The 177,709-nt window shown below is 49.2% G+C and carries 159 protein-coding genes, 5 tRNA genes, 2 rRNA genes and 1 pseudogene (1 of these 167 cut by a window edge); 48 read left to right on the top strand and 119 right to left on the bottom strand.

The genetic code is table 11. The features are described from left to right. Positions 1-936 carry the 3' portion of an AbgT family transporter gene (locus ACN0S4_RS06280; RefSeq protein WP_417656856.1) on the top strand. 609 nt of this gene lie to the left of the window's left edge, so only the last 936 of its 1,545 coding nucleotides appear in the window; the start codon falls outside the window, past its left edge; the stop codon is at positions 934-936. Positions 937-941: 5 nt separating this feature from the next. Then, positions 942-1,727 carry an SDR family oxidoreductase gene (locus tag ACN0S4_RS06285; protein WP_417656857.1) on the top strand — a complete coding sequence of 262 codons (786 nt, stop codon included), beginning with the start codon at positions 942-944 and terminating at the stop codon, positions 1,725-1,727. 56 nt (positions 1,728-1,783) lie between these two features. On the opposite strand, the gene ACN0S4_RS06290 is transcribed toward ACN0S4_RS06285, so the two are convergent. The 16 genes from ACN0S4_RS06290 to ACN0S4_RS06365 form a co-directional block, all read right to left on the bottom strand. After that, positions 1,784-3,343: a dihydrolipoyllysine-residue acetyltransferase gene (locus ACN0S4_RS06290; protein WP_417656858.1), complete on the bottom strand. Its 1,560-nt coding sequence runs from the start codon at positions 3,341-3,343 to the stop codon at positions 1,784-1,786. 13 nt (positions 3,344-3,356) lie between these two features. Beyond that, positions 3,357-4,334: an alpha-ketoacid dehydrogenase subunit beta gene (locus ACN0S4_RS06295; RefSeq protein WP_417656859.1), complete on the bottom strand. Its 978-nt coding sequence runs from the start codon at positions 4,332-4,334 to the stop codon at positions 3,357-3,359. Then, positions 4,334-5,533 (bottom strand): thiamine pyrophosphate-dependent dehydrogenase E1 component subunit alpha, encoded by a 1,200-nt coding sequence (locus tag ACN0S4_RS06300; protein ID WP_417656860.1) that lies wholly within the window; start codon positions 5,531-5,533, stop codon positions 4,334-4,336. The genes ACN0S4_RS06295 and ACN0S4_RS06300 overlap by 1 nt, the downstream gene beginning before the upstream one ends. Before the next feature lie 116 nt (positions 5,534-5,649). After that, the gene (gene astE / locus ACN0S4_RS06305) at positions 5,650-6,663 is read right to left on the bottom strand and encodes a succinylglutamate desuccinylase (RefSeq protein ID WP_417656861.1); all 1,014 of its coding nucleotides are present in this window, start codon (positions 6,661-6,663) and stop codon (positions 5,650-5,652) included. Then, positions 6,660-7,403, bottom strand: a complete 744-nt coding sequence (locus ACN0S4_RS06310; RefSeq protein WP_417656862.1) for a DUF599 domain-containing protein — start codon at positions 7,401-7,403, stop codon at positions 6,660-6,662. The genes astE and ACN0S4_RS06310 overlap by 4 nt, the downstream gene beginning before the upstream one ends. 119 nt (positions 7,404-7,522) lie before the next feature. Next, positions 7,523-10,684, bottom strand: coding sequence for an efflux RND transporter permease subunit (locus ACN0S4_RS06315; RefSeq protein ID WP_417656863.1), 3,162 nt, complete (start codon positions 10,682-10,684; stop codon positions 7,523-7,525). After that, positions 10,674-11,918 carry an efflux RND transporter periplasmic adaptor subunit gene (locus tag ACN0S4_RS06320; RefSeq protein WP_417656864.1) on the bottom strand — a complete coding sequence of 415 codons (1,245 nt, stop codon included), beginning with the start codon at positions 11,916-11,918 and terminating at the stop codon, positions 10,674-10,676. Before ACN0S4_RS06320 ends, ACN0S4_RS06315 begins: the two co-directional genes overlap by 11 nt. A gap of 123 nt (positions 11,919-12,041) precedes the next feature. Next, on the bottom strand, positions 12,042-14,018 hold the full coding sequence (locus tag ACN0S4_RS06325) for a monovalent cation:proton antiporter-2 (CPA2) family protein (protein WP_417656865.1): 1,977 nt from the start codon (positions 14,016-14,018) through the stop codon (positions 12,042-12,044). Continuing rightward, a complete protein-coding gene (locus tag ACN0S4_RS06330; protein ID WP_417656866.1) occupies positions 14,015-14,980 on the bottom strand; it encodes a DMT family transporter in 966 nt (321 codons plus the stop codon). Before ACN0S4_RS06330 ends, ACN0S4_RS06325 begins: the two co-directional genes overlap by 4 nt. Further along, positions 14,977-16,029, bottom strand: a complete 1,053-nt coding sequence (gene tilS, locus ACN0S4_RS06335; protein ID WP_417656867.1) for a tRNA lysidine(34) synthetase TilS — start codon at positions 16,027-16,029, stop codon at positions 14,977-14,979. Before tilS ends, ACN0S4_RS06330 begins: the two co-directional genes overlap by 4 nt. A gap of 20 nt (positions 16,030-16,049) precedes the next feature. Beyond that, a complete protein-coding gene (gene accA, locus ACN0S4_RS06340; protein ID WP_417656868.1) occupies positions 16,050-17,006 on the bottom strand; it encodes an acetyl-CoA carboxylase carboxyl transferase subunit alpha in 957 nt (318 codons plus the stop codon). Then, on the bottom strand, positions 17,007-20,522 hold the full coding sequence (dnaE, locus tag ACN0S4_RS06345) for a DNA polymerase III subunit alpha (protein WP_417656869.1): 3,516 nt from the start codon (positions 20,520-20,522) through the stop codon (positions 17,007-17,009). It abuts the gene before it with no gap. Positions 20,523-20,606: 84 nt separating this feature from the next. Continuing rightward, the gene (locus ACN0S4_RS06350; RefSeq protein ID WP_417656870.1) at positions 20,607-20,858 is read right to left on the bottom strand and encodes a hypothetical protein; all 252 of its coding nucleotides are present in this window, start codon (positions 20,856-20,858) and stop codon (positions 20,607-20,609) included. A gap of 56 nt (positions 20,859-20,914) precedes the next feature. Further along, positions 20,915-21,187 carry a hypothetical protein gene (locus ACN0S4_RS06355; protein WP_417656871.1) on the bottom strand — a complete coding sequence of 91 codons (273 nt, stop codon included), beginning with the start codon at positions 21,185-21,187 and terminating at the stop codon, positions 20,915-20,917. 24 nt (positions 21,188-21,211) lie between these two features. Next, positions 21,212-21,451, bottom strand: a complete 240-nt coding sequence (locus ACN0S4_RS06360; protein ID WP_417656872.1) for a DUF6868 family protein — start codon at positions 21,449-21,451, stop codon at positions 21,212-21,214. Positions 21,452-21,621: 170 nt separating this feature from the next. Then, positions 21,622-23,853, bottom strand: coding sequence for an NADP-dependent isocitrate dehydrogenase (locus ACN0S4_RS06365; RefSeq protein WP_417656873.1), 2,232 nt, complete (start codon positions 23,851-23,853; stop codon positions 21,622-21,624). A 140-nt stretch (positions 23,854-23,993) separates the two neighbouring features. Between ACN0S4_RS06365 and ACN0S4_RS06370 the strand changes: the two genes are divergently transcribed. Then, positions 23,994-24,236: a hypothetical protein gene (locus ACN0S4_RS06370; protein WP_417656874.1), complete on the top strand. Its 243-nt coding sequence runs from the start codon at positions 23,994-23,996 to the stop codon at positions 24,234-24,236. A gap of 20 nt (positions 24,237-24,256) precedes the next feature. Here ACN0S4_RS06370 and ACN0S4_RS06375 read toward each other — a convergent pair whose 3' ends face one another. The 4 genes from ACN0S4_RS06375 to ACN0S4_RS06390 form a co-directional block, all read right to left on the bottom strand. After that, positions 24,257-25,459 (bottom strand): EAL and HDOD domain-containing protein, encoded by a 1,203-nt coding sequence (locus ACN0S4_RS06375; RefSeq protein WP_417656875.1) that lies wholly within the window; start codon positions 25,457-25,459, stop codon positions 24,257-24,259. Positions 25,460-25,560: 101 nt separating this feature from the next. Continuing rightward, positions 25,561-27,744, bottom strand: a complete 2,184-nt coding sequence (locus ACN0S4_RS06380) for a M3 family metallopeptidase (RefSeq protein ID WP_417657001.1) — start codon at positions 27,742-27,744, stop codon at positions 25,561-25,563. A 166-nt stretch (positions 27,745-27,910) separates the two neighbouring features. Then, complete coding sequence (locus ACN0S4_RS06385; RefSeq protein ID WP_417656876.1) at positions 27,911-28,258, bottom strand: YkgJ family cysteine cluster protein; 348 nt, start codon at positions 28,256-28,258, stop codon at positions 27,911-27,913. 38 nt (positions 28,259-28,296) lie between these two features. Continuing rightward, positions 28,297-28,373, bottom strand: a tRNA-Asp gene (locus tag ACN0S4_RS06390). Between the two features lie 312 nt (positions 28,374-28,685). Between ACN0S4_RS06390 and dnaQ the strand changes: the two genes are divergently transcribed. Then, a complete protein-coding gene (dnaQ, locus tag ACN0S4_RS06395; protein ID WP_417656877.1) occupies positions 28,686-29,375 on the top strand; it encodes a DNA polymerase III subunit epsilon in 690 nt (229 codons plus the stop codon). 12 nt (positions 29,376-29,387) lie between these two features. Beyond that, positions 29,388-29,861: a ribonuclease HI gene (rnhA, locus tag ACN0S4_RS06400; protein WP_417656878.1), complete on the top strand. Its 474-nt coding sequence runs from the start codon at positions 29,388-29,390 to the stop codon at positions 29,859-29,861. Positions 29,862-29,866: 5 nt separating this feature from the next. Here rnhA and ACN0S4_RS06405 read toward each other — a convergent pair whose 3' ends face one another. Both ACN0S4_RS06405 and ACN0S4_RS06410 read right to left on the bottom strand, forming a co-directional pair. Next, positions 29,867-30,256: a rhodanese-like domain-containing protein gene (locus ACN0S4_RS06405; protein ID WP_417656879.1), complete on the bottom strand. Its 390-nt coding sequence runs from the start codon at positions 30,254-30,256 to the stop codon at positions 29,867-29,869. Then, positions 30,250-30,984, bottom strand: a complete 735-nt coding sequence (locus ACN0S4_RS06410; protein ID WP_417656880.1) for a methyltransferase domain-containing protein — start codon at positions 30,982-30,984, stop codon at positions 30,250-30,252. The genes ACN0S4_RS06405 and ACN0S4_RS06410 overlap by 7 nt, the downstream gene beginning before the upstream one ends. Before the next feature lie 58 nt (positions 30,985-31,042). Between ACN0S4_RS06410 and gloB the strand changes: the two genes are divergently transcribed. Both gloB and ACN0S4_RS06420 read left to right on the top strand, forming a co-directional pair. Beyond that, positions 31,043-31,756: a hydroxyacylglutathione hydrolase gene (gene gloB / locus ACN0S4_RS06415; RefSeq protein ID WP_417656881.1), complete on the top strand. Its 714-nt coding sequence runs from the start codon at positions 31,043-31,045 to the stop codon at positions 31,754-31,756. Continuing rightward, positions 31,756-33,381: a LysM peptidoglycan-binding domain-containing protein gene (locus tag ACN0S4_RS06420; protein WP_417656882.1), complete on the top strand. Its 1,626-nt coding sequence runs from the start codon at positions 31,756-31,758 to the stop codon at positions 33,379-33,381. Before gloB ends, ACN0S4_RS06420 begins: the two co-directional genes overlap by 1 nt. Positions 33,382-33,396: 15 nt before the next feature. Here the strand turns inward: ACN0S4_RS06420 and ligA are convergent, their stop codons facing one another. From ligA to smc, 3 genes are read right to left on the bottom strand one after another with little or no spacing between them, the layout of a single operon-like run. Beyond that, positions 33,397-35,412 (bottom strand): NAD-dependent DNA ligase LigA, encoded by a 2,016-nt coding sequence (gene ligA, locus ACN0S4_RS06425; RefSeq protein ID WP_417656883.1) that lies wholly within the window; start codon positions 35,410-35,412, stop codon positions 33,397-33,399. A 9-nt stretch (positions 35,413-35,421) separates the two neighbouring features. After that, on the bottom strand, positions 35,422-36,333 hold the full coding sequence (zipA, locus tag ACN0S4_RS06430) for a cell division protein ZipA (protein ID WP_417656884.1): 912 nt from the start codon (positions 36,331-36,333) through the stop codon (positions 35,422-35,424). A gap of 51 nt (positions 36,334-36,384) precedes the next feature. Further along, positions 36,385-39,858 (bottom strand): chromosome segregation protein SMC, encoded by a 3,474-nt coding sequence (smc, locus tag ACN0S4_RS06435; RefSeq protein WP_417656885.1) that lies wholly within the window; start codon positions 39,856-39,858, stop codon positions 36,385-36,387. Positions 39,859-40,048: 190 nt separating this feature from the next. Between smc and cysZ the strand changes: the two genes are divergently transcribed. The 3 genes from cysZ (at position 40,049) to rimO (ending at position 43,076) form a co-directional block, all read left to right on the top strand. Then, positions 40,049-40,804 (top strand): sulfate transporter CysZ, encoded by a 756-nt coding sequence (gene cysZ / locus ACN0S4_RS06440; RefSeq protein ID WP_417656886.1) that lies wholly within the window; start codon positions 40,049-40,051, stop codon positions 40,802-40,804. Positions 40,805-40,837: 33 nt separating this feature from the next. Continuing rightward, complete coding sequence (locus ACN0S4_RS06445) at positions 40,838-41,647, top strand: hypothetical protein (protein WP_417656887.1); 810 nt, start codon at positions 40,838-40,840, stop codon at positions 41,645-41,647. Positions 41,648-41,717: 70 nt separating this feature from the next. Then, positions 41,718-43,076, top strand: coding sequence for a 30S ribosomal protein S12 methylthiotransferase RimO (rimO, locus tag ACN0S4_RS06450; RefSeq protein ID WP_417656888.1), 1,359 nt, complete (start codon positions 41,718-41,720; stop codon positions 43,074-43,076). A gap of 38 nt (positions 43,077-43,114) precedes the next feature. On the opposite strand, the gene rmuC is transcribed toward rimO, so the two are convergent. After that, positions 43,115-44,533 carry a DNA recombination protein RmuC gene (gene rmuC, locus ACN0S4_RS06455; RefSeq protein WP_417656889.1) on the bottom strand — a complete coding sequence of 473 codons (1,419 nt, stop codon included), beginning with the start codon at positions 44,531-44,533 and terminating at the stop codon, positions 43,115-43,117. Then, the gene (locus tag ACN0S4_RS06460; protein ID WP_417656890.1) at positions 44,475-45,986 is read right to left on the bottom strand and encodes a fumarate hydratase; all 1,512 of its coding nucleotides are present in this window, start codon (positions 45,984-45,986) and stop codon (positions 44,475-44,477) included. The genes rmuC and ACN0S4_RS06460 overlap by 59 nt, the downstream gene beginning before the upstream one ends. Before the next feature lie 155 nt (positions 45,987-46,141). Between ACN0S4_RS06460 and pabB the strand changes: the two genes are divergently transcribed. Genes pabB through ACN0S4_RS06475 form a run of 3 tightly spaced genes read left to right on the top strand, consistent with a single transcriptional unit; the run spans position 46,142 to position 49,463 of the window. Next, positions 46,142-47,482, top strand: coding sequence for an aminodeoxychorismate synthase component I (pabB, locus tag ACN0S4_RS06465; RefSeq protein WP_417656891.1), 1,341 nt, complete (start codon positions 46,142-46,144; stop codon positions 47,480-47,482). Continuing rightward, complete coding sequence (locus tag ACN0S4_RS06470) at positions 47,469-48,062, top strand: CoA pyrophosphatase (protein WP_417656892.1); 594 nt, start codon at positions 47,469-47,471, stop codon at positions 48,060-48,062. Before pabB ends, ACN0S4_RS06470 begins: the two co-directional genes overlap by 14 nt. Before the next feature lie 27 nt (positions 48,063-48,089). Beyond that, positions 48,090-49,463, top strand: coding sequence for an L-serine ammonia-lyase (locus ACN0S4_RS06475; RefSeq protein WP_417656893.1), 1,374 nt, complete (start codon positions 48,090-48,092; stop codon positions 49,461-49,463). Positions 49,464-49,580: 117 nt separating this feature from the next. Here the strand turns inward: ACN0S4_RS06475 and cysB are convergent, their stop codons facing one another. Beyond that, positions 49,581-50,555 carry an HTH-type transcriptional regulator CysB gene (cysB, locus tag ACN0S4_RS06480; RefSeq protein ID WP_417656894.1) on the bottom strand — a complete coding sequence of 325 codons (975 nt, stop codon included), beginning with the start codon at positions 50,553-50,555 and terminating at the stop codon, positions 49,581-49,583. A gap of 80 nt (positions 50,556-50,635) precedes the next feature. Here cysB and ACN0S4_RS06485 point away from each other — a divergent pair, with 80 nt between their 5' ends. Next, entirely contained in the window at positions 50,636-50,977 is a 342-nt protein-coding gene (locus tag ACN0S4_RS06485; RefSeq protein WP_417656895.1) for a translation initiation factor, read from the top strand. An 8-nt stretch (positions 50,978-50,985) separates the two neighbouring features. On the opposite strand, the gene ACN0S4_RS06490 is transcribed toward ACN0S4_RS06485, so the two are convergent. The 4 genes from ACN0S4_RS06490 to ACN0S4_RS06505 form a co-directional block, all read right to left on the bottom strand. Then, a complete protein-coding gene (locus ACN0S4_RS06490) occupies positions 50,986-52,638 on the bottom strand; it encodes an ATP-binding SpoIIE family protein phosphatase (RefSeq protein ID WP_417656896.1) in 1,653 nt (550 codons plus the stop codon). Between the two features lie 20 nt (positions 52,639-52,658). Continuing rightward, positions 52,659-52,964, bottom strand: coding sequence for an STAS domain-containing protein (locus ACN0S4_RS06495; protein WP_169929479.1), 306 nt, complete (start codon positions 52,962-52,964; stop codon positions 52,659-52,661). Positions 52,965-53,118: 154 nt separating this feature from the next. Further along, a complete protein-coding gene (locus ACN0S4_RS06500; RefSeq protein WP_417656897.1) occupies positions 53,119-54,411 on the bottom strand; it encodes an amidohydrolase family protein in 1,293 nt (430 codons plus the stop codon). Then, positions 54,411-57,503 carry an amidohydrolase family protein gene (locus ACN0S4_RS06505; RefSeq protein ID WP_417656898.1) on the bottom strand — a complete coding sequence of 1,031 codons (3,093 nt, stop codon included), beginning with the start codon at positions 57,501-57,503 and terminating at the stop codon, positions 54,411-54,413. The genes ACN0S4_RS06500 and ACN0S4_RS06505 overlap by 1 nt, the downstream gene beginning before the upstream one ends. Positions 57,504-57,626: 123 nt before the next feature. Between ACN0S4_RS06505 and ACN0S4_RS06510 the strand changes: the two genes are divergently transcribed. After that, positions 57,627-58,091 carry a c-type cytochrome gene (locus ACN0S4_RS06510; protein WP_417656899.1) on the top strand — a complete coding sequence of 155 codons (465 nt, stop codon included), beginning with the start codon at positions 57,627-57,629 and terminating at the stop codon, positions 58,089-58,091. Here the strand turns inward: ACN0S4_RS06510 and ACN0S4_RS06515 are convergent. Then, complete coding sequence (locus ACN0S4_RS06515) at positions 58,088-58,720, bottom strand: cytochrome b/b6 domain-containing protein (protein ID WP_417656900.1); 633 nt, start codon at positions 58,718-58,720, stop codon at positions 58,088-58,090. The genes ACN0S4_RS06510 and ACN0S4_RS06515 overlap by 4 nt on opposite strands. 109 nt (positions 58,721-58,829) lie before the next feature. Here ACN0S4_RS06515 and ACN0S4_RS06520 point away from each other — a divergent pair, with 109 nt between their 5' ends. Further along, positions 58,830-59,195: a response regulator gene (locus tag ACN0S4_RS06520; protein ID WP_417656901.1), complete on the top strand. Its 366-nt coding sequence runs from the start codon at positions 58,830-58,832 to the stop codon at positions 59,193-59,195. Here the strand turns inward: ACN0S4_RS06520 and tyrA are convergent. From tyrA to ffh, 6 genes are all read right to left on the bottom strand, one after another. Continuing rightward, a complete protein-coding gene (gene tyrA, locus ACN0S4_RS06525; protein ID WP_417656902.1) occupies positions 59,157-60,284 on the bottom strand; it encodes a bifunctional chorismate mutase/prephenate dehydrogenase in 1,128 nt (375 codons plus the stop codon). The two genes, ACN0S4_RS06520 and tyrA, sit on opposite strands and share 39 nt — an antisense overlap. Positions 60,285-60,394: 110 nt before the next feature. Next, a complete protein-coding gene (gene rplS / locus ACN0S4_RS06530; protein WP_169929472.1) occupies positions 60,395-60,754 on the bottom strand; it encodes a 50S ribosomal protein L19 in 360 nt (119 codons plus the stop codon). 20 nt (positions 60,755-60,774) lie between these two features. Further along, positions 60,775-61,548 carry a tRNA (guanosine(37)-N1)-methyltransferase TrmD gene (trmD, locus tag ACN0S4_RS06535; protein ID WP_417656903.1) on the bottom strand — a complete coding sequence of 258 codons (774 nt, stop codon included), beginning with the start codon at positions 61,546-61,548 and terminating at the stop codon, positions 60,775-60,777. Continuing rightward, positions 61,548-62,078: a ribosome maturation factor RimM gene (rimM, locus tag ACN0S4_RS06540; RefSeq protein WP_169929471.1), complete on the bottom strand. Its 531-nt coding sequence runs from the start codon at positions 62,076-62,078 to the stop codon at positions 61,548-61,550. The genes trmD and rimM overlap by 1 nt, the downstream gene beginning before the upstream one ends. Positions 62,079-62,101: 23 nt before the next feature. Then, a complete protein-coding gene (gene rpsP / locus ACN0S4_RS06545; RefSeq protein WP_169929470.1) occupies positions 62,102-62,350 on the bottom strand; it encodes a 30S ribosomal protein S16 in 249 nt (82 codons plus the stop codon). Between the two features lie 106 nt (positions 62,351-62,456). Beyond that, complete coding sequence (gene ffh, locus ACN0S4_RS06550) at positions 62,457-63,830, bottom strand: signal recognition particle protein (RefSeq protein ID WP_417656904.1); 1,374 nt, start codon at positions 63,828-63,830, stop codon at positions 62,457-62,459. Positions 63,831-64,006: 176 nt separating this feature from the next. Here ffh and ACN0S4_RS06555 point away from each other — a divergent pair, with 176 nt between their 5' ends. Both ACN0S4_RS06555 and ACN0S4_RS06560 read left to right on the top strand, forming a co-directional pair. Continuing rightward, positions 64,007-64,798 carry a cytochrome C assembly family protein gene (locus ACN0S4_RS06555; protein WP_417656905.1) on the top strand — a complete coding sequence of 264 codons (792 nt, stop codon included), beginning with the start codon at positions 64,007-64,009 and terminating at the stop codon, positions 64,796-64,798. 56 nt (positions 64,799-64,854) lie between these two features. Then, entirely contained in the window at positions 64,855-66,120 is a 1,266-nt protein-coding gene (locus tag ACN0S4_RS06560) for an HlyC/CorC family transporter (protein ID WP_169929467.1), read from the top strand. An 11-nt stretch (positions 66,121-66,131) separates the two neighbouring features. On the opposite strand, the gene ACN0S4_RS06565 is transcribed toward ACN0S4_RS06560, so the two are convergent. After that, positions 66,132-66,755 carry a hypothetical protein gene (locus ACN0S4_RS06565; RefSeq protein WP_417656906.1) on the bottom strand — a complete coding sequence of 208 codons (624 nt, stop codon included), beginning with the start codon at positions 66,753-66,755 and terminating at the stop codon, positions 66,132-66,134. A 12-nt stretch (positions 66,756-66,767) separates the two neighbouring features. Further along, entirely contained in the window at positions 66,768-68,384 is a 1,617-nt protein-coding gene (gshA, locus tag ACN0S4_RS06570) for a glutamate--cysteine ligase (protein WP_417656907.1), read from the bottom strand. Positions 68,385-68,549: 165 nt separating this feature from the next. Between gshA and ACN0S4_RS06575 the strand changes: the two genes are divergently transcribed. Then, positions 68,550-70,580: a response regulator gene (locus ACN0S4_RS06575; protein WP_417656908.1), complete on the top strand. Its 2,031-nt coding sequence runs from the start codon at positions 68,550-68,552 to the stop codon at positions 70,578-70,580. Positions 70,581-70,589: 9 nt separating this feature from the next. Further along, positions 70,590-70,763 (top strand): hypothetical protein, encoded by a 174-nt coding sequence (locus ACN0S4_RS06580; protein WP_417656909.1) that lies wholly within the window; start codon positions 70,590-70,592, stop codon positions 70,761-70,763. A gap of 18 nt (positions 70,764-70,781) precedes the next feature. On the opposite strand, the gene ACN0S4_RS06585 is transcribed toward ACN0S4_RS06580, so the two are convergent. The 9 genes from ACN0S4_RS06585 to ACN0S4_RS06625 all read right to left on the bottom strand — a co-directional run bounded on the left by ACN0S4_RS06585 (position 70,782) and on the right by ACN0S4_RS06625 (position 78,124). Beyond that, the gene (locus tag ACN0S4_RS06585; RefSeq protein WP_417656910.1) at positions 70,782-71,912 is read right to left on the bottom strand and encodes a sodium ion-translocating decarboxylase subunit beta; all 1,131 of its coding nucleotides are present in this window, start codon (positions 71,910-71,912) and stop codon (positions 70,782-70,784) included. 3 nt (positions 71,913-71,915) lie between these two features. Beyond that, positions 71,916-73,706: a sodium-extruding oxaloacetate decarboxylase subunit alpha gene (gene oadA / locus ACN0S4_RS06590; protein ID WP_417656911.1), complete on the bottom strand. Its 1,791-nt coding sequence runs from the start codon at positions 73,704-73,706 to the stop codon at positions 71,916-71,918. A 46-nt stretch (positions 73,707-73,752) separates the two neighbouring features. Next, positions 73,753-73,986, bottom strand: a complete 234-nt coding sequence (locus tag ACN0S4_RS06595; protein WP_417656912.1) for an OadG family protein — start codon at positions 73,984-73,986, stop codon at positions 73,753-73,755. 174 nt (positions 73,987-74,160) lie between these two features. Continuing rightward, positions 74,161-74,237: transfer RNA gene (locus ACN0S4_RS06600), tRNA-Arg, on the bottom strand. A gap of 25 nt (positions 74,238-74,262) precedes the next feature. After that, positions 74,263-74,339, bottom strand: a tRNA-Arg gene (locus tag ACN0S4_RS06605). 19 nt (positions 74,340-74,358) lie between these two features. Then, positions 74,359-74,451: transfer RNA gene (locus ACN0S4_RS06610), tRNA-Ser, on the bottom strand. A gap of 182 nt (positions 74,452-74,633) precedes the next feature. Beyond that, the gene (csrA, locus tag ACN0S4_RS06615; RefSeq protein WP_169929459.1) at positions 74,634-74,825 is read right to left on the bottom strand and encodes a carbon storage regulator CsrA; all 192 of its coding nucleotides are present in this window, start codon (positions 74,823-74,825) and stop codon (positions 74,634-74,636) included. Between the two features lie 161 nt (positions 74,826-74,986). Then, positions 74,987-77,584 (bottom strand): alanine--tRNA ligase, encoded by a 2,598-nt coding sequence (gene alaS, locus ACN0S4_RS06620; protein ID WP_417656913.1) that lies wholly within the window; start codon positions 77,582-77,584, stop codon positions 74,987-74,989. Positions 77,585-77,659: 75 nt separating this feature from the next. After that, entirely contained in the window at positions 77,660-78,124 is a 465-nt protein-coding gene (locus ACN0S4_RS06625) for a regulatory protein RecX (RefSeq protein ID WP_417656914.1), read from the bottom strand. A 91-nt stretch (positions 78,125-78,215) separates the two neighbouring features. On the opposite strand from ACN0S4_RS06625, the gene ACN0S4_RS06630 reads away from it, so the two are divergent. Next, the gene (locus ACN0S4_RS06630; protein WP_417656915.1) at positions 78,216-78,944 is read left to right on the top strand and encodes an SIMPL domain-containing protein; all 729 of its coding nucleotides are present in this window, start codon (positions 78,216-78,218) and stop codon (positions 78,942-78,944) included. Here ACN0S4_RS06630 and ACN0S4_RS06635 read toward each other — a convergent pair. The 24 genes from ACN0S4_RS06635 to ACN0S4_RS06750 all read right to left on the bottom strand — a co-directional run bounded on the left by ACN0S4_RS06635 (position 78,941) and on the right by ACN0S4_RS06750 (position 99,188). Next, a complete protein-coding gene (locus ACN0S4_RS06635; RefSeq protein WP_417656916.1) occupies positions 78,941-79,957 on the bottom strand; it encodes an agmatine deiminase family protein in 1,017 nt (338 codons plus the stop codon). The genes ACN0S4_RS06630 and ACN0S4_RS06635 overlap by 4 nt on opposite strands. Beyond that, on the bottom strand, positions 79,958-80,836 hold the full coding sequence (gene rluB / locus ACN0S4_RS06640) for a 23S rRNA pseudouridine(2605) synthase RluB (protein WP_169929454.1): 879 nt from the start codon (positions 80,834-80,836) through the stop codon (positions 79,958-79,960). It abuts the gene before it with no gap. 8 nt (positions 80,837-80,844) lie between these two features. Then, positions 80,845-81,426, bottom strand: a complete 582-nt coding sequence (gene scpB / locus ACN0S4_RS06645) for an SMC-Scp complex subunit ScpB (RefSeq protein ID WP_417656917.1) — start codon at positions 81,424-81,426, stop codon at positions 80,845-80,847. Continuing rightward, on the bottom strand, positions 81,407-82,246 hold the full coding sequence (locus ACN0S4_RS06650; protein ID WP_417656918.1) for a segregation and condensation protein A: 840 nt from the start codon (positions 82,244-82,246) through the stop codon (positions 81,407-81,409). The genes scpB and ACN0S4_RS06650 overlap by 20 nt, the downstream gene beginning before the upstream one ends. Further along, positions 82,227-82,847 carry an L-threonylcarbamoyladenylate synthase gene (locus tag ACN0S4_RS06655; RefSeq protein ID WP_417656919.1) on the bottom strand — a complete coding sequence of 207 codons (621 nt, stop codon included), beginning with the start codon at positions 82,845-82,847 and terminating at the stop codon, positions 82,227-82,229. The genes ACN0S4_RS06650 and ACN0S4_RS06655 overlap by 20 nt, the downstream gene beginning before the upstream one ends. Positions 82,848-82,874: 27 nt before the next feature. Continuing rightward, the gene (locus ACN0S4_RS06660) at positions 82,875-83,699 is read right to left on the bottom strand and encodes a PHP domain-containing protein (RefSeq protein WP_417656920.1); all 825 of its coding nucleotides are present in this window, start codon (positions 83,697-83,699) and stop codon (positions 82,875-82,877) included. A gap of 3 nt (positions 83,700-83,702) precedes the next feature. After that, on the bottom strand, positions 83,703-85,724 hold the full coding sequence (locus ACN0S4_RS06665) for an FAD-dependent oxidoreductase (RefSeq protein WP_417656921.1): 2,022 nt from the start codon (positions 85,722-85,724) through the stop codon (positions 83,703-83,705). A gap of 76 nt (positions 85,725-85,800) precedes the next feature. Further along, entirely contained in the window at positions 85,801-87,189 is a 1,389-nt protein-coding gene (locus ACN0S4_RS06670) for a carbohydrate porin (RefSeq protein WP_417656922.1), read from the bottom strand. A 12-nt stretch (positions 87,190-87,201) separates the two neighbouring features. Next, entirely contained in the window at positions 87,202-89,169 is a 1,968-nt protein-coding gene (locus tag ACN0S4_RS06675; protein ID WP_417656923.1) for a BCCT family transporter, read from the bottom strand. 127 nt (positions 89,170-89,296) lie between these two features. Beyond that, positions 89,297-89,560: a 30S ribosomal protein S17 gene (gene rpsQ / locus ACN0S4_RS06680; protein ID WP_169929446.1), complete on the bottom strand. Its 264-nt coding sequence runs from the start codon at positions 89,558-89,560 to the stop codon at positions 89,297-89,299. Further along, positions 89,560-89,751, bottom strand: a complete 192-nt coding sequence (gene rpmC, locus ACN0S4_RS06685; protein WP_169929445.1) for a 50S ribosomal protein L29 — start codon at positions 89,749-89,751, stop codon at positions 89,560-89,562. The genes rpsQ and rpmC overlap by 1 nt, the downstream gene beginning before the upstream one ends. Beyond that, on the bottom strand, positions 89,751-90,164 hold the full coding sequence (gene rplP, locus ACN0S4_RS06690) for a 50S ribosomal protein L16 (RefSeq protein ID WP_169929444.1): 414 nt from the start codon (positions 90,162-90,164) through the stop codon (positions 89,751-89,753). Before rplP ends, rpmC begins: the two co-directional genes overlap by 1 nt. Before the next feature lie 11 nt (positions 90,165-90,175). Then, positions 90,176-90,865, bottom strand: a complete 690-nt coding sequence (gene rpsC / locus ACN0S4_RS06695) for a 30S ribosomal protein S3 (protein ID WP_169929443.1) — start codon at positions 90,863-90,865, stop codon at positions 90,176-90,178. Between the two features lie 10 nt (positions 90,866-90,875). Continuing rightward, complete coding sequence (gene rplV / locus ACN0S4_RS06700) at positions 90,876-91,208, bottom strand: 50S ribosomal protein L22 (RefSeq protein ID WP_417656924.1); 333 nt, start codon at positions 91,206-91,208, stop codon at positions 90,876-90,878. Between the two features lie 12 nt (positions 91,209-91,220). Next, the gene (gene rpsS / locus ACN0S4_RS06705) at positions 91,221-91,499 is read right to left on the bottom strand and encodes a 30S ribosomal protein S19 (RefSeq protein WP_026860408.1); all 279 of its coding nucleotides are present in this window, start codon (positions 91,497-91,499) and stop codon (positions 91,221-91,223) included. Between the two features lie 16 nt (positions 91,500-91,515). Continuing rightward, a complete protein-coding gene (gene rplB / locus ACN0S4_RS06710; protein ID WP_169929441.1) occupies positions 91,516-92,340 on the bottom strand; it encodes a 50S ribosomal protein L2 in 825 nt (274 codons plus the stop codon). Between the two features lie 14 nt (positions 92,341-92,354). Further along, positions 92,355-92,657 (bottom strand): 50S ribosomal protein L23, encoded by a 303-nt coding sequence (gene rplW / locus ACN0S4_RS06715; RefSeq protein ID WP_169929440.1) that lies wholly within the window; start codon positions 92,655-92,657, stop codon positions 92,355-92,357. Next, the gene (rplD, locus tag ACN0S4_RS06720; protein ID WP_169929439.1) at positions 92,654-93,259 is read right to left on the bottom strand and encodes a 50S ribosomal protein L4; all 606 of its coding nucleotides are present in this window, start codon (positions 93,257-93,259) and stop codon (positions 92,654-92,656) included. Before rplD ends, rplW begins: the two co-directional genes overlap by 4 nt. A gap of 18 nt (positions 93,260-93,277) precedes the next feature. After that, entirely contained in the window at positions 93,278-93,922 is a 645-nt protein-coding gene (gene rplC / locus ACN0S4_RS06725) for a 50S ribosomal protein L3 (RefSeq protein ID WP_417656925.1), read from the bottom strand. A 38-nt stretch (positions 93,923-93,960) separates the two neighbouring features. Beyond that, positions 93,961-94,272 carry a 30S ribosomal protein S10 gene (rpsJ, locus tag ACN0S4_RS06730; protein WP_008488677.1) on the bottom strand — a complete coding sequence of 104 codons (312 nt, stop codon included), beginning with the start codon at positions 94,270-94,272 and terminating at the stop codon, positions 93,961-93,963. Positions 94,273-94,618: 346 nt separating this feature from the next. After that, positions 94,619-95,818: a dipeptidase gene (locus tag ACN0S4_RS06735; protein WP_417656926.1), complete on the bottom strand. Its 1,200-nt coding sequence runs from the start codon at positions 95,816-95,818 to the stop codon at positions 94,619-94,621. Between the two features lie 210 nt (positions 95,819-96,028). Continuing rightward, positions 96,029-96,307, bottom strand: a complete 279-nt coding sequence (locus ACN0S4_RS06740; RefSeq protein WP_417656927.1) for a hypothetical protein — start codon at positions 96,305-96,307, stop codon at positions 96,029-96,031. 204 nt (positions 96,308-96,511) lie between these two features. Then, on the bottom strand, positions 96,512-97,513 hold the full coding sequence (dusA, locus tag ACN0S4_RS06745) for a tRNA dihydrouridine(20/20a) synthase DusA (RefSeq protein ID WP_417656928.1): 1,002 nt from the start codon (positions 97,511-97,513) through the stop codon (positions 96,512-96,514). Between the two features lie 109 nt (positions 97,514-97,622). Further along, positions 97,623-99,188 carry an amidase gene (locus ACN0S4_RS06750; protein ID WP_417656929.1) on the bottom strand — a complete coding sequence of 522 codons (1,566 nt, stop codon included), beginning with the start codon at positions 99,186-99,188 and terminating at the stop codon, positions 97,623-97,625. An 85-nt stretch (positions 99,189-99,273) separates the two neighbouring features. Here ACN0S4_RS06750 and zur point away from each other — a divergent pair, with 85 nt between their 5' ends. After that, positions 99,274-99,720: a zinc uptake transcriptional repressor Zur gene (gene zur / locus ACN0S4_RS06755; protein ID WP_417656930.1), complete on the top strand. Its 447-nt coding sequence runs from the start codon at positions 99,274-99,276 to the stop codon at positions 99,718-99,720. Between the two features lie 10 nt (positions 99,721-99,730). Here zur and dnaB read toward each other — a convergent pair whose 3' ends face one another. The 13 genes from dnaB to ACN0S4_RS06820 all read right to left on the bottom strand — a co-directional run bounded on the left by dnaB (position 99,731) and on the right by ACN0S4_RS06820 (position 109,859). Beyond that, complete coding sequence (gene dnaB / locus ACN0S4_RS06760; protein WP_417656931.1) at positions 99,731-101,143, bottom strand: replicative DNA helicase; 1,413 nt, start codon at positions 101,141-101,143, stop codon at positions 99,731-99,733. Between the two features lie 105 nt (positions 101,144-101,248). Continuing rightward, positions 101,249-102,202, bottom strand: a complete 954-nt coding sequence (locus ACN0S4_RS06765) for a DUF4097 family beta strand repeat-containing protein (RefSeq protein WP_417656932.1) — start codon at positions 102,200-102,202, stop codon at positions 101,249-101,251. Positions 102,203-102,211: 9 nt separating this feature from the next. After that, on the bottom strand, positions 102,212-102,736 hold the full coding sequence (locus ACN0S4_RS06770; RefSeq protein ID WP_417656933.1) for a hypothetical protein: 525 nt from the start codon (positions 102,734-102,736) through the stop codon (positions 102,212-102,214). Continuing rightward, entirely contained in the window at positions 102,729-103,286 is a 558-nt protein-coding gene (locus ACN0S4_RS06775) for an RNA polymerase sigma factor (RefSeq protein WP_417656934.1), read from the bottom strand. Before ACN0S4_RS06775 ends, ACN0S4_RS06770 begins: the two co-directional genes overlap by 8 nt. Before the next feature lie 143 nt (positions 103,287-103,429). Continuing rightward, positions 103,430-103,882: a 50S ribosomal protein L9 gene (gene rplI / locus ACN0S4_RS06780; RefSeq protein WP_417656935.1), complete on the bottom strand. Its 453-nt coding sequence runs from the start codon at positions 103,880-103,882 to the stop codon at positions 103,430-103,432. 42 nt (positions 103,883-103,924) lie between these two features. Then, positions 103,925-104,152, bottom strand: a complete 228-nt coding sequence (rpsR, locus tag ACN0S4_RS06785) for a 30S ribosomal protein S18 (protein ID WP_169929428.1) — start codon at positions 104,150-104,152, stop codon at positions 103,925-103,927. Positions 104,153-104,162: 10 nt separating this feature from the next. Beyond that, complete coding sequence (gene priB, locus ACN0S4_RS06790) at positions 104,163-104,477, bottom strand: primosomal replication protein N (RefSeq protein WP_417657002.1); 315 nt, start codon at positions 104,475-104,477, stop codon at positions 104,163-104,165. 21 nt (positions 104,478-104,498) lie between these two features. Continuing rightward, positions 104,499-104,870 (bottom strand): 30S ribosomal protein S6, encoded by a 372-nt coding sequence (gene rpsF, locus ACN0S4_RS06795; RefSeq protein WP_417656936.1) that lies wholly within the window; start codon positions 104,868-104,870, stop codon positions 104,499-104,501. A gap of 129 nt (positions 104,871-104,999) precedes the next feature. Then, positions 105,000-105,491, bottom strand: a complete 492-nt coding sequence (locus tag ACN0S4_RS06800; protein ID WP_417656937.1) for a hypothetical protein — start codon at positions 105,489-105,491, stop codon at positions 105,000-105,002. Between the two features lie 3 nt (positions 105,492-105,494). Then, positions 105,495-106,250, bottom strand: coding sequence for a 23S rRNA (guanosine(2251)-2'-O)-methyltransferase RlmB (rlmB, locus tag ACN0S4_RS06805; RefSeq protein ID WP_417656938.1), 756 nt, complete (start codon positions 106,248-106,250; stop codon positions 105,495-105,497). Beyond that, on the bottom strand, positions 106,247-108,643 hold the full coding sequence (gene rnr / locus ACN0S4_RS06810; RefSeq protein ID WP_417656939.1) for a ribonuclease R: 2,397 nt from the start codon (positions 108,641-108,643) through the stop codon (positions 106,247-106,249). The genes rlmB and rnr overlap by 4 nt, the downstream gene beginning before the upstream one ends. Positions 108,644-108,748: 105 nt before the next feature. Then, positions 108,749-109,252, bottom strand: a complete 504-nt coding sequence (locus ACN0S4_RS06815; protein ID WP_417656940.1) for a hypothetical protein — start codon at positions 109,250-109,252, stop codon at positions 108,749-108,751. A gap of 91 nt (positions 109,253-109,343) precedes the next feature. Beyond that, on the bottom strand, positions 109,344-109,859 hold the full coding sequence (locus ACN0S4_RS06820; protein ID WP_417656941.1) for an RDD family protein: 516 nt from the start codon (positions 109,857-109,859) through the stop codon (positions 109,344-109,346). A gap of 197 nt (positions 109,860-110,056) precedes the next feature. Here ACN0S4_RS06820 and ACN0S4_RS06825 point away from each other — a divergent pair. Then, positions 110,057-110,143: transfer RNA gene (locus tag ACN0S4_RS06825), tRNA-Leu, on the top strand. 25 nt (positions 110,144-110,168) lie between these two features. On the opposite strand, the gene lptG is transcribed toward ACN0S4_RS06825, so the two are convergent. Then, positions 110,169-111,236 carry an LPS export ABC transporter permease LptG gene (gene lptG / locus ACN0S4_RS06830; RefSeq protein WP_417656942.1) on the bottom strand — a complete coding sequence of 356 codons (1,068 nt, stop codon included), beginning with the start codon at positions 111,234-111,236 and terminating at the stop codon, positions 110,169-110,171. Next, entirely contained in the window at positions 111,236-112,342 is a 1,107-nt protein-coding gene (lptF, locus tag ACN0S4_RS06835) for an LPS export ABC transporter permease LptF (RefSeq protein ID WP_417656943.1), read from the bottom strand. The genes lptG and lptF overlap by 1 nt, the downstream gene beginning before the upstream one ends. A 121-nt stretch (positions 112,343-112,463) precedes the next feature. Here lptF and pepA point away from each other — a divergent pair, with 121 nt between their 5' ends. The 3 genes from pepA to ACN0S4_RS06850 are packed head-to-tail and all read left to right on the top strand — an operon-like array spanning position 112,464 to position 117,299. Beyond that, a complete protein-coding gene (gene pepA / locus ACN0S4_RS06840) occupies positions 112,464-113,969 on the top strand; it encodes a leucyl aminopeptidase (RefSeq protein WP_417656944.1) in 1,506 nt (501 codons plus the stop codon). Beyond that, positions 113,969-114,412 carry a DNA polymerase III subunit chi gene (locus ACN0S4_RS06845; RefSeq protein WP_417656945.1) on the top strand — a complete coding sequence of 148 codons (444 nt, stop codon included), beginning with the start codon at positions 113,969-113,971 and terminating at the stop codon, positions 114,410-114,412. Before pepA ends, ACN0S4_RS06845 begins: the two co-directional genes overlap by 1 nt. Before the next feature lie 34 nt (positions 114,413-114,446). Further along, positions 114,447-117,299 (top strand): valine--tRNA ligase, encoded by a 2,853-nt coding sequence (locus tag ACN0S4_RS06850; protein ID WP_417656946.1) that lies wholly within the window; start codon positions 114,447-114,449, stop codon positions 117,297-117,299. Between the two features lie 34 nt (positions 117,300-117,333). Here the strand turns inward: ACN0S4_RS06850 and ACN0S4_RS06855 are convergent, their stop codons facing one another. The 8 genes from ACN0S4_RS06855 to ACN0S4_RS06890 all read right to left on the bottom strand — a co-directional run bounded on the left by ACN0S4_RS06855 (position 117,334) and on the right by ACN0S4_RS06890 (position 125,776). Continuing rightward, on the bottom strand, positions 117,334-118,695 hold the full coding sequence (locus tag ACN0S4_RS06855) for a GntP family permease (protein ID WP_417656947.1): 1,362 nt from the start codon (positions 118,693-118,695) through the stop codon (positions 117,334-117,336). A 21-nt stretch (positions 118,696-118,716) separates the two neighbouring features. After that, positions 118,717-119,082: a ribonuclease E inhibitor RraB gene (rraB, locus tag ACN0S4_RS06860; RefSeq protein ID WP_417656948.1), complete on the bottom strand. Its 366-nt coding sequence runs from the start codon at positions 119,080-119,082 to the stop codon at positions 118,717-118,719. Positions 119,083-119,091: 9 nt separating this feature from the next. Then, on the bottom strand, positions 119,092-119,829 hold the full coding sequence (locus tag ACN0S4_RS06865) for a 1-acylglycerol-3-phosphate O-acyltransferase (RefSeq protein WP_417656949.1): 738 nt from the start codon (positions 119,827-119,829) through the stop codon (positions 119,092-119,094). A gap of 66 nt (positions 119,830-119,895) precedes the next feature. Continuing rightward, positions 119,896-122,139, bottom strand: coding sequence for a DNA topoisomerase IV subunit A (gene parC / locus ACN0S4_RS06870; RefSeq protein WP_417656950.1), 2,244 nt, complete (start codon positions 122,137-122,139; stop codon positions 119,896-119,898). 10 nt (positions 122,140-122,149) lie between these two features. After that, on the bottom strand, positions 122,150-124,042 hold the full coding sequence (gene parE, locus ACN0S4_RS06875; protein ID WP_417656951.1) for a DNA topoisomerase IV subunit B: 1,893 nt from the start codon (positions 124,040-124,042) through the stop codon (positions 122,150-122,152). Positions 124,043-124,110: 68 nt separating this feature from the next. Beyond that, positions 124,111-124,689 carry a YqiA/YcfP family alpha/beta fold hydrolase gene (locus ACN0S4_RS06880; RefSeq protein ID WP_417656952.1) on the bottom strand — a complete coding sequence of 193 codons (579 nt, stop codon included), beginning with the start codon at positions 124,687-124,689 and terminating at the stop codon, positions 124,111-124,113. A gap of 3 nt (positions 124,690-124,692) precedes the next feature. Then, a complete protein-coding gene (locus ACN0S4_RS06885) occupies positions 124,693-125,133 on the bottom strand; it encodes a DUF1249 domain-containing protein (RefSeq protein ID WP_417656953.1) in 441 nt (146 codons plus the stop codon). Between the two features lie 25 nt (positions 125,134-125,158). Further along, a complete protein-coding gene (locus ACN0S4_RS06890; protein WP_417656954.1) occupies positions 125,159-125,776 on the bottom strand; it encodes an NUDIX domain-containing protein in 618 nt (205 codons plus the stop codon). A gap of 258 nt (positions 125,777-126,034) precedes the next feature. On the opposite strand from ACN0S4_RS06890, the gene tolC reads away from it, so the two are divergent. After that, positions 126,035-127,396 carry an outer membrane channel protein TolC gene (gene tolC, locus ACN0S4_RS06895; RefSeq protein ID WP_417656955.1) on the top strand — a complete coding sequence of 454 codons (1,362 nt, stop codon included), beginning with the start codon at positions 126,035-126,037 and terminating at the stop codon, positions 127,394-127,396. Next, entirely contained in the window at positions 127,389-128,318 is a 930-nt protein-coding gene (gene lpxL, locus ACN0S4_RS06900; protein WP_417657003.1) for an LpxL/LpxP family Kdo(2)-lipid IV(A) lauroyl/palmitoleoyl acyltransferase, read from the top strand. The genes tolC and lpxL overlap by 8 nt, the downstream gene beginning before the upstream one ends. 2 nt (positions 128,319-128,320) lie before the next feature. Here lpxL and glnE read toward each other — a convergent pair. Next, positions 128,321-131,053: pseudogene (gene glnE, locus ACN0S4_RS06905) on the bottom strand (bifunctional [glutamate--ammonia ligase]-adenylyl-L-tyrosine phosphorylase/[glutamate--ammonia-ligase] adenylyltransferase); the annotation flags it as partial. Positions 131,054-131,102: 49 nt separating this feature from the next. Continuing rightward, entirely contained in the window at positions 131,103-132,593 is a 1,491-nt protein-coding gene (locus tag ACN0S4_RS06910; RefSeq protein WP_417656956.1) for an inorganic triphosphatase, read from the bottom strand. A 218-nt stretch (positions 132,594-132,811) separates the two neighbouring features. On the opposite strand from ACN0S4_RS06910, the gene putA reads away from it, so the two are divergent. Continuing rightward, entirely contained in the window at positions 132,812-135,979 is a 3,168-nt protein-coding gene (putA, locus tag ACN0S4_RS06915) for a bifunctional proline dehydrogenase/L-glutamate gamma-semialdehyde dehydrogenase PutA (RefSeq protein ID WP_417656957.1), read from the top strand. A 36-nt stretch (positions 135,980-136,015) separates the two neighbouring features. Here the strand turns inward: putA and ACN0S4_RS06920 are convergent, their stop codons facing one another. The 3 genes from ACN0S4_RS06920 to ACN0S4_RS06930 form a co-directional block, all read right to left on the bottom strand. Continuing rightward, the gene (locus ACN0S4_RS06920) at positions 136,016-137,794 is read right to left on the bottom strand and encodes an acyl-CoA dehydrogenase C-terminal domain-containing protein (RefSeq protein ID WP_417656958.1); all 1,779 of its coding nucleotides are present in this window, start codon (positions 137,792-137,794) and stop codon (positions 136,016-136,018) included. A 64-nt stretch (positions 137,795-137,858) separates the two neighbouring features. Beyond that, a complete protein-coding gene (locus ACN0S4_RS06925; RefSeq protein ID WP_417656959.1) occupies positions 137,859-138,548 on the bottom strand; it encodes a general secretion pathway protein GspB in 690 nt (229 codons plus the stop codon). 3 nt (positions 138,549-138,551) lie between these two features. After that, positions 138,552-139,985: an ExeA family protein gene (locus ACN0S4_RS06930; protein ID WP_417657004.1), complete on the bottom strand. Its 1,434-nt coding sequence runs from the start codon at positions 139,983-139,985 to the stop codon at positions 138,552-138,554. 106 nt (positions 139,986-140,091) lie between these two features. On the opposite strand from ACN0S4_RS06930, the gene ACN0S4_RS06935 reads away from it, so the two are divergent. Continuing rightward, a complete protein-coding gene (locus tag ACN0S4_RS06935; protein WP_417656960.1) occupies positions 140,092-141,186 on the top strand; it encodes a CCA tRNA nucleotidyltransferase in 1,095 nt (364 codons plus the stop codon). On the opposite strand, the gene ACN0S4_RS06940 is transcribed toward ACN0S4_RS06935, so the two are convergent. Genes ACN0S4_RS06940 through folB form a run of 3 tightly spaced genes read right to left on the bottom strand, consistent with a single transcriptional unit; the run spans position 141,183 to position 142,869 of the window. After that, positions 141,183-141,980 carry an undecaprenyl-diphosphate phosphatase gene (locus ACN0S4_RS06940; protein ID WP_417656961.1) on the bottom strand — a complete coding sequence of 266 codons (798 nt, stop codon included), beginning with the start codon at positions 141,978-141,980 and terminating at the stop codon, positions 141,183-141,185. The two genes, ACN0S4_RS06935 and ACN0S4_RS06940, sit on opposite strands and share 4 nt — an antisense overlap. Further along, positions 141,977-142,507 carry a 2-amino-4-hydroxy-6-hydroxymethyldihydropteridine diphosphokinase gene (folK, locus tag ACN0S4_RS06945; protein ID WP_417656962.1) on the bottom strand — a complete coding sequence of 177 codons (531 nt, stop codon included), beginning with the start codon at positions 142,505-142,507 and terminating at the stop codon, positions 141,977-141,979. Before folK ends, ACN0S4_RS06940 begins: the two co-directional genes overlap by 4 nt. A gap of 2 nt (positions 142,508-142,509) precedes the next feature. Then, entirely contained in the window at positions 142,510-142,869 is a 360-nt protein-coding gene (folB, locus tag ACN0S4_RS06950; RefSeq protein WP_417656963.1) for a dihydroneopterin aldolase, read from the bottom strand. Positions 142,870-142,966: 97 nt separating this feature from the next. On the opposite strand from folB, the gene plsY reads away from it, so the two are divergent. Continuing rightward, the gene (gene plsY, locus ACN0S4_RS06955) at positions 142,967-143,569 is read left to right on the top strand and encodes a glycerol-3-phosphate 1-O-acyltransferase PlsY (protein WP_417656964.1); all 603 of its coding nucleotides are present in this window, start codon (positions 142,967-142,969) and stop codon (positions 143,567-143,569) included. On the opposite strand, the gene tsaD is transcribed toward plsY, so the two are convergent. The 3 genes from tsaD to ACN0S4_RS06970 all read right to left on the bottom strand — a co-directional run bounded on the left by tsaD (position 143,550) and on the right by ACN0S4_RS06970 (position 146,799). Next, on the bottom strand, positions 143,550-144,569 hold the full coding sequence (tsaD, locus tag ACN0S4_RS06960) for a tRNA (adenosine(37)-N6)-threonylcarbamoyltransferase complex transferase subunit TsaD (protein ID WP_417656965.1): 1,020 nt from the start codon (positions 144,567-144,569) through the stop codon (positions 143,550-143,552). The two genes, plsY and tsaD, sit on opposite strands and share 20 nt — an antisense overlap. A gap of 65 nt (positions 144,570-144,634) precedes the next feature. Then, positions 144,635-145,747, bottom strand: a complete 1,113-nt coding sequence (locus ACN0S4_RS06965) for a PilT/PilU family type 4a pilus ATPase (RefSeq protein ID WP_417656966.1) — start codon at positions 145,745-145,747, stop codon at positions 144,635-144,637. Positions 145,748-145,761: 14 nt separating this feature from the next. Then, entirely contained in the window at positions 145,762-146,799 is a 1,038-nt protein-coding gene (locus ACN0S4_RS06970) for a type IV pilus twitching motility protein PilT (protein WP_417656967.1), read from the bottom strand. A gap of 45 nt (positions 146,800-146,844) precedes the next feature. Between ACN0S4_RS06970 and ACN0S4_RS06975 the strand changes: the two genes are divergently transcribed. The 4 genes from ACN0S4_RS06975 to ACN0S4_RS06990 are packed head-to-tail and all read left to right on the top strand — an operon-like array spanning position 146,845 to position 149,389. Beyond that, a complete protein-coding gene (locus ACN0S4_RS06975) occupies positions 146,845-147,534 on the top strand; it encodes a YggS family pyridoxal phosphate-dependent enzyme (protein ID WP_417656968.1) in 690 nt (229 codons plus the stop codon). A 31-nt stretch (positions 147,535-147,565) separates the two neighbouring features. After that, a complete protein-coding gene (proC, locus tag ACN0S4_RS06980; protein WP_417656969.1) occupies positions 147,566-148,396 on the top strand; it encodes a pyrroline-5-carboxylate reductase in 831 nt (276 codons plus the stop codon). Positions 148,397-148,423: 27 nt separating this feature from the next. After that, positions 148,424-148,948: a YggT family protein gene (locus ACN0S4_RS06985; protein WP_417656970.1), complete on the top strand. Its 525-nt coding sequence runs from the start codon at positions 148,424-148,426 to the stop codon at positions 148,946-148,948. A 3-nt stretch (positions 148,949-148,951) separates the two neighbouring features. Continuing rightward, a complete protein-coding gene (locus ACN0S4_RS06990) occupies positions 148,952-149,389 on the top strand; it encodes a DUF4426 domain-containing protein (protein ID WP_417656971.1) in 438 nt (145 codons plus the stop codon). A 7-nt stretch (positions 149,390-149,396) separates the two neighbouring features. On the opposite strand, the gene ACN0S4_RS06995 is transcribed toward ACN0S4_RS06990, so the two are convergent. Further along, positions 149,397-151,127: a potassium/proton antiporter gene (locus ACN0S4_RS06995; RefSeq protein WP_417656972.1), complete on the bottom strand. Its 1,731-nt coding sequence runs from the start codon at positions 151,125-151,127 to the stop codon at positions 149,397-149,399. 89 nt (positions 151,128-151,216) lie between these two features. Here ACN0S4_RS06995 and rdgB point away from each other — a divergent pair, with 89 nt between their 5' ends. Further along, a complete protein-coding gene (rdgB, locus tag ACN0S4_RS07000; protein WP_417656973.1) occupies positions 151,217-151,813 on the top strand; it encodes an RdgB/HAM1 family non-canonical purine NTP pyrophosphatase in 597 nt (198 codons plus the stop codon). Beyond that, positions 151,810-152,946, top strand: a complete 1,137-nt coding sequence (gene hemW / locus ACN0S4_RS07005; RefSeq protein WP_417656974.1) for a radical SAM family heme chaperone HemW — start codon at positions 151,810-151,812, stop codon at positions 152,944-152,946. Before rdgB ends, hemW begins: the two co-directional genes overlap by 4 nt. A 2-nt stretch (positions 152,947-152,948) precedes the next feature. On the opposite strand, the gene trmB is transcribed toward hemW, so the two are convergent. Together trmB and ACN0S4_RS07015 are read right to left on the bottom strand one after the other, a co-directional pair. Continuing rightward, complete coding sequence (gene trmB, locus ACN0S4_RS07010) at positions 152,949-153,671, bottom strand: tRNA (guanosine(46)-N7)-methyltransferase TrmB (RefSeq protein ID WP_417656975.1); 723 nt, start codon at positions 153,669-153,671, stop codon at positions 152,949-152,951. Positions 153,672-153,803: 132 nt separating this feature from the next. Continuing rightward, positions 153,804-154,874: an OmpA family protein gene (locus ACN0S4_RS07015; protein WP_417656976.1), complete on the bottom strand. Its 1,071-nt coding sequence runs from the start codon at positions 154,872-154,874 to the stop codon at positions 153,804-153,806. Positions 154,875-155,037: 163 nt separating this feature from the next. On the opposite strand from ACN0S4_RS07015, the gene mutY reads away from it, so the two are divergent. From mutY to ACN0S4_RS07035, 4 genes are all read left to right on the top strand, one after another. Then, positions 155,038-156,054, top strand: a complete 1,017-nt coding sequence (gene mutY, locus ACN0S4_RS07020) for an A/G-specific adenine glycosylase (RefSeq protein WP_417656977.1) — start codon at positions 155,038-155,040, stop codon at positions 156,052-156,054. 72 nt (positions 156,055-156,126) lie between these two features. Continuing rightward, complete coding sequence (locus tag ACN0S4_RS07025; protein WP_169929386.1) at positions 156,127-156,399, top strand: oxidative damage protection protein; 273 nt, start codon at positions 156,127-156,129, stop codon at positions 156,397-156,399. Positions 156,400-156,586: 187 nt separating this feature from the next. Beyond that, positions 156,587-157,699, top strand: coding sequence for a glutamate 5-kinase (proB, locus tag ACN0S4_RS07030; RefSeq protein WP_417656978.1), 1,113 nt, complete (start codon positions 156,587-156,589; stop codon positions 157,697-157,699). After that, the gene (locus ACN0S4_RS07035; RefSeq protein ID WP_417656979.1) at positions 157,696-158,949 is read left to right on the top strand and encodes a glutamate-5-semialdehyde dehydrogenase; all 1,254 of its coding nucleotides are present in this window, start codon (positions 157,696-157,698) and stop codon (positions 158,947-158,949) included. The genes proB and ACN0S4_RS07035 overlap by 4 nt, the downstream gene beginning before the upstream one ends. On the opposite strand, the gene waaA is transcribed toward ACN0S4_RS07035, so the two are convergent. Both waaA and ACN0S4_RS07045 read right to left on the bottom strand, forming a co-directional pair. Then, positions 158,946-160,961 (bottom strand): lipid IV(A) 3-deoxy-D-manno-octulosonic acid transferase, encoded by a 2,016-nt coding sequence (gene waaA, locus ACN0S4_RS07040; protein ID WP_417656980.1) that lies wholly within the window; start codon positions 160,959-160,961, stop codon positions 158,946-158,948. The two genes, ACN0S4_RS07035 and waaA, sit on opposite strands and share 4 nt — an antisense overlap. Before the next feature lie 9 nt (positions 160,962-160,970). Continuing rightward, entirely contained in the window at positions 160,971-161,711 is a 741-nt protein-coding gene (locus tag ACN0S4_RS07045) for a glycosyltransferase (RefSeq protein WP_417656981.1), read from the bottom strand. A gap of 155 nt (positions 161,712-161,866) precedes the next feature. On the opposite strand from ACN0S4_RS07045, the gene ACN0S4_RS07050 reads away from it, so the two are divergent. Then, the gene (locus ACN0S4_RS07050) at positions 161,867-163,459 is read left to right on the top strand and encodes a cryptochrome/photolyase family protein (RefSeq protein WP_417656982.1); all 1,593 of its coding nucleotides are present in this window, start codon (positions 161,867-161,869) and stop codon (positions 163,457-163,459) included. Positions 163,460-163,505: 46 nt separating this feature from the next. On the opposite strand, the gene ACN0S4_RS07055 is transcribed toward ACN0S4_RS07050, so the two are convergent. Beyond that, positions 163,506-165,341, bottom strand: coding sequence for a DEAD/DEAH box helicase (locus tag ACN0S4_RS07055; protein ID WP_417656983.1), 1,836 nt, complete (start codon positions 165,339-165,341; stop codon positions 163,506-163,508). Between the two features lie 365 nt (positions 165,342-165,706). Here ACN0S4_RS07055 and ACN0S4_RS07060 point away from each other — a divergent pair, with 365 nt between their 5' ends. From ACN0S4_RS07060 to nspC, 6 genes are all read left to right on the top strand, one after another. Beyond that, positions 165,707-167,161: an NAD-dependent succinate-semialdehyde dehydrogenase gene (locus ACN0S4_RS07060; RefSeq protein WP_417656984.1), complete on the top strand. Its 1,455-nt coding sequence runs from the start codon at positions 165,707-165,709 to the stop codon at positions 167,159-167,161. Further along, positions 167,158-168,510 carry an aldehyde dehydrogenase family protein gene (locus tag ACN0S4_RS07065; protein ID WP_417656985.1) on the top strand — a complete coding sequence of 451 codons (1,353 nt, stop codon included), beginning with the start codon at positions 167,158-167,160 and terminating at the stop codon, positions 168,508-168,510. Before ACN0S4_RS07060 ends, ACN0S4_RS07065 begins: the two co-directional genes overlap by 4 nt. Positions 168,511-168,541: 31 nt before the next feature. Continuing rightward, positions 168,542-169,399, top strand: a complete 858-nt coding sequence (locus ACN0S4_RS07070) for a tetratricopeptide repeat protein (protein ID WP_417656986.1) — start codon at positions 168,542-168,544, stop codon at positions 169,397-169,399. A gap of 83 nt (positions 169,400-169,482) precedes the next feature. After that, a complete protein-coding gene (locus ACN0S4_RS07075; RefSeq protein ID WP_417656987.1) occupies positions 169,483-171,381 on the top strand; it encodes a GNAT family N-acetyltransferase in 1,899 nt (632 codons plus the stop codon). Between the two features lie 102 nt (positions 171,382-171,483). After that, complete coding sequence (locus tag ACN0S4_RS07080; RefSeq protein ID WP_417656988.1) at positions 171,484-172,683, top strand: saccharopine dehydrogenase family protein; 1,200 nt, start codon at positions 171,484-171,486, stop codon at positions 172,681-172,683. Between the two features lie 4 nt (positions 172,684-172,687). Beyond that, the gene (gene nspC / locus ACN0S4_RS07085; protein WP_417656989.1) at positions 172,688-173,824 is read left to right on the top strand and encodes a carboxynorspermidine decarboxylase; all 1,137 of its coding nucleotides are present in this window, start codon (positions 172,688-172,690) and stop codon (positions 173,822-173,824) included. 33 nt (positions 173,825-173,857) lie between these two features. Here nspC and ACN0S4_RS07090 read toward each other — a convergent pair whose 3' ends face one another. From ACN0S4_RS07090 to ACN0S4_RS07110, 5 genes are all read right to left on the bottom strand, one after another. After that, positions 173,858-174,595, bottom strand: coding sequence for a type III pantothenate kinase (locus tag ACN0S4_RS07090; RefSeq protein ID WP_417656990.1), 738 nt, complete (start codon positions 174,593-174,595; stop codon positions 173,858-173,860). Beyond that, positions 174,573-175,571 (bottom strand): bifunctional biotin--[acetyl-CoA-carboxylase] ligase/biotin operon repressor BirA, encoded by a 999-nt coding sequence (birA, locus tag ACN0S4_RS07095; RefSeq protein ID WP_417656991.1) that lies wholly within the window; start codon positions 175,569-175,571, stop codon positions 174,573-174,575. The genes ACN0S4_RS07090 and birA overlap by 23 nt, the downstream gene beginning before the upstream one ends. Positions 175,572-175,574: 3 nt before the next feature. Next, the gene (gene murB, locus ACN0S4_RS07100) at positions 175,575-176,582 is read right to left on the bottom strand and encodes a UDP-N-acetylmuramate dehydrogenase (protein WP_417656992.1); all 1,008 of its coding nucleotides are present in this window, start codon (positions 176,580-176,582) and stop codon (positions 175,575-175,577) included. A 361-nt stretch (positions 176,583-176,943) separates the two neighbouring features. Next, positions 176,944-177,059: ribosomal RNA gene (gene rrf, locus ACN0S4_RS07105) — 5S ribosomal RNA — on the bottom strand. Positions 177,060-177,205: 146 nt separating this feature from the next. Beyond that, a 23S ribosomal RNA gene (locus ACN0S4_RS07110) occupies positions 177,206-177,709 on the bottom strand; the annotation flags it as partial.

Genomic DNA, 177,709 nt, shown 5'->3' on the forward strand with positions numbered 1-177,709 from the left:
GTTCAATTGAATCCGCTGAATAACTATTTCTTTACTGCGGCCTCGTCACTGATTGTCATGTTTGTTGGCTGGTACCTCACCGACAAAATTATTGAGCCACGCTTAAATAAAAACGCGAAGATTGACGGTGACAAAGATGAAATGCCGAAGTTGGAAGAAGTTTCTCCACGTGACCGCAAAGCGTTTTACGCCGGTGTGCTGACCATGGTTGTTGGTTTGGTCGCGCTGTACTTTGCTGCGTCTGCGGAAAATACTCCATTAGCTGATGCCAGTGGTGAACTCGCTTCATTCACCGCGCCGCTCATGCAAATGATTGTGCCGCTGATTTTCTTACTGTTCATCATTCCGGGTATCGTGCACGGTTACCTCGCGGGTACCTTTACGAACTCACAAGACGTCGTCGGTGCTATGACGAAGTCGATGGAAGGCATGGCTTACTATATGGTCATGGCGTTCTTTTGTGCGCTCTTTATTAAGGCGTTCGGTGACTCTGGCTTAGGCACCCTGCTCTCGATTAAAGGCGCTCAGTTCTTGAGTTCACTGGCCTTATCAGGCGGTGTCACTATGGTGGGTATCATCGTTTTGGTGGCCTTCATTAACCTATTTATCGGCTCGGCGTCAGCGAAATGGGCACTCATTTCTCCTATCTTCGTGCCGATGCTGATGCAACTCGGTTATTCACCAGACCTCACCCAAGCGGCCTACCGCGTCGGTGACTCCATCAGTAACATCATCACCCCATTGCTGCCTTACTTCCCACTAGTGGTGCTGTATTGTCAGCGTTATGTGAAAGGCACAGGTATTGGTTCTCTAGTAGCCATGATGTTGCCGTTCACGGTATCACTGATGGTCATCTGGTCTGCATTCTTGATCATCTACTGGAGCCTAGGTATTCCGCTCGGTATTCAGTCTAGCTATGGCTATCCAGCAGGCTAATGCCCATGACCTACTACCAGGGTAAAACCGTTTGGTTGACCGGTGCCTCTTCAGGCATCGGTCTCGCCATGGCCAAGCAACTTGCCGATGCCGGTGCGCATCTGATTCTGACGTCACGTCGTGCGGATGCCCTCGAAGCCGTTCGCCAAGACTTAGCGCACCCCGAACGACATCGCGTATTAGCATTAGACTTGAGCCAACCTGAGCAGGCAGCAACAACTGCTGCCGCTGAATTAGGTGACCAAGTGATCGATATCCTTATCAACAATGCAGGTGTTTCGCAACGCTCGTTGATTTTGGATACCGATATGAAGGTGTATCGGCAACTGATGGAAATTGACTACTTCGGGGTCATTGCATTGACCAAGCTGGTGTTACCGCGGATGTTAGAGCGCCAGAGCGGTCATATCGTCACGGTCTCATCGGTGGCAGGTAAAGTCGGTACGAAACTGCGTAGCGGCTATAACGGTGCGAAATTCGGTGTGATTGGCTTTATGGACTCACTGCGTGCTGAGACTTATGGTAAAGGCGTGACCGTTACGTCCATTTTGCCCGGTTTTATCAACACCCAAGTTGCTCATAACTCCCTAACGGGCGACGGCTCGGCATTAGGTCACGAAGACCCTGACAATGCCGGTGGCATTTCCGCTGAAAGCTGTGCCGCTCAATCGCTGCAAGCCATTGCTAAAGGCAAAGCTGAAGTAGTCATCGGCTCAGGCTTGTCCAAGCTAGCGCCGTTCTTGCAGCGCTTCTTCCCCGGCCTAGTCCGCAACCTAGTAGCCAAACGCTAAAAAAAAGGGCCTTCCGGCCCTTTTTTCTCTGTTCACTATTCCCTGTTCACCATTCACTAGATCATATGTACTAGCATCGAAGTCGGATCCTCGAGGAATTCCTGCCAACGCTTATTGAAGCGAGCAATAGTGCCACCATCAATAATGCGATGATCACCCGACCAACTCGCGGTCATCATTTGCCGTGCAACTACGTTGCCGTTAGCATCGAAGCGCGGTAATGCCTGCACTTTGCCTAAGGCCACAATAGCTGCTTCAGGTTTATTGATGATCGGAGTCGCAACCGTGCCACCAATAACGCCAATATTCGAGATGGTAATAGTGCCACCTTTCATATCGTCTTGCGCCACGCGACCTTCACGTGCTGCTTGCGTTAAGCGAGTCACCTCATTGGCGACATCAATAATGCTCTTGTTCTGCACTTGTTTGATGTTCGGAACCAGCAGACCAATTTTCGTATCGACCGCCATACCAATGTTGTGATCATCAAAATAGGTGATCTCGGTGCAATCGTCGTTCACTTGCGCATTCATTAATGGGAATTCTTTCAGCGCCAATGACAATGCTTTGATAAAGAAAGGCATCATGGTGATACGAATGCCCTGATCGGCATAACGCTCTTTCAATTGCTTCTGCAATGCTAATACAGCGGTGAGGTCAAATTCATCGGCATACGTAAAGTGCGGAATGGTGCTGACCGAGTTCATCATCGCTTTCGCCATGGCTGCTTTCACGCCACGAATCGCTTCGGTACGTTTGCCACCCGCCGCTGGTGCAGTAGTGGTTGAAGAAGCAGCCTGCGGAGCTGGTGCTGGCGCTGCGCCACCATCAGCATAGGCCTCCACATCTTCTTTCATGACGCGGCCTTTCGCGCCCGAACCTTTGACTTTGCTGAGGTCAACTTCCAACTCACGGGCACGACGACGCACTGCAGGGCTAGCAATCGCCTTGCCACTACTGACGCTAGGTCCCGGTTGTTCTGCGCGTTCAGCAGCTGGTTCAGAAGCCTTCGCTTGTGGTTGAGATGAAGGTTGAGTTGTAGGCTGCGAAGCCGCTTGTGACGAGTCGCCAGAAGTACTCTCTGAGCGGACCGCAAACAAGGGTTCATGTACCTTCGCGATATCACCTTTTTGGTAATACAGCTTCTCGACCACACCTGCCGCTTTCGCTGGAATTTGGACCAGTGCTTTGTCCGTCATGACATCTACAACCGGCTGGTCTTCCTCAATAGTGTCGCCTTCCTGAACTTGCCATTCGACAATTTCACACTCGACAATACCTTCACCGATATCCGGTAGAATAAAGTCTTCAACGGCACTGGATGAAGCTGGAGCAGGCGCCGGAGCTGGAGCCGGGGCGCTTGCTGCTGGTGCGCTGTCTGCACCAGTGATAGCAAACAATGGCTCATGCACCTTCGCAATATCGCCTTTTTCGTAATAGAGCTTTGCCACCACACCATCTTCTTTGGCGGGAATTTGCACGAGCGCTTTGTCGGTCATTACGTCAACAACCGGCTGATCTTCTTTAATGGTGTCGCCTTCTGCGACCAGCCATTCCACAATTTCGCACTCGACGATACCTTCGCCAATGTCCGGTAAGATAAAATCTTTACTCATGATCAACGGCCTCTTAGTAATTCATCGACGCGTGTACCGCTTCGTACACTTTCAAGTGGTCAACAAAGTATTCTTTTTCGTGACACAGCGGATACGGCGTATCGAGACCGCACACACGCATAATGGGCGACTCTAAGTACAAGAAGCATTCTTGCTGGATGGTCGCAGCCACTTCACTCGCAAAGCCGTTAGTTAATGGCGCTTCTTGCGTCACTACTAAACGACCTGTTTTAAAGACTGACTTAGCAACCGTTTCGACGTCCCATGGCAAAATGCTGACGAGGTCGATGACTTCACATGAAATACCGGCCTCTGCTGCTTTATCGGCAGCCTTTTCAGCCATTTCAACCTGCGCACCCCAAGCCACGATAGTGACGTCAGAGCCTTCACGAACCACATCGGCTTTGCCGAGTTCAAGCGTGTACTCTTCTTCGGGTACTTCACCCACAGATGCACGATATAGGCGCTTCGGCTCCATAAAGAGCACTGGGTTCGGATCGAAAATCGAGCTCAACAACAAGCCTTTCGCCATGTACGGGTTACGTGGCATGACAATCTTTAAGCCTGGCGTATGCGCGAAGTAAGCTTCTGGTGATTGTGAGTGGTAATGACCACCAGCAATACCGCCGCCGTATGGCGTCCGGATGGTTAATCCACCGACATCAAATTCGTTGCCTGAACGGTAGCGGAACTTGGCTGACTCATTCACGATTTGGTCAAACGCTGGGAAAATGTAGTCACCGAACTGAATTTCAGCTACTGCATAACTGCCCTGCGACGCCAAGCCGTTCGCGAAACCAAGAATACCCTGCTCAACCAGCGGGGTATTGAAGTTGCGATGCTTACCAAACTTCTCAGTCAGACCAGAAGTAGCACGGAACACGCCACCAAATGAGCCGGTGTCTTCGCCAAAGCTGTACACCTTGTCGCTTTTCGTCATCGCGATTTCAAGGGCGTTATTGATGGCCTGGAGTAAATTCATCTTCGCCATTATTCGTCACCTCCATTCACACGCGACGCTGTTTTCGGATACGCATCCGGATACTTACGAATATGCGCTTTCAGCTCTTCGAGTTGTTGTTTGAGGTGCTTCGGAGGCGTGTCATACACGTCTTCAATCAATTCATCGATATGCGGTGCTGGAACCTTCTCAGCTTCTTTCAACGCCGCCAATACTGCAGCTTTTTTCTCATCGTAATTGGCTTGCGCATCATCTTCACTGATCCAACCTTTCGCCAGCAACCATTTCTGGAAGCGTGCGACCGGATCTTTCGCGCGCCATGAGTCTTCCTCCTCACGCGTACGATAGCCCGTTGGGTCATCGGATGTAGAGTGGCCGGCCATACGATACGACATGCCTTCAATCAACACAGGCTCATTCTCTTCAACGGCCAACTTACGTGCCAATTGTGTTGCGTGATATACCGCGAAAATATCGTTCCCATCTACGCGGATCGTTTTCATGCCGTACGCTACACCACGAGGTGCAATACCGTCACCAGCATACTGCTCGCCTTGTGACGGCGTAGAAATGGCATAACCGTTGTTACGGCAGAAGAAAATAACTGGAACTTTGTACACCGCAGCCATGTTCAGAGCCGCGTGGAAATCGCCCTCTGATGCTGCGCCTTCGCCGAAGTAGCAAATCGTACAAGTACCCGACTTATCCATTTTTTGACCGTAGGCGTAACCTGTGGCCTGCGGGATCTGCGTTGCCAGTGGCGAGGCAATAGTCATAAAGTTGAGGTCTTTGCAGCCATAATGCACTGGCATTTGACGACCTTTACCCAAGTCGCGCTCATTGGAGAACAACTGGTCCATGAACTGTTCAACGGTAAATCCGCGAAACGCCAAAGCACCCTGCTCACGGTATTGGCCCATGATCATGTCATCGGCTTGCAGTGCTGCAGCAGAACCGATGCTTGCCGCCTCTTCACCTAACGATGACAGATAGAAACTGATGCGGCCTTGACGCTGGGCAGCAATCATCCGCTCATCAAGAATGCGAATAAACTGCATGGTATCGAAAACCTTCAAAGCTAGGTCTTTGTCCATGTCGGGTGCTTTCACACCTTTGTGCAAGGTGCCGTCCTCTTTGAGGATTTGCAGCATCGGAATTTTCAGTGCCGAGGCATCTAAAAACGCCGGCTTGGTCACTATTTCCAACTGGTGCTTAGTATCTTTCGCCATAACTTTCTCGTTGTAACAAAAATTGCGCTCACTTTACCTTTACGTCAACTGACATGCAAACGGCGCAATCGCGAATTTCACGTGGCTGGTCGTAAAATCTACGCAACAGCCACAGCTCAGACCAGATCAAGCTCAGCGACCGGTAATTCGGTCACAGTTAACAATGCTCTCTGGCCAATTGCCACATTGGCATTGGGGAAAATAATACGTTCTTGTGCTTGCTCGACGTGGTACTCCGTGGTGCCGTCAACAGCAAGTAGCTCGCCTTGCGAAAACGGAGTGAAGTTCGCGACGTCATCAGGGAAGTTCAAACGGAATTCGGTCTGTGTACGATCAATCGTGCGGCACACATCAAAAATATGATGTCGACTCACGTCAAATTCGGGTAATTCAAGTGTCTCGGTGCTAATGAGCTGGCGGAACATGTGATCCGCGGCGGCAAATCGACTCATATCATTCTGGCCAAATGGACGCACTTTGCCGAGCTCAACGGTAAACGCATCCGCACCAAACTGATGGCTACTGAAGTAGCTAAACGTTGTGGTTGGCGCTTGATTCAATAGAATCGTGGAGACCCCACATTCAGCCAGAAATGTGAGCTGCTCGCGTTTGTAAGGTTGACCATGACGAAACGGATACACCGCAAATTTCTCATAGGCAGAATCACGAATAGCCGTATGCAAGTCATAATGATAGCGCTGCCGTTGCCCGGCCGGAGCACTCGTGTAAAAGCGCTCAACATAACGCTCTAACTTGGCTGCATGTTGGTGTTCCAGCGTGTCACCGGTTGCATGCGCGCCGCTAAACAGACGATTCATGTTCACTTCGACAAACCGCTTGCCAGCTACAATGGACCACGGGTTAGCGATCATAAACAGCACGCGCTGGCGAATCTCCAAAGTGCCATCGAGAACGGCATGAATCATATCGCGCACCAACTCAATCGGCGCCGTCTCATCACCGTGCACGGCGCACGATAAAATCACATCTTTCGAACTGCCCTGCTCAGGTTCAATGGCAATCACACCCGTGTCATACACGGTGATTTGCGGGTGCTCAGGGAAGTCGGGGTAGCTGTCACCGCGGGCAGCGGCAATAGTCCATTCTAAAACATCGAAAGTACGACTCACTGCGAATCTCCAGTTTCGGTTTTTTGATTGGTTATCGGGCCAGGTTGCAGGCCTTTCGTCGCCAACAACGCCCGTAGAATGGTGGAACGATATTCACGACGATACAGCACAATTACGACTACTGCGGTCGCCGCGAGAAATAAATAGGGATGCAAAAACCAAGTCAGCAACGCCAACGCAAAGTAATACGCGCGTAGCCCGTTATTGTATTCATGGCCCGCTTGATCGAGAACCTTGGCTGCTTGCCGAGCGAATTGATCGCGGTCCTCGTCGGTGAATTCGGTCGAGCGATACTGAGGTGCTGCGCCCATCAATACCGATACGAAGCCAAATTGACGTATAGCCCAAGTAAACTTGAAGAACGCGAACACAAAAATGAGCGCCAATACCGCTAGCTTTAATTGCACTTTTTCGGGTGACGATGGCGCCGTAAAGGGAATGGACGCCAGTACTTCAACCACTTTGTCGGCAGAGGCCAATAACGTCAGTACACCGGCTAACACCAGTATGGTCGATGAGGCGAAGAAAGTGACGGTCCGTTCAACGTTGCCGAGCAAAGCAGCATCCGCAATTTGATGATCTTTACGCGTTAACGTAGTCATCCAATCGACCCGTAACTGACGCAAAATATTTGATAACGAATGGGTGGTGCGAGCACGGTAGCGAGCGAACTGCGTGTAGCTGTACCAAAGCACAACAAAGATGCTTAAAGCAATAATATCCAAAGGCGCCAAGTTCATAGTGCTGTCTTCCTATGCAATAGCTTGCTCGGCAAAGAAAAAGGGCTGAGACGAATCGCCTAAGCCCTTTTCGCTGACCGATTCATTGTACGGTCAATAGTTTAACAAATTGTGACAGCTTATGATTCAGTTTTTGGTGCTGGTGGCTTCGCTAAACCATACCAAGACAACATCGTCCGTAACCCACGTTTGGTGTCATCCAAAATCAGATATAAGCACGGTATCAGCAATAACGTAATGACTGTTGCAAATAAGATACCGAATGCTAACGAAATCGCCATTGGAATCACAATTTTAGCTTGTAACGACGTTTCCATCACAATTGGAACTAAGCCAAAGAATGTGGTTAGTGACGTCAACAAAATGGCACGAAAACGCACTGCACCAGCTTCGGCGACTGCCTTACGAAGAGGAGTACCTTCAGCACGTGCTTTGTTGACGTAATCGACCATAACCAGAGAATCGTTAACTACTACACCCGCAAGAGCGATAATACCAAAGAGCGATAAAATCGAAATTGGCATGCCAAGAATCCAGTGACCAATCACCGCACCGATCATGCCGAATGGAATCACGGACATGATGATAAAAGGCTGGCTGTAAGATTTTAAAGGCACCGCCATTAACGCATAGATCGCAAAGCACGCCAGTAAGAATCCAATCGCCAATGAGCTGGTTGCTTCGGCTTCATCCTGCGAGGCACCCTCAAGCTTAAAGCCTACAGTCGGATACTTATCGATGATCTGTTGAATCACATTGGCTCGAACCTGCCGCACAATTTCAAAGGGTTCAACAGTATCCTTATCCACCCGTGCTCGTACGGTGACAGATCGCTCACGATTGATCCGGTTGATAGTGGCATAACCTTCAGCAAATCGGATGGTCGCTAACTCTGTAAATGGAATTAAAGAACCGTCACTACCGCGCACCTTCATGCTTTCTAAGTTGCCAATAGACTGACGCTCTAATTCGGGATAGCGTACCATCACGCGAACTTCTTCATCATTCCGCTGAATTCGTTGTGCCTCAGCACCGTAGAATGCATAGCGTACCTGTGTTGCCAACTCCGATAGAGTGATGCCCATTGCTGTAGCCAGCGGCTTCAGCTCGAGAATAATTTCATCATTCCCTTCGCCAAAGGTATCTTCAATATCAAAGACGCCTGCGTACTCAGCCATTCGTTCTTTCAATTCTTTGGCAGCACCTGATAATTCATTCAGGTCATCACCGGTCAACTGAAACTCGACGTCAAAGCCGCCACCACCGCCGATACTGCCCTCAAAGTTCAGGTTCTTCACACCCGCAATTTCAGGCGTTTCCATGCGCCATTCATTGACGATTGCGAAGCCGTCGATTTCACGATCTTCACCTTTCTTCAATTCAACCAACAGCTGACCGCCGCTGGTTCCATTGAGGAACATGGTCGCGTGACTGACCACACCTTCGCCTTCTTCTTCACGAATCTCGTCATTCACACGATACAGTGCATTTTCCAATTCCTGCAGCGCTCGAATCGTAGCTTCTTCCGAAGAGCCTGGCTGCATTTCCAAATTAGAACGCACGAAGTCACTCGGAATATTTGGGAAGAATACCCAGCGCACGACACCACCGCTGATAAGGCCAATGGTCAATATGAATAACGCTAAGAAAGTAGCGAGTGTGGTATAGCGGTAGTGTAAACACTTCTTCAAAAATGGTGAGTAGTACTTCACTACAAATACTTTCAAGCTGTCGGAAATCTTATTGCGACCTCGCTGAAAAGCATTCAGTTTCTCGCCACCGCCTTTCGAATATTTCATTGCAGCAATGTGCGCGGGCAAAATTAGCTTTGATTCGACCAGAGAAAACGCTAATGCAATAATGACAACCCAGGCTATCGACTCCCAAATGCCACCCATACCGCCTTCAACCATCAGCATAGGTACAAATGCAACCATGGTAGTCAAAACCCCAAAGGTTGCTGGAATAGCTACGCGTTTCGCTCCGCGAACTACATTGTCTGTGGTCTGCCCATGCTTTTCGATCTCGGTATAAGCAGACTCCCCTATCACAATGGCATCGTCGACCACTATCCCTAATACCAAAATGAATCCAAATAGGGATATCATGTTGATCGAGATATCGACCATCGGCAACGGCATCATGGCGATAGTTCCGAGGAAACAGATTGGAATACCAATCATGACCCAGAAGGCAAGCCGTAGTTGCAAGAACAAGGACAGCATAATAAACACTAGAATGCCGCCAAAAATGAGGTTATCAATCATCAAATCGAGGCGACCTTGGAGGTAGTAAGAACTATCGCCCCAATGCGCTAACTTAATTTCAGGCGGTAACTCCTTTTGCTTGCGTTCTACATAACTTTTGACCGCAGCAGCTGTCGCTAGATCATTTTGATCACCGACCGAGTCGACCCGAACAAAGGTTGCATTATCACCATCAAACTTAGTGAAACGACGGTTTTCCACAAACCCATCTTTAACGGTAGCAATATCTGCAAGTGTCAGGCGTGTTCCATCAGGATTGTTGATTAAAACAATTTTCTCGAACTCACCACCCACATAAGCTTGGTTGTTCGCTCGCAACAAAATATCGCCATTTGGCGTTCGAATGGAGCCACCCGCAACATCAATAGACGTTCCACGCACAGCCTGAACGATCTGGCCAAACGTCAAACCATAACGCTGAAGGTCTGCCTCAGCAATCTCAATAGAAATCTCATAGTTGCGGGCTCCAACGACCTCAACTTTGGTGATGCCACCTATCTGCTTCAAATCATCGCGAATCGACTTCGCTAGCTCTTTCTGCATAAATTCATCGGCAGCGCCATAAACAGATAACCAAATAACCTGTCGTTGTGGCCGGATCCGATAAATATTCGGCGATTCAATTTGTTCCGGTAACGCAGGAATTCCATCGATGAGCATCTTCACCTCATCCATGACCACTTGCACGTCATAGCTGGGTTCAACCTCAATGGTGAGAGTTCCCAGCCCTTCACGCGCAGTCGAACTCAGTCTTTCGATACCATCGACATCCTCAATCGCATCTTCCATTCGGACAATAACACCCTGCTCAACTTCTTGCGGCGCAGCTCCGGGGAATGGCACTTGGACACTGATAATGTTGAGTTCAATTTCCGGGAACATTTGCTTGCGGACTTGGCCGATGGCCAAAATACCCGAGACAATAATAATTGCCATGAGTAGATTGGCGGCAACACGGTTGTTCGCCCACCAAGCAATAAACCCAGTTTCTTGGGGTTGCTGATTATTCACCATTGTCCGCGTCCTTCTCGTCTTCAGCAGCTATTTCAGTAGCTGCATTCGGATTGGTCGGTTGTTCGAGTTGTTTAGGTACGGGATCTCCCGGCAAACGGACTTTCATACTCGGCAATGCGTTCGCTAGTTGAGTTAATACAATTTTGTCACCACGATTCAATCCACCATTGATATAGAGCATGTTGTCATCGGCGCGCAAAATATTCACGTCACGACTCTGTAAACGGCGTTCTTCATCAACAATCCATAACTTGCCCGTCGTGGTCAACGCGTATCGCGGTACCTCGAATACACCATTGGCTTCCGAGCCTTCAATACTCAGTTGCGCAAAGCGGCCAAAGCGCAGCGGCGTTGGGTGAGTCTGACCATTCTGGTTGTAAGGGTCGTCAATTTCGACCACGCCATAAATAACACGGCTGCTGCTATCGAGAATACCTTCGCTGCGGACCATGCGGCCCAACCAACGCTGTCTCTCGCCAGCAATCGATGAATGCACTTCAACCAGCGGGTATTCGCTCGCTGGCGTGTTGCCGTCAGGCAAATTAAGGTAAGCCAAGTCACGGTCGCTTAACGGAACTCGAATTTCTGCGACCTCAGTACCCATTAACGTACCGACTTGCGAATTCATAGATACGTACTGACCCAGGTCGACGCTTTTATCTTGCAGTAAGCCATCAAAAGGCGCTTTGATTTCAGTGCGCTCCAAGTCCCGTTGAGCACGTGAGACACCGGCTTCAGCAGATTGGACGTTGGCCACAGCAGCAGCCACTTGCGGTTCCCGAATACCTAAGGCCGGAATTTCGCCCATTTGCAGCGATTCCCACTCTTCGCGGGCCACTTGTGCTCGAGCGCTTTCTTCAGCTAAGGAAGCTTTGGCTTGTGCGAGTTGTGCTTGGGCACTTTGCAATGCGACTTGATAGTCGGCTGGGTCAATTTTCAGCAACACTTCACCACGCTCAAAAAAGCCGCCATTGACGAACTTATCTGACAGTTCAACCACACGACCGCTCACTTGTGCTACGAGGTTAGTGGTTCGTTTTGGCATCACGTTCCCTTGCCCGTCAACGGTAAAGTTCACATCCGTTGGGGTCGCATCCAGCACTTCGACCAGAACAGCAGGCCGTTCCATCGAGCGCATCGGCGGTTGCGGTCGCATCATCGAGAGACCGACAACGACAACAATTGCAAAGGCAATAATGAGAGGAGGTAAAAAGACACGTTTTCTTAGAGCCATCGGGTGAATCATCCACTGTCGAGATTTATTAGCACTATTATGCGGGTTAAACCCATAGAAAGTTAGCGGGAATATGTTGCAGACTGTTAGTTTGGATCAGTCAGTTGTAACGAAGCATTACAATCAACCGTTTAAAAGGTAGCTTTCCGCTGCTTCTATCGCCCTCGGACCACCCGATAACAGCAGTACATCGTCCTTTTCCAGCGTGAAGTCACCATCAACCTCTTTGATGTCGTGTTCCCCACGTCGTACCGACCGAATCATACAATTAATGTCTTGTAGTCCGAGGTCACGCAACGAGCGACCCGCCGCATAAGCATTTTCTGGAATCTGCACCGCGTGCAAAAACTGCAGCTTATCAATCCGCTCCGGATCCATATTAGTGCTCTCGCCCGGATAAAACCCATGTAGCTCGCCATAATGCGAGCGACGCGCGTGGTCCAACCGCGACAGAATTCGACGAATCGGCACTCCGGTCCGACTCAGAATTTGTGATACCAGCATTAAACTGGCTTCGAGGGTGTCCGGCACCACTTGGGTTGCGCCTGCTTCCATCATTGCTTTGAGCTTGGAGTCATCACGGCTACGCACAATTACTTCAGCATGGTCATTTAAGCTGCGAATGGCTCGAAGCGCGTCCAGCGCGCGTTCGTCTTCCGCGAAGCTGATAATAATGAGCTCAACTTCTTCCGCATGCACAGCCTTTAGAATGTCTCGGCGGCCGGCGTCGCCAAAAAATACCTTGGCACCGCCCGCAAGAGCCTCTTGCACACGCCGAGTATCGTGATCTATCGCCAAATGCTCAATACCCTCTTGCTCAAGAAAACGGCTCACCGTCTGACCAACACGACCAAACCCTAGAATAAGGACTTTTGTGTGTTCATCCTTCGGTGCTAACAAGTCTTGGTCGTTCGCATTCGAACTTGCGGCGCCCACGAGTTTGAGAACCGTCTTCACAATAGGGCTACAACGCTGAATCACCAGCGGTGTTAATGCCATACCGAGCACCCCGATACCGACCAAGATACTGGCAATAGCATTTGGTAGTAATGCATAAGTGAGCGCCAACGTGACGAGGACAAACCCGAACTCTCCCATTTGGAAGAGCATCAATCCTGCGCCCCAGGAATCTTCTGAGCGCTCACCCATGCGCACAGCAAGCCAACGGACCACGAGTGCTTTTATAGTGCCTACAACCAGCACGCCAAGCACAATCCAATGCAGGTTTTCGATAAATACCGTCAAATCGAGCTGCATCCCGACGGTAATGAAGAATAAGCCCATTAAAATATCGCGAAACGGTCGAATATCGGCTTCCAACTGATGTTTGTACTTACTTTCGCCCAACATCATACCCGCTAAGAATGCACCCAACGCCATCGATAATCCGAATAAATGAGTCAGGCCACCAGCTACCAGCGCCACCAATAACGTCGCCAAGACGAACAATTCATCGGTCCTGAGACGCGCAATTTCTTTGAAAATATGCGGCAGAACCCACTTACCGATGGCCATCAACACCACCACGACACCGGCACCTTTACCCATAGCAATGGCTAAATTGAGCCAAATGGATGACTCACCCGCCGTGGCTGCAAGCAGTGGAATCACGATCAGAAATGGAACTACGGCGATGTCTTGAAACAGCAATGTCGCTACGGTAATTTGCCCGCGCTTGGAAGTGAGTTGAGCCGATTCGCCAAGCTGCTTGATCACCACCGCTGTGGATGACAGCGCCAAGACACCACCAATCACAAAAGCTGCGGCCCAATCATTGGTGAACAAAAATGCGAGACCAGCAAACAATACGGTACAAATGACCACCTGCCCTAATCCCAAGCCGAATACCAATCGGCGCATCGCGATCATTTTTGGCAATGAGAACTCGAGCCCTAGTGAGAACAGTAGCAACACCACGCCCAGTTCAGCAACGAAGTGATATTCATCAGGATCTTGAATCCACCCAGTCACATCCGGTCCGGCGATGATACCAGCAGTTAAATACGCCAATATCGCCGGCAACTTTACGCGGCGAAATCCCCATACCAAGACTACTGCTATGGCAAGTAAGAGCAGGACATCCGTAAAACCACTGTTCATGTTCGCTCTCCCTGTAAACTCAAGCCGATAATAATCAAGAGTAGTCCAATCACTGTGGTGTAGTGAATGGTTTCGCCCAAAATAAAGTAAATCAAAGCCAAACTGATGAACGGGCTAAGAAAAACTAGTGAACTAATTCGCCCTGCATTCTCTGCGCTTCGCATCGCAGTCAGCCACACCAGAAAGGTGATACCCATTTCAAAGAGACCCACATAGACGCCTCCGAGCCAGCCTTCTAGCGGCAAATCAAGATAGCCCTGCCAGGGATCATTAACCCACATCCATTGCGTAATGAGTAACCAACCCGAACCGAATGCAAAACACCAAAACAATGCGGGTATTGGCTTATCCTGATTGTGTATATTACTCAGCCAGTAGCCGGCCCAGAGCAACGTGCTTCCCAACGCGAGGCCAATACCCACCCAATTGGTTTGTTGAAAGTCCCAGCGGCCGCCAGTGGCAATAAAGATAACGCCGACATAGGCAATGAGCATCGCCAACAGCGCCCGGCGCGATAGCTTTTGCTTCAGTATAGGAACCGCCAGTAACGCCATGGTAATGGCCCAACTGTAGTTGATAGCTTGTGCTTGCTGCGCCGGTAAAGCGTTGTAGGCCGAGAAAAGCACTAAATAGTAGGCGAAAGGGTTAATAAAACCCTGAAAAATGTAGAATCGATAGCGTTTTCCACCAATCTGGAGTGCCTCCTGCCACCGTCCCTGCCAGCTAATAATGACCGCGAAAGTCGCGACGCTAACGAGTGCGGCAATGGTCAATAACTGAATCGGCGTTAAATAGTCCAGTGCCAACTTGAAGGCTGTAGCGACAGTTGACCACAGTAATACCGCGCTTAACGCATACTTCACCGCACGAGCTTGATTCGGCGCGACTTTAGTAACTTGGTCGGTCGGTGGTATTGCTGCGGTAGCGACCGCTAAATCGACGTCGTTATTCGGTTCCGTCATGATGGTTCATGCTGCAATTGTAAGAGTCGATTCTTGCGCGGCTGATTGTGCCGCGAAATAGTATAGCGATCCCAACGAACCAGCGGTTGCCGATCGTTTTCACTGTGCAACATCTGTTCACGAATTTGTTCCAATACCGCATAGGACGGCGGCGTTGCATTCGACCGCTCAATCCACATACGTAAGAGTGCGCGCTGCAATGCTGGTTGCTGTTGCTCTAGCCAACCACACTGCAAGCGTCCAGATTCATCAAGTACAGCCTCCAGTTGGTCGGTTAGCAGGTTCTCCAACAAGGCCTGTTGCTCCGCACAGAGTGCCGCGCTGCGCAGCACTGCGTCGCCAAAGCCAGGCCAACGCGCTTCGAGATGCGGAACAATGTCATGCCGCAAGAAATTCCGATCAATCTGCGTATCGTAATTGGTGTTGTCTTCCACCCAATGCAACTGGTGATGCACCGCATACGCGTAGATTTCAGCTTTCGAGACCGTCAGCAGTGGGCGCAGCCACCAGCAACCAGCATGTTCACTACTAAGCGCCATCGCTGCTAGTCCTTTCGGGCCTGAGCCGCGCTTTAACTGCAATAGAAAGGTTTCAATTTGATCATTCCGATGCTGACCCAACAACATCACAATTTGCCGACCGTCAGCTTGCTCGTGTGCGAGTTCAACTAAACGCTGATACCGAGCGTCGCGTCCTGCCGCTTCTTTACTCACGCGGCTGCCTTGCGCAACGGCTAAGACTTCACTATGAAATGGGAAGTGACGACGCTGACAATCTGCCTTTAAACTGGCTGCCCAAGCGCCAGAATCTGGATGGAATTCGTGGTCTAAATGAATGGCTAAAAATTGCTGGGAAGGATGCTCTGCACGATAACGATCGAGCAAATCTAGCAACGTTTGTGAGTCGGCACCGCCGCCCAAGCAGGCAATGAATAAACGCGATGACGCGGGTGGTAGCTCAGCAAGGACTTGGCAAAAATTCGGATAAAGGTCACGAAAAGGGGGCAAACTCGCTGTTGCCCCCTGTTTCAATTCATCTTGCTGACGCATCGCTGTTTAGCCGCTCAACATTAGCAGTAGCCGAATGACATCAATTTCTGATAGCGCTGCTCAAGTAACGCCGCGCGATCCAATTTGCCTAGTTCTGCTAAATCGGTTAACAAACGTGCTTTCAAACGCTGCGCAATTTCTTCGTGATCACGATGTGCGCCGCCGAGTGGCTCCTCAACAATCTTGTCGATTAAGCCAAGCTCCAGTGAGCGTTGCGCTGTAACACCCATCGCCTCTGCGGCAAGTGGTGCTTTTTCAGCACTCTTCCACAAAATAGATGCACAGCCTTCCGGTGAAATCACCGAGTACGTTGAATACTGCAGCATATTCACTCGGTTGCCGACACCAATCGCCAGCGCGCCACCTGAACCACCTTCACCAATAACGGTACAGATAACCGGCACTTGCAGGCGTGACATCACCTTGAGGTTGCGAGCAATGGCTTCCGATTGTCCGCGCTCCTCAGCACCGATACCTGGGTAAGCACCTGGGGTGTCAATGAAAGTGATGATGGGCAGTTGAAACCGCTCCGCCATTTCCATTAAACGCAAAGCTTTGCGATAGCCCTCAGGCTTCGGCATCCCAAAGTTCCGCAAAAGTTTTTCTTTGGTTTCGCGGCCCTTTTGGTGTCCGATAATCATGACGGGTTGGCCGTCAATGCGAGCGGTACCACCGACAATGGCCCGATCATCCGCGAACGCGCGGTCACCGGCAAACTCATCAAAATCAGTGAAGATATGCTTGATGTAGTCCAAGGTATATGGACGCATTGGATGCCGCGCTAATTGCGCGACCTGCCATGCTCCAAGGTCACCGAAAATTTTCTCAATGAGCTGCTCACGCTTGCCTTGCAGCTTGCCGATCTCTTCTTCCAAGGAGATATCGAAATCACCTTTCGCGCCGACGGCTTTGAGTTCTTCAATTTGCGCCTGCAACTCTGCGATGGGTTGTTCAAAATCTAAAAATTTGAGACTCATTTAAAATTCCAAAGCTACATGATTCTTGCCAAGTTGGACTTCCAACTCGTGGATTAATTCATCAGTCGGCGTGACATACCAATCGGTACCCGCCGCAAAATTTGCTTCTAGATCATCACGAACATAGCATAAATGCAGGGGTGTTGTCCCTTGCTTGTATGGTTCGATGAGCTCTGCTAACCGTTTGAGCCCATGCCCTTCTAGCTGATCGGTGCGAACTTTTAAGCGCAATCCGCGCGCATAAAATTCCCGCGCCGCGATCACCGTCATGACCTCTCGAGCTGACATTGTATTGCCACCTGAGTAATCATCAAAGCTGACCTCTCCTTTTACCCACAAAATTTGGTCTTTTTCGAGCAAATGTTGGTAGTTTTCGTAAGTTTGCGCGAAGAAGCGCACATCGAGACGCCCCGTTTTATCGTCAAGCGTGACAATGGCCCAGCGTTGCCCCTTTTTATTTACTAGGGTGCGCACATCAATCACTAAGCCAGCAACCGTAGTCATTTGATCGCGACCAGTAGGCTGCACGTCACAGAGATCGCCCGCCACATAATGGCGCAGTTCTTGCCGATAGCGATTCACCGGGTGACCGGTGAGATACAAGCCCAATGTTTCCCGCTCGCCTTCTAACCAATGCGCTTCCGGCCATCGCGGGACTTGAACAAATTCTTGCTCGGGAGTTGCGGTATCAGTTGGCGTCAGAATACCGAACATATCACTCTGCCCAATTTCTTCTGCGCGTGCCTGTTGTTCAGCTTGCTTCATCGCTTTTTCAAGCGTTGCGATGAGCGCTGCGCGATGCGGACCTAATGAATCCATCGCACCGGCACGCACCAGCTTTTCCACCACACGTCGATTTAATCGCTTCAAATCAACACGATTGCAGAAGTCGAACAAATCTTTGAACGGACCGCCGTCTTGACGCGCTGCCAAAATAGCTTCAATGGGTCCTTCGCCCACCCCTTTGATGGCACCAATGCCATAAACCACATGGCCTTCGCTATCCACTGTGAACTTATAAGCTCCTACGTTCACGTCCGGCGGGAGCAGTTTCAAGCCCATTTGCTCGCATTCATCCACCAAGGTTACGATTTTGTCGGTGTTGTCCATATCTGCACTCATGACCGCAGCCATAAATTCCGCTGGATAATGCGTTTTCATCCAGAGCGTTTGATAGGACACTAAGGCATAAGCTGCCGAGTGCGATTTGTTGAAGCCATAACCCGCAAACTTCTCCACCAAATCGAAGATTTTGATAGCGAGATCAGGGTCGATACCGTTGTCTTTAGCGCCTTCCTCAAATACCGCGCGCTGCTTCGCCATTTCTTCTGGCTTCTTCTTACCCATAGCACGACGTAACAAATCGGCGCCACCGAGCGAATAACCCGCGAGTACCTGAGCAATTTGCATGACCTGCTCTTGGTACAAAATAACGCCGTACGTAGGCTCAAGAATCGGCTTCAGTGAGTCGTGTTGATAATCTTTGTCTGGGTAACTAATGAGCTCTCGGCCATGCTTCCGGTCGATAAAGTTATCGACCATGCCGGACTGTAACGGGCCCGGACGGAACAATGCAACCAAAGCAATGATGTCCTCAAATGAGTCGGGCAGCATTTTCTTAATCAGTTCTTTCATACCGCGTGATTCCAACTGGAACACGGCAGTAGTTTGCCCTTTCTTCAAGAGCTTGAAGCAAGCTGGATCATCCAGTGGAATCTTGTCGATCAAAATCGGCGCTTGTTGACTGCGCTCACGCTTCGCATTCACCATCTCCAGCGCCCACTGAATAATGGTCAGCGTACGTAAACCCAAAAAGTCGAACTTAACGAGTCCTGCTGCTTCCACATCATTTTTGTCAAATTGCGTGACCGGCTGTTTGCCTTCTTCATCACAATACAACGGCGAGAAATCCGTGATCTTAGTCGGAGCTATAACAACGCCACCAGCGTGTTTACCCGCGTTACGCGTGACCCCTTCCAGAATCCGCGCCATATCGATCAGGTCACGAACATCTTCGTCTTGCTCATACATTTCGACCAAACGTGATTCTTGTTCGAATGCTTTTTCGAGAGTCATTCCCGGATCGTTCGGCACTAGTTTCGTTATTTTGTCGACAAAACCGTAAGGATGCCCCAGCACTCGACCAACATCTCGAATGGCAGCCTTCGCCGCCATAGTACCGAATGTGATGATTTGACTGACGGCTTCACGCCCGTACAAGTCAGCCACGTGGTCAATGACCTCATCACGACGATCCATACAGAAGTCGATATCGAAATCGGGCATGGATACCCGTTCAGGATTCAAGAATCGCTCAAAGAGTAAATCCAGCTCCAGCGGATCCAGATCGGTGATTTTGAGTGCATAAGCAACGAGGGAACCGGCGCCCGACCCTCGTCCTGGTCCAACCGGAATACCATGGTCCTTCGACCACTGAATAAACTCCATTACAATTAGGAAGTAACCCGGAAAACCCATGTCGTTGATAACTTTCAACTCGATGTCGAGACGCTCGTCATAAGCGCCGCGTTCAGTTTGGCGAACGGCCTCGTCAGGGAACAATTGCAGCAGTCTCGATTCCAGTCCCTCTTTCGACTTTTTGATCAAAAAGTCACCTGGCGTCATACCGCCAGTCGGGAACTCCGGTAACACATATTCATCCAGCCGAACGGTCACGTTGCAGCGCTTTGCTATCTCAATGGTGTTAGCGAGGGCTTCAGGAATATCAGCAAAAAGCTCAGCCATCTCTTCTGGGGATTTTAAATACTGTTGGTCGCTGTATTTTTTCGGACGGCGTTTATCGTCAAGGGTGTAACCATCTGCTACCGCAACTCGAATTTCATGCGCATAGAAATTATCCGGGCTAAGAAAAACAACCTCATTGGTTGCTACCACCGGCGTATCGGTCTCTGCAGCAAGGGCAACGGCAGCATGCAAGTAGTCGTCTTCTTGCGGCCGACCCGTGCGCACTAACTCGAGATAGAAGCGATCGGCAAAATGTTGCTGATAAAACTCGAGGGCAGCGCGTGCTTCTGGAGTTCTTTGTTGCAGAAGTTTGCGACCAATTTCGCCCTCACGCCCACCACTTAACAAAATGATGCCGTGATTGTGTTCGGCCAACCATTGTTTATCGATACAGGGCTTACCTTGGCGATGGCCTGCCAGATAACCTCGACTAATCAATTGCGTGAGCTGCTGATAGCCTTCGTTGTTCATAGCGAGTGCGGTCAGACGCGTTGCGGGTTCATCCAAATCATCTGCATCAACGACCCATAAGTCGCAGCCCACAATCGGCTTCAACCCCAACTTGTGGGTCATCCGGTAGAAACGGACCAGCCCGCACATGTTCATTTGGTCGGTTAATGCGATGGCAGGCATGCCTTTCGCCGCGACTGCTTCACACAGTGGCCCGACTTTGGGCAGACCATCGATCATGGAAAAGTCACTGTGCGCGCGCAAGTGAATAAACTGAGGTGAAGTAGGCATGGATTCAGCTGGTGCTGGTGCGTCAGTCATGTGGCTCAATGCAAGGCTAAACGTAAATGTATTCTTGTATTGTGCCGCATGCCTGCGCTTGTGTCATCCGTAGAATGCGTTCTCTTAGAATGAACCGATAAAGGCTTCAATACCCTCTTCATTCAATGCGTCGAGAGCTTCTTGCAGAGCCGCTTGATCGGACTCAAAGTGGTCTTCCCACAGGGTTGAATTGTTGTCTTGATCGACTATTTCTAAAATCCAACCGTGCTCATCCGATTTATAGATATCAATTTGGACGGTTTGATCATTTTGAGTGTAGGTTTGCGTGAGTGGACTTTGTTCAAAGTCGCTGTCAGCAGGGTTTGCGGTGGTCATAGTGGGCTCCAATCATTAAGAATGACCGCTATGATAGTGCTGTGTCGCCCAATTACCTAATTCTTCGTACTGTTTTGAAACTTCTTCATCCAGCCATGTACTACTTCGGGGTCAACTAGTCGCCCTTCTTTGATGCCTTCGGCAGCGATCTCGGTATCTGCGCATGCACGTTCTTGATCACTTAAAAACCGCGATTGATAGGCATCAATCGCGGCTAATAATTGATTAAATTCAGCTTGCTGGGCAGCTACTGTCGGCGATAACTCACCGAGCCGTTGCATGGCAACAGCGAGCTCGTGATCTGTTTCGATCCTGAAACCTGACAACATACTTCTCCAATAGACAGCAGCGAATTAGCGAATAACAAACTCCATGACGATCCACGGAACGAGAAAGAATACGATGACGAGCACTTTATAGATCGCCATACTCATATAATGCATTTGGTCAAACGATTCACGCGAGAGTGGAAACCACTTCCCGTGCAGGTTGTAGAGCCGTTCCCGAAATGCGGTTAAGACGACAAACCACAGCGCTAATACCCCGTAATTAACAACCCAACACCACAACAACACTTCCTTCCATTCACCCACAGTACTCTCCTTTTTTTGCTGACAGCGTTTGTATCGAATGGAGTATAGTTTGCAGTTTTATGAATTGCTGAAGTAAAGCTGGCATACAAGCTTTCGCGGATTTCAGACAAAAAAAAGCCGCCTGTCGAAACAAGCGGCTGTTTTGCTAGTTGAGTAATCTCAGTTGTCGATTACAACGATCCAAGCGCCTCATTCAACAATGCTGATGGACGCATAGCCTTGGCTACTAAATCTGCGTTCGGCTGGAAGTAACCGCCAATTTCCACAGGTGAACCGTGCACACCATTCAACTGTTCCATAATGGCTTGTTCGTTCTCGGTGAGGAAGTTGGCTAACTTGCCGAAACGAACAGCCAAGTCTTTGTCTTCCGATTGCGCAGCAAGAGCTTCTGCCCAGTACATTCCCAAGTAGAAATGGCTACCACGGTTATCGATTTCACCCAGCTTACGCGCTGGCGACTTGTTGTTCTCAAGGAACTTCGCAGTAGCTAAATCGAGTGCATCGGCAAGCATTTGCGCGCGCTTGTTGTCAGTGCGCTGAGCCAAATGCTCCAACGACGCAGCTAAGGCTAAGAACTCACCTAATGAGTCCCAACGCAAATAGTTTTCTTCAACAAACTGCTGGACGTGCTTCGGCGCAGAGCCACCAGCACCCGTCTCGAACAAACCACCACCATTCATCAATGGCACAATAGACAGCATCTTCGCCGAGGTACCGAGTTCCAAAATTGGGAACAAATCAGTCAGGTAGTCACGCAATACGTTACCGGTAACTGAAATGGTATCTTGACCCGCTTTCATGCGCTGCAATGAGTGCAGAGTCGCTTCCACAGGTGCCATGATTTGCAGATCTAAACCTGCCGTATCGTGGTCTTGTAGGTATTGGTTCACTTTCTTGATCAGCTCAGCGTCATGGGCGCGCTGTGAATCAAGCCAGAATATCGCTGGCATACCGCTTAAGCGTGAACGATTCACAGCCAATTTGACCCAATCACGAATCGGCGCGTCTTTCACCTGGCACATGCGCCAGATATCGCCTTTCTCAACATCGTGTGAGAACACGACTTCGCCAGCACTGTTCAACACTTGAACTGTGCCCGCTGCAGTAATTTCAAAGGTCTTATCGTGCGAACCGTATTCTTCTGCTTTCTGCGCCATTAAACCAACGTTTGGAATAGTACCCATAGTCGCTGGATCGAAGGCGCCGTGTTCACGACAGAAGTCGATGGTCGCTTGATAAACGCCGGCATAGCAACGATCTGGAATCATTGCTTTAGTGTCTTGCTGGCCACCTTGGCGATCCCACATTTTACCTGAATCGCGAATCATTGCCGGCATAGAGGCATCGATGATGATGTCACTAGGTACATGCAAGTTGGTGATGCCTTTGTCTGAGTTAACCATCGCTAATTCAGCTTGTTGGTCATACACCGACTGAATATCTTGTTCAATTTCAGCGCGCTCAGAAGCCGGCAGCTCAGCAATTTTCGCCAACACGTCACCGAAACCATTGGTCGCATCAACGCCCAATGTTTTAAAGGTTTCGGCATGCTTATCGAACACCGATTTGAAGTAAATTTTCACCGCATGGCCGAACATGATTGGGTCAGACACTTTCATCATGGTCGCTTTCAAATGCAATGACAGCAGCACGCCTTCTTCTTTAGCTTTTTGCGTTTCCCGAGCAAAGAACTCTTGCAGCTTGGCAGCACTCATGCGCGCCGCATCAACCACTTCGCCAGCTAATACTTTGATACCGTCTTTCAATACGGTTTGGCCCGCTGGGGTATTCAGAACTACTTTTAACGAATCCGCATTAGCAAACGTAGTGGACTGTTCACTGCCATAAAAATCGCCGTCTTGCATATGCGCAACGTGAGTTTTTGAATCACTAGACCATTTACCCATACGGTGCGGATGCTTCTTCGCGTAGTTTTTTACCGAGGCTGGTGCGCGACGATCTGAGTTACCTTCGCGTAGCACTGGGTTCACCGCACTACCTTTAATTTTGTCGTAACGCGAACGCACTTCGCGCTCTTCGTCCGTTTGCGGATCAAACGGATAATCAGGGAGCTTATAGCCCTGCTTTTGTAATTCTTTGATACAAGCGGTCAACTGCGGAATGGAAGCACTGATGTTCGGAAGCTTGATGATATTCGCTTCAGGTGTTTTGGCCATTTCACCCAGTTCAGCCAAAGCATCACCAATACGTTGGTCTTCGGTTAAATACTCTGGGAAATTAGCAATCACACGGCCAGCCAAAGAAATGTCGCGTGTTTCAATAGAAACGCCAGCAGCCTTGGTAAATGCCTGAATAATCGGCAGCAAAGAATAGGTCGCTAAACGAGGCGCCTCATCGGTTTCGGTATAAATAATTTTTGAACTATCAGTCGAAGTAGTCATTGCTTGCTTAGATCCTAATATCAAAAAAAGTGGGCGGGATTATAGCAAATTAGCTGCGTTCACTCTAGTCGATTAATCTTCTCCTCGACTCTGAAGAAATGCTAAACTCGACGGCAACACAACGGAATGAAGAGATAATCATGGATATCAAAAAATTGGTTTTTGCAGGTAGTGCTTTTGTCTTACTGTCATCTTGTTCACTGCTAACCACCAAACTTGATGGTTCACCGCGCTTTTGGCAATGCTCAGCCGAATCATCATTTGGTCAACGCACGCTCATTACCGACTCCTCAAAATATCAAGCTACAAAACGTGCGCTCGATGAGTGTAATCGGAGTTATGGGCAGTGCAGTACGACAGGCTGTGACCCATTAGAACTATAAATTGAAGAGGAATGCCGCTGTTAAGCGGCTTCCATCGCTTGGAATAGCTCGTCGACCAAAAAGTGGGATTGCTTGTAGACTTGGAAGAGCTCAGGGTCGGCTAAATCGATGCGCTTCATGGCCACCGAATATTCAAAATCCTCGACCGAGCGTAATTGTTCACCTAACTCACCGAAATAGCTCAAAACCGCATCGCGCACTGAACTTGAAATGTTCAATTCATTCACGAATTCATTCTTGTTCACATCAAGTAAGATGTCACAGCCTGACAACAGCCCCACTAAAAACGCAACATCAGCAGCGCGTGAGCCGTGAGCAGATTGACGCATCAATTCGGCGCACATATACGCGCGAGTCAGCACCAATTTGGCGGCTCCCGGTGTGCTGTTGCGCAACGACAGAATGAGCAGCACCCATTTTCGCAATGGCTCCAAGCCAAGCAGCATGACGACTTCACGAACCGATTCAATTTTGCGGGCGACGCCGTAATAAGGACTATTCGCTATCCGCAAGAGATTCACAACTAACACAGGGTCTGTAGAAATAGCAGCGACCAGATCGTAGAGATCCGGCTCTTCACTAAAGAGCTGCTGAATAATCATAGCCTGCTCACCAGCCGCCGATGGAACTTTACGACCTTCAATCACTTTGGGCTTGGCTAAATAAAAGCCTTGAAACAAATCAAAACCTAAATCTTTGTACTTTTCGTAAGTCGCTTCTTCTTCGATTTTTTCAGCGAGCCACAGCACCGGATAATCCCGAAGTGCGTGATAATGTTCGGAGGCTTCTTCGAAAGATGTTTTGGTAATGTCGACCTTAATAATGGTCGCCATTTTTAAAATAGGATCCCATGCCGGATGAAATTCAAAATCATCTAGCGCAAAACGAAAACCTTCGTCCACCCAAGCTCGGATAGCTGCGATGATTTCAGGTGTTGGTTCAATGCGTTCGATGAGTTCGACAATGACATCTTTGGGATTCAACGGCAGAAAAATGCCGGACAATAGAAAATCGGCGGATACATTGATGCAAACCGGCATTTTATAATGCTCAACGTGCTCAATCACACCGGTGCAGAGGTTAAAAAGTAATTCACTAGTGGCACGTTCATCACCAACATCGAGTGCGGATACACCGCTGTCGTGTCGATAGAGTAGCTCATGGGAATAGATATGCCCACGGCGATCATAGATGGGTTGTGCTGCAAAAAGTATCTCGGCCATTTATTGTAATTATTTTACGTCTAGATATGTCATCTTATATAACAAATAAGCGGAAGAAAAAAGGGGTAGATTTGAATCTACCCCTTTTTCTTGCGTCTCGTTTAGTCGACTTTTGGTGTCGTTAAACCACGGCGCTCAAGTAGCGCGTCGACCGTTGGCTCTTGACCACGGAAGTCGATGTACTGTTGCATCGGGTCTTTACTATTTCCTTTAGACAAAATGGTGTCTCGGAACTTCTGACCGTTTTCCAACGTCAGTCCACCCTGCTCTTGCATGTACGCAAACGCGTCAGCGGCAAGAACTTCAGACCACATGTAAGCATAATAGCCAGCTGAGTAGCCACCTGCGAATACGTGTGCGAAAAAGGTTGAGCGATAACGTGGTGGCACGGCTTCTACATCAACACCATTGCGCGCCAGCGCCGCTTCTTCAAAGGCTTGGATATTATCGATAGCTGGAGCATCAGCTGGCAGCGTGTGATATTCCAAATCTAATAAGGCTGCTGCGATGTATTCCAACGTATCAAAGCCCATGTTGAAGTTTTTCGCTGCCATGACTTTCTCAAGTAGCTCAGCAGGAATTTGTTCGTCAGTTTCATGATGACGAGCAAAGTTCGCGAGTACTTTCGGATTCAATGTCCAGTCTTCTTGGAACGTTGATGGAAACTCAACATAGTCACGTGATACCGAGGTACCCGCTAAAGAAGGATACATCACGTCAGAGAACATACCGTGCAACGCATGTCCCATTTCGTGGAACATGGTGCTAACTTCATCAAAGCTCAATAAAGTTGGCTCGCCATCGGGAGCTTTCTGGATGTTCATGTTGTTCAGAATAACTGGTTTGGTGTCTAGTAAGCCTGACTGACCAACAAATGAACTCATCCAAGCGCCACCACGTTTGCCGTCTCGGGTAAACCAGTCACCGTAGAACAAGCCCAAGGTTTCGCCATCCACATCTTTCACTTCATAAACCAAGATGTCATCTGCATAAGTCGGAATATCGTCACGCTTATGGAATGTGATCCCGAATAATTCAGTCATCGCGAAGAATACACCGTCTTCAACGACTCGGTTGAATTCGAAGTACTGCTTCACTTGGTCGCCATCTAACGCGTATTTTTCCGCGCGAACTTTCTCAGCATAGAACGCCCAATCCCAAGGTTTCACCTCGAAATCACCGCCTTCTGCTTCAATCATTTCTTGAATGGCAAGTTGCTCAGCGCGAACGTTAGAAACGACTGCTGGAACTAGGTCACGCAACATATCTTGCGCCGCAGCAGGTTCTTTCGCCATACTGGTTTCGAGCACGTACTGGCCCCAGTTGTCATAGCCCAATAACGCAGCTTTATCAGCGCGCAATTCAGCTAAACGAGCTGCTAGTGGACGGTTGTCCGTTGCAGTGTTACCGGTACCACGATTGGCAGAGGCTTCCCAAATACGTTGACGCAATTCACGATTCTGAAGTGACTTCAGAATTGGCTGACGAGTAGTATTGGTAATTTTGAATGCATATTTGCCATCATGGCCTGCAGAGGCAGCGGTATCAGCCATCTGCTTGATTTGTGATGCGCTCAAACCTGCCAACTCGTCAGCAGAATCAACCACGATCAAGTTTTCATCAGCAAGCTTCATCAGGTTTTGTTGGAATTGGGTGGTCAGCTCAGAGAGTTCTGAGTTGATTGCGCGAATCTGTTCTTTCTCTTGCTCATTAAGCTGTGCACCGGCACGTACGAAACCTTTATAGGTATCTTCAACCAAACGCAGTTCTTCACCTTCGAGCGTGTCACGAGCATCATAAACGGCTTTCACACGAGCGAATAACTCAGGGTTCAAACTGATGTTGTCGCCGTGCTGTGCCATTAACGGTGCCATTTTGGACTGTAAGGTACGCGTGTCCGTGTTACCTGCAGCACCCGCAACGTTATAAAACACAGAAGCGACGCGGCTTAGTAACCGACCTGAGCGCTCCATAGCAACAATGGTATTCTCAAACGTTGGCGCTGCTGGATCATTAACAATGGCTTCAATTTCAGCCATATGCTGTTCCATACCGGCCATTAATGCTGGCTCATAGTCTGCGAAATCAATGTTAGAAAAGTCAGGAGCTTGATATGGCAAGGTGCTGGCTGTGTAAAACGGGTTACTCGCGTTAAATTCACTGCCGCTGGTTTGCATTTGCTCTTGTTGAGCGGTTTCTGACGTTTGTTGTGCTGCTTCTTTGTCTGAACAAGCGGCTACGGTTAGCGCTGCTCCGATAGCAACAGCAATAAGGCTTTTGCGCATCATAATAGGTTCTCCCTGGTGGACTGAATCCAAAGACTGTAACAGACCTTGGCTTCATTGTTATGTGTAATCACGTGCTCTAATGTAACTTTGTGTGACTACGGGCTCAAGAGCTATTCATAGCGTAAATGGTGTGTTTTGACGGATTTCGCAGTAAATAAGTGCTTTAAGCAACAATTTTGATGGGTATTAAAGGTGGTAAGCCGTGCTGAGCGCGAGCTTTATCGCAGAATGGATTTTCGCCTTCGTCGCCGGCTATAAATTCACGGCAAGGCGATGGGCGATTCGCGTAAATGGTGCAACCCACTTGCACGCCAATTTCGCCCTCAAGAGCAACGCAGCGGGGTTGTTTCTGGTTGGTACCTTGCATGCACAGTAGGTGCGGATGAAAAGCTTCGGTGAGTTCTGATGGCACATAGCCGGTCGGAGCGCCAGTAGCTTCGCCCCAATAGAAAGACACACGATATGACGCGCAACAAGCACCACACGTCAAGCAGGCTGAAGCCGAACTCATCGCGCAACACTCCCAACAGGTAAGAAAACTTGTTGAAATGGCGGAGCGGACGGGACTCGAACCCGCGACCCCCGGCGTGACAGGCCGGTATTCTAACCAACTGAACTACCGCTCCAGCTTCCTGATTCGGGACTGACTGGTTAGTCACCCCCTGAATGCGGAGCGAATATTACGAGTGCGCCCTGTCGTCGTCAACCTTTTTTTTGTGCTTTTGTACCGTTTGCCTGAAAAACACACAAAAGAGCCGTTTTTCGTTGCTCGTCCGTTCGCTTCGCTCACTTTTCGAACGTGCTTCGCACTATTCGTAACTGCATTTCGAATAGCGCAGCGGACGAAAAACGAACAACGAATAGCGCTTTTCTTGTTCTAGTAGACGCGGTGCAGTGGACTGGTTACCATAAACTATTCCTCAGTAACCGAGATAACTATGCGGCAAATCGTCCTCGACACCGAAACGACGGGCCTTGATCCAGCGCAAGGTCATCGCATCATCGAAATTGGCGCGGTCGAACTCATCGGCCGGAAGTTAACCGGACAAACCTTCCATTGTTATATCAATCCACAGCGCGTGGTTGAGCAAGAAGCCATTGAAGTGCATGGCATAACAAATGAGTTTTTACAGGATAAGCCGGTTTTTTCGCAGATCTGCGATGATTTCCTCAATTTTATCCGTGGCGCAGAACTCGTTATTCATAATGCGGCGTTTGACGTTGGCTTTATGGATGCGGAATTCAGTCGCGTGAATAAGAGTATCGGCGCAACTCGAGATTTCTGTCAGATCCTCGACACCTTGTTGATGGCTCGCGAGATGCGACCTGGCCAAAAGAATAATTTGGATGCCTTATGTCGAGCCTACAGCATTGATAACTCCAACCGTGAGTTCCATGGCGCGTTACTTGATGCCGAATTGCTTGCGGATGTCTACCTAGCGATGACAGGTGGCCAAACCAAGCTCGAACTGGCAGCAAAATCCGCATCAGCGAATGGCGAAATGGATTCCGGTTGGACGCCATTATCCAACAAACCGAACTTGCGAGTAGTTCGTGCGACAGCTGCTGAAGAACAAGCCCACCAAGAGCGTCTCGCGCTGATTGAAAACGCTCTCTGGCGTAGCTAAGGAAAGCGATTTATGGCAAGTACGGTACACATTTATACGGATGGTTCATGTCTTGGCAACCCCGGCCCTGGCGGTTATGGGGTAGTCATCGAGTATGGCAAACATCACAAAGAACTGGCAGAGGGATTCCAACTCACCACGAATAATCGGATGGAGATGCTAGCGGCCGTTCGCGGACTCGAAGCTCTTACCCGCCCCTGCACCGTGGTGCTCACTACTGACAGTCAGTATCTCAAACAGGGCATCCAAACGTGGATTCATAACTGGAAGCGCAACGGCTGGCGAACCTCGAATCGTAAACCGGTAAAGAATGCTGATTTGTGGCAACAACTCGACGCCGCCTGCCAGCGTCACACCATTCAGTGGGAATGGGTTAAGGGTCACGCCGGACACCCGCAGAACGAGCGCTGTGACGAGCTGGCTCGAACTGCGGCAACTGCGGCTAATTTAAAAGAAGATAAAGGTTTTATTCCGACTGAATCTTAATAATGCTATTCACCACTCACTAGTGGGTATTTCTCAGCTTCCCATGCGTTCATGCCACCTGCCACTGAAATGACCTGTTTAAAGCCCATGCGCTGCAGTGACTCGGCGGCTAGTGCACTGCGACCACCACTGCGACAAATCAAGTAAATGGGCTCGGCAGCCATGCGTTGCAATGCGTCATCATAACCAGCGACGGCTGGATGTTGATGCAATTGCATTTCCAACACACCACGTGGCATGTTGACGGCTTGCCGAATATGTCCAGCGGCGTATTCTGCTGGCTCACGCACATCAATTACGCGAGCGCCTTCAGCAATGCGTTGTTGTAACGCTTGCACATCAACTTCTTCAACATTGGCTTTCGCTTGGGCACAGAGTTCTGCTGCCGTTAACATAATTCGTCTCCTGTTCGATTAGCAACGGGTAAGGTCGCGATACGGGCTTTCGATTGTTTTCGAGTTTTCACCAGAGTCAATGGATACTCTCGTTTGCGCGCCACAATATAGTACATGGCTCCGCATTTCGGTAAAAGCTTAAATAAGCTTTGCATGCCTCGATCAGGGGGATCGAGTTTTTCGATAAGCAAAGTTGGGGCAAAGTAGCCGTGCTCAACCACTTCAAAGTTCAACAAACTGAGCCAATCGCGAATACGAGCTTTCGTAAAATAGCGCCCCGACCACGGAGCTTGGCGCAAATGGCTTGGCCAGAATCCAGTCAATAACGCAGGCGATAGCGGGTTAAAGCCGACATAGAGTAAGTAACCATCGGCGATCAAACTGTGTGTCAGTTCGCGTAAAAACTGATGCGGATCACGCTCAAATTCCAACTGCCCGACCTGCAAAATCGCATCCAAAGCATGCTCCGCGAAAGGCCACTGCGTTGGCTCGGCGCGGACATCAACCTGACCTTGGGGAGCCACCGAAAATTGGTGTTTCACGCGGATGTCTGGCAAATCCACAGCCTTAGCCAAATGCCCTACTCGGGCCATGTGGTAGCCAAAAATTCGATCACTAAAGGGTGCCATCACATGACACACCTGCTGCCGCAGCCATTCACCATGCGCCAACTGCTGCCAAGATGTCGGCGCCTTTGCGGAACTTTCACTTAATGCAGGTTTTAACATCGCACCCTATCACCTGTATACTCGCGAACATTGATGTCTAGATTAGCAGGGTTTGGCTATGCTTGTTACTGCACTACCCGCATTTACCGATAATTACATTTGGTTGGCTCGTGAGCCTGACTCGCAACACGTGGTAGTGGTCGATCCGGGCGATGAAAAGCCGGTGTTGGCGTACCTAAAAGAACATCAACTGACACTCAGTGCCATCTTGATCACACATCATCATTGGGATCATACCGATGGTCTACTGCCGTTGCTGGAGCACTTTGATGTACCTGTGTACGGTCCAGTGAATCCGAAAATTCAAGGCGTGACTCACCGCGTTCAACATGGCGATGTGGTCTCTGTGCCGGGTCTCAAAGAGCCAATGCAGGTGATTGAAACACCGGGGCATACACTCGACCACATCAGCTTTTACACTGCCGGTGCGGTATTTTGTGGTGATACGCTCTTTGCCGCAGGTTGCGGGCGAATGTTTGAAGGCAATCCCGAACAATATTACCAATCTTTACAGCGTCTCGGTGAACTCCCAGAAGACACCAAAGTCTATTGTGCACATGAATATACCGCCGCCAATGTAAAATTCGCTGCTGCGGCAGAGCCAGACAACACTGCAGTGCAGACATTTTCGCAATGGGTCACCGAACAACGCCAACAAAATCAAATCACCCTGCCAACGACCATTGAGCAGGAGTGGCAATTTAATCCTTTTTTACGCGCTCAGTCTGTTGCAGAATTTGCGCAACGACGTCAATGGAAAGATAAGTTCTAATGCCAATGAAGACAGTTCGACTATTCTCACTCTCAGCACTAACCTGTGTATTTTTAGCAGGCTGCTCGATGCTGCCCAGTGACACCTCAGAAACCGCCGACGCAGACGCTACGATTGAGACGTTGGCGCCACTCAAAGAGCAACCAGCGCCAGCACCTGCAAAAATTATTGCCGACCTCGATGCTCAAGAAGAGCCGCCGGAAACTGTGGTCGTCATTGCTCCCCAAGATGAGACCAATATTTGGTTTCGGATACAACGTCAGTTAATGATGGAAGCGCCGGAAGTACCGCGTTTAATCAGTCAACGTGATTGGTATTTGCGCAACCCTGCCTACATGGAACGGGTCGCGAAACGAGCGCAGCCATTCATGCATTTGATTGTTGAGGAAATTGAAAAGCGTGGGATGCCATTAGAATTAGCGCTACTACCTATTGTTGAGAGTGCGTTTGATCCCTTTGCCTACTCACATGGCCGCGCGGCTGGTATTTGGCAATTTATCCCGGGAACCGCTCGTCACTATGGTTTAGAAATCAATTGGTGGTATGACGGTCGGCGTGATGTTCATGCCGCTACGCATGCCGCGTTGGATTATCTCGATGCACTGCACACCATGTTTGACGGTAATTGGCTGCATGCACTCGCAGCTTATAACTCCGGTGAAGGTCGAGTTCGCGGTGCTATTCGAAAGAATAAGAGAGCTGGTAAACCAACCGATTTTTGGTCCCTTGATCTTCCCCGAGAAACACGTGCTTATGTACCTAAGTTACTTGCGCTTGCTGATATCTTGAAACACCATGAAACCTATCAATATTCGTGGGTGCCGATCGATAATCAACCGTATCTTGCCGTGGTACATGCGGACAGCCAAATTGACCTTGCGAAAGCTGCCGAACATGCGGGGCTGACATTAGAACAATTGCATCATTACAATTCAGGCTACAATCGCTGGGCAACAGATCCACAAGGCCCGCACCGGCTTTTGTTGCCGCTGGAGAACGCTAAGCAATTAGAAGCTTGGTTAACGACCAGTGAAGCCAAAGACTGGGTCCAATGGACCCGTCATCGCGTCAAAAATGGTGAAAGCTTACTGGTGATCGCAAAAAAATATCACACCACTGTCGATGCGATTCGTCAGGCCAACAATATACGCGGCTCAATGATTCGTGCTGGTGACCATTTGCTCATTCCAGTCGCTACTCGTGACCTAAAAGAATACAGCCTCTCTGCTGAGCAACGCCTCGCGGATACGCAAGCGACGCCGCGCGGTCAACACAAAATAGAACATCGTGTTGAAGCTGGCGATACGTTGTGGGATCTCAGTCGCAAATACAATGTGAATTTGCGGGCGCTCGCAAAATGGAATGGCATGGCGCCAACCGACCCGTTGCGGCAAGGTCGTGAACTCGTAGTTTGGCTTCCTGAAGATGAGAAGCCGAGCGGTGTCATTCGAAGTCTGAGCTATCGTGTCCGTTCTGGTGATTCGTTAGCTCGCATTGCCAATCGCTTTGGCGTCAAGATTGCTGATATTGAAAAGTGGAATCAGATCAGTCGTCAGAACTACCTGCAGCCGGGCCAACAACTGAAACTCTTTGTTGATGTGACCCGACTGAATTCCCAGTCGTGACGCGTCAGTAAGACATTAGCTCTGTAGTAACTCGAGTAACTCGGCTTCGCTTAACACAGGCACGCCGAGTTGCTCTGCCTTCGTCAGCTTCGAACCCGCATTATCGCCTGCAATAACTGCTGTAGTCTTTGCCGATACACTGCCCGCTACTTTTGCGCCACGCGCTTGCAATGCTTGCTTCGCTTCATCTCGCGTCATTTGGGTGAGAGTGCCTGTTAATACGTAGGTATTACCGCTCAGAGTCGCTTCGCTCGCAGCCAGTTGCTCAACAGCGGGCCATTGCACACCTTGTTCGAGTAATTCTTCGATCACTGTTTGATTGTGTGGCTCACGGAAGAACTGGTAAATATGACTGGCCACCACCTTACCGACATCCGCTACTTCTTCGAGTTCTTCTTGCGACGCCGCTTGGAGTTTCGATAACTCGGCGAAATGACTCGCCAGATTCGCGGCTGTGGCCTCGCCTACTTCGCGAATACCCAGCGCAAAGAGAAACCGCGGCAACGAAGTAGCTTTGCTCTTCTCGATGGCAGCGACAATGTTCGTTGCTGATTTCTCACCCATCCGCGGCAATTGCGCTAGCTGGCGTGCCTGTAGACGGAATAAATCAGCGGGTGACTGCAACCATTCCAGATCCACCAGTTGTTCAATAAGCTTATCGCCTAGCCCATCAATATCGAGCGCTTTACGCGATGCGAAGTGTTTCAATGCTTCTTTCCGTTGCGCCGCACAAATGAGGCCACCCGTGCAACGCGCTACCGCCTCACCTTCGGCTCGTTCGACATGCGACTGGCACACCGGGCAGACTGTTGGAAACTCAATCGCTTCTGTCCGCTCAGGACGCCGCTCGTGCACCACGGCAACAACTTGCGGAATCACATCGCCAGCCCGACGAATAATTACCACGTCGTTGATACGAATATCCAGCCGCGCTATTTCATCGGCATTATGCAACGTTGCATTGGATACCGTCACACCACCCACAGCAACCGGCTCGAGGCGAGCGACGGGTGTAATAGCACCAGTTCTGCCGACCTGAAAATCGACGCCACGAATAACTGTGAGCTCTTCTTGCGCTGGAAACTTCCATGCGATCGCCCAACGCGGCGCACGTGAAACAAAGCCTAAATCCTGCTGTAAGGCAATGGAGTCTACTTTTATCACCACGCCATCAATTTCGTAACGCAAGTCAGCGCGCCGCGCCAAAATATCAGTGTAGTAATCTCGACAACCCTCAGCATCGTCAACCCGCCTGACTTCACCACTAATGGGTAGGCCCCAGCTCTCCAACTGTTGTAAGCGGCCAAAATGCGTCGTATCAAGCTCTACGTTGTTGCTCACCACACCCATACTATAGGCATAGAAATGCAGCGGGCGTTGCGCAGATATCCGCGAATCTAATTGCCGTAAGCTTCCGGCAGCAGCATTGCGCGGATTTGCGAATACCTTGTCACCGCGCTCCAACGCTTGTGCATTATATTTTTCAAATGCCTGCACCGGCATGAATACTTCACCACGTACTTCAACGCGTTCAGGGAAGTCTCCACTCAATTGCAGGGGTAAATTACGGATAGTTTTGACGTTCTCGGTAATGTCTTCACCGGTTTGCCCATCACCTCGGGTCGCCGCCTGAACCAGTTTCCCGTTTTCGTAGAGAATACTAACTGCAGCACCGTCCAATTTGGGCTCGCAACAATAAGCAATAGCGTCTTGCCGATCCAATCGTTCGGCAACACGATTTGCAAACGCCTGAAACTCTTCCAGCTCAAACGCATTGTCCAAGCTCAACATGGGCATTTCGTGGCGAACTTGCTGAAATTCCGCGAGTGCTTGCGAGCCTACTTTTTGCGTCGGAGACTCAGCCGTTGCGAGTTCTGGAAAATCACTTTCGAGTTGTTGCAGTTCGCGAAACAGGCGATCGTACTCTGCGTCAGGAACGCTGGGTTCATCGAGTTCGTAGTATTCACGGTTATACTTGGTTAGCAGCGCCATCAATTCTTGCATGCGCTGTGCAGGTGCTTTCTGAGTCATGGAATGCCGTTATTGTCTAATGAGACGTTTACGCTCAAATTCACGAATACGCTGATGAATGTGTTGCACCGACTGCCGCGTCAACGGGTTGCGGTGTTCATCCAAAACTTGGCCCTTGTCGACGGCCGCAGCCAATTTTACCGCAGCATTGTGCATCATGGTAAACGCCTGCTTCGAGTCGCCCTTAATCGGTAATGCTAAGAACAGGGCAATCCCGTCGGTTTGGAAGGTTTCCATATGGTCGATATCAAACGTACCCGGATTGAACATATTCGCCAAGCTAAAGAGCACGGGACCATTGCCTGCGGTATCAACATGACGATGGAAAATATCAAAATCACCGTATTTGAAGCCGAGTTCAGTCATCTGTTGCAGCAAAATGGCGCCTTCGAAATTGCCTGTCACATGCAAAACAATTACTTCTTCAGGCTCTTCGGTGAGAATTTTTTCGTCCGGCTTACGCTCAACCTTTAAATCCATTTGCGCTTGGCTGGGTTCTGCTGTCATCGAAGGAATTGATTCGGGCAGATCATCAGTTGCCCGCATGGATGGTGGCTCAACCACGTCTTCCTGCGCTCGCACCGGTGCTGCTCCAGTTTCAGTGGACTCGACTGCTGGACTTTCCGATGGCAGCTCTGCTTGAGGTTGTGGCGCAGGTTCAGCCGCTGGCTTCGGCTCTGAAAGGGGCTCGGGAGCAGATTTAGCGGCAGGTTTAGGCTGGCTCTCAGTGCGTTTAATGACACGCACGGCACCAATGCCGTCATCATCAAATCCATCAGCTGATTGACGTTTGCGTTCCAGAGCAGCAGCACGGTCAGAATCACGCCGTTCATTTTTGCGAATGGTCCACATGCCATGGCCAATGATGGCAAGAATTAGTATTAAACCTATGACCGTAAACACAATCTGCATATTACTCATGTAACGCTCTCTTCGTTGTTATCATTTCGGTTACAAGTTGATCGTTCACACTCAAGCTTCTGTCATGGCTACTGCGGCCTCAATATCAACCGCAACCAATCTCGATACACCAGGTTCTTGCATGGTAACACCAGCTAAATGCGACGCCATTTCCATCGCGATTTTGTTATGGCTGATGTAAATAAACTGGACGGTTTCTGACATTTCTTCAACCAATCGACAAAAACGACCCACGTTAGCATCGTCGAGCGGCGCGTCTACCTCATCCAATAAACAAAACGGTGCTGGATTCAGACGAAAGATTGCAAACACCAATGATAAAGCTGTTAGCGCCTTTTCACCACCGGAAAGCAAATGAATTGTGCTATTTTTCTTACCCGGTGGCCGCGCCATAATAGTCACCCCAGTTTCCAGCAGATCATCATCGGTTAACGCCAAATAGGCCGTACCACCGCCGAAGACCTTCGGAAACAACTCCTGCAAGCCAGCGTTCACCGCATCAAACGTCGTCCGGAAGCGCTGCCGTGTCTCTTTATCAATTTTCCGTATGGCCGTTTCTAACGTATCCAATGACGACGATAAATCATCATGTTGCTGATCTAAATAACTTTTTCGCTCTGCCAACGTTTCCGCTTCATCAATCGCGGCAAGGTTGATAGCACCAAGCCGCTGGATTGCCGCCTGCAGTCGTTCTACTTCCGCTTGCCATTGTTTTTCATTAGCATCTTCAGCAAGTTGCTCGAGGATCGGTTTCAATGGCTGATTCATTTCTTGTAAGACCGCGAGCACATTGCGGCTGCGCTCTTGTAATGCAACCAGCTCTAACTGGCTACTTTGAACCTTCTGCCGCGCTTTCTCAATATGCGCCTCAACCCCTTGCGCGCCAGAACTAACTTCACGTAATTGTTGCTCGAGTGTACTCACTTCATTAGCAATATCACGCCGTTGTTCATCCACGCCTTCGCGCTGCTGCAATAACTCTTCCAATTGCAGCGCCAGCATCTCGAGCTCTTCTTGTTGCTCGCTAGCAGGCTCTTGCAGCAGTTGTAACTGTTCTTGAGTTTGGGCGCTATGCTGTTTACTTCGTTCTAACAGTGTCGCCATCTGTTGCAGCTGCAATAGTGCTTGTTGCAATTGCATGGCAAGTTGTTGCGCTTGCTGCTGCCGTTGTTGCAACCGGTCGCGTAATGCTTGCCGCTGCTGCTGTAACTCATGGCGTTGTTGCTGCCAATCCGCATCGTCCTGCACAGCCTCATCGTGTTCTAAATATTGCGCTAATTCTTCGCTCGCAACAGCTGCGGTCAACGCAGATTCCTCTGCCTCTTGTTGCTGCGCTTCTATACGCTCATGCCACTGCGCAATTTTGCTTTGTATGCGCTGTTGCTGCTCGTGTTGCCACGCCAACTTATCCTGCCACGTCGCCCGCTGAGCCTGCAGCTCATTAATAGCATCCCGTTCCGTTTGCAGTTGTTGATCGAGTTGCTCAAGCAAACTCTCTTGCTGCTGACGCTCATCTTGCAGCTGTTTGAGTTCGCTGCTGATCGCATTCAATCGCGCCTCAATACTGGTCAGTTCCTGCTGCTGCAACAGTTGACTATCAGCAGCCTCAATACTGGCAGCACGATAACCAGCCGCGGACCACAATTGTCCGGTCGGCGTCATCGCCGCAAGCCAGCCATCGGCAAGACATTGTTGTGCAGCCTCAGCTGACGACGCTGCGGCGATATTTTGTAGCCACTCCCAACGCGTCAGCAGCCCCTGACATTCAGCGGCTAAACTGCCTTGCCGTGGCTCGCTGTCGGTTCCAAGCACAACCACGCGTGCGCCCAGTTCCTCCGGCCATTGCTGCAGACGCTCTTCGACAATCCAAGCATCAAGCCACGCGCCGGTGAGCTGCTCAATAGCTAGTTGCCAGGCTTCCGTCACTTGCATGTGATCACGCACTTGCCCGCGGGCGGTGACCTTTTGTGCATCTAACCAAGCTTTGACCCTTTCTGGCCAATGACTTGCGCTCGCGGCCTCAAGTAGTGTTTGTAGAGAACTCTGTCGACCACCCAGTTGTTGTTGTTCTGTGTGACGTTCAGCAATAGCGGTCTGCAGATTTTCACTGTGCTCCTGTGCCTGCCGCTTGTCGGTTTGAACGGCACCGAGTTGTTGTTGCCGCTCGTGCAACGACGCCTCGAGACTGCTCAATTGCTCCTGTAACTCGGCGGCGTCGAGTTCATTTAATTCACGTTGCGAGGCTTCCAACTCTTGCTTTAATTGCGTAATAGCTTCCAGACATCGGGCTTGCTGGTGCTCGGCTCGCTCGATTTGTAACTTGAGATTCTGTTCCGTTTCACGCCGCCGTTGCTGCTGCTCCAAGAATTGTTGATGCGCGTCTTGTTGCGCTTCGTAGCGCTCGTCGAGCGCCTCAAACTCAGTCTGTGCTTGTTCGTGCTGTGCCTGCGCCTCTTCATGCTGCGGCGTGAGTTCATCGATAGTCAGTTGCAACTGAACTTCAGCTTCCACGTCACGCTGATAGGTTTCATCAAGTCGTTCAAGCTCGTCGCTTAACTCACGCTTGCGTTGCTCACGTTGCTGCAATTGTCCGCGTAAACTCTGCAGTTGGTGCTCCGTGCGGGTGACATCATTACCGAGCTGATAAAACTGTTGTTGTACGGCATCTAAACGTTGCTTGGCATCTGCTGTTTGTTCCCGCAATTCGGTGGTACCGCGTTCACTACCGCGCTGTTCCGCCAACCATTTTTCGAGCTCAGTTTCATCAGTTTGAATTTGTCGGCGAATCGACTCTGCTTGATTCTCAATAACCAACCAGCGCAAAGCTTGGAGTTCTGCTCGATAGGTGCGTTCTTGAGCTTTGAGTTCTTTGTAGCGCTGGGCGGCAGCGGCTTGGCGTTGCAGCTTATCGAGTTGGGCGCCTAGTTCATCACGAACATCCGTCAATCTATCGAGATTGTCACGAGTGTGTTGGATGCGACTCTCGGTTTCTTTGCGGCGCTCTTTGTATTTAGAGATACCCGCAGCTTCTTCAATAAATACACGTAATTCTTGTGGTTTCGATTCAATGAGCCGGGAAATCATGCCCTGTTCGATAATCGCGTAGCTGCGCGGACCTAGGCCAGTTCCTAAAAATAAGTCGGTGATGTCGCGACGACGGCATTTACTGCTGTTGAGAAAATAGTCCGAACGCCCATCACGCGTCACCAACCGCTTGACTGAAATTTCAGCGTAACTGGCGTACTCACCCTGAATACGCCCACTGGTGTTATCAAAGACGAGTTCGACGCTGGCTTGCGAAACGGGTTTGCGCGCATTGGAGCCATTAAATATGACATCGGTCATGGCATCGCCGCGCAAATTCTTCGCAGAACTCTCACCAAGCACCCAGCGCACCGCATCAATGACATTCGATTTACCACAGCCATTCGGTCCCACCACACAGGTCATCTGGTGCGGGAACGGCACTTTGGTGGGGTCGACGAATGACTTGAAGCCGACTAATTTGATGTGCTTAAGGCGCAAGTACGAAGTCCATGTTGTTATTGTTGTTATCGAAGCTGTTAGGATTCATGAGAATCACGAAAAACACAAGACTATGATGGTCAGTTTCCGGACCATAACCGCTCTCGTAACTCATATTTACAATTTCAACTGCAGAGAACAAGTCTATCCCCCTATAATGACCCCATCTGAATAAAATAAAGAGGACGTCATGGAACGCACCGTCAGTAACTTTGGCCCTAGTTATGTCGCACGTGGCTTTGAATTAGCCTTTCAGCCCGGTGTGCGGCGCTACGCTATTATTCCACTGCTACTGAATATCTTGCTATTTGCGGCTGCTATCTGGGCGGTGTTCTCGTATGCCGGAAGCTGGATAGAACTCGTGCTCAGTTGGCTGCCCGATTATCTCGAGTGGTTGCGCTACTTGATGTGGCCGTTTTTGGTACTAGCGATTATTGTGCTCTTTGCGGTGAGTTTTACGAGTGTTGCCAATATCATTGCAGCACCCTTTAACAGTTTGCTCGCTGAAAAAGTCGAAGAAAAACTAACAGGTCAGCGCCCGGTTGATGGCGGCGTGGCAGGCATGGTGCGTGATATCCCTCGCATTATTGGTCGAGAGCTTCAAAAGCTGATGTATTTCTTTCCACGCTTTATAGGTTTCCTGCTGCTGTTTTTATTTGTACCTATTATTGGTCAAGTGCTCTGGTTCTTGTTCGCGGGCTGGGTCATGACCATCCAGTACGCCGATTATCCCATTGATAACCATAAAATTCCGTTTAAAAATATGCGACACCAACTCTGGTCGATTAAGGGTAAAAGCTTAAGTTTTGGTTGTCTGGTCGCCTTTCTCGCCTCAGTGCCACTTATCAATTTAATTATGATTCCAGTAGCTGTCGCAGGCGCAACAGCTATGTGGGTGGATCATTTACGTGATCAAGCCCTAGCAATACAGCCAAAAACGTTCTAATCTAGCAACAAACCAATTACATATTGAGTACAAATGTTCGGTTCTCGTCACATTCGCACATGGATCTGCGGAGCACTTTTGCTTGCGGGAGTACCGACTACGCTCGCCTCGGATATCGTCTGGGGCGTCAATCATGTGCCTCCATTTCATATCCTTGAAGGCGAACATCAACATCAAGGCATCTGCGATGCGCTGGTGCAAGCATTTATCAACGCAAGCCCACATCTGGAACATGAAATCAAAGAGCTACCGACATCACGACTTTCGGCACTGATACAAAATGATCAGAATGTATGTCTGCCTTGCATGATCTTGAAACCTGCCGACCAAAGCATTGCCCAATTTTCCGACCCCACGAATACCTACCCTCCACACGGTATTATTACGCGCCCTGAGCTAGCAGAGGAATTGACGAGTAAATTCGGCAATCCGTTAGACATTGAAGCACTAGTATTGAGTCGAGATTATAGTTTCGGTCAGCCGCCAGAACGTAAATTCGGACGCTTACAAGGTTTTCTCGATCAGGAGCTGGTTAATAGCCCGCAATTTTCGGTGATTGGTGGTTCGCAATCATCCCATAATTTGTTTCTCATGCTGCGCAGTGGTCGTATTGACTACACTATCGATTACCTGATGATGAAGAATTATATTGAAAGCACCACCAGCAACGAGTATGTGTTTATTCCCATTCAACAAAATAAAGATGATGCCATTGTTGGCGCTGTCGGTTGTTCGAAGAACGCTTGGGGAACGCAAGCACTCGAGCTTATCAATGAAATCATTCCGGTTGCTATTGAAGATCCAGTCGTCCGCGACGCCTACTACCGCTGGTTACAAGAATAAATGAGACGCTATCGGTTACCTACTGAAACCGCTATAATATGGCGCATTATCGATCAGTTAGGTTTTCTTCATGAGTGTAGAGCAGTTCCCCCCCACCGCAGAGTTGGCACCCGGCGCAAAAATTGGTTTTGTGAGCCTGGGGTGTCCGAAAAATCTTGTCGACTCTGAGCGCATTTTGACGCAACTTCGCACCGAAGGTTATGACATCGTCAATAGCTATACCAACGCTGACATGGTGATTGTGAACACGTGCGGCTTTATTGACAGCGCCGTACAAGAATCGCTGGACGCCATTGGTGAAGCACTCCATGAAAACGGTAAGGTGATTGTGACCGGTTGCTTAGGCGCCAAAGATGACGAGATTCGTGAAGTGCATCCTAACGTTTTAGCCATTACCGGTCCTCATGCTTATGAAGAAGTAATGGGACATGTCCATAAATATGTGCCGAAGCCGACCGCAACTATTCCCTATGAGAATCTCGTACCGGATACGGGCGTCAAACTCACGCCACGTCACTATGCTTATCTGAAAATATCGGAAGGCTGCAATCATCGGTGTACGTTCTGCATCATCCCGTCGATGCGCGGCGACCTCGTGAGCCGTCCTATCGGAAATGTGCTTGATGAAGCCAAGCGCCTCGCCAATGCAGGCGTAAAAGAGTTACTCGTCATTTCTCAAGATACCAGCGCCTACGGCGTCGATGTGAAGCATAAACTAGGCTTTTGGGATGGCAAACCGGTCAAAACACGCATGCTTGAGCTGTGTGAAGCGCTGGGTGAATTAGGCATTTGGGTTCGCCTACATTACGTCTACCCATATCCATCGGTGGACGATGTCATCCCGTTGATGGCCGCAGGGAAAATCTTGCCCTATCTCGATATTCCAATGCAGCATGCCAACAAGCGTATTTTGAAATTGATGAAGCGCCCTGGTTCAGCGGAACGCACGTTAGAGCGGATCCGCGGCTGGCGTGAAATTTGTCCAGATTTGACTATCCGCAGTACCTTTATTGTCGGCTTCCCAGGCGAAACCGAGGCTGAATTTGAAGAGTTATTACAATTCTTGCGCGATGCGCAATTGGACCGCGTCGGTTGTTTCACCTACTCCGATGTGGATGGCGCCAAAGCGAATGACTTACCTGATCCGGTTCCTGAAGCAGTGAAGCAAGAGCGTTACGGGCGCTTTATGCAAGTTCAACAAGAAATCAGTGCGCAGCGGTTGCAGGCTAAAATTGGCCGCACCCTCGACGTTCTGATTGATGAAGTGGATGCTGAAGGTGCGATTGGACGTAGTTACGCAGACGCCCCTGAAATTGATGGCTTGGTCTATTTAAATGGCGAGGTCAATGTCAAACCAGGCGACAAAGTCACCGTCCTGATTGAGCATGCCGACGAGTATGATCTCTGGGGCTCTCTCGTAGCAAAGTAATACGATTCAAAAAAATCCCGGCAGTTGCCGGGATTTTTTTATTCGCTATCGTCGCTCGTATCATCATCCAATAACTTCTGATCGAGCTTCTTACTGGATTGCACGCCAAGCTTCCGGAAGTTTTCAACACGGCCGACCAAGTTCCCGCGCCCCACTGACAACTTATTCATGGCACCATCGTAATGCTTGCGAACAGTATCCAAAGAATTGCCAATCTTTTGCATATCCTCAATGAAACCAACGAACTTGTCGTAAAGCTTCGCTGCATCATTGGCGATGCGCTGCGCATTTTGATTTTGATGCTCGTATTGCCAAATGTTGTTGACCGTTCGTAACGCTACCAACAAATTGGTTGGACTCACCAACATAATGTTGTGTTCAAGCGCTAAGCGAATCAATTCAGGATCACGATCAACAGCCAATAAAAATGCGGGCTCAATTGGAATAAACATCAATACGTAATCGAGCGTTCTGACGCTGTCGAGCTGCTGATAGTTCTTTTTACTGAGTCCTTTGATGTGATTCCGCAATGAATTAACATGCTCGGTGAGTGCTTGGTCACGGTCAGCATCTACATCACTGTTAAAATAGCGCTCATAGGCCACTAGTGAAACTTTGGAATCAATGACGACATCTTTATCGTTCGGTAGATGCACCACCACGTCAGGCTTAAACGCTTTACCGTCATCATCGCGGTGATGAGTCTGCGTTTCATACTCATGCCCTTCGCGTAATCCCGACTGCGTCAGAATTCGCTCCAGTACCACCTCACCCCAGTTGCCCTGAGTCTTCGTGTCGCCTTTCAACGCTTTGGTGAGCGCTTCTGCCTCTAAAGCCATTTGCTTGTTCAAATCTTTGAGCGAGTTGACTTGCTCAGCTAGCGCAGCCCGTTGCTTGATTTCATCTGAGTACTGCTGCGTTACCTGCGTTTTGAAGGTTTCCAGTTGCTGCTTGAATGGCGCTAGCGTCGCCTCCAAGGTTTGCTTGCTACTGACCTGTAAACGCTCGGATTTTTGCTCGAAGATTTGCTGTGCTAGACGTTCAAACTCTTTCTTCAAACGTTCTTCACTGGCTTCAAGCAACTTTTGTTTTTCTTCCGCATGTTGCAACGCTGATTCGAGCTTGGAACGAACAGCAGCTAGTTCAGCTTGCACTTCACTGCGCTGCTGCTGTGTATGCTGCAGTTGCTGTTCAGTGCGAGCAAGACGTTGCTCATACTGATCGCGTTGCTGCTCGGTTGTGGTTTGGCTTTGGTCTAATTGCGTTTGCAGAAACTGTTGCTGTTGCCGCGCCTCTTGCTGCTGCGCTCGCAACCGCGGTTGCCAAATCAGCCAAATTAACGCAGCACCGAGAGCAAAAGCGCCCGCTGCTGCACTCAACCATTGCCAGAGTTCTAGACTAAGCATCCGCTTCAGCCAGTTTGACCCGCCAAATGGCAGGCCCGGTTTCGTGGGCATTTTCACCCGTGCTGTCTACCGCGACGGTGACCGGCATATCTTCCACTTCAAACTCGTAAATTGCTTCCATTCCCAAGTCCTCAAAGGCCACTACGCGGGCCTTCTTAATCGCTTTCGCTACCAAATACGCAGCACCACCAACAGCCATCAAATACACGGCTTTATGTTGCTTGATACTCTCGACAGTCGCAGGTCCACGTTCGGCTTTACCAATCATGCCCAAAATACCTGTCTTATCGAGCATCATATCGGTGAACTTGTCCATTCGTGTCGCGGTTGTCGGCCCAGCTGGTCCAACCACTTCATTACCGACCGGGTCGACTGGCCCAACGTAATAAATAAATTTATTCGTGAAGTCGACTGGCAGCGACTCGCCTTTGTCCAACATGTCTTTGATGCGTTTGTGCGCAGCATCACGGCCGGTCAATAACTTGCCCGATAACAAAACTGTTTCACCGGTTTTCCAGGTTTCGATGTCGGCTTGACTGACTTCATCTAAATTCACGCGGCGCGCGTCATCACCCAACTGGAAGGTAATATCAGGCCAGTCTTCAAGCTTCGGCGGTTGCAGATCAGCTGGACCACTTCCGTCTAGCACAAAATGCGCATGGCGAGTGGCCGCACAATTTGGAATCAGGGTGACTGGCTTCGACGCCGCGTGGGTCGGTACCGACTTAATCTTCACGTCCATCACAGTGGTGACGCCGCCCAGACCTTGAGCGCCGATGCCGAGCTTATTTACGCGGTGATAGATTTCCAAACGCAGTTCCTCTTCGGCTGTTTGCGGCCCGCGATCAAGAAGCTCCTGAATATCCACTGGATCCATCAAGCTCTCTTTCGCTAACACTGCAGATTTCTCAGCAGTACCACCAATACCGAGGCCAATCATACCGGGTGGGCACCAACCAGCGCCCAATTTTGGCATGGTTTCTACCACCCAGTCGGCAATGGAATCACTCGGATTCAACATGACCATCTTGGATTTATTCTCGGAACCGCCGCCCTTGGCTGCGATCATGACATCCACATGCCCGCCCGCAATCATATCGATATGCACTACAGCAGGCGTGTTATCGCCGGTATTCTTCCGCGCTCCAGCTGGGTCAGACACAATCGAAGCACGTAACGGATTATCTGGATTCAAGTATGCGCGACGGGTTCCTTCATCGACCATTTCCTGCACCGTCATGTCGGTTTTATCCCATTGCACATCCATGCCAACTTTGACAAAACAGGTCACGATACCTGTGTCCTGACAAATAGGTCGTTTACCCTGTGCCGACATTCTGGAGTTGGTCAACACCTGAGCGATTGCATTCTTGGCTGCCTCGCTCTGTTCACGGTGGTAGGCTTGTTCGAGTGCTTGGACGAAATCCAGCGGGTGGTAATAAGAAATGTATTGCAACGCGTCCGCGATGCTCTCGATAAAGTCAGCCTGACGTATAATGGCCATGTGAACCTCTGTTGACAGCTAAAGGGTGTAAATTTGAAGTGTCGCTATAATAGCGCTTTGCATCCCAAGTGACCAGTTATGCTATGCTGCTGCGTCGTGACTTTAGTGGCAACCCGAGATGCCAACACTAGGATCGTTTTACACAGGAGAACGCCGTGATTCTGCAAGCCGTACCGCTTGAACTCGATACTCCGTTTGCGGAACTGTTTAGCCGTTGTGCACATGAACCCGGCGCATTGTTTCTCGATAGCTGTGACCATCCTCAAGCCAAGTTTGACTTCATTTTCAGACAGCCGCACAAGTGGCTTACCGAGAGCACCGAGTGGCCGCAGCGCTTACATGCAGAACTCGCGCTGCTGCCCCGCTATGAAGGTCCAGAGCATATCCCTTTTCAAGGCGGTATCGCGGGTGCATTCAGTTACGATGCGGGGCGGGCTCTGGAGCGTCTCCCAGAGTGTGCGGCTATCGACATTGACTTACCTGATATTGCGGTCGGCGTATATCACCAAGCACTGATTCGATGCCGACAGACCCAGCAAACCTGGTTAGTGGCGCCTCAAGCACAACTCGCCGAACTCAAGCGCTTTTGGCTAGCTCCGAATGCAGCACAGTCGCAAGCCTTTCGCTTGCGCAGTGATTGGCGTAGCAACATGTCACTGGCCGATTACACCGAAAAGTTTGAACGCATTCAGGACTATTTGCAGGCGGGTGACTGTTACCAAATCAATCTTGCACAACGGTTTTCTGCAGATTTTGACGGTGACGCTTGGCATGCGTATCAGCAGCTTCGCGACAGCAACCGAGCCCCCTTCTCTGGCTTTTTGCGCTTACCCGACGGTGCCGTTTTATCTGTTTCACCAGAGCGCTTTTTGCGAATCGATGCTGACGGTCATGTACAAACCAAACCGATTAAAGGGACTAAACCTCGCTCAGCCGATGCCACCGAAGATGCTGCGCTTGCAGAAGCCTTAGCGCAGTCGGCAAAAGATCGCGCTGAGAACGTGATGATTGTTGACCTACTACGCAATGATTTAAGTCGTCTGTGCGAGCCTGGCAGCGTTCAGGTGCCCACATTGTTCGCAATTGAGAGCTACCCCGCGGTGCATCATTTGGTGAGCACTGTGACCGGTACACTGAGCGATGCGAAGCTCGGGATTGAGCTGCTAGGTATGGCTTTTCCAGGCGGCTCTATCACCGGCGCACCGAAGATTCGCGCCATGGAGATTATCGAAGAACTCGAGCCGCACCGACGCAGTTTTTACTGCGGCAGTTTTGGCTATTTTTCGCAGCATGGTGTCGCCGATACCAATATCGCTATTCGAACTTTAGTCGCCAGCGCGAACCGCATTCATTGTTGGGCAGGTGGTGGTATCGTCGCCGACTCCGAAGCCTTGAGTGAGTACCAAGAGACACTCGATAAAGTGGCTAAAATTTTACCGATACTTCAACACGAACCGAAGCCAACCGACGACGAGGCTCAGCATGCATCGTCATGAGTTCCTGCGGCGGTTTCAGCTCTACCGTGCTCCGCAAGTGACGCGGCCCTCGTTAAAGCGGCTACGCCCAGCAGCGGTGCTGATTCCACTGTTGGAGACACCAAACGGATTACAAGTAATCCTCACGCAACGTAGCGCTCAATTACGGCATCATGCTGGGCAAATCAGTTTCCCTGGCGGGCGCCAAGAACCACATGATGCGAATTTATATGAAACGGCGTTGCGCGAAGCACACGAAGAAATCGCCTTACACCCAGATGATGTGGAGCTGGTTGGGCAACTGCATGATTACCCGGTGATCAGCAATTTTATCGTCCGTCCCTATGTCGCTATAGTTACGCCACGACAACCGCTGGTCGCTGATCCGCGCGAAGTTGCTGAGATTTTTACCGTGCCGCTAGCGACTATTTTGCAGCAGCGCCAACATTTCGTCTTTCGACTACAGCGTTTTATGTACGATAAGGTATACTTTATGCCTTATCAGCAACGCAATATCTGGGGCGCTACGGCTGGCATGCTTCGTGAATTAGCCGATCATGTGTACCCTGATCAACGGCCATGGTCGCGGCCATTGAATTAATCAACGGATGACCTAATAAGAGAATGTATGATTAGTGTTTTTGATATTTACAAAGTAGGAATCGGTCCATCGAGCTCACACACTGTAGGCCCCATGCGTGCGGCCGCAGATTTCTTGCGCGCAGCAGCGCAGCAGCTCGATCTCGAGCAAGCCACCGGAATTGAAGTGGAATTATTCGGTTCGCTCGGGCAAACAGGAAAAGGCCACGGTACCGGCAAAGCCGTTATGCTTGGCCTCGTGGGCGAGTCTCCAGAAACGGTCGATACCACCACTGTTGACGATTTTCTTGCCACGGTCGATCGCGAGCAGAAACTCAAATTACTCGGTCAGCACGAGGTGCATTTTCCGCGCGAAGGCGCCATTACCTTTCATCGTCGGAAGACGATGCCGCGGCATGCGAATGCCATGGAACTGCGGTTACTGCGCGGTGATGAAGTACTGTTCAAAGACCTCTATTATTCCATTGGCGGTGGTTTCATTGTTCGTGATGCCGACTTTGATGACAGTCTCGAAGAGGCTATCGAACAATCCAGCAAGCCGATCCCGTATCCATTTGATAGTTGCGCTGAGCTGCTTGCCCATTGCCAAGAGCATGGACTCCGGATCAGCTCATTGATGCTGGCCAACGAAAAAGTATTTCGTTCTGAACGTGAGATCCGCGATGGCTTGATGCACATTTGGAAGACTATGGATGAGTGCATTGACCGCGGCATTCGCACGGAAGGAATATTACCCGGCGGGTTGAAGGTTCGGCGACGTGCCCCGGCTCTCTATCAACGGCTGAAGAATGAAAAATCGGCTGACCCCATGCAAGTCATGGATTGGGTCGATTTATTTGCACTAGCTGTCAATGAAGAAAATGCGGCGGGTGGCCGAGTCGTGACAGCACCCACTAACGGTGCTGCGGGAATTGTGCCTGCGGTCATGAAATATGCAGACCGATTTATTACGCCTCTCGATGAAGAAACGATCGTTCGCTTCTTACTAACCAGCGCCGCCATTGGCATTTTATATAAAAAGAATGCTTCCATATCAGGTGCCGAAGTGGGTTGCCAAGGCGAAGTTGGGGTAGCCTGCTCAATGGCTGCTGGAGCACTAGCAGAACTGATGGGCGGAAACACCAGCAACGTCGAAAATGCCGCAGAAATCGGCATGGAACACAATCTAGGCCTAACCTGTGACCCCGTTGGTGGCTTGGTTCAAGTGCCTTGTATCGAGCGCAATGCTATGGGTGCAATCAAAGCAATCAATGCCGCTCGTTTAGCATTACGCGGCAGCGGTGATCACAAAGTCTCGCTCGATAAAGTCATCAAAACGATGTGGGAAACGGGCAACGATATGCGGTCGAAATACAAAGAAACGGCACGCGGCGGCCTAGCAGTCAATATCATCGAATGCTAGTAAAACATAGTGAATGGTGAACAGTGAACAGATGGTGTCTCCACTATCTATTCACAGTTCACTATTCACTATTCACTATTTACTGTTCACTGTTCACTGTTCACTGTTCACTGTCTTTTAGAGGGTTGGTAATTCGATTTTTGCGAACAAGCGATCAATTTCATCCTGAGATTTCGTTTGCATCGCGCGCTCGACGCAGGTTTTCGTCAAATGTGGCGCAAAAGCTTCCATGAAGTCATACATGTAGTTTCTCAAGAAAGTACCTTTTCGAAACCCAATCTTGGTCGTGCTCGGTTCGAAAATGTGTTGTGCAGGAATGGCGACTAAGTCTTTGTCATGCTGCGGGTCGATAGCCATAGACGCAACCACCCCAATACCTAATCCCATTCGTACGTAAGCTTTAATCACGTCAGCATCGGTTGCAGTAAACACCACATTCGGCTTAATACCGGCATGATTGAATGCGCGATCGAGTTCGGAACGTCCCGTAAACCCATGTACATAGGTAATAATCGGTAACTCGCGCAAATCCTGAATAGATACCTTGCTCTGCTGCCCGAGTGCATGGTCGCGAGGCGCAATAATCGAGCGATTCCAGTGATAGCACGGCAGCATAATCAAATCTTGATAAAGATGCAGAGCTTCCGTCGCAATGGCGAAATCAGCCTTGCCCTTCGCGGCAGCCTCACTAATTTGCTCAGGTGAGCCTTGATGCATATGCAACGACACTTTCGGATACCGAGCCATAAACTTCTTGATGACCGGCGGTAACGCATAACGTGCCTGCGTGTGCGTGGTCGCGATTTGAAGTTTGCCTTGATCGGGTTGCGTATGTTCTGCGGCAACCGCTTTCACAGCGTCAACTTGAGACAATATTTGGCGAGCGATATGAATCACTTCTTCGCCAGCAGGCGTCACATGAGTGAGGTGCTTACCGCTGCGCCCGAATATTTGGATGCCAAGTTCATCTTCCAACATGCGAACTTGTTTTGATATGCCCGGTTGCGAGGTGAATAAACTATCGGCAGTCGCCGAAACATTGAGATTATGATTTAATACTTCGACAATGTAGCGCAGCTGCTGCAGTTTCATAACCGACCTGTAGTGAATTGCTTATGCAAAAAATATATAACACCTTGCTTATTTATTCCAATCGCATTTTGAGGTAATCCGTGAGTTCACTGCAAGATCAGTTGAAGAATTTAGGGTTTTCAACATCAGATTCAGCCACTACTGAAAGCTCGACAGCCCCTGCCCATCCCACCTCACAACAGACCGTTCCGATCCGCATTCAACGGCAAACGAAAGGACGCAAAGGGAAAGGGGTCACCGTACTCTTCGACTTGGAATTAGATGCTGCCGAGGTGCAGAATATGGCCAGCCAACTGCGGAAAAAATGTGGTGTGGGTGGAGCAGTGAAAGATGGCACCATTGAGTTACAAGGTGATCAACGAGAAGCAGCCAAAGCTTGGCTCGTGGAGCAAGGGTATCAGGTCAAATTCGCAGGCGGTTAATCCGGGCTTTACAGTCGGTAGCTAAAGTAGACTTCGCGACCGTTCTGTTCCCATTTCAATTGCGTGGTGAGCTGGCGTAACAAATCTAATCCACGACCATGGTTCATGTGACTCGAGCTGATCACGCGTTCAGTATCCCAACCACTGCCGGTATCGGTTACGGTGAACTCTAACAGGCCTTTTTCGGCAATAAAGTTTACGTGTATACGAATCTGCCCCTCATCCAATGCCGATAAGCGCTCCGCTCGTAACTGGTAGTAATTCATAAAGCCTTCTGGCGCTTGTTTAATCGAGGAGTCGAGTCGTAACAACCCATGCTCCAAAGCATTGTTGTAGGCTTCCGCAAGCAGCAAGTAAATAGTGGTTCGATGATTACGCAACCGCGGCAATGTACCGATAGCATTGAGAACATGATTCACCGGATCCAGTTCGCGCAATTGATTGGCTGTCAAATCAATAGTGAGTGTGAACGGCATGGCAGTGTCATCGTTGGGCTGTTTGAGCTCATCGAGTCCAGTCGGACAGCAACTCAACACCGCTAACGACAAGTCATCATGGAGAGGCTGCGTGCCACGGAAGTGCTCGAGCTCACCCACCAACTTCGGGAAGTCCGCAGGCGCTGAAAAACGCTGCAATAATTGCTCCAGCGTATCACTGCCTAAGAACTCCATCTTGTGTCCCAACAGCTCAATAACACCGTCGGTATAGAGCGCAATATTGCTATTTAACGGCGCGCGAAATGTCGTGACACGACTGTCAAAGTCATCGTCGTCCAAGACGCCCAGCGCCATATGCTGTGCCGGCATGCGGTCGATAATTTCACCGGAATCGCTAAACAGAACAGCCGGTGGCATACCACCATTCCAAAAAGTGACCCGCTCACCATTGGCCGACAATTCTAATAAAATACCAGCGCAAAACATGTCGTCAGGCAGTAATCGATTCAAACGGAAATTGAACTCAGTCACCATTTCGGCAACCGAAACGCCACGATCCGCCATTGCGAAAAAGGCCTGTGACAACGGCAATGCACCCGTCGCAGGCGCAAGTCCATGCCCAGTAAAGTCAGCCATAAATACGTAGATATTGCCAATCGGTCCAGGCGCCACCAAGCACAAGTCACCATTAAATTTGGACACTGGCGTGAGGTAGGTCCGAATGTGAGGAAACTCGAGATAGTTACGGCTCAGCGCGTTACGGAAAATATGCTCGACCAACTGATGTTCGCGGTCAATACGGGTGGCGTGCCATGCGAGAGAATGGCGAGTTTGCGTTAATTCAGCGCGTAAGCTATTGGCATGCTCTAATGACTGAATTCGTGTTTTCAAAATACCGATAGGCTCGGGCCAAAGCACCACGTCAACGAAAAACTTACGCCGGTCATCATTCCAACGACCCAGTTGACGCGCATCATCAGTAATGATCAAACAGTCATTGATGTCCGCTTCAAAGTCATCTTCACGGGCTTGTTGAAAGAGTTTACGCAGAGCTGGCGCAAGTTGAGTTTGCGCCGCATAGATGAAGATAGTGATATCGCTACTGAGCAGACCGTTGCGGGCAACTGCTTCCGAATACCCAGCGGTGACAAACTCGAAATCGAGTTGTTCGAGTTGGTGCAGCACATCAGTGGCAAGCTTCGAATGATCATGAACTACATGCATACGCCCTGCCGTCTGATTGCTTACTCAATCGTAAATAGTTTATCGAAACGTGAAATATCGAGAATACTACGTACTTCAGGCCGACAATTAATAATGTGAATACCACGCACAGAATTACCCAATGATTTCCGCATATTCAATAGCATCCCAAGCGCTGAGCTATCGAGATACTCGGTTTCGCGTAAATCGATAATGACTGTGGGGCGTTCTTCACCAATATTGTTGTAGGCTTGTCGAAACTCTTGTACCAAATTGAAATCGAACTTCCCTTTGATCGCAATGATCAATTCTTTTCCGTCGTTGGAGAACTGTCGATGTAAAGCCATGTGATACCTTTATCGCTTCAGTTTGTTATCATAGCGTCCCTATGCATTGATACTGCCACAGCCAAGGAATTTGACAAGGATTAGTCGCATAAAATCACATTTTGACACAAAAAAGCCGAGCACAGAGGCTCGGCTTTTCCCTAACGAGGCCAGCTTACGGCTTTTGCTGATACTTCTTATACAGTTGCATATGACGGTTGTTCAAATCAACCAATCGACCGTCGATAAACATAAGTTGAATATCTTGTTCGAGATGATTCAAGATATCGCCCTCAGAGACAACTATCGAAGCTTGTTTTCCGATTTCCAATGAACCGACTTTATCAGCAACACCCATGACTTGGGCTGGCTTGAGAGTAATCGCCTCAAGTGCAGTCGCATGGTCCAGTCCATAAGCAACCGAGTTACCTGCCGCGAATGCCAAGTTACGAATATCCCAATAACCAGGATAGCTGAGTGCAAAGTTCACCCCAGCATCTGCAAGCGCCGCTGGCGTTGCATAGGCTTGGTCATAAGCTTCATCGTGACGCGACGGTAAGCCGTACATAGCACCATAAACAACCGGCACTTCAGCAGCAGCTAATTGCTCAGTCATGCGCCAAGCATCGCGAGCACCCATCAGCACCAACTCAAATCCGTGCTCTTGGGAGAAGTCTATCGCCTGCTCCATTTGACGTTTATCGTTGGCATGAACAAACAACGTACTGGAGCCGTCAAACAAACCACTCATCGCTTCCCAGCGTAAATCCGTGCCATTCAGCTCGCCTGCTTGCTTCGCATCGTAATAAGCTCGTGCATCAATGAATGCCTGCTTGAGCTCTTCCAACGCTTCCGCATTAGCTTTACGTTGTTCTTCTGGTGAACGCCGTTCCCACCAAGCGGTATTCAAACCCGCTCGCGGCCAACTCAGGTGAACACCAACGTTCAACGCTTCAGCAGCATCTTCATAGGTCCAGCCATCGGTTTGCAACAAGCTCGAGCGTCCCATGATCAAATTGCCTTGCGGCACAATTTGCGCATGCGTAATGCCGTTATAGCGAATGGTTGGAATCACTTCAGAGTCTGGATTATAAGCCGTGTGACCACTCACCTCTGGCGTAATGTTACCCACTTCATCTTGGTCGTCAGTGGCGCGTACCGCTCCAATTTCAACCAAGCCTAGCGTGGTATCCAAAGCAATTAAGCCAGGATAAATATGCTTGCCAGTCACGTCGATAACCTGAGCATTTTCTGGCGCAGCTAAATCACGACCAATGGCAGTAATTTTACCTTCAGCAAACAGCAAGTCAGTGTCTTCTTGAATGCCATTAGTGATGGTGTACAAAGTACCACCTTGCAACAAGATCGGCTGTTGTTGCGGCTCACCAGGAACCATATCGTGCGCGGTAGCGGCAACACTAGCACCGATGACACTGGCGGCTAACACCGCTTTCATTAAGTTTTTCATTAGTGTTGGCCTCCGTGATTATGAGTGTCTAAAGCAAATGCATCCATCCAGACATCATGCTCTGAATCACAATGCCAGGTCGGTTGTGGTTGCTTGTAGCTACCGCCACTGCCGTTTCGGTCGCTCGCCGAGCTTCCGAGTACCTTTTGTATCAATTGCTGCTTCTCGTCAACCAAGGCGACGCGCAATTCCGCATCACGATCCCGATCAAAGTATTTACGTGCATTGATCCAGGTTTGCTGAGGTTGCGCATAAGCACTCAAAGGATGTGCATTCCAAACCACAAAGTCTGCATGCTTGCCTTCTTTAATGCTGCCCACATACTCGTCTACTTTGAGCTGCTTGGCAGGATTGAGTGTCACCATTTGCAAGGCTTCGTGCTCAGATACACCACAATACCGTACTGCTTTCGCCGCTTCGGTATTTAACCGACGCTGCAGGTCATTCGAGTCCGAGTTGATACTGGTCAGAACACCTTTCTCATGCATTAAACAAGCATTCTGTGGAATCGCGTCATACACTTCGAACTTGTATGCCCACCAATCAGCAAACGTTGAGCCACCGGCACCATGTTTAGCCATCTCGGTGGCAACTTTATAACCCTCGAGAATGTGCGTGAACGTGGTGAGAGTGAAGCCAAACTCTTCTGCCAATCGAATTAACATTAAGATTTCTGATTGCACATAAGAATGCGCGTGCACAAATCGCTCGCTGTTGAGAATTTCTAGCAGTGCATCCAGACGATAGTCAGTGCGCGGTGGCGCTGTCTTCGCTTTTTCACTGCGACTCAACCGGTCATACGCTTCTTTTCGTTCTGCGTATTCCAGTGCTGCAGTGAAACCATCACGAATCACGGTTTCAACACCCATCCGCGTTTGCGGGTAACGGGTGGTGAAGGTAGTGCCCCAATTCGACTGCTTCACGTTTTCACCTAATGCAAATTTGATGCTTGGCGGTGCCGCATCAAACTTCATTTGGTCGCCCGTTGCACCCCAACGCAGTTTAATCACTTGCGCTTGACCGCCAACAGGGTTTGCTGAACCATGGAGTAATTGCGCCATGGTAGTACCACCTGCCAATGAACGATAAATGTGAATGTCATCCGGGTTGACTACATCACCGATGCGCACTTCTGACGTCAACGCTTCTGAACCCTCGTTCACACCACGATCAATCGCAATGTGGGAGTGCTCATCAATAATGCCTGGCGTCACATGCATGCCAGTCGCATCAATCACCGCATAGCCGCGTGGTGTACTCAAATCCTCACCGATGCGATAGAAATTGCCATCACGCACCAGTATGTCTGTGTTTTCTAACACACCCGCTTCATCTGCTGTCCATACCGTTGCATTTTTGATGTGCAGGTTGACCCGCTCTGGCAGGGCTGTTTGCCCATAAGCGACGTTTGGAAAGGTCAATTGACTTACATAAGTCACCGCTTCTGAGTCAGACTTATCCTGCTCTGCTTCAGTTGTGTTCGTCCGCGTAGCGGTTATGTCGATTGATCGACCATCTGGTGCAACCGCAGTACCACGATAATTGGTATCTGCAACTTGATTTAAACGCATCCGCCAAGCGCCATTGACACCAGCAAAATCAGCATCAACAACAAACTGTAGTACTTCATCAGTGCGCGAAGCATTTCGAAGTTTATTCGACTGCTCTCCAACAGCTAATTCACCACTGACGTTCTTACCGTCTTTCACGGTTAGACGCGCAGATTCGTTGGCGATTTGGATATCAAAGTCACCAGCGAACAATGCTTTGGTCAGTGGTTTTAAGGATACTTCTTCGCCTTGCAACCATACCGATTTGATTTCACCGTTGGTGAACAAATCACCTTCTGCAATCACAAAGTCGGCCATGTAACCGGTCGCAATCTTACCTGCTTTATCACCAATGCCAGCAATTTCAGCGGGTACTGTGGTAAGTGCAGCAAGAGCAACATCTTTACTCAAACCATGTTTGACGGCTTTGCGAACGTTCGGCCAAAATTCACCCGCTTTGTCGAGCTTGTTCATCGTAAATGAGAAATCGATACCTGCTTGAGCAAGTGCGGCAGCATTACCCGGCGCGCGTTCCCAATGCCGTAAATCGGCCAACTCAACGTCGAGGTCATCATCGATACCATCCACAGCAGGTGCACTGGGGAAGTTCAACGGTAGAATCACCTTCGAGTTTGCTGCTTTGATAGCATCAATGCGGGCATACTCGTAATTCGAACCGACATAGGTCACTGGAACTTCGAACTGACTCAGCAAATCATGCGCACGGAGCAGTGTTTTATCGTCTTCAACTCGGAAGACCATACCCTGTTGCTCGATATCAGTTAGTTCAGCCAGCGCGGCGTTGAACTCAACTGGACCATTGTGTGCGTCTTTACCATAAGCAGATTCGTACCAGTTTGCATCTGCCAAAGTCTGTCGAACCAATGCTATCGAACCCATCAAGGATGATGGGTACTGTTGTTTGGAACTGCCTTTGTCAAAAGAGCCAAAATGTTTGGCTTCAGCGCGATAAATCACGTCATTTGCAATTTTATCGGCCAACGAGACTGTCACCGCCTGCCCTTGGAAAATACCATCTAACCGCGCACTTTGAACGGCTGTAAAACCTTGCTCGATATAGGATGTAGCCGCTTTGCTATCGGTTGCGAATGACTGAAACCAATCTTGCTGAGCATGAATTGCATCATTCGCAGCATTACCGCCTTCACGCTTATTGTTATAGATAGGGGGAACGTTACGTGAGCGGCGCTCGGCTTGTTCAGGCTTGGGGACACCATAGTTGCTGTAAGCGTCGATAAAACCCGGATAAATCGTGTGACCGGTTGCGTCAATCACGCGTGCACCATCTGGTGCGCGGTTGTTGCTATTGACTGAGATAATCTTCCCATTGCGAACTACTAAGGTCGCGTTTTCCAGTTGTTTCCCTGGTTCGGTCACAATAGTCGCATTTTGAATGGCCACAAACGTGGATGAATTATCTTGAAGTCCTCGTATTGGTGTTGTCTGCGATGCGGTAGCAGCTATCGGTAATGCTGCTAACAACGCTAACGTCACCTTACTCAGGTGAATACTCGCCTTCATTCGCTTCCCCTTGTTCGATGTATGGTATTGCACTACAGTACTGGCAGCAGCTACTGTTACGCAATCCAAATAGAGGCGAAAGGCGTATTGCAGTCGTTAAACCGCTACAACAAGGATAAAACCATGAGAGTTACACAACTAATCACAGCAGGTTTGGTCGGCACATTCGCATTAATTGGCTCTGCCACGGCGCAAAACGCCTTCAACGATGCTGATAAAGCCGTTGAATACCGCCAAAAAGCACTGTCTGTAATGCAAAACAACTTTTCCGCAATGGGCGATATGGTGAAAGGAGATGTGGCGTGGGATTCTGCCGTATTTACAGCCCGTGCAGCTGACTTTGCCGCCATGAGCAGTATTCCTTGGTCGGGCTTCGAGACCGAAGGCGCCAAACCGGGCAGTAATACCGATGCACTTCCCGCCATTTGGGAAAACTGGAGTGACTTCCAAGAGCGTGCTGAACAACTCGAAAGTGATGCGCAAGCGCTACTGAGCGCAGCTCAAGGTGGTGATGAAGCAGCCATGAAACGGTCATTCATGGCCGCAGCTCGCAATTGCAAAGGTTGTCACGACCAGTACAAAGATTAATAGAGCAGCCAAAACAGCAGCGTAATAATCACCGCTGCTAGCACTATTCCAAGCGCACCGTGACGCAGTTCGGGTGCGCTTTTTTGTGCGCGTTTACCGTGAATCATGGCAGCTAATAACGGAACTCCGAGCCATTTATAGGCTGCAATGGCAACAATATGCACACCAATAACGGCCAACAATATATCGAAGTTCGTTTTATGGATGCTGGTCAGTAAACTCGCTGTGTCGCCGCTAACCAATGCATTTAAAGGTCCGCTAAAAAAGATATCGTCGGTGGCAAACAATCCCGTTGAAAATTGAATGAGCAATAACAGTAACATCAAGATGACAGCCCAACCGCCTACTGGATTGTGCGTGGCTTCAGGCTGATACTGATGCTGGCGTAACTCGCGCACATGCTGAAGCGTAGCGCGAGGACCTTTTAGAAAGGTGGTAAACCGCGCATTTCTGCTTCCGATAATACCCCACACCACTCGCGCAATAACGAGGCCACCGGTCACAAATGCGAGGCGTTGGTGCCAATCCATGTAAAGGTTTTCTGCCGTCCACCATAGCGCTACTAGCAGTACCGCGAGCAACCAATGAAAGAGTCGAACAAACCCATCCCAAACCCGAACTTGTTGCACAAACAAACTCCTTTGAAGAATTTGGATCGTGATCTCAGTATCGCGAATCTAGACATATTTTGCTATGGTCTACGTTGTTCACGACTCGGTAGTAGCACGGAGATCACCAATGAAAATACTTGTTGTTGATGACGACTTTATTTCATTAGAAGTTCTGAAAGCCATGTTAAGTCACTACGATGCGACTATTCTAGTTGCACAAACAGGACATGAAGCGGTTGAACAAGCTCTGTCTCAACGTCCAGACCTATTGTTGCTGGACCACGAATTACCCGACATGACTGGACTCGATGTTTACTGCGAGATTACGGCTCAACTCGGTGACGAGGCTCCAGCCGCAGCTATGATCAGCGGACATGATTTTGCGGAATTCGCGGATGCCTGCGCTGCGGCAGGTATTCATCACCATTTGCAGAAGCCGGTGTCACCCAAAGGTCTAGCGGATTTGCTGCGCATCACCAGCGGCGTTGAGTAAACGCTGACTTTCCTCGAGGAAATTAGTCGAGTAATCACCAAAATAGTCTTTCAATGCGGAAAACTCAGCAATGAAAGCTGCTTTATCGGCGTGCTCCAACTCATCCAAAATTCGTCCGAACGTATTAATGTAGCGGCGCATCATCGCAAAGTTCTGAGGTTGCGACAGAATGATGTCGGCGTACAACTCTGCATTCTGTGCAAAGAGACGCCCTACCATCATCAATTCCAGTCGATAGATAGGTGAACTTAAGTCGAGCAATTGCTGCAGGTCAGCTTTTTCTTCGGCCAAGTGCATGCCGTAGACAAAAGTCGAAAGGTGCCGCATCACTTGCACAAAGCCCATGGCCTCATCGTGCTCGGTAGAACTCACTTCACGAATGTGAGCACCCCAACGAACGATAGAATCCAACAGCCACTGATACTGCTCTGGTCCACGTCCATGAGTGACTACAACTAATTGTTTTGCCAGCGTCACTTGTTGTGGGCCAAACATAGGGTGCAGCCCTACCACAGGTCCTGCATGCTTCGTCAGCATGGCTTGCAAGGGTTTATCTTTAATACTGGTGACATCCGCAAGAATAGTGTCCGCGTCCAACTCAGGTAATTGCTTGATGACCGCTTCAGTTTGCGCAATAGGCACTGATACCAATACTAAGTCAGCCTTCGCAACCTGTTCCGACGCCCTATCCCAATCATCGCGATCCAGAATTCTAACGGTCGCTCCAGCTGATCGAAATTGCCGTACGAACAGTTGTCCTAAAGCGCCAGCACCACCGACTATAGTGACAACTCGATCTTGCAGATGCACGTCAGCAGCTTGTTGTTGCTGATAAGATTCACGAATGACCCGCCGTAAGACATCTTCAATTAGATCCGGAGACAAACCTAATGCCTCAGCATCCCGACGCCGCTTTTCCAACATGGCGCGCTCGCGCTCAGGTACATACAGAGGTTGCCCCATTGCGCGCTTTACCACTCCAACATCCGCTGCCAACTGACGTCGACGCAGCAACAGTTGCAACAACTCATGATCAGTTTGGTCTATCTCTGCACGTAAGTGTGCTAATTGCTGTTGAGGGTCCGCCATCAAATACTCCAATGATTGAGCAATGAATAAGTAGTCTTTGCATTGTGCCTGAATTTAGCCACAAAAAAACCCGCACGAGGCGGGTTTTTTGACTATCAGGATAGTATCCCTTAAGACAGCTTTTCGCGGATACGTGCAGATTTACCTGAACGCTCACGCAAGTAGTAGAGTTTCGCACGACGTACTGCACCTTTGCGCTTCACGACAATGCTATCTACGATTGGGCTGTGCACTTGGAATGAGCGCTCAACACCTTCGCCGCTAGAGATTTTACGAACGGTGACTGCTGAATGCAGACCACGGTTGCGCTTAGCGATAACCACGCCTTCAAATGCCTGAATACGCTCACGGTTACCTTCAGTTACTTTAACATTAACGACCACTGTATCGCCCGGCGCGTAGTCCGGAAGGTCGGTTTTTAATTGCTCGTCTTCGATCGCTTTGATCAAATTGTGACTTACTTTTGCCATATCAGCCTCTCTTGCCTAGATTAACTACCCGAACCTGTATCTTGCGCGTTGTTTGCCGCTATAAATTCAGCTAACAGCCGCTGCTGTTCGTCAGTCAGAGCTAGGTTATTTAACAATTCGGGACGTCGTAGCCAGGTTCTTCCGAGTGCCTGCTGCAATCGCCACCGTCTAATTTCTTCATGATTACCGCTCAGTAATACTGGCGGTACCACCTCACCATCGAGTACTTCTGGTCGTGTATAGTGCGGGCAATCCAACAAACCCTCTGCAAAAGAATCTTCCAGTGCAGAATCAGCATGTCCTAATACCCCGGGTATAAACCGAGCAACGGCGTCTATCAACACCATTGCGGGGAGTTCCCCACCACTTAACACGTAATCACCAATCGACCATTCTTCATCGACATGCCGCTGAATAACGCGTTCATCGATGCCTTCATAACGACCGGCAATCAGTATCAGTTGCTCATTTTGGGCCAATTCTTTGACACCAGCCTGATCCAACTTGCGACCTTGAGGTGATAAATAAATCACCTTCGATTGTGAACCCAGTTGCTGTTTGGCGGCGGCAATCGCATCTGTGAGCGGTTGCACCATCATTAACATTCCCGGGCCACCGCCATAAGGACGGTCATCTACAGTGCGGTGTTTGTCGTGTGTGTAATCGCGAGGATTAAAGCATTGCAGCTGTAATCGCCCATCTTTCACAGCACGGCGTGTCACACCACTTTCAGTAATCGCTTGAAACATCTCAGGAAAGAGCGTGATAACCCCAACCTGTAGTTGCTCAGCCATTAAAAATCCGCAGGCCAATCGACAATAATGTGTTTGTTTTGACGATCAACTGACTGAACATATTGGCTCTGAATAAACGGAATCAATCGCTCTGAACGTCCAAACGCATCATTGCTATTCGCTTTCACGACCATGACATCATTCGATGCTGTGGCCATTATCTGGTCGACAACTCCCATGTTATAACCGTCTGTATTTGCGACAGTCATACCAATCAAGTCTCGCCAATAAAACTCATCCTCTGGCAACGCTGGTAATTGCTCTGCGGTTATCACGACATCCGATCCAGTCAGCGCATGCGCTCCATCACGGTCATCAATATTCGCTAGCTTCGCAATCAGACCCTTGTTGTGTCGACGCCATTCCTCGACTTGGACCTGCTGCTGCTTACCACCTTTCACAATCTGCCATGGACTGTAATCAAAAATGGCTTCCGCATCATCGGTATAGCTTTGTATTTTCAACCAACCCTTCACGCCGTAGACCGCACCGATTTGGCCAAGGACTACTTGTTCTGCGTTTGTTGTCATAACTACCTGATACGGTTTGTAAATTAAGCTGCGCTGCGCGCGTCTTTAACTAACTTTGCTACGCGCTCAGATAAAGCTGCGCCGTTGCTTACCCAGTGATCAACACGGTTTAAGTCAACACGTAACTTTTCTTCCTGGCCGCGTGCAACCGGGTTAAAGAAGCCTACATTTTCAATAAAACGACCGTCGCGGGCATTGCGACTGTCAGTAACTACCATCTGGTAGAAGGGACGCTTTTTAGCGCCGCCACGTTGTAAACGAATGGTTACCATTACGTTCCTCGATACAGTTTATAATGTTAAGTAAATAAAAATGCCTCCGACCGTAGTCAGAGAGCTGCAGCATTCTACCGATTTTTGGTTCGAATGCAAGTATTCCCTAGCGTTTAGGGAACATTCCCGGTGGCATCTTGCCGCCCATTCCACCCAGGCCGCGAAGCATTTTCGACATGCCGCCACCTTTCATCTTCTTCATCATTTTTTGCATTTGCATAAATTGCTTTAAGAGCTTATTCACATCTTGCACCTGAGTTCCCGACCCTGCCGCAATACGACGTTTACGTGAACCTTTGATCAAGTCAGGGTGCGTGCGCTCTTTGGGAGTCATCGAATTGATGATAGCTTCCATGCGAACGGTCATTTTGTCATCCATCTGACCTTTGACCTGCGCACTCATGGCGCCCATTCCAGGCATCTTATCGAGCAAACCCATCATGCCACCCATATCACGCATTTGGGCGAGCTGATCGCGGAAGTCTTCTAATGAAAACTTCCCTTCTTTCATAACTTTCTGAGCAACTTTGGCAGCTTTGTCCTTGTCGACTTTTTGCTCCAGCTCATCAATCAGGGAGAGCACATCGCCCATGCCTAGAATGCGCGAAGCAACGCGCTCTGGATGAAAAGCTTCTAAAGCAGCAGTTTTTTCACCGACACCCAAGAATTTAATCGGTTTGCCAGTAATATGCCGAATCGATAGCGCAGCACCACCACGCGCATCACCATCGGTTTTGGTCAGAATAATACCTGTCAACGGCAGCGCTTCACTAAAGGCTCGCGCTGTATTCGCAGCATCCTGACCCGTCATGGCATCAACCACAAACAGCGTCTCAATTGGGTTCACCGCTTGGTGCAGTTCCTGAATCTCAGCCATCATGGCTTCATCAATAGCTGTTCGACCTGCGGTATCCACCAACACCACATCGAAGAACTGCTTCTTCGCATGCGCAATTGCCGCCTGTGCGATGGCTACCGGACGCTGGTCTACCGTGGATGGGAAGAAGCTCACTTCAACCTCGTTCGCCAAGGTCTCGAGCTGCTTAATTGCCGCTGGACGATAGACATCAGCACTGACCACCAACACTTTCTTCTTTAGCTTCTCGCGCAAATATTTCGCTAGCTTACCGACGCTGGTCGTTTTACCTGCACCTTGCAGACCTGCCATCAAAATGACCGCTGGCGGTTGCGCAGCTAAATTCAGGGGGACGTTACCGTCACCCATTGCATGCTCAAGTTCTTGCTTAACGATTTTTAGAAATTCTTGACCCGGCGTCAGGCTTTTGTTCACTTCGGCGCCAACAGCGCGTTCTTTAACTCGCGCCACAAAGTCACGCACCACTGGCAAAGCGACATCCGCCTCCAGCAGCGCCATGCGTACTTCACGCAGCGTATCTTTGATGTTGTCTTCAGTCAGTCGACCGCGGCCGCTGATAGCCTTCAATGATGTTGAGAGGCGTTCACTTAAATGATCAAACATGTGACGGTTCCGCTTTACTTCAGTTGATGCGTTAGGCACGCAGGGATTTCGTTAAAATGGCGTCCAGTATAGCCGAATTCAAGTTCTTTTTCTTCATTGATAACAGCTTGAATGACTTGGGTTTCCAATCAAGTATGCCTATACTAGGATTCCATCAAAACGGAATGATTCTCAGTATGACACTGTTATTAGTCATCGCAGTCACACTTTATCTTGTTGCAGCAGTGACCATGTGGCGTCAGTTGGGCCGCAATGCTCAGTTGCCCAAGTGGTTTATCGCCTTGCCTATCGTGGCAGTGATTCTCCATGCTTGGATTCAGTGGGAGCATTGGCGATTTGACGGCTTTGACCATATCAATATCACCTTTAGCTTGAGTGCCGTCGCCCTCTTGCTGGTTATCCTAGCCATTGCGCGAGGCACCAAACCCGGTGGTATGTTGTTGCGGCCGGTGGTTTATTTATTCGCTGCCGTCAGCGTCATTTTGATGAACTTCAGCCCAGTCAATTGGGGCGCAGAATTCAACCTAAGTCCAGGATTGTTAGTCCATGTCGTCCTGAGTCTCTGCGCTTATGCCATTTTAATGTTGGCAACTCTATACGCGATTCAAATTTTGTATGTCAGTTATGTGCTCAAACACCATAAAGCGCAGGCGACTGCCAGCTACTTACCGCCATTGATGACCGCCGAGCGATACTTTTTCCGTCTCTTGAGTACGGGAACATTTGTCTTGGTGATAGCCATTATCAGCGGGTTCGTATTTCTCCAAGATATGTTCGCACAAGGACAGTCTCATAAAACCGTATTAAGTACACTGGCGGCAATGATCTATGTTGTCATCGTCTTCTTACATGGGGCTCGCGCCGTGCGCGGACGCGCCATGGTCATCGCTAGCGTTGTTGCTAGTTCTATTCTCACTCTGGCCTATTTCGGCAGCCGGTTTGTCAAAGATGTGTTACTGAACACTTGACTTCATATCGGTGCTGATTACATTAGACCTCTGACGCATTACTACAGGATTTATTCTTGGACGACATAGCGACATCCACCCTACTGATTATTTTGGGTGTTTTACTGTTTTTATCGGCGTATTTTTCAGGTTCCGAAACCGGCATGATGTCGATCAACCGTTATCGCCTCCGTCACCTAGTACAACAGGGGCACCGCGGAGCTAAACGGGTCCAGTACCTGCTCGATCGTCCTGATCGACTCATCGGCCTCATTCTCATCGGTAATAATCTGGTCAACATTGCAGCTTCCGCGGTTGCAACCATCATTTGTTTGCGCTGGTTTGGTGACGCGGGTCTTGTGGTTGCCACTTTTGGTCTAACCTTAGTGGTTCTCATTTTTTCCGAAGTCACTCCGAAAACTATCGCCGCGCTGCACCCAGAACGAGTCGCATTTCCAAGTTCTATCATTTTGAAGCCGCTGTTGACTATCCTCTATCCAGCGGTTGCTTCTGTAAATTTCATTACCAACGGCTTTATGCGCATGCTAGGCGTGAACCCTAATAACACTCAGGGTCAAGACGCCCTAAGCTCAGAAGAATTGCGTACAGTTGTCAATGAAGCCAACTCGATGATTCCTACCAGTCACCAAGAGATGTTGTTGAGTATTCTCGACCTCGAAAAGGTTACTGTAGAAGATGTGATGATTCCGCGGGCTGAAATCAGCGGCATTGATGTTCAAGATGACGTGAAATCTATCATCAAACAACTCTCGCAAGCTCAATACACCCGCATTTTGCTCTACCGCAATGAAATTGATGACGCCATTGGCTTTATTCATGCTCGCGACATCATGCAAATTGTGACCAAGAACAGTGTTGAACTCGACAAATCAGAAATTGTTCGCTCGGCGCGAGAAATCTACTACATTCCTGAAGGCACACCACTGAATGTACAGCTTCTCAAGTTCCAGCGTAATAAAGAGCGCATCGGCCTCGTGGTCGACGAATATGGTGATATTCAGGGGTTAGTCACACTCGAAGATATTCTGGAAGAAATTGTCGGTGACTTCACCACAACGATCACGCCACTGTCGAGCGAATCAACCACCTTGCAGCCAGACGGCTCGGTTTTGGTGGATGGTGTTGCCAACATTAGAGATTTGAATAAAGAAATGAATTGGAATCTACCCATTGACGGCCCCAAAACCGTGAGTGGTCTGGTGATAGAAGTGCTCGGAGATATTCCGCAACAACCGCTCTGTTTGACCGTCAATGATTATCGGTTAGAGATAGTAGAAAGCAGTGACAATATGGTCCGTAAAGTTCGCTTCTTTGACCTATGAAAAACTCAGCTTTAGCCAAACAATAAACGTTCGAACCAACCGCGCTTGAGTTCTTCCTCACAGCTCCGTAATTGCGCGCCATAGCGCTCGGCGCGAGCTTGAACTTTGCGCGACGTCTGAATTAACCAACCTTTTTGCGCGTAAGTCTGACGACGATATCCGCCCCAGCCTTCGTGATAGTTGAGATATTGCTCGTAGGCATTCCACTTGGAAACACCATTAACGGTGTGAGTTTTACTAATAAACCAACCCATGAAGTCAATGGCATCATCAAAATTGTCTCGTGATGCCCAGCCATTGTCGGTTTCACGTTGATAATCTTCCCACGTTGGGGTCTTCGCTTGCGAATAACCGTAAGCACTGCTGACGCGTCCCCAGGGAATGACCCAGAGCAAATAGTCGCGTGGTGGCACGGCATCATGTTTGAACGAACTTTCTTGGTACATGATAGCCATAGGCACGTGAATAGGAACACCCCACTTGTCACGCATATCTGCCGCAGCGTCGTACCAATCACGTTTTTCACGGAAGATTTCGCAAAGATTATCCGGTTGCTCGGGCGGCGCTGATGCACACCCCGCTAGCACCGAACAACCTAGGGCAATTGTGATAAGCGTACGAACAGGTTTCAGCATGCGTAACAACTCCTAGCTCGACTGACAATCCGGCGAAGCACAGGCCGCACGACGAAAGTAATCCGTTAAAAAGGCACTGAAATCTGAGCCGGCGTCTTGTTGCTCCAATGCTCGTTGTTCTGCCAGTGACGCCTGCGCCCAAGTCGCAAATTGTTCCGCGGTAAAGTGAGAAAGTGGTTCGAGCAACTCAGCTTTATAGCGCTTTGCTAACTGCATACCTAATTCGCTATTGTCCAACTGTTCATCGCGCAACAACCTCAAAAATTGACCAGAGAACGTCAACTCAGGATTTAAGACAGCTCGATACTGGGCGTTAACAACAGCGACATACTCATCGCTTTGATGGGCTTCATCGAGCCACTGCGCAATACCGTGTAACTCTCCGAATATATCTTCAAGCCAATCAGCAATTGGTCGCTCGAAATCACCATCAAGCAATGTGAGGCGCGGATTACGCCCGTCGAGCACCACACGGTTGAAATTACGATCGGCTACCGCTTGCTCTTCAAGTGACATAGTCGGACTATCGAGTAACAAGCAGTACAGTAAAAAGGTATCTAAGAACCGGATTTGCTCGGCACTAATGCCGATGGCACTGAATGGGTTCACATCGAGAGCACGCACTTCGATATATTCGACGCCTCCGCGCTCAAGAGCTTGGGTTGGCGTTTCGCCATTTTTAGTCACACGCTTCGGGCGAATCGGCGAATAAAATTCATTTTCAATCTGCAAAATATTGCTGTTTAGCTGACGAAAATCAATGCTCCCATCGGCTTCAGGCACTGCCGCGCCAATGCGTTCAAAACGCGCAGACGGCTTGGTGATCGCGCGCCGCAAACCAGCAACATAATCTTCCAGTGAGTTGTAGGTAATCGCTAAGTCCGCTTGCTCTTTATTGGTGTAACCCAAATCGCTCATCCGCAAAGATGTACCATATTTGCGATAGACGGTGCCTTTACCAAGAGATTCAAAATCCATCGATGCGTCGGCGTGTTTCAAAAATGACTGACAAATAGCGGGAGACGCTCCAAACAAGTATGGGATCACCCAACAGAAACGTTTGTAGTTGCGAATTAAATCAAAGTAACGACGTGACTTGTACTGGCAGTCGGCGGTGGTTCCGTCAGCTGCGGCGAGTGCTTGCCACAACGTCTCTGGTACTGAAAAGTTATAGTGCACACCCGAGATAATTTGCATGGCACCACCATAACGGTAGGTCAAACCTCTCCGATACAGCGTTTTCATTCGCCCCACGTTGGACGAGCCATATTGCGCTATTTGGATATCTTTTTCGTCACCAACAAAACACGGCATACTCAATGGCCACAACAATTCGTCATCTAACTGCTGAATGGCAAAACGGTGAACATCTGTAAGCTGGGCTAAAGTTGTCTCAATATCTTGTGCCACGGGAGTGATAAATTCGAGCAGGTTTTCCGCATAGTCAGTCGTAATGTAATCATGCTTTAGCGCTGAACCAAGAGCCTCGGGATGCGGTGTTTGTGCTAATTTTGCGGTCGGCGTGATACGCAGACATTCACGTTCAATGCCTCGAGAAATATCACGTAAAACAGCGGTATGACCGGTTTTTCTTAGGTTCTCTATCTGAGCTCTAATTGTCGACTGCAAAATCAGACCTGCCTATGCTAATGGACTACTTCGTGAAAGGACAAAGCTTACTGGTTATTGGGCTGATAGTCTATGTTGTATGGGCATTCCATGGCAAACAATCACTTGGCGCAACTACGCTGAAATGGCATGATGAGTGCATATGAAGTGAGGAGATAAAACGGCGTGAAGAATACTCCGGATCAACTGAAGCAAATGCAAGAAGCTGTGCGTGATGCGCAAGCTGCTGCAGAAGCTAAAAGTGAATTTTTAGCCAACGTGAGTCACGAGATTCGAACTCCGATTAACGCCATTCTCGGGATGACTCAATTGTGTCTGAAAACTGGGCTGGATGAGCAACAACGTGGTTACCTAAAATCGATTGAGAGCTCGTCCAAAATTTTGTTAGGCATCATCAACGACATTCTGGACTTTTCCAAGATAGAAGCCAACAAGCTCACTATCGAAACCATCCCGTTCGACTTAGAGGAGATGCTTGCAAGCCTAGCGGACATGTTCGCCTACCGGGCCTACGATAAAAACCTCGAATTCGTCATTAAACTGCCGAGCAACATCCCCACGCGACTTATTGGTGACCCGTTGCGTCTCAACCAGGTACTAGTGAATTTAGTCAGTAATGCGATTAAGTTTACCGACAGTGGTGAAATTGTCATTAGCGTCACCCTACTGGACCTCGATGATCACGAAGTTTTCCTGCGCTTCTCGGTAACAGACACTGGCATTGGTATGGACGAGCATCAGCGTGCCAAGCTCTTTCAAGCATTTACTCAAGCCGATTCTTCGACAACGCGGAAATTTGGTGGTACTGGCTTAGGTCTCGCGATCTCCCAGCGTATTGTAAAGCTGATGAACGACGATGGCATTGGCGTCATCAGTAGCTCGGGACAAGGCTCAACATTCTTCCTTGAACTCAAATTACCGTTACAGCCCAACGCGGATCAAACGGTAGCTGAATCCATTCGTGCGCGATTAGCGCAAAAATCAATTCTCGCTATTGACGATAACCTCACGACGCGCGACATGATTACGGAACTACTGCGGTCACACCAAGTGCAAGTGACTTCCGTACGAACGGCCGAAGATGCCCTAGACGTCATGCAGACACAACGTTTCGACGCTTGTTTTGTGGACTGGCAGCTGCCCGGCATGAGTGGATTGGATTTCTGCCGGGAATTGCTCGCAACTGAGTCAGCGACAAAGCCAACTCCAGCGCTCATTTTAGCTACCAGTTACCATGCTCACGAGCTGCGCAGCGAAGCCAGAGCTGCTGGCGTTCAGCATCTCATTGTCAAACCTTATTTGAGCAGTAGCGTCATACGCGTATTGAGTTCAGCGCTGGCATTATTTGGAGATAGCGCAGAACAACCAGGCTTGGATCTCGAACAAGAACTATGTTGTGCACCTATTTTGATTGTCGAAGACAACGATATCAATTTGCATATAGCGCAAGAACTGCTGACCCATGCGGGTGTGCAAGTCGACACCGCAATGAATGGTGCGGAAGCTATTGAACAAGTGAAACGTAAACAATATGCGTTGGTCTTTATGGATATTCAAATGCCGGTCATGGACGGTCTCACCGCCGCTGAACACATTCGAACCCTATACTCATATCAGCAACTACCTATTATCGCGATGACGGCGAACACGTCGACTGAGGACGTCGAGCGTTCGCTGGCGGCAGGTATGCAGGATCACATCAGCAAACCGATTGATGAAAAGGTTCTCCTCAAAGCGCTACAAAAATGGTGTGTTCGTGGGGAGTATGCAATGCCGATGCCAGTAGCACAGCGGCAGGAGTCAACGAGTACACCAGCCATCAGCTATCCGCGGCATGCAGATATCGATTTTCAGTCAGCTTTAGAGCGCCTCCAGCACAATACGAGCTTGTATCGCACACTCATCGAACGGTTAGTGCATGACTACAGCGATGCACCACAGAAAATTGTCGATTACTTGGCAAAAGGCCAGCATGACGAAGCCCGTCGATTCTTTCATACGTTGAAAGGCGCAGCGGGAAACTTGGGTTTGATGCGCTTAGAAAAAGCGGCTGCAGAACTCGAACGCCATACCAAATCAGGTGATTACGAATATGTCGCGGACCATATTATGAAGCTGAATCAATTACTGGAACAAGCCGGTCTCGCTTGTTCTGATTTGCTCTTGTGGCAACAGCGCAACAACAAAAAAGGATGATCATTTCCTATGACCCGATTTCTATTTCTAATTCCGCTCGTTTTGAGTGTACTGTGGTTTGTTTACTTGCGTGTCAATGGCTGGACGCTGCGACAAGGATTGCGAGGCTTTATCTACATACTCATATTCAGTAGCTTTGTCGCTATTGTGTACACGCTACTACTTTGGTTAACGGGCCGATAAGGCCCGTTAACAGACGCTTTAACCTACTAAAGCCAACAAGATACCGGCAGCTACCGCTGAACCTAACACGCCGGCGACGTTTGGCCCCATTGCATGCATGAGTAGAAAGTTCTGTGGATTTGCTTCTAATCCAACTTTATTAACGACTCGCGCAGCCATCGGTACAGCCGATACTCCGGCAGCCCCAATCAATGGATTAATCGGTGACTTGCTGAATTTAGCCATTACCTTTGCCATCAACACGCCGGAGGCTGTTCCAATTGAGAACGCAAACGCGCCCAACAGCAAAATTCCGAGTGTCTGAACGGACAAAAACTGGTCAGCTGAAAGCTTCGAACCGACAGCCAAGCCTAAAAATATCGTTACGATATTGATGAGTTCATTCTGCGCAGTTTTGCTGAGTCGATCGACCACACCCGCTTCTCGCATCAAGTTACCCAAGCAGAACATCCCCACCAATGGCGTCGCAGTGGGCAAGAATAGCAAGGTTAGAAACAGCACTGCTAACGGGAAGATAATCTTCTCACGGCGGCCAACAGGTCGCAGCTGTTCCATTTGAATAGCGCGCTCAGCCTTAGTGGTGAACAGCTTCATAATCGGTGGCTGAATAATTGGCACCAAGGCCATGTAGGAATAAGCCGCGACTGCAATCGCACCAAGCAAATCAGGCGCCAAGCGGGACGCTAGAAAGATTGCTGTGGGCCCATCCGCACCGCCAATAATAGCGATTGCACTGGCATCCTTCAGTGTGAATTCAAATCCTGGAATGGCATTGAGCGCTATAGCCCCAAATAGAGTCGCAAAAATACCAAACTGAGCGGCAGCGCCCAGCAACAACGTGCGAGGATTGGCCAACAGTGGACCGAAGTCCGTCATAGCCCCTACTCCCATGAAAATGAGTAGCGGGAATACACCAGTTTCTATTCCGACATAGTAAATATAATAGAGCAATCCACCCGGGTCATTGAAACCTGCCAACGGAATGTTCGCGAGGATGGCACCAAACCCAATTGGCAGTAGCAACAATGGTTCGAACTTCTTGCTGATAGCCAAATATAGCAGTAGGAGCCCAACCACCATCATCACTGCCTGTCCCCACGTGAACGCAGCGATAGCAGTACTATTCCATAATATTTCCCAGCGGCCCATGGTTTACTCCAATGTAATCAAGATATCGCCGACATTCACACTGTCACCTTCTTTGACGTCAACATCGACGACGGTTCCAGCCTGTTCAGCTTTGATATCCGTTTCCATCTTCATCGCTTCGAGAATAATGACAACCTCACCAGCCTCGACGGATTCACCCGGTTTAACCATGATTTTAAAGACATTACCAGAGAGTGGTGCACTGATCGGCTTCACATTTCCTGACGCGGAGGACTTACTTGCTGCGGGTTTGTTGTCAGTTGGTGCTGAAGCCGTAACTTCACCAGCAGGCCCAACTTCGACGGCAAACACTTTACCGTCAACCTTTACCGAGTAACTCTCGATGCCGCCTTGTGCTGATGACTTTACAGGCTCTTTTGCGGATTGTGACTCGTTACTGGCAGCGCCGTTTGGCACGGGTTCGAAGGCATCTGGATTATCGCGATTCTGCAAAAACTTCAGACCGATTTGTGGGAACAACGCATAGGTCAGAACATCATCGACTTCATTTTCCGCCAACCGAATGTTCTCTTCCTTCGCCTTTTTCCGTAACTCGGAAGTCAGTTGCTCGAGTTCATCGTCAATTAAATCGGCAGGACGAACGGTAATGGGTTCGTCTCCCTCTAACACGCGTTGTTGCAACTCTTTATTCACCGGCGCAGCGGTAGCGCCATATTCGCCGCGCAAAACACCTTTGGTCTCTTTGGAGATAGATTTGTAGCGCTCTTGGCTCAATACATTCAACACCGCTTGAGTCCCAACAATCTGAGATGTTGGTGTTACCAGCGGAATAAAGCCAAGGTCTTCACGGACTTTTGGAATTTCAGCGAGTACTTCATCAAATTTATCGGCAGCACCCTGTTCACGCAGTTGATTTTCCATATTGGTCAGCATGCCACCCGGTACTTGGGCGAGCAAAATGCGTGCATCAATTCCCTTCAGCGAGCCTTCGAACTGAGCGTACTTCTTGCGAACCTCGCGAAAATATCCTGCGATATCTTCGAGGTGCTCTAAATCCAATCCTGTGTCTCTATCGGTTCCCTCGGTCATCGCTACAATTGTTTCGGTAGCAGAATGTCCATAGGTCATGCTCATTGACGAAATCGCGGTATCGAGCATATCAATGCCCGCATCAATCGCTTTCTGATAGGTTGCTGTGCTTAAACCTGTGGTTGCGTGACACTGCATCGCAATGGGAATACTGAGATTCTTTTTCAGTGCTGAAATTAGTTCATGTGCCGTTTGCGGACGCAATAGGCCTGCCATGTCCTTAATGCACAAGGAATCACAACCAAGATCTTCTAGTTGTTGCGCCATCTCTAACCATTTGTCTAGTGTATGCACCGGACTAACGGTGTAAGACATCGTACCTTGCGCATGCCCATCTACGGCTTTGGCAGCCTTGATAGCCGTTTCAAGATTACGGACATCATTCATGGCATCGAAAATACGAAATACGTCGACACCATTCTCACGTGCACGCTCAACGAAGCGTTTAACGACGTCATCCGCGTAATGACGATAACCGAGGAGGTTTTGTCCGCGTAGAAGCATCTGCTGAGGCGTCTTCGGCATGACCTTTTTGAGCTCGCGAATACGCTCCCAGGGATCTTCGCCCAAATAGCGGATACAAGCATCGAACGTAGCACCACCCCATGATTCCATCGACCAGAAGCCGGCATCATCTAATTTCTCAGCAATGGGCAACATATCATCGAGTCGCATTCTCGTTGCTAACAGCGATTGGTGCGCGTCACGCAAGACAAGTTCGGTTAGCAGTAATGGCTTACTCATGCAGAATTCTCCCTCAACGGCAGTTTGATAGCTAATAGTTCACGACTCACGACTTGGTGCCGCGATAGCGGTGAACAGCAGCAGTAATCGCTGCAAGTTGTTGCGGTGTTGGTTGTGATGTTGCTTTTGATTTTTTTCGAGTCGAGGCCGGTTGCACATCAACCTCTACTACGAATCGACGCAACAACAGCATGGCGCATATCAACAGCGACAAGAACATGAATACCGTTACCATGCCCGTGAACAGGATAGCTAGTGCTTCGTTCAATTGCTCATTCATGCTGCGACACTTCCTTAGCAAGTACTTATTAGCAAACAAAATTTGTGAAAATCTGATACCAGAATAGCACAACTTGGCTAAGGAAAAAGTTTGACCGGGATATAGCAGTTATAGATGAAAACTATACAAGGATAGGTAGAAACTACATATGGATAAAACTACAGGAGGAGTAGATGGCGCACTCGGGAGGACTTGAACCTCCAACCGCTCGGTTCGTAGCCGAGTACTCTATCCAATTGAGCTACGAGTGCGTATCTAAAAACTGTGGTTAACGACTGGCGCACTCGGGAGGACTTGAACCTCCAACCGCTCGGTTCGTAGCCGAGTACTCTATCCAATTGAGCTACGAGTGCGTTGTCTGTCGTTAAAAGCTGGCGGTGAGGGAGGGATTCGAACCCTCGATAGAGCTACAAACCCTATACTCCCTTAGCAGGGGAGCGCCTTCAGCCACTCGGCCACCTCACCACTTACTTGTGGCGATGAATGATAGCGGCAACGACAATAATGTCAAACGATTTTTTCCGAACTGGGTACTGTTTGTGGGATTTTTAAACACTTCGCTGGATTATCGGGCACAAAGGCTTGTTTAGCTAAGAATACGATCAAAAAAGCTGACAGAGAGTGTGTCAGCTTTTTGATGCAGGGAATTACTTATTCTCGGAGTTGTTGTCAGCATGCTCCGCTTGAATTCGCATATAAATTTCTTCGCGGTGTACTGAGACATCTTTCGGCGCATTGACACCAATGCGCACTTGGTTGCCTTTTACACCCAATACGGTGACTGTAACCTCGTCGCCAATCATCAAGGTTTCACCCACTCTACGGGTTAAGATCAACATTTGCCTGCTCCTTCCCTACTTCGGTTCCTGTACGATGAAAGCGTAGACTATATTCATCGATCGCACTACTCGCTTTCGTCATTTTAATTGTTATAGCGATTGTTATATCCTAATCGCTATGCCACTTGTGTACAAGCCTAATTATTCCGAATCACTGGTCTTTACAATACCGACTCGAGATGCGCTTTCGCGGCCTCTAGAGCCGTTGTTACTTGACTAGCATCCGACCCGCCAGCCTGCGCCAAATCAGGTCGTCCACCACCTTTACCGCCGACACACTGCGCCGCCACATTCACAACAGCACCAGCTTGAACTTTGGCAGTTAAGTCTTTTGTGACCCCAACGATGAGGCTGACTTTACCGTCATTCACCACCGCAAGAACTACTACTCCTGAACCGATTTGATTCTTCAGGTCATCAACGAGTTCACGCAATGCTTTACTTTCTACGTTATCAAGCTGCGCGATGATCACTTTAGTACCATTAATTTCTAACGCTGAACCGACCAGATCATTTCCAGCTTGGCTCGCTAAGCGACCTTTCAATTCGTCAACCGACTTCTCCAGGGCCTTGCTGCGCTCGAGCTGCGATTGCACGCGCTCCGCAACATGATTCATATCAGCCTTCAGCATGCTCGCAATACTGCGCAGTTGCTGCTGTTGTTGCAGCGTAAAGCGCACAGCGCCAGCACCTGTTACGGCCTCAATACGACGCACGCCGGAGGCAATTCCCGCCTCACTGACAATGCGAAATGCGCCAATATCGCCAGTACGGCTCACATGAGTTCCGCCGCAAAGCTCCATCGAAAAATCGCCCATGGTTACTACACGAACATCGTCATCGTACTTTTCACCGAACAACGCCATTGCCCCGGCCTTTTTCGCCTCTTCAATCGGCATATGAGCCGTTTGCAAAGCATGATTCTTATAGATTTCTTCATTCACTTGACGCTCTATCGCGTCCAATTGTTCTGCTGTGACTGCTTCAAAGTGAGAGAAATCGAACCGTAGACGGTCAGCCGTAACCAATGAGCCCTTCTGCGTCACGTGCTCACCAAGCAAATTACGCAATGCAGCGTGTAATAGATGCGTAGCCGAGTGGTTTTTCTTGACGGCCGCACGACGTTCCGCATCGATTTCGGCACGCACGCGATCACCAACTTTTAGAACGCTCGCGGCTTTACCATGGTGTGCGATAGCTTTGCCGATGTACTGTGTATCTTCGACAATAAACGCGCCACCATTGGCCACTAAGCGACCGCGGTCACCAATTTGACCACCACTTTCCGCGTAGAACGGCGTTTGCGCTAAGACGACAACACCTTGTTGGCCCACAGCGAGCTCCGCCACCGGGTGTCCATCAGCGAATAACTCGACCACTTCACTTTCATCATCCGTCTGCTCATAACCAGTGAACTGACTACGTACAGAACTTTTCAGGCGTTCGTTGTAGTCGACGCCAAACTGCGAAGATTGCTGAGCACGCTGGCGCTGTTGCTCCATCGCTGCTTGAAAACCCGCTTCATCAATAGTGAGTTCTTTTTCACGCGCGATATCAGCAGTCAGATCGACAGGGAAGCCAAAGGTATCATACAGCTTGAATACGACATCACCCGGAATCACTTGTCCATCAAGCGTCTCTAAGGCGTCATTGAGAATGGTCAAACCACGCTCGAGGGTTTTCCCAAACTGTTCTTCCTCGCGTGCTAGCGCGTCACGAATGACCTTTTGCTTCTCAACCAACTCAGGATAGGCAGTGCCCATCTGTATGCAGAGCTCTTCCACCAATTGGCTAAAGAACCCAGCCGGAGCGCCGAGCATGTTGCCATGCCGAACGGCACGTCGAATAATGCGACGTAATACGTACCCGCGGCCTTCATTCGATGGTTGCACACCATCGGCAATCAAAAAGCTACACGAACGGATGTGATCAGCAATAACGCGGAGCGATTTGTTGCTGAGGTCAGTGGTTCCAATAATTTTTGCGGCAGCTTTAATCAAAGCTTCAAATAAGTCGATTTCGTAATTACTGTGCACATGCTGTAGCACTGCGGAAATACGCTCGAGTCCCATACCTGTATCAACAGACGGCTTTGGCAATGGTAGAAGCGTGCCATCAGCCTGACGGTTGTATTGCATGAAGACGAGGTTCCAAATTTCGATATAACGGTCGCCATCTTCTTCAGGTGTTCCCGGAGGACCACCCCAGACCGATTCACCATGGTCATAGAAAATTTCAGAACACGGACCACAAGGACCCGTATCACCCATTGCCCAAAAGTTGTCTTTGGCACCGATGCGGGAAATCCGATCACGTGGAACGCCTATTTCATCGGCCCAAATGTTATAGGCTTCATCGTCCTCGGTAAAAACCGTGACCCATAATTTCTCTTTTGGTAATTGCAACGTGTCAGTTAGAAACTCCCACGCGTATTGAATGGCTTCGCGCTTGAAATAATCGCCGAAACTAAAATTCCCAAGCATTTCAAAGAAGGTGTGGTGACGCGCCGTGTAGCCCACATTCTCGAGATCATTATGCTTACCACCAGCACGCAGACAGCGCTGCGAAGACGTGGCGCGAGAATAGTCTCGATGCTCATCACCGAGAAAGACATCTTTGAACGGAACCATACCCGCATTGGTGAATAACAACGTCGGGTCATTGCCAGGAATCAGCGATGCTGAGGCAACGCGTTGGTGGCCTCGCTCGGCAAAAAACTGAAGAAATGCTTCGCGTATTTCAGCACTAGTCATGGTCATGGCGTGTTCCTACTACCTTGCATCCAATGGGTGAAAAATTAAGGCGAAAAGACTACCACGAATGGAGGCTGACGCCTAGTCTGTCGCTGCCTCTGCTTGCCAACTCAATGCCTGTTTAATTTCGCTGTAAGAGAAGCCACGTTGCAGTAAATGCCGCATCATTCGGTCTCTCATTTTGGGCTCACTGGGCGGTTCATGACCAAACTTCTTCAACAGGCGTTGATAACAGAGATCATTCCAGTCCGGCTCTAATTGCTGCAACAAGGTAGCCACCAGCTCAGTATCCAAGCCTTTGTTCTGTGCCGCCGCTTTGATTTTTTGCAAACCATCGCCGTTAGCGAGACTATGGCGCAGCCAAGTTTCAGCAAAGCGCTCGTCACTTTGCCAGTTGTTCGCTTGCGCGATAGTGAGCACGGTATCGCAAACAGCATCGCTGAAGCCGCGTTGACGGAGCTTTTGCTTGAGTTCTTGGGCGCTGTGTTCGCGTCGCGCTAACAGGCGCAACACCACATCTTTTGCTTGTTGCTCATCTGAAGTCATGAAATGGTACCTTTACGCAGCGTTTACAGTCACAAAAAGCTAGAGTCAGCTATCCTATACCCTAGACTCAAATTGAAACTGCGGAGAACTAATGTCGAGTTACTTTACCAAAAATATCGGTGCTATGGTGCTGCTTCCCGTTGCTACTGTCTTGATTTTGGCTGGCTGCATGCCGAATAACGCCAGCTCCGACGCCAACAACATAGAGCAATCCATTCGTGTATCCGGTACCGGAACCACCTATGCCATCCCTGATGTACTGAGCTTCACGTTAGTCATTACTCGTGAAGGTGACACCGTGGCACCCCTAAAAGTAACCGTGGATGAAGTCACTACGAACGTATTAGTGACACTATCGCAAGCCAACATCGATAAAGATGACATTCGTTCGTATGCGGTTCAAGCGCAACCACTTTACGACTACTCAGATGACCGCTCCAAACCTCGCATTCGGGGCTACGCCGTAACGCGCAGTATTGAGGTAACCATGCGTGACCCTAGCGCTTACGATCAGGTTCTCGACCAATCTTTAGCCGCGGGTGTATCCGCTATTCAGTCGGCTAACTATCGCGTGAGCGACCCCAGTAAGTATTATGCAGAAGCACTCCAGCTAGCAATCGATGATGCGCGCGGTAAAGCAGAAATCCTCGCCGCAAGTGGAGACGTTACTTTGGGTAAAATAATCCGTATCTCTGAGCATTCCTCAGCACCACAGCCAGCATTTCGAATGGAGAGCATGCGTGCGGCCAGTGCCGATGTATCAATGCCGGGTCAATCAGACATTCAAGCGCAAATTGAAGTGGTCTTCCAAATTAACTAAGCGGGTCGATGCAGAAGAGGCAGCGGTAACGTCATACAATGCGGTCCGCCGCCTCCCGCTATCATCTCATCGGCAACGACTGGCACGACCGCAAGGTATGGCACCGCTGAGCGAATAATACGGACTGCCTCTGCATCATCTGCACGGCCAAACTGTGGCACAAATACCGCGGTTGGCGTTCTGACAAAGTTTACATAGCTCGCCAATAATGGCTGACTGCCGCGCCGCATCACACCGGGACGACGCTGTACACTGCTAAAGAAGTTCGGACGAGGTTGGAACGAACACGTTGGTGGTAATTCAAGAATCTTAATTGATGACGGTAACTGGGCAAGCGTAGCGGCATCACTCTCAAGCACATTGGCATCAATTGCGAGCAGGTCCGGCGCCAGAAACTGCGCCATATTATCGATATGACCGCCGGTCTCATCCGCAGCATAGGTCGAATTGAACCAGAGATGATGGGTTGCGTTGATGGTCTTTTCTAACGACTTTTGTAGGCGGTCTCTCACATAGCTTGAAGCGCCATTAAGCCCATTATTGCGTTCGATGCTACTGCGACTCCAACACACCACACCAGCACCGTTGCTACATACTGCTCCGCCTTCAAGAACCATTTGATGAGCCTGACGCCGCCAGCCGAAACGCGCACAGAGCTCGCGGACAAAGGTTTGATCAGCTGCCATATTAGGATAGAGGCCGTTCCATGCGGAGAACTGGAAGTCATGTGCTTGAATTCCGGCTCCCGTTTGTGTCCACACGGGCCCAATGTCACGCGGCCACGCATCGTTGTAGCGAAGAGGAACAGTCTGAATGGAGGCCGGCAAGAATCGTGAAGCACGTGAGAGCTCACGCGGATGCACACCCATCAGTACTGGCTGATGCGCTTGCACTTGCACTAAGAAATCGGTCAATTGACGCTGAATCGGCCGTGCTTGCTCTCGCCAAACGTCCATACGAAAAGGCCACAACGCAAGTAGTGGCCCGGGTAAACTCCAATCTGGACAGAGCATTTAACGCTTTTTCGTTGATTGCCGAGTGTCGCGGCTAACTTTCCGAGCTTGTTGCAGACGTTGCGTCTGATTTCGACGAGCTCGGGAGTAGCGCTTCTGGCGCGTTTCATTTTGGCGCGGGTCAACAAATGTCCGTTGCTCTGGAGGGAGTCCCACCAGCTCGCGCAAATAGTTGATTTCCGGTAATTTCAGCTCACCCCAACCGCTTTGTGGCAAGCCTTGTTCGAGTTTAATGTTGCCATAGCGAACCCGCATCAAGCGGCTCACCTGCATTCCTTGTGATTCCCACAAGCGCCGTACTTCTCGATTACGGCCTTCGGTAAGAACCACGTGATACCACTGGTTCATTCCTTCGCCACCGCCACGCTGAATCGACTTGAAGGAAGCCGGTCCATCTTCCAATTGCACGCCTTTCAGCAAGCGCTTGATCATAGCGTCATCGACTTCGCCAAATACGCGCACCGCATATTCACGCTCAATTTGATGCCCTGGATGCATTAATCGATTAGCCAGCTCGCCATCTGTGGTAAATAGCAGTAGTCCTGACGTGTTGACGTCTAATCGGCCTACCGCTACCCAACGCGAACCCTGCATACGGGGCAGACCATCATAGACCGTTGGCCGACCTTCAGGGTCTCGACGCGTGCAGAGTTCACCTTCTGGCTTGTGATACATGATCACTCGACAAACGACATCTTCGGGGGGCTTAATCGTGACTTCGTGGCCATCAATACGAACCATAGCGTTGGTATCAATGCGTTCGCCTAAAGTGGCAACTCGACCATCAACACTCACTCTACCAGCAGCAATTTTGGCTTCTAATTCACGGCGGGAACCATGACCCGAACGGGCCAATACTTTCTGTAATTTTTCACTCATGGGCATGTCTACTCTGTTTCTGTCGCTGTCGCAGCGGTTATCTGAGTGCTTTGCCCTGCATCCTTCACCTGACTGGGCGGCTCTGGGATATCAGGTAACTCGGCTAAGTCCTGCAAACTAAAATAATCTAAAAATTCAGGTGTCGTTGCATAGAGTTGAGGCCGACCTGGGACTTCACGCTGGCCAACGACTTTAATCCAACCACGTTCCTGCAGTGTTTTCATAATCTGTGAGCTGACACTAACGCCCCGAATCTCTTCGATATCACCGCGGGTAATCGGCTGGCGATAGGCTATTAGTGCAAGGGTTTCTAGGAGTGCCTGGGAATACTTGGTTGGCTTCTCCTGCCACAGATTGCTGATTATATCACCCAATTCGGCTCGCGTCTGAAATCTATAACCCGAAGCGACTTTTCGCAACTGCACGCCGCGCTCTTGATAATCGCGTTGCAATTCATCCAGAACGTCTCTTATCTGCTTTTTAGTAATCTGCTGTGACTCGACCTGCTCTGCCAACTGCGACTCATTCAGCGGTTGTTCAGCAACAAAGAGTAAGGCTTCGATAACTTGTTTAAGTTGATGCTTCTGCATAGGCACCTGTTGTTCGGTTCGCAACAGCTATATGGATGGCACTATAGGCATCGACTTGAACGACATCAATCAATGCCTCTTTAACTAGCTCAAGAATTGCTAGAAAGCTCACCACAACCCCCTGGCGACCCTCCGCAGTCTCAAAGAGTTCATGAAAAGCAAGGCGTTGCTTGCTTTGCAATAAATCTAAAATTCGACTCATCCGTGCGCGAGTCGACAACTTCTCACGATGGACTTGATGATGATGTTGCAACTCTGCATGCGCCAGTGCTTGGGCAAACGCCAATGCGAGTTCTGCCAGAGCTACTTCGGGTAATAGAGTTTGCACGTGTTCTTGGGCATCGGTATGTGCGTGTGCCACAAACTCATCGCGCCCGATTTGGGGCAGTTCATCTAAATGCTGTGCACCTTGCCGAATAGCTTCATATTCTTGTAATCGTCGAACGAGTTCAGCGCGCGGATCCAATTCTTCGTCTTCGACCGCCGCGGGGCGTGGCAGCAACATTCGACTTTTAATCTCTGCCAACATGGCAGCCATGACTAAGTAATCAGCAGCCAGCTCGAGCTTTAACTCCTTCATCATGTCGACATAGGTCATGTATTGCTTGGTAATCGGTAGAATCGGTAAATCGACGATGTCGAGCTTTTGTCGCCGAATCAGATACAGCAGCAAATCCATAGGTCCGGAAAAACTCTCGAGAATCAGTTCCAGTGCATCGGGTGGAATATAAAGATCTTCCGGTTTGTCGATAACCGGTTCGCCGCGCACAAAGCCCAGCGGCAGTGACTGCTGCAGAGGCTCAGAGGAAGCGACTGACATCACCCGCTCCCTCACGGATTACCTTCGCCGTTCCATCCGCTAAATCAATAACGGAAGTTGGCTCCTCGCCGCGATGTTCACCGTCAATGATGACATCAACGGCATGGTCCAACTGTTCTTGAATCTCATACGGGTCGGACTCTGCAAAGTCGCGACCTTGCAACACTAAACTGGTCGACATTAATGGCTCGCCAAGTGCCTCCAATAACGCCACCACAATAGGATCATCCGATACCCGAATGCCAATTGTCTTGCGTTTTGGATTGAGCATGCGCTTGGGCACTTCTTTGGTGGCCACCAAAATGAAGGTGTATGGCCCAGGGGTGTTATTCTTCAATAGACGAAAGGCTTGATTGTCAACGCGAGCATAAACGGACAATTCACTCAAATCTCGACACATCAACGTAAAATGATGTTCTTTGTCGATTTCGCGAATTCGACAAATGCGCTCAAGGGCATTTTTGTCGCCGATTCGACAGCCTATTGCATAACCAGAGTCGGTTGGGTACACCACCACGCCGCCTTGACGGATAGTTGCGACTGCTTGCTCAATGAGTCGCGACTGCGGATTTTCTGGATGGATCGTTAAATACTGACTCATGTTGCGTTATTACCGAGGAAAAGGGCTTTACCAATGCTGCCATATTGGCACACAGGCCTCGGGAAGGACAATATTTTTACCCAAATCACGCCAGTTTGATGGGTAATGAAAATCAGAACCCGCAGACGCCGAGAGCCCAAGTTCGTTGGCAAAGGTTGCGAGTGCTTCGCGTTGCCCTGGAGATTGTTGACCTACAGCCACTTCCATACCGGTTACACCTGCATCCTTCGCTTCTTGAAGTAACCGGCGTAACCATTTGTTACTCAATTGATATGCGTGCGGATGGGCTATAACACTGACCCCGCCCACGGCTGCGACCGTTTCGATAGCGTCCTCTAGCGTAACCCAATTGCCTCTCACATAAGCAAGCTGCCCTTTGCCGAGATAACGTCGAAACACCGCATCAAATGAACTCACCCACTGTTGCTCTACCAAAGCATCAGCCAAATGTTTACGGGTTGGCATTTGTTGTGGGCTAAATGCCGGAAGCTCCACGTTCAAACCAGCCTTATGAAGCTTCGCCAACATCTGCTCAAAGCGAGTCAAACGTTGTTGCTGTTGCTGATTCAGCAAGGCTTGTAATTGGTCCGCGTTGGGATCGAAATGGAGTGCAACAAGGTGAATTTCAAAGTCTTCCCAACGACACGTGATCTCGACTCCAGGAATCAACTGAAGATCCAACTGCTGTTCAGCTATTGCTTGCATTGCAGGCGCTAGACCAGCCGTGGTGTCATGGTCAGTGAGCGCCAAATGCGTCACTCCGCGTTCGGCCGCACGTGCAATCAAATCAGCGGGACTCAGCGCCCCGTCTGAAAAGTTGCTATGACAATGTAAATCGTACTGAGGCATCATCGCTTATATTTGTGCTGCCAATTCGGCGCCCTGCCGGATTGCTCGTTTCGCATCCAGTTCCGCAGCCACATCACTGCCACCAATGAGATGAACAGACTGTCCAGCATCAATCAGCTGTTGCTGCAATTCACGTTGTGGAATTTGGCCCGCACAGATCACGATATGATCGACTTCCAACTCTGTGATTTCGCCATCACGCTCAATCAAGAGTCCTTTGTCAGTGACTTCCTTGTAACTGCAGCCAGCCAACATAGATACACCCTTTTTCGCCAAGGTAGCCCGATGCACCCAGCCGGATGTTTTGCCCAGCCCCGCGCCGACCTTGCTGGTCTTGCGCTGGAGTAGGAAAATTTGTCGAGGCGAATGTTCTTGCACAGGTTTGGTCAATCCACCACGGTCGCTGTAGTCGTGATCAACGCCCCATATTTCCGACCATGCTTTAACATCGAGTGTGGGTGACTCTTCCGTGGTGAGATATTCCGCCACGTCAAAGCCTATTCCACCAGCGCCAATAATAGCGACTCGCTTGCCCAGTTCCTTATGGTCTCTCAGCACATCTAAATAGCCCACGACTTTGTCTGGGTTAGTACCGGTGAGCGCAACGTCGCGTGGTACCACGCCAGTTGCCAAAATCACATCATCGTACTGACCGGTTACCAGTGAATCCGCTGACTGCCGACTGTTTAAATGCAGGTTCACACCCAGATCTTTAAGGCGTTGGTCGAAATAGCGAATCGTTTCATGAAACTCTTCTTTCCCTGGTATCTGTTTTGCGTAGTTGAATTGACCACCAATTTCACTCGCGCTATCAAACAAGTGTACTTCATGACCACGTTCGGCCGCATAACAGGAAAAGGCAAGTCCAGCTGGGCCTGCACCCACCACAGCCAGTTTCTTTTTGGTGCTCGCAGGATGAAATTGTAATTCAGTCTCGTAACACGCTTGCGGATTGACGAGACAACTGGCTCGCTTGTTCTCAAACACATGATCTAAACAGGCTTGGTTACAGGCAATACAAGTATTAATGGTATGTCCCGCGCCTTGCGCTGCTTTGTTAACGAAAGCCGGGTCTGCCAGCAATGGACGCGCCATCGACACCATATCGGCTTCGCCTTTGGCAAGAATAGACTCGGCTATTTCAGGCGTGTTGATACGATTCACCGCCACAATAGGTATTGATAACGACGCTTTGACGCGTGCAGTAATCCAGGTGAAAGCACCTCGTGGTACTGAAGTGACGATAGTCGGCACGCGTGCTTCATGCCAGCCGATACCACTATTGATGATGTTAACGCCTGCGGCTTCAACGGCTTTACCTAATTCGATGACTTCATCGAATTGATTGCCATCCGGGACCAAATCAAGCATCGACAGCCGGTAAATAATAATGAAATCGGAGCCGACTGCGGCCCGTATAGCATTAATAATCTCGAGTGCAAAACGGCTGCGATTCTCAAATGAACCGCCCCATTGGTCGGTGCGCTTGTTCGTTCTTGGACACAAGAACTGGTTGATCAAATAACCTTCAGAACCCATTACTTCAACGCCATCATAACCCGCTTGCTGTGCCAACTTGGCGGCACGAGCAAAGTGCGCAATCGTGGTCCGAATTTGGCGATCACTCATTGCGCTTGGTGTAAATGGATTGATAGGTGCTTTGATCTTACTCGGAGCTACATTGAACGGATGATACGCATAGCGCCCCGTATGCAGAATTTGCATGCAGATTTTGGTTCCGTGACGATGCACAGCTTCTGTGATCAATTTGTGCTTTTTGACGTGCCACGGTTTACTCAGCTCACTCCCAAACGGGGCGACTCGACCACGAAAGTTAGGCGCAATACCGCCGGTTACGATGAGGCCTACGCCACCTTTGGCGCGCTCCTCGTAAAAGGCTGCCAACTTGGGAAAACCATCGCGTTCTTCTTCAAGCCCAGTATGCATCGAGCCCATCAACACGCGATTTTTAACTTGCGTGAAACCAAGGTCGAGCGGCTGCAGTAAATGTGGATAATCGTGACTCACAAAAGCCTCTTCTTAAACAACTGTTTGAATCGTTACACTCTACTGCGTTGCCGCTATGAGAACAAGCATTTCGGCGTTAGAAGTAGTAGCCAATATTGATGTTGAAACGCGTTTCAAAATCGTCGCTATCACCTGCCATAGTGCCCCCAATAAAAGGCTGGTTCTTGGCCTTTACGAAATCGACATAGGTATACAAACCACCCGCCGAAATCGCCATGCCAAGGACATTCATGACAGTATCCTCATCATAACCGCGCTTATTGGTCATCACGCTCAAATCGTTATAAAAAGTCAGGTTCGTGATAGGACCAATTTTGACCGGCAGGCTATAAGCAATATTTGCAGTATACAGATTGGCTTTGTTCGGAATTGTATCGTAGAACGCATAGGCACCAACTACGATACCGTCGTTCGCCATATCCATATCATATTCATACTGAGTAGCCTGACCCATAAACGTCCAACGACCATAGGTATAAACACCATGCAGCGCATAGGCACTGCGGTCGCCCACGTCGTCCACACCATCATTCATTTTGCCGAGTTGCCCAGATAAACCGATTTCAAAACTACTGATGTCGCTGAGCGCATATTTGCGGGCTGCACGAACCGCGATGCTATTGGTCTCACCAACCGCAAGAGTCGGCGTATCGTAAATACCCTCACCGCTCAAACGAACGCCGAGCGGATCATAAGCATAACGGTCCTCACGTGCACTGACAGAGCCATCGATTCCACCTTGTTCGTCATTTTTGAAAAAGGCAAAGTCGAGATCCCAATCGGTATCGCGATAGCGGAGCTTCACACCCGCATCGTGATCGTCCTCTAAACCCACGTAAAAATTAGAGCTGAAGAAATAACTGTTGGAGTTGTATGGCGTTATGCCGAAGGGAACTTTCGTAATCCCCAGTTGCCCCTGCCAATTCTCCGTGAAGTTATAGCCGACCCATGCATGTTGCAATGACTCCATGTATTGGAACCAGCGATACTGAGCCGACAGGATAACGTCACCGATGGAACCGCTGTAGTCCAGTCGAATCAAGTCAAAATCAAAGTCACCACCACGATCTGTATTGGCATCGTCATAATCCGCCCACACATATTGCGTTCGTACCGCGCCGCCAATCGATATCGGTGCATTTTCGGCAGCCTCAACATCGTCTTCTAACTTCTCTACACGAGCCGCTAATGCGGGACTACTGTTGATGCGTTTACGCGGTTCTAGCTCTGCAGTCGACGCTGAAGATGATTCCGATGCAGTTGGTGCTGTTGCAACTTGCGGTTCAGATTCTTGCTGTTCCTTCAACTGTGCTTCGAGCTCACTCACACGTTGCTGCAATGCTTGCATTTGCTGCAGTAATGCCTGCACTTGCTCGGCGGTGACGGCTTCCGAACTGGAATCCTGAGCGAGCGCAGACGCACTCAAACTCGCGCTAATGCACAATGCTAATAATTGCTTTTTCATAACGCCTCCCTGTTATCGCAACACATGTAAGAAATGCATGTGCTTATGATAGTGATTAATCACATCACCAATCACCGCATCGCGCGACCAACCAAGAATGTCATAATCCTGACCGCCCTCACGCAAGTGTACTTCAGCTCGGTAATACTTTTTCTCTTCCGAAGCCGCACTCGGTTCTTCTACCGCGTTGATGAACTTCGGCAGTATATGACTCGTTAAATGCACTTGATAGATGAAGTCAATCTCATCACCGTGAACAACTCTAAAGGTCATTTGTTTCCCGTCATCTACCTCAAGTTCGACCGTCAACCCGCTTTCGCGCATCTCTTCTGCAACTTCATCGAACGCCGGACGAATCACTTTGTTTAGAAAGCGTTCGCCAACCTGATAACTAGGGAAATCAATAATATTCTGGAAGCGCTCACGCCAATTTTTACTGCTCATCGATGCCGCACCCAGATAATTGTTCTGCAACGCATCTTTCTTGTGAACATCTACTCGCAGTGCCTTGATCAACCCATAGGTTGCTATCGTCAATATAATCGTGAAAGGCAAAGCACTCGCAATCGTCATAGTCTGCAGTGCACCTAAACCGCCAGCGAGCAGCAGCACAATAGCGACGACACCCTCACCACTTGCCCAGAAGATACGTTGCCAGACTGGCGTATCATCACGACCATTGGAACAGAGCATATCGACTACCATGGAACCCGAGTCCGATGAAGTCACAAAGAATACAATGACCATGAGTGTCGCTAAACCCGATAAAAAGGTACTAAACGGGAAGTTCTCTAAAAATGCGAACAACGCGACTGGGACATCAGTCTCGACCATTTCAGCCAGTTGCGACGCGCCTTGGTTCATAATGAGATCAATGGCAGAGTTACCAAACACGGTCATCCACATGAGCGTGAAACCAGCCGGAACTAGCAGTACGCCTGAAACAAATTCACGTATGGTACGGCCACGTGACACGCGCGCGATGAAAAGTCCTACGAATGGTGCCCAACTTAACCACCAGCCCCAATAGAAAACAGTCCAACCACCAATCCAATCGGTTTTCTCATAAGCAAATAGATTAAACGTATTGCCAACGATATCAGCAATATAGGAGCCGGTGTTCTGTACGAAAGCTTGCAGTAAAAATACCGTCGGGCCTGCCAGTAAAATAAATACCAACAACAACACCGCTAATCCCATATTGAGTTCAGATAATCTCCGAATACCTTTATCTAGACCGGTCGTTACTGAAATGATAGCCAGCAACGTAACCCCCACAATAAGCATCACTTGAACGGTCGTAGAAACCGGTACATCGAATAAATAACCTAAACCGGAGTTGACCTGCGACACCCCATAACCGAGCGAGGTGGCTACCCCGAACACTGTACCGATAACAGCGAACACATCAACGACGTGACCAATCGGGCCATAAATACGGTCGCCAATCAGTGGATACAACGCAGAACGCAAGGTCAGTGGTAAGCCATGTCGATACGCAAAGAACGCAAGTATCAGAGCGACAATGGCATATATTGCCCACGCATGAAGCCCCCAGTGGAAAAATGTAATCTTCATGGCCTCACGCGCCGCTTCCGTAGTCCCCGTTTCAGCTACTGGCGGCGCTAGGAAGTGCATCACCGGTTCGGCAACGCCAAAAAACATGAGGCCTATACCCATACCTGCGCTGAAAAGCATAGAAAACCAAGTCAGCCTCGAATAATCGGGAACTGAGTGATCAGGACCCAGCTTGATCATTCCATAGCGTGAAAATCCTAGATAAACCACCGTCAATAAAATCATCGCTACGGCAAGTACATAAAACCAACTGCCGTTCGCAATAATGGTGGATTGCATCGTTTGGAAGAGTGAATCTGCTGATTCAGGGAAAATAGATGTGAACAACAGGATGAGGAAAATAAGACCAGCCGCAGAATAAAAAACGGGTGGATTCAGACGGGCTTTCTCGGGAGTTCCCATGCGTCTTTGCTCCTTGTTTTTATTTCCTTTTAGTATAGGGACATATACAAAAGATGCGAATTTGGATCATAAAAAAAGGCTTCCACGAAGGGAAGCCTTTCTATAATCACATTCTAATCGCAAGCGATTAAATCGTTTCTGCGCGCTCTACGATTTCAACCAATGCCCAAGTCTTTGTCTTGGATACTGGACGAGTTTCGCGAATAATCACGGTGTCGCCAGTGTTGCATTCATTGTTCTCATCATGAGCATGAAGCTTAGTCGTACGAGTAATATACTTACCGTAGACTGGGTGCTTCACACGGCGTGTTACAGCAACAGTGATAGACTTATCCATCTTGTCGCTTGTTACGCGGCCTTGCACAGTACGAATACGTTTTTCTTCAGCCATTACGCACCTGCCTTCTGAGTCAGAATAGTTTTCACACGTGCGATATCACGGCGCACTTGCTTCAACATATGAGTTTGATTCAGCTGACCAGTCGCTGCTTGCATGCGCAGGTTAAACTGCTCACGACGCAAACCCAGCAATTCTTCTTGCAGCTGCTCAACGGTTTTATCATTCAGTTCGTTCGCTTTCATTACATCACCGTCCGAGTTACAAAGGTGGTTTTGAATGGCAGCTTACGGGCCGCAAGCTCAAACGCTTCACGCGCTACTGCTTCCGATACACCATCCATTTCATACAGGACACGACCTGGCTGAATTTGGGCTACCCAATATTCCACACTACCTTTACCTTTACCCATACGCACTTCAAGTGGTTTCTGAGTAATTGGCTTATCTGGGAATACACGAATCCAAATCTTACCTTGACGTTTCACGTGACGCGTCATGGCACGACGAGCCGCTTCGATTTGACGCGCAGTCATACGACCACGGTCAACCGCTTTCAAACCGAAAGTACCGAAGCTGACTTTGTTACCAGATTGCGCCAGGCCACGGTTACGACCTTTGTGAACCTTACGGAATTTTGTACGCTTTGGTTGTAACATTTAGTCTCTCCTTACTTACGGCCTTTAGGGCGTTTCGCTGGAGCTGCTGCAGGTTTTTCTTCAACGGGCATGCCGCCAAGTACTTCACCTTTGAAGATCCAAACCTTAACGCCGATGATACCGTAGGTGGTACCTGCTTCAGCAGTTGCGTAATCGATATCAGCACGGAGCGTGTGAAGTGGAACGCGACCTTCGCGGTACCATTCGGTACGTGCGATTTCTGCGCCGCCTAAACGACCGCTCACTTCAACTTTGATACCTTTCGCGCCTAAACGCATTGCGTTTTGTACTGCACGCTTCATCGCACGACGGAACATGACACGACGGACTAACTGACCAGTGATGTTCTCAGCAACCAGTTGTGCGTCCAATTCAGGCTTACGCACTTCTGAGATGTTGATTTGCGCTGGTACGCCAGTCAACTTAGAAACCGCTTGACGCAGCTTCTCGACGTCTTCGCCTTTCTTACCAATCACAACACCTGGACGGGCTGTGTGGATAGTGACGCGAATGCTCTTCGCTGGACGCTCGATGACGATACGAGAAACTGATGCATTGCTCAGTTGCTTGTTCAACATCTTACGAACCAAGTGATCGCTGTGCAGGTTATCTGCGAAATCTTTCGTATTCGCGAACCAGGTTGAATTCCATGGTTTGGTGATACCTAGGCGAATACCATTAGGATGTACTTTCTGACCCATAACTTATCTCCTAGCTATCTGAAACAACCACAGTAATGTGGCTGGTACGCTTAAAGATACGATCAGCACGACCTTTCGCACGAGGCTTGATGCGTTTCATAGTTGGACCTTCGTCTACTGTGACTTTCGCAACTTTAAGCTCGTCGATGTCAGCGCCTTCGTTGTGTTCAGCATTCGCGATGGCTGACTCCAACACCTTTTTCAGCAGACCAGCTGCATCTTTAGGGCTGTATGCCAGTACTTCCAAAGCTTTCGCTACTGGAAGACCACGAATCTGGTCAGCAACCAACCGGCCTTTTTGCGCAGAAAGTTTGGCAAACTTGTGAATAGCAATAGCTTCCATCTCTCGTCTCCCTTAACGTTTCTTCGCTTTCTTATCAGCGGCGTGGCCACGATAAGTGCGGGTTGGTGCAAATTCACCAAGCTTGTGACCAATCATTTCGTCAGAAACGAATACTGGTACGTGCTGGCGACCGTTATGAACAGCAATAGTTAAGCCGATCATATCAGGGATAATCATTGAACGGCGGGACCAAGTTTTAATTGGCTTCTTGTCCCCGGCTTCCAACGCTTTCTCCACCTTATTCAATAGGTGAAGGTCAATAAATGGACCTTTTTTAAGAGAACGTGGCATGTTAAATCCTCAACTCTTATTTGTTGCGACGACGTACGATGAACTTATCGGTACGCTTGTTTTTGCGGGTCTTATAACCCTTCGTCGGTGTACCCCATGGAGTAACCGGATGACGACCACCTGAAGTACGACCTTCACCACCACCGTGTGGGTGATCAACTGGGTTCATCGCCACACCGCGAACGGTAGGACGAACACCACGCCAGCGCGTTGCACCAGCTTTACCCAATTGACGCAGCATGTGTTCTGCGTTGCCGACTTCACCGATGGTTGCACGACACTCTGACTGGATCCGGCGAACTTCACCAGAACGCAGACGTAAGGTCACGTACGCGCCATCGCGAGCCAAAACCTGTACTGAAGCACCAGCTGAACGAGCCATCTGGGCGCCTTTACCAGGCTTCATTTCAATTGCGTGTACAACCGAACCTACTGGAATATTACGCAGTGGCAAGGTGTTACCCGCTTTGATAGGTGCATCAGCACCAGATTGAACTTTATCACCAGCTTTCAGGTTCTTAGGAGCAAGGATGTAACGACGCTCACCATCTGCATACAACACCAAAGCGATGTTTGCAGAACGGTTTGGATCATATTCCAAACGCTCAACTTTTGCTGGGATACCGTCTTTATCACGCTTGAAGTCAATCATGCGATAGTGTTGCTTATGACCACCACCGATGTGACGTACCGTGATACGACCATTATTGTTACGTCCGCCTTTCTTGTTGTTTTTATCCAACAACGGGGCGTAAGGCTTACCTTTGTACAGATCTTCGTTTACCACTTTAACGAGGTGACGACGACCTGGTGACGTAGGCTTACACTTAACTAATGCCATGTGAATTCCTCCTGTTACTCAGCGCCGCCGACGAAGTCGATGTCCGCACCTTCTTTCAGGGTGACATACGCTTTCTTCCAGTCACTACGCTTACCGAAGCGCATGCCTGTACGTTTGGTTTTGCCTTTTACGTTGACAGTGCGAACACCTTCAACTTCAACTTCAAACAACTTTTCAACAGCTGCTTTGATTTCAGTTTTGGTAGCGTTCGTAGCAACTTTGAATACCACAGTATTCGCAGTCTCTGCAGTCATAGTCGACTTCTCAGAAACGTGAGGAGCCAAGATTACTTGAAGTAAACGTTCTTCGCGCATCATGACAATACCTCCTCAAGCTGCTTCACTGCTTCAGCAGTCATCAATACTTTTTCAAAAGCAATCAGGCTTACTGGATCAACGCCTTGAACATCACGTACATCAACTTTATGCAAGTTGCGTGACGCTAAGAACAAGTTCTCTTCAACTTCTTTGGTCACGATCAACACGTCACTCAAATCCATTGCTTTTAACTTGGCAGCTAATTGCTTGGTCTTTGGTGAATCAACACCAAAGTTTTCGACCACAATCAGACGGTCCTGACGAACCAATTCTGACAAAATGCTTTTCAAAGCACCGCGGTACATTTTTTTGTTTACTTTTTGGTCGTGGCTGCGTGGTTTTGCTGCAAACGTAGTACCACCAGAGCGCCAGATTGGGCTACGGATAGTACCTGCACGAGCACGGCCAGTACCTTTTTGACGCCATGGCTTTTTGCCACCGCCAGATACTTCAGAACGCGTTTTCTGTGCTTTGGAGCCCTGACGAGCACCCGCAGCATAGGCAACAACTACCTGATGTACCAAAGCTTCGTTGAACTCGCGTCCAAAGGTTGCTTCGGAAACTTCAAGAGCGCCTTTTGCGTCTTTAAATGTTAATTCCATCACCATTCTCCTCGGACGTTACGCCTTAGCCTTGACTGCTGGCTTGATGATGACATCACCGCCAGTAGCACCAGGGACAGCGCCACGAACCAATAACAAGCCACGCTCAGCGTCTACACGTACAACATCTAGAGTTTGCACGGTAATTTGCTTGTTACCCATTTGGCCTGCCATTTTCTTGCCCTTGAATACCCGACCCGGAGACTGGTTCTGACCGATAGAACCCGGAGCGCGATGCGACAACGAGTTACCATGAGTAGCGTCTTGAGTACGGAAATTCCAGCGCTTAACAGCACCTTGGAAACCTTTACCTTTAGAGGTGCCGGTAACGTCAACTTTTTTGGTGTCTGCAAAAATTTCGACAGTGATTTCAGAACCTACTGCGTAATCTTCACCTTCACCGTTCTCTAGGCGGAATTCCCAGAGTCCGCGACCTGCTTCGACACCAGCTTTCGCATAGTGACCCGCAAGTGGTTTAGTAACGCGGTTTGCTTTTTTGTCACCTGTTGTAACTTGAAGCGCACGATAGCCGTCGGTGTCCTCAGATTTAACCTGAGTCACACGGTTTGCTGTCACTTCGATCACAGTAACAGGTACAGAAGCGCCGTCTTCTTGGAAGACGCGAGTCATTCCTACTTTACGACCGACTAGACCAATAGCCATTGTTAAAACCTCTCGTGTGTAATCCTATTACTGCCCGCTTAACCCAGGCTGATTTGTACATCAACGCCAGCTGCCAGGTCCAAACGCATTAATGCGTCAACGGTCTTGTCAGTTGGGTCCATGATGTCAATCAAACGCTTGTGGGTACGGATTTCGTACTGGTCACGCGCATCTTTATTTACGTGTGGTGAAATCAACACAGTAAAACGTTCTTTGCGCGTAGGCAGTGGGATTGGACCACGTACCTGAGCACCAGTGCGTTTAGCAGTTTCAACGATTTCTGCTGTTGACTGGTCAATCAGACGGTGATCGAACGCTTTCAAGCGAATCCGAATTCTTTGATTAGCCATGTAAATAGCCTCAATATAAAGAGCATTTAAAAAAGAGCACAGAAAAAAACCGCCACCCTGGCACATACCGGGTGAGGTATTTTCAACGAAAATACATTCAATCCCCTATCGGGACTGCTGTGGCAACCTAAATACAGTCAGCAAAATCCCCGAGGGGTTTCCAACTGTGGTCGCGAATTATACGCTTTTGAAGGGGAAAAGCAACACCAAATGACTGGTGAATAGTGAATAGTGAACGGTGAACGGTGAATAGTGAATAGATAGCGAAAGGTAGGTAGTGAATGGAAAAGACAAAGAGATGTGATGGTTCGTCTTTGTCTTTTCACTGTTCACTATTTACTGTTGACTAGTGTGTGGCGGCGTACGCCTCTACCTCGCGCCATACGCGGAGTAGATTTTCGTTCAGGATTTTCTTGATATCTGCGTCCGAATAGCCGCGATCCAGTAAGCCTTGAATCAAATTTGGGTAGCTCGCAACGTCCTTGAGTCCAACAGGCAATGAGTCACCGACGCCATCATAGTCCGAACCAATACCGACGTACTCAATACCAACCAAGTCAACGACATGGTCGATATGGTCTAAGACTTGCTCTAATGTTGCGAATGGATATGGATTGCTGCTGCGCAATTTCTCGATTCGTGCTTGGGCTTCTTCAGAGTCAGCACCGAGCTCTTCACGAATCGCTTCCGCTTGCTTCGCGATCATAGCGTTGTAGCGGTTAGCTTGCTGCGTGACGAACGAACTGCCGTAGTTAATCATGATGACACCACCGTTGTCGGCGAGTGCTTTGATCATATCGTCACTCATATTGCGTTCGAAGCCCGGTGTGTAGCGACGCAGTGACGAGTGTGATGCGATGACAGGTACTTTCGTCACTTCAAGTGTTTGCCAGAATGCGTCGTCAGAAACATGCGAAATATCGACCATGACACCCGTTTTGTTCATTGCTTCAACGAGTTCAACACCAAATGGGCTTAAACCGTTCCATTGCTTCCGGATATCATACGACGAGTCGGCAATATGATTTGATTCAGAGTGCGCCAATGTAATGTAGCGAATGCCGCGCTCGTAGAAAGTTCGCAAGTTTGCTAAATCGCCTTCAATCGGCGAGCCATTTTCCATTCCCATCGCGATCGAAATAACGCCACGCTCGTACTGCTCTTCGACATCAGCCACGCTGTAGGCAATATCAAATTTATCCGGCGCGCGATAGGCAAGCGCTTCCATGCTATCAATGAGTTTGTGCGCTAACTGATAGCTGGCACCTTCGGTACGTTCGAGGTTTGCTGGGATGTAAATGGACATGAAAGGCACATTGAGACCACCGACAACTGCTCGCGGATAGTCGAAGTCGCCACGTTCGGTCGCTACCGTGACATCTTCCCAATCTTTTTCGAGTCGATATGGCACGTCGATGTGGGTATCAATGATGAGATTATCTTGCGCAAGCTGAATTGCTTTCTCACTTGCTTGATAGGTTTGTGCTACTGCTGAAGCGCTTAAAGTTAGGGCGCTCACCAAGCCAATCAGTACATGCTGTTTCACCGGCAACTTCCTCTAGTTATCGACTCAATTGAGTCACTTTTGAAGAGTTGCAGACTAGCACAACTGGGATCGGTGATCACCCTGATTTGTGTGAGCTGACCGCACTAGACGCGATGACTACCGCACCCGCTACTACCGTACCAACTACGGGTGCGATCATCATCAGTGTAAGGAACATGGGTTGTAATAACATCCTTGGCTCCCCCGATCTTACTCGTCTGAAGCTTTAGCATCAGCGTTGGTGGCAACTGCTGCCACAGTAACGACTGATTCATTTTCGTCGTCAGCAAAAGCAAGTTTCCAATCATTGACCGTTGCTTCGAGTGCTGATTTGGTCGCATTCACGAGTTCCACTTGAATGCTCTCCACTTGCGCACTAAACATTGCACCTAAGTTCAATTCCAGTGACGACTTGTCATCGTTTGCCAATGCGCCGCTAGATACGCTTAAAACAACTGCTGCAACCGCTACTTTTAACATGGTGTTCATTTTCGTTTTCCTTATCGAGGTTTTGATACTTCACGTTACGGCTGTGAATACTAGTTAAGTCGATAAGAACACAGCAAAGGTTGTGCCAACTTTTAAATGTCGTGGCTATGCTATTGTTTTTAAATGGTTTTATTTTTTAATGTTGATTAAATCTAGACTAGGAAGGTAACGATGACTATGAAGCGCTGGGACATCACAGAATGGTTAGTTGGCGTATTCCGCCACTTTTTGGTGAAATTTTTCGCGTGCTACAGACACTTCTTCGAGCGCGAATTCAAATAGCTCTGCCGCAGATTGTGCAGTCGGTCCTTGCTGACTGATCACTTGCCGCCAGCGTTTAGCACCCGGTTGGCCGTTGAAGAGACCTAACATATGCCGAACCACGTGCCACACTCGTCCACCCGTCTGCACGTGACCATCAATGTAGGGAATCATTGCTGCAATCACTTGTTCGGTAGAGCGCGAATGGGTCTCATAACCGAGTATGCCGTCAAACGAACCAATCAATTCTGGATTCTGATAGGCCTCACGACCGACCATAACGCCATCAACGAGCTGCAGATGTTCAGCAATCGACGTTGCATCTTTAATACCACCATTAATACTGATGTGTAGCTGTGGATAGCGGTCTTTCATACGGTAGACGCGGTCATACTGAAGCGGTGGAATTTCTCGATTTTGCTTTGGACTGAGACCCTTCAGCCAAGCGGTCCGTGCATGCAACGTAAAATGCTGGCAACCTGCAGCCATCACCGGCTCCATAAAGCGTTGCAAAAATTCATCGCTATCATGGTCGTCAATACCGAGCCGGGTTTTCACAGAGATACGAGTAGTTGGCGCGGACTTTTGCATCGCTTCAACACACTCCGCGATGGTCTCAGGCGTGGTCATCAAACAAGCACCGAAGCTCCCGTTTTGAACACGCTCAGACGGACACCCCACATTAATATTTACTTCTTGATAGCCCCGCTCTGCGGCGATTGCGGTGCACTCAGCCATAGCAGTTGGGTCACTGCCACCGAGTTGCAACACCACCGGCTGCTCGGCATCGCTAAATCCAAGATGATCTTGTTGGCCAAACAGAATCGCACCGGTGGTCACCATTTCGGTGTACAGCACAGTGTGTTGAGAAAATTGTCTGTGGAAGTAGCGACAATGCCGATCAGTCCAATCGAGCATCGGTGCTACAGCAATTAATTTACTCATGACTCTTTGTTTAACCTAACTCAAACCACTTAATTTTGGGGCTGCGTATGATACCAGCCCCAGAATTCAATGCCAGTTTTTAATATCAACGCTCAGCGAGCAAGCTTTCCTAGAATGGCGCAGTCAACTGCGGCGCACGACGTGCTTGAGTCCGCTGCTCGAAGTCGTATGCAGCTTCAATGAGTATCGGCTCACTCTTCGCCGTCCCAAAGAAACTCAAACCAATCGGTAAATGGTGCACAAAGCCCATAGGCACACTGATGTGTGGATAGCCTGCGACCGCCGCGGCTCCACTCGCTGAACCGAGAAAGTGGTCGCCAGTATTCAAGTCAGTTTTCCAGGCTGGCCCACCCGTCGGTGCAATCAATAGATCAAGGTCATGCGCCGCTAATAACGCGTCGATACCTTCGGCGCCTGCTTTACGTTTCGCGTCAGCCCGTGCTTGCTCGTATGCTTCTTGTTGTTTGGCTGTGCGTTGCTCTGCCATTTCAAATAGCTCTTGACCAAACCATGGCATCACTCGACTGGCATGTGCCTGATTCGCTGCAATCAAATCACTCAAGGTTGTGTAATCCGGATGCGGGCTCGCCTCAAAATAGCTTTGCATATCGGCTTTGAACTCATGCAACAAAACCGTGAACTCGTCCCCACCCCAGTTGCGACCATTCGGGAATGAAAGATCATCAACTACTTCCGCACCAGCTTCCCGCAATACGACAAGTTGTTGTTCAAACAGCGCATCGACACCCGCGTGATAGCCCGTCAACTCACGGACGATACCGATACGCTTGCCGCGCAAACCATCTGCTTTTAAATGTGCGGTGAAATCGACTTCTGAATCGAAGCTGGCAGCATCAGCACTATCTTGTCCAGTCATGGCGCTCAATAGATACACAGCATCACGAACGGTTCGTGTTAGTGGGCCAGCAGTATCTTGGCTCGACGAAATCGGAATAATCCCATCTCGACTCAGTAAGCCAACGGTTGGCTTGATGGTAACAACTCCATTAATCGTTGCTGGACAAGTCAATGAACCGTCCGTTTCTGTACCGACCGCAAGCGCAACGAAGTTTGCGCTTACCGCAACCGCTGAACCAGAGCTGGAGCCGCAAGCAGTGCGCGAGGTGTCAAACGGATTCTTGACCTGACCACCAAAGCTGCTCCAGCCTGAAGCCGATGCCGTGGAACGAAAGTTTGCCCACTCGCTCAAGTTAGCTTTACCCATAATGATGGCGCCTGCAGCACGGAGGCGTTGCACGATAAATGCATCATCAGGTGCAAAATGTTCTCTGAGTAACCAAGACCCACCCGTATTCGGCATGCCGTCGGCCGTATCAATATTGTCCTTCAATAACACCGGAATGCCATGCAGTGGTCCACGAACATTACCCGCAGCGCGCTCGGCATCCAGCTTTTTAGCTATGTCGTGGAGTGCTTCGGTATCCAGCAGGGTGTTAACCGCGCGCAAATTAGCACCGTCTTGGTTGTGCTGGTAGATTCGCGCTAAATAGAAGTTCACGACATCTACACTCGTGAAGTCACCCGCAGCCATGCCTTGCTGTAATTGCTCTACACTGAGTTCCTGCAAATCGAGCTCTGTAGCAACGGCTGCATGTGCTATCGCGCCGACACTCAGCAGCAATGCGAATAGGTATCCTACAAACCACTTCTTCATTATTATTCTCACTCTAGAAGATGAATCGAGAAAAGCTGTATGACTGAGTCTATCCCAGTCTTAAACCCCGTGGTAAACTTGCGTCATGACTTCAAAAGAAACCATGCGGCTCATCACCAAAGCCGAAAAAATATGCGAACAACGCGGCGCTCGACTGACTCCAGCACGCCGTGAAGTGTTCGAGATCCTCGCTGGCGAGTCTGGTGCAGTAGGCGCTTATGATCTACTCGATAAGCTCAGAGCTGCCGTTCCTAACGCTAAACCACCGACTATTTACCGTGCGCTGGACTTTTTACAAGAACAAGGTTTCGTCCACAAAATCACTTCATCAAACAGCTACGTTCTATGTAGCCATTTTGACCATCAACATCCAGTCCAAATGCTCATTTGTGAATCGTGCGGTAACGTCCAAGAGATTCAATCAGATGGGGTTTACGATGCGCTACGCAAACAAGCTGAAGGGCAAGGTTTTCGCGTTGCAACGCAGACCATCGAGGCACATGGGTTGTGCCAAGACTGCAACGCGAACTAATTCACTCGGGTCAATGACGCGAGTGCTCGTCAGGTTCACGCCGCGCTAAATTTTCAAATCGTGATAAATGTCCCTGGAATTTCAGGTCAACCGAACCTATCGGCCCGTTCCGCTGTTTCCCAATGATCACCTCTGCCAACCCTTTATTCTCAGACTCTGGGTGATAGACCTCATCACGATAGATAAACATAATCACGTCAGCGTCTTGCTCGATGGAGCCAGATTCCCGTAGATCCGAGTTCACAGGACGTTTATTTGTTCTTTGCTCCAATGAGCGATTCAGCTGCGACAACGCGACTACAGGTACCTGCAGTTCCTTCGCGAGTGCTTTTAACGACCGGGAAATCTCGCCAATCTCTAAGGTCCGATTCTCAGACATACCCGGTACCGTCATCAACTGTAAATAGTCGACCATTATCATCGATAAGCCGCCAGATTCCCGGAACACCCGCCGTGCACGTGAACGAAGCTCAGTTGGCGTGAGCCCTGACGAATCATCAATAAACATATTATTGCGTTCTTTGAGAATATTGATCGTCGATGCAATGCGTGTCCATTCTTCATCTTGCAAACGACCTGTTCGAATGCGCGTCTGATCCACATGACTCAAGGACGCCAACATCCGCATCATAATTTGTTCTGATGGCATTTCTAAACTGAACACCAAGACCGGCTTGTCATTACGCATCGCGACGTTTTCACACAGGTTCATCGCAAATGTGGTTTTACCCATTGATGGCCGTGCAGCAACAATAATGAGGTCGGATGGTTGCAAACCTGCCGTCATTTGGTCCAAATCGTAGAATCCGGTGGATACACCCGTCACACCATTGTGGTTCTTACTGCGACTGAGTTCGTCAATGCGGTTTATGGTTCGCTCAAGTATTGGCGTTATCGGCTGGGGACCATCCGTTGCACTCGTTCGCTTTTCAGCAATCTTGAACACCTTACTTTCGGCTATATCGAGCAGCTCGCTCGAGGTTCGATTTTGTGTATCAAAACCAGACTCGGCAATTTCATTCGCTGCAGCAATCATTTCACGAATCACAGCTCGCTCGCGAACAATTTGCGCATAAGCTCGGATATTGGCTGCACTTGGGGTGTTTTTCGCTATTTCGCCAAGGTAGGCAAAGCCACCCACATCTTGCAACTCACCCGATAACTCAAGTGATTCCGAAACCGTGACCAGATCAATCGGCTGAGTACGATCGGCGAGACGATGCATTGCAGTGAAAATGAGCTTGTGTCCACGATGATAGAAGTCATCCGCGATCAGCTCACCGGCGATACTATCCCATGCGTTGTTATCGAGCATGAGGCCACCCAGTACGGATTGCTCTGCTTCAATAGAATGAGGAGGCGTTTTGATCGCATCTAATTTCGCGTCATTGCGCGGTTTGTCCTTGGTGCGCGAAGTGGCCATGCTTGTCCCGCTGCTCGAATAATTTTGGCTAGAGGGAGACTATACAAAAAGTAGCAGAATGAAGAAAGCGGATTGCGTTCAGCAACCCGCTTTTTACAGAGGTATTTAGTTTCGAATGACGATATTGCCGCTGACCGAATTGAGTTTAACGTTGCCCGAGCCATTACCCACGGTCATTGTCAGACTTGCACCGGGTCCATACTTAGGACGACGAGGTTCATCATCCGTCAAACGATTGACAATGTCGCCGCTCGCGCTTGCCTCAGCATCAAGGCGAAAGTTCGTTTTGCCCTTAAAGGTAATCGCCATATCGCCGCTGACTGTGTTGCCGCGCAGCCGACCGTTGTCATTCAACTCAACCCGGACACTCACATCACCACTGACCGATGTTGCCCGCACATCACTGGCACGTTCAGCAGTTAAGTTCACATCACCCGAAATAGACTCGGCACGAACTTCAATGGCATTGGTAACTACTGCAACATCGCCACTAGTAGATTGATACGAAGCACGTTGTTGGTCACCATCAGCGTCATTCACGTCACCACTGACCGATACCAGTTCAACATCGCCATTTAATTTACGTCCAGAGATATCGCCGCTGGTGGTTTTCAAGCGGACATTCTGGTCCAAATTATTGGCGTCAATATCGCCACTGATAGTGGTGACACGCGTCCCTTGACGGACATCTTTTACCGTAAAATCAGAAGAGATACCGCTCACATCAACCATCGACTCATGCGGAATCCGGAGCACTAAATCCGAGCCATTGTCATCATGGTATCGCTTATTGCGGGGCATTTTGACCTCGACGATCAATGCATTCCCGCGCTTTTCAAAAATAAAGTCCGTCGCCTCTTCGTCAATAGTGCCTGAGATGGATGCCGATGACTGATCCCAGCCAAGGATTTTGACCTCGCCACGCATGTTATCGACGAACACCTGAACCCCTGGCTCAACCGCTACAGTCTGATCGACTTCCTTCCCAACCACTGCTGGGGCATAGTGCGCGGCTACATAGAGCCCTGCTACAGTAATGAGTTTTAACCACTTCATCATTCGTACTCCTTAAGCTTGTTGCCAGTTTTGACGTGGCGCAAAGTTCGCTTTCAATAATTCCAGTTCTTGTTGGTGTAACCATTGCAGCAACTGCCACAATGATTGATTGTTCGGATCATTCATTAACTGTTCGGTCACTTGCGCAGCAGCTTGCCGCAACTGTTCTAACTCAGTTTGGCTGCTGATTTCGGTCGTACTCAGTCCCGAACTTTGAATACTGGTCAACAGCAAGTTGCGCTGCGACTCGTGGTGTTCATTGACTGCCGTTATCAATCGTGTGACTTCAGACGTGTCATCCACCGATTGTGTCGGCATCCACTGTAAGGTCATAGCACTGATAGCCAGAACCATAACCGCTGCACTTGCCCACGCATAACGCAGCCAAGGTGGCGAGCGTTGTTGCTGACGCGTTAGTCCATGTTCTATTCCACGCCACAAGTTTTGTGGTGGCTCGTAGCGATCAGGTGTATCGACCGCTTCTCGAATCAAATCGTCAAGGCGCTGTTTACCATTTATTTTTGTTGATTCACTCATGACTCAACCACTCCTCTAACAACGTGCGCGCTCTATGAACCTGAGCCTTACTGGTGCCGACAGCAATACCGAGTTCTTGACTCACTTCCTCATGTCGCAAACCTTCTATACAGTGCAATACGAATACCCAACGAGTTTGTGGTGGTAACTTTTGAATCAACCGATCAAGCTCGCTCAAGTCGGCACTGTCTTCGTGTACTAAATGACGATCGTAGTCGTCATCGCCAGCTGTATGTAAACGTGCAAACCAGCGTTTCTGTTTGCGTAATTCCGAGATAGCGACTCGGGTCGCAACGGTGTGTAACCACGTACTGAACTTACTTTCACCGCGAAACGATTTCAGTGCGCTCCATAACTGAATGAACACTTCCTGCGTTAAATCTTGTGCGACATCAATATTTCCCGCCAACCGCAACACTAATCCATAGACGCGACGATGGTGTCGCTCAAAGAGCGCTTGGAACGCTTGCATGTCGCCGCCACTGGCTCTCTCCACGAGATGCACATCTGGATCGTTAAGTGCATTGGCTGTAATGACTTGTGCTGTCACCGATCTTCCTTATTCTTACGCTACAGCTTTATTGATTTCTGTATGATTGGTGTAAGCCTATGCTGAAAAGGTTTATCAAGCACTGAAAAAAATCCAAAAAAAAAGCTGCTCGAAAGCAGCTTTTTTCACGATGATTAAAAAACTTAGTCTGCAGCAACTACTTGCAACTTCACAGTTGCAAACACGTCAGCATGCAAATGCAGCTCGATATCATACTCGCCCACATCGCGGAGGGTACCATTTGGCAACAATACTTCGCTTTTCTTCACAGCTACACCAGCTGCAGTGATCGCGTCAGCGATGTCACGAGTACCGATTGAACCAAACAATTTACCTTCATCACCCGCTTTAGAAGCAATAACCACAGCTTCTAATGCGTTGACTTGCGCAGCACGCTCTTCAGCAGCAGCTAAATCAGCAGCGATTTTCGCTTCCAATTCAGCGCGACGCTCTTCAAACACCTTGATGTTTGCTTGCGTTGCTGGAACAGCTTTACCTTGCGGGAATAAAAAGTTACGTGCATAACCAGACTTCACTGCCACTTGGTCACCCAAGCCGCCTAAGTTGGCTACTTTGTCTAATAGAATAATTTCCATTGTTCGCTACCTCAAATCTAGTCAGATCGTTCGTTTACTGGCTTACTGATGTGAATCAGTATAAGGCAGTAAAGACAAGTAACGTGCACGTTTGATGGCACGCGCCAACTGACGCTGGTACTTCGCAGAAGTGCCAGTGATGCGGCTAGGAACGATTTTGCCACTCTCAGTGATGTAGTTCTTGAGAGTAACGATATCTTTGTAATCAATCTCTTTTACGCCTTCTGCCTTAAAGCGGCAAAACTTACGGCGACGGAAAAAACGAGCCATGATGGTCTCCTCAAATCAAAACAAGTTGCTGGGCGTGCAGTACTAATTTACCAATTCCGTTTTTATCTTCTTCTCGATTCAAAAAACCGCGAACGGTGACTGCCTGTCCAACGCTTAATTCTTTGCTCCACTGTGGTGCATCTTGACCACTTAACACAACCTGCAATCTCACATAACTGCGGCGTGGTAAGTTAGCCTCCACCTGTTCTGAGCGATGCTCAACTACGAACCTTAAGTGGTGAATGCCAGCCGGGCTTTTGGTCAATTGGGGTGGCTTGGTAAGCGTGCCACTGAGTTCCAGTTGATTGAAGCTTGGCTCCACAATCGATGAACGCGACGTCACGGCTTATGCCGCTTCGTTATCGTCCTGCTCTTCGTTACGGTCTGAACGACGGTCATCTTTCTTGCCCATTTGGTGCGAGACTTCAGTTTCCGCTTCTTTCTTACGCATAATCATGTTGCGTAATACCGCATCATTGTATCGGAATGCTGTTTCCAGCTCGTCAACAACTTCAGACGACGCTTCGATGTTCATCAACACATAGTGTGCTTTATGCAACTTGTTGATTGGGTAAGCCAATTGACGACGGCCCCAGTCTTCTAGACGATGAATAGTACCGTTACCTGCTTTGATGGTCTCGCTATAACGCTCGATCATGCCAGGTACTTGCTCGCTCTGGTCCGGATGGACCATGAATACGATTTCATAATGACGCATTTCTGCTCCTTATGGTTCATAGCTACTGTATTGGCTCAGTCGCACCGGCAGCAGCAAGGAACGCTTGTTTTTAAATAAACTTCGAGAGACTGATTTAAGCGGCGGGAGTGTAGCGGATTTCTGTCGATATCACAAGTCGTTTGCTTGGTTTTCGGCGGTTTCGACCTTTTCGGTTAACACTTTAACCAACTGCTCTGGCAAAACCAACGCAGCTTCATTTGGAGCTTGCACGCGAATTCTTTGAACTTCGTTGCCAGAAGCAACTTTCAGCTTAGAGGGTGCAAGCAATTCAGCGGTTAACACAGTGGTCTCCGCAGTGGTCTCAAAACCAATATTTACCTGCCATGCAAAGTCTGTCGATACCTCTCGTAATCGCCATTCGTGACGAGATTGAAACCGTTGATTTAATTCGGTCTGCAATTCATCAAAGCGCGGATCGGCTGCAGCAGTCAGATAATTAACAACCAATTGTGGTTTGTTGCTGCGTTGTTCAGGCAACAAATCACCGATTGGCAGCCATGCCAACGCTAAAAGCACCAATAGCGCTCCGGTGACCACCAGTGGCCACCAAGAACGTTTCGATTGTCCATTGCGGAAGTTCAACCAACTCCGTAGCAACATCGCTTAGTTTCCACTCACGTTTTGTCGCTGCCGGACGGCTTCAAACAAACAAACCCCAGTTGCCACTGATACATTCAAACTACTCACGCTGCCCAGCAATGGAATCTTGATCAATTGATCACAAGTTTCACGGGTCAAGCGCCGCATGCCATCGCCTTCAGCTCCCATGACTAGGGCAACAGGTCCCTTCAGATCTGCAGCATACAGATCGTCGGTCGCTTCGCCCGCGGTACCGATTATCCACACCTGCAAATCTTGCAATTGACGGAGAGTGCGAGCAAGGTTTGTTACTTGAATGAGTGGAACAGTTTCAGCAGCTCCAGAAGCAACTTTACGAACTACTGGAGTCATTGACGCCGACTTGTCCTTGGGAACCACAACAGCGGTCACTCCTGCTGCATCAGCTGTACGCAAACAAGCGCCCAAATTGTGTGGATCCGTCACATTATCCAAAACCAACAACAATGTCTGACGACCACGCTCGGTCACCAGCTTTTCTAAATCATCTTCAGTGAGTTGAGGGGCTTCTAAACACACCACAACAATACCTTGATGGTTACCACCCTCAGCTCTTTTGTCCAAGCTTTGCTTAGGAACAAATTGCGGCCGCGTGCCCATACGCTGAGCTTGCTGGATTAACGCCTGTAAAGGTTGATCCTGACGCTCTTTAGTCGCATACAGTTCAACCAAACGCTCCGGATGGTTTTGCAATAATGCCCGCACTGCATGCAGGCCAAAAATAGTTACTTTCTTGCTCATGATTTCCGCTTTTTATTCGAAGGACGAGGCTTTTTCTTGCCGGCTGATTTGCCACGATTTTTGGCACCTGACTTGGGTTCAGATTTAGGTCCCGATTTATTACTCGGTTTGCCACGGCGGTGTTCTTGACCACCGCCGCCTTTACCCTGCTTCATGCGTTTACGTTGCGGTAATGCATAGTCACTGGCCTGTCGTTGATCGCCCGCTGGAGTTTCCGCAGACAACAAGTCCAAGTCGATTTTCCGTTCATCTAGATTTACCGAGCGCACACGAATTCGTGCTTTATCACCCAATCGATAAGCCTTGCCGCTGTTCTCACCAATCAGTAAGTGTCGATCACTATCGAATTGGTAATAGTCATTGTCTAAATTGCTAATGTGCACCAGTCCATCGATTTGCATATCGTCAATGCGCACAAATAAACCGAAGTTGGTCACTGCAGCAATCACGCCGGTAAATTCACTACCCACATGGTCTTGCATGTACTCACACTTCAACCACTCGTCGACTTGACGCGTCGCATCATCCGCTCTGCGTTCAGTCATCGAGCAATGCACACCCAACTCATCCAGCTGTTCGTCTGGATAGGACCATGCCCCTTCAAGCTCTTTTGATGCGCCATTCAACTGCTTTAACTTAGCCTTGATCGCACGATGCAAAATCAAATCCGGATAACGCCGAATGGGTGATGTAAAATGCGCGTACTGCTCTAAAGCTAATCCGAAGTGCCCTTTATTGTCTGGGCTATACACCGCCTGTTGCATTGACCTTAATAACATCGTCTGAATCAATTCCGCATCAGGTCGGTCAGCAACTTGCTTGAGGATAGCGGCGTAGTCTTTTGGACCCGGCTCATCACCGCCTGTCATCGTCAATCCGAGATCGGTCAAAAAGGTTTTGAAACCACTCAAACGATCATTCGGTGGCGTCTCATGCACACGAAATAGTGCCGCGATGTCATCGTGACTCTCAATAAAGCGCGCAGTCGCGACATTCGCCATAATCATGCATTCTTCAATGATGGTGTGAGCGACATTTCTACGAACTGGGAGTATTTCCTCAATTTTACGCTCTGCATTGAAGATAAACCGTGTTTCTGTGGTTTCAAATTCAATCGCGTGACGCAATTGCCGTGCTTTTTTCAATACCTTAAAGAGCGCATGAAGGTTGTTAATACCTGTCAAAACTGGCTCATATTCAGCTCGCAGCTCTGGATCACCGTCGAGAATTTTTGCCACTTTTGTATAGGTCAATCGAGCGTGAGATTTCATGACCGCAGGATAGAACTTGGCCTCACCGAGCTGACCACGATCATTTATGAACATCTCAGCGACCATACACAACCGATCTACCTGTGGATTCAGAGAACATAAACCATTTGAGAGCTTTTCCGGTAACATCGGCACGACAAAATCGGGGAAATATACCGAATTCCCGCGCTCAAGTGCATCTTTGTCGAGCGCAGTATTAGGCCGCACGTAATAGCTCACGTCAGCAATAGCTACCCATAGTCGGAATCCCTTTTTCTCTGGCTCTGCATACACTGCATCGTCGAAGTCTCGCGAGTCTTCACCGTCAATGGTAATCAACGGAAGTTCTCTTAAATCGAGGCGACCTTCATAGGCTTCTGCGGGCACCGATTCGGCTAATTGCGCGACCGACTTTTCTGTTTCCGCGGTCCAATTTACCGGGATGTCATGTTCGCGAATTGCAACTTCGATTTCCATGCCGGGAGCCATATGGTCGCCCAGCACCTCAACAATAGTACCGATTGGACTTGTGCGCCGATTCGGGCGATGGGTAATGCGCACCACTACTATCTGACCATGACGCGCCGCGCCTTTGTTTTCCTCGGGAATCAAAATATCTTGATTGATGCGGGTATCGTCTGGGACTACGACGCCAAGATTGTGATCCACAAAATAACGGCCAACAATATCACCTTCACGAGGCTTTAAGACGCGAACAACGCGTCCTTCTCGACGACCCTTAGCATCTTTTTTCTGTTCTTGAACGAGCACTTCATCGCCATGCAACACCGCATACATTTGCGGTTGTGGGATGAATAAATCATCGCCGCCATCATGCGGACGGCAAAATCCAAAGCCATCTCGGTGCCCGATAATCCGACCTTTGATCAGGCTCATTCGATCGGGTAATCCGTAAGCATTCGCTTTGGTGTAGATAAGTTGTCCATCTCGCTCCATAGCGCGCAGACGGCGCTTGATACCAATGAGTTGCCGCTCATCATCGAGCGCAAATTTGGCAACGAGATCATCAAAACTGAGAGGTTTTAGGCGTGCTTTGATGGTGTCAAGAATCGCCTCTCGCGACGGGATTTCAACCTCATATTCGGGTTGATCGGTGTTGATACCATCAGTTGGGTTGGACATGTAGCTCCATGAATTTACTTAAGACCTCTACATGATAGCAAAGAACCTTAGTGCACATACAAAAAAACCCGAGGACTAGGCTCGGGTTTTCAAAAAAATCAGGTGTTATCGAATGTACACGAAGCGACGAAGATCCTCACTGCGAGATTTCACATATCGACCATCCAATGTGTAGTATGAGTAAACAACGCGGAGAAACATCTCACCATTTACTGTCATGAAATACTGATCGACGTAAACAATGTAATCGCCTTCGATATAAGAGTTGTTGTTACTCATCGCGCTGATACCACCGAGGCTACCACCGGCAGCTACATCAGCGCTGTTGCCCTTTCCCTGCTTCCCTTTCCCCCAAGAATTTACATTTTCAACTTCTTGGTAGACAACGTTTCCATTTTCATCAAACTGCGTGAGTATGTGAAAATCACCAACTAATTCAGCCTTGGCACAGCTCTTAGTACATTCACCGCCATTCGAAGACCACAACAACTGACGAACTTCATTCTTGTGCGAAGCACTATTCGAAGGAGTTCCTTCATTTTTAGCATGAGCTGATGCACTGATAGCAACCGCCATCAAAGCGCAAGCAGCAAACAACGAATATTTCATGTTATTTTCCTTGTGTGAGCAAAGTTGCCTGATAATTACTACAATAAATTCACAACTACAATAGACGAAGTTCACATAAACGCAAGATAATTTATAATTCTCGCCAATAGTATAGCTGATTCGCATCTTTCGACAGAACCACCAATTCAGTACCCGCAGCATAATCGTGCCAGGCTCTACGATTCTTCCTGTCGACCAGCACCCACAAGTTACCAAGTCCAAAGCCTGAAGTTAGTAGTCGCACAAATGTTTGCTTTGGGGTCAGTCGCTGACCATTGCGCTGTTGAACTTTAAGTCGCCATGCACGCATTCCTAATGTTTGTCCACTACGCCACCAAAACCAACCAAAAAATAACGCAACCACCACTACAATATAGATACCAAACAGCGGTGAACGGTTCAGCCAAGCGGCGTGATCTTCTCCTTCGGTAAGTGTGACCCAACCAAAAGTCGTCAATAATGCGGCAAATCCAAGAGCTAGGGCAGTTGCCAACATAATGATGGCAACTGCGACCAGAAGATCGTATATCCATGAGGCAACTCGTCGCCAGAACCCTGCGCTCGGAAAGCCAGCATGAACGGATGCAGTGGATGAATTAGTTGTCATAAGAAGCCACTTGTTTAAATCAGAAGTTTATAGTGTACCGAAATGCGCATTACGATGTCTGCTAATCACTTCAAACTTCCCGAAACAATAGACAAAACGCTCACGAAATAAGCAAACAGTTCGCAGACATTTAATTTTTCTTGATCGGCAAATGAGCATGCGTATAATGCGCTTCACCAATTGATTCCAATCTTTTTGCCGAAGTGGCGGAATTGGTAGACGCAGCGGATTCAAAATCCGCCGCTGGTAACAGCGTGGGGGTTCAAGTCCCCCCTTCGGCACCATCTCATACGTTCAGTTATACACTTGTCAACGATGTTTCTGTAATACCCACAACGCAGCACCCGCAAATAAAGCGCTTGGCAGCATTGCGCCGAGCATCGGTGGTAGTTGATAGACTTGTGCCAACGGACCAAAAATCTCGTTACTCACATGGAAGCCAAAACCCGTCACCACACCGAGCAAAATTCGGGCACCCATGGTGGTTGAACGCAATGGACCAAAAATAAACGATAGTGCAACTAACAACATAACTGCCACAGTCACTGGAGCCAGAAGCTTTCTCCAGAGCGCAAGTTCATAACGTTCCGCTGCTTGCCGGTTACTTTCTAGATAGTCGAGATAATCGGTTAAGCCACGAATCGAGAGTGACTCAGGTTTGACCGTCACCACACCGAGTTTGTCTGGGGTTAGCGAGGAATTCCAAATCCACTGACCAAAGTTCGATCGATTGATACGTTCCGCGCGATGTTCAGTCAAAATCACTTGTGACAGGCGCCATTGCTCACCTGTATAGACTGCCGTTCGTCCTTGTATTACCGAATCAAGATTCCGACCTTCGTCAAAACGGTAAATGGTGATGTCACGCAAGTGGCCGGTATTTTCAACCTCACCAATATTGACAAAATGATTGCCATCACGAGCCCAAATACCTTGTTGCGCCGAAATCAGACTGCCGCCAGAAATGGCTCTTGCTCTTAATTCGCGACCTTGAGATTCAAGCGCCGGCGCCACAAACTCGCCGATAGCCATAACCACCAGCATCATCACTACCGCTGCTTTCATCACCGCATTAATAATATTCAAACGCGACCGCCCAGCTGCGATCATAACAACCAGTTCCGAATTGCTCGCCAACATTCCCATTCCAATTAAACCGCCCAGTAACGCGGCCATCGGAAAGAAAACTTCGATATCACGAGGGATGCTATACAACACAAATAATCCGGCATCGGCCACACTATAGGTGCCTTTACCTACCGACCGCAGTTGCTCAACAAACCGAATCAGGCCGGATAAACCCGCGAGCACCGCTAGACTTAGCATTGAGGTGCGCAACACTGTCAACGCAATGTATCGCTCTAAAATTGAAAACATCAGTGGCTCCCTCGCAAACGCGCTAAAAAGCGAAGGCCGAAAGGTCGCCCTTTTCCAATCAAAATAAGTCCAAACAATAACAGCAGTAGATGAATCCACCACAATCCGATAATAGGCGGAATCACACCATCAGCGACCGCAGAGCGCGCCGCCATGAGTAGCAGGAAGTAACCCAGGTAAATCAATAATGCTGGAGCCATTCGCGCAAATTTGCCTTGGCGTGGATTTACTCGACTCAACGGCACCGCAATTAAAGTAAGCAATGGCATTGCCAGCGGAATTGCAAGGCGCCATTGCCATTCAGCAGCAGCTTCAGGGTCATCTTCAGCCAATAGTTCACTCGTGGTATAAGCTTCCAGCTTACGCGTGTATTCCGTGCCCTCTTGTTCCTTAATTTGCAGCTGGTAGCTATCAAACTGCATCACTTGATATTCAGCCGCTTGATCTTCGGTGGCATAACGCATCCCGTTTTCGAGAACTAGGGTCTGGGCGCCGGCAGGATTCAACACGACATCCCCCCGATCGGCCATAACGACGCTGCCGCCAACGACGGTGTTATCCTCATCACGAATGGATTGGGCCACGAACACTTGATCAAGCTGACCTTGCTCTGTCAGTCCCTCAACAAATATCACGGCTTTCTGGTTACTCGCCTGCTGGAAACGGCCCGGCATAATGACACTTAAGCCAGTATCAGATCGTGCCCGTTCTTCAACCTGGCGCTCCTGTTCTAAACTCCAAGGTACCATCCACAAGGTCAACGAAGCGGTCACAACGCTCAAAATTAAAGCCACCACTAAAGTGACTCGCGTCACATACCATTCGCTCACACCACAAGCATGCAAAACGGTCATTTCGTTATCCGCATAAATGCGACCATGTGCGAGCAAAATACCTAAGAATAAGCTAAGTGGAAGGATGAGAGCAGTCAAAGCAGGTAAATTGAGACCCAACAATTGAATAACCAATTCACTGGGTATTTCGCCCGCTGAGGCGTCTGCGAGCACGCGAACAAATTTTTGGCTCACAAAAATGGTCAGCAATACCACCATTACGGCGATCTGAGATTTAAATGTTTCTCGCATCAAATAGCGAAATATACGCACTAGCGACCACTCTTAACTTTGCTTTTTGCTGGAAATACCGCGATTTTTAAGTAAACTTGTCGTTTTCACAAGAATTATTCCTTGGCAGCTAAACCCTGTCAACCGCCAAACAGGAGCACTCATGGAGTTCAATGTCAAAAGTGGAAGTCCGGAGAAACAGCGTTCAGCCTGTATCGTCGTTGGTGTCTTTGAACCGCGTCGCCTCTCTGGAGTCGCCGAGCAACTCGATAAAGTCAGCGATGGTTACCTGAGCAATTTACTGCGCCGAGGCGACCTTGAAGGCAAAGCCGGACAAACACTTCTTTTACATCATGTCCCGAATATCTTGAGTGAGCGTGTCTTACTCGTCGGTTGCGGTAAAGAACGCGAACTGGATGAAAGACAGTATAAACAAATTATTGAAAAAACCATCCATACGTTGAACGAAACCGGTTCTATGGAGGCAGTATGCTTCCTTAGTGAATTGCATGTCAAAGGTCGTGATACCTACTGGAAGATCCGGCAAGCAGTAGAAGCGGCTCAAGGTGGTTTGTACACATTCAATCAATTGAAGTCGCGCAAAGAAGAGCCACGCCGGCCGCTGCGGAAACTGGTTTTTAATGTGCAGACGCGCCGTGAGCTATCACTGGGCGAAAAAGCCATCAGTCATGGTTTGGCAGTCGCTAAAGGGGTCACTGTATGCCGCGACGTAGCTAATATGCCGCCGAATATATGCACCCCAAGCTATCTTGCCGAGAAAGCCAAAGCTTTGACCGAGCAGTACGAAAACATGAGTTTTAGCGCCGTAACCGAGCAAGAAATGGCAGAGCTGGGCATGAATGCCTACTTGGCTGTTAGTCGCGGTTCCGAGCACGAAGCTGTGCTGTCGCTCATTCATTATCAAGGCGGCCCTAGTGACCAAGCACCCATTGTGCTGGTTGGTAAAGGACTGACCTTCGATAGCGGCGGCATCTCGATCAAGCCGTCGGCAAATATGGATGAAATGAAGTATGACATGGGTGGTGCTGCTGGAGTCCTTGGTGCCATGCAAGCCTTGGCTGAATTGAATCTACCGATCAATGTGATTGGAGCGCTTGCCGGCTGTGAAAACATGCCAGACGGCAAAGCCTATCGCCCAGGTGATATCATTACTACTATGAGCGGTCAGACCGTTGAGGTCTTGAATACCGATGCCGAAGGTCGTTTAGTCCTGTGCGATACGTTAACGTTTGTCGAGCGTTATGAACCTGAAGCTGTCATCGATGTAGCAACATTAACGGGCGCTTGTGTGATTGCTCTGGGAGCTCATGCGAGTGGCTTAATGAGCTCGCACAATCCGTTAGCGCATGAGTTACTGAACGCGTCTGAGCAAAGCGGTGACCGCGCGTGGCGACTGCCGCTATGGGATGAGTACAACGAACAGCTAGAGAGCCCTTTCGCTGACTTCTCGAACTTAGGTGGTCGCGAAGCTGGTGCCATCACCGCTGGTTGTTTTTTGGCGAAGTTCACCAAGAAATATAACTGGGCGCATATTGATGTTGCTGGTACAGCCTGGCGTAGTGGCGCGAAAAAAGGTTCAACTGGACGACCAGTGCCGATGTTGACGCAGTATCTACTCAATAAAACGCAAGCAGGTACCAACGACTAATGAAATCGCGCGCAATCTTTTACGTGCTCGATGGTCTCGATGAGAGCCAACAGCTACAATTCTTCTGCCGACAAATCACTGAACGTTGGCGGGAGTTTCGTAGTGTGCGCGTATTTTGTGCGAGCCAGCAACAAGCGGAGCAATTGGATGAAGCTCTGTGGCAACAACCCGCTGATGCTTTCGTACCCCACAATTTGTGTGGCGAAGGCCCGCCGCAAGGCGCTCCGGTAGAGTTGTGCTGGCCTGAAGCTACTATGCCGCAACGACGTGTTGCAGCGGTCGTTAATTTCATGGATGACATTGCACCGACAGCTGGAGCTCGACTCATCATTGACCGAGTTCCGACGGCGGATGCTGAGCGCCAACAAGCGCGGGAACGCTACAAAGCGTATCGATCCCAACAAATAGAACTCTCGACTCAGCCTGCTGCTGAGCAGACCTAAACTCAACACTCAATAGAACGTGGTGAAAGTTTCTATGGATAAGACCTACGCTCCTGAAGCACTCGAGCAAGAATTGTATCAACAGTGGGAAGCGGCTGGCTATTTCAAGCCGAGCGGTTCCGGTGACAGTTACTGCATCATGATTCCACCTCCGAATGTGACCGGTAGTTTGCATATGGGGCATGCTTTCCAGCACACCATTATGGATACACTGACTCGCTATAAGCGCATGGACGGCTACAACGCACTCTGGCAAGTGGGCTCTGACCATGCCGGTATTGCTACGCAAATGGTCGTCGAACGTCAACTAGCTGCGCAGGGCGTTACACGCCAAGAGCTTGGTCGCGAAACATTTATTGAGAAAATTTGGGAATGGAAAGCGCAGTCAGGCGGCACCATCACCCAACAAATGCGCCGCTTGGGTGACTCTGTTGACTGGGATCGTGAGCGCTTCACCATGGACGATGGTTTATCCAACGCCGTAAAAGAAGTCTTCGTTCGACTCTACCAAGAGAATTTGATCTATCGTGGCAAACGGTTGGTCAACTGGGATCCTAAATTACAAACGGCCATTTCTGATTTAGAAGTCGAGAATAAAGAGCAACAAGGGCATATCTGGCACTTGCGCTACCCTCTGGCAGACGGCGCCAAAACAGCCGACGGTCAAGATTATTTAGTAGTCGCGACCACTCGTCCAGAGACCATGCTGGGTGACGTTTGTGTAGCCGTGCACCCAGATGATGAGCGTTACACAGCGCTGGTTGGCAAATTCATCGAGCTACCGCTGGTAAATCGACGCATTCCAATAGTTGCCGACAGCTATGTCGACCAAGAGTTTGGTACAGGTTGTGTCAAAATTACTCCAGCTCATGACTTCAACGATTATGAAATTGGTAAACGTCATCAACTCGCAATGATAGCGATTTTCGACGATGTGGCTCAGGTTCGTGTCAAGGCTGGCCTGTACACACCTACTGGCGAGGCACTCGACACTATTGGTGATTTCGACGGTACACTTCCTACCGCCTACCAAGGGTTAGATCGCTTTGTTGCACGCAAACAAGTGGTTGCTGATTTCGACGCACTGGGTCTTTTAGACAAAGTAGAGACACACACCAATAAAGTGCCATACGGTGACCGTGGTGGTGTTCCTATCGAGCCTCATTTGACCGATCAATGGTATGTGCGTGTTGGGCCGATGGCTGAAGTCGCTACCAAAGCTGTCGAAGACGGACAAATTCAGTTTGTACCTAAGCAATACGAAAATATGTATTTTGCTTGGATGCGTGATATTCAGGATTGGTGTATTTCTCGCCAATTGTGGTGGGGCCACCGAATTCCAGCTTGGTATGACGACCACGGGAACGTGTATGTGGGTCGAGATGAAGCTGAAGTTCGCCAATCTCATGTTCTCGCAGATGACGTGGTGTTGCATCAGGACAATGATGTGCTTGATACCTGGTTCTCATCCGCATTGTGGACCTTCTCAACGTTAGGTTGGCCAGAGTCGACCGATGACCTCAAAACCTTCCATCCAACAGACGTTCTGGTCACCGGTTTTGATATCATTTTCTTCTGGGTCGCGCGGATGATCATGATGACTATGCACTTCTTGAAAGATGAGAATGGTCAGCCACAAGTGCCCTTTAAAACTGTCTATGTGACGGGCCTCATTCGTGATGAGGAAGGTCAGAAAATGTCGAAGTCCAAGGGTAATGTCTTAGACCCATTGGACATGATTGATGGCATTGATTTACCCAGTTTAGTGGCGAAACGCACCGCAAACATGATGCAGCCGCAGCTTGAAGAGAAAATCGCGAAGCGTACCGAAAAGCAATTCCCGGACGGTATTACCGCTCACGGCACCGATGCCTTGCGCTTTACGCTAGCAGCTTTAGCTTCAACCGGGCGTGACATTAACTGGGATATGAAGCGCCTTGAAGGCTATCGGAACTTCTGTAATAAGCTCTGGAACGCCAGTCGTTATGTGTTGCTTAACACAGAAGAACATGACTGTGGTCAATCGGGTGGTTCCTTAGAGTTATCACTTGCCGACCAATGGATTCTAGAGCGCTTCAACGACACCGTTCAGCAGTTCCGCCACGCACTGGATAACTACCGTTTTGACCAAGCAGCAGCCATTGCCTATGAATTTACTTGGAATCAATTCTGTGACTGGTATTTGGAGTTGACAAAGCCGGTGCTGCAGCATGGTTCTGAAGCACAGATGCGTGGTACCCGACACACGTTGGTAACCGTACTTGAACGGCTACAGCGCTTACTCCATCCATTATTACCGTTTATCACGGAAGCGATATGGCAACGTGTTGCGCCTTTGGCAGGCGTGCAAGGCGAAACAGTCATGCTCCAACCGTATCCACAGGTGGCAGCAGAAACCTACGCGAATGCTCGTGATGATATGGAGTGGCTGAAGCAAGTTATCGTGGCTATTCGTAATATCCGTGGCGAAATGAATTTGTCACCGAGTAAACCGTTGCCTGTTTTGATTAGCCAAGCGGACTCAAAGGGGCGTGAGCGCATTGAACAGAACATGACGTTCTTTAGCGCGCTAGCCAAACTCGAGTCGGTCACGTTCATTGCTGATGCCGAAGAGGCGCCAGCCAGCGCAACAGCCTTAGTGGGTCGCATGGAAATCCATATTCCAATGGCTGGCTTAATTGATACGCAAGCGGAATTGGCTCGACTCGATAAAGCCATCGACAAAGCCGAAAAAGATGTCGCCATGGTGCAGCGCAAACTCAGTAATGAGAACTTTGTGAGTAAGGCGCCTGCCGATGTTATCGACAAAGAACGTGCCAAGCAGCAAGACGCCGAAGAAACCTTGGCTCAGTTGCGTCAACAGCGCGAAAAAATAGCGTCACTCTAATGACGCTAATTTAATTCTGTCACTGGTGCGGCAGTTAGGCAAATGCCATAGCTGCCGCTACCACTACTAATGCCGCAACAATTGGAATCAACACGGTCACGACAAAGATATCTTTGTATGCTTCCTTGTGTGTCAGTCCCATCAAAGTAAACAGCGCAATCACAGCACCAGAATGCGGGAGTGAATCCAAGCCTCCGGCCGCAATATTCGCCACCCGATGTAAAATGTCCGCACTTACGCCCGCCTCTAGATAAACTGGCGCAAGACTCGACATGAAGATTTGCAAGCCACCAGAAGCAGATGCGGTGATACCCGAGATCAAGTTGGCACTAAAGAACACCGAAAGCAAAGGCGGAACTGGCAGCTCAACCAACCAAGTTGCAAACTGATGGAACCCTGCGGTCTGAATCACCACGCCACCAAAACCAATAACGGCAGCCGTATTAATCAACGGTAACAAAGCGTCATCTACGCCCTGACCTGCGGTAGCCCAGAATGCTTGCCGAGCAGGTGCAAACAGCACGAAACAACTCGCCACCCCACAAAGCAACGCGAAACTGGCCCATAGCACTGGCTGAGTATTCGCAAAACTAATCCAGTCAGCGCTCATACCTGCCAGTTGCAGCAAACGTGGCAACATAATCATCAGAAGCACGACGACAATAGGCAGCACAGAAACAAACAATGATGGCAGTTGCTGATCAGGCTGTGGGGCCAATGCCGCCATTTGCTCATCTTTTGCATGCGTCACATAGTTCTCGCCTTTGGCTTGCGCTTTTCGCCATTGGGACTGCAGATACCACATCCCAACGCCTGCCATCACCGCCGCAGCGAGTAAGCCATACCAGCCACCGGCAAACAGGTCCGTACCCAAATTGCGGGCCGCAATCACGTTATGAATGGAAGGCGTGCCAGGTAGCGCCGTCATAGTGAAAGTACCAGCGCCTAATGCAATAGCTGCGGCATAGAGACGTCGCGGAATATTTGCTTGGCGCATTAAGGTCACACCAATGGGATACATGGTAAACATCACGACAAATACAACAACACCACCGTAAGTCAGCAACGCACAAACCAGCATCGCAATCAGCAGCGTACGCTGCGCACCGAGCCGTTTGGTGATGCCCATTGCGACGCCTTGAGCCGCGTGGCTGGCAGCCATGACACGTCCGAATATAGCGCCGCACATGAACAATAACAGGAAGTTTCCAGCAAAACTGAATGCCCCAGACGGCCCAAAAGGAAAGTGCTTAAGGAAGATATCCGCAATAGGGATGGCGTTGGTTAGCCCTATCACCAGAATAGAAATCAATACCGCTAAAAGAATATTTATACCGCGTAGCGCTAATAGGATAAGGAGCGCCAGCCCTACTACGAGACCGATATTTCCAATCATGGAATGTCCCCTGTGGAGAGTTTATTCTTCTTCGTCGTCCGCTTCACCGAAATAGGTGCCCCAGCCATCATAGTCTACGCCCGCTAAGTCAGCGATTTTTGCGACCTCAACGGTTTGCATATCCAAGATCTTGGCATCTAATTGAACTTCACTCACGGCAACAAATGCAAAGAGCCGAGAGTGATCATCCAGCTCATATTCATCCGCGTCATCGACATGGTAGCCAGCTTTCACCAATTCCACTGCAGCTTTTTCTAGCTTACTGAAGTCAGTACTCGCTAAATGATGCTCAATAACATAAAGCTCGTCTTCTGGAGCGCCATCAGCGAGCAATGACTCAATGGTCTCTTCGCTTTGCGCACGAAGCGCAACGATATCGACTGCCATAATGTTTCCTTATTGCGAACTAGCCAATTCGTGATCTAACTCACTAATTTTGGTTTGCATAATTTGATGGCATTGTGCCACTAACGCTCGCACTGATTCATCGCCATACTCTGCCGTCGAAATCGGCTGCAGGTATTCGATAATCAATGTTCCATTATTCCAACGGTTTAATCGAATCCGTCCATGCAGATTAGACACGCAGATAGGCACGAGTGCAACTTTTGCCTGAATGGCGGTTCGGAATGCACCAGTTTTGAACGGTAACAAGCCACGTCCATTGCTGCGCGTACCTTCTGGGAAGAGCAATATCGAGATATTTCGTTGTCGAATGGCTTCTGCGGCTTGTTCGATGGTACCGCGAGCACGGCCCGTATTCTTGCGGTCGATGAGAATGTTGCCAGCTAACCAATACAGTTGTCCGAAAAAGGGGATCCACTTCAAACTCTTCTTACCAATACTAACCGTATTGTGTGGCATCACATGAGCCAGAGTGAAGATATCCCAGGTATTTTGATGATTGGCAATGTAGACATAGGGTCCACCATGCTGCTTGTCACCATAGTCAAGATGGTCGGGAATTCGAATATCGAGGCGTAAACCCAGCAACTTATGCATGCTGCCATACCAATACGCAGCAACTCGGGTGTTTTCGGGGTGAAAAGGCCGCACTAAGCACATTAAAATACCTAGCGTGCTAAAAATGATAATAAAAATACCCAGTAAAATAATTCGAATAACTGCGAGCATGAATTCTCCTTCTATTTCATGCTCGCTAGTATACCGTGTTCGGCACTGAAAAACGTCCGATCAGTTTTACTGTTCAACGACTATTCCATCAACGCGTTGCAATCCGCGTGGAAGTTTATTGCCACGACGTCCACGCTCACCGCGATAGTGTTCAAGATCAGCTGGCTTGAGCGTCAATTTACGCTTACCTGCCAACAACGTGACCGCGGTGTCAGGCTGCACTACTGCCGTTGCAACCACATATTCCTCACGCGACTGGGCTCGCAGCGTTGGAATACTCATCATTTTGTTGCCCTTTCCTTTCGACAACTCAGGTAGGTCGGCCAGTGGGAAAATCAGCATGCGTCCTTCGTTGGACACACAAACGAGCAGTTCCGATGCGGTGTCTTGCACCGGCTGTGGTGGCAAAATCTTCGCTCCAGTTGGCAAATTTAGAACTGCCTTACCGTTCTTATTCCGACTCACCAAGTCGCTAAACTTACAGACGAAACCATATCCAGCATCAGAAGCCATCAGATATCGCTGCTCATCTTTTGCCATCATGACCTGATCGACCGTTTCTCCGGCTACCAAGCTAAAACGCCCCGTTAACGGCTCGCCCTGAGTACGAGCGGACGGTAACAAGTGCGCCTCACAAGAGAAACTGCGTCCAGAGCTATCGAGGAACACGACCTGTTGATTACTCTTACCCTGCGCAGAACTGAGGAAGTTGTCCCCAGATTTATAAGCTAGCGTGGTGCCATCGACATCATGTCCTTTCGCGGCACGTACCCAACCTTTCGCTGATAACACCACAGTCACCGCTTCAGCTGGCGTTAAGTCACGTTCACTCAAAGCTTTCGCTTCGCCACGCTCCACCAGAGGCGAACGACGGTCGTCCCCATATTTTTCAGCATCAGCCAAAATTTCTTTTCGGATCATGGTTTTCAATCGGCGATCCGAGCCTAGCACCAGCTCTAATTGCTGCCGCTCTTGTTCTAGCTCGTCTTGCTCACCTTTGAGCTTCATTTCTTCAAGTTTGGCTAAGTGACGTAATTTCAACTCGAGAATGGCTTCAGCTTGCAACTCACTGAGAGCGAATCGTTTCATCAACTCAGCTTTCGGCTCATCTTCATAACGAATAATGGCGATCACTTCATCGAGGTTCAGGTAAGCAACCAATAAGCCTTCGAGAATATGTAAACGTGCGAGTACTTTATCGAGACGATGCTGTAAGCGCCGCGTCACAGTGATTTGACGAAACTCTAACCATTCCTTGAGGACAGTTAATATCGGTTTGACTTGCGGGCGGCCATCGAGACCCAACATGTTCAAATTAACCCGATAGTTCTTTTCCAAATCAGTGGTCGCAAACAAATGCGCCATCATTTGTTCAATATCCACGCGGTTCGAGCGCGGGACAATGACTAATCGAGTTGGATTTTCATGGTCTGATTCATCGCGTAAATCGGTGACCATCGGTAGCTTCTTCGCCTGCATTTGCGCAGCAATTTGCTCGAGTACTTTTGCGCCCGATGCTTGATGGGGTAGTGCGGTTACAACAACCTCACCATCTTCCATCACGTACTTGGCACGCATCCGAATGGAACCACGACCGGACTCATAAATTTTGATGATTTCGTCACGTGGCGTGATGATTTCTGCGTCGGTTGGATAATCAGGTCCATGCAGATGCTCCATGACTTCGGGCAACCCAGCACTAGGCTTTTCCAACAGCATTGCGCAGGCTTGCGCAACTTCGCGGGCGTTGTGTGGCGGAATATCGGTGGCCATACCAACCGCAATACCGGTTACACCATTCAATAAAATGTGCGGTAAGCGCGCTGGTAACATCCGCGGCTCTTTCATGGTGCCGTCAAAGTTCGGTGTCCAATCGACAGTACCCTGACCCAGCTCACTGAGCAGCACTTCACTAAAGCGTGATAATCGAGCTTCGGTATAACGCATCGCAGCAAACGACTTAGGATCATCTGGCGAGCCCCAGTTTCCTTGTCCATCAACCAGCGGATAGCGATAAGAGAATGGCTGCGCCATCAACACCATCGCTTCGTAACAGGCGCTATCACCGTGCGGATGGAATTTACCGAGGACGTCACCGACGGTCCGTGCTGATTTCTTATATTTTGCAAGTGCGGACAGGCCCAGTTCAGACATCGCGTAGATAATTCGGCGTTGCACAGGCTTCAAGCCATCACCAATATGTGGCAACGCTCGGTCCATAATCACGTACATCGAATAATTTAAATATGCATCTTCGGTAAATCGGCGAAGGGGCAGTGTTTCTATATTATCTAGGGTATCCATCGACATACTGCTCTCCTTATAACTCTGCCAAATCGACTAAGTTGCCTTTGCTTTCCAGCCAGTCTTTGCGATCGTGAGCGCGCTTTTTCGCCAATAACATGTCCATCAATTCTTCTGTGGTTTCAATTTCATCAATGGTCAGTCGGACCAAGCGACGAGTATTTGGATCCATCGTCGTTTCCCGCAGTTGTAACGGATTCATCTCACCCAAACCTTTGAACCGCTGAACATTGACTTTGCCCTTACGTTTCTCTGCTTCAATTCGGTCGAGCGTTCCCTGCATCTCATCTTCATCGAGGGCATAAAACACTTCTTTACCCACATCAATTCGATACAAAGGCGGCATTGCGACATACACATGACCGTGGTCCACCAAAGGACGGAAGTGACGCATAAATAATGCACACAACAGCGTCGCAATATGCAAACCATCACTGTCCGCATCGGCTAAGATACAGACCTTGCCGTAGCGTAAATTCTGCAAGTCATCGGAGTTCGGATCGACGCCAATGGCTACCGAAATATCATGAATCTCTTGCGAGCCGAGGATCTGATCAGAGTCGACTTCCCACGTGTTGAGGATTTTACCGCGCAGCGGCATCACCGCTTGGAAATCGCGATCACGGGCTTGCTTAGCTGAACCGCCTGCCGAGTCCCCTTCCACTAAGAATAATTCGCTTCGATTAATATCTTGGCTGGCACAGTCGGTTAACTTGCCAGGCAATGGCGGACCTTGCGTAACTTTTTTACGCACGACTTTCTTGCTGGCTTTCATGCGTCGTTGTGCGTTGTTGATACACAAGTCCGCAAGTTGCTCTGCTAAATCGGTATGTTCATTGAGCCAGAGACTAAAAGCGTCTTTGACTACACCAGATACAAAAGCTGAGCACTGCCGCGACGACAACCGCTCTTTGGTTTGCCCAGCAAACTGCGGATCTTGCATTTTGACCGACAATATATAGCTGCAACGATCCCAGATATCTTCCGGAGTCAGTCGAACCCCGCGCGGCAAGAGATTTCTGAATTCACAGAATTCTCGCATGGCATCTAACAAGCCTTGGCGTAAACCGTTAACGTGGGTTCCGCCTTGCGGAGTCGGGATCAGGTTGACATAGCTTTCCATCACACCTTCACCGCCCTCAGGTAACCAGGTCACCGCCCAGTCGACAGCTTCTTCATTGCCGCTGGAAGCACCAATAAATGGCTCTTCTGGCATGGTCGGTAATTCAGCGACTGCCTCAACCAAATAATCGCGTAAACCATCTTCGTAATACCAAGACTGTTCGGTGTTATCGACTTGATTATCAAAAGTAATGCGTAAACCGGGGCACAATACCGCTTTGGCACGCAACAAATGCGTCAGTTTTAAAACCGAAAATTTCGGCGAGTCAAAGTATTTGGGGTCAGGCCAAAAGCGCAAACCAGTACCCGTGTTACGTTTACCGACCGTGCCGGTAATGCTGAGCTCGGTGACCTTATCACCATTCTCAAACGCCATTTCATAGACGTTACCGTCACGCTTCACCGTTACTTCGACGCGAGTGGACAATGCGTTTACTACGGAAATACCGACCCCGTGCAAACCGCCAGAAAATTTGTAGTTCTTATTGGAGAACTTACCACCGGCGTGCAACTTGGTCATGATCAGTTCGACCCCAGGCACCCCCTCCTCCGCATGCACATCGACCGGCATTCCGCGACCGTCATCCAATACTTCAAGTGATTGATCAGGGTACAAAATAACCGTTAACTCACGAGCATGACCCGCCAGTGCTTCATCGATACTGTTATCGATAACTTCTTGGCCTAAATGATTGGGACGAGTCGTGTCGGTGTACATGCCCGGCCGGCGTCGCACCGGTTCAAGACCATTGAGAACCTCTATGGCATCTGCTTTGTAATCTGACATGCGCTGTTCTTCTAATTATCGCCAATTCTCGTTGCAAGAATCGTGGTTATAGGAATCCTCATATACTGTTACAGGACGCCCAGAAACTCAAGCACTGCTGGCAGGTATCGAGGGAAGTTTTGAAAGCGATGATCGCCACCTTGTTCAAGAATCAAGCGTTGCGCATAATAACGCTCCTGCGCCAAACGAACATCGAGAACTTCATCGGCAGCCTGCAACAGCACCAAGAGTTCCACATCATCACGTAACGCATCCTGAGCCGCTGCTAGCACTTCAGCATCCTGTGGTCCCAGCCAATATTCTTCTTTGGTATAGGGATGCACACGCTGATGCGGTTCCGGTGGCATCCAAGCCAGCGGACGTACGGCCGGATTGATTAGCACGCCACGCACCTGCGCACCGCGTTGTTTTAATCGACTCACAACATAGTGCGTCCAAAAGCCGCCCAACGAACTCCCCATAACCGCTGATGGCGGCTCAGCTTGCTCAATGTAGTAATCAAGCAACTGGCGAATAGCGACCATTGATGCGGGTTGTTGTGGTGCTTCAAGGCGAATCATCGCCTGGTGAGTCTCAAGGAATTGCCGCGTCTCATCTATTTTTTGTGACGCTGGTGAACTCTCAAAGCCATGTAAATACAGTAACAACGACTAAATCTCCTGCGCTAACCCTGAACGTTTGATCATCTGCAGCCAATCACTCAAAAACTGATTCATTTGATGCTTTTCATCCGGCTGATGCATGTTGGGATTGGGTTGCGGATAGACCGGCTGCAGACGCTCAATACCCTGACTACGCACCACTTCGGCGAGTTGCGCATCATGATAGAGCCGCACATCCAATTGCGTTTCTCTCAAGCCTGGCAACTGCTTCGTAATGGATTGCTGTTGGATGCGCACCTCCGTCGTATAGGGTGCAGCTTCGGTCACCTCAATGGTGAAATGTAATTGACGACCGACTTTAATCCGCCGTTCAGTCGCTGTCTTCAGGTTCCCAACCATGGTTTGTAACAACGCATAATTGACCGCAGCCATGCGTTGCAAAGCTGCTAAATCAAATTGATATCGTTTGCGTTTTACATCTGTTGTCATAGCACTACTAAACCTTATTTTGTTGTCACCGTTGCAACAGGCGTTGCCGGTGAAGTTGCATCCATTGTAGCCCAATCACGCTGGCCGCATTGTTTATTTTTCCATGTTCTAACAACGCTTCCACTTCCGTACGCGGCAGTACATGCACACGGATATCTTCATTCTCAGTCGCCAATCCTCCCTGCTTTGCAGCTTGCGAACTATCGACAGTCGCGACAAAGATGGTGATCTTCTCCGTGCAACCTCCGGGCGACGATAAATACGTCAGAGCATAGTGAAAATGACTGGCGGTCAAGCCCGCTTCTTCGTCGAGCTCGCGAGCAGCGACCGCTTCCGGCGTTTCATCTGGCTTGTCGACCATACCGGCAACAAATTCGAGCAGCCACGGGCTGGTTCCGTGATGGTCAGCCTCATCCAGTGCGCCAATCCGAAATTGTTCTAGCAGAACATAACAATCACGCTCGGGATCATAGGGAATAACCACAACGGCATGACCACGATCCATGATTTCTCGCTCGAACTCCGGCGACCAACCACCTGCAAACAATCGATGCCGTAACCGATAACGATACAAACTTAAAAAGCCCTCGCGGATAGGTTCTCGTGTTATGATATCGACATCATCTCGATTAAATTTTTGCACAGTAAACTTCCCGTCGTTATTGATCGTCTTAAATACTCGCTTGAGCGCGTCTCGGACTATTTCTAATTGTAAATTCCGCGCTTCAGGCCACATAATTAGTTACACTTGAGCACTTGTTGTTGCATCTCAACACCTGAACGTTGATCCAGTTCGGTGTAAACTAGTATTCATTCATGAGTGTATGTAAAATACAGTCACAATTCGGTTGGTTGACAGTGCAACACAACGCAGTCTTACAAAATCAGGAACCTTGAGATCATGAAAAAGCACGTTTTGTCAGTACTTATCGGTTTATCATTCGCCGCCAGTAGTGTGCCGGCCTATGCTGACGATTTAGCACAAGTTTTCCAATTAGCGTTGCAAAACGATCCTACACTTCAACGCGTTGATGCAGAGCGCCGCGCCGCACAAAAAGGCGTGAACATTGCCCGTGCTGATTGGTGGCCTCAAGTTGGCTTTGAAGCCGGCTATGCGCGCAGCCAAGCCGATCGTACCAACTTTGATTCAAACGGCAATGTCTTCGTCATTGACCAAACGAGCCGTGGCTGGGATGCCGGTGTTAGTTTGTCACAAACCTTGTTCAACATGAACGTTTGGGATGAAACTGAAATTGCTGAGAAGCGCGCCTATCAAGCCGAAGTGTCTTATTTAAACGCCCGTCAGCAATTAATGATTCGCGTCGTCAATGCATACTTCACCGTGCTCGAGCGACAAGATGACTTAGAATTCGCCGGTGCAGAGAAAAATGCGATCGAACGCCAGCTGGAACAAACGAAACAACGTTTTTCAGTGGGTCTGACCGCTATTACCGATGTTCATGAAGCTCAAGCACAGTTCGACAACGCCGTCGCACGTGAGATTCAAGCGAAAAATGCAGTCGAAATCGCTCAGGAAAGCTTGCGCGAAATCACTGGCCGCTATCATGAAGACTTGGCGTCACTGAATACTGAGAGCTTCAGCCCAGAAAACCCTTCGCCACAAGACGCCACGAACTGGGTCAAAGTAGCTGAAGAGAAAAACTTAGATTTGTTGGTGCAACGGGTTGCGGTAGAAATTGCTGAGCAGCAGATCGACGTCGCACGCAATGGCCATTTACCCACCGCTTCATTGTCTGCCTCATTTGGTACCAGTGATGGTGAGTCAGAAACGCAAGGATCACCAACAGTAGATACGCCTCGCTTGGATAGCAGCCAAATTGGTGTGACGGTTCGCGTCCCCATTTTCTCAGGTTTCCGCACCTCAGCAGCAACCGACCAAGCACGAGAAAACTATGTGGCTTCAAGCCAACAGTTGGAGTTCATTCGCCGTGATGTTGAGCGTTCAGTGCGGAGTTCGTACTATGACGTCGTTGCTTCTATTGCAACTATTCGCGCACTTGAGCAAGCAGTCGTGTCAGCGGAAAGCGCCTTGAAAGCGACTCAAACTGGCTTTGAAGTTGGTACTCGAACCATTGTTGATGTACTTGATAGTACTCGTAATTTATTCAACGCACGACGTAATTTGTCAACCGCTCGGTACGGCTATATTCGTCAATCCCTTGCATTGAAGCAATCTTCAGGGCAAATTAGCGAGCAAGATTTAACTGCCATAAACGCTAGTTTGACCGATGAAAATAATTGAGACACCTAAATTTGAAGCCAAGTTTCTCCACCCTCGTTATTGGTTAACTTGGCTCGGTGTTTCCTTTCTTTATCTCATTTCGTGGTTGCCATATCGTTGGCAACTCGCCCTCGGTCGGGGCGTAGGTCGATTATTTTATCGCTACGTCCCGCGTCGAGCGGATATTGCTCGCCGTAACCTCGAACTCAGTTTTCCCGACATGCCAGCAGATGAGCGTGAGCAGTTGGTCAAAACCAATATGGAAAATACCGGTATCGCGTTCTTTGAAACGGGTATGGCATGGTGGTGGCCGGACTGGCGGATCAAACGAAAGCTGCATGTGCATGGCGTAGAACACCTGTTACAGCCGCAACAGGAAGGCAAAGGCGTGTTGATGCTGTTGTTCCACTTTCTAAGCTTGGAAGTCCACGCACGTCTGCACGGTTTCGTGCGTCCTGCGGTTGGGTTATATCGTCCGCACAACAACGCCGTCATGGAATTCTTGCAAACTCGTGGACGTGGTCGCTCGAACAAATACTTGATTCCACGCACAGACGTTCGCAGCATGCTTCAAGCACTAGATAATGGTGACATTGCAGGGTATCTGCCCGACCAAGATTATGGTCGCAAGCGCACAGTATTCGTGCCCTTCTTTAATGTGCAGGAAACTAGCTCAACCACAGGCACTTTGCTCTTCGCTGGCAATGCTAATTGCGCAGTGGTGCCAACAACTTGTTTTCGACGTGATGATGGAACGGGGTACGACGTAACCTTTTATCCGCAATTCGAACAGTTCCCCAGTGATGATGAGATAGCGGACGTACGTCGCGTCAATGCTATGGTCGAGTTTGCGATTCAACAAAAGCCTGAGCAGTACTTGTGGGTGCATCGGCGTTTCAAAACTCGCCCAAATCCTGACGACCCCGATTTGTACAAACGTTAATTCTAGTTCTGACTGGTCGATTCCAACCATTTTGTCCAGTGCGCGCGAACAAAATCGCGCGCCACAGTGAAGTCTGCATCGGTCACGCTCTCGCGGTCATCCAGTGCTAGCCGGTGCACAATTTCACGCAAATCAATATAGGTAGCAATAAACTGTTGCGCGTCTTCGGACGATAGTAAACCGACCTGCTGTGCCGCTTCGAGAATACGAATATTGTCCGTATATTCTGCAAGCTCTGGATGCTCATGAGAATACCGCAGCACTAAATATTGCACGAAGAATTCAATATCGGTAATCCCCCCCGCGCCCTGCTTGATGTCAAATGCATCCGTTTTCTTCAGCAAATGGCTGCGCATCTTCTCGCGCATCTCTTGGACTTGCTGAGCTAACCGCGCATGTTCACGCTGCCGCTGAAGGTGTCGTTTGCGCAGCGCAATGAGCTGCTCGCGTACTCGCGGCGACCCATGCACCGGTCGTGCACGCACCAAAGCCTGCATTTCCCAAGTCCACGCATCTTCTGCGAGATAATAATCGAATGTTTGTATCTGAGTTACCAACAGTCCTGATTTTCCTGATGGGCGCAAACGCATATCTACTTCATAAAGCGTCCCGATCAAGGTTCGCGTGGTAAAGAGATGCAAAATACGCTGTGCTAAACGCAAATAGAATTGCTGCACTTCGATAGGTTTTGGCCCAGTCGTCTCTCCCTCATAATCAACATCGGTGAGAAAAACCAAGTCGAGGTCGGAGCCGTAACCCAATTCCAAACCACCCAATTTGCCATAAGCCAGCACCGCAAAACCGGTATCCTCAAATGTCCGCCCTGGCGGGGTTCCATATTTTTCGGTCAACTGGTACCAAGCAAGTCTTACCACATGCGAGATCATCGCTTCAGCCAAATAGCTCAGGTGGTCACTGACCTTCATCAGCGGCAGTGCTCCGCTGACATCGGCCGCAGCCACTTTCAGTTGCAGGGCTTGTCGTGCTTGCCGCAACGCATCCATTTGCGCTTCTAGGTCTTGTTCTTGCTCAGGGATTCGCAGTAAGTATTCACCAACCAATGCTGGATATTCGGCCAGTTCTGGAAGCTGATACAAATGACTCGGGTCAATCAACTCATCTAACAAAATTGGGTATTGTGCGAGTTGCTTAGTGATCCAAGAGCTCGCGCGGCACAGTTTGATGAGTTGTTCACGAGCACCAATATTTTCGAGTAACAGCTCCACATAAGCGGTTCTCGACATGATTTGCTTGAGTACCTTGAAAACGCGTTCAGTAGACGTGACTGCATCATCAGCACGAATCAATTGTTCGAGTAAGATAGGAACTAAACGAGCAAGCGCTTTGCGACCGCGTGGTCCACTGCCCCGGCGTCGACTCTCCTGTCGCAACTCGCTGGTGCTGGCCCAGATCTGGCGCACCGCGTCTGTACCGAGTCCGCGATCTGCGAGCACCTCAAGAGCCGTCTCATCAGCGACCATGTCTTGCCAGAGAATCTGTAGGTCGCCAGCCTCTTCATCTTCCGCATCCGGATCACCAATCACAGCTTGGAAATGGCCATGGATAATTTGCATGTGCTGCTCAGTTTGCTGAACCAGAGCTTCCCATGAACAGCCCATCATCTGCGCAATTTGTTGTTGCTCAAGCGAGTCAGTGGGCAATACTTGCGTTTGTTCATCATTGCGCTGTTGTAGCGCATGTTCAACTTGGCGCAACCAGTGGTAGCCGGCTAAGAGCTCCTGCACATCCGCCGCTGTCATCAACTCTAGATCGACCAATGCGTGATAGGCTTGATATAACGACACGGTCTGCAATTGCCGCTGCTGGCCACCACGAATCAATTGAAACGACTGCACGATAAATTCAACTTCGCGAATGCCACCTGGTCCAAGTTTGATATTGTTACGAACACCTTGGCGGCGCGTCTCTTGAGTAATCAACGACTTCATCTTGCGCAGCGCGTCAATCGCGGAGAAATCAATATAACGGCGATAAACAAACGGCCTCAGGAGTTGCAGTAATTCCTTTTGATAACGCTCTGGGGCGCGGATAAGCCGCGCCTTTACCATGGCGTAGCGTTCCCAGTCACGGCCCTGTTCTTGATAATAATGTTCCAATGCCGGTAGGCTGGCGACTAAGGGACCTGACTGCCCAAAGGGACGCAATCGTAAATCGACTCGAAATACCCGACCATCAACGGTCACAGTATCAAGCAGATGAATCAGACCTTGCACCAGTTTGGTAAAAAACACACTGGTCTCGATAGGTTTGCGCGGATGATCAGTCTCACCTTGCTCTGGATACGCAAAAATAAGGTCGATGTCAGAAGAGAAATTGAGTTCACCACCACCCAGCTTACCCATACCAATCACTAATAACGGCTGAGGCTCACCGTCTTCGGTTCGCGGCGTACCAAAGCGATCAGTAAAGCGTGGATAGAGCCATTGGATTGCAGCGTCAATCAGCACATCGGCCGTTTCGGTCAAATGTGCCAGCATCTCAGCCAAACTGAGTTCATCAGTGAGGTCTGCGGCGGCCAGTTGCGCATACCAACGGTGGCGTAGCAAACGCAGCTGTCGCTGCGCCTCGGCCTCACTCTGACAGCTAGCCAACGCCTGTTGCGCTTGACTTTGGTAACTCGCCAACTCCGGTTTTTCAACACGATCGTGATGCCAACTAATGGCGTCAGGTTGCTGTTCCAGCACCCGCTCTAGGAAGGGACTGACTTGGCTTAGCCACTGTCGATCACGTACATCCGCTGCCATCACTTCATCCTAAGGTTACTTAAGCGTCCCAGTAGGGCTCTTGCTTCAAGGCTGCTCGACGTGAATGGTTCAGTGCAAATAAAAGTGTTTCGAGTTGCACCGTTTGCCATGCGAGGAGCTTTTCTGTATTCACCTCATCGGTATCTTTGATTGCTTCACGCAGCAACTTCAGCGCCATAATTTCTCGAATACCTCGAACCATATCTAACCAAGGTGCTCGAAATTGCTCTCGATCTTCTGTCGGAAAAATTGCCCCCACGCAATAGCCGAGTTGCAAGGAGCCTTGCAATGGCGAAAGTTGCTTTAAGTAATGCTCGGCACGCCATTCTTGGTCACGCGCAAAGGTCTCTGCAACAACCTGCCAGTCTTCCCGTAACCGTTGCGTGGCCCACTGTTGTAACGGTGCGTTCATTAACGATTCGTGGCGTGGTTGGTCAAAACATAATTCGCCGAGCTCGAGAAGCGTCATTTGATAGTCATCACGTTTACTGAGCTCGATCACCAGCTCCATTTGCACGGAATGCTCTTGTTGTTCTTGAATATGTTCGTAAAGCTTCGGATATTGCTTCAGCGCACGATGGTAAGCGCCATCCTCGGCGGTTAACTCCGTGAGACCATCGTAGCGGCTGAGCCAACCCAAATGACCGAGCATTTGCTCTAGGCGGACAATGTAATCCGCCACATCGACCTCCAATTGCGCCAGTTGCTGCAACACCACTCGACTGAGACGAATCCCGTCCGTAATGCCTGCCACCGCTCGCACACTCGGTTGCTCGCGCAAGCAAGAGTCGTTGTGTTGCCAATAATGCAATGCATAGGTCAACGCTTTATATAAGCCCGCGCCAATATCGTCATGGTCATCTAACGGCACAAAATGCGCTTGGGTAAAAGGTTCTAGTACGGTTTTCTGCGCCAGCAGATAACCGCGGGCCGCTTTACTCTGGCTACCCACACAAGCCTGCACTCGCGTGATTAAGCGACGTGCCATTTTATAGGCATCGGTACTGAGTCCACCCTGAACTTCCAACTCCACTTCACAGATAGGTCGAGTCTTGTCACCGGCACGTATTTCGCCCTCATCGACGACCACTTCAATGCGCCCCTCACCACTTGGCACATGCCACCGATGGCGAGTGAAGTCGGTGCAAAAGATTTCATGCAAATCACGCTGAATATCAAATAAAGGGAACTCATCTGGCCAAATGTCACTCTCAAAGAGTGCGAGATCGGGCGTCTCATTTTGAACCACAACATTGTATTCGGGCCGCTTGTGCATGCCGCCCAGCACTTCACCCGCTAGTTTGATGGTTTGTTCACGCTCTTGCCCACGGGTTCTGATCCGCAATCCCATATCGAACTGCCGTAACCGTAAGTCATCGGTATCGAAGTAACTGTTGGTCAGTTGAAAACTCTCTGGCTCTGCACCATCAGCAAAGCGTGCGCAGAGTTTCAAAACTGCGTCACGTTGAGCTGGATCGATCAGGAGTTTTAATTCGCTTTCTTGACTCACAAATAAACCTTTTATTGCTGCTTCGATAAGTGTTCATTACGGTACTCGGAGCACCTGCATTGGTCAATAGATATGGGCTTGACAGCGCTGTGCAAAAAATGCACCGTGGGCGCTTGAAAAAAATGGTAGTAGTGGGCTTTACGCGCCTAAAAAAAAGCCTATACTGGCGCGAAAATTCTACCCCTGCAGCCGTAATGGCTAGTCTTACAGGAGAAGCTATGTTCAAAGCGAGTGAAGTGCTTGCTAAGCAGTACACCAGTGCCGATTTAGCGCAGTTACAACGTGCTATCACGGAAAACTATTTGGTGGATGAAGATGCATATATGCAGGAATTGTTGGCATTAGTCCCAGCAGACGAATCCGCGATAGACGTGATTACCGAAAATTCGGCAAAACTAGTGAAGCAAGTTCGCGCCCAAGCAGATGGAGGTGGTATTGACGCCTTCCTGCAGGAATACAGCTTGGATACCAAAGAAGGCATCATCTTGATGTGTTTAGCGGAAGCACTGTTGCGTATTCCTGATGCAGCGACCGCTGATGCATTAATCCAAGACCGCTTATCTGGCGGTGATTGGCAAAAACACATGGGTCAAAGCTCATCATGGCTAGTGAATTCTGGTTCATGGGGACTGTCCTTGACCAATACCGTGATTAATCCGACCGGTGCACCGATGGAGACGCCTCGTGGTGTCTTTCGCAGACTAACTCGGCGATTAGGTATGCCGATTGTCCGCAAGGCAACCTATGCCGCGATGCGGATTATGGGTACCCAGTTTGTATTGGGTCGTACCATCCAAGAAGCTTTAAAGAATAGCCGTGCGAATCGTGACAAAGGTTACACTCACGCTTATGACATGCTCGGTGAAGCCGCATTGACGATGGCCGATGCTCGCCGTTACCACGCAGATTATGTGAATTCGATTAAGGTTGTGGCACAAGAGAAGTTCAATAACCCGAAGGCACCACGCCCGACTATTTCTATCAAATTATCAGCCCTGCATCCGCGCTACGACATGGCGAATCACGAGCGTGTGCTGACCGAGCTTGCACAGAGCCTCACTGAACTCGTCAAGCTAGCCAAAGAGGCTGACGTTGGCGTTACCATTGACGCCGAAGAATGTGACCGCCATGAGCTGTCTCTCGAATTATTCGAGAAAGTTTATCGCAGTGGCGTGTGTAAAGGCTGGCCACGGTTCGGCTTAGTTGTCCAAGCCTACTCCAAGCGTGCATTGCCAACGTTATGTTGGTTGACTGCCCTCGCCCATGAATGTGGCGACGAGATCCCAGTTCGTTTGGTGAAAGGTGCGTATTGGGATACCGAAATTAAATGGTGTCAGGTAAATGGCTTGACCGGTTATCCAGTATTCACGCGCAAAGCGAATACCGATATCAGCTATCTGGCTTGTGCCCATTATTTGGTTAGTGAAGCAACCGATGGCGCTATTTATCCGCAGTTTGCGACACACAACGCGCAAACGGTTGTGGCTATTAACCACCTCAATGAGAAATATAAGCGCCGAATTGAATTCCAACGTCTGCACGGCATGGGCGATGACCTGTACGACACTATTTTGGATCAAGAACCTGATACCACAGTGCGTATTTATGCACCTGTGGGTGCGCACAAAGATCTACTTCCCTATTTGGTACGTCGCTTACTGGAAAACGGTGCGAACACGTCATTCGTGCACAAATTAGTTGACCCTGAAGTTCCGGTCGAGCAACTGATTCAGCACCCGCTGCAAACCATCAGTAAGTACGAAACTTTTGCGAACCACAAAATTCCATTACCGACGCAGATTTTTAGCGATCGGAAGAACTCGTTAGGATTAAACATGAACATTCACTCACAAGCAGACGATTTTATTGCCGCCGTTCACCAATACCGTGACAAGCAATGGCAAGGCGGACCCATTGTGAATGGAGATGTCATTGACGCACATCACCGCGTGGCCATTTTTAGCCCGCAAGAAAATGAGCGTCAAATTGGCGTGATCAACTGGGGTGATAAAGCCCTAGCGGAGCAAGCATTAAATAGTGCCAACGCAGCTTATCGTCGCTGGCGCGATACCGATGTTGAAGTTCGTGCGAAAGCATTAGAAAAGCTGGCTGATTTGCTCGAAGCGAATCGTAATGAGCTGATTGCATTATGTAGCTTAGAAGCCGGTAAGAGCCTTCAAGATGGTATCGATGAAGTGCGTGAAGCCGTCGACTTCTGTCGCTACTACGCAGTTCAAGCACGGAAAATGATGGGTGAAGGCACCACGTTGCCTGGCCCAACGGGTGAAACCAACGAACTGTTCTTGCAAGGGCGCGGTACCTTCATTTGTATCAGCCCATGGAACTTCCCATTAGCGATTTTCTTAGGTCAAGTCTCAGCTGCTTTGGTCACCGGTAACTGCGTGATTGCTAAGCCAGCGGAGCAAACCGGTCTGATTGCATTCCGTGCCGTCCAATTAGCGCTTGAAGCTGGTATTCCTGGTGATGTCTTGCACTTCATGCCAGGTAGCGGTGCTGAAGTTGGCTCTTATTTAGTGAGCCAAGAAGACATTGGTGGGGTCTGTTTCACCGGCTCCACGTACACCGCTCAGTCAATCAACCGAGCATTAGCTGCACGGACTCGCGCCATTGTGCCTTTTGTTGCCGAGACTGGTGGTCAGAATGCTATGTTGATTGATTCAACAGCGCTGCCTGAGCAAGCGGTTACCGACATCGTCGCGAGTGCATTCAAGAGTGCTGGACAACGCTGCTCTGCATTACGTGTACTCTTTGTTCAAGACGACATTGCGGACCGCGTGATTGAATTATTGAAAGGTGCTATGGCGGAATTGGAAGTTGGCGACCCTATGTTGCATGAAACCGATGTAGGCCCCGTTATTGATGGGGTTGCAAAAAGTAACCTTGAGCAACACATCAACGACATTAGTCAGGCGGGCCGTCTCATTGCGCGCGCAAACATGCCGGAATACACTCTGAAGGGCACCTTCGTAGCTCCAACAGCTATTGAGATTGATAGTATCAATCAACTGGTTAAAGAAAACTTCGGACCTATCTTGCACGTGATTCGTTATAAAACAGACGAGCTCGATACAGTCATTGATAGCATCAATAACACCGGTTTTGGTTTGACGTTCGGTATTCACAGTCGCAACGAGACTTTCTCTGCCGACGTGGCACGCCGTATTGATGTCGGTAACGTGTATATCAACCGCAACCAGATTGGTGCTGTTGTTGGGGTACAACCATTTGGTGGTCAAGGCTTGTCTGGCACAGGTCCGAAAGCTGGTGGACCGCATTACTTAACACGGTTTGTCACTGAAAAAACCAAAACCAACAACATCACTGCTGTTGGTGGGAACGCAACCTTGTTATCACTGGGCGACTAACACGGTTGCTGTTTGAGTGAGCAAAAAAACGGCGAGTTAAAACTCGCCGTTTTCGTGTAAGTAGAGGCTGTCACTGCCGTCTCGAATGACTACTGCCAAACTCTCGATGCGTGGCAGCAGTCGTGCAAAGTAGAATTTTGCGGTTTTAACTTTGCTACCTAAGTAAGCACGTTCGGTCAGTAATGGTTCAGCTACTTTCGCCATGCGCAACCACATATAGCCAAAACTCACGTAGCCTACCAAGTGCAGATACTCAACGGCGACGCTGTTAACCACGTTTTCATCACCATTCGCAACTTGCTCGAAAACGTGACTAGTGGTTGCCTTCATCAGCTCAACCGCAGCAGCAAGCTGCTCGTATTCACGGCTGAGCTCAGGCTGTGGTTCTGCCAGCAGTTCCTCAATGTCGGCAATCAACGGCTGTAACAATTGACCGCGTGACCCGACGACTTTCCGTCCAAGTAAATCCAACGCTTGGATACCATTGGTGCCTTCGTAAATTTGAGCAATACGACAGTCGCGAACCAGTTGCTCTTGGCCCCACTCTCGCACATAACCATGACCACCCAGCACTTGTTGACCAATAATGGTCGATTCAAGCCCCGTGTCTGTCAGGAATGCTTTGGCAATTGGAGTCAAGAGTGCGACGAGCGCATCCGCTCGCTCACGTTCGGCATCATCATTACTGTATTTGGCGCGATCTAACTGCTGACCAACATAAGTGGAGAATGCGCGACCGCCTTCAACAAAGGCTTTCATCGTCAGCAACATACGGCGAATATCACCATGTACGAGCAATGGATCCGCTTCTTTTGCTTTGTCTTGTGTAGCTTTAGCACCACGACCCTGCAGTCGATCCTGTGCGTATTCTAATGCAGTTTGATAGGAGCGAGCCGCTGCACCGAGACCTTGAATACCAACGCCCAAACGCTCGTAATTCATCATGGTAAACATGGCTGGTAGACCTTTGTGAGGTTCACCGACGAGCCAAGCTTTCGCACCATCAAAGTTCATGACACAGGTGGCTGATGCATGAATCCCCATCTTGTGTTCAATAGAGCCGCAATGCACACCATTGCGCTCACCAAGCGAGCCATCTGCATTGACCAGAAACTTAGGAACGACAAACAGGCTAATTCCCTTGGTTCCCGGAGGTGCATCAGGTAACTTCGCTAGCACCAAGTGGACGATGTTGTCGACTAGATCGTGCTCGCCACCGGTGATGAATATTTTTGTTCCAGTGAGCTCATAGCTGCCATCATCCGCTGGGCTCGCTTTGCTTCGAATAATGCCCAAATCAGTGCCAGCATGCGGCTCGGTCAGGCACATAGTACCTGTCCATTCACCTGCTATCAGCTTCGGTAAATAGGTTGATTTCAATTCATCACTGCCGTGCAGGTCGAGCGTCATAATGGCGCCAGCAGTTAACCCTGGATACAGTGAAAATGAAATATCAGCAGCACAGAGCATTTCTTCATACTGTGCTGAAATCGATTTAGGCAGCCCCATACCACCGTATTCAGGATTCGCAGTCACACCAACCCAGCCACCTTCGGCCAGTTGTTTGAACTGTTCGCGATAACCTTGTGGCGTGGTCACACGACCGTCTTGAAAGGAAACACCTTCCTCATCAGCCGCACGACAATTGGGTGCAATCAGGGTTTCCGCTAGCTTGCCAGCTTCATCAATAACAGCTTGTGCTGTATCGATATCAAGCTCAGCTAGCGCTGCAAACGTCGACCAATCTTGGTGAACTTGAAAGACATCCTGCAATAGAAATTGCATGTCATCTCGAGGAACTCTGTAATCTGCCATAACCTTCACCTTTTACCGCTAATTCGAACAAAAGATTTAAACAGGTGTTTTAATATCAGATCGACTAGGGCTTTGTCCAGTCTTCTAAGGCAGGTTGCAGGAATGCTTGGTTATCTTTTGCCAACACCACATGCGCAGGTGCAATGCGAATCACCGTCAATGCTTGCCAACGGTCGCCTTCTTGTAAACGCTGACCCGAGAGTTCAATCCAGCGCGAATTGGAGCGTGATGAATACTGATGACCGTCGTAGGTGAAACTCGGCACACTCTGCTGGAAGGAGCGACTCAAAGTAGCTAAAGAAGGCACCACACTCGCAGCTTGACCCTCGCCGGAGCCTGTCGCCACGATTGCCTCTTCAAATGCACTCAGTAGCTCTGGCGACACGGTATCTAAATTTACAGCCTCTGGTTGGTCTGCAGAAGGTTGCACTACTCGATTCGGTTGAATGCGAGTCCCCTCATCAACAATAGGCCTATCAGGCTCAAGAGCCGGCACTCTCACAACAGTCGCATTACCCAATTCATAGGTTGGAGAAACTGGTTCTGGTTGCTTAAGCTCTGCGGTCTGCTCAGACGGGCTAGCCAACCACCAGCCAATAGTGCCGGCTAATACCAACAGTATTATCATAAGCAAGCCTCGCACGACACGCTGAAGACTCTCGCGTTGTACCGGGGCACTGGTGAGTTGTCCTTGTGAGCGCGGTGGGATGTGCGGCGATGACTGTTGCCGTAAGGCTTTAAGAACCGATGACATAACTTAATCCTCTACCTGACGTTGCTGCAGTCGTGGTCCTGTGGTTTGTCGATGTGCGGTCAACCAAGCGAGAGTCGCACCGTCGAGTTCGCCGGTCACGGGAATTCCCGCATCGACTTGAATCGTCCGAAATTGGTCTGCTATCGGTAATGACGGATCGACTTGAAATGATTGCAACGTCTTGACCAGCCAGCGCTCGTAAAGTGACTCATCTTCCGCAAAATAACCTGGCGGTAATTGCCAAAACAACACATAGCGCCCTGTCCAGTTGCTTTCTGGCTGGGCACGGGTCGTGCCAATAAACTGATACTCGCCGGTATCTAATTCGAGTAACACGGGATAATTGATTTGCTGCAGTTGGTCAAACCGCATTTGCCCACGTAAACACCCTAACTGGTAATCCGCTATCCAATCACACAACGCGGTGCCGCTGGGTGGTTGCGGCAACTGCCAGGCCCGCAAGAGCGCAGCCTCGCCTACTGGCGCAGAGGTTTGCTCAACCGGAGCTGATTCGACTACTGGCACTGCCATTTGATTACGCCAGACATAGGTACCGAGCAACACAATCACGATCAGCAAAGCCAAGATAATTTCACGCCCCCAGCCGGTGCTGTCATTCGCTTTTGGGGTCGGACCATCTAATTCGCTCGCAGCTTCTTTGACATGCCTAACCGCAACCACGGGGGCTTGCTCATTGTAAGCAGCTAATAACGCTCGATCACATAACAGATTTAAGCGGCGCGGAATTCCCTCGCTGAGCTTATGAACCATGCTAATCGCCTTGCCATCAAACAAGCCACGAGTGGCTCCACCCACTTGGAGTCGATAGTTGATATAGCGCTCTGTATCTTCGAGCTGTAGCGGTAACAGGTGATAACGCGCAGTGATGCGCTGTGCGAGTTGCCGTAACTCGCGGCGACGCAGCAGATCTTGTAACTCTGGTTGGCCAATCAGAATCACTCGTAACAACTTCTCTTGATTGGTTTCGAGGTTCGTCAGTAGTCGCAACTGCTCAAGAACTTGAGGCTGCAGATGCTGTGCCTCATCAATCAACACCACACATTGTTCACCATTGGCATGGGCTTCAAGTAAAAACGCACTGAGTTTGTCCGTGAGTTTCTTGTCGGTTACCGAGCGCTTGGCATAACGAATACCGAACTCATCACACAAGGTGGCCAGCAGTTCATGCTCATTCAACATCGGATTCAGGATGAATGCGGTGCGAGTAGCCTCTGAAAGCTGTTCCAGTAACGCTCGCGATACCGTCGTTTTGCCGGTACCCACCTCTCCAGTCAATAAGATAAAACCGCCGCTGCCCTGCAAGCCATAGGTTAGATGCGCCAACGCTTCTTGGTGGCGCTCGCTCATGTACAGAAACTGTGGATCCGGAGCAATGGAAAAAGGTGTGGTATGAAGCCCAAAGTAGTTCAAATACATAGCCACAAACGAGTCCTTGTGAAATCAATATCGCATCAGTGTAACGAGTCACTTGCATCATCGCTAGTGATTCGCGATCATCAGTACTTCGTTTTAGGAGAATCTCTTGAAAACCTATCTTGTTGGTGGTGCAGTACGCGATCAATTACTCGGCTTACCGGTTGTTGACAGAGACTATGTTGTTGTAGGTGCAACGCCTGCAGCAATGCTCGCAGCTGGGTATCAACAAGTGGGCAAAGACTTTCCAGTGTTCCTCCATCCACGGACACAAGCGGAATACGCTCTAGCTCGAACCGAACGCAAACAAGGTCAAGGCTATACCGGCTTCTCAGTCAATGCAGACCCGACAGTTACCTTGGAAGAAGACTTGTTGCGCCGTGATCTCACTATCAATGCCATGGCTGAAACCGCACAAGGTGAAATCATCGACCCCTATGGTGGTCAGCAAGATATCGAGCAGCGGCTGCTTCGCCATGTGTCACCTGCGTTCACTGAAGACCCCTTGCGAGTGCTGCGGGTAGCACGATTCAATGCTCGGTTTCATGAGCTCGGTTTTACCATTGCTCCCGACACGAAAGCATTACTGAAGGAAATTGCGGTTCGAGGTGAGCTCACCACCATCAGCGCGGAACGAGTCTGGCGCGAGACCGAGTTGGCGCTGAGCAGTTCATCTCCAGCCGTTTACTTTGAGGTGCTCAATGAGGTTCATGCGCTAACGCCTTGGTTTGCTGAATTAGGCGATGTGATTGATTCGGCGCTGGAACGACTGCGCCGTTGTTCCGCGGTAATCAATGATAGCCAGATTCGCTGTGCTGCGCTCTTTTCAGTGCTTTCTGAGGTTGCCGGAAAGACGATATGTGCCCGGTTAAAAACGCCAAACCGAGTGCAGCAATTAACCCGCGCCGCAATTCAAACTGCTTCATTCTGGGACAAACAATGGTCACCAGATTCTATCCTCGAGGTCATCAGCAAAATAGACGGCTGGCGCCAGCCAGAGCGCGTTGAGGCGATGTTACCAATCTGGTCAGCACAAGGCATGACCTCTACGTACGTGAGTACCATACAAGACTGCTTTGCTGCAGCACGCGAAGTGAGTATTCAATCGCTGTCGCAGGAAACCAACGTCGACCAACTACAAGGACCAGCGATAGGTGCGGCCATTCAAGCAGCTCGATTAGCTGCTATTCAGGTTGCTTTTTAAGCGAAAACAAACCACAGCAAAAATACGCCGAGCACCAAACGATAGATGACAAAAGGCAGCATCCCCATCCGTTCAATCACCTTCAAGAATAAATGAATACAGGTAAATGCCGCGGCAAAAGAGACACCCACACCCACTGCTATCACAGTCCAATTCACAGCGTCACCGAGCTGGATTAACTTCACCGCTTGATAACCACCCGCCATCACAATCACTGGTATCGACAAGAGAAAAGAAAAACGAGCTGCATCTAACCGCTTCAAGCCAAGTAAAAGCCCTGCCGTCATGGTAATCCCAGAACGTGATGTCCCTGGTATAAGCGCAATCGCTTGCGCTACTCCTATCAAGAGTGCTTGCCGGATAGTCAGCGACTCAATGCCAGACTTCTCACTGGCACGCGCATCGGCATACCAAAGCACCAAACCGAAACCGATAGTCGTAATGGCAATAATGAGTGCTGAGCGCCCATAATTTTCCACTAAATCGCTGCCGAATAAGCCCGCTAGACCCGCTGGAATTGTTGCTAAAACGATCAGCCAAGCGAGGCGGCCGAACTCACTGTGGCGGCCGGTCAGGGAACCTACCCAGCCCACGGCCAGTTGACCAACATCCTGTCGATAATACATAACCACAGCTAGCAGCGTGCCAACATGAACAGCAACGTCAAATGCCAGTCCCTGATCGGCCCAGCCCAAAATCTGCGATGGTAGAATTAAATGGGCAGAACTCGAGATAGGAAGAAATTCGGTAATACCTTGAATAAGTGCCAACCAAATGGCTTCGACGATACTCACAATGCTTGTCCTTGCCGTAAGTGCGGAATCGATGGGAACTGAAATTCTATCGGGTGTAATTGCTGAGCGCTATGATAATTTTGCCAGAGTTCTGCAAAGCTATGCTGCTCTAACGGATGCTCAAACGTTGGCAATACTTCACTCAGCGGCCACAACACAAAGGCGTTCGTGACAATCTCATCGCGCGGAACCTGCACTGGAGCACTCTGTATTAATGAGCCATAAATGAGGACATCGATATCTAAGGTGCGTGGACTGAAACGCGGCGCATCACTGCTATGGCCATGCTCGTTCTCAAGCGCCTTGCAGGTGGTTTGTATGGCCTGACAGGATTTGTCGGACTCGAATGCAACAACGAGATTATAGAAAGGCTGCCCCGCAAAACCAACTGCATCACTCTCAAAAACGCGCGAGCAATAAATGGGGGTGTCAGCACTACCGAAGGCTTGTACTATCCCCTCTATGCCGGCACCGATGTGGTACCTGCGTTGTTTATTACTACCGATTCCTAAAGCGACTATGGGCACAATTAATCCAATTTGCGTCCGCGTTCAATCTGAACGGCAACTTGAAAGGCTTCTTTGACGGCAGTTGGCTTCGCCACTTTGACGCGCAGCCAAGCAACGGAAAAAGTCTCGCGAATCATAGCTGCAATTTCTTCCGCAACGGTCTCGATCAACTGTCGCGGTTGTTTTTGAACCAACTCCGTGACAGCGCGACTCACCGCATCATAATCAAGCGCAAGTTTAATATCATCGGTTTTCGCAGCCAGTTGCTGGTCCCACGCCATAACCAAATCAATGATCAAGGGTTGGGGCTGCTCGTGCTCCCATTCAAACACACCAATCATGGCATCGACTTTTAAACCTTCAACATGCACAGTGTCCATGGACAACTTCACCTCAGTATTCATAGAAATTTTGACGTATTCGACATATGCTATGGGCTTGGCATACTAAACGAAAGCAAGTTGGAAACAAACTTTCATGGGCGCATTAATCATACTCGCCATTATGTCTGCGTACCTATTCGGCTCAATCAGCAGTGCCGTTTTGGTCTGCAAACTTTTTGGCTTGCCCGATCCGCGGACTGCGGGTTCCAATAATCCTGGCGCCACCAATGTCTATCGAATTGGCGGTAAACTGCCGGCCATTCTGACATTGTTTTGTGATGTACTGAAAGGCATGGTTCCCGTCTGGGTATCCTACTTTCTCGGTATCGAACCCTTTTTTCTCGGTCTCATTGCCGTATCCGCCTGCTTAGGGCATATCTTCCCGCTGTACTTCCAATTTCGCGGCGGTAAAGCAGTCGCGACAGCATTGGGTGCTATGTTTCCTGTTGCTTGGGAAATGGCACTGCTATTGATAGCAACTTGGCTCGTAGTTTTCCGAGTGAGCCGCGTGTCATCGTTAGCCGCCATTATTACAGTCGCGCTCGCACCATTTTATGCGTATTGGATTAAACCGCAGTATACAGTGCCTATTATCATGATTTCCGTGCTCATCATGTGGCGGCATCAATCAAACATAGTTCGCCTTCGCAGCGGCCAAGAAACGCGTATTCAGCGGCCTAAATCGAAGGAGGACTGAGCGTATCCATTGGCCAGCGTGGCCGTGCAATAATGGCCAGATCTGCCTGTTCACCGGCGAGTAACCGTTGAGCTCCCGCATAAGCAATCATTGCACCATTATCCGTACAAAATTCATTACGCGGAAAAAATACTTGCCCACCAATACTTTGCGTAAACTGCTCAAGTTGTGCTCGTAAATGCTTGTTAGCACTCACTCCACCAGCCACAACGAGTCGTTTTAGACCTGTTTCTTGCAGGGCTCGGCGACACTTAATCACCAATGTATCCACTACCGCATCTTGGAATGCGCGTGCTATATCCGCTCGCGTTTGCTCATCATTTGCTGCACTCGCTATGGTGTTTGCCGCAAAAGTCTTCAAACCGCTAAAGGAGAAGTCGAGCCCGGGTCGGTCGGTCATTGGCCGGGGGAATTGATATTGCTGGTCACGCCCTTGTTCGGCTAACGCGGCCAATCTCGGCCCTCCGGGATAATCGAGCCCCATGAGCTTCGCGGTTTTATCAAAAGCTTCGCCTGCCGCATCATCAACTGACTCACCCAATAACTCATAATGACCAATACCATCAACCCGAACGAGTTGTGTATGACCACCGGAAACGAGTAAGGCTATGAATGGAAATGCAGGCGGGTCTTCTTCGAGCATAGGTGCTAAAAGATGCCCTTCCATGTGATGAACACCAATGGCTGGAATCTTCCATCCGTAGGCAAGGCTTCTGCCAATACAAGCACCGACTAACAATGCGCCAACCAACCCTGGCCCCATGGTGTAGGCAACACCATCAAGGTCCTGAGCACTCAGTTCAGCTTTAGCCAACGCTTGTTCTATGAGAGGTAGGGTTTTACGAACGTGGTCTCGTGATGCCAGTTCTGGCACCACACCGCCGTATTCAGCATGTAATTTGACTTGAGAATACAGACAATGAGAGAGCAAACCGCGCTCGGTATCGAAGATCGCGATTCCAGTTTCATCACAAGATGTTTCGATTCCTAAAACGCGCATACTACCTCTAGATTCATGGTTTCATTCAGGCGCGCAATTGTAACGGATTGCTAAACGAACGCCAATTAATCTGAATCTACGGTAACGCCTGCTAATGGACTATCACCATCGTCCGCTTTCTTGTCGCCCGATAGTTTAATTCTCAGACGTAAGTCATTCGGAGCATCGGCGTGACGTAATGCGTTCTCATACGAGATACGTCCCGCTTTATACAAATCAAATAATGCCTGGTCAAACGTCTGCATACCTAATTCGCGCGACTTACCCATGATCTCTTTGATTTCACCCATTTCATGTTTCGCAATTTTGTCAGCAACAATAGGGGTATTGAGTAAAATCTCGATGGCGGCAACTCGTCCACCTTCAACCGTTGGAACCAATTGCTGTGCCACTATGCCGCGTAGGTTTAGAGAGAGGTCAAACATCAGTTTATTGACCTTATCCTCAGGCACCATCTGCATCACTCGTTCAATCGCTTGGTTGGCATTGTTGGCGTGTAATGTGGCGACACATAAATGTCCGGTTTCGGCGAAGGTCAGAGCGTACTCCATGACTTCTTGGGAGCGAATTTCGCCTACCATGATCACGTCTGGTGCTTGTCGCAGTGAGCTTTTCAGCGCCGCATCGAACGATTCGGTATCACTCCCTACTTCACGCTGGGTCACCATACACTGACCGTGCTGATGCACAAACTCGACGGGGTCTTCGATGGTGAGAATGTGACCACGAGAATTCTGGTTACGATGTCCAATCAACGCTGCTAGGCTGGTTGATTTACCGGTACCTGTTCCACCCACAACGAGAATCAAACCACGCTTAGCCATGATTAGCTTGACCAGCGCTTCGGGTAGTTTCAACTGCTCTACGGTTGGAATTTCGGTCACGATTCGACGAATGACCATGCCTGCCATTTCGCGTTGCCAAAATGCACTGACCCGGAATCGACCAATACCCTCGCGAGCAATCGCAAAGTTGGCTTCTTTGTGGGTTAAGTACTCGTCCAAATGGGCTTCACCGAGTGCTTGCTTTACCAACGCCAGCGCTGCTTCGTCACTTAGCTTTTGCTCGGTCAAGGGCGTTAATTCACCATTGATTTTGGCACTCGGCGCCAGCCCCGCTGATATAAATAAATCCGAGGCATCGCGGTTGATCATCGCCTGTAATAATTTATCCAGCATCACGAAGCTCCTGATTAATTAAATGCATCTTTAGAACTAGCTTTTGATTTTGCATCCACTCGTGAAATAACACCCTGGTTCAGGAGATTCTGCAAACACTGATCTAAGGTCTGCATGCCGTGTGCAGCACCGGTTTGAATAGAAGAGTACATCTGCGCAACTTTATCTTCTCGAATCAGGTTTTTAATCGCCGAAGTAGCAATCATAATCTCATGCGCCGCAACTCGTCCTCCACCAACGCGTTTTAATAACGTTTGGGAGATAACTGCACGGAGTGACTCCGAGAGCATCGAACGAACCATCGGCTTCTCGTCCCCCGGAAACACATCCACGATCCGGTCAATTGTTTTTGGTGCGGAAGTGGTATGCAGGGTACCGAACACTAAATGGCCTGTTTCTGCAGCCGTCATGGCCAACCGAATAGTTTCCAAATCCCGCATCTCACCCACTAGAATGACATCAGGGTCTTCACGGAGTGCGGAGCGCAATGCATTACTGAAACTGTGCGTGTCGCGATGCACTTCACGTTGGTTAATCAAGGCACGCTTGTTCTTATGCACAAATTCAATCGGGTCTTCAATTGTTAAAATGTGATGATGTTTATTCTCATTGATGTAATCGACCATCGCCGCCAAGGTCGTTGATTTACCCGAACCGGTTGGTCCAGTCACTAGCACGAGGCCGCGCGGATTATCCGAGATAGTCTTAAAAATTTCGGGAGCACCCAACTGCTCTAAGGTCAGCACTTCACTTGGGATAGTCCGCAGGACAGCGCCGGCGCCGCGATTTTGTTGAAACACGTTGACCCGGAAACGAGCCAAGTCTGGAACTTCAAACGAAAAGTCACACTCAAAATTTTCTTCATATTCCTTTCGTTGCCGATCGTTCATAATGTCATATACAAGTTCTTGTACTTGCTTATGATTGAGTTCCGGAATATTGATTTTACGAACGTCACCATCAACTCGTATCATGGGGGACGAGCCCGCCGATAAGTGTAAATCGGATGAGTTATGCTTGACGGCAAAGCCGAGTAACTCTGTGATATCCATAGTGATGAACCTTCTACGCTAACCGTGAGTGAAAATAATAATCTGATGAATAGCATAGCTGAGCAATTAAATGAAGTCCGCAAACAAATTTCCGCAGCTGCCAGCGCCGCACAGCGAGAGGCTTCTGACATCACGCTGATTGCGGTCAGTAAGACTAAGCCTATCACCGCGATTGAAGACGCCTATGCTGCCGGACAGCGGCATTTTGGTGAAAATTATGTGCAAGAAGCGGTCGACAAAGCAGCTGAGCTTAAGCAGTTCGATGACATCGTTTGGCATTTTATCGGACCGTTGCAATCCAATAAAACAGCGGCGGTTGCTGAAACTGCTGATTGGGTGCATAGCGTAGACCGTGAAAAAATAGCGCGCCGACTTGCACAACAGCGGCCGGCTACAAAACCACCTTTAAATGTGTTGATTCAAGTCAATATCGATGCAGAAGACACGAAGTCGGGCGTAGCTCCTGATGCTGTCAATAAGTTAGCAGCGTTCATTGCCCAGCAACCTGAGTTGCAATTGCGTGGTTTAATGGCGATACCTGCGGCTGCGGCCAGCTCTGCAGCGCGTAAAACGAGCTTCCAAGCCATGCAAGGGTTGTATTCACAGCTACAGACCCAATATCCAACCGTAGATACTTTGTCCATGGGCATGAGTGACGACCTCGATCTCGCTATTTTGCATGGCGCTACTATGGTACGTATTGGTACCGCAATTTTTGGCGCTCGGGCCCGCTAAGCGACAGCCTAGATAACTACAGGAGTTTTGAATGAGCACACCAACCCCGCGTAAAATTGCATTTATCGGTGCAGGCAATATGACTCAGAGTATTGTCGGTGGCATGGTGAAAAGTGGCTATCCAGCAGACCATATTTTTGTCAGTAATCCGAGCGATGCGAAGCTTCATACCTTGAAAGAGCGTCATCAACTGCACGTCAGCAATGACAATGCAGAAATAGCTCAACAAGCCGAGGTCATTGTGCTCGCGGTCAAACCACAACTGATGGCCGATGTTTGCGCGGACTTAAGTAAGCGGGTGCCTAATCTCGACTCAAAACTTATCGTCTCCATTGCTGCAGGTATTCGCATTCCTAAATATCGCCAATACCTGAACGACAACATTACAATGATTCGCGTGATGCCGAATACCCCCTCGCTGGTTGGTGAAGGTATCTCTGGACTCGTTGCTGATGATCGCGCTAGTACGGCAGACAAAGCCTTCATTGAGTTCGCCTTCGATGGCGTCGGACAAACACTTTGGGTTGCCGATGAAGATGAGCTGGATATCCTTGGCGCGGTTGCAGGAAGTGGTCCTGCCTACTTCTTTGAATTCATGGCAAGCTTACAGAAAGCCGCCGTAGCGCTTGGGTTTGATCATGAGAAAGCACGCGCCATGGTGCAACAAACGGCGCTGGGTGCAGCCACTATGGCCATTGATAGCGATCTTGAGCTGGAAGATTTACGTAAACAAGTCACCAGTAAAGGCGGCTCAACCGCCAAAGGTATCGAGGTCTATCAAGCGGCTGACATTGACGATATTTCCGAGCAAGCTGTGCGCGCAGCCGTTGCACGAAATCAAGAAATGGCTAAGCTGTTTTAATCGAAAGGCCTAACACAGGAACAACTCATGGACCTTATGCGTTTTTTGGTCGAAATAGTATTCGACTTGTTTTTAATGGTGGTGCTGCTACGCATCTGGATGCAAGTTGCACGAGCTGATTTTTATAATCCGTTAAGTCAGTTTGTGGTGAAGGTTACCAACCCACTCGTCCAGCCACTGCGAATGGCTCTGCCGATGGCGGGCCGTTGGGATTTGGCCTCGTTAGTGTTGGCCTGGTTAGTCGGTATCGGCAAATACGTTGTACTTAGCGCCATTATCGGTATTCCCTTTATGTGGGGCGATATCTTAGTGATAGGTACCCTTTCGGTATTGAGCCAGTTCCTTGATCTGCTGTTCTGGATTGTTCTTATTCGAGCGTTGTTGAGTTGGTTTGCGCAAGGCTACAACCCGATGATTGCGTTACTTCAGCAGCTAACAGAACCGTTCCTAGCACCGATACGACGCATTATTCCACCTATCGGTGGGTTAGATTTGTCGGTTCTGGTACTGATTATCGCCATTCAAGCAGTGCGCATTGTCATTGGAGTGTAAAACATGAACATCAAATGGCTATTACTATCCATAGTGCTCTTAAGCCTTTTAACTCCAGCTGTACAGGCGGAGCAAAGTAAGCGCTTAGGCCCATGGGAAGTGCACTACAATGCCTTTAATTCGACACTGCTACGACCTGAAATGGCGCAACAATACAACTTAGAACGTAATGCCTATCTGGCAACATTAAATATCGCTGTATTAGCGGCGAATGAGGCTGGTAAGCCTGCGCAACAAGTAAAAGTTACTGGCTACACTATGAACCCACTCAGTATGCAATCGCGACTCGAGTTTCAAGAAGTGATTGAGGGTGATGCGGTGTATTATCTGAGCCAAGCAGAATTTACCGCCAATGAAGTGTTGCGTTTTTTTATCACGATTGAAGACGAGAACGGCAATTCGCAAGAGTTGCGGTTTAGTAAGGAATTCTGGGTTAACTAAGCTAAGCCTAGGAGTCCAGTAACTTCACACCCACTTGTTCAATCTCACCGGTGCTGTGCAGTTCGCGCACTGTTAACTGCACATGTCCCAATTTCAGTTGGTCTCCCACAACAACCCTGCGGTGGAACTTCTCTTTAAAGTAATCGCTAATGCTTAACTGTTTGATCTTCTCATCTAGTTCACCGGTCGGATAAAAGCTTGCCACGTCTGCCAAAGTCAAAGAGCCTTTGAGACTGAAATCACCGAAGAAGTCACTGTTGCGTAACTCTGTCGCACTACCTCCCGCAGATAAAACACGGCTGACTTCATCCAGGTGCTCGACTTTGGCGACCACGAGGACCATGTCCCCTTCCAATACTTGCGGACGCCGCTCAGGTAAAACCCACTCACCGTCACGAATAATACCCACAAATTCAACCGGTACTGCCCAGCGTAATTCATGCCAGTAGTGGTCGCATGCAGGTGAGCGCTCGCTGACCTGATAGCCCCACAGTTCCATAGGATCTTTACTACCAACGAGCTCCAATGGCATACGTCGATCAGGCTCTGCAGTCGCGGGAACCTCGAGACCTAACCAACGCGCAAATGGCGCCAGCGTCCAGCCCTGTAATAACAACGAAATCAATACGACCATAAAGGCAATGTCGAAGAACAACTCTTGGTCTGGTACACCGCTGAGCCATGGATACAGTGCCAGTATGATCGGAACTGCGCCGCGTAGCCCTACCCAACTGATAAAGAGCTGTTCACGCCACGGAAACACAAATGGCAACAAGCTAATGAAGACTGCAATGGGACGAGCAACAAATATCATTAATACAGCGACGGTTAACGACAGCGGCCACGATTCCAACAAGTGTGAGGGCGTCACCAGCAGGCCGAGGATCAAGAACATCATGATCTGACTGAGCCAGGCCAAGCCATCTTGAACCTGCAGAATGTGCATCAGCTGCGGCAATCGTGAATTACCAATCACAAATCCCATCAGGTAAACAGCCAGAAAGCCACTTCCGCCAACGCTCGTGGTCAGTGCAAAAATGACAACTGCTGAGGCGGCTGCGAGCAAGGGAAAAAACGTGAATTGAACGGATATTTTGCGCGCCATGTAAATGAATACGCGGCCGCCAAACCAGCCAATGAGCAATCCCAGTACTAGTTGTTGCAAGATATCCAAGACCATGGCGTTGATAGTGAATGAGTCAATATTCACCACCACTGCTGTTAACGTCATAGTCAAAATGACGGCCATAGGGTCGTTAGTGCCAGACTCAATTTCGAGAGTTGATGCAACCCGCTGCTTAATACGGAGGTTCGCGGATTGGAAGATACCGAAAACTGCTGCAGCATCGGTAGAACTAAGAATGGCGCCAATTAAGAGCGCCGTTGGCCACGGCAGACCAAACAACCAAACCACTCCGGCAGCAGTGATTGCACAAGTCAGCGCAACACCGAGTGTCGCTAAGCTAATGGCTGGCCAGAGTGCAACGCGGAAACGTTCCCGTTGCGTACGCATACCACCATCGAACAGAATAATCACGAGCGCCAATGAACCGATAAAGAATGATATCTCTGGACTATTGAATTGAATGCCCAGCAATCCTTCTTCACCAGCAAGCATGCCAATAACGAGGAATGTGAGTAGTAATGGAGCACCAAGACGAGATGAAACGACAGCCGCGAGGATACTGATTACCAGTAACGCGCCCATCAACAGCATGATTCCCGTCAGTTCTGCCACTCGATTACTCCTTGATTCCGCTACGACGGTAGTCGTTGCCGCCTCGAGTCCGTATAATACCAACACCACACCGAAATAGGTAAACCTCGATGCAAGAAATCGTGTTAGCGACCGGCAACCAAGGCAAAGTAAAGGAGTTGCAAGCCATGCTTGCGCCCAAATCATGGTCGGTCCGGGCGCAAACGGAGTGGAATTTTGCTGAAGCCGAAGAAACGGGGCTTACCTTTATCGAAAATGCCATCATCAAAGCCCGTCATGCCGCAACATTGACTGGATTGCCGGCTCTTGCCGATGATTCCGGTCTGGCAGTTGATGCCTTAGGCGGTGAACCTGGAATTTATTCCGCTCGCTACGCAGGCGCTAAAGCGTCAGATCAAGAGAACCTTGAGAAACTACTCAAACAGCTAGTCGATGTTCCTCCTGAGCAGCGTACAGCGCAGTTTCACTGTGTTCTGGTCTACTTACGCCATGCTCATGATCCAACTCCTGTAGTTTGTCATGGCACGTGGCATGGCTCCATTACAACACAGGCGAGTGGCTCACAAGGTTTTGGTTACGATCCGATTTTTTGGGTCGACAGCCATCAATGTACAGCAGCCGAACTCGAGCCTGCAGTCAAACGTCAATTGAGCCATCGCGGGAAAGCATTACAACAATTGCTGTTAGCTATGGATGAGCGTTCGTGAAACTCCCCCCACTTTCGCTCTATGCCCATGTTCCCTGGTGTATTCAAAAATGCCCCTATTGTGACTTTAATTCACATGCCCTCAAAGGTGGTTTACCCGAACAAGAATACATCAGTAGACTACTAGACGACTTGCGCGCGGACATGGAGTGGGCGCAAGATCGAGAATTACATTCTATTTTTATTGGTGGCGGAACGCCAAGTCTCCTCAGTGCCGATGCAGTCGCCAGACTTCTCGATGGAATCAACGCCTCTGTTCCTATCGCGAAACATGCCGAAATCACGCTGGAAGCGAATCCCGGAACTTTTGAAACCGAACGATTCTCTGGTTTTGTAAGCGCAGGTATTAATCGACTCTCGATTGGTGTCCAGAGCTTCCACAGCGAGCACCTACAGCGCTTAGGTCGCATCCATGACCCTGAGCAAGCAATAGCAGCCGCTACACACGCACAAAGCTTGCCATTGCGGAGTTTCAACTTAGATTTGATGCATGGATTACCGCAGCAAACCTTAGAACAGGCATTGGCCGATCTTGAACAAGCACTTGCTCTCGAACCACCGCACTTATCTTGGTATCAATTGACGATTGAGCCGAATACCGCATTTGCTAGTCGTCCGCCGCAACTACCCGACGATGATCGGCTCGCCGAAATACAAGAACGGGGGCACGAATTACTCTTGAGCGCAGGCTATGAACATTATGAAGTCAGCGCGTATGCCAAACCGGGACATCAAAGCGCGCATAATCGCAATTATTGGACTTACGGCGATTATTTGGGCATTGGTTGTGGCGCACACAGTAAAGTAACACAACCAGCCGCACAGCAAATTCAACGCTGTGAGAAGATAAAGCATCCTCAAGGCTATCTAGATTTGACGCGGCCACTTCGATACAAGCAGTGGACCGTGCCAACTGATGAATTAGTGTATGAGTTCTTTATGAATCAACTGCGCTTGAATGAGGCCATCCCGAAAGTTCGATTCTCAGAGCGTACTGGGCTCGCCGTCGAACTTGCCGAATCCGCTATCGCTGCAGCAGTGAAGCAAGGGTTACTAACTTCGACTCCGACAGAATGGCAAACGACGCCACTCGGGCGCCGTTATATGAATAATATTCTCGACCAATTGATTTAAATTTAAGCAATTCGCTCGAACTTTAAATCCCAAACACCGTGCCCGAGTTTTTCGCCGCGGTTTTCAAATTTGGTGAGCGGTCTCTCGGCTGGACGCGGAATATAATCACCCGTTGCCGCTAAGTTACGAAAGTGTTCAGAACCCTGCATCACTTCCAGCATATGTTCGGCATAGTTTTCCCAATCTGTCGCTAAGTGAATCACTCCACCCAGTTGCAACTTCGGGCGTAAAAGCTCAATAAATGCAGGTTGAATAAGACGTCTTTTGTGGTGACGTTTTTTATGCCACGGATCGGGGAAAAATATCTGAACCGTGGAGAGACTGCCCTCATCGAGGCAGTTTTCAATAACTTCAACGGCGTCGTGTTCGATCAGGCGCAAATTAGTCAGCTCGTTTGCTTCAGCTTCATGCAAACAGGCACCCACTCCAGGACGGTGTACTTCAACACCGATAAAATTCTTCTCTGGCGCAGCAGCAGCCATAGCGACGAGAGACTGCCCCATACCAAAACCAATTTCGAGCACAGTCGGTGCCTCACGACCAAAGATATCTTTGAGGTCATAACGACTACCTGAATAATCTAATCCCATGCCAGCCCAGTTACGTTCAATCGCGGAGGCTTGCCCTTTGGTCAGCCGCCCTTCGCGCTTCACAAAACTGCGAATTTTCCGAATATACTTATCTTCGGCAATCGCCCGTTTCAAATTATCTTCACTGTCTGCCATGGTTTTGTTTCACTTTATTTGGGATCTGGAATGCAAAGCTTTTAATGCGCGGCACATTATGCAAAAAGGCACGCCAAACGCAAGTTTGGCGTGCCTTTAGTTTTGTTAGAGACTTTGTCTAAGTCGCAGTAATTAGTCTTTTACTGGTACTTGTTTAGTCACTGACATGTTCGCTTCGATACGACGGTTCATCGCACGATTTTCACGAGTATCATTCGCTACGCGTGGCTTGGTTTCGCCATAGCCAACAGTATTTACACGAGACTGCTCGATACCGAAGTCAGACACTAAACTATCACCAACAGCTTTCGCACGTTGCTCTGATAACCATTGGTTGTAGTCTGCTGGACCGGTGCTATCAGTATGACCTTCAATAGTCACATCAAGCTGCGGATATTCTTTCAAGAAGTCAGCCGCTACACGGATATCACCTTTCTGGTCAGCAGGGATGACTGAAGAATCGAAACCAAAAGTGACCACTAAGTCACGGCGAACCGTTTCATTTTCATAAACAGTACAACCATTTGCATCGACTTTGTAACCAACTGGTGTATCTGCACACGCATCACGCTCATCTGGAACGCCGTCACGATCGCTGTCACGTACAACTGGTGCCGGAGCTGCTGCTGGCTCTTCCGCCGCCGCAGTTGCATTAGGATTATATCCGTTCATGCCAAAGTAGTAACGCAGACCGGTCATTACTAAGAATTCAGTTTGATCGCCTTCGTCTTGCTGTACCGCACCTTCAACTGTCAGCGCCCAATCGTTGTTCAAGAACGTTTTGTGGCCCAAACCAACGCGGTAAAAGCGATGTACTTGGTCAGCGTAGTCCGTTGCATTGAAACCGATGGTTCCGTACCAGTTTTGGTCGAAGTTATACATAACGTCGATACCGAAAATGGTTCCATCGACCGTACCTAAAGACTGCGCATCACCACGTATATAATCGAAATACGCACGATAGCCCCACTCTGGAGTGAATTGCATACCACCCTCGATACCCGCAAAAGCGCTATCGAAACCACCGGCGAAGTTATCAATTCTTCCATTGTCTACGGCAAGACGGTCAGAGTCAGTCCCAAAAAGTCCAATACGCGGACCGACATAATAGTCATATACCAATGTGTCGTTGTCACGTGCCATTGTTGGCAGTGAAACAATCGCCGCTAAAACTGCAGCTGATACAATTGTTAATCGCTTCATGAGATGCTCCTTTTAATTCTCACCGAATCAATATTAATATTGCCGTCAATATACACCATAATTGTAAAGATTGCTCGTTTTACTCCATCTTTACGTTATATTTGCACAGATTTTGGTAAGCATTTTCTTTCACTAACCAATTAAAACTTCAGGACTTAATTCTTTGTCACACAAATTATCAACGTTTTCATTCGTTGAAAGTGTTAACGCTTGGCAGCAGCAACATGGACGCCATCAATTACCATGGCAATTAAACGTCACACCATACAAAGTATTGGTGAGCGAAATCATGCTGCAACAGACTCAAGTAGCGACGGTAATTCCTTATTTTGAGCGCTGGATGCAAAACTTTCCCACTGTCACAGCATTAGCACAGGCAACCGAAGACCAAGTTCTTAATTGTTGGCAAGGCTTAGGTTATTATAGCCGCGCTCGAAATTTACACCGTGCAGCTCTCTATATAACCGAAAAGCTAGCCGGAGAAATTCCTGCAGACCTGGAGCAATTACGCAAAATTCCGGGAATTGGACCTTATACAGCTGGAGCGATCCTGTCTTTTGCATTTAATCAACGCGGTGTCATTGTCGATGGCAACGTCAAGCGCCTGTTTGCGCGATACTTTGGCATTCGAGGTCCGGTTAACAGCAGCGCTTTTTCTAAAACGGTGTGGGCTCATGCTGAAGCAGTCACACCAACACAAAACAATCGCCGTTTTGCGCAAGGGCTGCTTGATTTGGGAGCGATCGTTTGCAAGCCACGCCTGCCACTTTGTGAAGCCTGTCCATTACATATTGAATGCTTTGCTTATTCTCACAACGAAGTCGAAGCATTGCCGGAAAAGGCTCCGAAAAAAACCATACCCAAGCGCGTGGGTCACTTCGTATGGGATCAAAACGCCGACGGTTTACTCCTTGAGCAGCGCAATGGCAACAGCGTGTGGCCTAAACTTTGGGCATTACCAGAAATTGATAGCCCTGCTCCAAGTGCTGCATCGAAAGGTGAGTTTCATCATCAGTTCTCACATTACAAACTTCATGCATGTATTTGGCGCGCTGAAGCTGACCAAAGTGACAATAAGCAGTCTCGGTTTACCATCGATGAACTCGATACTGTCGGTTTACCTGCGCCCATGCGGAAGTTCATTGAATCCGCTCTTAGCCCAAACTCCGACGAATCATGAAGTTTGCTTTGGTCCTACGGGACATCGTAAACTAGAGCCTATTCATACCTTGCGTAGTAGCGGAGAACGACTATGAGCCGTACCATTTTCTGTCAATACCTTCAGCGGGAAGCTGAAGGACTCGATTTTCAGCTCTATCCTGGTGAGTTGGGAGAGAAGATCTTCAATAACATCTCCAAAGAAGCGTGGGCCGAATGGCAAAAGAAACAAACTATGCTAATTAATGAGAAGCGTCTAAATTTGATGGACCCACAATCGCGAGAGTTTCTCGAGACTGAAATGAAAGCCTTCTTATTTGAAGGAAAAGACATCAAAATTGAGGGCTACACGCCTCCCGCACAATAAACCACTCAATAAGCCTCGCAAATGCGGGGCTTTTTTTTACGCTTTTTTCACACAAACATCACGAATCCGCAGCTTTCGCATCAAATAAATAGCAGTATGACCGACATAGCCTGCATTTATACCCTCAAACTAGAGAAAGCAGCCCAAATCTGTTAGACTACGAACGAATTTTCGAGAGGGACATAGAATGAAAATGCCATCTTGGCGACGTGCCGTTATCAAAGTCGGTAGCGCATTAATCGCGCCTGATGATAAAGGTACAAGCTCAAAATACCTGTTAGCAATAGCTCGGTTTATCATCGAGTGCCATGAACGTGGACAAGAAGTTGTCTTAGTGTCATCGGGCAGTGCCGCGGCTGGACGCAAGCACATTAGTTTCGACGGCGACAAAATTCCGGTCACTGTTAAAAAAGCAATGGCCGCCGTAGGTCAAACTGACATGATGGCCAACTGGTCACGGTTTTTTGACTTCCCCTGTGCTCAGGTTCTCATGACGCATGGTGACCTTAGAGACCGCGCGCGGTACGTGAGTGTTCGCAACACCCTTCGCACTTTGTTAGAACACGATGTATTACCCATTGTGAATGAAAACGATGCACTCGCAACCGACGAGATGAAAGTGGGCGATAACGACAACTTAGCAGCCATGGTGGCTACTTTGGTTGATGCCGACGCTCTAATCATTTGCTCAGATATTGACGGCTTATTTGACGCAGACCCACGTGTGAAACCAGACGCCAAAAAGATTCCAGAAGTCAGCGAAATTTCTGAAGAGATTTTCGCTTTAGCTGGTGGAACGACAAACAAAATAGCGACAGGCGGTATGCGCACGAAGATAGAGGCAGCAGAAAAGGCAACCTCGCACGGCATTGATACTTATATTGTGAATGGTCGCAAAGGTGAATCCTTTGAACTCATGCTGCAGGGTGAAAATCCTGGCACCTTGTTCAAACGTCAATCAGACCCTATGAGCAATAAAAAGCATTGGTTACGCCATACGCTAATTTCACAAGGTGAAATAGTAGTCGAAACAGAAACTGCGGAAGCATTGCGTCAAGGCAACGCGCTGACAACGACAGGTATTGTCGATGTGCAGGGTGATTTTAATCGCGGTGACGCGGTCGTGATTCGTGATGCTGAAACGGCAGAGGCAATTGGTAAAGGTATCTGCCAATACAGCTCCCACGAGCTGATGCATATTAAAGGCCAAGAAGCCAGCAGCATCGCTGAACAATACGGCTACAGCCCAATTAGCGAAGTCATCGAAAGTACCGATTTAATGATATTGGAGGAAGTATGAATAGCTCCTTAGCAACTGAAATTTCGAAACGTGCGGCGGTTGCGGCACGTGCCGTTGCCACACTGAATGAAGCAGAAAAGAACCTTGTCTTACAACGCATGGCAGACGCTATTCGTGCAGCTCAAGCCGAGATCATTAAGACCAACGAGAAAGATCTCGCCAGTGGCGCTGAAAAAGGCTTATCAGATGCCATGATGGATCGTCTCAAGCTCACGCCTGAGCGTGTTGAGGGAATGGCTACTGCTATTGAAGAGATTATTGAACTTCAAGACCCAGTTGGCGAGCGTTACCCTTTCACGACCCGTCCAAATGGTATTCAAGTGGATAAAATGCGTATACCGCTTGGCGTCATATGCATGATTTATGAAGCACGCCCGAACGTCACAGCAGATGCCGGCGCACTGTGCTTTAAGTCAGGCAACGCAGTGATTTTACGTTGTGGTCGCGAGGCCATCGAAAGTAGTAAGGCGATTGCTGCTGCATTACATAAAGCGTTGAAAGACAGCAACCTGCCTGAAGACGTCATCACGGTAGTACCTACACCTGACCGTGAGTTGATGACCGAGCTATTGAAGCAAGATCAGTACATTGATCTCGTGATTCCACGGGGCGGCGAAGGCCTCATTCACTTTGTTAGCGATAACAGTAAGATTCCAGTGATTCAGCATTACAAAGGTGTTTGCCACTTATATGTCGACCAAGACGCTGATCTCGACAAAGCACTGCAGATCTTATTGAACGGTAAAACGCAACGAACTGGCGTCTGTAATGCGCTGGAAGGGCTACTTGTGCACGAGGCTATTGCGGATAAATTCTTACCGATGGCAGCAAAGGCATTAGCTGAGAAGGATGTCGTTATTCATAGTGACCAAAAATCAGCGAAGTACTTTGACAATGCCGATGTGATTGCCGATGACGCTTTTGGTGAAGAATATTTAGCACTGGAAATTGCTGTTCGCACGGTTGCAGACTTTGATGCCGCCATTGAACATATTCAGAATTTTGGTAGCGGTCATACCGAAGTTATCGTAACTGAAAATAACGAGACAGCAGAACGCTTCATTCGCGTCGTTGATTCAGCAGTGACTATGGCGAATGCATCGTCTCGCTTTAGTGATGGCGGTCAACTGGGCTTAGGTGCAGAAATTGGGATCTCAACCAGTAAGCTCCATGCCTACGGTCCTATGGGACTGCAAGCGCTGACTACTGAAAAGTTTGTGGTGACTGGTACTGGACAAATCCGCGACTAAGATTCGTAACCAGTCAGCAACTGAGGCCAATCTCGCTCCTCATCAAAATGGAAAGCAGTCGATTGTTCGGCTGCTTTTTTTTGTTCCTTCAACAAGGAGCGGAGCAAACGTTGAAGATTCGCCTGTTGCCACTCTCCTGCGGGTTTGAATCCACACTTATCAAAATCAACCAACCAAACCTTGCGTTGCTCATCGATAAGAATATTGTGGCAATTCAAATCAGAATGATAAACACCAGATTGATGAAATTGTTTGATGGTGGCACCAATCGAGTGCCAACAGTCAGCCGCTAACGCCTCTTGTTGTAATTGCTTAAAAACATCAGCCGCGGCTGGAATCACCTCAACCAAAATATCCGCCCGATAGCCCCAACCTGGCGCAAGTTGGAAATGCGCAGCCACTGGATTAGGGACAGGAAGCTCGAGTTCACGCAGCTTCAGGAGCAACGAAAATTCAGCCATTGCTCGACTTTGCTCGACAGGTTCGCGTTTAAATCTGTCCTTATTCACTTTCCCGACTAATCCACCGCGATAGTAATGCCGCAGTAGCAACTGATGCTTGTCCGTTTCAACAAAAAAAGCTGTGCTACGCCCTGTTGCGGCACCGCGAATTGCATCCCGCTCACGCCAATATTCGGCTTGAAACATAGCGCTGCTGACATTATTGAAGTAAGTCTCATCAAACCATATGGTTTGGCCGGGTTTGGAATTGAGTGAGCGCATCATACTGAGCGTCCTTATGTTGGCCTGTGGTGACGGCAATCGAGTCCGAATCGAGTCGGTTAGTTTTGCTGTCACGCCCGATTCACGCGAAAATTCAGCAGCAGCACGTTGTGTCTGCTGGTCTGCTGCATCGCGATCGGCGAGTAACTGATTGACCGCCGCTGCTATCTCGGCCGTTGAATTTGCCCACAGCACCGCATTGGCTGCATCGAGTCGTTGGTATACTTCGGTGAAATTAAAGGTGTGCGAACCACTAACAACAGGAGTCTGGGTCGCTATGGCTTCCAGCGGATTATGTCCGCCCCGCTCAATGAGGCTACCACCAATGAAGGCTGCATGGCTGGTGGCATACCAGAGCACCAACTCGCCCATAGAATCACCCAATAAGACCTGATGCTGAGCAGACACAGTTCCATCCGCACTTCTGCGACAACTCCGTAAACCAAAGTTTTCAATGAGCTTAGCGACTTGATTAAACCGTTCAGGGTGACGAGGCACGAGTATCAGCAAGGCGTTTGGATGACTTGCTAATACCTCTTTATGCGCTTCCAACAACTGCTCATCTTCGCCAGCGTGTGTGCTCGCTGCGACCCAAATTGGCCGCTGCCATTGCTGTTTCAGTACCGCGCCAGCCTCCAGCGTTGTCGACGGTGCCTGGAAATCGTATTTCAAGTTCCCCATGGTGATCACCTTGTCACTGTCAACGTTCAGTTCAAGCACTCGATGAGTAGTCGCGGTATCTTGAGTCGCAATATAGTCTAACTGCAACCAAGGCTCACCAATCAGCCAACGATACTTGTGGTAGCCCTTCGCAGAGCGCTCAGACAACCGAGCATTGACCAACGCACACGGAATCTGACGGCGCTTCAATTCAGCTAAGAAATTCGGCCATAACTCGGTTTCCAGAATAATGACATAACGCGGCTGCAGCCCCGCGATAAAACGTTGCACAGCAGAGCGAGTATCAATGGGTAAATAGAGGTGAAACACTTGATCCCCAAACAGTTTCTGCGCAAGCGCGCGAGCTGTTGGAGTCATTGAACTCAATGTGATCGGGAGTTGGGGATAAGCAGCTATGATTTGCTTGATGAATGATTGCGCAGCAACCGTTTCGCCCACAGACACGCAATGAATCAAAATTCCATCACGCTGCGCTAACTTAAAGGATTGCCGCGCTGTGCGCTCTGACCACTGTTGACGATACTCTGGTGCACGCCGACCGCGAAGCCACAAATAACCAAATATGAGTGGCTTTAATCCGCTGATAAGCGTGCTATAGGTCCGCAGCATAGAACTAACTTAGCGCCAGTATTCACTGATCCAAGTTGTCGGCAGAACCTTCCGATACCATTTACCACTGCGTCCAGCAACGGCATCATCCGGATGTGGACGACCATGGAAAATAATGACTTTGGCGCCCTCAGGAATGCGTGGCTCCTGAAAGAAACTTAATGGGAACGGACGTAAACAATGCCGTTTGAAGCTACGACACCAAGCGGCTGGCCAGTATTTCAGCTTACCTTGGCGAGCCACATACTGAGTGATAAATTCTTGCTCATTACGCACGTCTTTGCGCGACCCGACTGGGTCGGATTTTAAATGTTCGAGGGCATCGACATGCGCACCAATATTGAAACGAAAAACAGACGTGTTGCCAGTCGCATCCGACTTATCCCATTCCTTGATGACTAGGAATTCGCCCTCTGGTTCGAAGAATTCATCTAATGAACCTACAATCACAATATCGAGGTCGAGAAATAACGTGGGTCCCTCTAAATCATAGAGTGGTTGTGCAAAACAAGTGAGCTTCAGCCAACCGTGTGCAAAGGTCCAGGGCTTGCGCTGGTCAAAGTCTTCGAAACCTATGGGTGGAATTGGTTTCACTTCGACTTCTTCGCGAATGCCCTCATGATCATCACTGAAACAAACAAAACGAAAAGGCCGCGATAAATGTCTGCTGACCATTGAATACAGTGTGTTGACGTAATCAGAACCGTATTTCGTTCCCCATTTGATACAGATTACATTGACCGGTTGCATGTGGGCACCTATTGAGAGCTATCAAGTTAAGCGGCATGATGCCAAAAAAATGCAATAACAGCTACGTTTGGCTGCACTTTTCACGGATTTCTAACGATCTAGACCTACTCGAAACACGTAAGTGAAGCCAATAACCATTCAATTCTGGAATTTGCGTGACGAATCGATACAGCAACCGCTCTGAGTTGTCTCAAGCTATCAATGACCAGCCGATCTCAAGTGTGGCTCTGATCATGGGTGATCAATTGCATGCTGGTCACTCATGGTATAAATCCAGCGATAATGAACGCCTGTTCGCGTTGATGGAGATGCGTCAGGAAACCGATTATGTCGTTCATCATCGACAAAAAATCCTCGCCTTTTTCGCCGCCATGCGGCATTTCGCTGATGCATTAGCGGCTGCCGGCCATCGTGTTCTTTATTTGCAACTCGATGCACCTGATAACACCCACAGCCTGACCGAAAACCTCAACTGGATTGTTGAACAAACCACAGCGCAAGATGTTCACCTGCAACAACCGGATGAATACCGTGTCGATCAACAACTACAACAGTGGGCTGAAACTGCCAACTGTGCGGTGCACTGGCATGATAGTGAACATTTTCTAACGCAACGTGATGTCCTCGATCGCTGGTTTAGCGGTAAATCCAATACCATCATGGAGCATTTTTATCGCCGCATGCGCAAAGAGACAGGCTACTTAATGACGGCGGATGGTAAGCCCGAAGGCGGACAATGGAATTACGATAAGGAGAATCGTGAGAAATTACCGCGCGACCACGATATTCCCCAACCACTCTGCTTTGCCAATGATGTCAGTGCTATTGATACCATGCTTGAACGTTGTGAAGTCAAAACTATGGGACACGCTGAACCACGCCAACTCATTTGGCCGGTAACTCGCAGTCAGGCTCGCGAATTACTGTCCTTTTTCATTGAAAATATGCTCATTCATTTTGGTCGCTATCAAGATGCCATGACCACCGAGGGCTGGTCGCTGTATCATGCTCGCGTATCGTTTGCGCTCAACACCAAGATGATCACGCCGCGTGAAGTAGTCGATAAAGCTCTGGAGTACTGGCGTTCGCATCAAGACACTGTAACGCTTGCACAAATTGAAGGCTTCGTACGTCAGATCATTGGTTGGCGAGAATACGTACGCGCCATTTATTGGCAGCGCATGCCCGCTTATGAATCGGTGAATCATTTTAACCACAATCGCGAATTACCCGATTTTTACTGGACTGCAAAAACTAAGATGGCCTGCCTGCAGCACAGTATCAACCAATCACTCGACTATGCCTATGCGCATCATATTCAGCGGCTGATGGTGACCGGAAACTTTGCGCTGCTGATTGGAGCTCACCCAGACTTCGTCGACCGCTGGTATTTGGGCATCTACATTGATGCGTTACAGTGGGTTGAGCTGCCCAATACGCGTGGTATGAGCCAATATGCGGATGGTGGTGTACTGGCCACCAAGCCCTATATTTCCAGTGGCAGTTATATTCATAAGATGTCGCATTATTGCAATGACTGTCACTATGAGGTTCAGCGCAAGGCAGGTGAAAAAGCTTGTCCATTTAATAGTCTGTATTGGCATTTTATTGACCGTCATTTCGACGAGCTAAGTCGAAATCCGCGTATGGCATTGATTACCAAACAGTGGGAAAAGCATGCCGATGCAGACAAAGCAGAACTCATACAACAAGCCGACCATTACCTAGAGTCACTCGACGAACTATAAAAAAGGCCGCATCAGATGCGGCCTTTGTCTCATACTTCGTTAACGCTTATTGAAAGCGGCGACTGCGGCTACCGCGGTCAGCCTTGCCATCACGTCCAGCGCCGGCGGCTCGTTTCGGAGCACCTTTAAATGCTGGACGTTCACCGCGAGGTGGCTTGTCACCACGTGGCTTACGGGTAATCTGCTCACCAGCCAACTCCATACCCATTTGATGCTGACGTACCCGTGCTTTTTGCAGCACACGTAACACAGCTACTGGGAGACCTTTTGGCAATTCAACCAAGCTATGGCCATCGAATAACTGAATTTGACCAATAAAACGGCTATCCATTGATGCTTCATTCGCGATAGCGCCAACGATATCCTGTGGACGAGCACCGTGCTCGCGACCTACTTGTATTTTGTAGGTATCGAACTCGATGTTTGCGTCACGTGACTCACGTGGTCCACGTGCTGGTCGTTCGCCACGCTCAGGACGGTCACCACGTTTCGCATCACGGGCGCGACGCTCTGGTTTGTCCGAGTATTCGCGAACTTTAGGATCATCAGCAACAATCAACGGTCGTGCTTGCTGAGTTTGCGCCAACAATGCGGTCGCAATTTGCAGCAGTGACAATTCAGATTCGGTTTGCAGCTTCTCAACGATAGTCGTTAACTGCGTTAAATCTTGCTTCGCGACCGATTCTTGAATGGTGCTGAGCAGCTTCAATTGACGATGCGTGCTCAACTCACTCGCGTTTGGAATTTCGAAAAATTCAATCGTACCGTTGGTAAGGCGCTCATAATGACGCAATAAATGCTTCTCACGCGGACGGAAGAACAAAATAGCTTCACCACTACGTCCAGCACGGCCGGTACGGCCAATACGGTGAACGTAAGACTCTGAATCACCTGGTAAGTCATAGTTAATGACATGCGTGATTTCTGGAACATCAAGACCACGAGCAACAACATCAGTCGCAACAAGAATTTCGACATGGCCGCTACGTAGCTGAGATACGGTTTGCTCACGCTGGACTTGGGTCAGATCACCGCTTAATGGTGATGCTTTAAAGCCAAGACGTTGCAGTTGTTCGGTCAGATCCATAGTGTCTTGACGAGTGCGGACGAAGATCAATACGCGTTGATACTCCATAGTCTCTAAAAGACGTGCTAAGGCAGTTATCTTAGTAACACCGCGTACTTGCCAAGCGCGCTGACGAATAGTCGCTTGTGCTTGCGTTTTAGCAGCAATTTGGATGTTTAATGGCTGTTCACCAGCTTCATTCACAAGGAACGTTTTCGCTAGTTTACGAATAGCAGTCGGCATGGTTGCAGAGAACAACGCACGCTGCGACGTCGCAGGAACTTTCGCCATAATCGTTTCGATATCTTCAACGAAGCCCATGTTCAACATCTCATCGGCTTCATCAAGCACAGCAAGACGCAGCGCTGATAAGTTCAACACGCCTTTATTCAACAAATCGAGTAATCGGCCTGGTGTTCCAACAACCACTTGTGCGCCACCGCGCAAAGCTTTGATTTGTGGGCCAAATGCAGAGCCACCATAAACGGTTGCTACTTCAACACCACGCATTTTTTGACCAAAATCGGTAATAGCGGCAGCAACCTGCATCGCTAGTTCACGCGTTGGCGCAACCACGAGCATTTGCGTGCTGCGCTCTTTCGGATCTAACAAGGTTAGTCCTGGCAAACCAAACGCAGCTGTTTTACCGGTTCCAGTTTGCGCTTCACCAAGTACGTTTGTACCTGCGAGCAATGCTGGAATAGCTTGCGCTTGAATTGGTGTAGGGGTTGAGAAACCAAGGGCTTCTACTTGTTTTGCAATAATCGGGGCTAGACCCATTTCCGCAAAGGAAAGGCCTGTCATAACTTCAGACATATTTTTCTCACAATGTTCTGTTTACCGCGCACGCAATCGCACAGCGACACGCTAAAAGGCGTCGGTAAGCTCTCTTCAACTTACAAGGGGGCTGAATACACCAAGCAACAGAACATGATGAACACTCTGGCAGGAATTAGGCGCTGTTTACCCCAACGATTCAGGGGTAAAGCCGCTCCCATCAATAGCGGTAATGACCCTGAGGAGCGCGCACTATACGCGAGGTTGCGAAGAATTACAAGCAAAACTCAATTTGGTCGCTACGGTTGAAGTTGGCGTATTTAGCCTCAATACTCTTGTATATAAGTAGCTGAACTCACTCAAGTACCATTGTCGTTTGCTACAGCGACGTAGAGGAGATGTAGATGGCTCACAGTAAACGTTCACTTATACAAACCAATGCTTTCATTGACGGGCATTGGGTTCCTACCGATGAACGCTTTTCAGTTAAGAATCCGGCGACCGCTGAAGTAATCACAGAAGTCGCTGATGGCGACGCTCAATTGGCCGAGCGAGCAATTGATGCCGCCTACCGCGCCCTGCCTTTATGGCAACAAAAGACTCCGGCCGAACGTGCCGCAGTGCTGCGTAAATGGCATCAAGCTATTTTGGCGAACAAACAAGCACTCGGCGAGCTCATGAGCGCCGAACAAGGTAAACCGGTCGCTGAAGCCGTTGGCGAAATTGAGTACGGTGCGAGCTTTATTGATTGGTTTGCTGGCGAGGCGGAACGCAGTTATGGCGATATCCTCCCGCAGTCGCAAGCGCAGCAACGAAGCTGGATTACGAAACAAGGCGTCGGGGTGTGCACAGCCATTACACCGTGGAACTTCCCCAATGCCATGATCACTCGTAAAGTAGCGCCAGCACTTGCTGCAGGTTGTACTATTGTGGTCAAGCCGCCGCAGCAAACACCATTATCTGCCTTAGCTCTGGCGCAACTCGCTAGTGAAGTAGGTATCCCTGATGGAGTCATCAACATTGTCCCGACCACCAATGCTAAAGCCGTTGGTGAGGTGCTCACTACGCATCCTCGGGTTCGCAAGTTTACTTTTACTGGCTCAACGGCAGTCGGCAAGCAACTCATGGAACAATGTTCTGGCACCATGAAGAAGGTATCACTCGAACTGGGTGGCAACGCTCCATTCATTGTCTTCAAATCAGCCGATCTTGAACACGCGATTGATCAGCTCATGATTGCTAAATTCAGAAATGCGGGGCAAACCTGTATTGCGGCGAATCGCGTACTGGTCGATGAAACCATTGAAGATGATTTCATCAAGCGTCTTGAGCAGCGTTTGGAAAGCCTGAAAGTTGCTGCTGGCGACGCCGAAGATGCCGACTATGGCCCTTTAATTGATGACGCTGCAGTTGAAAAAGTCGAACGTTTAGTCGCTGAAGCGCAAGAACAAGGCGCTGAGCTTGTTTGTGGCGGCAAAGTGCTGACTGACCTCGGTCCACAATTTTACGCACCGACACTACTCAAAAAAGTCGCAGCAACCATGGCGATTGCACAGGAAGAAATTTTTGGCCCTGTTATTGCCATTCAAGCCTTTACAAGTGAGGAGGAAGCCGTCACCACTGCAAACTCAACGCCATTTGGTTTAGCAGGCTATTTTTGTTCACAAGATATCGCTCAAATCTATCGCGTGAGCGAACAACTCGACTGCGGTATGCTAGGTATTAATGCCGGTGCCATATCGCATGCCTACAATGCGTTTGGTGGTGTCAAAGAGTCTGGTATCGGACGCGAGGGTTCTCGCTACGGTTTGGCTGAATACCAAGAAACCAAGAATATTACCTTAGGCGGATTAGCATGATTGAATCACTGCGCACTACCTACGCAACTGGAGTTACGCGCTCCTATAGCTGGCGTAAACAGCAACTTGAAGCACTGGATAAACTGATCGTCGAACATGAAGAAGACCTATTACAAGCACTTCATGACGATTTAGGGAAGTCCACCGCCGAGGGTTGGCTAACTGAAATTGGTTTTTTGCGCAGTGATATCAAGCATACCTTGAAACATCTGCGCCGCTGGATGCGCCCGAAGCGCGTCTCCCAACCGCTACTCGCGTGGCCAGGTAAAAGTTACTTACAACCTGAACCACTCGGTGTGGTTCTGATTATGGGTGCTTGGAACTACCCCATTCAGTTGTTGCTCAGTCCATTGGTGGCCGCTTTAGCAGCAGGTAATTGTGCGGTTCTTAAACCGTCCGAGTTGGCTGATGCTACAGCTACATTGTTGGCTCGCCTGTTGCCCGACTATTTAGATCCGAAGGCCATTAAGGTCGTTACCGGTGGCGCGGAAACGGCTCAACAATTGTTGGCAGAGCGCTTCGACCACATCATGTACACCGGCGGTGGGCGCGTTGGTCGTATTGTCATGAAAGCAGCGGCAGAACACTTGACCCCAGTCACGCTTGAGTTGGGTGGCAAGAGTCCTGCGGTGGTGCTCAATGATGCGGACCTCCCGACCACCGCTCGACGTATTGCATGGGGTAAATGGATTAATGCTGGGCAAACCTGTATTGCCCCAGACTATGTTCTGGTCGACGCTCGTCAACATGACGCGCTCGTCGACGAGTTAAAGAAGGCTATTCACGAATTTTTTGGTGCAGAAGCCGATCAAGCCAGTGACTATGGTCGCATTGTGAATGAACAACATTGGCAACGGCTGGTCGAGTATTTAAACGATGGAACGGTCGCCCATGGTGGGAGCTATGAGCGTGAAGAGCGCTATATTGAACCGACCATACTGACTTCCGTTACAGCCGACAGCGCGGTCATGCAAGAAGAGATTTTCGGTCCCATTCTGCCGGTATTGCCAGTGAATAACTTAGCTGAGGCCATCGAGTTCATTCAACGACGTGACAAACCATTAGCTTTATATGGTTTCAGTAGCAATAGCTCAGCCTTGCAACAACTGACAGAGAACACACATGCGGGCAATCAGTGCAACAATGACACGTTGATGTTTATGCTCAATCCCGAGCTGCCATTTGGTGGTGTAGGACCGAGTGGCATGGGCCGTTACCATGGGAAATTTGGCTTTGACACCTTTAGCCATCACAAGGCGTTGATGTCGCGACCATTCTGGTTTGATCCCAAGTTTCGCTATCCGCCCTATACATCCTTTAAACAAAAGCTACTGCGCTGGTTTTCCTAATACTGATTAGAGTTTATTTATTGAGGTCACTATGCTTTCGACAGCAGCAAATATCGTCGATGTGACGGTTCAGAACTTTCAAGAAACCATTCTAGAAGGTTCTCAATCTAAATTAGTTCTGGTGTTTTTTTGGGCCGATTGGAATGAGCCCAGCATGCAATTGCTCCCCACATTGGAGAAATTAGCGGCTGAACATGCAAGCACAGTCGTGCTGGCCAAGCTGAACTGCGACGAACAACAGCAGCTTGCAGCACAATTCGGTGTTCGTAACTTGCCGACCGTTGCATTTTTTAAAGACGGCCAACCGGTCGATGGTTTTGCCGGCGTTGAGCCCGAAACTGCGATTCGTGAGCGAATTCGAGGACATCTGCCGAGTCCGAGTGAAGAGCTCATCGAACAAGCAATGCAGCAACTCGAGGCAACCGACTATGAAGCGGCCTATGGTTTAGCGAAACAGGCCTTTGATATCGATTCGAGTGCAGCACAAACCCGACTCGTGCTGGCAGCAGCAGCTTTAGAACTCGGCCGACTCGAGCAAGTTCGTGAACTCCTCGATTCAATCAGTATGGTGGATCAGGACAGTTTTTATCAGCATCTTGTCAGCAAATTAAAGATGGCTGACGAGGCTGCTGACTCCCCCGAGCTGAGAGAACTTGCCGAACAACTCAGTGCTCAGCCAGAGAACCTTGAACTGAAAATGGATTTCGCCATTAAGTTGTTTGAAGCAAAACGCATGGAAGAGGCTCTCGAACAAATTTTCGGCGTATTGCGGCACGACCTCAACTATTCCGACGCACGCCAACGGGCCACTGATATGCTCAATGCGTTACCTCCAGGTGATCCGCTCGCAACCAAGTATCGCCGCGTGTTGTACAGTCTGCTCTACTAAACGCAGAGTAGACTTTCTTCGCAGTCGAATAACAGGTACTCTCTGGATCTCAGCCACTGACTGTGAAAATATAACGTTAATCTATGATCAATCGCTTACCAGAGATGCTCACTAAACTGGCGGAGCAACGTCACCGTGGCGTGCTCCTGCTCGATGGCGATGCGTCGTGGTTAGCCGAGAACGTTCAACAGTTACAGCAACAATCCGTAGACCTGTGGCTAAGCGATTCCGATCCGCAACACATTGCCGTTCATCGCTATCGAGATTGTCTAGGCAGAACGACTCAACGAGTTGTGCTTGATATGCGCACAGGCATTCATGCGGATGCTCTGGCGGCTTGCTTGGGCACCGTCACGGGTGGTGGTCTCTTGATCGTAGTGTTACCACCTCAAATGAGCGCATTCAAAAGGCGTTTATTACAGTGTGCTCAAACGAGCTCCTCTGTCATTGTTTTGACGCCCACAAATACCTTCGACTGGTCTTTACTACCCGATCTAAAGCCGGTGGTCAAAACTGACTTCGAACTGACCGACGAGCAAACTCAAGCGAGTGCCACTATGGCTGACCTCATTGGTACCTGCCATCTGATTATGGCTGATCGAGGGCGAGGCAAAAGTACTACATTGGGCGTCGCTTGTCGCCGTTACTATAACCATTATAAAGAACCTGTCATCGTTACCGCGGCGCATCCACACGCCGTCCAATCATTGCTCGAACAAGCCGGTGATGCTGCCGTGTTTCGTCCTTGGGATAAATTACTTCAAGCCGACTCAGACGGACATGGTAAGCGGTTAGTTATCGACGAAGCCGCAGCAATTCCCTTGCATATTTTACGGCAATTAGTTGATCGTTACTCAGTGTGGGCGGTTGCCACCACTATTGATGGTTATGAAGGTTGCGGAAAGGGCTTTGCAATTCGCTTTGTCGACTGGCTCCGTCAACGGCGAATCTGCAAAACGCATGAACTGACTCAGCCACTGCGCTGGCATCCAGATGACCCCGCTGAACAATGGCTTCGCGATGCGTTGATTTTGCAGACAGAACCTCTCACGATTCCTGAATCCAGGCAGAAAGAAATCAGTATTCGCGATTGCCATGCGACACAAATCACCGAGCAGGAACTTCGTGACGTCATGGCGCTGTTACTGGATGCTCATTACCAAAGTAGTCCGAATGACCTCAGACTGCTTCTTGATGGCAATGATCAGCGCCTTATGGTGACCTATTCGGGTCAGACGGTCATCGGTGTCATATGGTACGTTGAAGAAGGTCCGCTCACGGAATCGCTTCAGGGCGCAGTGCTCAAAGGTGAGCGCAGACTTTTGGGGAATATCATGCCGCAAGCAATTGGCTTCTACTTGCAGCAACCCGAGGCGCTCTCGTGGCGCTGGTGGCGAGTTACACGCATCGCCGTTGCTACAGCGCTCCAACGCCAAGGGCTCGGTTTTCGGATGTTACAAGAATTGAAACAGCGAGCACGTGAGAGTGACGTGGATGCTTTGGGAAGTAGCTTTGGTGCCGAGCCTGGGGTAATGAAGTTCTGGCTAGCTGCTGATTTTCAGATTCTCCGCATGGGCCGAAAAATGAATATGGCCAGCGGTTTTCCCAACGCACTGATTGCGTGCGGACTCAAAGCGACCCAACGTCTTCTTATCGATAATTGGGCGCACTACTATTCGACTGAAATTGGCTGGTTACAGCATCATGAGGTCATCTTATCGCCGTCCTGTTACAGCATTGCCAGACAGCAACTTGCCGGTTTTGCATTCGGGCATTTACCGTTCAATGACGTGCAGTTCGCTTGGCGCGTGTGCGATCATAAAAAGTCATTAACGGCCTACGAAGTGAAGCTCCCTGGCGGCTTATTGGAGGCGCGCGGAACCCTTGCCGAGCTCGCCAAAAAATACGGATTTCCTGATCAATCATCCATGCAATCTCAATTACGTCAATTGGCCCGTCTGTATTTAGAACGAACGCGGTAATTCGCCTTACATTTCATGCGAAATCCTTATTTTTGTGCTATCTTTTGCCCTTAATTTCATTGCCGACAAAATTGGCTATTTAGACAAAAAGGGTATTGATACATGTCTCGAGTCTTAATCATTGGAGCAGGTGGTGTTGCTGGCGTGGTCGTGAAAAAATGCGCCATGTTACCGGAGTATTTTTCAGAGATTCACCTTGCCAGTCGCACACTATCAAAATGCGAACAGTTGCAAGCTGAAGCCGGAAAAGATCGGGTAGTCGGTGTCTATAAAGTGGACGCTGATCAAGCCAGTGAAGTCGCAGATCTGATCCGCAAAGTTCAACCTAGCTTGGTGATTAACGTTGCTCTGCCTTATCAAGACCTCCCAATCATGGATGCCTGTTTAGAAACCGGCGTTCATTATCTTGATACTGCGAACTACGAACCTAAAGACGAAGCGAAGTTCGAATACTCGTGGCAGTGGGCCTATCAAGAGCGGTTCAAAGAGAAAGGCATCATGGCGTTACTCGGTGCAGGTTTTGATCCGGGTGTTACGAACGTATTTACCGCCTACGCAGCGAAGCATTACTTTGATGAGATTCATTATCTGGATATCGTCGATTGCAACGGTGGTGATCATGGCCAAGCGTTTGCGACGAACTTCAATCCAGAAATCAATATTCGTGAAATCACGCAACGTGGCAAATACTGGGAAAACGGCGAGTGGCATGAAACCGACCCGATCAGTGTTCGCGAAGATCTCGATTATCCAAACGTCGGCGTACGTGCATCTTACTTGCTGTTTCATGAGGAGTTGGAATCTATCGTTAAGCATTTTCCAACGCTGAAGCGTGCTCGCTTCTGGATGACATTCGGTCAGGAATATTTGACCCACTTACGCGTTTTGGAAAATGTTGGCATGACATCTATTCAGCCGATTGAATTCCAAGGTCAGAAAATCGTTCCACTTGAGTTTTTGAAAGCCGTATTACCGAACCCAGGCTCTCTCGCCGAGGGCTACACAGGCCTAACCTGTATCGGAACTTATGTAACGGGTATCAAAGACGGCAAAGAGAAAACTATTTTCATCTACAACAACTGTGATCATGCAGTGTGTAACGCCGAGGTTGGCGCGCAAGCAGTTTCCTACACAACTGGTGTCCCAGCTATGATTGGCGCATCAATGATGCTGCAAGGACACTGGATGAAGCCAGGCGTTTGGAATATGGAACAATTCGATCCAGATGAGTTCATGGCGCGCCTGAACAAATATGGCTTGCCGTGGCAGGTCGAAGAATGCGAATCGCCATTTAAGCGCTAATGACATGACCAATAAATACTTAGATTCAGCGATTCCGTCGCCTTGTTACGTATGTGATGAGGCGCTTCTTGAGCGCAACCTCAAGCTAATGCAGCGGGTGCAGCAAGAGAGTGGCGCACACATTATTCTGGCGCTGAAAGGATTCTCAATGTGGAGTACTTTCCCACTGGTCAGAGAATACTTAGTGGGCTGCACCGCGAGTTCTGTCTGGGAAGCGAAACTTGCAGCTGGCGAGTTTCAGCGTGAAGTCCATGCCTATGCTCCCGGCTACAAGCCAAGCGAAATTGATGAGTTGCTGCCGCTCGTTAACCACATCTCATTCAATAGTTTGAATCAATGGCAGCGCTACAAAGAGCAGACGCTTGCCGCGGGTGTTTCAGCAGGAATACGAGTGAATCCGGAGCACCAAGAGGCGGAGACTGAGTTGTACGATCCGAGCGCTCCAGGTTCACGTTTAGGTATTCGTGCCAGTGAACTTGAGCAAGCGGATTTAATCGGTATAGAAGGTCTCCATGTCCACAATTTGTGTGAATGTGATTCGTTTGCTTTGGAGCGGACATTAGCCGCTGTCGAACAGAAATTTGCGAAGTGGTTGCCGCAAATGAAGTGGCTGAACCTTGGCGGTGGTCACCTCATGACACGTCAAGGTTACGACGTCGATCACCTCATTGCGCAACTGAAGCGATTACGTGAAACCTACGACATCGACATTATTCTGGAGCCAGGCTCAGCTGTCGCCTGGCAAACCGGTCCATTAGTGGCCGAAGTCGTTGATGTTATTGAGAACGATGGCTTGATTGCAATTCTGGATGTATCCGCAACTGGGCATATGCCTGATGTGCTTGAAATGCCATATCGCCCAGCCGTTACCGATGCTCGTGAGCCGGGTGTACTACCCTACACATATAAGTTAGGTGGTAATTCCTGTTTAGCTGGTGACGTGATTGGTCTTTATAGTTTTGCTGAGCCACTGCAACCCGGTTCACGAATTATTTTTGAAGATATGATGCACTACACCATGGTTAAAACAACGTTCTTTAATGGTGTTCAACATCCGCATATTGGGATCTTGCGCAAAGATGGTCGGTTCGATTTGATCCGCTCGTTTAGTTACGAAGATTTCCGTTCGCGACTATCGTAATAACACACAAAAGCGGCGCTTCTGCGCCGCTTTTTATTTCTGCTCTGCGTACCTCGCCAAACCATAAAGCACTAATTCAGTGCGTAATTCTCCTCGACGACGCAACTCAATCGGAATCAGTGGGGTTGAGCCGCCACTAAAAATAATCCGATAATCAAACCAGTCAAGTTCGGTCTCCGTTACCGCGAGAGCTTGTCGAATAAATCCGACCATAGCGTTCGTGCAGCCGTTACTTAAACCATCAGGGGTCGACAGGCCGAGTTGGTTCACTTTGCCCCAAGAGCCATCGTGATGGCGAAATACCTTCGGTGCCCGGTCAATGACTGCCTGCTGCATTAAATCGACGCCTGGTGCTATCCAGCCGCCTAGATGACTACCATCGGGGTTTAACCAGTCCGCGGTTATTGCCGTACCCGCATCAATAATTAAAGTAGCGCGTTGTTGTTCGCTGTGTGCACCAATCATGGCTAACCATCGATCAATTCCCAAGGTTTCCGGTTGCTCATAGGCATTGGTCACACCAAACGCAGTTTTCTCCGAATGCACTTCTCTGATCTTCACCGAAGTTTGACTGAGCCATTCACTGAGCAATGTCATGCGTTCCTGATTGCTCACTGCGCCCATCCAAACATTTTCTATATCGGTTGGGAAACTCGTATTTTTAAGCTCCGAATACGACACATTGAAAAGTGGTTCGAGATGACCATCTGCATCCATTAACGCAGTCTTCACCCGGGTATTCCCGGCATCAACGAGAAGTTGCTTCATCATTTCTTAAACTCACCTCGCCTGCATGATAGGCTTCAATTTTACCGTCGCGTTTTAACAACAACGCACCTTGTTCATCTATGCCAACGGCAACGCCTCGAATAGCGTGTGTTCCCATCAGCAATTTAACGGCCTGATTCTGATACGCATCAAATTGATTCCAGCTTTCACGAAATGGCTTGATTCCCTGATTCTGATAAATCATTAGCGCTTCTCGAACAGCGGTGATGATACGTGCGACCCACTCGTTACGATCAAAAGCACCGCCCAACGCTTGTTCTAAATCAATCCAAGGTTGATCAATGTCACGAGCAGCCCACTCAGGCATACTCAAATTAACACCAATACCAATAATAGCGGTTGCCGGACCGGTCGCTTGTCCTTCAAGCTCGACCAGAATACCGGCAATTTTACGCTTCTCTATTAAGACATCGTTAGGCCATTTGAGTTGCACCGCCTGAATACCAGACTCCGCAAAAGCTTTAGCGATCGCGGTACCAATGGCCACACTCAAGCCCATCGCTTGACTCATGCCATTTTCGAGCGGCCAATACATGCTTAAATAGAGATTAGTCCCAAATGGCGAGCTCCAACTGCGACCACGACGACCACGGCCTGCAGTTTGCGCCTCGGCGACCACCGCAAAACCTGCCGTTTGTGGTGTTTGCTTGATAACAGCTTTTAACACATCATTGCTTGAGCCAACGATACGCTCAAGCACCATATTAACGTCGCCTTCTCGATCCAAAAACTTCGCTAATTTCGCCTCATCAAGAAGTTGCAATGGTTTGTTGAAGCGATAACCTCGCCCGGTAACGCTATACACATCGAGACCTAACGAGGATAACTTTTTAATATGCTGATTGATGGCCGCACGGCTGAGATCCAATTCAGCACCAATCTTCGTGCCCGAGTGAAACTGTCCATCACTGAGAATCTCAATTAATCTTACCAATGTTTGCTCTTGTCTCTGTGTCATCAGCTACATCTCTATTAAATCTGATGGACCGAGGAGGCGCACTTCCACCTCGAGTTGAATCTGAAACGCTTCCGCCACCGACCGAACGATAGATTGAGCGAGTGCTAGCAAATCATGCCCACTACCGGGCTTAGTATTCACTAACACGAGTGCTTGTTGTGGGTGTACCAAAATGTCGCCACAACCTTTCCTCTTCCACCCTAACCGATCAATCAACCAACCTGCTGGAACTTTGACTAAATCATTCGGAATTGGATAACCCGGTAGGTCATCATACTCTGATAATAGATCTTGGTAATGTCGCGCCGGAATAACTGGATTCTTAAAGAAGCTTCCCGCATTCGGAGTCGTTTTGGGGTCTGGCAGTTTATGGGTTCGTACCGCTACCACGCGTTCAAATATATCGAATGCATTCACTTCATCGCCATTCAAGCTCTGCAATTCGCCATAACTCATTTCTCGGCGCCACGTTTTTGAAATCACAAAAGTAACTGAGGTAATCAACCAGCGCTCGGGGTTTCGTTTAAAGATACTATCTCGATAGCCGAACTGGCATTCCTGATTATTGAACTCGACAAACTCCAACACTTGTCGATCCCATGCCCGAACACTCTGAATAAACTCACTGACTTCACGTCCATACGCACCAATATTTTGAACAGGTGCAGCACCAACGGTGCCCGGAATCAACGCTAGGTTTTCAAGGCCAAATATATCCCTCTGAAGACAATAAACTACCAGCTTATGCCAGTTTTCACCGGCACCGATCGTGAGCTTCCAGTCACTGTAGGTTTCTTCGAGAGTAATGCCCTTAATCTTGTTCAATACAATGGGCCGACCGAAATTCTCAGTAAATACGGTATTGCTGCCTTCACCAAGAACATAGTAGTTATCTTGCGGCAGTTTTAGACAATCGGATTCGTCATCGATTTCACGCACTTCAGAACCCAGGCTGGGTAATTGAAATGTATGGAGGTTGATAAGTGGGACATTACGATGCGTCGTGATCATACACATATGATAGTGAATATCGACCAAACAGGGAATAACTAAAAGTGAACAGTGAATAGGGAACAGGTAATAGGAAAGACAAAACCTAAAAGAGGGCTCTTTTTAGTGTTTAGGTTTGCTATTCCCTATTCTCAGTTCACTTTTCACATAAAAAAACCCCAGCCCTTTTGGGCTGAGGTTTGTTTATTTGAAGCCTGGCGGTTTGCCAGGGACTCGCAGAGCTCGCCCCGCTGCGCAGGCGAAAGCCTAAACTGTTAGGCTTTCGAATTCCCTGCTTCGCCCTACTCGAGAGTAGGACACCTTCGTCTGATTGAAAATAAAAAAACCCCAGCCCTTTTGGGCTGAGGTTTGTTTATTTGAAGCCTGGCGGTGTCCTACTCTCACATGGGGAGACCCCACACTACCATCGGCGCTGAAGCGTTTCACGTCTGAGTTCGGAATGGAGTCAGGTGGTTCCACTTCGCTATGGCCGCCAGGCAAAACTGGTACAACATTAACAAGTCTGATTGTTCGTAATGGCTTACCGGCTTCGGTAAGTCTTGCCACTCTCTTGAGCCACTTCGATAAAGTGCTCGAACTTATGTCTTTCTCTTGGCAACAGCCATAAACACTTTCGGTGTTGTATGGTTAAGCCTCACGGGCAATTAGTACGGGTTAGCTCAACGCATTACTACGCTTCCACACCCCGCCTATCAACGTCGTAGTCTTCAACAACCCTTTAGGACAATTACATGTCAGTGAGAGCTTATCTTGAGGCTCGCTTCCCGCTTAGATGCTTTCAGCGGTTATCGATTCCGAACATAGCTACCGGGCAGTGCCATTGGCATGACAACCCGAACACCAGCGGTTCGTTCACTCCGGTCCTCTCGTACTAGGAGCAACCCCTCTCAACTCTCAAACGCCCACGGCAGATAGGGACCGAACTGTCTCACGACGTTCTAAACCCAGCTCGCGTACCACTTTAAATGGCGAACAGCCATACCCTTGGGACCGACTTCAGCCCCAGGATGTGATGAGCCGACATCGAGGTGCCAAACACCGCCGTCGATATGAACTCTTGGGCGGTATCAGCCTGTTATCCCCGGAGTACCTTTTATCCGTTGAGCGATGGCCCTTCCATACAGAAC

It is taken from the genome of Pseudidiomarina aestuarii, from assembly GCF_048263735.1.
GTDB classification, from domain to species: Bacteria; Pseudomonadota; Gammaproteobacteria; order Enterobacterales; family Alteromonadaceae; genus Pseudidiomarina; species Pseudidiomarina aestuarii_B.

What these genes read in the sequence shown, in the direction of transcription:
- ACN0S4_RS06285 (WP_417656857.1), top strand. Translation starts at nt 942, where the DNA reads ATGACCTACTACCAGGGTAAAACCGTTTGGTTGACCGGTGCCTCTTCA.
- ACN0S4_RS06290 (WP_417656858.1), bottom strand. Translation starts at nt 3,343, where the DNA reads ATGAGTAAAGATTTTATCTTACCGGACATTGGCGAAGGTATCGTCGAG.
- ACN0S4_RS06295 (WP_417656859.1), bottom strand. Translation starts at nt 4,334, where the DNA reads ATGGCGAAGATGAATTTACTCCAGGCCATCAATAACGCCCTTGAAATC.
- ACN0S4_RS06300 (WP_417656860.1), bottom strand. Translation starts at nt 5,533, where the DNA reads ATGGCGAAAGATACTAAGCACCAGTTGGAAATAGTGACCAAGCCGGCG.
- ACN0S4_RS06310 (WP_417656862.1), bottom strand. Translation starts at nt 7,403, where the DNA reads ATGAACTTGGCGCCTTTGGATATTATTGCTTTAAGCATCTTTGTTGTG.
- ACN0S4_RS06315 (WP_417656863.1), bottom strand. Translation starts at nt 10,684, where the DNA reads ATGGTGAATAATCAGCAACCCCAAGAAACTGGGTTTATTGCTTGGTGG.
- ACN0S4_RS06320 (WP_417656864.1), bottom strand. Translation starts at nt 11,918, where the DNA reads ATGGCTCTAAGAAAACGTGTCTTTTTACCTCCTCTCATTATTGCCTTT.
- ACN0S4_RS06325 (WP_417656865.1), bottom strand. Translation starts at nt 14,018, where the DNA reads ATGAACAGTGGTTTTACGGATGTCCTGCTCTTACTTGCCATAGCAGTA.
- ACN0S4_RS06330 (WP_417656866.1), bottom strand. Translation starts at nt 14,980, where the DNA reads ATGACGGAACCGAATAACGACGTCGATTTAGCGGTCGCTACCGCAGCA.
- tilS (WP_417656867.1), bottom strand. Translation starts at nt 16,029, where the DNA reads ATGCGTCAGCAAGATGAATTGAAACAGGGGGCAACAGCGAGTTTGCCC.
- accA (WP_417656868.1), bottom strand. Translation starts at nt 17,006, where the DNA reads ATGAGTCTCAAATTTTTAGATTTTGAACAACCCATCGCAGAGTTGCAG.
- dnaE (WP_417656869.1), bottom strand. Translation starts at nt 20,522, where the DNA reads ATGACTGACGCACCAGCACCAGCTGAATCCATGCCTACTTCACCTCAG.
- ACN0S4_RS06350 (WP_417656870.1), bottom strand. Translation starts at nt 20,858, where the DNA reads ATGACCACCGCAAACCCTGCTGACAGCGACTTTGAACAAAGTCCACTC.
- ACN0S4_RS06355 (WP_417656871.1), bottom strand. Translation starts at nt 21,187, where the DNA reads ATGTTGTCAGGTTTCAGGATCGAAACAGATCACGAGCTCGCTGTTGCC.
- ACN0S4_RS06365 (WP_417656873.1), bottom strand. Translation starts at nt 23,853, where the DNA reads ATGACTACTTCGACTGATAGTTCAAAAATTATTTATACCGAAACCGAT.
- ACN0S4_RS06370 (WP_417656874.1), top strand. Translation starts at nt 23,994, where the DNA reads ATGGATATCAAAAAATTGGTTTTTGCAGGTAGTGCTTTTGTCTTACTG.
- ACN0S4_RS06375 (WP_417656875.1), bottom strand. Translation starts at nt 25,459, where the DNA reads ATGGCCGAGATACTTTTTGCAGCACAACCCATCTATGATCGCCGTGGG.
- ACN0S4_RS06380 (WP_417657001.1), bottom strand. Translation starts at nt 27,744, where the DNA reads ATGCGCAAAAGCCTTATTGCTGTTGCTATCGGAGCAGCGCTAACCGTA.
- ACN0S4_RS06385 (WP_417656876.1), bottom strand. Translation starts at nt 28,258, where the DNA reads ATGAGTTCGGCTTCAGCCTGCTTGACGTGTGGTGCTTGTTGCGCGTCA.
- dnaQ (WP_417656877.1), top strand. Translation starts at nt 28,686, where the DNA reads ATGCGGCAAATCGTCCTCGACACCGAAACGACGGGCCTTGATCCAGCG.
- rnhA (WP_417656878.1), top strand. Translation starts at nt 29,388, where the DNA reads ATGGCAAGTACGGTACACATTTATACGGATGGTTCATGTCTTGGCAAC.
- ACN0S4_RS06405 (WP_417656879.1), bottom strand. Translation starts at nt 30,256, where the DNA reads ATGTTAACGGCAGCAGAACTCTGTGCCCAAGCGAAAGCCAATGTTGAA.
- ACN0S4_RS06410 (WP_417656880.1), bottom strand. Translation starts at nt 30,984, where the DNA reads ATGTTAAAACCTGCATTAAGTGAAAGTTCCGCAAAGGCGCCGACATCT.
- gloB (WP_417656881.1), top strand. Translation starts at nt 31,043, where the DNA reads ATGCTTGTTACTGCACTACCCGCATTTACCGATAATTACATTTGGTTG.
- ACN0S4_RS06420 (WP_417656882.1), top strand. Translation starts at nt 31,756, where the DNA reads ATGCCAATGAAGACAGTTCGACTATTCTCACTCTCAGCACTAACCTGT.
- ligA (WP_417656883.1), bottom strand. Translation starts at nt 35,412, where the DNA reads ATGACTCAGAAAGCACCTGCACAGCGCATGCAAGAATTGATGGCGCTG.
- zipA (WP_417656884.1), bottom strand. Translation starts at nt 36,333, where the DNA reads ATGAGTAATATGCAGATTGTGTTTACGGTCATAGGTTTAATACTAATT.
- cysZ (WP_417656886.1), top strand. Translation starts at nt 40,049, where the DNA reads ATGGAACGCACCGTCAGTAACTTTGGCCCTAGTTATGTCGCACGTGGC.
- ACN0S4_RS06445 (WP_417656887.1), top strand. Translation starts at nt 40,838, where the DNA reads ATGTTCGGTTCTCGTCACATTCGCACATGGATCTGCGGAGCACTTTTG.
- rimO (WP_417656888.1), top strand. Translation starts at nt 41,718, where the DNA reads ATGAGTGTAGAGCAGTTCCCCCCCACCGCAGAGTTGGCACCCGGCGCA.
- rmuC (WP_417656889.1), bottom strand. Translation starts at nt 44,533, where the DNA reads ATGCCCACGAAACCGGGCCTGCCATTTGGCGGGTCAAACTGGCTGAAG.
- ACN0S4_RS06460 (WP_417656890.1), bottom strand. Translation starts at nt 45,986, where the DNA reads ATGGCCATTATACGTCAGGCTGACTTTATCGAGAGCATCGCGGACGCG.
- ACN0S4_RS06470 (WP_417656892.1), top strand. Translation starts at nt 47,469, where the DNA reads ATGCATCGTCATGAGTTCCTGCGGCGGTTTCAGCTCTACCGTGCTCCG.
- ACN0S4_RS06475 (WP_417656893.1), top strand. Translation starts at nt 48,090, where the DNA reads ATGATTAGTGTTTTTGATATTTACAAAGTAGGAATCGGTCCATCGAGC.
- cysB (WP_417656894.1), bottom strand. Translation starts at nt 50,555, where the DNA reads ATGAAACTGCAGCAGCTGCGCTACATTGTCGAAGTATTAAATCATAAT.
- ACN0S4_RS06490 (WP_417656896.1), bottom strand. Translation starts at nt 52,638, where the DNA reads ATGCATGTAGTTCATGATCATTCGAAGCTTGCCACTGATGTGCTGCAC.
- ACN0S4_RS06495 (WP_169929479.1), bottom strand. Translation starts at nt 52,964, where the DNA reads ATGGCTTTACATCGACAGTTCTCCAACGACGGAAAAGAATTGATCATT.
- ACN0S4_RS06500 (WP_417656897.1), bottom strand. Translation starts at nt 54,411, where the DNA reads ATGAAAAACTTAATGAAAGCGGTGTTAGCCGCCAGTGTCATCGGTGCT.
- ACN0S4_RS06505 (WP_417656898.1), bottom strand. Translation starts at nt 57,503, where the DNA reads ATGAAGGCGAGTATTCACCTGAGTAAGGTGACGTTAGCGTTGTTAGCA.
- ACN0S4_RS06510 (WP_417656899.1), top strand. Translation starts at nt 57,627, where the DNA reads ATGAGAGTTACACAACTAATCACAGCAGGTTTGGTCGGCACATTCGCA.
- ACN0S4_RS06520 (WP_417656901.1), top strand. Translation starts at nt 58,830, where the DNA reads ATGAAAATACTTGTTGTTGATGACGACTTTATTTCATTAGAAGTTCTG.
- tyrA (WP_417656902.1), bottom strand. Translation starts at nt 60,284, where the DNA reads ATGGCGGACCCTCAACAGCAATTAGCACACTTACGTGCAGAGATAGAC.
- rplS (WP_169929472.1), bottom strand. Translation starts at nt 60,754, where the DNA reads ATGGCAAAAGTAAGTCACAATTTGATCAAAGCGATCGAAGACGAGCAA.
- trmD (WP_417656903.1), bottom strand. Translation starts at nt 61,548, where the DNA reads ATGGCTGAGCAACTACAGGTTGGGGTTATCACGCTCTTTCCTGAGATG.
- rimM (WP_169929471.1), bottom strand. Translation starts at nt 62,078, where the DNA reads ATGACAACAAACGCAGAACAAGTAGTCCTTGGCCAAATCGGTGCGGTC.
- rpsP (WP_169929470.1), bottom strand. Translation starts at nt 62,350, where the DNA reads ATGGTAACCATTCGTTTACAACGTGGCGGCGCTAAAAAGCGTCCCTTC.
- ffh (WP_417656904.1), bottom strand. Translation starts at nt 63,830, where the DNA reads ATGTTTGATCATTTAAGTGAACGCCTCTCAACATCATTGAAGGCTATC.
- ACN0S4_RS06555 (WP_417656905.1), top strand. Translation starts at nt 64,007, where the DNA reads ATGACACTGTTATTAGTCATCGCAGTCACACTTTATCTTGTTGCAGCA.
- ACN0S4_RS06565 (WP_417656906.1), bottom strand. Translation starts at nt 66,755, where the DNA reads ATGCTGAAACCTGTTCGTACGCTTATCACAATTGCCCTAGGTTGTTCG.
- ACN0S4_RS06580 (WP_417656909.1), top strand. Translation starts at nt 70,590, where the DNA reads ATGACCCGATTTCTATTTCTAATTCCGCTCGTTTTGAGTGTACTGTGG.
- ACN0S4_RS06585 (WP_417656910.1), bottom strand. Translation starts at nt 71,912, where the DNA reads ATGGGCCGCTGGGAAATATTATGGAATAGTACTGCTATCGCTGCGTTC.
- oadA (WP_417656911.1), bottom strand. Translation starts at nt 73,706, where the DNA reads ATGAGTAAGCCATTACTGCTAACCGAACTTGTCTTGCGTGACGCGCAC.
- ACN0S4_RS06595 (WP_417656912.1), bottom strand. Translation starts at nt 73,986, where the DNA reads ATGAATGAGCAATTGAACGAAGCACTAGCTATCCTGTTCACGGGCATG.
- csrA (WP_169929459.1), bottom strand. Translation starts at nt 74,825, where the DNA reads ATGTTGATCTTAACCCGTAGAGTGGGTGAAACCTTGATGATTGGCGAC.
- alaS (WP_417656913.1), bottom strand. Translation starts at nt 77,584, where the DNA reads ATGACCATGACTAGTGCTGAAATACGCGAAGCATTTCTTCAGTTTTTT.
- ACN0S4_RS06625 (WP_417656914.1), bottom strand. Translation starts at nt 78,124, where the DNA reads ATGACTTCAGATGAGCAACAAGCAAAAGATGTGGTGTTGCGCCTGTTA.
- ACN0S4_RS06630 (WP_417656915.1), top strand. Translation starts at nt 78,216, where the DNA reads ATGTCGAGTTACTTTACCAAAAATATCGGTGCTATGGTGCTGCTTCCC.
- ACN0S4_RS06635 (WP_417656916.1), bottom strand. Translation starts at nt 79,957, where the DNA reads ATGCTCTGTCCAGATTGGAGTTTACCCGGGCCACTACTTGCGTTGTGG.
- rluB (WP_169929454.1), bottom strand. Translation starts at nt 80,836, where the DNA reads ATGAGTGAAAAATTACAGAAAGTATTGGCCCGTTCGGGTCATGGTTCC.
- scpB (WP_417656917.1), bottom strand. Translation starts at nt 81,426, where the DNA reads ATGCAGAAGCATCAACTTAAACAAGTTATCGAAGCCTTACTCTTTGTT.
- ACN0S4_RS06650 (WP_417656918.1), bottom strand. Translation starts at nt 82,246, where the DNA reads ATGTCAGTCGCTTCCTCTGAGCCTCTGCAGCAGTCACTGCCGCTGGGC.
- ACN0S4_RS06655 (WP_417656919.1), bottom strand. Translation starts at nt 82,847, where the DNA reads ATGAGTCAGTATTTAACGATCCATCCAGAAAATCCGCAGTCGCGACTC.
- ACN0S4_RS06660 (WP_417656920.1), bottom strand. Translation starts at nt 83,699, where the DNA reads ATGATGCCTCAGTACGATTTACATTGTCATAGCAACTTTTCAGACGGG.
- ACN0S4_RS06670 (WP_417656922.1), bottom strand. Translation starts at nt 87,189, where the DNA reads ATGAAAAAGCAATTATTAGCATTGTGCATTAGCGCGAGTTTGAGTGCG.
- ACN0S4_RS06675 (WP_417656923.1), bottom strand. Translation starts at nt 89,169, where the DNA reads ATGGGAACTCCCGAGAAAGCCCGTCTGAATCCACCCGTTTTTTATTCT.
- rpsQ (WP_169929446.1), bottom strand. Translation starts at nt 89,560, where the DNA reads ATGGCTGAAGAAAAACGTATTCGTACTGTGCAAGGCCGCGTAACAAGC.
- rpmC (WP_169929445.1), bottom strand. Translation starts at nt 89,751, where the DNA reads ATGAAAGCGAACGAACTGAATGATAAAACCGTTGAGCAGCTGCAAGAA.
- rplP (WP_169929444.1), bottom strand. Translation starts at nt 90,164, where the DNA reads ATGTTACAACCAAAGCGTACAAAATTCCGTAAGGTTCACAAAGGTCGT.
- rpsC (WP_169929443.1), bottom strand. Translation starts at nt 90,865, where the DNA reads ATGGGTCAGAAAGTACATCCTAATGGTATTCGCCTAGGTATCACCAAA.
- rplV (WP_417656924.1), bottom strand. Translation starts at nt 91,208, where the DNA reads ATGGAAGCTATTGCTATTCACAAGTTTGCCAAACTTTCTGCGCAAAAA.
- rpsS (WP_026860408.1), bottom strand. Translation starts at nt 91,499, where the DNA reads ATGCCACGTTCTCTTAAAAAAGGTCCATTTATTGACCTTCACCTATTG.
- rplB (WP_169929441.1), bottom strand. Translation starts at nt 92,340, where the DNA reads ATGGCATTAGTTAAGTGTAAGCCTACGTCACCAGGTCGTCGTCACCTC.
- rplW (WP_169929440.1), bottom strand. Translation starts at nt 92,657, where the DNA reads ATGATGCGCGAAGAACGTTTACTTCAAGTAATCTTGGCTCCTCACGTT.
- rplD (WP_169929439.1), bottom strand. Translation starts at nt 93,259, where the DNA reads ATGGAATTAACATTTAAAGACGCAAAAGGCGCTCTTGAAGTTTCCGAA.
- rplC (WP_417656925.1), bottom strand. Translation starts at nt 93,922, where the DNA reads ATGGCTATTGGTCTAGTCGGTCGTAAAGTAGGAATGACTCGCGTCTTC.
- rpsJ (WP_008488677.1), bottom strand. Translation starts at nt 94,272, where the DNA reads ATGGCTAATCAAAGAATTCGGATTCGCTTGAAAGCGTTCGATCACCGT.
- ACN0S4_RS06740 (WP_417656927.1), bottom strand. Translation starts at nt 96,307, where the DNA reads ATGAACACCATGTTAAAAGTAGCGGTTGCAGCAGTTGTTTTAAGCGTA.
- dusA (WP_417656928.1), bottom strand. Translation starts at nt 97,513, where the DNA reads ATGAGTAAATTAATTGCTGTAGCACCGATGCTCGATTGGACTGATCGG.
- ACN0S4_RS06750 (WP_417656929.1), bottom strand. Translation starts at nt 99,188, where the DNA reads ATGAAGAAGTGGTTTGTAGGATACCTATTCGCATTGCTGCTGAGTGTC.
- zur (WP_417656930.1), top strand. Translation starts at nt 99,274, where the DNA reads ATGACTTCAAAAGAAACCATGCGGCTCATCACCAAAGCCGAAAAAATA.
- dnaB (WP_417656931.1), bottom strand. Translation starts at nt 101,143, where the DNA reads ATGGCCACTTCGCGCACCAAGGACAAACCGCGCAATGACGCGAAATTA.
- ACN0S4_RS06765 (WP_417656932.1), bottom strand. Translation starts at nt 102,202, where the DNA reads ATGATGAAGTGGTTAAAACTCATTACTGTAGCAGGGCTCTATGTAGCC.
- ACN0S4_RS06770 (WP_417656933.1), bottom strand. Translation starts at nt 102,736, where the DNA reads ATGAGTGAATCAACAAAAATAAATGGTAAACAGCGCCTTGACGATTTG.
- rplI (WP_417656935.1), bottom strand. Translation starts at nt 103,882, where the DNA reads ATGGAAATTATTCTATTAGACAAAGTAGCCAACTTAGGCGGCTTGGGT.
- rpsR (WP_169929428.1), bottom strand. Translation starts at nt 104,152, where the DNA reads ATGGCTCGTTTTTTCCGTCGCCGTAAGTTTTGCCGCTTTAAGGCAGAA.
- rpsF (WP_417656936.1), bottom strand. Translation starts at nt 104,870, where the DNA reads ATGCGTCATTATGAAATCGTATTCATGGTCCATCCGGACCAGAGCGAG.
- ACN0S4_RS06800 (WP_417656937.1), bottom strand. Translation starts at nt 105,491, where the DNA reads ATGTTGCTACGGAGTTGGTTGAACTTCCGCAATGGACAATCGAAACGT.
- rlmB (WP_417656938.1), bottom strand. Translation starts at nt 106,250, where the DNA reads ATGAGCAAGAAAGTAACTATTTTTGGCCTGCATGCAGTGCGGGCATTA.
- rnr (WP_417656939.1), bottom strand. Translation starts at nt 108,643, where the DNA reads ATGTCCAACCCAACTGATGGTATCAACACCGATCAACCCGAATATGAG.
- ACN0S4_RS06815 (WP_417656940.1), bottom strand. Translation starts at nt 109,252, where the DNA reads ATGAAATATTCGTTGTTTGCTGCTTGCGCTTTGATGGCGGTTGCTATC.
- ACN0S4_RS06820 (WP_417656941.1), bottom strand. Translation starts at nt 109,859, where the DNA reads ATGACAACTAATTCATCCACTGCATCCGTTCATGCTGGCTTTCCGAGC.
- lptG (WP_417656942.1), bottom strand. Translation starts at nt 111,236, where the DNA reads ATGTTTTCAATTTTAGAGCGATACATTGCGTTGACAGTGTTGCGCACC.
- pepA (WP_417656944.1), top strand. Translation starts at nt 112,464, where the DNA reads ATGGAGTTCAATGTCAAAAGTGGAAGTCCGGAGAAACAGCGTTCAGCC.
- ACN0S4_RS06845 (WP_417656945.1), top strand. Translation starts at nt 113,969, where the DNA reads ATGAAATCGCGCGCAATCTTTTACGTGCTCGATGGTCTCGATGAGAGC.
- ACN0S4_RS06850 (WP_417656946.1), top strand. Translation starts at nt 114,447, where the DNA reads ATGGATAAGACCTACGCTCCTGAAGCACTCGAGCAAGAATTGTATCAA.
- ACN0S4_RS06855 (WP_417656947.1), bottom strand. Translation starts at nt 118,695, where the DNA reads ATGATTGGAAATATCGGTCTCGTAGTAGGGCTGGCGCTCCTTATCCTA.
- rraB (WP_417656948.1), bottom strand. Translation starts at nt 119,082, where the DNA reads ATGGCAGTCGATATCGTTGCGCTTCGTGCGCAAAGCGAAGAGACCATT.
- ACN0S4_RS06865 (WP_417656949.1), bottom strand. Translation starts at nt 119,829, where the DNA reads ATGCTCGCAGTTATTCGAATTATTTTACTGGGTATTTTTATTATCATT.
- parC (WP_417656950.1), bottom strand. Translation starts at nt 122,139, where the DNA reads ATGTCGATGGATACCCTAGATAATATAGAAACACTGCCCCTTCGCCGA.
- parE (WP_417656951.1), bottom strand. Translation starts at nt 124,042, where the DNA reads ATGTCAGATTACAAAGCAGATGCCATAGAGGTTCTCAATGGTCTTGAA.
- ACN0S4_RS06885 (WP_417656953.1), bottom strand. Translation starts at nt 125,133, where the DNA reads ATGACAACAGATGTAAAACGCAAACGATATCAATTTGATTTAGCAGCT.
- tolC (WP_417656955.1), top strand. Translation starts at nt 126,035, where the DNA reads ATGAAAAAGCACGTTTTGTCAGTACTTATCGGTTTATCATTCGCCGCC.
- putA (WP_417656957.1), top strand. Translation starts at nt 132,812, where the DNA reads ATGTTCAAAGCGAGTGAAGTGCTTGCTAAGCAGTACACCAGTGCCGAT.
- ACN0S4_RS06920 (WP_417656958.1), bottom strand. Translation starts at nt 137,794, where the DNA reads ATGGCAGATTACAGAGTTCCTCGAGATGACATGCAATTTCTATTGCAG.
- ACN0S4_RS06925 (WP_417656959.1), bottom strand. Translation starts at nt 138,548, where the DNA reads ATGTCATCGGTTCTTAAAGCCTTACGGCAACAGTCATCGCCGCACATC.
- ACN0S4_RS06930 (WP_417657004.1), bottom strand. Translation starts at nt 139,985, where the DNA reads ATGTATTTGAACTACTTTGGGCTTCATACCACACCTTTTTCCATTGCT.
- folB (WP_417656963.1), bottom strand. Translation starts at nt 142,869, where the DNA reads ATGGACACTGTGCATGTTGAAGGTTTAAAAGTCGATGCCATGATTGGT.
- plsY (WP_417656964.1), top strand. Translation starts at nt 142,967, where the DNA reads ATGGGCGCATTAATCATACTCGCCATTATGTCTGCGTACCTATTCGGC.
- tsaD (WP_417656965.1), bottom strand. Translation starts at nt 144,569, where the DNA reads ATGCGCGTTTTAGGAATCGAAACATCTTGTGATGAAACTGGAATCGCG.
- ACN0S4_RS06965 (WP_417656966.1), bottom strand. Translation starts at nt 145,747, where the DNA reads ATGCTGGATAAATTATTACAGGCGATGATCAACCGCGATGCCTCGGAT.
- ACN0S4_RS06970 (WP_417656967.1), bottom strand. Translation starts at nt 146,799, where the DNA reads ATGGATATCACAGAGTTACTCGGCTTTGCCGTCAAGCATAACTCATCC.
- ACN0S4_RS06975 (WP_417656968.1), top strand. Translation starts at nt 146,845, where the DNA reads ATGAATAGCATAGCTGAGCAATTAAATGAAGTCCGCAAACAAATTTCC.
- proC (WP_417656969.1), top strand. Translation starts at nt 147,566, where the DNA reads ATGAGCACACCAACCCCGCGTAAAATTGCATTTATCGGTGCAGGCAAT.
- ACN0S4_RS06985 (WP_417656970.1), top strand. Translation starts at nt 148,424, where the DNA reads ATGGACCTTATGCGTTTTTTGGTCGAAATAGTATTCGACTTGTTTTTA.
- ACN0S4_RS06990 (WP_417656971.1), top strand. Translation starts at nt 148,952, where the DNA reads ATGAACATCAAATGGCTATTACTATCCATAGTGCTCTTAAGCCTTTTA.
- rdgB (WP_417656973.1), top strand. Translation starts at nt 151,217, where the DNA reads ATGCAAGAAATCGTGTTAGCGACCGGCAACCAAGGCAAAGTAAAGGAG.
- trmB (WP_417656975.1), bottom strand. Translation starts at nt 153,671, where the DNA reads ATGGCAGACAGTGAAGATAATTTGAAACGGGCGATTGCCGAAGATAAG.
- ACN0S4_RS07015 (WP_417656976.1), bottom strand. Translation starts at nt 154,874, where the DNA reads ATGAAGCGATTAACAATTGTATCAGCTGCAGTTTTAGCGGCGATTGTT.
- ACN0S4_RS07025 (WP_169929386.1), top strand. Translation starts at nt 156,127, where the DNA reads ATGAGCCGTACCATTTTCTGTCAATACCTTCAGCGGGAAGCTGAAGGA.
- proB (WP_417656978.1), top strand. Translation starts at nt 156,587, where the DNA reads ATGAAAATGCCATCTTGGCGACGTGCCGTTATCAAAGTCGGTAGCGCA.
- ACN0S4_RS07035 (WP_417656979.1), top strand. Translation starts at nt 157,696, where the DNA reads ATGAATAGCTCCTTAGCAACTGAAATTTCGAAACGTGCGGCGGTTGCG.
- waaA (WP_417656980.1), bottom strand. Translation starts at nt 160,961, where the DNA reads ATGCTGCGGACCTATAGCACGCTTATCAGCGGATTAAAGCCACTCATA.
- ACN0S4_RS07045 (WP_417656981.1), bottom strand. Translation starts at nt 161,711, where the DNA reads ATGCAACCGGTCAATGTAATCTGTATCAAATGGGGAACGAAATACGGT.
- ACN0S4_RS07055 (WP_417656983.1), bottom strand. Translation starts at nt 165,341, where the DNA reads ATGTCTGAAGTTATGACAGGCCTTTCCTTTGCGGAAATGGGTCTAGCC.
- ACN0S4_RS07060 (WP_417656984.1), top strand. Translation starts at nt 165,707, where the DNA reads ATGGCTCACAGTAAACGTTCACTTATACAAACCAATGCTTTCATTGAC.
- ACN0S4_RS07065 (WP_417656985.1), top strand. Translation starts at nt 167,158, where the DNA reads ATGATTGAATCACTGCGCACTACCTACGCAACTGGAGTTACGCGCTCC.
- ACN0S4_RS07070 (WP_417656986.1), top strand. Translation starts at nt 168,542, where the DNA reads ATGCTTTCGACAGCAGCAAATATCGTCGATGTGACGGTTCAGAACTTT.
- ACN0S4_RS07075 (WP_417656987.1), top strand. Translation starts at nt 169,483, where the DNA reads ATGATCAATCGCTTACCAGAGATGCTCACTAAACTGGCGGAGCAACGT.
- ACN0S4_RS07080 (WP_417656988.1), top strand. Translation starts at nt 171,484, where the DNA reads ATGTCTCGAGTCTTAATCATTGGAGCAGGTGGTGTTGCTGGCGTGGTC.
- nspC (WP_417656989.1), top strand. Translation starts at nt 172,688, where the DNA reads ATGACCAATAAATACTTAGATTCAGCGATTCCGTCGCCTTGTTACGTA.
- ACN0S4_RS07090 (WP_417656990.1), bottom strand. Translation starts at nt 174,595, where the DNA reads ATGATGAAGCAACTTCTCGTTGATGCCGGGAATACCCGGGTGAAGACT.
- birA (WP_417656991.1), bottom strand. Translation starts at nt 175,571, where the DNA reads ATGACACAGAGACAAGAGCAAACATTGGTAAGATTAATTGAGATTCTC.
- murB (WP_417656992.1), bottom strand. Translation starts at nt 176,582, where the DNA reads ATGATCACGACGCATCGTAATGTCCCACTTATCAACCTCCATACATTT.